Below are 169,898 nucleotides of genomic sequence, written 5' to 3'. Positions count from 1 at the left end.
CGAGCTGACTCCTGTCATTCCTGCGTTCGTCAAGGGGAACTCCTTCCCCGCCCTCTACGACACTATTCGGGACGATCCCGGTGCCTTATCCAAGGTTGACAGAGAGGGTAGACCGCGTCAGTGCCATCCTGCTCTTCATCCTGCGCTGACTCTATTGCAATTTCTGCCCGTCTTCGCCTTGTCATGCATCCGCAAGAGGAACCCCCTACGGGACGCTCGACTCTTTTGTTCGTCGCGCGCGCTGGCGGTTACTTGGGATCGACAATAGCGTCGGCATATCGGTCAATGACGCCTTGATAGAGGGGCAGCGTCTTCCCCAAAACCTTGAGGGCGACTCGTAAAGCGTCGCCAGGACGCCCAGCGTCGAAGAGCGATAACGCCAGGAAAGCTTCGCCTGCATCGCCGATCGTAGGGTCGGAGCTAACGCCTTCCAGAATCTTGATCGCTTCGGTGGTCTCACCGATGTTACGAAGTGAGCTGGCCAGCTGGATGAGAGCTTGAGATCGACGGACAGGGTCGAGGCCTAGGTCTAGCGCACGTCGGTAAAGCGGGATCGCTTCCGCTTCCCGTCCAAGAAAGTCTTGCACCGACGCCCACTCGTAGATGGCGGCCGGATCATCGTCGTCCCGCTCTGCGGCCAGGAGTTGCATTGAACCGAGAATGACGTCTGCGTCGGAGTCACTGGCCTCCAGCCAGAATCTTCTGATGCGTTCTTCCCAGTTGGCCATGGCCAATTTTGGCAGACTGCAGGACTGCTTGAGCACTGCCCAATGGGGAACCCTCTGCGGAAGCGCGTGGAGTCGCCACCGTTAGTTGTGCGGCGGACGTTTCGAAACGCAGTGCGCTGACTCAGCTGTAGTCGGCGCTGACTGTACGGGCTATGCCGTCGAGCCGGATCGTTTGGCCGTGCGGGACGATCCACTGCGGTCTGGTGTGTCCAAATGGCACTCCGACACAGATCACGGCTTCGGAGTTATATCGCGCGACTTGCTCGATGATGGTGTCACGCTGAACTGCGCGCAGTCGAGCGCACTCGATCGCTAATGGGACAGCTGAATGCAGTTCGCTGACGGGTGGACGGGCGACGAGAACACCGGCGACGGCATTGAGAACTCCTCGTTCACCCAGGGCACGCACCCAACGCTTCACTGTGTCGGCATTTGGGAGTTCCTCGCTCGTTTCGAGCAGGAGAATCGCCCCGTCCAGGTCGGCGACGTCGGGCATCCGGTTGGCGAGAGCGATCTGATCGATGACTTCGATGCATCCGCCCCACGTTGGACCTTCGGCCACCGTTGTTGCGCCCGCCCATGACCACGGTTCGGTCGGTTCACGAATACCGAATTCGGTTAGAGCGCGGCGATCCGTCCACGAGATGCCGAAGTCTTCGGACTCGCCCGGATCGGTGAGGTCGATACTGCCTCCGTCAAGAAGCGCCGCACGCAGTGAAGCCACATGCACGTCATCGACATGCGGGCCTGGTCCGAGGTGAACTTGTGTTGAGCCACCGTAGTAGCTGGGCACCCCGAGGTTCCAGAGAAGGTTGTGCAGGTTTGTGTTGTCGCTGTATCCGAGGAACGGTTTAGGGTTTGAGGCGAGGATGTCGGTGTCGATGTGTGGGATGACGGTGATCTGATCATCCCCTCCGATCGTTGCAAGAACCGCCCGAATACTTGGATCAGCGAACGCCGCCTCAATATCGGCAGCTCGCGCCTCGGCGCTCGCACCGAGCTGCCGTGTCGTCGGATACTCAACCGGCACAAGCCCAGTGACTTCTGTGAGGCGCCGCATCGCCTGCTCGTGGATGGCCTCGGACACCGCCGGAGCCGCGAACGCCGGGGATAGAATAGCGACCCGATCGCCGACAGCGGCCTTGGGGACGTTAGTGAATGTGCGCATCCAGTCATTGAATCAGAGGATCGGAACGCCACGCACGTCATAACGTCCGCAAAGGAAAGCTCAGCGGGAACCGTCGACGACTCTAAACCGTTCAAGCACCACAAGTGTGTCGTCATCCACAACAAAAGTTGGTTCCATCAGAACGGACCGCAGTTCATCACCCTCCCAGAATCGCTCGTGTGCGAAACGCCACTCAGATAACGACGAATGCCCCTCGCCCTCGTCGCGCGCATGCTCCCATGGCACCTCGGATAGCCGAACCTGTTCCACATGCGTTGTTTCGATGATCAAGAGTCGCCGCCCCTCCGAATCCACGACAGCCTGGCGTGAACCAGCCTGCGGCACAGGTTCGTTTTCAATCCGATACTCCGCCACAAGCGACGTCGTTGAGGACTTACTTCCATCGCAGATAGCGAAAACGAGCTTGTCGCGGAGCGCCCCGGGGAATCCGAACTCCGCGATGGGAAGCGAATCAATGTTGGTCATCACCCAAGTCTGTCGTGTTGACCAGTCAATAAAAGTAATCTGCACCCGGATGGTGCCGGGTGGCGACTCCCAGCGCAGCGTGTGCCCGCAGGGGGGAACCCTCTACGGGTATCCGGAGCCGTAGTGGCGATGTTCGGCGCCAAGCCACCGGATTGTGGACTACGCGTCCCGGTGGCCTGGCAAGGCAATCAAGTGATCGGGCTGACAAACGCAGTAAGCCGGATGCGCTGTTCGGATATTCTCCAATGCGCACCCGGCTCAATACCTCACTTACTAATAGGGACCTCGACCGGCGGCTCCAATGGCAACGGGACAGGTTGAGAGAAAGTCCCGGCGCAATCGATGCGGCTGATGAGCGGCGGGTGCCCCATCACTTCTTGCCCTCTGGTGGGCAGTACATCTCACCTGGACGCTCGCCAGGCACGCAGTCCGCAAGGTTGCTGGCTCCGTTCGGGGCTCCACCGGCAGGGGCCGCATCGACGACGGAAGTATGTACGCTCGACCAGCGCCACACGTCGCCTGCGGCAATGCTCGATTCCGGTATCGCGACCACGGCAACCTCACGTTCGCCGATCAGGCGTCCGGAAGTAGGGTCGATGATGATCTCCTGGCGGAGCCCATTTTCGCTTTCGACCCGTCCGATGGCGGTCCCTGTCTGGCCGTTGAGGGTGGCTTGATCATCGGTGATCGTCACGCCGGGAATCATCGCGGCGGCGCGGAGTAGAGCGGCGCGTAAGTCGGCGGGAGCCGTACCCTGTCGAAGGGTGTCGGCAATGAACACGAGTGCCTCGCCGTCTGGTGACGATCCAGCGCCGATGGTCGTGAGGTAGATGTGGTTCAAAAGCCGGTAAGGGTCCCGGGGCATCGAGGCAAAGTCGCCCCACTGACTCTCTGCGGTGTTCCCATAGAAAGCGCCGAAGGGTGCCCGCAACAGCTCGGGGTCTCGGGCCTGCTCGCTGGAAGGGTAGGAGCGCTCGACCATGTCCTCACCGCCTGGGGAGAGAACGTCGACGACACTAATTGGTTCCCGAACCCAAACCCAGTCATCGGCGCGATCCGCCGGCACATACAGCTCGCTCGACTCCTTGATCCGGAAAGCAATCACGGGACCGTTCTGCTCCTGCCCATCAGTGACATGCACTGTCTGGCTCGAAACATGAAGGTACTGTCCCGCAGCCAGTGGGACGTCATCGAAGGTGAATGCCGCGATAGCGGCGCGTTCGAGTATGGCAGCTGCGGCTGCATCGGCGCCCCCGCGCCAGCCACCGAACCCCAGCACGTTCGTGGCGACGAGGACCCCCACGATGGCGAACACGCCGGCAGCACCGAGACCGGCGAGAGTGAAGCGACGACGGGCAGTGGTCACACGCTCCTTGGGTGCGACCGCGTTGATCTTGATGAACAGTGCCGCCCGTCCACGGGCCACTGATTCGTCTGTTGGATTCCGGTCTTCACGCAGTCTCCGCAGCAACGTTATTTCGTCCATGCTCCACCTCCTGATCCGGGGTTGAGCCCCGGTGGCTAGCCGCGCGCAGCGTGCGCCGTGCGCGGTTCAGACGTGAGCGGACGGTTCCGACCGGGATCCGCAGCGCCTGGGCAACACCCTCGTAGTCCAAGTCAGCCCAGGCGTACAGAAGTAGGGCATCACGATCACGCGTCGGCATCTTTCGCAATGCGGCCGCGATCGCCTTCACTGCAAATTCCGCGTCGATTCGCGACCCGATAGCCTCAATAGCATCATCAGGCACAGCCGCTGCGCCGTCGGCGACAAGACCCTTCCACGCCTTCGCCTCCACCCGGGAGTGCTTGCGCATTAACGTCGTCGCAATTCCGAACAGCCACGGCCGCGCGTCTCCAATGGTGATATCGAATGACTCCCGCCGTTCAAAGGCCACAAGGAACGTTTCCGACATGATGTCGTCGGCATAGCCATTGCCCACACGACCGGCGGCATAGCGGAACACAGCCCGCGCATACCGGTCGTACAGCTCGGCGAACGCCGCGGGTGTTGCCCCGGACCTTCTGATGATGTCGCTATCTTCGCTCACAAAAGGTATTGCTCATTTCCCTAACATTGGTTCACGCTAATTGTTTCGGCTTCAGGGAGACCTGGCATGCACTGAGAACGAGCTACTCGTCCGAGCGACTTTCGAACGTGCACGGACCGCCAGAGGAGCACTTTCCCGGCAGCAACAGCATGACGGCACGCCTGACCTCTTTCACGTGAGGGTACATTCTCGGTCCGCACCAGACCCCACGCGGCCCGCCCGTAAGTGGAACCCTCTACGGGACGATCAAACTTTGAGTTTGTCGCGCCGGGCAACCTCGCCCGGGGCCACTAGCTCTTGACGTTCAACGGCACCATCATCGAGACCGGCACGCCTTCTTATCGACTCGCGCATACGCACAATCGGCAAGACCGCCAGCAGCCATAAAACTTGTCGCGGCGCTCTGCAGGATCAACTCCCGTGTTGAGCCGCCGACGGCCACACGTCATCCTCGGCGAAAGCTGCCGCCCAGTAGTAAGGATTCACGGCAAGCAGAGGACGACTCGACCAACCCGACGAGCTGCTGGGGTCACTGACACCGACCTCCACAGTCGGACCCCAGATGGCGAGCCTTTCTTGGCATGCCCCACAAGGTGACAACACCGTGAAACCTTCCCTGCCAGGTTCGCGGCTTACACAGATCGACGCGACGATTCGCCGGCCCTGGGAATAGGCCTCGCAGATGGGACCCGTTTCGGCACAAAGGTTCATAGTCGCGTTGAAGTTGTCTAACGAAACCCCCGTGAGGACAGACCCGTCATCCAAATAAGCCGCCGCCGCCGTCGCTTCGGAAGCATCTGGCCAGCGGAGCGTCATCTGATCCACGGCACGGTCAAACAAATTCTGGTCAGCTTTCATCATCCAAGAAGTCTCCCAGAGATCCCTGCCCCCGCTGGAGGATCCCGCTTAGGCCGCCCCGATGGGTCCCATTTGGGTTGACATAGCCAGATACGGATCGGCAGTGCAGAGAGCATGCGTCCCGCAAGACTTTTCTCGAGCAGCACGGGTTGACGACAACCGAGACATCCCGATGTGACCTCACCCACAAGAGGACCTCTTGCCGGAAATGGTGTCTGAGCTTATGCGATCCAGTTTGCGCTGGCGTCCAAAATCTCTTGAACCTCGTTGATGAAGTGGGCGGCATGGAACCCATCCGCGTAAGCGTGATGAATCTGCAGGGCGAACGGGAGTGTCACTTGCCCCGCCTGCTCGACGTATTTACCGAGAGTGAAGATAGGCAGGTAATGGTCGTGTCCGTGGGCGATGTTCAGCTCGAATCCACTGAACGACAGCCAAGGCAGACTTGAGATGTCGAAGACGTTGTCTGACACGTCGCCTTGTGGAAACATTGTGGTCGCCGTTCGATGTGTCGACAGCAACGCCACCGCCTGGTCGTAGAACTGTGAGAAATCCTGGTTATAGTCGGTCCAGACGCTTGCGAAGGTCTCGCGGTCGGGATTCAACACAGTGAACGCCGGATGCACAACATTCCAAATTGACGGGCGGCCTTCCTTGTCAACAGTCATCCGAAATTCCTCGTGATTGTTCCCGACGGAGGCGATCGCCCAGATTTGTGCCGGATAGATTTTTGTGCCGGTATCCCGCAGCGCGGCTACAAAACGGGTCGCATCGAGCTGGACTGTCACGCTGTACGTGCACGGAACACGGGTTTGGTAATAGTGGAAATGTTCTCGACGCGGCCAGGTGGCTAGGTCAATGGGTGTTTTGTGTTTCACAAAATCATCTTTCCCCATCCTGACCTCCCCACGGCCCAGTCGCCACAACCGAATACTGAGCGCCCGTAAGCGGAACCCTCAACGGGACGCTTCAGTATATGATTTCGGGATTTCGGTGGTCTGTGGCGGCGTTCTGTGCTCGCTATTTGGCGCATCGACTTGGTTTTCTGCGTTGGCTCAGAGTGGGTAGTCAGCGTCTTGTCGCCCGTGGGTTGCGAGGCGTCTCGTCGGTCGATCTGCGGTTGCATAAGTAGCGATTTCGAGCGCGTGATGGTGAATCGTTGCGCTTGGACCGCTCTGAGCCGGTAGTTCAGATGACGCTGTTCGGTGACCGTGACTGGCCGCCGACAGTCCGTCTGGCGTTGTCATAAGCTGAGCCGCCGGAGCGGAAGGTGCGGGTTCGCACGGCGCCACGGTTGGATGCGCTCGAGGGCGCCATCGACGAGATGCTCCGCGCAAGCAGGGTCATACCGCGCGCCGGGTTTTCGCGCGGCTTGCAGACGGGCATGCTGCGGCCGACCTGTCGTAATTTCGACGGTCCGCAATTACGTCCGCAGTCGTCAACCCGAGATCGATGTCGAAGCTGGCCGGCTCCCGAAGGTGTTCGTTCCTCATGAGGATACGCCCCCGCGCCGATAGCTTACCTAGGGTGGCCTCGATCTAGCCTGAGCCAACCCCTATGGGTCAGCCTCGGTGTGTCTCCCGGGCGGCGACTTGACTCCCCGGTCTTTAGCGAGCTGTGACGGTAGGTGCCCGACCCGATCATTTGTGCACTCTTGACGTTTGGCACCGGACCCGGTTAGAGTCGGGTTCACTGAACCGGTTCAGTGAACCTAGTCACTGGCCTGTCGTTGCAAGGAGGCAGACGTATGGCGGTCACGATCAGCGACGTTGCTCGTGCGGCCGGCGTGAGCAAGGGGGCCGTCTCTTATGCGCTCAACGGACGGCCGGGCGTCAGCGACGTGACCCGCCAGCGCATCATGGAGGCAGCTAGACAGCTCGGGTGGAAGCCGAGCCTGCGCGCCAAGGGGTTCTCCTCATCGAAGGCCTTTGCGTTAGGGCTCGTCGTCGCTCGTGATCTGAAGCTGTTGGGCACAGACCCGTTCTTTCCCGCCTTTATCGCCGGCATCGAATCCACCCTGGTCGAGCATGAATACACTCTGGTCCTCACCATAGCCACCGATTCCGACGCGGAGGAGCGCAGCTACCGCAAGCTCGTCGAAGGTGGACGAGTGGATGGTGTGATCCTCACCGACATGCGAAACGACGATTCCAGGATTGCCCTCCTCCAAGAACTCAAGCTTCCCGCAGTCACGCTGGAGCGTTCGGATACACCCTCCCCGTTTCCTGCCCTGCGCACGGATGACACGGACGCAATCACGGACGCTGTCGACCATCTCATCAGATTGGGGCACACCCGCATCGCCCATGTCGGCGGAGCGCAGGCCTACGTTCACGGCCGCAGCCGACGTCTTGCGTGGGAAAGGGCACTTTCCGCGGCCGGGTTACCAGCTGACCTCTTCGTCGACGCCGATTTCACCGCGCCCGGGGGGATCGCCGCCACCGAAACCCTGCTGCGCCGGCCGGATCGACCCACCGCTATCGTGTACGCCAACGACCTGATGGCCACCGCTGGGCAGTCGTTCGCCCAGACCCACGGGTTTACCGTGCCCGATGACCTATCTATTACCGGCTTCGACAATGCCGAATTTGCCCAGTATCTCAATCCACCGCTGACCACGATCTCGTCTGACCCGCTTAGGTGGGGTCGGTTGGCCGCCACGGTGCTGCTGGACCAGATCGCCGGCACCCACGACGGGCAGGACATCGTTCTTCCCCCACCCAAGCTTCTGGTCCGAAGCTCTACCGGACCGGTCAGATTCGTTTCGACCTAACACCCTGCACCAACACAGTTACCTTCCGAGGAGATGCAATGAAGCGTTCAAAAATCACTGCCCGCCGACTTACCATGACGGCCGTCGCCGTGGCGGGCACCATCGTCCTGGCAGCCTGCAGTAGCGGGGGGAGCGACAGCAAGGACGCGAGCGGAGCACTCACCGCGACCGGTCCGATCAAGGTCTGGTACTCCAACAACGAATTTGAAGTCCAGTGGGCCGAGAAAATGGTGGCCGACTGGAACGCCGCCAACCCGGATGAGCAGGTCACCGGCCAGCAAATCCCGGCCGGCAAGAGCAGTGAGGAAGTCATCGGCGCCGCCATCACCGCTGGCAACGCCCCCTGCCTGGTCTTCAACACCGCCCCGGTGGCCGTGCCTCAGTTCCAGAAACAGGGCGGCCTGGTGGCATTGGATTCCTTCCCGGATGGTGCCGACTACCTCGCGGAGCGCACTGGGGACCTAGCCGGCCAGTACCAGTCGAGCGACGGCAAGACGTACCAGATGCCGTGGAAATCGAACCCGGTGGTGCTGTTCTACAACAAGGACATCTTCACCGCGGCAGGTCTGGACGCTGAGAACCCGCAGCTGGCCACTCAGGCTGAATTCCTCGACACCGCACGGGCACTGGTGGAATCCGGCGCCGTACAGAACGCCATCTGGCCTTCCCCGGCCAGTGACTTCTTCCAGTCGTGGTTCGACTTCTACCCGTTCTATGCGGCCAACTCTAATGGTGCCTCACTGGTTGAGGACGGCAAGGCGACTTTCGACAGCGAAGCGGGCAAGCAGGTGGCCACAATGTTCGAGACCCTTTACCAGGAGAACCTGGCTTCCAAAGAGGTGTACCAGGGCGACTCCTTCGCCGAGGGCAAGTCGGCCATGTCGTTGGCCGGTCCGTGGGCCATCAATGCTTACAAGGACGGGGTCAACTGGGGCGCCGTCGCGATTCCCGGTGCCGAGGCGCAGGATGACGGCTATACCTTCTCAGACGCCAAGAACATCGGTCTGTATTCCGCCTGCGAGAACCAGGGGACGGCTTGGGAGGTGCTGAAATTCGCCACAAGTGAGGAGCAGGACGGAAGTCTTCTGGCGCTCACTGGACAGATGCCGATGCGTGAAGACCTGACCAGCACCTACGCTGACTACTTCGCCGCGAACCCGGCGTATGGGCAGTTCGCCGACCAGGCTGCGCGCACCGTTGAGGTGCCCAACGTTTCCAACTCGGTCGAGGTCTGGCAGACTTTTCGCACGGCCTACGCAGCATCCGTGGTCTTCGAAAACGAAAGCATTGACGAGGCCTTTCAAGATGCAGCCGAAAAAATTGACCAACTCGTAGCGCAGAACTAACGGCGATTCCCATGTCACTCCGCACCGTCCAAGACAACCCGGTCGGGGTGACGGCAAACCGGAAGCTGACGCGCCTCAGGAAGAGAACATCTCTCCTGGGCCGTCAGCCGCTGGGCCTGCTGTTCAGCGCACCGTATGTGGTGTACATCCTCGGGGTCCTGGCGTTCCCCCTCGGCTATGCCATTTACATCTCATTCCACGATTACTTCTTCACCGCCCCCGGGGTGCAGGTGGACCGGCCGTTCGTCGGCTTGGACAACTACGTCACGATCCTGTCCGACCCGGCCGTGCAACGCTCTTTCCTCAACATCCTGATTTTTCTGGTCATCAACGTTCCGCTCACGGTCGGCTTGTCGCTGATCCTGGCCAACGCCCTCAACCGGGTGACGAAGTTGCGGACGTTCTTTCGTGTGAGCTACTTCGTGCCCTACGTCACGGCCAGTGTCGCCGTCGTCGGCGTGTGGCTGTTCCTGTTCCAGGAGAACGGTCTGGTCAACGCCCTGCTCGGTCCGTTGGCCCCCGACCCATCCTGGCTGGTCAGCTCCTGGCTGGCGATGCCCACCGTCGCGCTGTATGTGACCTGGAAACAGCTGGGATTCTTCATCCTGCTATATCTGGCCGCGCTGCAGAACATCCCAGAAGAACACTACGAATCCGCCTCCGTGGACGGCGCAAACAAATGGGCACAATTCTGGAACATCACCGTCCCCGGCGTGCGCTCGGCCAGCGTACTCGTCACCCTCCTCGCCACTATTACCGGTGCCAATCTGTTCACGGAGCCCTACCTGCTCACCGGAGGCGGCGGGCCGGACGGCGCATCCAGCTCTCCGGTATTCCTGATGTACCAAAAGGGGATCCTTCAGGGAAACCCGGATATTGCGGCCGCACTGGGCGTCGTGCTGGTGCTCGGCGTCCTGCTGGTCGCCCTGATTCAGAAACGCCTCGTCGGCGGAAAGGAGGACTGAAATGGCTCGGATCAAGTCTCACCAGGAAAAAACTGAGAAACGCCGGAACCTGACAGTTGGCAGCTTTCTGCTGCTCGCCGTCGGCGCCTTCGTATTCCTCTTCCCGTTCTACTACATGCTCATCGGTTCACTGCAGGCCTCACCAGACACGTCGGTAGCCGGTGCCTTTCCCAATCCAGCCAATCTCAGTTTGGAAAACTACACCGAGATCAACGACCGGATCAGTCTGCTGACCGGTCTGATGAACTCGGGCATTTTCACCGGCGGCGTCATCCTGTGCACCGTAGTGTTCGGCCTCCTGGTGGGCTACGCCCTGGCGCAGATGCAGTTCCGGGGCCGGGGCGTGGTATTCGGCATGATGCTGCTGGTACAGATGATCCCGTTCCAACTGCTGCTCATCCCACTGTACGTGATGATTGCGCGCGACTACGGCCTCGCCGACAGCTACCTCGGCATGATCCTGCCGTTCGCCATCAACTCCACCGCGGTATTCGTATTCCGGCAATATTTCCTACAGCTGCCCGCGAGCCTATTCGAGGCGGCCCGGATCGATGGCGCCAGCGAGCTTCGGATTCTGTGGCAGATCGCCATCCCGCTGGTGCGCCCGGCCATCGTCACGGCCATCCTGTTGACCTTCATCGGCCCCTGGAACGAGTTTCTCTGGCCATTCCTTATCACGAAAGATGCGGCCCTTCAGCCGCTGGCCGTGTCACTAGCCAACTACATCTCCAACATCGCGGCGACAGCCTCCAATCCGTTCGGGGCAATTCTGGCCGGCGCCTGTGTGCTCGCAGCACCCGCCATCGCGTTGTTCATTTTCTTTCAGCGTCAATTCATTTCCACCAATCTCGGATCCAGCGTAAAGGGCTAACTGACTCATGAACTCCGCACCAACATCTGCATTGCCAACCGTTCCGTTTACGCTCACCCGCGCCGGCGTCATCATGACGCCGGAAGAGGGCAACGACCTCGAAGCCGAAGGTGTGCTGAACCCTGCCAGCGGCCGTGGCCCCGACGGCGTGCTCTACCTCCTGCCGCGGCTAGTGGCCAAGGGAAACGTCTCCCGGGTAGGGATCGCCAGGATCATCATCAGTGACGACGGCGTACCCTCCGGCGTCGAGCGCGAAGGCATCGTGCTCGCCCCCGACGAGGGCTGGGAACGCGGCCGGAATAACGCCGGCACCGAAGACCCGCGCGTCACCTGGGTGCCGTCCCTTGGCAGACACCTGATGACGTACGTGGCGTACGGACCGATGGGGCCGCGCCTGGCCTTCGCCTACTCCGAGGATCTGCGCACCTGGGAACGCCTCGGCCCGTGCCTGTTCGAGTACAAGGCCGAGCTGTCCCTAGACCTAAACCTGTTTCCGAACAAGGACGCGGTGTTCTTCCCCGAGCCGGTGAACGACCCAGATGGCTTCCTGTCCTACGCGATGCTGCACCGGCCCATGTGGGACCTGGGCTGGATCCGCGAAGGCGAGGGTGAGCACCTGCCCGCCGGCCTCACCGACAACCGCCCCGGCATCTGGATCTCCTACGTCGCCGTGGCCGACGTGCAGGCGGATATCCGCAACCTGGTGCACATGGGCAAGCACAAGCTCGTCGCCCTGAGCGAGTATCCGTTCGAGGCGCTCAAGATCGGCGGTGGGCCGGCGCCAATCCGGGTCGACGAGGGCTGGCTGCTAATCCACCACGGTGTCGCTGGGGCGCTGGAGAAATCGGCGTTCGACCATCAGCAGAAGGTCAACTACGCCGCGGGCGCCATGATTCTCGACGCCGATGACCCGTCCATCGTGATCGCCCGCACTGACAAGCCACTGCTGGCACCCGAAACCGAGGACGAAATTTCTGGCATCGTGCCAAACGTGGTATTTCCAACAGCGATCGAAAAGATCGCCGGCCAGCTATTCGTGTTCTACGGAATGGCCGATTCCAAGATCGGTATCGCCAAACTCGACCGCGTTTAGGTCTCATTGATCTGATCCCACCCATGACCCTAACAAGGAGAGGCACATGACGCACGACCATGTTCGTCGAAGACTGATATCCATGCCGGTGGCCCTCGCTGCCGCGCTATCGATGCTCCTGGCGGGTGCGAGCGCCGCGGCCGCGGTACCCGCGTCAGCGCTCGCCCACGGCTCGCCAACGTCGACGGCGCCCCTGACCAATCTGGCGCATCTGAACTTTCTGCTCGACACCGTGCAGCTCACGGCGGTCGAGGGACACACCACCTACCGGCTTGACGAGAATCCTAAGGTCCTGGCTCCATGGACCTATGCGGACAACAGCAAAGGCAGGTACACGCGCGTCGGCGGCGGTTCGCTGGACCCGGTGACCGGCCACTGGAGCCAGGGCGCCTACAACGCGGACGATATCTCCCGCACCGCCGTCGTCTACCTGCGGCACTGGCAACAGACCGGCGATGAGACCAGCCGGGAGTACGCATTCCAGACTCTTCGCTCGCTCACCTACCTGCAGACCACGACCGGCCCCAACGTCGGCAACGTAGTGCTCTGGCAGCAGACGGATGGCAGCCTGGCGCCCAGTGCGACACCCGTCGAACTGCCAGACCCGAGCGACTCGGCCGAATCCTATTGGTTGGCGCGCACGGTGTGGGCACTGGGAGAGGGATACGCCGCGTTCAAGTCGGCCGACCCGGAGTTCGCCGCCTTCCTGCAAGACCGCCTGCACCTAGCGCTCGCCTCCCTGAACGAGCAATCGCTGGCCGAATATGGCAACTATGACGTGGCCGACGGCGTGAAGGTCCCGGCCTGGTTGATCGCGGGTGGGGCGGATGCCTCGGCCGAGGCCGTGCTCGGACTTGTCGCATATGCCAGCGCAGAACCGACCGACGCCATCGCCACCACGGCACTGACTCAGCTGACCGAGGGCATCGCCGCGATGTCGTCCGGATCGGTCAACCAGTGGCCGTTCGGTGCCATCCTTCCGTGGAACAAGTCACAGACGCTTTGGCACGCCTGGGGCGGAATGGCTCCGGCCGCCGTCGCCACGGCCGCCGACGTGCTGGACCGGCCTGACCTGCTGACGGCGGCTATCAAGGATGCCGCGCAGTTCACCCCACAGCTCCTGGCAGCCGGTGGAGCGGACAACGCATGGACGCCGACGCCCGGTGAATCGCAGATTGCCTACGGGATTGACTCACGAGTGCAAAGCTTGGTCGCCACCGCACAGGCCACCGACGCTCCTGGACTGCTGGACATCGCCGCCATCACGGCAAGCTGGTACTTCGGAGCCAACCGCAGCGGCGCCCCGGCCTACAACCCCGCCACTGGAACGGCCGTCGACGGAATCGAACGGGACGGACGGGTCAACCCGAATTCCGGCGCTGAATCCACAATCCATGCGCTGCTCTCCATGCTGATCCTCGACGCGAATCCGGCTCTCAAGGCCAAGGCGCTGGGGATCAATGAGACCGTCTCCACCAACGGCCTGAGCGTCATGGAGGCTGAATCCGGCACCATCACCGGCAGCGGATCCGTCGTGACGCCCGCTTCGGCATGGACCGGGGAGTCCAACTGGTCAGGCGGTGCCTACGTGGGGCTGGATGCCGGGGACACGCTGTCGATTCCGGTGCCGGCCGCCGACCAGGCCCGGAACATCTACCCGATCGTGAACCAGACGGTTGAACTGGCCGGGAGCACGGCCTGGACTGCCGGGAAGAGCATCGATCTGGGCAGCACGCCCAACGGCGGTGCCGGCGCCCAAGGCATCACGGACGCACCGGGAAGGATCTTCCCGTTCTCGCTGGAACGCACCCTCGCCGCCGGTGCCACCTCGATCGTCGGCCATAGCGATGGGACGGCCTCCGTGGACGCACTCCTCATCCAGCCGCTGATCTCTTCCGTCGCCGTCACCGGATCCAGTGGGGACTCCACCCTGTACGTGAGCGCGGCCAACGACATCATCGTCTGGAAGAGCGAAGTGCCGCGGGGCTACCTGCTGGAACAGCAGGCGTTCGACGCTACCGGTAAGCTCCTGGCCGCGGGTCACAACAGTAACGGGGCGGACCGCTCGGGCCGGGTATCCGTTGGCGCCGGCGGGTTCACACTGGTGACGCTGGTTCAGAAGTAGCTCCTGCCCACGTCAGCGAGGCCGCTGCCCAACCGGGTGGCGGCTTCTCTCGTTCCCCAATCGGAGCCCCATGAACAACAGTAAGCCAGGCCAGTTAGGCACCGGTAGCGATTCCGACGACAGCACTGACGACATGCCGTGGTGGCAATCGTCGGTCGTGTACCAGATCTACCCCCGCAGCTTCGCCGATTCGAACGGAGACGGAATCGGCGACCTGCGCGGCATCATCGCGCATCTCGATCACCTGGAGCGGCTCGGTGTCGATATCATCTGGCTCTCCCCGATTTACGCATCGCCACACGACGACAACGGCTACGACATCAGCGATTATCGGGCCATCGACCCGGTCTTCGGTACGCTGGCGGATTTCGACGTGCTCGTGGCAGAAATTCATCGCCGCGGCATGACGCTGCTCATGGATCTGGTCGTCAATCACACCTCGGACGAACATCCGTGGTTCGTTGAATCCGCCTCGAGCCGCGACAACCCCAAGCGCGACTGGTACTGGTGGCGGCCGACGCGCCACGGGGCTACCGCGGGAGAACCCGGTGCGGAACCGACTAATTGGGGGTCTTTCTTTTCGGGTTCGGCCTGGGAATTCGACAAGGATTCCGGCGAGTACTACCTGCACCTGTTCTCCCGCAAACAGCCGGACCTCAACTGGGAGAATCCCGAGGTGCGAGACGCCGTGTACGAGATGATGCGGTGGTGGCTCGACCGCGGGGTCGACGGTTTCCGCATGGATGTCATTAATCTCATCTCGAAGGATTCGACGCTTCCCGACGGAGTCTGTGCACCTGGGCAGCGTTACGCCGACGGATTCCCGCATTATGGTTACGGCCCGAGGATCCACGAATTCCTCCACGAGATGCACGAGTGTGTCTTCGCCGGCCGTGTCGGTCAGTTTCTCACTGTTGGGGAGATGCCGGGAGTGACCGTTGGCCAGGCGCGGCTATTCACCGACCCGGCTCGGCGTGAACTTGACATGGTCTTCCAGTTCGAGCATGTCGGCCTCGATCATGGCCCTTCCGGGAAGTGGGATCCGCGCCCCCTGGACGTGCGTGAACTCAAAGCATCTTTTGCCAGATGGCAGGATGGCCTGGCCGAGGTCGGTTGGAACAGCCTGTACTGGAACAACCACGATCAGCCTCGGGCGGTGAGCAGGTTTGGCGATGATGGTCCTTACTGGGCCGAGTCGGCAACCATGCTTGCGACGGTGTTGCACCTGCAACGAGGAACACCGTATGTCTACCAAGGCGAAGAGCTCGGGATGACCAACGTTCCGTTCAGGGGAATATCGGACTTTCGTGACATCGAGTCGCTGAACTACTTCGCAGAGGCGGTCGACCAGTTGGGCGAGGAACCGGAGAAGGTGCTCCGCGGCATCCGGCACATCAGTCGTGACAATGCGAGAACTCCAGTCCAGTGGAGCGACGAACCGCAGGCCGGCTTTACGGCTGGCTCGCCCTGGATCGGGGTGAATCCAAATTATCCGACCATCAATGCCCGGTCGCAGCATGGTCGGGCAGGATCGATCTTTGAGTACTACCGTGCCCTCATAGCGCTACGCCATACCGAACCGGTCATTGCACGTGGTGCATTCGAAATGCTGTGTCCGGAGCATCCGGTGCTCGTAGCTTTTACTCGTACCCTGGATGATCGGGAGTTGCTCGTGTTGGCCAACTTTGGCGACGCATCCCTAGAGGTTGGTAAGTTACCGGGCCCCATATTGCCGAACGCAGACGTGTGGCGAACGGCGCTGACAGTAATCGACAACTACCCGGCGAAGGAAGGCGTAGACAATCTGATTCTCTCTCCATGGCAGGCACGGGTACTGACGCGCCAGCTCAACTGACCAAGCACCGATCTCAAGGTCTAGTCATTCAGTCGCGGGCGTCGTGATCCCTGCCGGTGCTCACTTTCAGCTAGGCCCAGATGGCTGCACGAACTGACCCTGTCACCGCATCGTCCCATAAGCCGAACGCGCACCGATCGCGTGGAAGGGTGATTCCTCAAGTCGATTCGCTGAGCGAGTTGCGCGCAAAGGGAACCCCCTGCGGGACGCCGAGTTTTCTAGTGATGTTGAGCCGCCGCGCCACGACCGCCACGCTCGCGCTGGAGGTCCCGGAGCTTGGCGCTCGTTCGCCTTGATTAAAAGCGCCTTTGGACCCTTGGAGTTGGCCACCCGGCCTGAGCGATAACGAGTTGTCATCCTACGACTCTGTAGTGCTCCATTCTGCGCGCCGTAATGCCACACTCGTTTCATGACTTCCCATATTCGGTTGAAAAGTCGCCTCGGATTAGTGCTTCCCGCGGTGGCCATTGTGGTCGTTACTTGGCTTGTATTCTGGATGGCGCAAGGATTCCCCACGGCGTGTAACCTCATGGGTCCCTGCTCTGGCCGCGCTGTGCGGGTGGCGCCCGCTCTGCTTTTCGGCGGGATGATGCTTGCACCGTTGGCGGCAGTGATTCTCATGTCCGTCGTTCGCTCACCGGTGGGTTGGCTCGTCCGACTGTCCTATGTCGCCCTCGTGCTGCTCGCGGTTGTCGGGTACGTCGTTATCAGCTTCAGCGGAGGGTTCAGCGTTGATGCGGCATTCCTCGCTGGTCTTCTCGGAACGTTCAGGACGGCACTGCTCGCCTATGTGGGAATCATTGCCCTTCGACGCGAGACTTGAGCAGCTACGCTTCCAAGCCGGGACCAGGCTGCTAAGCCCTCTATCCGCAACGACATCGTGTAGGTGCCCTGCCGATTCCCGGCACCACGCGGCGCGCCATCCGCGGCGGTGCGTTGATCTGGCCTTGCCCCCGGTTAGTGGACACGGGTTAAGCGGCGAGTTGAACTTCCGCGGTCTGTGACGAGTATTGCAGTTCGAAGTCGACGGGACTGACATCTCCGATTGAGGAGTGCCGGCGCCGACGGTTGTATCGGTCCTCGATCCAGGCTCCGACTTCCCGAGTAGCGCGGTCGCGGGTGGGCCAAACGCGTCGGTAGTAGAACTCGGTTTTCAGCGTCGCGAAGAAGCTCTCGGCCATCGCGTTGTCCCAGCAAATACCGGTCAATCCCATCGAGCGTATGATGCCATTCTTGATCGCGAATGCGGTGATCTAGGCCGAGGCATATTGGGTGCCACGGTCGCTGTGAAAGATGACCTGCGCCGGCCTGTCTCCGCGCAGCGTCATGGCCATCACGAGGGCATTCTCGATCAGATCGGTCCGCATGTGGGCGGCGATGGCCCAGCCGATGACCCGGCGGCTGTGTGCGTCGATCACCGTCGCCAAGTAGACCCACCCCTCCCAAGTCCTCAGATAAGTGATGTCACCGACCCAGACCTGGTTCAGGGCCCCGGTATCCCATTGCCGTTTGACGGCGTCGACGGGGTAAGCGTCGGCATGGTCGATGATCGTGGTGGTCCTCCACTTTTTGGGGCAGATGCCCACCAGTCCGAGGCGTTGCATGGTCTTGGCGACGGTCTTGCGCGAGATGGTCTCCCCGTCGGCGCGGAGGTCGGCGAGGATTCTCGGCGAACCGTACACCTCGTCGGAGTCACCGTGGAACCACGCCACTTTCTGATCGATGCCCTCCCGTCGAATCATGCGGTCCGACGGCTTCCGGTCGAGCCAGACGTAATATCCTGAGCGGGACACCTCGAGCAGGCGGACCATGCGGGTGATGGTGAAATTGGTCTTCTCCGCCAGCATCAGTTCGAACGCTTTGCGCTCGTATCCGACGCTTCCTGGGCGAAGAAGATGGACGCTTTTTTTAGAAACGCCCGATCCAGTTTCAGGTCCGCGTTCCCTTTCCGCAGCCGGAGCAGCTCGGACCGTTCCGACTCGGTGACTCCGGTCTCGCCGGTGTCATTGCGGGCCTTGAACGCGCTGACCCACCGGCCCAACGAGGCCTCGTTTATGCTGAGCTCGCGGGCCACGGTCGCGATCGCCCTGCCGGTGTTGATCACCAGCTTCACGGCCTCGTCTTTGTACTCAGGAGTGAACTCCCGGCGTGTCTTTCCCATGTGAACATTCTCTCTTGTGAGGTGTCCAGTCAACGGGGGCAGGGCCAGTCGTGTTCAGCCTCCAACATGGATGACGGGGCGTTTGCGTGGGTTTGTTTCGCTTTCTCTTATGATCTCTCGCACTACTGGTGCGGTGTCGCCTCGACCCAGCAGTAAGTATCGGAACATGTGGACCAGCGGGTTGCCTTCGGACCATTCAAAATATGCGTGTGGGCGGACGCCTGTTGTATCGCGGAGGGCTATCAATATTGCAGCGATTGCATTTGGGGCGGCGGGGCTGCTGGTGCGAAGAACGCGGTACCCATCAATTTCGACGCCTTCTATCCGTAGAACTTCGCGAAATTCGGAGGGGTCCACGACGTCGATCTCGAGGAAGAGGATGTCTGCGGTGCCAGGGATCGGATTGATCCACCGTTGCTCTTCTTCTTTTTCGGCGTATTCGGCCGTGTGGCCCGTTTGCCGGCGGTGGGCGACGATGTTGAGTTTGTTGTCGTGTTGGAGTGAATCGTTGATGAAGCGGCGTGCTTCGTCGTCGAATTCGATGCGATCCGCGCGCAGCTCTGTCGTACGGGTGACTCGGGAGATCAGGGAGACGACAACGATGCCGAGGATGAACAATGCAGAAATTGCGATACCGTCTGGTTTTTCCCGAATGTTCTCGACCAGCGCGTAAAGCAAAATAGCGGTGAGGAGGGCAAATCCAATGCGGGCGATGCGGCGTTTACGTCGGATGCACGAGATCGTGACAGCGAAGGCGCCAGAGACCATCATCGCCAGGATGCCCGTTGCGTAAGCACCTGCCTGGGAGTTGACGTCAGCGCCGAAGCCAATCGTGATGATGATGCTGATGGCGGTGTACACAAGGACGACGGGGCGAACAGCGCGGCTCCATTCCGGTGCCATGCCGTAAGCGGGCAGGTAGCGGGGCACGATGTTGATCAGGCCCGCCATTGCGGACGCCCCGGCGAACCAGAGGATCAGGATACTGCTGATGTCATAAACGGTGCCGAAACCGTTGCCGATCAGCTCGTGGGCTAGGTAGGCGAGTGCGCGACCATTTGCTTCTCCACCTTGCTGGAATTTTTCTGCCGGGATAAGCAGAGTAGTCACGAAGCTACTCAATAGAAGATAGACACTCATAATCACCGCAGCGGCCGTCAGCAGTTTTCGAGTGTTCCGAATTCGAGATTTCAACCGTTCCTCGGGGGTTTTGCCGGTTGCGGCGATCAACGGCATCATACTCACCCCGGTCTCGAAACCAGACAGGCCGAGCACCAATAAAGGAAAGGCTAGAAGAGCCGGCACGAGGATCCCGCCGAGCCCTCCTCCAGTGGCGGTCAAGAGGGCGAGCCAGTCGGTGACCGTAGCCGGATCAGTCACGAAGTTCACGAGGCCAACGCCGAGAATGACAGCATTCAATGCCAGGAAAGCAGCTACGAGGGGGATAGCTATCGTAACTGCCTCGGTGAAGCCCAAGAGGAAGACTCCGCCGAGGATGAGCAGGAACAGTACCGTGACGGGCACGGCCAGGCCTCGGAACGCTTCGGGGACGTAGGGATTTTCCAGTAAGTGCACGGTAGCGTCCGCCGACGAGAGGGTGATGGTGATGATCCAGGAGGTCGCTACGAATCCGAGCAGAACGAGCACGAACAGCTTGCCCCACCAAAAGGGAAGCAACCGTTCAAGCATCGCGACGGAGCCTTGGCCGTTAGGACTTTCTTTTGCTACCCGGTGGTACATCGGCAACATTCCCAAGAGCGTCAAAGCGACAATCAACAAGGTTGCCAAAGGCGACAATGCACCGGCGGCAAGTGCGGCGATCGCAGGAAGGTACGACAGCGTGGAAAAGTAGTCCACACCCGTGAGGCACATCACCTTCCACCAGGGGTGCGCAGAAGCACGGGTTTCACCACTTTCCGGGCCCACCGGTTGCACAGTGTCACGCAGCATCCATCGGCTTACCGCACTCGAAGGCTTGCTATGCACCACTGGTCCCTGAACACTTGCCGGCATCGCGAAAATTTCTTCAGTCATGTCTCTCGATCACTTTTTCTGTGAGGGAACTTTGCCATGCAACTGGTTGAGTGTACGACGTTCAAATGTTGCCTGGCGACGGTCGTCGGGATTGGGCAACGGCACCCCTCTTCCGGCGACAAATGCGCATCCTTGATCATGCCTGAAATCTCGTCGACTAAGCGGGAGGTTTGTGCGGTGCGTCCAATAGCCTCGGGCACCATCCCGAACGGTTAGAACGAGCGTGCGCTTGTGGACGACAGCACAGTCAGCACCACTCACGTCCTCGTTACAGTTGAGGTCCGCCCGCAAGCGACGGACTCACAGAATTTGGCCTGGAGTCACGCCCAAAACTCAGATTCCGCTCCACCAGCGACTTCTGCTTTTTTCCACACTCGCCCGCACAACTCGTCCATACCGAAAACGGTACTTCCTGCCGTCCCATAAGCCGAACCGTCTGCGGGACGATTTCGCCGCCCTGTTTTCCAGGGCCTCGTGTACGCCGTTACTTGTGCGGCACGCGCGGAATGGGAAGGCAACCGCCACGCGAAGTTATGCTGCGCCCCTTGTTGGCTACGATGCGTGCTCTCCGAGGCGAATGCTGAGGGCCCGCGGCCCGTCGTCGTTGAAGCCCATGCGCAGATAGATTGATTCCGCGTCGGGGCTCGCGTTGAGGGAGACCGACATCGCGTTATTGGCTTGGAACCATTGCAGGAGTTCACGCATAGCAGCGGACGCGTACCCCATTCCTCGATACTGGGAGTCGGTTCCCACCCATTCGACGTACCCCTCCAAGAAGTGCACGTGCCTAGGGCTCGGCAAGGTTTCACTGATCCGCCCGACGGCCAGGGACGCCAGATGCCCGACTGCACCTTCTACGACAAAAATCGCGACATCGTTGCCGAGGCGCCGATCGAGAGAAGCTGCGACGCGCGCTTCCCATTCCGCGTCGGTAGCGGGTGCGGATCCGCCGTAAACCGTGTGCATGTCCGAATACACTTGCGCGACTAACCGGAGGATCTCGCCTCGATCGCCAGCGACAGCGACGCGCACGGCAACTGGAAGATTCGCGGGAGCGTACATAGTTCGACTATCTCCGTCTCGTGGATGGGTTCGGGTGGATTCGCCGAGCATGCTGACGCATTAGTAACACAGGCCAGTGCATGCGGGTTCGTTCAAGTCGAAGCCTCCAGCAGAATCGAACATCGCGCTGTGTGAGGAGATGATCCGGTCACCGCGACACCGATCCCGACCAAAAACCTCCGAGAATCAACGCTGTGGAACTGAGATAAAAACAGGTCCTGGTGCTTTTCCGCTCCTTAAACCGAGGATAGCAACAGCAAACCGTCCGAGTGGAACGATCATCGAAGCGGGTAGGAAACTTGGGACACGGAGAAGACATGCGGGGAGAACAAGTTCGTTTTTCGAAGTGGCACCGTACAGGATGCGTCGCTTTGCGTTTCGCTGTGGGTCGCGGCGTGCGTTGCTCGGGATGGTGAAGCGGTCGATGGAGTAGCCGAGCGAGCTCAACTCAAGTTCGGCAATTCAGAATGCTGGTCGTGGCCGAGGTTGCAGTCGCTGGACCCGTCGGGTTCGTACTCGCAATGAAACCGGGTTCGGGTCTTGCCAGTGATCCACCCAACTCGCCTGTCATCGGTCTGCTCGCTTTCGCTCCCGGCGCTCAGGGGCGCGGGCTCGGCTGGGCACTTCTCATTGGAGCAACAGCCGCGCTTGCTCGGCAGGGCATGAGCGCTCTGTTCTTCACGTTCTCGCCGATCATCAAGCGGCCGTGCACCTCTACGAAAAGAACGGCTGGCGACCGCGGGGAGAGCCATTCCAGCATGCGCTGTTGGCACATCCATCGCAGACGTATGTGTTGGACCTTGATCTGCCGGGTGTCCGATAGCCGGACCTCGAGCGACACAGGTTTTGTACCAAAGCACCCGGTGGCGGAGTGCGCCGATGCTGTCTCGCACAGGGGACCTCTACCGGGCGACGAGTGAGCCGGTCAGGGTACCTTGGGAGACATGACTAGCGGCATCGGACGCATGACTTTGATCACCGTCGGCGTGATAGCTCTGATCCTGGGTGGAATCTGGACTGGGCAGGGCATGAATCTGATCCCGGGAAGTTTCATGACGGGTAGCAGGATGTGGCTTTCAATCGGGCTCATCCTCGCCATCGTTGGCATCATCCTGATTGTGCTCGGTCTCCGACGTCCGGGGCACGGCCACACGAACACGTGAGACATGCCTTCCCCGCAGTCACTCAGCGAAGCTGACCGACGCCTCGTCGCGACGTGGTCCCGTTCCCGTAAAGTCTCGCCATCGTGCCCAAGGACAATGTGGTCAACAGAGCACGTACGCGGATGTTCAACATCGGCCTCGGCCGCCCCGTAAGCCGGACGGCGACCGGGACACCTTAGAATCGTCGTCGTCTACTCGGTTGCCGGCGGTGCCGGGAAGGAACTTCTCAAGGTCGATGAGGCCAGTGGGAATTTAGGCGGCTCGTAGAAGTGCTGGAAACACCGTTGCAGAGACAGCCCTTCCCGGGCGGTCCGGTCATGACTGGGTCTGTGCCCCTGCGTCGCTGGAGATCTCGGCGATCCGTTTGATCGCGGCGAGGGTTTTCGGGATGCCGTCGAAGGCTTGCTGGGTGCGGTCGAGGATTTGAGCGTGGGCGTCTTCGCCGAACTTGTCCTCGAACATGGCGATCCCGTCCGGCAGGAACTCCCACGACTCGGTGAGTATCGTCCCGGTCTCCGCGGCGGTGAAGCTGAAGCCCCAGCGGACGAAGCTGCCGCCCACCACCCAGGCGAACTCGCGACCGTGCTCTGCCGTCACGACCTCAGACCGTGTCTCCCAGGTCCGATGCGGGAGCTCATTGTGCCCGGTGAACCAGGCACCAACTCGACCAGCCTCGGCATCGTCGTCCCACCAGCACGACGTGCAGACGGGGCTCCACTCGCCGGTGCGGGTGATGTCGGAGAGCAGGTCGTAGAGAAACGCGGCCGACGCCTCGACGATGACGGACTCCTGGTGACTGCGGATGCTTGTCTCACTCATGCGTATACCCTAACGGAGGGGTCATTTCTTCTGCCGCCGGCTGCCGCCGTGCCAGTCTTCTTGCTCTCCGACCGTGCTCACGTCGACTCCGAACGCGGCCAGCTGTGGCTGCTCGCGCAGGCTGCGTTTGAGTTCGGCGAATCCTGGGAAGCGTGCCAGAGCGACGACGTGGTCCCACAACTCGACTGCTGAGTCCTCGTGCGGCAGGCGGCTGATCACTGGTCCGAAGAAGGCCGCACCGGTGGGTGGCTCGAAGTGGATGATGGGCGTGCCCACGTCTCTTCCTGTGAGGGAGAGCGCTTCGTCCGTCTCCTGCTGGATCTCGATGTCCCATGATTCGTCGTCGAGAGCGCCCGCCAGCTCGAGCGGCAGGCCCACCTCGGCGAGGATCGGCTCCGCGAACTCACGCGTCCCGCGGAGCTCACGCATCTCGACCTCGCTCCGATGATTGTCCGAACCTGGTGCGGTGTCGAAGATGTGAGACCCGAAGGCTGCGTACAGCGGTGCCATCGCTTGGCGGCCGTATTCTGCTCGCGCTCGGGCGGCTACCCGCAGGAGCCGGAGCCCGGCTGTGTGGCCAGCTTCGTACTCGGGAGGGAAATGTACGTCGTAATCGACCTGGGCATTGATCAGGCGCAACGAGATGAATCGCCAGTCCACGGTGTAGCGACGCTGCGCCTGCACCTGCCGCACCCACTTGCTGGTCATCCAGGCGAAAGGGCAGACGGGGTCGAAGTAGAAGTTGATGTCGGCATCCATACGTCCACCCTAGGTCAGTGCTGAAAACACGACCGAGATCGAAGTTTGGTCATCGCCGTGCCGGTAATACGGGCTCTGAGAGTCGTCACACTCTTCCTGACACCGTAGCCCTGATTCGAGCCTGCTTGGCGCGGATTGCTAGCGCGGACCTTGGATCGCCGAGCCCGCAAGGGGACGACCCCCGGGCATTCCCCCGGGAAGCTGGCGGTTCCGACCGGGCGGAATTGCAACGGTGCCCGTTTGACTGTCCCGACATTAAGCCCGATGACCGGGCGTCATACGCACGAGGTCGAGGACGGCGTATCTCCACCGACGCAGGCGGGAGCTCTACGCGTGCACTGGTCGCCATGGAGGCCTCGGCGAACTCACGTATGCGGGTGCCGTACTTGAGCAAACGCTCGTCGTAGCAGGGGCGCGAGACCGAGCCCGAAGAGTCATCCAAAGTGCATGATTCTCAGATGTTCGAGGCCAGCCCAAGTGAATCGAAGTGGATCGATTACCACAGTAACGGCCGACGGGAGCAATCAACCGCCGCGGAATACACGTTGGATAAACGACCAGTGCATCAAGTCTTGCCCTTTCGGTGAAGACAAGAAACCCTGATCAGATTGAATTTACAGTAGGGCGGCCGGGACTTGAACCCGGGACCGACGGATTATGAGTCCGCTGCTCTAACCAGCTGAGCTACCGCCCCAAAAAGCGCGACCAAAACGTCCCGCCAGAACTACGTGACTACTCCGGCAGATGCGCCGAGGCCCCGTTGGTGACCAAATCGCCCACCGGCTCCCCACGATACAGGCATTCGAATGTGCTCAACGTGCGCTTGATGTCGTGCGCGGCAATGAGCTTGAGCGACTCGCGCTTGAGCGCCTCCAGGAGCTCTGGCGTCGCCGTGAGCACGAGAGTGAGTTTGTCGGCGAGATTTTGCGCATCGCTCGGCTTGAACAGGTACCCGTTCGCCTGGTCATGCACGAGGTGCGGGAGCGCCATGGCGTCAGCGGCGACGATCGGTAATCCGGAGGCCATGGCCTCCATGGTGGCGATGCTCTGCAGCTCGGCGATCGACGGCATCGCGAAAACCGTCGCCCGCGAGTACGCCGCGCGCAGCTCCGCATCCGTCACGTACCCGGTAAACGTGACCCGTGAGCGGATGCCGAGGGTGTCAGCCAGGTGCTCCAGGTTGCGTCTCTGGTCTCCCCCGCCCACGATTTCGACCTGCACATCGAGATCGGGATTCAACTTCGCCACCGCTTCGAGCAGCACGTCGATCTGCTTCTCGCCGGTGACCCGCCCCACAAACAGAATGCGGTTCTCCGTGCGTGGTTCAAAATTCGGCGAGTAGTTATCAGCGTCAATGCCGCAGGAAATGGCGTGGACACCGGTCAGCCCGGTGTATTTTTCCAGGAACTGGGCGGCCCGCCGGGTGGGCGTAGTCACCGCTGCGGCACGTCCGAACGTGCGCCGGGCCGCTCGCCAGGCTGCCTTGATCACGCGATCCTGAAAACCCAACGGAACCAGGGAAAATTTCACCATGTTCTCGGGCATGAAATGGTTCGTACCAACCAAACGAATGTCCCGCTTCGCCGCCTCGATCGACACGCCACGCCCGACGTTGATGTGCGACTGAAAATGCACGACGTCTGGGCGGTAGGAATCGAGAATGCGACGGCTCTGGCCGCGAACCAGCCACGGCAGCGCAAACCGCAGCCAGTCGTGCGGATACCAGCGCCAGCTGTGCAGGCGGTGCACCACCATGGGCTGGCCCTCGTGCATCTCGGTCCGGCTGCCGTGCTTGCGTGATGCAGCGGGCGCCATGATCTGCACCTCGTGGCCCCGTTCCACCAGGCCGGCGGCAAGCCGCTCGGCGAAACGCGCAGCCCCGTTCACGTCGGGAGCGAACGTGTCCGCAGCGATGAGCACCCGAATCGGCGGTTTTTTCGCCGAGGCATTCGGGCCACGCTGTGTCGCAACGCCCGGAGTCGGGCTGCTCTGCAAGTCGGTCACATCTGACAAGTGGAGTGGTCCCTACGTTGGTGGGCCGGGAACATCGTCCGGCAGAAAGTCTCGGGCGCGCTCGGTCGTTGACGCGGCGTACACGACCCTATTCTAAACCGAGCATCGCGAGACGCGCCCGCACCGTGGAACACCAAAATTCTTCACGTTTCAGCGATCCAACTGGGGATGATACCGTGCGAGCAAGAAGACACCCCAAATCGCGATGGCGCCCGCCACGACGAAGGCGACGGCCGCTGCCGGCGGTGCCTGGCTGGCTTCGCCGAGCACAATGATGCCGATTCCCACCGCAACCAGAGGATCGACGACGGTCAGCCCCGCAATGACGAGATCCGGTGGCCCGGAGGCATACGCGTTCTGCACAAAATAGGCCCCGAGCGCAGCGGCGAGCAGCAACCCAAGCACACAGGTCAGGGTCAGCCACTCGAAATTTCCGTTCTGGGTGCGGTTGATGACGACTTTGGCGAGAGTCGCGACAAATCCGTACAGCACCCCGGCGCCGAGAATATAAAAGACTGCCTGCGAACGGTGACGGAGAAAGCCGAACGCCAGCGCGAAGAGCAAGAGAACGACCGTGAGCACGATAAGAATCGTGGTCAAATTGCGGTCGGTGACCGGTTTGTCGATGGCGGTGAACGCAGCTACGGTCACAAACAGCCCGACACCCCCCACGCACATCGAGATCGCGATGATACTTGCTCGGTTGAGGCTGACCCGGCTGACCCGGGCATTCAGAATTGCCGTGATCACGAGGGCAACCGCGCCGAGCGGCTGCACGACGATGATGGGCGCAAAGGCGAGGCTCGTGAGCTGAAACACGATCGCCAGGCCGAGCATGATGGATCCGAACACCCAGGAAGGTCGCGCGAGCAGTAAGGTCAGCTGCCGAACGTTGAGTCCACCGGTGACCGCTTCAGTGTGCGCTTCGACCTTGGTGACGCCGCGATGCTGAAACTGAGCACCCAGCGATAGGAAGACCGCGCCGACCAGGGCCAGCGGAATTCCGATGGCCTGCCTGGGATCAATGGCGATTTCACTCGCCAGATCGGTTAGGTCAGAGGTCACTTCATGACCCTACCCACAAGCTTGCCGATATTCTGGAGAAATGCCCGTACGCGCGATAGTAATTTCAGGTGACCCCGTTCTCCATTCCCCCGCAGCTCCCGTCGTCGATTTCGACGACAATCTGCGCGACCTGGTGCGAGACATGTTCGAGACGATGGATGCTGCGCCGGGGGTGGGATTGGCCGCCCCGCAGGTGGGTGTCGGGCTGCGAATTTTTACTTACAGCTATCAGGACGACGACGAAGTGACCTGGCGAGGCGTCGCGATCAACCCGGAGCTCTGGATCACCCCGGTCTCCGCCGAACCGGTCGACGATGAGGATGCCGACGAGGACGAGGGCTGCCTGTCCTTTCCCGGTGAACGTTTTCCGCTCAAACGAGCCGAATCAGCCATTCTGCGAGCTGTCGACGCTGAGCAACAGCCCTTTGAAATTCGAGCTGATGGCTGGCTCGCCCGCATCTTCCAGCACGAGTTCGATCACCTCGACGGCACGCTCTACGTTGACCGTCTGCAGCACGTCTACGCCAAGATGGCCGCCAAGGTCGTACGCAAGAAGAACTGGGGCGTTCCGGGCCTGACCTGGATCCCCGGCGTCGACAACCTCGAAGGCTAGGTCAGCGCGCGCAGCCCGGCCGCGACCAAGGCTGCCACAAGCACCACCACGATGAACGGCGTCTTGATCGCAAACAGGCCAGCCGCCACGATGACCGCTGGAATGCGAGCATCCAGCACCAGCGCCTGACCGTTGCCGAGCGTCTGCACCGCGATCAACGCGGCCAGCAAGGCCACGGTCAGCAGATCGGCGATGCGGGCCGGCGTTGGCTTGTGCAGCAGAGCCGGAGGCACCAGGTATCCGGTGAGTTTGAGCGCCAGCACAGCGATCGAGGCGGCAATGATGATCTGCCAGAGTGTCATGAGTCCAGCCCCGATCCATCGCTCGGTCGGCGAGTGGATGCCCCGCCCGGCACGCCGGGTGTGCCCAGCCAGTTGAACAAGCCGACCACGACCGCGACGAGCGCTGCGACCAGCACGGGCAGGCCCGGCATGAGCACGGGGGTGAGCGTCGCAGCGACGACCGCAGCGGCGACGGCCACCGCGACCGCCTGCATCCGCTTCAATCGTGGCCAGAGCAGGCCGACGAAGGCCGCTGCGGCCGCCGCATCGAGGCCGTAAGCCCGAGTGTCTCCGAGGGCATCACCGAGCAGGGCGCCGAGCAGGGTTGTGATGTTCCAGCCGATGAAGACGGCGAGACCGGTGACCCAGAAGCCGACCCGCCGACTACGCGGGGTGGGCTGGGCCAGGGCGACCGCCGTCGATTCGTCGATGGTGATCCAGGCGGCGGCGAACCGTTTCCAGAGCCCGGTGCCGACAACGGGTGCGGTGCGCATGCCATAGATGCCGTTTCGCACGCCGAGGAGGGCCGCGCTCGCGATCGCCGCCGGGCCGGCCGCGACACCGCCGGCGGCGAGCACTCCGACCAAGGCGAACTGGGAACCACCGGAGAACATCACGATGCTGATGAAGCAGGTCTGCCAGATGTCGAGTCCGGCGGCGACCGACAGAGCGCCGAAGGACACTCCGTAGGCGGCGGTCGCGAGTCCCACGGCGATGCCTTCGCGGGTCGCCAGTCATTGCTGCCGCTGTTCATCAACTTTTTTTGCGAGAATTTCGCTCATGCCGCGGGTCTACCGGGACAGGTCGACGCCGTGCACGCCGTTGTGAAAGCGCAGCGATGGGAACACGGCCGACACGGAGAACCCCAGGCCCGGCACGGTTCCAGCATTGAACACGCCGCCGAACAGCTGGGCACGCTCGCGCATCTGGGTGATGCCGGGACCGGCAATGCTCTCGCTGAGGGCCTTGAGGTCGTCTTCGATCGAATACGGGGTGCGCGCCGCCTGTTCGTCGGCCTCCTTGCCGTCACGACGGGCGGCGGCCCGAATGCCGTCATCATCGACGAGTAGCTGCAGGCCGTCCTGCGTCCAGGTGAACGACACACGGGCCTCGGTGCCGACCCCACCATGCTTGAGCGCGTTCGACAGGGCGCTCTGCAGAATGCGGAAAATGGCCAGTTCGGCGCCCGCCTTGAGGGCGAAGCGCTCGCCGGATTCGCTGAAACTGACTACCAGTCCGGCGTCGCGCATGACCCGAAACAGGTCGCGGGTGGACTGCGGGCCGGGCTGTAGTGCGCCGACGGTTTCGCCTTCGCGCACGATCGTCAGCACCCGGCGCATGTCCGCGAGGGCCACTCGGCCGTCGTCGACGAGCGCGGTGGCGGCACGTACGGCCGTGGAGGGATCACTTTCGGCGGTGTACCGTGCGCCTTCAGCCCGGGTGATCAGGCGGGCAATGGTGAGCACGGCGCCGTCCTGCAGCTCACGGATGATAGCCAGGCGCCCCTGTTGCTCGGCGAGAGACAGTTCCAGCTCGATGCGCACGCGCTCGGCGGCGTTGCGGTCAAAGATGATCCGGCGAGAGCGCAGCAGGCCGATCACCCAGAGCACCAACAACGCACCACACAGTGCTCCGAGCGCCGGTACCAGAAGTTGCGCGAACTCCACTGCTGACCGCCGTCTCTTGTGCCGAAGCCCTGGCGCACGTTGAAAATTGAGGAAGACCTTTTTTGTCGGCCGGAATATACCGACAAAAAAGGCCACCCGGGGTGGAGCCCTGAGTGGCCTTTCGCTCCCCGACTTGGACTCGAACCAAGAACCTGCGCATTAACAGTGCGCTGCTCTGCCAATTGAGCTATCGAGGAATGCTTGAGCAACGTTACGACTTTACCAAGTTTTCTTGCGGGGCCCAAACCACAACGGGTTCTGTTCGCCTCCGCTGGCGCCATTTGAAGGGTTCAGAACCCGTTCAGCCCCGGAAAGTCGGGCCGACGCAACAGTTGCGCAGTCTCACGCACCAAAGTACGGTCGGGCGTGTCGGCGCGGGTCACGACTACTCCGACCCGAAATCAGGAGGGACGGGCCGGGATTGGTCTCAAAAGCCGACTGCGGTATCCGTTTCATCGCCGCTATCGGCGGCATCGGGCGCTCCGGCCTCGTAGACGTCGGTGTGAACGTTCCGTTCGACTTCGGCTGGCTGCAGGGCGGCGGCAAGTCCCTTGACATACGGGTGCCACGGGTCCCGAAAGACCTCCTCAATGGTGCCGAGGCCGACCAACACACCCTGATGCATGACACCGATACGGTTGGCGACCTGCCTCAGCACGGCCAGGTCGTGACTGATCACGAGCCCCGAGAAAGATCGCTCCAGCTGCAGCTCGCTGATCAGGTCGATAATGGCGCCCCGCACCGTAACGTCAACGCCCGCTGTAGGCTCGTCAGCGATCAAGAGCGACGGTCCGAACACGAGGGCGCGAGCCAGCGCCACGCGCTGACGCTGGCCGCTGGAGAGCTCATAGGGGTACTGGCCGAGAACGACCAGTGGCAACCGCACCGCATCGATCAGGGTGGCGACCCGTACCCCGAGGGCACGACGGTTGTAGCGTCGATCGCGTTCGAGCACCGGTTCGGCGACAATCTCGGCGACCGTCATGGTCGACGGCAGGGTATCGGCCGCGTCCTGGGCGAGCAGGCCGACGCCGAAGGTGAGCCGCGCCAGCTTGCGTTTGCTGATACGGCGGAGGCCGAAGCCGAGCACGGTCGCCTCGCCCCCGGTGATCTGGGGACGGATGCCGGTGCTCTCGCTGACAAACGCGTCACCGGAGAGCACCCGGGCCAGAGTGCTCTTGCCGGAACCACTCTCGCCGAGCAGCCCGACGACTTCGCCGGGAGCGATGCGCAGGGTGAAGCCGTGCACCGCGACATACGCCGGGCTCGCCCCGTGCGGCGGGTATTCGATGGTCAGATCACTGGAATTGATCGGGGAAACGGATGCCGCGCCTTGCTTCATACGGTCTATCTTGCCGCACGCAGAAGGCGAAGCTCGTCTCGGCGCAAGGCCTGCGTGGCCGGGTCGGGCACCGGAAGCGAGGCGAGCAGCCGCTGCGTGTACGGATCTTTCGGAGCTCCGAGCACCTCGGCGCCGGTGCCTTCCTCGACCAATTTTCCCTTGTACAGCACGGCAATGCGGTCAGCGAGAATGTCGACGACGGCAAGGTCGTGACTGATAAATAAGGCCGCGAACCCGAATTCCGCCTGGATCTCGGCGAAGAGTTCGAGCACCTTCGCTTGCACGGACACGTCGAGCGCGCTGGTCGGTTCATCGGCGATAAGCAGGCTCGGCTCGAGCGCGAGCCCACGAGCCAGGCTGGCCCGTTGCCGCTGGCCACCGCTGAGCTCGTGCGGGTACCGGTCGCCGAAAGCTTTGGGCAGCTGCACGGCTTCAAGCAGTTCGTCTACCCGCTTGCGGGCGGCCCGGGTGTTCGCTGCCCGCCCGTGCACGACGAGCGGCTCGGCGACGCATTCGGCAATGGTGAGTAACGGGTTGAAGCTCGAAGCCGGGTCCTGAAAGACAAATCCGATGTCGCTGCGCACCTTCTTGAAGGCGCGTTCCCTGAAACCATTCATCTCATGGCCCAGTACCGTCAGCGAGCCGCCGGTCACCTTGGTGAGACCGCCCATGGCCCGGCCGATGGTGGTCTTGCCGGATCCGCTCTCGCCGACCAGGCCGAGTACCTCGCCTGGGCGGATGCTGAAGCTCACCCCGTCGACGGCGGTGAAACCGGGTTTGCCGAGCCGGCCCGGGTACTGGATCTTCAGATTGTTCGCGACGACGACCGGGGTCTGATTCACCCAATCGCACTCCCGAGCCTGCAACCGTGCGGTTGCCCGTACCGTGCCGTGGCCAACGCGGGGCACAGAGCCGAGCAGTCGCTTGGTGTATTCGTGTTTGGGGTTGGAGAACAGATCCTGGGCTGGAGCTTCTTCGACGACTTTGCCCTCGTACATCACGACGACGCGGTCGGCGAGATCGGCGACGACACCCATATTGTGGGTGATCAACACGATGGCGGTGCCGAATTCGTCGCGGCAGCGGCGGAGAAGGTCGAGGATTTCGGCCTGCACGGTCACATCCAACGCCGTGGTCGGCTCGTCGGCGACGATGAGCCCGGGGTCGAGTACGAGGGCCATGGCGATGACGACCCGCTGCTTCTGGCCGCCGGAGAACTGGTGCGGGTAGTAGTCGACGCGGCTCTCTGGGTCGGGGATGCCGACCCGGCCGAGAATCTCAATCGCCTTGGCGCGGGCTTCCTTGCGGCTGAATTCACCGTGGGCCCGGATGCCCTCGGCAATCTGCCAACCGACGGTGAACACGGGGTTCAGGGCCGTTGACGGCTCCTGGAAGACCATGGAAACATCCGTTCCCCGCAGTTGACGCAGTTTCTGCTTGCTGACGGAGAGCACGTCGTTGGAGTTGGAACCGTCCTTGCTGCTCAGGATGACGGCACCGTGGGCGGTAGCCGTCTCGGGCAGCAGGCCGAGGATGGTCTTCGCGGTGACGGTCTTGCCGCTGCCGCTCTCCCCCACGATGGCGAGCACTTCTCCGGGAGCGACGCGCAGGCTCACGCCGTCGACGGCCTTGACCGCGCCACCGTCGGTGGCGAAGGTCACATTGAGGTTGTCGATGCGTACGACGTCGGGAAGGGACTGCGCGCTCATTATTTGGCCTCGAATGGGTCGTCGTTCACGTGTTGGTCGTGCGCCGGCAGGCCGGCTTCGAGCCCGTCGATACCGCCAGGACCGCCAGCCAGGGTTCCACCGGGAATGACGCTGGTCGCTGCGACGATGCCGGCCGTCTTTCCGGGGGCACGGCGACTGCGCAGGCGCGGGTCGGCGAGGTCGTTGAGGCTCTCGCCGACCAGGGTGATGCCGAGCACGACGAGAACGATGGCCAGTCCGGGGAACAGGCTGGTCCACCAGATGCCACTGGTGACGTCGGAGAGTGACTTGTTCAGGTCGTAGCCCCACTCGGCGGCGGAGGAGGGTTCGATGCCGAAGCCGATGAACCCGAGGCCGGCCAGGGTCAGCAGGGCTTCCGAAGCGTTGAGCGTGAAGATCAGCGGCAGGGTGCGGGTGGCGTTGCGCAGAACGTGACGGAACATGATGCGGCCGTTGCTCGCGCCGAGCACGCGGGCCGATTCCACGTAGGCCTCGGCCTTGATGCGCACAGTCTCCGCACGAATCACCCGGAAGTACTGCGGGATGAAGACCACGGTGATGGAGATCGCGGCAGCGAAGATTCCACCCCACAGGCCGGAGCGACCGCCGGAGATGACGATCCCCATGACAATGGCGAGCAGCAGCGCCGGGAAGGCGTAGACGGCGTCGCAGACGACGACGAGTACGCGGTCGAGCCAGCCGCCGAAGTAACCGGAGACGAGGCCCAGGGCCACACCGGCGAAGATCGACAGCACGACGGCAATGACCATGACGGTGATCGCGGTCTGCGAGCCCCAGATGACCCGCGACAGCACGTCGTAGCCGCCGACGGTGGTGCCAAGCAGGTGGTCGCCGCCGGGCTCCTGCTGGGCGCCGAAGGGGCCACTGTCATCGCGCAGCTGGCTGTAGCCGTACGGCGCGAGCAGTGGTGCGAAGATTGCGGTGAGAATGAAGATGCCGGTGAGGACGAGGCCGACCACGAGCATTCCCCGTTGCAGGCCGACGCTCTGGCGGAGTTGATGCACGACGGGCAGCCGAGTCCATAGCGGAGCCTTGGGGGCGTGAGTGGTGTCAATAGTCATGGCTAGTACCGCACTCTCGGGTCAATGAGCGCGGCAATGATGTCCACGATGAAGTTGGACAGGGCCACGATCACAGCGAGGAGCGCCACAATGCCCTGAACGGCCACGAAGTCACGTGCCTTGATGAATTCAATGAGCATGAAGCCCAGCCCCTTCCACTCAAAGGTGGTCTCGGTCAGTACAGCGCCGCCGAGCAGCAGGGCCACCTGCAAGCCGATGACGGTGATGATCGGGATGAGCGCGGGGCGGTAAGCGTGCTTGCTGACCAGACGAAACTCATTTACACCACGCGAGCGGGCGGCATCCACATAGTCGGTGCCCAGGGTACCGATGACGTTGGTGCGCACCAGGCGGAGGAAGACGCCCGCGGTGAGCAGTCCGAGTGCCACCGCGGGAAGTACAGCGTGCAGCAGCACATCGCCGAAGACGGCGGGATTGCCCGTTTTCAACGCGTCGATGAAGTAGATCCCGGTCTTGTCGGGCAGGAACCCCATCTCCAGTTCCGAGCTGACGGTCGCCCGACCGGCGACCGGCAGGACCTTGAGCCAGACAGCGAAGACAAGTTTCAACAGGAGTCCGGCGAAAAACACCGGGGTGGCATAGAAGAGAATGGCGGCCACGCGCAGGAAGGCATCGGGCGCCTTGTCCCGCCAGTACGCTGCAACCATGCCGAGGGGAATACCGACGATGAACGCCACGATGAGCGCGTAGAACACGAGCTCGGCCGTAGCGGATCCGTAGGTGAGCAGTACCTCGGACACCGGACGGTTGGTGCTGATTGTCGTGCCGAAGTTGCCGGTGAAGACCTGCCCGAGGTACTCAAAATATTGGATGAGGATGGGTCGATCATAGCCGGCCTCTTTAATGAGGACGGCGAGCTGGTCGGGACCGAGCTTTCCGCCGAGCGCGGCGGTGATCGGGTCTCCCGTCGTGCGCATCAGCCAGAACACCATCGACACCAGAATAAAAATGGTGGGGAAGATGAGGAGGAATCGTACGAGGAGGTAACGGCCTATGCCACCGCCCGGGCTGGTGTTCTTCTTGGAACGCCCGGCCGCCGGCATGGGCGGCTTCATCGCCACAGTGGTCATTACTACCTCACAATTGCACAAGAATCGGGGGTATCCAGCGCTATCAGCACTAGATACCCCCGGTGATCAAACTAGAGAAAACTCTAGCCGTACTACGTTCTAACCTTTGGCAAGCGCGCCATAACGGAACTTGAAGGACGCGTCGAGCGTGTCTTCGGTCCCGGTGATGCTCGGCCCAGTGATAGCGACCTGTGCTCCCTGGAGCAGCGGAACGGTGGAGAGTGCAGCCGCGACCTTGTCCTGGATTTCCTCGATGAGCGCGGTGCGCGCCTCGGGGTCATTCGTGACGGCCTGTTCATTGATCATGGCATCGACCTCGGCGTCGTCGTAGTGGTTCTGGAGAAAGTTGTTCTGGGCGAAGAACGGCGTCAGGTAATTGTCAGCGTCGGAGTAGTCCGGGAACCAGCCAAGCTGGTAAGCGGGGTAGACGTCAGCTACTCGGTCTTTGGAGTACTGAACCCACTCGGTGGACTGCAGGCTGACTGTGAACAGGCCGGAAGCATCCAGCTGGTCCTTGATCAGCGCATACTCGTCGCTCGAGCCGGGGCCGTAGTGGTCCGCGTTGTACTGCAGGTTGAGTGCGACCGGGGTGGTCACGCCGGCTGCGGCGAGGTCTGCCGCGGCCTTCTCAATGTCCGGTCCGCCCTCACCGTCGCCGTAGAGACCCTTGAGCGACTCGGTGGCACCGGTCATGCCAGCGGGAACGTAGGAATACAGCGGGGTGTAGGAGCCCTTGTAGACCTGGTCGGCGAGTTCCTCGCGGTCAACGATATCGGCAACGGCCGCGCGCACTGCGAGTGCCTTGGCCGGGTCGGCGTCAGCGGTCGTCGTGCCGAAGGGCTGCGTGTTGAAGTTGAAGGTGATGTAGCGGATCTCGCCGCCGGGGCCGTCAACGACGCTGACAGCGTCGTTGCCGCGAAGGTCGTCAATGTCGGTCGCCGACAGGCTGCGCCATGCGACGTCGATGTTGCCTTCCTGAATGTCGAGCTTGAGGTTGGACGCGTCGGTGTAGTACTTGACGTTGATGACGTCGGTCTTGGCGGCGCCGAGCAGGCCCTGGTAGCCCGCGTAGGCCGTATACGAGAGCAGGTTGTTGAAGTCGTAGCTCGTCAGCACATACTGGCCGGCAAAGGCCTCGGCTGCGACAATGTCGTCGTCGGAAGTAACCTCCGTCGCGGAGAAGGAGTCCTCATCCACGATGACGCCGGCGGGGCTGGACAGGATCTGCGGGAAGATTTGGTCGTTTCCGGCCTTCAGGGTGAAGACGACCGTGGTGTCGTCGACGGCCTCAGTGCTCTCGAGGTTGCCCAGGAGGGTGGACGGGCCCTTTTCGTCGGCGATGGCCAGCTGACGATCGAAGCTGAACTTGACGTCGGACGCGGTGAGCGCGTTGCCGTTGGCCCATTCGAGGTCGGGCTTGAGGGTGACGGTGTATTCCGTCGGTGAGGTGAACTCGGCGCTGACGGCGATGTCGGGCTCGACATCCGCTGTGCCGTAGGCGCTGTTCATCAGGAACGGGAAGACCTGGGTCTGCACCGAGAAGGAACCGGAGTCATACGAGCCGGCCGGGTCGAGCGTGGTGACCTTGTCTGTGGTGCCGATTGTGATCGGGCCGCCTGCGTTGTCGGTAGTCGTGCTGCCGCCCGCTGAGCAACCGGCCAGTACCAGCGCCGCGACCGCGAAGCCTGCTGTGGCAGCGAGAGCGCGCTTGCCGTTAGTGAATGCGGATGTCATATCCGTCGTCCTCTTCCTGTAGAAGTCTCATGACCAGGAGAACCCGAGAATGGGCGCAGCTGTTCATTGCTGTTAGCCAAGAATTAGCACAGAATGCGCGGATTGCCACGATCAGCCGCAGCTTCTTTACGTATCTGCAACAAAGTCGTTGCTCATGCACTGACTCAGAAGTTGCGCGTGGGTCACTCGTCGCGGAGGGCGCGTCGCTCGGCCTCGACGCGCACGAGTTCGCGCTGGAGCGTGCGGTATATCTCGGTCTCGCTGGCATCCGCTCGTTGCAGTCGGCCGAGCAATTCGGCCTTGAGGCGCAACAGGTCTTTGTCAATGAGCACGATGGTGATCTCGCGCACGTAGCGGGTGACATCTTTCTCGGTGCGCTCGGGCAGATTGGCCATGGCGAGCTCCTGAACAAGGTTCTTCAGGGTGTCCGGAACCTCCGCGACGACGCGATCGAGCCAGTCGGGCGCCTCGAAGTGCGGCAAGCTCGAGGCGATCGCGTCGCGCACCACCGCGAGAGAGCTATTCGCAAAGGATGTCTGCACCGCGCTGTCGAGGATGTCCCGGCCGATCAGCGTTGGGCGCTGCAGCATGGCCATGAGGCCGTCGCGCTCGAGTCGGGTGACCGGGTCGCCGGGCAATTCGACCAGCGAGAATGGGCGCTCCGGCAGCACTTCGACCGCGCCGGCATGCCGGGGAGCGTTTGGCCCGCCGCTCGCCGAAGAGCGCGCTCCGGACTGGGCGTTGGTGACGGCCCTGGCAACCTCGCCCATATCGACGCCGAGCATGCGCGAGAGTTCCCGGGTGTAGCCGGGTCGCAGCACCGGGTCGCGAATATCGCCGACGATGGGGGCTGCGGCACGCAGGGCGGCCGTGCGACCCTCGACCGTGTCGAGGTTGTACTGGGAGAGGATCTGCCGAATCATGAACTCGAACATCGGCTTCTTCGCGTCGACCATTCTCCTGACCGCATCATCGCCGCGCTGCAGGCGCAGGTCGCAGGGGTCGAGGCCCTCCGGGCCGACCGCGACGTAGGTCTGAGCGGAGAACCGCTGCTCCTCACTGAAGGCGCGCATGGCGGCCTTCTGACCGGCAGCGTCGGGGTCGAAGGTGAAGACGACTTCGCCGACACCGGAATCATCGCCGAGCACGCGGCGTAACACCTTAATGTGGTCGACGCCGAACGAGGTGCCGCAGGTAGCGACCGCGGTGGTGATGCCGGCCAGATGGCACGCCATCACGTCGGTGTAGCCTTCGACCACGACGACCTGGTGACTGCGCGAGATGTCGCGCTTGGCGAGGTCGAGGCCGTAGAGCACCTGAGCCTTGTGGTAGACCGGGGACTCGGGGGTGTTGAGGTATTTCGGGCCCTTGTCGTCGTCGAGCAGCTTGCGCGCTCCGAAGCCAATGGTCTGCCCGGTGATGTCGCGAATCGGCCAGACCAGGCGCCCACGAAAACGGTCGTAGATGCCGCGATCGCCGCTCGAGACCAGACCGGACAAGGTGAGTTCCTCGGTGGTGAAGCCTTTGGCGCGGAGGTGGTTGGTCAGTTCGTCCCAGCTCTTGGGCGCAAACCCGACGCCGAACCGGGTCGCAGCGGCAGCGTCAAAACCGCGCTGCCCCAGAAACGCCCGGCCGACCTCAGCGCCCGCGCTGCCGAGCTGGTCGATGAAGAAATCGGATGCCACCTGGTTGGCCGCGAGCAGGCGGGCACGATTGCCGTGGTCCGGGGCCGCTCCGGAACCGTCTTCGTAGTGCAGGTCGAGGCCGACCCGACCGGCAAGCCGCTCAACGGCCTCACTGAAGCTGACGTGGTCCATCTTCTGCAGAAAGGAATAGACGTCGCCGCTCTCGCCGCAGCCGAAGCAGTGGTAGAAGCCAACCTGCGGACGCACGTGAAAGCTGGGGCTGCGTTCGTCATGGAAGGGGCAGAGACCCTTCATCGAACCGACACCGGCGGACTTCAGGGTGACATAGTCACCGATGATGTCCGCGATATTAGTACGGGCCTTGACCTCTTCGATGTCGCTTTGTCGAATCAGTCCAGCCATAGGTAAATTGTATCGGTGCGCGCCGACAGCACCGACGCGAGGCTAGAGGGCGCGCTGCAGCAGCGTGATGAACATGGCGTCGGTGCCGTGGCGGTGCGGCCACAGCTGAACGCTGCCGGTACCGGCGGGCAGATCGAGGTTGGCGGCGCTGAACGACTGCACGACGGCAGCCGTGTCGAGCGCCGTCACGGTTCCGCCGGCCTTGCGCACCGCCAGGGCGACGATCGCGCGGGTCTCGGCGGTGTGCGGCGAGCACGTCACATAGGCCAGGATGCCGCCGGGCTTGAGCGCGAGCAGGGCCGCGTCGATGAGTCCGGACTGCAAACCGGCGAGGTCGGCAACGTCCTTGGGCTGCTTGCGCCAGCGCGCCTCTGGCCGGCGGCGCAGAGCGCCGAGGCCCGTGCACGGCGCGTCGAGCAGAATGCGGTCGAAGGTGTCCGGGTGCGTCTGGCCGATGGTGGTGCCATCCACTTCCCACACCGGAACCGTTTCGGGCAGAGCCGCGAGGGCGGTGCGCACGAGGATTGCCCGGGCCGGTACGAGCTCGTTCGCTACGAGCACAGCTCCCCCGGCGCGTGCTTCGGAGGCGAGCAGGGCGGCCTTGCCGCCGGGGCCGGCGCAGAGGTCGAGCCAGCGCTCCCCCGGAATGATGGGCCGCGCCCGGCTGAGCGCCAGGGCGGCGATCTGCGAGCCCTCGTCCTGCACCCGAACGCGGCCTTCCGTCGCGGTCACCAGATGGTACGGGTCGCCGGAATCCAGCACGAAACCGACCGGCGAGAACTCGTCGGCGAGGCCGAGGCGTTCGCGATCTGCGGCGGTCGCGAGACCGGGCAGCGCCACCATGTTGACCTTGGCCGCCATATTGTCGGCGGCGAGCAGGTCCGAGAGCTCGCTTTCATGGCCCTCAGCCTGCAGAGCCTTGCGAAAAGCGCGCACGATCCAGGCCGGGTGGGAGAATTCGGCGGCGAGCCGGTCATCGGCGTTGACCGAGCCCTCCAGCACCAGATCGCGCCATTCCTCAGCGCTCGAGCGGGAGATGGTGCGCAGCACCCCATTGGTGAATCCCGTCGCGGAGCGTGAGCCGACCTGCTTGGCGAGCGAGACCGATTCGTTGACCGCGGCATGGGTGGCGACCCGCGTGGCGAGAAGCTGGTGGGCGCCGAGGCGCAGCACATCGAGAATTGCGGGATCGATCGCGCTGACGGGACGGTTCGCGGCGAGGGCGATCACGCGGTCGTAGAAGCCCTGCATGCGCAGGGTGCCGTAGGTGAGCTCGGTCGCGAGGGCGGCATCCGCCGTATTGAGAGCGGCACGCTGAATACGGGTCGGCAGCAACAGGTTCGCGTAGGCGTCGGACTCGCGGACGGCGGCGATCACCTCGTAGGCGATGCGGCGGGCCGGCTGCACGAAATCGGCCGGGGCCTGGCGCGCGCGCGGGACACCGCCAGAGTACGCAGATTCGGCGGCGCTGTCGCCAGCCGACCCGCCAGAACGCGCCGCGCCGGCATTGCCTCTTCCCCCCGTGCGATCGTCGCTCATAATGCGATCACCGATTCTGCTGCCACTCCGCGCCACCAGTCATTCGCTGTCATTGCTGTCTTTCCGGCCGGTTGCACGCGCAGCAAAACCAGAGGTTCGGTCTGCGTGCCCACGAGCACTGTTTTATCACGCTGCAGAACAGTTCCGGCAGGCAGGTTCGGCTCGTCGACGCTCGGAGCGACCTCGAGAAGTTTGAGAACGGCACCGTTCACCGTGGTGAACGCGCCGGGTTGGGGGGTCACGCCGCGAATACGGCTATAAACGGATGCTGCCGGCTGGTCGAAATTGATGCGCGCGTCGTCCCTGGTCAGTTTCGGCGCGAGGGTGACTTCGCCGGTCTGCGGCACGGCCACGGCAGTACCGGCCGCGAGCTCGCCCACGACCCGCAGCAACAGTTCGGCGCCACTGTGGCTGAGCTCGTCGAGAAGTATTCCCGATGTGGAATGTACGCCTAGGGGCCGGGAAAAGCTTCCGAACACATCGCCCGCATCGAGCTCGGGCACCAGCTGGAACACGGCAGCACCGATCAGCTCGTCCCCGGCGATCACGGCGCGCTGAACCGGAGATGCCCCCCGCCACCGCGGCAGGAGGGAGAAGTGCAGGTTGATCCAGCCGAGGCGCGGCACCGAGAGCAGTGGTTCGCGCACGATTCCGCCGTAGGCGACGATGACGCCGAGGTCGGGCTGCAGAGCACGGATAGTCTCGGTCGCCTCGGCGTCGAGCCGGTTGGTCTTGAGCACCGGGTACCCCCGCTCCGCGGCAGCCAGCGCGACCGGCGACGGGGTGAGGGTGCGCTTGCGTCCGAGCGGGGCATCCGCTCGGGTGATGACGGTCACAATCTCGTGATCGGTACCGGCCAGGGCCGTGAGGCTGGGTACGGCAACCTCCGGCGTGCCGGCAAAGACGATTTTCATTTAGAGCAGCTCCGGGTCATCGAATCGAACTTTAAGTGTAGGTGCCGGTTGGAACGAACCGGACTTCGGCTTGCGGCGCTTGGCGGCGTTCCGCACGACCGCGGCCTTGAGCGCATGGGCCACCTCATCGCCGCGGGCATAGCCGAATCGAACTACCGCACGAACCAGTGGCGCCGCGGTGTCGACTGGTCCGAGCACATCGAGGCCGGCCACCGCACCGAGATCAGCGAGGGCGGCGTCGACATCGGCGGCGGTTCCGGTGACGGAGGCGACGCGCACTGCCGGCGGAAACCGCAGCTGGCGGCGGTCGGCGAGCTCACTCGCAGCGAAGATGTCCGGGTGCCAGGCGTTGAGCGCGCGGGCGAGCGCCCCGCCGACTCCGGCGAGGATCACGGGGGCGCCAGGGGCGGCGAGGGCGGCGGCGTTGGCCCACCAGCGCAGGCAGTCCTCGCCGACGCGCAGGGATTCCCGGGCGAGCATGCGTTCGCCATCGAGAATGAGAATGGCGCGATAGCCTCCGGTCGGAACCGGTTCGGCGCCGCGGGTCGCGATGACCAGGGCCGGCTCGGCCCCGAGTGTCTGAATGGTGTGGTCGCCGTCGGCGACGATCACCCGGGCCCCCGGGAAAGCTCGGCCGAGCTCTTCGGCGGTGCGTCCGGTGCCGAGCGTCACCACTCGCAGTTTGGTGCCCTCGCAGTGCGCGCAGGTCCAACCGGCCGCGAGTGCGCCGCACCAGCGGCAGGACGGCACGGCCGACGCCGATTTAAGCCCGAGCGGGCCCTGGCAATGCGTGCAGCGGGAGGCCTTCTTGCAGCTTTGGCAGGCGAGCATGGGCGCATAGCCGGGGCTCGCGACCTGCACGAGCACGGGGCCGTGGTCCAGCGCCTCGCGGGCGGCTTGCCACGCCGCCGAGGGGATGCGGGCTGCGCGGGTCTGCTGGTCGGGCTCGGATTGAAAGTCGGTGGGGATAATGCGCGGGTGCCGGCCGGCAGCCGGATTCACGTCGGCGAGGTAGCCCAGCTCGACCAGCCGCTGGGTTTCGACGCTGCGCGAATGGCCGAGAAAGACCAGGGCGCACTCGGTGTTCTGCTGACGCACCAGGGCCGCGTCGCGGGTGTTCACGTAGGGGCTGAGCGGCTCTGTGTAGAGCGGGTCGCCGTCGTCCCAGACGGCGATGAGGCCCAGGTCCTGCGCCGGGGCGTAGACGGCCGAGCGGTTGCCGAGGATGATGCGCGGTTCCGGTTGCAGGCAGGCGAGGAAGGCGCGGTAGCGGTCGGGGTTCGGCTGGCGGGCGTCGACCCGGCTCAGCGGCAGGGTCGGGGCGAGCTGGGCCACGGCGGCCTGCACCTGGTCCTGGTCGCGAAAGTCGGGAACGCAGAGGATGGCGCTCTGCCCGGCACCGAGGGTGGCGACGGCGAGTTCGGCGAGGGTCTGCGCCCAGCGGCCGATGGTCGTGCCGTCGTCGAGCTGCGTGAGTTCAGGGATCGCGGAGACGGCAACCCGGTGGTGCTCCATAATGACGCTGTCGAGGCGGCCGGTCGGGTAGCCGACGAACGCGGGAGTCGCCAGGGCAATCGAGACGGGCGACGGTGTCGGAATGGCGGTCTCGACAGGCTCGACCAGCGGATGGTTCGGTGCCGAAGCGGGTGGCGGTATCGGGACGGCGGTCTCGGAAGGCGCGGCTGGCATAACCGGTGCGTCCGGGACGGCAGGCTCCGGAGCGGCCGAGAAACCAGGCTGCCGTGCAACGGGTACAACAACGGCAGCAGCAGCCCGCGCCGCCAGCCAGGCCTTTTCAACTCGCACTTGGCGCGGCGGCACGGCGAGACGGATGATGTCACTCGCGTTCCCCGCCGCCCGATCCGCTAGTCGGCGCGCTAGCTTCCAGACGGCCGGCGTGAGTACGACCGCCGTGGAAACGACCGAGTCAAGCGGGCTGAGCGCGCCCCGGTAGGCGGCATCCGTTGTCGAAGCGGACTCGACGCAAGGATCAAACAGCTCGATCACATAGGCGTCGACGACCCGCCCACCGGAGCGAAACGGCACCTTGACCCGCACCCCGACAGCCACCTGCCCGACCAGTTCGGCGGGTACGCCGTAGTCGAACAGGTGGTCAAGCTGCGGCAGCGGGGAATCGATCAGCACCCGTGCGACCAGGCCGGTGTGCGTCATGATGAGGCCAGAGTTCAGAGGCCGGCGGCGCTGCGCAGGTCGTCGACCTTGTCGAGGCGCTCCCAGGTGAAGTCGGGAAGCTCCCTGCCGAAATGGCCGTAGGTGGCCGTCTGCGCGTAAATGGGACGCAGCAGGTCAAGGGAGTGGATGATGGCGGCCGGGCGCAGGTCGAACACCGCACGAATCGCCGAGGTGATCTCCTTGTCGGGCAGTACGCCGGTGCCGAAGGTTTCGACGTAGAGTCCGACCGGGGAGGCCTTGCCGATCGCGTAGGCGACCTGCACCTCGAGGCGCTCGGCCAGGCCGGCCGCAACTGCGTTCTTGGCGACCCAGCGCATGGCATAGGCGGCCGAGCGGTCGACCTTGGACGGGTCCTTGCCGCTGAACGCTCCGCCACCGTGTCGGCTCGATCCGCCGTAGGTGTCGATAATGATCTTGCGACCGGTGAGGCCGGCGTCGCCCTGCGGGCCGCCGATTTCGAAGCGGCCGGTGGGGTTGATCAGGGTCGACAGCGATGACGAGTCAAGGTCGATGCCCGCGAGCACCGGGCGAATCACGAGCTCTTCAACCTCCGCGCGCAACCGCTCCGTGGTCACGGACGGCGCGTGCTGGGTCGAGACCACGACGGTCTCGACCGTACGCGGAATGATGCCGTCGTAGCCGATGGTGACCTGGGTCTTTCCGTCGGGGCGCAGGTAGTCGAGCTCGCCGTTTTTCCGCACGAGGGCCAGTCGTTCGGCCAGCCGGTGGGCGATCCAGATCGGGATCGGCATGAGTTCGGGCGTCTCGCGCGTGGCGTAACCGAACATGATGCCCTGGTCGCCCGCGCCTTGCCGATCGAAGTCGTCGAGGCTGGACTGCTCGCGCGTCTCGAAGGCATTGTCAACGCCCTGGGCGATATCGGGCGACTGGCCGCCGATGGAGATTTCGACACCGCAGGAGCGGCCGTCGAACCAGACGTCCGACGAGTCGTAGCCAATGTCGGTGATGCACTTGCGCACAATCAACGGGATCTCGACGTACGCCTCGGTGGTGACCTCACCGGCCACGTGCACGAGGCCCGTGGTGACGAGGGTCTCGACGGCGACCCGGCTGTGCGGGTCGTCGGTGAGCAGGGCATCGAGAATGCTGTCGGAGATCTGGTCGCAGATCTTGTCGGGGTGACCCTCGGTGACTGATTCCGAGGTGAAGAGGCGAAGATCGCTCATCTGGCCCGTCTCTGTAGATGTTGATGAACTACGTGTAAAAAACGTAGAAGTTGAATGTGGAGCCGGTCTGTCGAAGCCGCGGCTAATCGATCAGGTCAAGTATGCAATTGGCCACGGACATTTTGCTTCCGGAGGCCTCGTTCACTATAACTCCGCCGTGATCGAGCACCGTGACGGTGTTACGTTCCGTGCCGAAACCGGCGTCCAAGCCGACCCGGTTCACCACTAGAAAGTCGCAGCCCTTGCGGGCGATTTTCCCGCGGCCGAGCGCGATCAGCCGGTCGGCATCCGCTTCGGTTTCGGCAGCGAAGCCGATGATCTGCTGACCCGGTCTGCGGGACGCGGACAGTCCGGCCAGAATATCCGGGTTTTTGACCAGTTCGAGCGTGAGGGTGTCGCCGACCTCGTCTTTCTTGATCTTGCCGAGCTGGACGCTCTTCGGCCGGTAGTCGGCGACGGCGGCGGCCATGATGATCACGTCGGCCGATGCAGCGGCCGTTGTCATGGCCTTCAGCATCTCCTGGGCGGTGCCCACCAGCACGCACGACACGCCAGTCGGAACCGGCACCTCGAGGTTGGCCGCGACCAGAGTAACCCGAGCCCCACGGGCGAGCGCAGCCTGGGCGAGCGCAACACCCTGCTTGCCACTGGACCGGTTGCCGAGGTACCGCACCGGGTCGAGCGGTTCCCGGGTACCGCCGGCGCTGATCAGCACGTGTCGTCCAGCGAGATCCTGCCGAGCGGATGCCGCGGCCTCCCCCGCAGGCGGCTCCCGATCAAGAATGGCCAGGGCCACCGCAACGATGGTCTCCGGTTCCTCCATCCGGCCGGCGCCGGAGTCGGTGCCGGTCAGGCGGCCGACACCGGGGCCCACGATGGTGATGCCGCGCGAGCGCAGCACCGCCACGTTCGCCATGGTCGCCGGATTGTTCCACATTTCGGTGTGCATGGCCGGTGCGATCACGAGCGGCGCGGTGCTGGCCAGGATGGTATTACCGAGCAGATCGTCAGCGAGGCCAGCGGCGAGCTTGGCGATGCTGTTGGCGGTGGCTGGGGCGACCACGATAAGGTCGGCGCCCTGGCCGATGGCCACGTGGCGTACCTCGGCGACCCCCTCATAGAGGTCGGTGTGCACCGGATTGCGGGAGATCGCCTCGAGCGTCGGCTTACCGACAAACCGCAGGGCGGCCGCGGTGGCGACGACGTGCACGGAGTCGCCGTGCAACACAAAAGCGCGCACAATGTTAACGGCCTTGTACGCTGCGATGCCGCCGGTGATACCGACGACGATCGTGCGAGGTGTCTTCATCCTGCGCGCTTTAAAAACTGTGGGCTAGGCCTCGACGATCGGGCGGGAAACGAGCTTGTCGTCGTTGATCTCGCGCAGGGCCACGGAAAGCGGCTTGTCTTCGACGGTCGAGTCGACGAGCGGTCCGACATTGTCGAACAGGCTGCCTTCGTGCAGGTCAGCGTAGTAGTCGTTGATCTGACGCGCACGCTTGGACGCAAAAATCACGAGGGCATACTTCGAGTCGACCTTGGAGAGCAGGTCGTCGATGGGCGGGTCAATGATGCCAGTGGGCTTGTTCGCCATTGGTGTCAACTCCTAATAGAGCACGGCCTGAGGCCTGTGCGAGCTTGCGGATACGTGTCGTAATACACGTATGAATTCAACAGAAACGGGCGCTACGACAGGCTCGTGGCAGCGCGGATCTCCATCAAGTCTACGACCTCGCGAGCGGCCTCGGCGACATCGTGGTTGATCACGCGATAATCGAACTCTCCCTGGGCGGCCAATTCGAGCTTTGCGGTCTCCAGCCGACGGGCCTGCTCGGCCGAATCTTCGGTGCCACGACCGATCAGCCGACGCACCAGTTCATCCCAGCTCGGCGGCAGCAAAAACACCAGGCGAGCTTCGGGCATGGCTCGGCGCACGGCGCGAGCACCCTGCAGGTCGATTTCGAGCAGCACGCTGTTGCCAGCGGCGATAGCCGCGTCGACCGGGCCGCGCGGGGTTCCGTAGCGGTACGCATTGTGCACCTTGGCCCACTCGAGCAGCTCGCCGCCCTCCACCATGCGGTCGAATTCCTCGTCGGAGACAAAGTAGTAGCTGAGGCCCTCGGTCTCCCCCGGGCGCGGCGCGCGGGTCGTCGCCGAGACGGAGAGCAGCACGTCGGGATAGTTCTCCCGAATGTACCCGGCGACGGTTCCCTTGCCGACCGCGGTGGGTCCGGCGAGAACGATGAGTTTGGAGTCGGCGATGTTCCTGCGCAGGGTCGGTCGTTCGGACAAAAAATCCCGGAGCCGATCGCGCTGGTGCCGGCCGAGGCCGCCGAGGCGCTTGGACGGTGAGATTTCGAGGCGGTGGATGATGCGCTGCATCTTGGTGACGCCGATCGCCGGGATACTCACGAGCAGCTCGGTCACTCTCAAGCGGCCCTCGACCCCGATCGGGTCGGCGATGGCCGTCGCGAGAACTTCGAGCGCGGTGCGTTGACCGGAGGCGACCTCGGCCTTGACCTTGGCACGGGCGCGACGGGCCGCGACGGCGGCCCGCGACGCGGCCACCCGATCAACCTCGGGCGGGGTGGGACGGTTTTCAGCCACGGACGGCACCTACTTCGGCTACTCGGCGCTCAATGGCTTCTTCGATCCGGTGGGGTCCGGCCGAGAGCACACTGCGCGATTCACTCACGATAACCCCTCCGGCGTATCCACCATATATCGCGGTCAGATCCATAATATGCCCACCCTGGTGTCCGAAGCCGGGCGCGAGCACCGGTGTGCGAAATTCGGTCGGTGCGGCCTGCAGATCAATGCCGAATGATGACAAGTCGAGGGTGGCGCCCAGCACTACGCCGACCGATCCCAGACCAGTCGTCAGGCGAGCGGATGCTGCCCGCGCGTTGCGATCCGCAACGTCGTCCAGAATGGCGCGGGCGACGCTCGAACCGGCATAGGGCCCGTCGGCGACGATGGCCCGCTGAATGTCGGCAGCTTCCGGGTTGGAGGTCGCGGCGAGCAGGAAGACTCCCTTGCCGTTCGCAGCCGCGAGGGTGAGTGGCGAGTCGAGCGAACCGACGCCCATGTACGCGGCGAAGGTGAGGGCATCCACTTCGAGCGGAGATCCGGACGAGAGCCAGGCTTGCGCGTAGGCCAGGGCGCTCGTGCCGACGTCGCCGCGCTTGGCGTCGCCGATCACGAGCAGGCCGGCCTGCCGTGCATCGGCCAGCACGCGTTCGAGGGCGACGAAGCCGGCCGAGCCGAATCGTTCGTAGAAGGCGACCTGCGGTTTGACAATGCCGACTCTGCCGGCGGCAGCGGCGACGACCGTGCGACCGAAGGACTCCGCTCCAGCAGCCGTGTCGGGCAGGTTCCAATCGTCGAGCAGCCAGGAGTGCGGGTCGATGCCGACGCACAGCTGGCCGCTCTCGGCGAACACCCGCTCGAGGCGTTCGCCGAAGGACAGCACGGTCGCAGGGCCGCCTTTCACAGCAGGGCCGCCGTTCACAGTAGGGCCGTGCGGGCCGTGGCGTATTCCTGAAGGGAGGTCACCTCGAACCCGTCGCGAATCGAATCGATCGAAGCGACCGCAGCGCTAAGCTCGGCGATCGTGGTGAACAGGGGAAGGTCTCCGGCCACGGCGGCGGCGCGAATCTCGTACCCGTCGGCCCGGGCGGTGCTGCCACCGGGGGTGTTGATGACGATCTGGATCTCTTCGCGGCGAATGAGTTCGACGATTGAGACGTCGTCCTCCCCCGCCTTCTCGCTGAACTTGGTCACCACGCGCGCACGGATCCCGTTTCGCTGCAGCACCTCGGCGGTGCCGATGGTTGCGGCGATGTCGTAGCCGAGCTGCTGCAGGCGCAGCATCGGCAGAATGATCGAGCGCTTGTCCCGGTCGGAGACCGACACGAAGACGGTGCCGGAGAGCGGGATTCCCCCGTACGCCGCGAGCTGGCTCTTAGCGAAGGCCCGCGGAAAGTCACGGTCGATGCCCATGACCTCGCCGGTGGAACGCATCTCCGGGCCGAGGATCGAGTCGACGACGAGGCCCTCCGGGGTGCGGAACCGATTGAACGGCAGCACGGCTTCCTTCACAGCAACCGGCGATTCGATCGGAACCCGGGAGCCGTCGATGAGCGGTAGCTTGCCCGCGGCCTTGAGTTCGGCGATGGTCGAACCGACCATAATGAGCGCTGCGGCCTTGGCCAGCGTGATGCCGAGGGCCTTGGCCACGAACGGCACTGTGCGGGAGGCGCGCGGGTTGGCTTCGAGTACGTAGAGCACGCCAGCGCCGATGGCGAACTGCACGTTGAGCAGGCCCTTCACGCCTATACCGCGGGCAATCCCGAGGGTGGCTTCGCGTACTCGGTCGATTTCGGCCCGACCGAGGGTGACCGGCGGCAGGGTGCAGCTCGAGTCCCCGGAGTGGATGCCGGCCTCTTCGATGTGCTCCATGACGCCGCCGATGTACAGCTCGTGGCCGTCATAGATGGCGTCGACGTCGATTTCGATTGCGTCGTCAAGAAAGCGGTCGACCAGAAGCGGATGCCCGGCGCCGATGATTCCCTGCCCGGCCATGCGGGTGAAGTAGTCCGCGAGTGAGGGGGAATCATAGACGATCTCCATGCCGCGGCCGCCGAGGACGTAGCTCGGACGTACCAGTACCGGGTAGCCGATTTCTTCGGCCACCACGACGGCGCCGCCGAAGTCGATCGCGGTGCCGTTGCGCGGCGCGAGCAGGCCGGCGTCGTCGAGAATCTTCGAGAACAGTCCGCGTTCCTCGGCGAGGTCGATCGCGTCGGGGGTGGTGCCGAGAATGGGGATACCGGCCGCTTCAAGGCCGCGGGCCAGGCTCAGGGCGGTCTGGCCGCCGAGCTGCACGACCACACCGACGAGTTCGCCGCTCTGGCTTTCGGCGTGGATGACCTCGAGCACGTCTTCGAGCGTGAGCGGTTCGAAGTAGAGCCGGTCGCTCGTGTCGTAATCGGTGGAGACCGTCTCCGGGTTGCAGTTGATCATGATGGTCTCGTAGCCGGCCTCGGACAGTGCGAAAGAGGCGTGTACGCAGGAGTAGTCGAATTCGACGCCCTGGCCGATGCGGTTCGGCCCGGAGCCGAGAATGACGACCTTGCGGCGGTCGCTGGCGACAACCTCGGTCTCGTCGTCGTAGCTGGAGTAATGGTACGGCGTGAGGGCCGGGAACTCCCCCGCGCAGGTGTCAACGGTCTTGAAGACCGGCCGCACGCCGAGAATGTGACGTACGGTGCGGACATCCGCTTCGCCGAAACCGCGCAACTCGCCGATCTGAGCGTCGGAGAAGCCGTGGTCTTTGGCGAGGATCATCACGTCACGGTCGAGGCGGTCGGCAGCCCTGACCTGCTCGGCGATCTCGTTGATCAGCACGATCTGGTCGATGAACCACGGGTCGATCTTGGTCGCGGTGAAGACCTGGTCGATCGTCGCGCCGCGGCGCAGGGCCTGCTGCACGGTGACGATGCGGCCGTCGGTGGGAATCTCGGCGGCGGCGAGCAGTTCGTCAATAGAACGGGTTTCTTCGCCCCAGTGAAAGCTCGATCCGCGCTTCTCCAACGAGCGAAGGGCCTTCTGCAAAGCGGATGCGAAGCTGCGGCCGATGGCCATCGCCTCACCGACCGACTTCATGGTCGTGGTCAGTCGCTGGTCGGCAGCCGGGAACTTCTCAAACGCGAAGCGCGGCACCTTGACCACGACGTAGTCGAGGGTCGGTTCAAAGCTTGCCGGGGTGACGCCGGTGATGTCGTTGGGAATCTCGTCGAGGCGGTAGCCGAGGCTCAGCTTCGCTGCGATCTTGGCGATCGGAAAGCCGGTCGCCTTGCTGGCCAGGGCGGACGAGCGCGAGACGCGCGGGTTCATCTCGATGACGATGACCCGGCCGTCGGCCGGGTTGATGGCGAACTGAATGTTGCAGCCGCCGGTGTCGACGCCGACGGCACGGATGATGTCGATTGAGATGTCGCGCAGGTGCTGGAACTCGCGGTCGGTCAGGGTCAGCGCGGGGGCGACGGTGATCGAGTCGCCGGTGTGCACACCGACCGGGTCGACGTTTTCGATGGAGCAGACGACGACCGTGTTGTCGGCCGTGTCGCGCATCATTTCGAGCTCGTATTCCTTCCAGCCGAGGATGGATTCTTCGAGCAGAACCTCGGTGGTCGGGCTGTGGTGCAGGCCGTCGGTGACGATGCGGCGCAGTTCCACCTCGGTGTAGGCGAAGCCCGAGCCAAGGCCACCCATGGTGAAGGAGGGGCGTACGACGAGCGGGTAGCCGAGGTCTTCGGCGTAGCCGACGGCCTCCTCGACCGTCTTGGCGATGAAGGAGCGGGCTACGTCGGCGCCGGCGTCGAGCACGAGCTGCTTGAAGATCATGCGATCTTCGCCCTTGTTGATGGCGTCGAAGCTCGCGCCGATCAGCTCAACGTCGTACTTTTCGAGGATTCCGCGTTCGTGCAGCTGGATCGCCGCATTGAGCGCAGTCTGCCCGCCCAGGGTGGGCAGAATCGCGTCCGGTCGTTCCTTGGCGATGATCGTCTCAAGAATTTCGGCCGTGATCGGTTCGATGTAGGTCGCGTCGGCAAAGTCGGGGTCGGTCATGATGGTGGCCGGGTTGGAATTGACCAGGATGACGCGCACGCCCTCTTCGCGCAGCACGCGGCAGGCTTGAGTGCCGGAGTAGTCGAATTCGCAGGCCTGGCCGATAACGATCGGGCCGCTGCCGATGACAAGAACACTGTTGATATCGTCGCGCTTGGGCATTATTTGGTTTCTCCTGCAACGGCTGACTGCGCAGCCAGAACAACGTCTCTGAATCGATCGAAAAGGTGGTTGGCGTCGTGTGGGCCGGAGGCGGCCTCCGGGTGGTACTGCACCGAGAAAGCGTTGATATCGAGGCAGCGGATGCCCTCGACCACTTGGTCATTGAGGCTGTAGTGGCTCACCTCGACCCGACCGAATCCGGTGCGAGAGTCATGCACGCCCTCAATCGGCATTTCAACGGCGAAGCCGTGGTTTTGCGAGGTGATCTCGACCCGCCCGGTGGTCTTGTCGAGAACCGGCTGGTTAATACCACGATGCCCGAACGGCAGCTTATAGGTGCGAAAACCGAGGGCACGGCCGAGTAGCTGGTTGCCGAAGCAGATACCGAAGTAGGGAATGCCCGCACGGAGTACTTCCTGCAGCAGATCCACGTGGGCGTCGGAAGCGGCCGGATCGCCGGGTCCGTTCGAGAAGAACAGGGCGGAGGGTTTCAGCGACAGAACGTGTTCGGCGGTGACCGACTGCGGAAGGACGAGCACCTCGAAGCCCCGTTCGGCGAGATAGGTCAGGGTGCTGGTCTTCACACCGAGGTCGAGCACCGCGACGGAGCCGATGCGTTCGCCCTGTGCGGGAATGGAGAAGGGTTCAACGGTCGAGACCTCGAGCGACAGGTTGCGGCCGCGCATAGCAGCTTCACCGAGCACGCGTTCGAGCTGTTCGCTGTCGGACAGGCCGAACAGGTCGCCCGAGAAGATTCCACTCTTCATGGCGCCCGCCGAGCGGATGTGGCGGGTGATCGCACGGGTGTCGATGCCGCTGATGCCGACGACGCCGTTTGCTTCGAGGTCATCGTCGAGGGTGCGGGTGGCGCGAAAATTTGAGGCCATCCGAGCGGGTTCGCGCACGATGAAGCCGGCCACCCAGATCTGCCTGGATTCCATATCTTCGTCGTTCATCCCGGTATTGCCCACGTGCGGGGCGGTCATCAGCACGATCTGACCGGCGTAGGACGGGTCGGTCAGGGTTTCCTGATAGCCGGTCATACCGGTGGCGAAGACGATCTCGCCGAGCGTCTGCCCCTCGCTCCCGTAGCTGCGGCCGACGAATCGGCGGCCGTCTTCGAGCACGAGCACGGCCGGGCCGGGCTTGTCGGTAACCAAGAAGGTGGGCGTCAGTGCAACGGATGCTTCTGCCTGGTCTGGTGCGGTCGAGTCGGGCACGTCAGGCCTCACTTTCGTCTTGATGGGCCGGGGCTGTAATGGTTCGGATTGAATCGATGAGACGGGCTCGATCGTTCGGGTCGATGATGCGGAAGAAGCTGTCAACGTCGCGGCGGTCGGTGCCGGGCGTGTTCAGGCGCCAGCTCAGGCGAACCAGCCCGTCGGTTTCGACGACGCGATCGATGGCGAGCTGCGCTGCACCGACCTGGTCGATGGCGGCGCCGGGCACGTACAGGGGCGCGTTGCCGTCTAGGTCGAGGGTGATGCCCTGCGCGGTCACGGTCAGGGCGGCGCGGGCCCGAAAACCCAGGCCGGGAATGGCCAGTCGCTCCAGCGGGGCGTCCCGCGGGGTAGTGGCCACGTAATAGGCCTCGGCGGTCGCCAACACGTCGGCGGCAGCGCCGCCCTCCGACCGGGGGTAACCGGCGGTGAGCGTACGGTCACGTTGGCTGCGCTTGTGCCAGCTGCGCCACATCAGTACGAGTACGCCCAGCAGAAAGAGCGCCGTAATGATGGCGGGAATGGACCTATCCATGGGTGGGGACTCCGCGCGCGTGGCCGGCTATTTCGAGGTTGCTGCGCGCGATTTCGCCCTGCACAGTTCCGTCGAGCACCGTGGCGTAGCCGCGGTGGAAGGTCGCCCGCACCTCGCCGGGCAGCGTCATCGACAGGTACGGCGAGTTCACGCTCGTGCCCGACAGGTCGGCGCGACCGAAGACGCGGGTGGCAGCGGGATCGTACAGGGTCAGTTCGGCCGGCGACCCGACCGCGATCGGTTTGCCCTGACCGGTGATCCGGCCGATTTGAGCGGGCGTGCGGGAGAGCACGCGTTCGATGTCGGACCAGTTGAGCATTCCGTTCGCGACGACCGCGGCGTGCACGACCGACAGGGCTGATTCCAGCCCAACCATGCCGTTGGCAGCGGCATCCCACTCGCAGTCCTTGCTTTCGGCCGGGTGCGGAGCGTGGTCGGTCGCGACGATGTCGATCGTGCCGTCGGCGAGTCCGGCTCGCAGCGCTTCGACGTCTTCACGGCTGCGCAACGGAGGATTGACCTTGAATCGGGCGTCGTAGCCGCGCACGAGATCTTCGGTGAGCAGCAAGTGGTGTGGGGTGACCTCGGCGGTCACCTGGATGCCGCGGGCCTTGGCCCAGCGGATGACGTCGACGGAGCCGGCGGTGGAAACGTGGCAGACGTGCAGGCGGGAGCCGACGTGTTCGGCCAAGAGTACGTCGCGGGCGATGATCGATTCCTCGGCGACGGCCGGCCAGCCCACGAGGCCGAGTTCGCCGGAGAGGGCACCCTCGTTCATCTGGGCTTTTTCGGTCAGTCGTGGTTCCTGGGAGTGCTGCGCGATGACGCCGTCGAAGGACTTGACGTATTCGAGGGCGCGACGCATGAGGAGCGGGTCCGAGACGCAGAATCCGTCATCGGAAAATACCCGCACCCTGGCCCGACTCGACGCCATGGCGCCCAGTTCGGCGAGTTGTTTGCCGGCCAGCCCTACGGTGACCGCGCCAATCGGCTGCACGTCGACGTATCCGGCGCTTTCGCCGAGCGCGAGCACCTGTTCGACCACCCCGGCGGTGTCTTGGGCCGGCAGAGTGTTGGCCATGGCGAACACACTCGTGAACCCGCCCCGGGCAGCGGCACGGCTGCCGCTCAGCACGGTTTCGCTGTGCTCGTACCCGGGTTCACGCAGGTGGGCGTGCAGGTCGACGAGGCCGGGCAACGCTACCAGGCCGGCGGCGTCGATCACGCTCGCGCCGCTCTGGGACAGTCCGGTTCCCAGCTCAGCGATGCGCGCACCATCCAAACGGATGTCCGTGCTCGTGCCGTCCGGCAGGGTCGCCCCGCGTATGAGCCAGCGTTGGGCCATTCCGTCAATCGGCATTCTTCGATTCCTTCCGGTCACCGGATAAGAGCAAGTAGAGCGCGGCCATTCGCACGGAGACGCCGTTGGTGACCTGTTCGAGCACTGTCGAGTTGGCGGAGTCGGCCGCCGCGGATGAGATCTCCAGACCGCGATTCATCGGACCGGGGTGCATAACAATGCTAGCCGGACCGAGCCGACCGAATCGCGCGTCATCCAGCCCCCAGACCCGGGAGTACTCGCGGGTGCTGGGGAAAAAGGCCGCGCTCATCCGTTCAGTCTGAATGCGCAGCATCATGACCACATCCGGGCCGGCATCGATGGCGTCGTCCAGGTCGAAGCTGAATCGGGCGGGCCAGAGCGAGGTATCACTCGGCAGCAGCGTCGGCGGGGCGACGAACGTGACCTCGGCGCCGAGGGTGGTGAGCAGCCATAGGTTGGAGCGGGCGACGCGGGAGTGCAGCACGTCGCCGACGATCGTGACGGTGACGTCATCGAGTCCCTTGCCGCGGGGTGCCGCTCCGTGAATGCGGCGCCGGATGGTGAAGGCGTCGAGCAGCGCCTGGGTGGGATGTTCGTGGGTACCATCGCCGGCGTTGATGATGCCGGCATCGATCCATCCGCTGGCGGCGAGCACCGCGGGGGCGCCGGAGGCCGGGTGGCGAATGACGACGCCGTCGGCGCCGATCGCGGCGAGGGTCTGCGCGGTGTCCTTGAGGCTTTCGCCCTTGGAGACGCTGGATCCCTTGGCGCTGAAGTTGATCACATCGGCGCTGAGCCGCTTCGCGGCGGCCTCGAACGAGATGCGGGTGCGGGTGGAGTCTTCGAAGAACAGGTTGACGACGGTCTTGCCGCGCAGGGTCGGGAGTTTTTTGACCTCACGCTGGCCGACATCCGCCATGTCCTCGGCAATGTCGAGCAGGTTGATGACCTCATCGCGGGCGAGGTCCTTGGTCGAGAGCAGATGCCTCATTGCTCACTCCGCCCATCGATGGAGACGAATTCGTCGCCGTCAACCTCGTCGATGTGTACGTTGATGCGCTCGTCGGCAGCCGTGGGCAGGTTGCGACCGACGAAATCAGCGCGGATCGGCAGTTCGCGGTGGCCGCGGTCGACGAGCACGGCCAGCCGCACGATGTTCGGGCGGCCGTGGTCGCCGAGCGCATCCAGAGCACTGCGGATGGTGCGCCCCGAGTAGAGCACGTCGTCGACGAGGACCACCGTGGCGCCGTTGATGCTGCCGGGGATCTGGGTGCGCGAGGGGGTGCGCGTGCGGCCGTGCGCGAGGTCATCGCGGTACAGCGTCACGTCCAGGGAACCGACCCGCACCGGGTTCGCGGCCGGTTCGATCCGCTGGATGATCTCGGCAATCCGGTGGGCCAGAATGACGCCGCGGGTCGGAATGCCGAGGATGACGAGGTTGTCCGGGCCCCGATTGGACTCCAGGATCTCGTGGGAGATTCGAGTCAACGCGCGGGTGATGTCAGCCTGAGTGAGCACAATGTGCGCCAAATGCCGACCTCCTTCCCCGTCTCACAGGACGGATCATTAAAGGATGTCTGAATGGGATTAGCTTAGCCGTTCCCGAGCCGGAAGTCTGTCTGGAGTGCGAGGCAGCTAGAAGGCGCCGGCGACGAAGGCGGAGAATTCGGCCTGATTGGTGAGGCTGCCCCGATATTGCGCGCCGTCAACAAGCACGGTCGGGGTGCCGGATACGGCCTCGATCTCGGCTCCCGCGATCGGACCGGTCAGTGCGGACTCGGTGTTCTGCTGCGACCAGGCCTGATAGTCCCCGCTTTGAACACAGTCGGTGATGCTCGCATCACCCCCAGCCAGGTCGGCGAGCTCGGCGTCGCTCAAGCCAGGGTTGTTCTCGAGCGGCTGGTTCGCGAACAGCTCCGACAGAAAATCGAGGGTCTCGCCGGGGTTGAGCGTGGCCTGGCAGGTCAGGGCCGCCGAAGCCCGACTCGAGTAGTTCGTGCCCTGCGACTTGCTGTCCAGAAAGGCCAATGAGTGCACGCGCAGGGTGATGACGCCGCTCTCGACGCCGGCTAGAAGCAGCTCCCCATTGGTCTGCTCGAACTGGGCGCAGAACGGGCACATCGGATCGATGTATTCGTCGATAATGACCGGACCGGCACCGAATTCGAGATAGCCGCCATCGAAGTTGGCGGCGCCCAGCTCACCGGTCGGCAGCGGAGCTGACGACGAGCTGGACGAGCCCGCGTTGGATCCGACGTTCACCAGAAATGCTGCGAGAGCGGATGCGAAGATGACCGCGAGTGCCACCAGGATCACGAACACCGCGGTGCTGACGTACCCGATGATGAGGCCGGCCAGGGCGAAACCGCGGCCGACCTCACCGCGAGCTCGAATCTGCCCGAGGGCGATGTGACCCGTGATGATGCCGACGAGCCCGATCACCAATGACGAGACGAACGACACGATCGCCATGGTGTTGGTCTTCGGCGCCATCGCAAAGGGGTTTATCGGCTCGGCCGGCGGTGCGTAAGGGTTCGGCCGGTTCGGCTGGGCGCCTTGTCCGGTGCTGGTCATCTTCGTGCCCTTCGTTGACGGTGCGCGCTGGAAGCGGCGATTCGCCGAGTTAGGCCGACGGAGCGGTCTGAGCGATCTTGCCGAGCAATCCGTTGACAAACCCGGCCGAGTCATCCGTTGAGAGAATTTTCGCCGCTTCAACGGCCTCATCGATCGCGACGGCGTGCGGAACGGCGTCGTTGTACAGAATCTCCCAGATTCCGATGCGCAGAATGGCGCGATCAATGTTGGGCATGCGCGCGAGGGACCAGCCCTGCGAGTACGTTTCGATCAGTTCATCGATCTCTTCGCGGTGGTCGACGACCCCATCGACGAGCTCACGGGCGTACAGCCAGGAAGCGAGACGTGCCGGCTCGCTCGCGGCACGCTCGGCCTCGGTTGCAAGCGACTCCGGAATGCTGATCTGACGCACATCGGCGGCATACAGAATGTCGATGGCGCGCTTGCGGGCCTTGGTACGAGCGCTCATTCGTTGACGCGACCGAGGTAGTCGCCGGTGCGGGTGTCGACCTTGACCTTAGTGCCCTGCTCGAGGAACAGCGGAACCTGAATCTGGTAGCCGGTCTCCACGGTGGCCGGCTTGGTGCCGCCGGTGGAACGGTCGCCCTGCAGGCCCGGCTCGGTGTAGGTGATTTCGAGGGTAACGGATGCCGGCAGCTCGACATAGAGCGGGTTGCCGTTGTGCAGTGCCACGGTCACGGCCTGGTTTTCGAGCATGAAGTTGCTCGCATCGCCGACGACGGCGGCGGAGACGGTGATCTGGTCGTAGTCGGCCACATCCATGAAAACGTAGGCGTCGCCGTCGTTGTAGAGGTACTGAAAGTCGCGGCGATCGACGTTTTCGGTCTCGATCTTCGCGCCGGCGTTGAACGTGCGGTCAACGGTCTTGCCCGAGACGACGTTCTTCATCTTGGTGCGAACGAAGGCGCCACCCTTGCCCGGCTTGACGTGCTGAAACTCGACGACGGCCCAAAGCTGGCCATCCATGTTGAGTACGACGCCGTTTCTGATATCAGCGGTAGAAGCCATGGGAGGGGTGTTCCGTTCAATTGATAAGGTGCGCGGGTGCAAATGGCACCTTGTCGAGTCTACGTGTCCAAGCCACAGGTTTCAAAGGCACAGCTCGCCCGCTGCGCCTACGGCTGGGTGACGAAGTCGAGCGCTAGGCGATACGAGTCGAAGCCGAGGCCCGCGATCACGCCGGTCGCGATGGCGCTCACGACGCTGGTGTGGCGAAACGTCTCGCGCGCGTGCGGGTTGGAGATGTGCACCTCGATCAGCGGCAGGCCGGCCTTGGTCACGAGGGCCGCGGCATCCCGCAGAGCGTAGCTGTAGTGGGTAAACGCGGCGGGATTCAGGATCACCGGCATCCGCTCATCGACGGCCTCATACAGCCAGTGGATGAGTTCGGCCTCGTCGTCGGTCTGCCGCAGGTCAATCACGACTCCATCACGAGCGGATGCGACGAGCAGCGCACGCAGATCGTCCAGGTTGGCCGACCCATAGACATCGGGTTCACGACTGCCCAGGCGCCCGAGGTTCGGACCGTTTAGAACCAGCACTGTATTCATCGCCTCAGCCTAGGGTGTGAGAACCGCGACTCCGCCGTCGTGCGCGACGAACAGGCCCGTGATGCGCATGAGCTTCCCGAAGGACTGGGTCAATTCGGCGGCCCAGGCCTGGTCCGGTGCGGTCAGGGCGGCGGAGCCCGGCCGCTCCAGAGTCAGAATGATGCTGCCGCCAGGGGCCTCCTGGGCGAGCATGTCGTTGATGCGCACGGCGAAGGGCTGGGTTGACCCGGGCTCGGGCCGCACCGGAATGCCGTCAATCGGGATTAGCACGGACAACTGCTGGCCATACAAATCGAGCAACATAAGCCAGAGCTGCGGCCGGATGGCGTGACCGACCAAGTCGAAGACTCGCGTGCGGGCCTCCTGCAATGTGGTCACGGGCGGGGCGTCTTCGAGTTTCGTTGTCATTGTCATGCGCCCAGAATGGGCGGGGCATCCGCCTGCACCGAGGAAATGCACAGAAAATATGTGCCACTCCTCGCCTGTGGATATCTTCCGGCGACGAGATCGGGGCCGTCGCTCCCGTGGCAGGTTCGTAGACCTCGCGCCTGTCGGCGGATCGAACAACCGTCGTTCAGACTCCAAAAGGGCAGAGACTGCCCAGCACTCCGGGAAATCTCTGGCAGCTGCCCTAGACTGGCATCGACGCCGGTCTCGGCAGCACGAACCCGTCCACTGCTAACGGAGGCAGACGCTCATGGGATACGGCTTGAAGAGTTCGTCGTCGGTCCCGACCGGCGATGCGCGGGAGAGCATTGTCGCCCTGGAGCGGGCCCACGAATCCGCCATCACCGATCGGGTCTTTCAAACCGGGGTGCGCCAGCTCGTGCAGGACTCCTGGCAGCGTTCGCTGTCGCTGAGCCTCGACCCGTCGAGTGTGACTCCTGAGCGGACGCTGACCGACAGCGAACTGCGCGACCTGCGCAATCAGCATCCGCTCGCCGCAGTGCTACCCGTCGTGCACAACCTGCTCATCCGCCACGCCATCGACGCCGAGCTGATCGTTGCCATCGGTGACGAATCCGGTCGGCTGCTCTGGATCGACGGCGATCGAGTGCTGCGCCGCCGGGTTGAGGAGATGCTCTTCGTCGAGGGCGCCGACTGGTCGGAGAGCCGGGTCGGCACGAGCGCACCGGGAACGGCACTCGCCCTCGACCGCGGAATCCAGATTCGGCGCGCTGAACACTTCAACGCTCTGGCGCACCCGTGGAGCTGCACTGCGGTGCCCATTCACGACCCGGACACCGGCAAGATCCTGGGGGTCATCGACATCACCGGCGGCGACCAGGCTGTCGCACCACAGACCCTCCCTCTGGTCGAGGCGGCCGTCGCCGCGATGGAAGCGGAGCTGCGCATCCAACGCCTCGACCAACCGGCCGATTCACCGCCCGCCCTGCGGTCGCGGGCATCAGTGTCGGTGAGCGTGCCGCGACTGGCGCCGGCCGGCCTGAGCGTTCTCGGTACCGATCACGGCCAGCTGCACTGCGGCACCAGCACAGTGGATGTCTCGCCCCGCCACACCGAGATTCTCACGCTCCTGGCCTGGCACCGCGAAGGACTTTCCGCCGATCGCCTGGCCAGCTTTCTCTCGGACCAGGACACTGCGGTGGAGACGCTGCGCGCCGAAATGGTGCGGGTACGGAAGGTACTCGCGCTCCTCGACTCCCCCATCACGATCACGTCCCGCCCGTATCGGTTGGAGTCCAAACTCGAACTCGATGCCCAACGCGTGCTGGCCTTCCTCGAGCGCGGCGCCCACCGCGTCGCCCTCGGCGCCTACCGCGGAGCTGTGCTGCCGGCATCGTCAGCGCCCGGTATCGTCGAAATTCGCCAGGAAGTGAGCAGCCGGCTGCGCGAAGCCATGCTCGCCGATGCGTCGGTCGACCTGCTGCTCAGCTACGCGCGCACCGAAGAGGCCACCTGGGACACCGAGGTGTGGCGTGCCTGCCTGGAGCTGCTCCCGGCCCGTTCACCCAAACGCGCAATGGTCGTGGCGCACCTGGCGCGCATTGAAGACGAAATCGGCGGGCATCGCAACATTCTGCAACGTTCCCGCTCCTAGAGTCGAAGCAGGCCGCAGCATTGCGAGCCCGACACCGTCGTCGATATATAGGAGTGACATGACCGTCTATGCAGTCCCCGGAACACCCGGCTCCAAAGTTACCTTTAAGTCGCGGTACGAGAACTGGATCGGCGGCGAATGGGTCGCCCCGGTCAAGGGCCAGTACTTCGAAGACATCACCCCCGTCACTGGCAAGCCGTTCGCCGAGGTCGCTCGCGGAACGGCCGAAGACATCGAGCTGGCCCTCGACGCCGCGCACAATGCCGCACCGGCCTGGGGCAAGACCAGCCCCGCCGAGCGCGCAGCCGTGCTGAACAAGATCGCGGACATCATCGACGCCAACACCGAAATGCTCGCCGTCGCCGAGACCTGGGACAACGGCAAGGCCGTGCGCGAGACCATCAACGCCGACATCCCCCTCGCCGCCGACCACTTCCGTTACTTCGCCTCGGCGATCCGCGCCCAGGACGGCGACCACGCCCAGCTCGACGGCGACACCGTCTCGTACCAGTTCCACGAACCGCTCGGCGTCGTCGGCCAGATCATCCCCTGGAACTTCCCCATCCTGATGGCCGTCTGGAAGCTCGCCCCGGCCCTCGCCGCCGGCAACGCCGTCGTCCTCAAGCCCGCCGAGCAGACCCCGGTCTCGATCCTCGTGCTGCTGGAACTCATCGGCGATATCCTCCCCCCGGGCGTTGTCAACGTCGTCAACGGTTTCGGCCTGGAGGCCGGCAAGCCGCTCGCCTCGAGCAACCGTATCCGCAAGATCGCCTTCACCGGTGAGACCACGACCGGTCGCCTCATTTTGCAATACGCCTCGGCCAACATCATTCCGTCGACCGTTGAGCTCGGCGGCAAGAGCCCGAACATATTCTTCAGCGATGTTGCGCAGGAGAAGGATGCCTTCTACGACAAGGCCCAGGAAGGCTTCGTGCTCTTCGCCTTCAACCAGGGCGAGGTCTGCACGGCCCCAAGCCGCGCCCTGCTGCAGAAGCCGATCTACGACAGTTTCCTCGGCGACGCTGTCACCCGCGCTAAGAAGATCATTCAGGGCAACCCGCTCGACACCGACACCCAGATGGGCGCGCAGGCCAGCAACGACCAGCTTGAGAAGATCCTCTCCTACATCGACATCGGAACCAAGGAGGGTGCCAAGCTGGCCCTCGGTGGCGAACGTGCCGACCTCGGCGGCGACCTCACCGACGGCTACTACGTGCAGCCGACCATCTTCGAGGGCCACAACAAGATGCGCCTGTTCCAGGAGGAGATCTTCGGACCGGTGCTCGCCGTGACGAGCTTCACCGACTACGAGGATGCCATCTCGATCGCCAACGACACCATCTATGGTCTCGGTGCCGGGGTCTGGTCGCGCAACGGCAACGTCGCCTACCGGGCTGGCCGTGATATCCAGGCCGGTCGCGTCTGGGTCAACAACTATCACGCCTATCCGGCCGGTGCCGCTTTCGGAGGCTACAAGAGCTCAGGAATCGGCCGCGAAAACAACAAACTCGCCCTCGGTCACTACCAGCAGACCAAAAACCTGCTCGTGTCGTACTCCGAGAACAAGCTCGGCTTCTTCTAAACCGAACCGTCAGACCAGAGGATGCCCACCCGTTCGGTGGGAGTTCGCTGAAGGTCTGGCCCGGGGGCTGTCGACGACGTAACGTCGTAGGCAGCCCCCCTTCAGCAGTAGAAGGGTCCGCCATGAGCAGAAAGTCCCGTCAATGTCGACTACCACAATAACCGCGTCGGTCACGATCGCCGGCGAAACCGTTCCCCGCGTCGAGCTCACACCCGTCGCCGTTGACCTGCTCCGCAGCCTCTGGGAGGAACACGGCCCGCTCATGTTCCACCAGTCCGGTGGCTGCTGCGACGGCAGTTCGCCGATGCTGTTCATGGCCGACGAGTTCATCACCTCCGACCAGGACGTGCGGCTCGGCCAATTCGATCTCGCTCCGGCCGGCGACCCCGCCCAGCCGCTCGACTTCTGGATGTCAGCCGAACAGTTCAACTACTGGAGCCACACCTTTCTCACGGTCGACGTGGTGCCCGGCCGCGGCAGCGGCTTCAGTGCAGAGGCCCCGCGCGGCGTGCGCTTTCTGATCCGTTCCGAGCTCATGACCACGATGACCCCGTTTGCCGGCACTGACCAGATCGAAGCGGATGCCGAAGCCCCGCCCGCGCAGGCGACAATCCCGGCGTAGCGGCTACTGCCCGATCGCCTGGTAGGCGCTGAACAGCAACGAGGCGTCCGGGCCTTCGAGGATGGTGGGCTTGCCCACATCGTCGAGGACCACGAAGCGCAACATCCCGCTGCGGGTTTTCTTGTCGCGCTGCATGGTGGCCAGCAGGGTGGGCCAGCGTCCGACCGGGTAACCGGTCGGCAGGGTCAGCGATTCCAGGATGCTGCGGTGCCGGTCGACGACCTCCACGGACAGCCGTCCGCTGAGCGCGGCCAGTTCCGCAGCGAACATCATGCCGACGGCGATGGCCGCGCCGTGGCGCCAGCCATAGCGTTCGGCGTGCTCGACGGCGTGGCCGAGGGTGTGACCGTAGTTGAGGATCTCGCGGAGGCCGGCTTCCTTGAAGTCCTCCCCCACGATGCGCGCCTTCATGGCAATCGGCAGTTCGATCAGCCGGCGAAATTCGGGGGTGGTCGGGTCGGTGGCGCGCTCGACATCCGCTTCGATGATGTCGAGAATTTCGGGAACCTGGATGAAGCCGGCCTTGACGATTTCGGCGAAGCCCGCGAGAATCTCGTTTTTCGGCAGGGCGTCGAGCAGGTCGAGGTCGCACAATACGGCGGCAGGCGCGTAGAAGGTGCCGACAAGGTTCTTGCCCTCGGCGGTATTGATGCCGTTCTTGCCGCCGACGGCCGCGTCGACCATGCCGAGTACGCTCGTGGGAATCTGCACGAGCTTCACGCCACGCAGCCAGGTAGCGGCCACGAATCCGGCGAGGTCGGTCACTGCGCCACCGCCGAGGCCGATCACGGCGTCGGTGCGGCTGAAGTCGGACTGGCCCATGACGCCCCAGCAGAACGCGGCAACCTCAACCCGCTTGGCCGCTTCGGCGTCGGGAATTTCGGCCAGCAAAACCTCGGCGTAGGTTTCGAGCAGGCTGTCACGCAGGGCGACCGCGCGGGCGCCGACGGTCGAGGTGTGCACGATGAGCACCTTGTTGACACCGGTGCCGAGCTGCTCGGCGACGGTGTTGACCAGGCCACGCCCCACGCTGACCGGATAGCTGTCGACCCCGGTCACGGTGATCACGGTGGTACTGGTCTGTTCGGTCATCTGTGTTGTCCCTGACTTCTCAATCATCATTTCTTTCTTGTACCCAATTTACGATCTCATCGGCGATTCCGGTGATCGGTCGGTTGGAGGTGTCCAGGCGAATCGTCGCCAGGGCCTCATAGATGGGGCGGCGCTGGTTATAGATGCGTTCCCAGACGCCGATACCGCCGGCCAGGAGAGGCCGTTTGCTGCCGCCGAGGCGGGCCTCGACGGCCGCGGTGGTCACGCTGAGGTACACCACGGTCGCGGATTCGAGGTCGGCCTGCGTCTCGGAGTGCAGCACTGCTCCCCCGCCGAGGGAGATGACGGCCGGCTCGCCGAGGGCCCAGTCCACCGCTTCACGTTCGACGATGCGAAAGTACTCTTCGCCCTCACGCGCGAAGATCTCCGGAATCGGACCGTAACTTTCGACGACGCGCTTGTCGGTGTCGATAAACGGCAAATTCAGGTCGCGCGCCACTCGACGACCGATCCTGGTCTTGCCGGCGGCCATCGGACCGATGAACACGATCGGCAACAAGGCGTTCCGCAGAGTCAACATCGCAGGTCTAGAGCGACGCGTCGCTCGACGCGCCCGTGCGCAGGTTCGCCGGAATGTTGGCGAGGTACGACTCCAGGTTGCGCCGGGTCTCCCCGATCGAGTCGCCGCCGAACTTCTCCAGCACCGAGTTCGCGAGCACGAGCGCCACCATGGCCTCGGCCACAACGCCGGCCGCCGGAACCGCACAGACGTCGGAGCGTTGGTGGTGCGCCGGGGCCGGCTCGCTCGTGGCGACATCGACGGTGCGCAGCGCCCGCGGAATGGTCGCGATCGGCTTCATGCCGGCCCGCACGCGCAGCACGGTTCCGGTACTCATGCCGCCCTCGGTTCCGCCGGCCTTGTCGCTGACTCGCTGAATGGCGCCATCCGCTTGTACGAGTTCGTCGTGTGCCTCGGAGCCGCGGCGGCGCGTGGTCTCGAAGCCGTCGCCGACCTCGACCCCCTTGATCGCCTGGATCCCCATGAGCGCGGCGGCCAGCTGGGAATCCAACCGACGATCCCAGTGCACGAAGGAGCCAAGCCCGGGGGGAAGATTGTAGGCGAGCACCTCGACGACGCCGCCGAGGGTGTCGCCGTCGTGATGGGCAGCATCCACTTCAGCCACCATCAAAGCGGATGTCGCGGCGTCGAAACAGCGCAGCAGATCAGAATCGAGCGTGTCGACGTCCTCAGGCTCAGGAAGCGGCGCGCCGTCGGGCACGCGGACCGGCCCGATGGCGATGGTGTGGCTGACCAGGTGGATTCCGAGTTCGTTCAGGAATGATCGTGCGACGGCGCCGAGCGCGACGCGGGCGGCGGTCTCGCGGGCACTCGCGCGCTCCAGCACGGGGCGCGCCTCGTCGAAACCGTACTTCTGCATGCCGGCGAGGTCGGCGTGACCCGGGCGGGGCCTGGTCAATGGTGCCCCGCGGCCACGCGTCAGGGTGGCCGGGTCGACCGGGGCGGCACTCATCACATCGACCCATTTGGGCCATTCGGAGTTGCCAATGCGCAGTGCGACCGGGCCGCCGAGGGTGAGGCCATGCCGAACGCCGCCGGAGAGGGTGAGCTCGTCCTCTTCGAATTTCATGCGCGCGCCCCGGCCGTAGCCGAGTTTGCGGCGCGCGAGATCGAGGCGGATCGAATCAAGGGAGACCGGGATCCCTGCGGGCAAACCCTCGAGAATAGCGATGAGTTCGGGGCCGTGGGATTCTCCGGCGGTAAGCCAACGAAGCATAGCTCCTATCTTTCCACAGCATCGTGCGAGCCAGTGTCACCGGGGGCTGCGTCGCGGGTCAGGGCACTACGCATGGCGGCGAGCACGTCCGGCTCGCCGGGGAGTGGTTCGAAGGGGTCAGCGGTCACGAACACCCGCACCTGGATGAGCGCCTGGTGCAGCAACATGCCGAGGCCGTTCAGCACAGTTCCGCCGGCCGATTCCCACTCGCGTGCCACCCCGCTTGGCCACGGTGAGTAGGCAACGTCGAACAGCGTCGCACGCTCGCGCAGTTCGAGCGGCAGCGGGGTCGGCAGCACCGTCCCGCCGGGCAGAGTGCTGATCACGAGGTCGCTTCCGTTGCCGCCAGACCCGCTGAAATCACTGAGGTCGACGACGACTCCGAGCGACCGACCGAGTTCAACGAGCGGCTGCGCCTTCGGCAGGTCGCGCACGAGCACGCTGACGAACTCAGCACCGAGTTCCGCGGCGGCCATCAGAGCGGATGCCGCCGTCGCGCCGGCTCCGAGCAGGGTCACGTGCTTCGCCCGGGTGACGCCGCCCTCGGCCAACGCACGCACCAGACCAGCGACATCCGTGTTATAGCCGGTGAGGGTGCCGCGCCCGGCCACCTGGCGCAGCAGCACGGTATTGACGGATCCGGTCAGCCGTGCCACCCGGTCGCAGTCGTCGATGAACGGAAGCACCTCGTGTTTGAGCGGCATGGTGAGCGAAAGACCACGCCAGTCCGGCCCGATGGAGCTCAGAAACATGGCGAGCGAACCGGCCTTCACCTCAACAGCATCGTAGGACCAGTCGAGTCCCAGCTGCCAGTAGGCGGCCCGGTGCAGCAACGGCGAACGGGAATGCTTGATCGGCGAGCCGAGCACCGCGAGCCTGTTTGATGAGGCCCCATTTAGCGTCAGATCAACCATATTCGGGGTGCTCCCTCATCCAGTTCTGCCAAACGATAACGGCAGCATCGTGTTCCTTGACCGTGGTGGAAAAAGCCGTCTCACCGGAGTCGAGGTTGATCGTCACAAAGAACAACCAGGATCCGTCGACCGGGTGCAGGGCCGCATCGATCGCGAGGTCACCGGGATTCGAGATCGGGCCGACGACCATGCCGGGGTGCGCATAGGTGTTGTATAGGTTGCCGGCATCGGCACGTTCGGCGTCGGTCGTGGTGACCAGGTGGGTTTTGCCCGTGCCATAGGCGACGGTCGCGTCCGATTGCAGCAGGCCGCTGTCCCATTGGGCCGGGTCGAGCCGGTTCTGAAACACCCGCGACACCTTGTAATAGTCATCACGCAGGCCGGCTTCACGCTGGATCAACGAGGCGAACACGATCGTCGACCAGCGGTCTGCGACGGCGACACCGGCCGCATCGAGGGCCTCATACTGCCGGTTGACCATGGTCTGCAACGCGACGGCGGCGGTGGCCTCCGGCGAGAAGGTGTACGTCGCGGGAAAGAGAAAACCCTCAAGGGTGGTCGCTTCGGCGGGCAGGCCGAACTGGGCCACATTGGCGGCCGCGGCCTGCAGGTCCGCCAGGGGAATGTCGGTTCCCTCGGAGATCGACGCCAGCACGTCAACGGCCGCGGTCCCCTCAGGCACGATAACGGTCTGGTTCAGTCGAGTGTCCTCATCGAGCAGGGCGTCCAGCGCAGTGCTCGCGACCATCTTCGTCTTGAGCTGGTACGCACCGGGCTGAAACACCGGCTCCGGGGCCGTCTGCAACAGGATGGAATAGAACGCATCAAAGCTCTTGACCACGCCCTCTTCGACGAGTGTCGCGGCGATCTCCGAGCCACCGTTGCCGTCGTGAATCATGACGATCACGTCTTCGCCGGTCGCCGCTTCCTCCGCGGTGAAGTCGGCCGGCCCCTGCGTGGCAGCAATGATCTGGGAGATGGGTCCCTGCAGAAACAGCGCAACTCCGGCCACGAGAGCGGCAAGAACGACAAAGACGATCAGACAGCCCCAGGCTCCCTTGTAGCTCCTCTTCTCCCGCGGCGGTTCGTCCGCCAGCAGTGAGCGACGGTTCGTGCGTCCCCGACCGGAGCCACCGACGTCGCTCGCCGTCAGGAACGCGACGGCATCATCGCCCGGTTCTGCCGACTCGGCCGTTTCTCGCGGCAGCAACGGCGGTTGAACGGATGCCGTCCCCCCGGACGCTGCCGCCGGCTCGGCTCCGGATTGCTCGAAGCCAGTTCGCTCCGTCGCGCCCTGTTCCGCGGCGGACTGCTCCGCCGCGGCCTGTTGCGCGCGTAACTGGCGTCGGCTCGGCAGGGGCTCTTCCGGGGTACTGGGCACGATTACGGCCTCTCGGTCGGTTCGACGGGCGACCCTGGCGGTCGCCCGGAGGAACGCTCACTGTCGAGCGCATGTTGCAAAATAATAGTCGCGGCCACCTGGTCGATTACTGGCCGCTGCGTTTTCGCAGCACGACCGGATGCCCGCAGCGCGGATTGCGCCGACACCGTCGAGAGACGTTCGTCGACGAGCCGCACCGGCACGGCGAGAGTTGCGGCCAGGCGCGCGGCGAAACCGACCGCGTCGTCCGTGGAGGCGGTCTCAGTGCCTGACAACGCCAACGGCAGGCCAACGATAACCTCGACGGCGTCAAGGTCGAGGGCCACCGCGAGAATGCGGGCCAGATCGGTCACTCCGGCCTCGTCGCGGGCGACGGTTTCCACCGGGGTCGCGAGCATGCCGTGGTTGTCGCTGCGGGCCAGGCCGATGCGCACCTTGCCCACATCCACGCCGAGGCGCACGCCTGAGCGCATCGTGCCGGCGACCGCACCCGGCGCGACCCCGCCGGACAGCGCCGCCGAACGACCAGGATCGGCGGAGCCAGAGCGTGAGCGAGCGCGGTCGGACCTCATCGTTAGCGACTGACCGCCGCGACAACCGCCTGGAGAGCGGCCGGGATGGCGTCGCCGTTGGGGCCGCCGCCCTGAGCCAGATCGTCCTTGCCGCCGCCACCACCACCGAGGATTCCGGCGACGGTCTTGGCAAGGGCACCGGCCTTATGGCCGGCATCTCTAGCTGCCTGGTTGGTGGCGACGATCACGACGGGCTTGTCCGCGGCTATGGCCGAGATCGCCACGACGACGGCGTCGGCGCCGAGGCGTTCGCGGGTCGCGAGGGCCAGCATCCGTGCGTCGTCCGGGGATCCGAGCACGCCGAGGTCTTCGGCCACGATCGTTACTGCACCGACCCGGCGGGCCGTGGCCAGCAGAGCGGGGACCCGGTCGGTCAGGGCACGGGCTTCGAAGGCCGCGATCTTCTTCTCGGCGCTCTTGAGGCTCGCTACCAGGTCGCTGATGCGTTCGGGAAGCTGCTCGCGAGGAGTTTTCAGGCTTGAGGTCAGCTGCGACACCAGCATGCGCTCGGCGGCGAGGTCACGGAACGCTTCGAGGCCGACGAGGGATTCGACGCGACGGTTGGTCGAACCGACCGACGCCTCGCTGATCAGGTTGATCATGCCGATTTCAGCACTGCTGCCCACATGGGTACCGGCGCAAAGTTCGCGCGACCACGGGCCGCCGATGTCGACGACGCGCACGACGTCACCATACTTCTCGCCGAACAGCGCCATGGCACCGAGCGCTTTCGCCTCCGCAATGGGCAGTTCCCGGGTGGTCACCGGCAGGTTGTCGCGAATGGCGTTGTTGGAAATTTCTTCGATCTCGGTGCGAGTCGCCGGCGAGAGCGCCTGGTTCCAGGAGAAGTCGAGGCGAAAGAAGCCGGCCTTGTTGTACGAACCGGACTGGTGCGCGTTCGGGCCGAGCACCTGGCGCAGGGCAGCGTGCAGCACGTGCGTGCCGGAGTGCGCCTGGCGGGCGCCGCGGCGCCAGTTTTCGTCGACCACGCTCGTGGCGCGCTCGCCCACGCCGACCTCGCCGGACTGCACGAGCACTTTGTGGCTGATCAGACCCTTAACCGGCTTTTGTACGTCGAGCACCTTGAGCTCGTAGCCGGGGCCAACGATAAGGCCGGCATCCGCTACCTGCCCGCCCGCTTCGGCCCAGAGCGCCGTCTCTGCGAGGATGACCTCGGCTGTTTCTCCGGCAACGGCGCTCGTCACCGACTCACCATCGACGATGAGACCGAGCACGCTGGACTCGTTCTGCAGGTCCTCGTAACCGGTGAACACGGTCTCGCCAAGGGCGCGGAACGCGCTGTAGACCCCGAGGTCGGCCAGGGTGGTCTTCTTGGACTTCGCATCAGCCTTGGCCATGGTGCGCTGCTTGGTCATGAGCACGTCGAAGGCGTCACGGTTGACGCTGAGGCCGGCTTCCTCGGCGATTTCGAGGGTGATCTCGATCGGAAAACCGTAGGTGTCGTGCAGCAGAAAAGCGGTCGGTCCGGCCAGTTCGGTCTTATCGGCCTTCTTGGTCTTGGCCACGGCGAGGTCGAGCACCGCGCTACCGCTCGCAAGGGTGCGCAGAAACGTCTCTTCCTCGGCGAACGCGGCCTGGCTGATGCGCCCGAAGTCGCTCTTCACCTCCGGGTAGGCGGCGCTCATGGCGTCGCGGGAGGCCGGCAGTAGTTCGGGCATGCTCACGGTGTCGACGCCGAGCAGGCGCATGGCGCGTACGCTGCGCCGCAGCAGGCGGCGGAGGATATAGCCGCGACCCTCGTTCGACGGCATGACGCCGTCGCTCATCAGCATGAGCGAGGAACGCACGTGGTCGGCGACGATGCGCATGCGCACGTCGTCGGCGTGGTCGGCGCCGTAACGTCGTCCGGAGAGCGCGGCGGCCCGGTCCAAGACCGGGCGCACCTGGTCGATCTCGTACATGTTCTCGACGCCCTGCTTCAAAAAGGCGACGCGCTCGAGGCCCATGCCGGTGTCGATGTTCTTCTTCGGCAGGTCGCCCAGAATCTGAAAGTCGCCCTTACCGTTGCCCTCGCCGCGCAGGTACTGCATGAAGACGAGGTTCCAGATTTCGACATAACGGTCGTCGTCGGTGGCCGGGCCACCATCGGCGCCGTAGGCGGGGCCGCGGTCGAAGAAGATCTCCGAGCAGGGGCCGGCCGGGCCGGGCTGGCCCGTGGACCAGTAGTTGGAGTCCATGCCGAGGCGCTGGATGCGGTTGTCCGGCACGCCGAGCGCGCGCCAGTAGCGGTGCGCCTCATCGTCGTCGAGGTAGATGGTGACCCAGAGGTCGCTCTCGCGAAAGCCGTATCCGCCCTGGTCTTCCGGGGTAGTCAGCAGTTCCCAGGCGAAGCCGATGGCCTCTTCCTTGAAGTAGTCGCCGAAGCTGAAGTTTCCGTTCATTTGAAAGAACGTGCCGTGGCGCGGGGTCTTGCCCACTTCTTCGATGTCGTTGGTGCGAATGCATTTCTGCACGCTCGTGGCGCGCGGATACGGTGCCGGAACCAACCCGGTCAGGTACGGCACGAACGGCACCATGCCGGCCACGGTGAAGAGAAGGGTGGGGTCGTCGCTCACCAGTGAAGCGGACGGCACAACGGTGTGTCCACGATCGGCGAAGAAGTCGAGCCAGCGCCCGCGAATGTCAGCAGTCTGCATGGTGTCCGTAGCTATTGAAGTGCATGAGTGAGGTGGAGCGTGGTGCCCTTATAAAGCGGATGCTCAGGACGCGCTTGGTGCCGGCGCGTCGCCAACGGCATCCGCAACGTCACCGAGCGCTGCGTGCAACTCGGCCTCGCGCTGCCGATACCCCTCGGAGATGGCCTCGCCGAACTCGCGCGCCTTGGTGTCGAGTTCGGTGAAGAACTGCTTACCCTGCTGAGTCTTGTTGACCTCGTGAGCAACGACGAAGCCAGCGGCCACACCGATGACCAACCAGATGACGTTCTTCATGGCACTTCTCCCTGAATCTGCGCGGCCTGTGCTTTCAGTCAATAGAACCGAATTGAATGGAGCCTGGCACCGCTAGCCGCAGCTATCGATAAGTCGGGCGCGAGAATATCAACGCCGTCTCCAGAGTAGCCGGTCAACCCCGATTTCGCCCGGACCCCGCCCGCCCGCCACGAAAGGCGGCTCGCACGCCGGCCGAGAATCCGGCGAGCTTGATCAGCGGACCGCCGACGGTGGCCGCGAACAGCGCGACGAGCGCTGAGACGTTACCGGTGACATCCGCTACGTTGCTGGTGATCGTGTCGACCCTCGCCAGCTGCTGATTCGTGGATCGGATGGTTTCGGTCGTCTCTGCAAGCATCGGGGTGATTCCCTCGCTGAGATCGTGGATGGCCGCGGTGGTTTCATCGAACACCCGGCCCAGCTTGACCAGCGGAACGGCGATGACCGCCACCAGAATCGCGAATACGCCGGCGGCGATCAGCCCTGCAATATCTCCACCCGACACGGTGACTCCACTCAAATCAATGGGCCCCTGGGAGGCCCGGGAATACAAAAAAGGGCGGATCACCCAGAGATGATCCGCCCTTCAGCGTACCGGTCAAAGACCGGTTAACTAACTATCCAACTGCACAGGTTAGCGAGCTGCGTAGTACTCCACGACGAGCTGAACTTCACAGGTCACGGGGATCTCGATGCGCTTCGGCGCGCGCACGAGGCGGGCCTGAAGCTTGTCGAGCTCAACCTCGAGGTACGGCGGGAGCTTGGGGAGCAGGTCGACGTGTCCGCCGGCTGCTGCAACCTGGAAGGGCTCCATGCCCTCGCTGCGAGCCTTGACGTGCATGAGCTGGCCCGGCTTCACGCGGAAGGAGGGCCGGTCAACGAGCTCTCCGTCAACGAGGATGTGACGGTGCACGATCATCTGGCGAGCCTGGGCGGTGGTGCGGGCGATGGCCGAACGCACGAGGAGGGCGTCGAGACGGGTCTCGAGGATCTCGACGAGGTTCTCGCCGGTCAGTCCCTGACGACGACGAGCCTGCTCGAAGGCGATCTTGAGCTGGGCTTCGCGGATGCCGTACTGGGCGCGTAAGCGCTGCTTTTCGCGCAGACGAACGGCGTAGTCCGAGTCGGTCTTGCGCTTGGTGCGGCCGTGCTCACCCGGTGCATAGGGGCGCTTCTCGAGGAAGCGGGCTGCCTTCGGCGTGAGGGCAATGCCCAGGGCGCGCGAGAGGCGAGTTTTACTGCGGGTACGTGACTTGGTAGACACGGTTTCCTTTCAATCGGACTCAATAACAGGGATACCAGGGCGAGTGCGTCTTTTCAGCACAGTGTCTAATCAACACAGTCGTCATGGGAGATCAGAGGATTGGGTGCCATGGGACGTTCGGCTACAGAACGAAACCCCTCCAAACTGGAAACGGACGCAGCCGCATGCCGAAACCAGTTGTAGGCAGAGTCAAGGTTAGCACAGCGGATGCCCTGCTCAGGCTCTGCACACCAGGGCGAGTTCCCGATCCGGGCAGCGGCGGTCGCGAGCGGTCTCGTGAAAACTGGATGCGCATTTATTCGTTGCGGACTATACGACGGATTTTTAGGAGGCGGGCGGAGATATCGCGCTCGTGGCCGTGCTCGGTCGGCTCGTAGTAGCGGGTGGATTTCAGCTCCGTTGGGGGGTATTGCTGGGTGACCACTCCGAGCGGGTCATTGTGCGGGTAGACGTAGCCCTTGCCGTGGCCGAGTCGCTTGGCGCCGGGGTAGTGCGCGTCGCGCATGCCCTTGGGCACGCGGCCCAGCTTGCCGGCGCGAACATCCGCTATGGCAGCATCGAGCGCCATGTAGGCGGCGTTCGATTTGGGGGCCGTCGCGAGGTGCACAACGGCCTGGGCGAGCGGGATTCGCCCCTCAGGCATGCCGATCAGCGCGACGGCATCGGCGGCGGCGACGGCGATCAGGAGCGATTGCGGGTCGGCCATGCCGATGTCTTCGGAGGCGAGGACGATGATGCGGCGGCAGATGTAGCGCGGGTCTTCGCCGGCCTCGATCATGCGCGCCAGGTAGTGCAGCGCGGCGTCGACGTCACTGCCGCGCACCGATTTGATGAACGCGCTGATTACGTCGTAGTGCTCGTCACCGTTGCGGTCATAGCGCAGCAGCGCACGATCAACGGCGAGCGAGACGATGTCGGTCGTGATGACAGGCTTGCCGGTCGCGCCGGGTTCGAGCGTCGATTCCGCCGAAACGGATGCCGCCTCCAGCGCCGTCAGCGCCCGCCGCGCATCCCCCGAGGCCAGGCGAATGATCGCGCCGCGAGCCTCGGCCTCGAGTTCGAACCGGTCAGCGAGGCCGCGCGAATCCGTGACCGCACGATCAACGACGATCCCGAGGTCGTCGTCGCTCAGAACTTCGAGGGTGAGTAATAGTGAACGAGACAGCAAAGGAGAAATGATCGAGAACGACGGATTTTCGGTCGTCGCGGCGACCAGGATGACGACGCCGTTCTCGACCCCTGGCAGGAGGGTGTCTTGCTGGGCTTTGGAGAAGCGGTGGATCTCATCGAGAAACAGCACCGTCGCGAGACCGTAGAGGTCGCGGTTGGTTCGGGCGTCTTCCATCACCTGGCGCACGTCGCGCACACCGGCCGTCACAGCAGAGAGTTCAACGAAACGACGTCCGGAACTGTGCGCGATCGCCTGCGCGAGCGTGGTCTTGCCAGTACCGGGCGGTCCCCAGAGAATGACCGACACGCTGCCGCGCTCCCCCGTCTTGTCGCTGGCCAGACTAACCAGGGGCGACCCCGGGGTGAGCAGATGACGCTGGCCGGCTACCTCGTCCAGGGTTTTCGGGCGCATTCGTACGGCGAGGGGGGCCTGGCCACTCCGCAGACCCGGTTGAGCATCCGACATTCCTCCAGCGTAGTTTGTGCGTAGAGTTCTACGAGGTCGGGAGCGTTGGCGCCCGACTGCGTTTGTGCGGTCGTCGCCAACCCCGACGGCCCTGGAGGGGTTCCAAGTGGCTTCGAATTACAAGCTCGAGCGTGCGGCACGTGAAGAGCGCGGACGTGTTCGTTCCTACCAGGCCCGACGGGCGGTGCACGAGCACCAGTCGAAGCGGCGCGTGCGGGACAACCTGATCGCCGGCGGGGGGCTGCTCGTCGTACTCACATTGATCGTGGTGGCGCAGGTCTTCTACTTCACCGGCGGACCAGGTACTCCGGACGCGACCACTGCGGCAACCGACACCCCGACCACGACGCCGACGGCTGCCGCCGGGGCCAATTCGGGTGTGGTGCCCGCCAGCACGCTGGCCGAAGGTCGCACCTGGACCGGCACCATGACCCTCAACGACATTCCGGTGGGAATCGAGCTCGACGGCGCCCTGGCGCCGCAGGCGGTTTCGTCGACCATCAGCCTCGTTCAGACCGGGTTTTACGACGGCCTCACCTGCCACCGTCTGACGGTGGAGGGCATTTTCGTGCTGCAGTGCGGCGACCCGGTGGGCGATGGCACCGGCGGCCCCGATTACAGCTACGGACCGGTGGAGAATGCACCGACCGACAACGTATACCCAGCTGGAACCCTCGCCATGGCACGTTCCGGCAACGACGGCTTCTCCAACGGCAGCCAGTTCTTCATCGTCTACGAAGACAGCACCATCCCCGCCGACAGCGCAGGCGGCTACACGGTGCTCGGGCGGGTCACGAGTGGCCTCGACCAGATCAAAATCGAGATCACGGATGCCGGAATCACGGCAGGCGGCGCCTCGCCCGTCGTACCGACCACGATTACCGGGATAACAGTTCAGTAGGATCGATCGATCCCCCTGCGCTATTGCAATAGGCTTATCAGGGTATTTCCTGGCTCCGCATTTTTTCTTCCCGCGGCGCCCACACAACAACTCAGCAAAGGTGAGGCTCTTGACTACGACAGATCAGCAACCATGGGGTCGCGTAGACGAAACCGGCACGGTTTACGTGCGCGAGGCGGATGGCGAACGCGCCGTCGGCCAATACCCGGATGCCACTCCGGAAGAGGCCCTGGCCTACTTCGAACGCAAGTACGTTGAACTCAATGGGCAGGTCACCCTGCTCGAGCAGCGTGCGAAGGGTGGCGCTCCGGCCGCAGACGTGGCCAAATCGGTGGCCAATCTCACCGTCGCCGTTGCCAACGCCAACGCCGTCGGTAACCTGGCCGCGCTGGCAGAACGCCTCGGCGCGCTCGGCGGAGCCGTCACCGAACTCACCGAGCAGCAGAGCATCGAGACCAAAGCAGCATCCGCTGCCGCCGTCGCCGAACGAGCCGAGATCGTGACCGAGGCCGAGCGCCTCGCCGCCGAAGATCCGGCCAAGACACAGTGGAAGCAGACCAGCGCTGCCCTCGACGCCCTCTTTGCGAAGTGGCAGGCGCACCAGCACGATGCCCCGCGCATTCCCAAGGGCGAGGCCAACGACCTGTGGAAGCGCTTTCGGGCGGCCCGCACGACGATTGAGCAGAACCGCAAGGCGTTCTTTGCCGAGCTCGACAGCGCGCACAAGGACGTTCGCACCAAGAAGCAGCACCTAATCGAGCAGGCTGAGGCGCTCGCGCCGCAGGGTGCCGACGGGGTGTCCGCCTACCGCAAGCTGCTCGACGAGTGGAAGCAGGCCGGCCGCAGCGGCAAAAAGCAGGACGACGCCATGTGGGCGAAGTTCAAGGCCGCCGGCGACGTGCTCTACTCCGTCAAGAGCGAGGTGGAAGCTCAGGACAACGAGGAGTTCTCCGCGAACCTGGTACTCAAGCTGGAACTCCTGACCGAGGCCGAGACACTGCTGACGACCACTGACCGAAACGCCGCTCGCGACACGCTCACGGTCATCCAGCGCAAGTGGGACGTCATCGGCAAGGTTCCGCGCGACGAGGTCAAGCCGATCGAGGATCGCCTGCGCAAGGTCGAAGCCGTCGTGCGCAAGCTCGATGACGACCACTGGAAGCGCAATAATCCAGAGACCAAGGCCCGCACCGAGGGTTTCGCCGGCCAGTTGAATGACGCGATCGCCAAACTTGAAGATGAACTGGCCACCGCTCAGAAGAGCCAGAACGCCCGCGCCATCAAGAACGCCAACGAAGCGCTCGAGGCCCGCAAGGCTTGGCTCAAGGCGATGGGCCAATAGGCACGACTGCAACACCCGGCAGGAACTATCCCCACCCCGCACCGGTGGTCATTTTCTCCACAGATCCAGGCTCCTTCGGGGGCCTGGACCTGGTTAAGGGACAGCATGGCGGCATGATGAATCCCCGGAAACGAACGCGCACGGTCAACGACCTGCCCCTGGCCGAGCTGTGCAGCGCCCGGCTCGACGGGCAGGTTTTTCAACTCGCCGACTCCTGGTGTGTGATCGATGAAATAGACGGATGCTCCACACGGGCCGTCTCCGCCAGCCGGCTGGTCCCACCCCGCGCCATCGCCGAGCGCCTCACCGCCGCGTGGATCTACGGCGTCGCACCTGAGCCCCGTCGCCACCAATTCTGCGTGCTCATTGGTGCGCGCACGACGGCCGTCTGGTCACCACGTGTTCAGCTGCGCGAAATCGTGCGCTCTCCCGATGACGTGCGCACCATCGCGAATGTCCGGGTGACCACTCCCCTGCGTACCGCCGTCGACCTGGCGCGCTATCCGCCAGCGACCTCGGGGGCCGAGATCATCGCGCTTCTAGCCCGGCTCCTGCACTACGGCGCGTATCCTGACATCTCCGCGGCCGTGCGCCTCTGCCAGCGCGGAAGCCCAGCCTACAGCGTCGTCGCCGTGGCCAGGTTCGCGGCGGTCAACGAGGCGTTGCGCTCCCTGTACCAGTCGAGCGCAGCACCCGAGAAAGCAGTGGGCGTCTAGCCGTCGTTGACCCGGTAGACGTCGTAGACAGCATCGATGCGGCGCACAGCATTGAGGACGCGATCAAGGTGGGTGGTGTCACCCATCTCGAACACAAACCGGCTGAGCGCCAGGCGGTCACTCGACGTGTTGACCGTGGCCGAGAGAATGTTCACGTGATGCTCAGACAGCACCCGGGTGACATCGGAAAGCAATCCGGATCGGTCGAGTGCCTCGATCTGGATGTGCACCAGGAACAGGCTCTTCGACGTTGGCGCCCAGTCGACCTCGATCATGCGCTCCGGTTCCTTGAGCAGGGACTGCACGTTGTGGCACGCCGCCTGGTGCACCGAGACACCAGCACCACGGGTGACAAACCCGACGATCTTGTCGCCGGGAACCGGCGTGCAACAGCGGGCAAGCTTGACCAGAATGTCCGGGGCACCGCGCACGAGCACACCAGAATCAGTGTTCCGAGTGGTCTGCGGCCGGCCGCGGGCAGCAACCGGAAAGTCGTTGCTGTCATTGTCGTCGATGCTCTGCACCGAGGACACAACCTTTTCGAGCACGGACTGGGTCGAGACGTGGCCTTCACCAACCGCCGCATACAAGGCCGACACGTCATCATATTTGAGTTGAGCCGCGACCTCCGCGAAGGAGTCCTGGTTCATCAGCTTCTGCAGCGGAAGGTTCTGCTTGCGCATGGCCCTGGCGATGGCGTCGCGGCCCTGCTCGATGGCTTCGTCGCGGCGCTCCTTAGTGAACCACTGCCGAATCTTGTTGCGCGCGCGTGGGCTCTTGACGAAATTGAGCCAGTCCTTGCTGGGCCCGGAGTCGGGGTTCTTCGAGGTGAATACCTCGACAACGTCTCCGGTGATAAGTTCGCTCTCCAGCGGAACCAGACGGCCATTGACCTTGGCGCCCATGGTGCGGTGGCCGACCTCGGTGTGCACCGCGTAGGCGAAGTCAACCGGGGTCGCGCCCGAGGGCAACCCGATGACGCGGCCCTTCGGCGTGAAGACATAAACCTCTTTGGCACCGATCTCGTAGCGCAGGGAGTCGAGGAACTCGCCGGGATCGGCAGTTTCGGCCTGCCAGTCGGAGATATGCGCCAGCCAGGCCATATCGGTGTCGCTCTGCGGGCCCGGGCCGCCGGCGCTCTTGCCGTTGACCTGCTCCTTGTACTTCCAGTGCGCGGCGACACCGAATTCGGCGCGCTGGTGCATTTCGGTGGTACGAATCTGGATCTCGACCGCGCGACCGCTCGGGCCGAGCACCGTCGTGTGCAGCGACTGGTAGAGGTTGAACTTGGGGGTCGCGATGTAGTCCTTGAACCGCCCGGGCAGTGGGGTCCAGCGGGCATGAATAGAACCCAGCACGGCGTAGCAGTCCCTTACCGAATTCACGAGAACGCGGATGCCGACAAGGTCGTAGATTTCGTCGAATTCGCGGCCGCGCACGACCATCTTCTGGTAGATCGAGTAGTACTGCTTGGGGCGCCCGGCAACTTTTCCCCGAATTCGAGCGGACTTGAGGTCGTCACTGATGGTGTCGATGATCTGCTGCACGAACTCTTCGCGCTGCGGGGTGCGCTGTTTGACCAGGCTTTCGATCTCGGCGTAGAGCTTGGGGTACAGCACGGCGAAAGAGAGGTCTTCGAGTTCCCACTTGATGGTCTGAATACCCAGGCGGTGAGCCAGCGGTGCATAGATCTCAAGGGTTTCAGTAGCCTTCCGCACGGCGGATTCGTTGGGTACGAAGCCCCAGGTGCGCGCGTTGTGCAGCCGGTCGGCGAGTTTGATGATGAGTACGCGGATGTCCTTGGACATGGCGACGATCATCTTGCGCACGGTCTCGGCCTGAGTCGAGTCGCCGTACTTCACCTTGTCGAGCTTGGTGACGCCGTCGACCAGCATCGCAATTTCGTCGCCAAAGTCGGCCCGCAGGGCGTCGAGCGTGTAGTCGGTGTCTTCGACGGTGTCGTGCAGCAGCGCAGCAGCTATGGTCTTGGTGCCGATGCCAAGGTCGGCCAGAATTTGGGCCACGGCAACGGGATGGGTGATGTACGGCTCTCCGCTGCGCCGCATCTGCCCGTCGTGGGCACGCTCGGCAGCCGTGTAGGCACGCTCAATAATCGACAGGTCGACCTTGGGGTGGTTCAGCCGCACCGTCTTGATCAGGCGGTCGACGGCACCAGCGGGCTGGGCCCGAGAGAAGATGCGCGGAACCAAACGGCGCAGCGAGGCCGGAGATGGCGTCGTCGTGTCCGTCATAGTCTCACCTCTTAACTCACAGCGGTTGAAACCGCGCGGGCTGTGTTTGCGTTCCCTCAATTATGCCGGTTCGCGACGCCTCTCCCTTACGCTGCAAGCGATCCGCCCTGCCCACACGCAGCGAAACGGCCAGCCCATCGGGGCTGGCCGTTTCGATCAGAGAGCGAATGCTACGCGGTAACGGACTCCGCAGCCGGCGTCGAAGCCTTGGCGCGTGCCGCCAAAGCCTGCTTGTCGTGCTTACGAATGGCGGCCTCGCCAGCGCGCAACTGAACATACAGCGGCGAAGCGATGAAAATCGTTGAGTAGGTACCGACCAGGATGCCGATGAGCAAAGCCAACGAAATGTCGCGCAGGGTGCCAGCACCGAGCACGAAGGCACCGATGAACAGAATGGATGCCACGGGCAGGGCGGCGACGACGGAGGTGTTGATCGAGCGCACCAGCGTCTGGTTCACGGCGAGGTTGACCGACTCCGCGAAGGTGCGGCTTGAGCCGGATCCATCGAAGTTGGTGTTCTCCCGAATCTTGTCGAAGACCACGACGGTGTCGTAGAGCGAGTAGCCCAGAATGGTCAGGAACCCGATCACCGCGGCCGGCGTGATCTCGAATCCGGTGATGCCGTAGAACCCGGCCGTGATCACGAGGTCATGGAGCAGCGCGACCATGGCCGCGACCGACATCTTCCAGGTGCGGAAGTAGATCGCCATGATGATACCGGCGAGCACGAGGAACACGATCAGGGCGCGCAGCGCCTGGCCGGTGATGTCCTGCCCCCAGGTCGCTCCGATGAAGGAGGTGGCCACTTCGGTGACCGGAACGTCATAGGCGGCGGCGAGGGCGTCGCGTACTTCCGTCGTCTCCCCCTCAGACATCTGGTCGGTCTGGATCCGAACACCGTCTGAGCCGACGGTGGAGACCTTCGGAACGACGTCGGGAGCGACGCTCGCGACGGCATCCGTTGCCGTGGTCTGCGACTGACTCGTCGTCTGGGAGACGACGAATTCGCTGCCGCCGGTGAATTCAATGCCGAACACAAAACCACCGCGCAGCAGGAACGGGCCGACCAGGGCAATGAGGATCATGCCACCGGCGATCAGGTACCAGAGTTTGCGGCGCCCGACGATATTGAGCGACCGTGCCCCGGTGTAGAGGTCATTTCCGAGCTGCGAGAAGCTGGCCATCAGGAATCCTTCCCGTCTGTCGATCGATCAGTACTGGTACTTACCAGCTCAGACGCCTTACGTTCGGCGATCGTTTGTCGCTTGGCCGCCTCTTTGCTCGAGGACGCCACCTTCCTCGCCGACATGGTCGACGAGGGTTCAAAGCGGGCACGGCCACGGTAAACCGCGCCGAGGGCACGAGGATCGAGGCCGCTGAGTTTGTGGCCCTCGTTGAAGAACCGGGTTTTCGCAACCAGCTGCAACATCGGGTGGGTGAACATGCTCACCACGAGCAGGTCGACGATGGTGGTGAGGCCGAGGGTCAGAGCGAAGCCGCGCACATTTCCTACGGCGAGCACGAACAATACGGCGGCGGCGAGAAAGTTCACGACGTCAGAGGCGACGATGGTGCGGAAGGCACGCTTCCAGCCGGCCTCGACCGACGACTCCAGCCCGCGACCGTCACGCAGTTCATCGCGTACGCGTTCGAAGTACACGATGAAGGAGTCGGCGGTGATACCGATCGCCACGATCAGGCCGGCAACACCGGCCAGCGACAGACGGTAGCCCTCACGCCAGGACAGGATAGTGATGAGCAGGTAGGTGATCACGGCCGCGACTGCGAGCGAAGCAACGGTCACGAGGCCCAGCAGACGGTATTGGGCGAGCGAGTACATGACGACGAGGATCAGACCGATTAAACCGGCGATGAGTCCGTTGAGCAGCTGTGTCGATCCCAAGGTGGCCGAGATGGTGTCCTGGCTCTGTACGGTGAAGCTGATCGGCAGAGCGCCGAACTTGAGCTGGTCAGCGAGGGCCTTCGAGCTGTCCTGGTCAAAGGAGCCCGAAATTTCCGGCCTGCCGTTGAGGATGGCTCCCTGCGTGTTGGACGGCGCCGAGATAACAGCGCCGTCGAGCACGATAGCGAATTGATTCTGCGCCCCGGTCAGGTTGTTCAGCCGCGTCGTGACGTCGGCGAACTTCGTGGTGCCCTCGCTGTTGAACACAATGTTGACGACCCACTCACCGGTGGTTGCGCCCGACGAGGTGGTGCGCTGACCATTGGTCGCGTCGGTGATGGTGGAACCGTCAACCTCGACCGGGCCGAGGATGTACTTAATCGAGCCATCCGTTTCGCAGGTGATGAGGGGTTCATCGGCCGGCGCGACGTTCGTGGTGTTGATCGCGGCACAGTCGAAGGCGTCATACTCGGCCTGCAGGGCCGGGGTGACGTAGTTCAGGTCGCTCGCGTCGGTGGGTTCGACCGTCGGAGTCGTGGACAGGCTCGGGTCGACGGTTGCCTCCGGTGCGGGGGTCGCGGTACCGTCGGCACCGACGGTCTGGCCCGAGGGCTGACCGGCCACGAGCACGGCGCGGAATTCCAGTTTGGCCGAAGACTTGATGCGCTCCAGGGTGGCGTCATCGGGGGTACCGGGGATCGATACGACGATGTTCTGGCCGCCCTGAGTGTTGACCTCGGTTTCGGAGACTCCCGAGGAGTTGATCCGCTGGCGAATAATGCCCACGGCCTCGGTGAGCTGCTCAGAGGTGACGGTCGCGCCGCTCTCGACCTGCGGGGCGAGAATGATCTGCGTTCCACCCTCGAGGTCGAGCGCCAGTTTCGGCGTCCACGACCCGTTCTGGGTGAACACGCCGAACGCGTTCAGAGCGATCAGGCCGACGATGAGCACGCCCAGCCAGGTCAGGGAACGCCAGGCCTTTTTGGCCGGAGACGACGACTTAGCCACCTATGAACTCAGCTTTCTGTTGGCGCCCACACCAGAATGTGTGGGCGCGCCGCGTGTTGCAGTACGTGCGTTGTTGGTGCGGGAGCTAGATTACGCGTCGCCCTTTTTTGGCTGTTCGGTGGTGTCGGTGTCGCTCTCGACCACGCGCTGGCCGAATTCCGGCTCAGACAGTTCCGATTCACGCAGTGAGTCGATGCTTTCAACGGCAGAGTCGTCTTCGACGTCGTCGGCGACAATCGGCTCCACCACGCGAGCGATGGTCTGACGGTGGATCTCAACGATGACGCCGGGAGCGATCTGAAGTTCGACCTTGTTGGCCTCTTCGTCGATGGCAATGATCGTGCCGTACATACCGAAGTTGGTCATGACGTCGGCGCCGGGAACCATGGTCGCCTGCAGGGCTTCCTGGTCCTTCTTGCGCTTACGGCCGTTGCGGAACATGAAGAAGACGAGTACGGCCAAAACGGCCAACATGACGAGAGTCAAAGAATCCATGGAGCGGTAAAACCTTCCGATTGCGGCGCGGGTGGCCGAAGCTTGTGGGTGAAGACCCGCCAGCAGGCCTAGAGAGAATATGCCTCTAGACAGGCGGGCCAAATTGAATTATAGGTCAAGAAGGGTCACACTTCCCTGTGGGGTAATGCCCAGGGGCGGTGTGAGACCAAAATGTTGCCAGGCCGCGCTGGTCGCAACACGGCCGCGCGGGGTACGCGTGAGGAATCCTATCCGTACCAGGAACGGCTCGACGACCGCTTCGACGGTTTCGGACTCCTCGCCGACCGAGACGGCCAGGGTGTTCAGGCCGACCGGTCCACCACCGAATCGCGTCAGGATGATCTTCATGACTTCCCGGTCCAGACGATCCAGGCCGATCGCATCGACGTCGTAGAGTTCGAGCGCCGCGTGCACCGCCGCGATGTTGGCGCCGCCCCCGTGCACGAGCGCGTAATCGCGCACCCGGCGCAGCAGGCGGTTCGCGATGCGGGGTGTGCCCCGGCACCGGCCGGCGATCTCGGCCAGCGCGTCGCGCTCGATCGGCAGGTCGATCAGCTGGGCGGCGCGATAGAGCACCTGTTCCAACTCGCTCTCGGCGTAAAACTCCAGGTGCGCGGTGAAGCCGAATCGGTCACGCAGCGGGTTCGGCAGCAGGCCGGAGCGCGTCGTGGCCCCCACCAGGGTGAACGGGGCAAGGTCGAGCGGCACCGAGGTGGCCCCGGCGCCCTTGCCCACCATGATGTCGATGCGAAAGTCTTCCATCGCGAGATAGAGCATCTCTTCGGCCGATCGCGCCATGCGGTGAATTTCATCGATGAACAGCACCTCACCGGGAACCAGTGAGGACAGCACCGCAGCGAGATCACCGGCGTGTTGAATGGCCGGTCCGCTCGACATGCGCAGCGGCCGGTTGCCCTCGTAGGCAACGATCATGGCGAGGGTGGTCTTTCCGAGGCCGGGCGGGCCTGCCAGGAGGATGTGGTCCGGCGTGCGGTTCTGCATCGTCGCGGCGGTCAGCAGCAGCTGCAACTGCCCGCGCACCTTCTTCTGGCCGACGAATTCGGCCAGGCTCGCCGGGCGCAGCGCGCCCTCGAAGGCGAGCTCGGATTCGCTTTCGAGCGAGGGGTTACTGAGCTCGACGCCCGGGTCCGTGGTCACGAACGGCCCGAACCGGTCGACGCAGCTGCAGACCCGGTGGCGTGGTGCGCCGCCGGGCCGAGGCGGCCGAGGGCCAGCCGGAGCACAGCGGCGACGGTCGGCGGCGCGGAATCGGCGCCGGCAGCGTCCGCCAGCTCGGTGAGGGCTTCATCGACGGCCTCAGCGGCGACCCGTTCGGACCAGCCCAGACCGATCAGGGCAGCCTGCACGCTCGCGGCGACCGAGGTAGCGCCGGGTCGGCGAGTCGGGGCGCTTTCGGCGCTGACGGCGATTTTTCCGGCGAGGGAGAGCACGATGAGTTTCGCGGTCTTGGGACCGATGCCGCTGACCTTGCGGAAGGCTGCGTCGTCGTCTGCATTGACGGCCTGCCCGATCTGGTTGGGGCTGAGCACGGCGAGCACGCCGAGGGCGGATTTGGGGCCAACCCCCGTGACGCCGACCAGCAGTTCGAACACGGCGAGTTCATCAGCCGTGGGAAAACCGTAGAGGGTAAGGGAATCTTCGCGCACGATGAGCGTGGTCGCAAGGCGCGCCTCGTCACCGATGCGCACGCCGAGGGCGGTAGCCGGCGTCACCTGCACCCCGAGGCCGACTCCCCCGACCTCGATTACCACCGTTGATGAGCTGGCGGTTGAGCCCACGGCAGACAGGACAAGGCCACGTACGGAAGAGATCACCGCTTAAGACTACGGGGCACCGCCGACACCGCTGGCACCGACCCGCGTTCGGCGGCACGCCAGGCCTTTTGCGCCGGGGTCAGCGCGGCAGGCGTTCCTGTGGCCGCTTTGACCGAGACGACGGTCGGCAGCGTGCCGCCGGAGGCGCCGGTGCGCCAGGCATGGCAGATCGCGAGGGCCAGGGCATCCGCTGCATCGGCGGGCTTAGGAATTTCGGTGAGCCCGAGAATGCGCGCGACCATGGTGCCGACCTGCTGCTTGTCGGCGGACCCGTACCCGGTGATGGCCGCCTTCACCTCGCTCGGGGTGTGCAGGGTCACCGGCAGTCCGCGCTGGGCGGCGAGCAACAGGGCCACCCCACTGATCTGGGCCGTTCCCATGACCGTGCGAACGTTGTGCTGGGCGAAAACCCGTTCGATGGCGATGAATTGCGGCCGGTGCCGGTCGAGCATCTCTTCGAGGCCCTGCGACAGCAGCAGCAGCCGCTGCTCCAGGGGCAGGTCGGGCGCGCTGCGCAGCACGGTCACGTCCACCAGGCGGGCCGAACGGTTGCCTTCGACATCGACCACGCCGACACCGCAGCGGGTGAGGCCCGGGTCGATGCCGAGAACCCGGACCGCCATCGAACTACTCGGACTCGCTCGAGAGTGCGGCCTGTACCTCGGCCGACAGGTCGTAGTTGGAATAGACGTTCTGCACGTCGTCGAGGTCTTCCATCGCGTCGATCAGGTGGAACACCTTGCGGGCGGTTTCGGCGTCGACTTCGACTTTGAGCGACGGGATGAAGGCGATATCGGCGGACTCATAGTCGATGCCGGCGGCCTGCAGCGCGGTGCGGGTGGCGACGAGGTCGCCAACGGAAGAGTGAATCTCGAAGGTCTCGCCCTCGTCGATGACCTCTTCTGCGCCGGCGTCGAGCACGGCGAGCATGATGTCGTCTTCGGTGATCGTGGGCAGGTGCTTGACCACGACGACACCCTTGCGGTGGAAGTTGTAGGCGACACTGCCCGGGTCGGCCATGGCTCCCCCATTGCGGGCCATTGCGGTGCGTACCTCGGCGGCAGCACGGTTCTTATTGTCGGTGAGGCACTCGATCATGATCGCGACACCGTGCGTGGCATAGCCCTCGTACATGATGGTTGTGTAGTCAACCTGTTCGCCAGACAGCCCGGCACCACGCTTGACGGCGCGGTCGATGTTGTCGTTGGGCACGGAGGTCTTCTTGGCCTTCTGAATGGCATCGACCAGCGTCGGGTTACCCGAGAGGTCAGCGCCGCCCAGGCGGGCCGCAACCTCAATGTTCTTGATGAGCTTGGCGAACGCCTTGGCTCGTCTGGAGTCGGTGACCGCCTTCTGGTGCTTGGTGGTGGCCCATTTGGAATGCCCGGACATACATCTCCCGTTGTTGTGCTCGAACAAGCTGTGTTCGAATGAGTTGTGCTCGATCAGGCTCTGATGATCGCTGCGAAGTCGGTGCACGCTTGGTGCCGACTCAGTCTATCCCGGTGTGACTTCCAGCAGCTTGTGCAGCGTGTGCAGGTTGCGGGTGGTGGTGGTGTCGCGGTACTTGAGCTTGGCGCTCTTCTTACTGAAGGCACTCTTGATGCCGACGGCTTTGCGCACCTCCCAGTACAGCACGCCGTGGCCGAGTTCGATGCGTTCGTCGGTGGCATCGAGTTCCTTGGCGTGTCCGGCCAGCTCACTGAGGTGGCCGGGGTCGGAGGAGAACATGACATAGGGGTGCCAGCCGTCGCGGTCGGCGTCGAACGGGTACGAGCGCACGATGCGGTCGAGCGATTCGGCGTCGACGAGCACGATCCATGCTTCGTACTCGAAGCGAGCCGTCAGGGCGGCTTCGATGCGCGCCTTGAGGGCTGCGGCATCCACTTTGTTAATCAGCGGAGTGTCGACGAGCGGACTGTCGATGCTGAAGATTACATTGCCGCTCGCCAACACCGTTTTGACGTCGGTGAAGCCGAGTTCGCGAAATGTGTCGGCGAGATCGCTCATTGCGATGGTGATGCCGTTGACGTTGATGCCACGGAGCAGTGCTACATATCGGGTCATCGTTGACCACCGGTTGTCTGAGTCATGTCTGAACCCTAGCCACACTCGCGCGCGCGGCACAATTGGGCCTGGCATCAGCGGGCGGCGGCGACCAATTTCTGCAGGAAATACTGGTGAAAACGGTATTCGCCGGTGATTTCCGGATGAAAAGAGGTGCCGAGCAGGTTGCCTTGTTCCACGGCGACGCAGCGGCCGTCGGCGAGGGTGGCCAGTGCGGTCGCCCGATGTCCGACGGTCTCCACGATCGGCGCCCGAATGAACACCGCGTGCACGGGCTTCTCGCCGAGCGCCGGAATGTCCAGGTCGGTCTCGAAGGAAGCGGTCTGCGAACCGAAGGCGTTGCGGCGCACGGCGATGTCGAGTCCGCCGAGGCTCTGCTGGCCGTTCATGCCACCGAGAATCGTGTCGGCGAGCATGATCAGCCCCGCGCAGGTTCCATAGACCGGCAGCCCGCCGCGGATGGCTGCGCGGAGCGGTTCGGCGAGGCCGAAGGTACGGGCGAGCTTGTCCATGACGCTCGATTCGCCGCCCGGAATGACCAGACCGTCGACCTGGAGCAATTCTTCCGGACGGCGCACCAGGACGACGTTCGCGCCGAGCGCGCGCAATACCTGCGCGTGCTCACGAAAGTCGCCCTGCAGGGCGAGCACCCCGACCCGCAGACCTGCCGGTACAGCGGCCTCTGCCGGTCGGGTGCCCATCGAGAGAATCGTCACGAACGGTCGGGCTACCAGCCGCGCGTAGCGAGGCGGTGCGGTGCGGGGATGTCCGACACGTTGATGCCGACCATGGCCTCACCGAGACCGCGGGAGACCTCAGCGATGACCTTGGCGTCGTCGTAGAAAGTGACAGCCTTCACGATGGCGGCGGCACGCTGTTCGGGGTTGCCCGACTTGAAGACGCCGGAGCCAACGAACACGCCGTCAGCACCGAGCTGCATCATCATGGCGGCGTCGGCCGGGGTGGCCACACCTCCTGCAGTGAAGAGAACAACGGGCAGCTTTCCGGTTGCGGCGATCTCAGCCACCAGTTCGTACGGCGCCGCCAGCTCCTTGGCGGCAACGTACAGCTCTTCCTTGCTCAGCGAACCGAGACGACGAATTTCTCCGTTAATGGTGCGAATGTGCTTGGTGGCCTCGGAGACGTCGCCGGTGCCGGCTTCGCCCTTGGAGCGAATCATGGCCGCACCCTCGTTGATGCGGCGGAGTGCCTCACCGAGATTGGTGGCACCACAAACGAAGGGAATGGTGAAGTTCCACTTGTCGATGTGGTTGACGTAGTCGGCCGGGCTGAGCACTTCGGACTCGTCGATGTAGTCGACGCCGAGCACCTCAAGAATCTGCGCCTCAACGAAGTGGCCGATGCGGGTCTTCGCCATGACCGGGATGTTGACCTCGGCAATGATGCTGTCGATCAGGTCAGGGTCGCTCATACGGGCAACTCCACCCTGCGAGCGGATATCGGCGGGAACGCGTTCGAGCGCCATGACGGCTACAGCGCCGGCGTCTTCAGCAATGCGAGCCTGGGCAGCGGTGACGACGTCCATGATGACGCCGCCCTTAAGCATTTCGGCGAGTCCCCGCTTGACGCGGCTCGAGCCAACTTGTTCGGCAGAGTTTGATTGAGTCATAGCTACGATTATATTCCTTGCGCGGTGGTGGTCTGGTCGGCGGCTGGTGTCGGTCGAACGGATGACCGGGGCGTGCCAGCACGCTGCCCGGCCTAGAGCAAAACTAGAGGGAAGCTGCCGTGGCGGCCGAGGGAGTCAACGCGCCCGGCCAGCCGTCGGCAATTTCGCGCCGAACTTCGCCGAGCAGGCGCGGGATGGCCTTGGTGCCGGCGATGATCGGAAAAAAATTCGAGTCTAAGGCCCAGCGCGGCACGATGTGCTGGTGCAGGTGCTCGGCGATGCCGGCCCCGGCGATACGTCCCTGATTCATACCGATGTTGAAGCCGTCACAGTTCGACACCTGGGTGAGCACCCGCATGGCGATCTGGGTGAAGTCGCCGATTTCGGCGATCTCCTCCGGAGTGGCCTGGTCGTAGGTGGCGACGTGCCGATACGGACAGACCAGCAGGTGGCCGCTGTTGTACGGAAAAAGGTTGAGCAGCACGTAGGCATGGGTGCCGCGCGCCACGATCAGCGCCTTCTCGTCGTCCAGGGTCGGCGCGATGCAGAACGGGCAGTCGTCGGGGTGCGGCTGCTGCCCGTCCTGGATGTAGACCATCCGGTGCGGCGTCCAGAGCCGTTGGAAGGCATCCGGAACACCCGCGAATTCTGCATCGGTTTCGTTGGCACCCGCGCCGAGCGCGTCGGAACCGCGCAGCCGATCGGCCGGAATCGCCGACACGCTAGGCCTGCACTTCGGCCACAGCGGGGGCAACCGGGGCGACCGGGGCGACCGGAGTCGTAGTCACCTGCGCACGGTTCTCGATCGACTCCACGATGATGCGCACGGCCTCGTCTACCGGCACCCCATTCTGCTGCGTCCCATCGCGAAAGCGAAAGCTCACCGCGCCGTTGGCCTGGTCATCTTCGCCCACGATGAGCTGGTACGGCACCTTGGCCTTGGTGTGAGTGCGGATCTTCTTCTGCATGCGATCGTCAGAATGGTCGACTTCGGCGCGCACGCCGGCCTTCTTCAAGGTGGCGATCACGTCGTCGAGGAAGGGGCCGTACTGCTCGGAGACGGGAATACCGACAACCTGCACCGGGGCCAGCCAGACCGGGAACGCCCCGGCGTAGTGCTCGGTGAGCACGGCAAAGAAGCGCTCGATCGAGCCAAACAGGGCGCGGTGAATCATGACCGGGCGCTGGCGGCTGCCGTCATTCGCGGTGTATTCGAGGTCGAACCGTTCGGGCAGGTTGAAGTCGAGCTGAATGGTCGACATCTGCCAGGTTCGCCCGATGGCGTCCTTGGCCTGCACCGAGATCTTGGGGCCGTAGAAGGCCGCTCCACCCGGGTCGGCGACCAGATCGAGACCGGAGGCTTCGGCGACCTCGCGGAGCGTCTCGGTGGCTTCGTCCCAGGCTTCGTCGCTGCCGACGAACTTTTTTGGGTCTTTGGTGGAGAGTTCGAGGTAGTAGTCCTCGAGTCCGTAGTCGGCGAGCAGCTGCAGCACGAAGTTGAGGGTGCTGGTGAGCTCCTCCTTCATGCCTTCCTTGGTGGTGTAGATGTGGGCGTCGTCCTGGGTCATGCCGCGAACGCGGGTAAGGCCGTTGAGCACGCCGGACTTCTCGTAACGGTAGACCGATCCGAATTCGAACAAGCGCATCGGTAGGTCACGGTAGCTGCGGCCACTTGACTTGAAGATGAGGTTGTGGAACGGGCAGTTCATCGGCTTGAGGTAATAGTCGACGCCCTGGCGGGTGACGTGACCGGTGTCGTCACGTTCCTCGTCGAGGTGCATCGGGGGAAACATGCCTTCGCGGTACCAGTCGAGGTGGCCGGAGGTTTCGAACAGGGTCGACTTGGTGATGTGCGGTGAATAGACGAAATCGTAGCCAGCCTCGGCGTGGCGTTTGCGGGAGTAGCTCTCCATCTCCTGCCGAATGATCCCGCCCTTGGGATGGAACACGGCCAGGCCGGAGCCGATCTCCTCCGGGAAGCTGAACAGGTCGAGTTCGGCACCGAGCTTGCGGTGATCGCGCTTGGCCGCCTCTTCCTGACGGGCCTGGTAGGCGCGCAGTTCGTCCTTGGTGGGCCAAGCGGTGCCGTAGATGCGTTGCAGCTGCGGGTTCTTCTCTGAGCCGCGCCAGTAGGCGGCGGCCAGGCGGGTGAGTGAGTAGCCGTTGCCGATCATGCGGGTGTTGGGCAGGTGTGGGCCGCGGCAGAGGTCCTTCCAGACCGTTTCCCCGGACTTAGGGTCGACGTTGTCATAGATGGTCAGCTCGGCGCCGCCGACCTCGACCGACTCGTCGTCGGCGGTCGGGCTGTTGTTGGCGACAGCGTCGCCCTCACCGGGACCGCCCTTGATGCCGATGAGTTCGAGCTTGTAGGGTTCGGCGGCCAGTTCGGCGCGGGCTTCGTCGTGGGTGACGACGCGACGCACAAACCGCTGGCCCTGGCGGATGATGCGGTCCATCGCCTTTTCGAGCGATTTGATGTCCTCGGGGGTGAACGGGTCGGCCACATCGAAGTCGTAGTAGAAGCCGTCGGTGACGAATGGGCCGATGCCGAGGCGGGCGGCCGGGTTGACGGTCTGCACGGCCTGGGCCAGCACGTGGGTGGCCGAGTGGCGCAGAATATTCAGGCCATCGGGAGAATCTATGGTGACCGGTTCGACAGCATCCGTCGGCAACACGGTGGCCGCCAGATCTTTCAACTCACCGTTGACGCGCATTGCGACAACGGATCGGTCGGTGAAAAGCGCAAAGCCGTCAGCCACGTGTATTACTCCCTGTTGTTTGCCTACCCATCAACTTTAGCGGCGTGCGCCGGGCTGATCGTCGGTTGAGCGACTGAGAGACAGCGATAGCGCTCGCACGCCCTACAAACCGAGCCGATATCGGAGTACTTTGTCCGTGATTTGGGGGTCCGAGCACCACCGACCGCAAAGAAACGTGCCATGACAATTTTACCTCACCCAACCCCAGCGGCCCGCAGCGGCGCGAAGCGTTCCTGGCGCCTGTCGGCACTGGTGATTGCGTCCGTGCTCGGTGCCTTGATCGTCGCACCCGCCGCATCGGCAGCAACGGATGCCCCGGCCCTTTCCCCGGGGCGGGGTACGGTCAGCATTGAGGCTGGCACCTTTGACTTCTACTTTGCCGGCCAGGCGGCATCCGTTTACGGCGAGATCTCGGCCGTTGCCCCCGCCACCGCCGTTCCGACGGGAAGTGTGCGCGTCGTGTCGATTGAGCCCGGTAACCGCACCGAGACACCCGCGCTCCTGCCGAGCGACACGGCCGGCATCTTCTTCTCCGATGCCTACCCCAGCAAGGCCGGTACGCGCCAGTTTCGAGTGGACTATCTCGGGGATAGAAACTTTTCCCCGGCATCGAAAACCTTTAACTACTTCGTGCCGACCGGACCCGACACCAAAACGACCCTGACCGCGACGCCGTCCGGCACCATCACGGCCGGCCAGCGCATCACCTTCACCGCAGCCGTCACGGACAGTCAGGGCCGCGCCCTGGACGGTGATCGTTCCAGCGAAGAGATCGCCTTCTTCGACAATGGCCGACCGCTGGTCGGCGACCAGGTATTCGGCGAGTGGCATTCGACGATCACGACGACGAGGTTGTCCGTGGGGGTGCACCGCATCACGGCGGAGAGTTTCGCCGTCTTCTACAGCCCATCGACCTCACCAACAGTGGTTGTCACGGTCGTGGCGAAGCCGGCCAGGGTAAGTCGAACGCTGACCGTCATGCCCCGGGGTGATGTGCACGTGGGAACGCCCGTCTCGGCCACAGCGACATTCACTTCAGCGGCCGGAACGGTGACCGGGTTCGTGCAGTTCTATGACGTGGCGACCAAGGTCGGCCAGCCGGTAGCGCTTTCGAAGGGTTCAGCCACGTTCAAGTACACGTCATTGAAGGTGGGCACGCACGCGCTCGTGGCCCGCTATCTGGGTACGACGAAGTACGCTCCGGCGTTGACCCTGCCGCGATTGGTGCGGGTAATTCGGTAACGGGAGAGGGTGAGAGTTCAGCGTCGCTGAACTCTCACCCTCTCCCGGCGACCTGGGCGCGGCATCCGCTTTCGCGGGTTGGCCGACGCGCAAATCAGGCGCTGACCTAAACCGACTCCGACGAACGTTCGATCACGAAGTCGGCACCGGGATACACGATGCTCTCGTGCCGGTCGTCGAACAATACGAGGTACGGCGGCCCGCCGTCGATCCCGCGAACCTCAAGTATCTCGCCGCGACGGTCCGGCCGTTCCACCGTTTTGCCGCGAATGACAATCCGATCTCCCTCTGTGGCGCGCATTGCACTCACCTCCTGCGCGCAAAACTACGCGGGCAGTGGATGCTGCACAAGGGCACACCAGCCGGCGTGTTGCCCAGATAGTGCACGGCCGGTTTTGCGTACAAAAAAACCCCGTTTGACCGGGGTTTTCGTGTTTCTTCAAACGCTGTGTGGGCGATACTGGGATCGAACCAGTGACCTCTTCCGTGTCAGGGAAGCGCGCTACCGCTGCGCCAATCGCCCAAGATTCTGGGAATTACGGTGTCTCTGCAATACAGTTCTCGGCGAATGCACCAGGAATTGAGGTGGATACGGGATTCGAACCCGTGTTAACGGCTTTGCAGGCCGCTGCCTCGCCTCTCGGCCAATCCACCAGTTGGGTTCATACCAAACGAATTGGAACCGCACCCAAAGGTGCGATTCCAGTTCATTCGAGCGGATGACGAGATTCGAACTCGCGACCCTCACCTTGGCAAGGTGATGCGCTACCACTGCGCCACATCCGCAACTGTTCGCATTTCTGCGTACTCAGAGACTCTAGCTGAATAGCCAGACGGAAACCAAACCGAGGCTTTTACGGCGTGTTGCGCGGGGGGTGGCGTGGGTGGGGTGCGGGCGGCGCGGGAGTTGCGCCAGGAGTAAGGGCCCTGGCCACAACACTCGCGCAACACGCTGCGCTGGACCTGCGCCAGTTCCGCCGTCTCCCGCGCAGCGGCGAAGCTCCCGCGCAACGTGGCTGTGCCGTCGAGCTGGTGCGGGGGTGGCCCGCGCCACACCGCGAGCGGCGTCGATGTGCGGCGACCCGCCAGTCTGGGCTAGTATCAAAAGTCGCACCAGCAACTTTGGTTTGTGGTGTGAGTGCAATTGGGCGATTGGCGCAGCTGGTAGCGCGCTTCCTTCACACGGAAGAGGTCGTGGGTTCAAGTCCCGCATCGCCCACCGCGAATACACGAAAAGCCCCGAGAAATCGAGGCTTTTCGTGGTTAAGTCGCCTGATTCACGCCGTCCTCAGGCAGCGACGTTGACCACGGCGACCTGGGCGAGGCGGGCCTTCGCAGCGTGCTCGACCAGATTGGAACCGTACTGACGAACCGGCCTGCCGTTCAATTTCACGTATTCGAGTTCAACGGCTTGGTCAACTCGCGATCGCGCAACCAGCAAAAACTGCGCCGTCAGCCGCTCGATAATTTCGTGGATATTCTGCCGTTCCGTGCGTTTCTCCATGGAACCAGTGTCCAGCGGCCCATCTCGCTTACGCACCCCCTGTGCGTGTTCCTCCCGAAGCACGCCGTCGCACGGTGGCATTTACTCGCCGCCCCAGCTATCCAGGGCTGCTCGGCAGACACCTAGTCTGAGACGCATGGACCTGCTCCTCGACATCTGGCAGCGCATGACGACTCCGCACGCCGCGCTCGCCCCCCTCACCGCGTGGCTGACCGTGGCGGCGGCCGCGGCTATCGTGTTTTTTCCGCCGGTATGGCGCCTGGCCCGGCACGCCATCACCATCGTGCACGAGGGCGGCCACGGAGTCGTCGCGGTGGTCTGTGGGCGGCGGTTGGGCGGCATCCGCTTGCATTCGGACACCTCAGGACTCACCGTGAGCCGCGGTCGCCCGAGCGGGCCGGGCATGATCTTCACCCTGTTGGCCGGTTACCCCGCCCCCGCGCTGCTCGGCCTTGGCGCTGCCTGGCTACTCAGCCGGGGGTACGACCTGGGATTGCTCTGGGCGTTGCTCGCGGCGCTCGCGCTACTGCTCGTGCAGATTCGCAACTGGTTCGGGCTCTGGTCAGTCGCCGTCACGGGTGCCATCGTCTTCGGTGTCTCTTGGTTCGGCACGCCGCAGGTACAGGGCGTGTTCGCCCTACTGGTCACGGCATTTCTCCTGCTCGGTGCGCTGCGCACGTCCCTCGAGCTGCAACAGTCCCGGTCGCGCAGGGCCGGGACATCGTCTGACGCCGACCAGCTGGCTCGGCTCACCCACATTCCAGGGCTGTTCTGGGTGGCCGTCTTTCTCGGCGTCCAACTGGGCTGCGTTACGCTCGCCGCGATACTGCTGGGTTTTCTTCAACCCTGAGCGCTGCGGGCAGCCAATCGTGACAGGCTTAATCACATGACAAATATTGCAATCATCGGCGGGCACGGAAAAGTTGCCCTCCACCTGGCCCGTCTGCTCACGACTGCCGGCCACGAGGTCAGCTCCCTCATCCGCAACCCCGAGCATGCCGCCGACGTTTCGGCGACCGGCGCAACCCCCTTGCAAGCGGATGTCGAGAATCTGTCCACCGATCAGCTCACGACCCTCCTGGCCGGCCACGACGCCATCGTGTGGTCCGCCGGGGCCGGCGGGGGAAGCGCTGAGCGCACCTATGCGGTCGACCGAGATGCGGCCATCCGCTCAATGGTCGCCGCAGCGCGGGCCGGCATCTACCGTTACGTGATGGTCTCCTATAAGGGATCGCGCGCCAACCACGGTGCCTCCCCCGACGACGGCATGTTCGCCTACTACGAGGCCAAGGCGGCAGCCGACGACTACCTGCGAGCAACCTCACTGAACTGGACCATCCTCGGACCGAGCGCGCTGACCCTCGACGCCGCGAGCGGTTCCATCATGGTGGGGTCCGACGGCACGGGCGGCGACACCTCACGCGAGAACGTCGCGCTCGTCGCCGCAGCCGTGCTCGCGAGCGACAACAGCATCGGCAAGTTCATTGAGTTCACCGACGGCGACGTTCCCGTTGGTGAGGCCATCGCCGCCGTCCACTAGCGGCCCTGGGAAATCAGAACCCGAAGTCTCCACCGAAGTCGCCGCCGCCGAAATCTCCTCCAGCGTCTCCACCGGAGTCGCGGCCCGAATCGGCGTTGGTCTCGCTGTTCGCGTCGGCACCGGCATCTGTGCCGCCACCGTCCATCGGCATGAAGGAGCTGACCAGCGCCGATCCGATGACGAAACCGGCGACCGTACCGAGCAGTGATCCGCCGACCATGCTGCCAAAGCCCATGCCGTTCTGGTTTCCGAAGGTACGGGTGAGCGTGCCCGGCTCGCGGAGCTCGGCCCGGGTCGCCGCCTGGGCCAGGTGGGCCGGTGCGGCATCCGCTGGACGCTCACTCGGTTCGAGGTTCTCGGTGAGCTGGCGAAAGAGAATATCGCGCTGTTCCTCGGTCAATTTGGAGAACGCCTCGGTGTGCACCTTCTCGATGGTCTCGGGCGGTGCGGTGCGCAGCAGGTACTGGTAGCGCTCGACGGCGATCTCATCCTCACTGCGGACCGGAACGCTATTCGACCGCACTGGCCGATCGTCGGTGGGTGCCTGCTCCTTGCGGCCGAGCAGAAAATCAAGAAATCCCATGGTGTACTCCTTCAGTATCGTGGTCGATCAGAACATTTTTCCAGAACTCTCTGAGTACGCCCACCCGGTCAGTTGCCCCGTCCGAACCAGGTCGTCACGCCGGGCGAGTAGAGCACAGAGTCGGGAGCGCGATCGGCCAGACCGGGGAAACCGGCTGCGGCCAGCAGGGTGTCGTCAATACTCAGGAGCTCGGCACGGTATAACGGCCACGGCTCATGATGGTTGCGCAGGTGCACGATGCGACCACGGATGCTTGTGAACAGGGCCCAGCGCGCGGTCAAAAAATCGGCCAACGGGTCATCCAACACGGCGACTGAACCCGGCCGAGCCACCACCTCGGTGTGCGCGGTCCGGTCGCGGTGGCGCGTCGCGGTGTACCGGTACTGTTCGGAATCAACCGAGAGCCGCGTGCGCGACCAGATGTAGGGCAGCGAGAACAGCGCACGCGCCGCGAGCACGGCAGCGAGGCGGCTGGCCTCCAGCGATACGAACACAACGCCGCGACGCCCCCGGGCGTCAACGGCGTAGAGGCGCACGTTTACCTCGACAAAGGTGCCGAAGTACGGAATCGGCGGGCTCCCGAGAACGGTCGCGCGATCGAGGACGAACGGGATCAGGCCCACCCAGCTCGATCCGTCATGCTCATCGGGAACCAGGCCGCTGGGCAGGAGCGGCGCGATCAGCGCAGCATCCACTCGCCAATGCAGAAACACCAGGTGCGACCAGCGCTGGCTGGCCACGGCCCGCCCGGCCAGGGGCGGTGCGATCGTGGAGATGGGCAAGGACTCTGCTGGAGTCACCGCTGTCCTTTCGGGCCGACGTCGGTAGTCGGTTCACGATACTTCAGTTTTGCGTGCCCCGCGCCTGTTGATCGGCCGGGAAAGCACGCGGGGCGCCGGCTGCGCTCAGCAATCGCGAAGGAGGCCTGTGTAACCATGAACAATACGAGATCGTGACCAAACAACACGTGCAGCATCAACTAAGGGAGACGAATGCCAGGCTCAACCGTGCTCGACCTCTTGCTCATTCTGTTGTTGGTCGTCGCCCTCGTCAACGGCTACCGCAGCGGTCTGTTGCGCAGCCTGACCGGCATAATCGGCGCGGTCGCCGGTGGATTCGCCGCCTTCTTCGTGGTACCGCTGGTCGGCGGCTGGATTCCCGCGCCGGAATGGCGCACCCCCGGCACGATCGCCGTGGCCGTTCTGCTCGTACTCATTGGACACTCGGTCGGTGCTTCCGCCGGCAGCATGGTCGGCCGCAAATCGAAGCGTTCCCCGCTCGGTACGATCAACCGCGTACTCGGTGCAGCCTTCGCTGCGGTCGCCTCGGCGCTCGTGGCGTCGATGGTCGCGTTTAGCATCGGTGCCCTGGGCATACCATTCCTCTCCCCCGCCATCGCTGAATCTACCGTGGTGTCCCGCATCGACTCGGCGACCCCTGACCGGGTCAAGGCCCTCCTCGCGCAACTTCGCTCCGTTGCGGTGTCCCAAGGTCTGCCGCGCATCGTCGACGCCTTCACCGGCCCGACACCGGATGCTGCCCAGGCCGACACCAGCAGCCCGGCCCTGGCCGTGGCCGCGCAGTCCGTCGTACGCATCACCGGAACGGCCTACGCCTGTGGCCAGAGCCAGTCGGGCAGCGGATTCGTGGTGTCCGACGGCCGCGTCATCACCAACGCCCACGTCGTGGCCGGGGTGAACCAGCCCGTGATTGAGACGCCGTCCGGTGAGGCTTTGGCCGGGGAAATCGTCTACTTCGACCCGGTCGATGACCTCGCCGTCATTTCGGTGCCTGGACTCGGCGCAGCCCCACTCACTGTCGGCGCCGATCTTTCCGCGGGCAGTGGCGCGGTCGCCGACGGGTACCCCTTCGGCGGTCCGTACGTCTCCGACCCGGCCCAGGTTATCTCGCTCGGCACCATCAGCGTCGCCGACATCTACGGCCAGGACCCGACGCCGCGCCAAGTGTACACCGTGGCGTCCGACGTGCAGCAGGGCGAGTCGGGCGGTCCGCTGCTGAGCGAGTCCGGCCTCGTCGTGGGCGTCATCTTTGCCAAGGCGTCCAACACCGACAATGTCGGCTACGCGCTCGCGCTCGATGAGGTTCAGCCGGTCATCAACGAGGCACCGGGCCGGAACGCCCCGGTCTCGTCCGGCACCTGCGTTCGCGGCTGAGTCAGCGGCATCCGCTCACCCGCAGTTGCGGCAGTGCCCGCGGTATCCATTCGCCGCAGTTCGGTGAGCCCGCGGCATCCGTTCACCCGCCGCATCCGTTCACCGGCGGCACCGTGGGCGGGTACGCAGAAAGGCGGTACCGAAGCGGATGATCCCGCTTCCGTACCGCCCGTTACCCGACCAGTCGGGACTGTTCAAAGCCTAGACACGCTCGAGGGCGTAGCCCTCCTCACCATGGACGCTGGTGTCGATTCCGGCCAGTTCATCTTCGTTCTTGATGCGGAAACCGATGGTCTTCTCGATCGCGAGACCAAGCAGGTACGCGATGACGAAGGAGTAGACGAGGACCGAGAAGGCCGCGATAGCCTGCACGGCGAGCTGACCGAGGCCGCCACCGGTGAACAGGCCAGTACCGATGGCGAAGAAGCCGAGGTACAGGGTGCCGATGATGCCGCCGACGAGGTGGATGCCGACCACGTCGAGCGAGTCGTCGAAGCCGAGCTTGAACTTGAGTTCGACGGCGAGGGCGCAGACGGCACCGGCGACGGCACCCAGCAGCAGTGCCCAGCCGGGCTCGAGGTTGGCGCAGGCCGGGGTGATGGCGACAAGTCCGGCAACGGCACCGGATGCTGCACCGACCGAGGTGGCCTTGCCGTCCTTGAACTTCTCGACCAGCATCCAGGCGAGGATGGCCGCTGCGGTGGCACCGAGGGTGTTGACGACAATGATGCCAACGTTGGCGAGGCCGTTGAGCCATTCGGCGCCGGCGTTGAAGCCGAACCAGCCGAACCAGAGAATGGAGGCACCGATGAGCACGAGCGGCACGTTGTGCGGCTTGGTGATGCCCTTCTGAAAGCCGACCCGCTTGCCGAGAACCAGCGCGAGGGCGAGAGCAGCTGCACCGGCGTTGATGTGCACCGCGGTGCCGCCGGCGTAGTCGATGACGCCCGGGAGGCTCAGCGTCTCACCCAGTTTCATGATCCAGCCACCGCCCCAGACCCAGGCCGCGACAGGGAAGTAGACGAGGGTCGCCCAGACGCCGGCGAAGATCATCCAGGACCCGAACTTGGCCCGGTCGGCGACCGCGCCACTGATCAGGGCAACGGTGATGATGGCGAAGGTGGCACCGTAGGTGGCACCGAGCAGATCGATGCTGCCGGTCTCGCCCATGGCGAGCTGGCCCAGGCCGAAGTCCGAGAACGGGTTTCCGGCGAATTGAGTGGGGCTGCCGACAGCGCTCATGTTGAAGCCATAGAGAATCCAGAGCACGCTGATGAGACCCAATGCGCCGAAGCTCATCATCATCATGCTGATGACGCTCTTGGCCTTGACCAGTCCGCCGTAGAAGAAGGCAACACCCGGTGTCATAAACAACACCAGTGCGGTGGCTGTCAGCCCCCATGCAATGCTTCCGGTATCCATAGATTGTCCTCACGCGTCTCGAATGTGCAGGGTGTAACGCGAAGTGAGCCACCTCGGATACGAGTCAAGTATCTGAGGCGGCCGTTACAACAAACGTTCCGACGTGTTTCGTGCCGGTTACGAGCCTGAGTGAATTGTTAACGCCACGTTTCGTGCGTCGTGCGCGGTGAATGTGCGCTAATCGGTGTGCGGCGGTAGCTCACCGGTGGTGAGGGCGACCATACGCGACTGGGAGCGCTGGTATTTCTTGCGGTAGCCGCCCGCCATCATTTCGTCGTCGAACACCTCGTTGAGTGGGCGCCCGCTCGCGACGATGGGAATTTCAGCGTCGTAGACGCGGTCGATGAAGGCCACGAGGCGAAGGGCATCCGTTTGATCGGTCAGCAGGTACACCCCGCGGATGGCGATGACCTCGACGTCGCGAATGACCTTGACGTACTTGGAGGGATGCACGGTGCCGAGGTGGCGCATGAGGGCACCGAAGTCGTCTTCGGTTACCTTCGAACCGCGCTGAAGGAGGGTATTCACCAGGTGTTCGCGGGCTTCGGGTTCGACGGAGACGGCCTGGCCGGACACATTGCGACGACGGTAGTCGAGCCCGTCGATGCGCAGGGTCTCGAAGTTGGCGCTCATTGCGGAAATCTCCCGCAGAAAGTCCTGCGCGGCGAACCGGCCCTCGCCGAGCGAGTTCGGCGGGGTGTTCGACGTGGCGGCTACCCGGGTGCCGGTGGCGACGAGTTCGCCGAGCAACCGGGTCATCACCATGGTGTCGCCCGGATCGTCGAGCTCGAACTCGTCGATGCAGATGAGCTTCGCGCTGCGCAGCTCCTTGATGGTTTCCTGGTAGCCGAGCGCACCGACCAGCGCGGTGTATTCGATGAAGGTACCGAAATACTTGGGGCCGGTCGCCGCATGCCAGAGCGCTGCGAGCAGGTGGGTCTTGCCGACGCCGAAACCGCCGTCGAGGTAGATGCCGGGCAGGTCTTCCTTGGCCTGACGGCGGCGGGAGAAGAACCCGGCCGGGCGGGGGTTAACGAATTCGATGAGTTTCTCGACCGCGGTCATCTGCGACGGATAGTCATGGTCGGGGCGGTAGTTCTCAAACGAGGCGTGTTCAAACTGGGGAGGCGGCACCAGCTCGGCCACGATTTCGCGACCGGTGATCGTCGGCGTGCGGTCGGCGAGTTGCGGAACCGTGTGCTGTGCCTTTTCGTGGGCCTCTGGTGCCATGCTGAAACGCCCGTTCTCGTTCTTCGTTCTGCGAAATGCGCGGTGTAACCAAAATGCGCAGTGTGCCGGCACCGCGTAGGTTTAACTGGTGGGCATCGATAAGCCTAATCCGCGGTCAACCCGACTTGCGAATGCATCCGCTGCCCACCTGGAGGTTACATGTCTGCCCCGTTCGACACGACCGAGAAATTCGCCGCCTACGCGCACCCCTCGAAACTGGTTTCCACGCAGTGGCTGGCCCAACACCGGGGCGATGCCGGTCTCGTGGTGGTCGAGTCCGACGAAGACGTGCTGCTCTACGAAGTCGGCCACATTCGAGGCTCGGTCAAGATCGACTGGCACACCGACCTCAACGACAAGGTCAACCGCGACTACATCGACGGCGCCGCCTTTGCCGCCCTGCTGTCGAGCAAGGGAATCGCCCGCGACAGCACCGTCGTCATCTACGGGGACAAGAGCAACTGGTGGGCCGCCTACGCCCTCTGGGTCTTCACCCTGTTCGGTCACGACGACGTGCGCCTGCTTGACGGTGGCCGCGAGAAATGGCTCGCCGAGGAACGCGAGATGACCACGGACGCCTCGAACGTCACCCCTACCGACTACCCCGTCGTCGAACGCGACGACGCTCCCATTCGGGCGTTCAAAGACGACGTACTCGGCCATTTCGGACAGCCGCTCATCGACGTGCGCTCCCCCGAGGAATACAGCGGAGCCCGCACGACGATGCCCGCCTACCCGGAAGAGGGTGCCCTGCGCGGCGGCCACATTCCCTCGGCCGCCTCTGTGCCGTGGGCTCGCGCTGCAGACACCGACTCGACCTTTCGCTCGCGCAGTGAACTCGACGCGATCTATCGGGATGAGGCCGGACTGACCGACGGCGACGACGTGATCGCCTATTGCCGCATCGGCGAACGCTCCAGCCACACCTGGTTTGTGCTGACCCACCTGCTCGGTTTCGAGAATGTGCGCAATTACGACGGATCCTGGACCGAGTGGGGCAACGCCGTCGCCGTGCCGATCGCCGTCGGCACCGAGCCGGGCGACGCCCCGGCTCCGGCACCTCGCCGATGACCGCGGACCTGCTGGCCGAGATTCGGGAGGATTTCCTCGCCCTCGAGCAGAAGGACCGACTGCTGTTGCTGCTCGAGTTCGCCAACGAACTTCCGGAACTTCCGCAGAAGTTTCAGGATCACCCCGATCTGCTCGAACGCGTCGTCGAATGCCAGTCGCCGGTCTTCATCTTCGTTGAAGTGGATGCCGATGGTTTGTTCCACCTGCACGCGACGGCTCCCCGCGAGTCACCCACCACCCGCGGCTTCGCGTCGATCCTCGCGCAGGGTCTCGACGGCCTGAGCGTGGAGCAGGTGCTGGCCGTTCCCGATGACTACCCGCAGTCGATCGGACTCAGTGAGGCCGTCTCACCGCTGCGCCTGCGCGGCATGAGCGCGATGCTCGGCCGGGCCAAACGTCAATTGCGGGAGCGTGTGGCTGCGTGACGCTCGGCGCGGTTAACGCTGCGTTAACCGCGCCAGCCAGCCGGCGATTTCGGCGTCCCAACGGCCGGGGTCGTAGTTCCACAATTTGGTGTGGCGCGCCTCGGTGAACGCCACGAAGGTCACCGAGTCGGGCCGCCGGTCGGCGAGGCGGCGCGACCCGGTGACCGGAACGAAACCGTCATCGTCGCTGTGCAGCAGCAGAATGGGCCGGTGCAGGCTACATGCGCGCGCCACGAAGTCGAGCCGCCCAAAGTCGATCGGCGCTCCGAGTCCGGTCAGCCGTTGTCCCTGCCGTGACCCCATCAGCGCGACTGCTCCGCGGGCGATCTGCCTCGGCAGCCGGCGATCGATGGCCTGTGCGGCCACGACGTCGGCCCAGTCGATCACGGGAGATTCCAGCACCACCCCGACGATCAGCGGCGCCTGTGCGCTGCGGGTGAGGGCCTGCAGGCAGATCGCTCCCCCCATCGACCAGCCCATCAGCACGACGCTGGTCGCTCCCTGGTCAGCGGCAAAGCTCATGGCCGCATCGACGTCGGCCCACTCCGTGTCGCCCAGCCCGTAGCGCCCGTCGGGGCTGGCCGGGGCGTCCCCATCGTTGCGGTAGGAGACGAGCAGCGACGTGTAGCCGGCCGCTCGAAACACGGGCACCGCCCGCAGCGCCTCCTCCCGGCGTACCGCCCGGCCGTGCACCTGGATCACCCAGCGACCACCCGCAGCTGCGGCATCCGCTGGAATGAGCCAGGCAGGGGCCGGGCCAAGTGCGGTCGGGACGGCGACACTGTGCCAGGGGAAGCCGAGATCGTCGGGGCCGGTGTAGAGCCAGCCGCTGAACCGGCCGCGCCGGGCGGCCTGGAGGTCGCCGTAGTCCACAGCGAGGATACGCCGGGTGACGGTGGCGGCCGTTCGATCGGTGATCGCGCCGACGCGGGCGTGGCCGGTGTCGTTGCCAAAGAAAAAGCTGTAGTCGCCCGGGAGCACCGAATCACGGTGCCGTTGCAGGGTGATCAGGCCGCGCCCGAGGTCGACCGCGAACACCCGCGTGTCATCCGCGCGTTTGGCCGGGGGTGTGATGATGGTTTTGGCCATGACCGCGGCGAGAATGGCGCTGGTGGCGAGACCGACGACGGCCGCACCGGCGACGGCCAGGCCCGTGACGGCCAGGATCGGCCCCAGAATCGACCGCTGCGCAGCCTCTGCGCGCCCGTTTGGGGGCTGTGCCTCGTTCACCCGCACCTCCAACTGGTCGGCGTGCCTCACGGACAACACCCAGAAAAAACTCTAGTCTGCAGACGTGCCCGAAACAGATCAATCGCTGCCCGTGGAGTTTGCCGCGGCTTTGTCAATGATTCGTCGCGCGACGAGTCGGGCCGAATTAGTCGTCACCGAGATTTCCGCGCCGGCCCAGCTTGCACCGTATTCCTTCGCCCTGGCGGCCAATATCACGCCGATGCGCCCCGGCAAAGACTCCGAGCTCGGAACCGGCCGATTCATTCTGCTGTACGACCCGGATGAACCCGAGGGATGGAACGGTGCTTTTCGCGTCGTATGCTTTGCGCAGGCACCGCTTGAGGTAGAAATCGGACTCGATCCCTTTCTGGCCGAGGTCACCTGGGCCTGGCTGGTCGACGCCCTGAACTCCCGCAAGGCCAAGTACACCGCGGCGTCGGGAACGGCGACTAAAATAATCTCGTCAGGCTTTGGCGAACTCGCCAAACAGGGAGATGGCGCGCAGATTGAGCTGCGCGCGTCGTGGACACCCCTGGATCACAATCTCACCGCCCACGTCGAGGGGTGGGGCGAGCTGCTCTGCATGCTCGCCGGACTCCCTCCCGCTGGGGAAGGAGTCAGCATGTTGTCAGCACGCCGAGCAGCCCGTGGCTGAATCGCAATCCAACCAGACCATCGCTCTGCACCGGGTCGTGGATACCCGCGAGGCCTACCTCGCCGCCACGGCCGCCCTGGCGGCCGGGAACGGGCCGGTCGGGGTCGACGCGGAGCGGGCATCCGGTTTCACCTACTCGCAACGCGCCTATCTGATTCAGATTTACCGTCGCGGTGCCGGAACGTTTCTGTTCGACCCGCCGCCGATCGGCGATTTCAGCGAGCTGAACGAGGCCCTCGCCGACACGGAGTGGATTCTGCACGCCGCCAGCCAGGACCTCGCCTGCCTGCGTGAGGTCGGGCTTGACCCGGCACGCATCTTTGACACCGAGCTCGCTGCCCGCCTGCTCGGTATCCCCCGCGTCGGCCTGGGCACCGTGGTGGAAGAGCTCCTGGGCATCCACCTGGCCAAGGAACACTCCGCCGCGAACTGGTCAACCCGGCCGCTGCCGGAATCGTGGCTGGTCTACGCCGCCCTCGACGTGGAGCTACTGCCCGACCTGCGCGACCGCATGGTCGGTCTGTTGGTGGAATCCGACAAGACCGACATCGCCGACCAGGAATTCGCCGCCACCCTGGCCAAGGAGGCCAAGGCCGCCCGCGTCGACCCGTGGCGCCGACTGTCCGGCCTGCACTCGCTGCGTGGCCAGCGCAACCTCGCCGTCGCTCGGGAACTCTGGCTGGCCCGCGACGAGTTCGCCCGCGACGTGGATGTCTCCCCCGGCCGTCTGGTTCCCGACGCCTCCCTGCTCGCCGCGGCACGGGTGCTTCCCGCGACCCGCCAGGCGTTGTCCGACCTGCGCGAGTTCAACGGGCGGTCGAGTCGCAACGAACTCGACCGGTGGTGGGCCGCCATTCAGCGTGGCCGCGTCACCACCGAGTTGCCACCGCTCAAGGCGAGCAACGACACCCTCCCGCCACCACGCGCCTGGGCCGACCGCAACCCCGAGGCGGACGTGCGCTACAAGGCGGCGAGGGCTGCGCTGCAGACCGTCAGCGACGAGTTGGCGATTCCCCTGGAGAACCTGCTGACCCCGGACTTTCTGCGTCGGGTGGCGTGGACGCCGCCGGAGCCGCTGGATGCGGCATCCGTCGGAGAAGTGCTAACCCAGTTGGGGGCGCGACGCTGGCAAGTTGACGTGACTGCACAATTTATAGCGGATGCTTTTGTAGCAGTTCCACAAGTTGCCGATCCCGTGTCGGATCTGGAGTCGTAGGATCCGGCAAACGATTCGGGTGGGAAATTTCACCACCCTAGGATCGAAACGACCCGACAGGTCGATTCGAATCTGATCCAACACTTACTGGAGGCATTGTGGCCGAGAGAGCAGAAGTCGTCTTTGTGGACGGGGTTCGCACCCCGTTCGGACGCGCCGGCGAAAAGGGCATGTACTGGAATACCAGAGCCGATGACCTCGTGGTCAAGGCGATCATCGGGTTGATGGAACGCAACCCGGGGGTACCCCCGGAGCGTATCGACGACGTTGCGATCGCTGCCACAACGCAGACCGGCGACCAAGGCCTGACCCTTGGTCGCACGGCTGCGCTGCTGGCCGGGCTGCCGAAATCGGTGCCCGGATTCGCGATCGACCGTATGTGCGCCGGGGCGATGACCGCGGTGACCATGATGGGGTCCTCGATCGGTTTCGGTGCCTACGACCTCGCCATCGCCGGGGGCGTCGAGCACATGGGCCGTCACCCGATGGGGTTCGGGGCCGACCCGAACCCGCGATTCCTGTCCGAGCGTCTGGTCAGCGAAGACGCCCTCAGCATGGGAGCGACCGCCGAACGCATTCACGACCGGTTCCCCGAATACACCAAGGAACGTTCAGACCGGTTCGCGCTGCGCAGCCAGCAGAAGGTCGCCGCGGCCTACGAAGCTGGCATGATTCAGCCCGACCTGATTTCGGTGGCGACCCGCAGCGAATCAGGGTGGGGCCTGGCGACGCGCGACGAAGCGCCGCGCCCGGAGACGACCATGGAGGGACTCGCAGGCCTGCGCACTCCCTTCCGCTCCCACGGACGGGTCACCGCCGGCAACGCCTCCGGGCTCAATGACGGCGCATCCGCCTGCCTGCTGGCCAGCGGCGCCACCGCCAAGGAGCTTGGCCTCGGCGTGAAAATGACCATGACGAGTTTCGCCTTCGCCGGCGTCGAACCGGAAGTCATGGGCCTTGGCCCCGTGCCCTCCACCGAGAAGGCGCTGCGCAAGGCCGGCCTGTCGATCACCGACATCGGCCTGTTCGAGCTCAACGAAGCCTTTGCCGTGCAGGTGATCTCGTTCCTCGACCACTTCGGCATCGATGACGAGGATCCGCGCGTGAACGAATACGGCGGAGCGATTGCGCTGGGACATCCACTTGCCAGCTCGGGCGTTCGCCTGATGAACCAGCTGGCCCACCAGTTCGAGCGCCACCCAAAGGTGCGCTACGGCCTCACCGCCATGTGCATCGGTCTCGGCCAGGGTGGCACCGTGATTTGGGAAAACCCGCACTTCAACAAGAAGGCAGCGAAGCGATGACCAACTACGATTCTCTCGATTTCAGCTCGCTCGTTGGGATCTCCGCTGATGAGGTCGTCACGCACTCGTTTGTGCGCGACGTGCCACTGGATGCCGGCCGTACCCTCGCCCTAGTGACCCTGGACAACGGGCGTGACCACACCCGGCCGAACACGCTCGGCCCGGTTACCCTGCTCGAGTTCGCCGCCACCATGGACGAGCTGAAAGCTCGCGCCGGGCGCGGCGAGATACACGGCGTCGCCGTCACCGGCAAGCCGTTCATTCTCGCCGCCGGAGCGGACCTCAGCAAGGTAGCCGAAATCCCCTCGCTCGACACCGGCAAGCTGCTCAGCCAGCTCGGCCACCACGCCCTCGGCAAGCTTGACACGCTGGGTGTGCCGTCGTTCGTCTTCATCAACGGACTCGCACTCGGTGGCGGGCTCGAAATCGGCCTCAACGCGGGCTACCGCACGGTCGACGCGGCTGTGCCGGCGATCGCATTACCCGAGGTCTTTCTCGGCCTGATCCCCGGCTGGGGTGGCTCCTACCTGCTGCCCAACCTGATCGGCATTGAGAATGCCCTGAAGGTCATCATCGAGAACCCGCTCAAGAACAACCGCACCCTCACCGGAGCGGATGCCCTCGCGATCGGAATCGCGGACGTCATGTTCACGTCGGCGCGGTTCCTCGAAGATTCCATCGCCTGGGCCGACGGGGTGATCGCCGGTACCACGAAGGTGTCGCGTCCAAACGCGCCCGGCAAGATCGAACGCCGGGTCAAGTGGGACGTTGCCATCGGCATCGCCCGCAAGATGCTGGTGAACCGCATCGGTGAGGTCGCGAAGTCCCCCTATGTGGCGCTCGATCTGCTGCAGGCCGCCAAGAGCGGCAGCCGCGCCGAGGGCTTCGAGCGCGAAGATGAGGCTCTTGCCGGTCTCATCGCCGGTGACCAGCTGCAGGCGAGCATCTACGCCTTCAACCTCGTGCAGAAACGGGCCAAGCGACCGGCCGGCGCGCCGGACAAGAAGCTCGCCCGCCCCATCACTAAGGTCGGCGTTATCGGCGCTGGCCTGATGGCCAGCCAGTTCGCGCTGCTGTTCGTGCGGCGCCTCAAGGTCCCCGTCGTCATCACCGACCTCGACCAGGCCCGCGTCGACAAGGGTATTGCGTACATTCACGGTGAGATCGCGGCCCTTGAGGCTAAGAATCGCATCTCCTCCGACGAGGCCAACCGGCTGCGCGCGCTCGTCACCGGTACGACCGACAAGTCGTTGTTCTCCGATGCCGATTGGGTGATCGAGGCCGTCTTCGAGGAACTCAGTGTCAAGCAGAACGTGTTCGCCGAGATCGAGAAGTTCGTGTCGCCGGAGGCGATTCTGGCGACGAACACATCGTCGCTGTCGGTCGAGCAGATCGGGTCGAAGCTTGCCCACCCGGAGCGCCTGGTCGGCTTCCACTTCTTCAACCCGGTCGCGGTCATGCCACTGATCGAGGTGGTCAACACCCCGCAGACCGACCAGGTCACCCTCGCCACGGCCATGGTCATCGCCGGCAAGTTACGCAAGAATGCGGTGATCACCCGGGACACGCCCGGCTTCGTGGTCAACCGCGTACTCGCCAAGCTGCTCGGTGAAGCGATGCACGCCGTCGACACCGGAACCCCGTTCGAGGTCGTGGAGGCCGCCGTGGCGCCGTTCGGGCTGCCGATGAGCCCGTTCGAGCTGCTCGAGCTGGTCGGCCTCACCGTGGGCGCTCACGTGCTCGACACGCACCATGCGGCGTTCCCCGACCGGTTCTTCGAGAGCGACAACCTGCACAAGCTTGCCGAACACGGCAAGATCCTTGAGCGGGACGGAAAGGGCCGCCGTACCGGCTTCGACAAGGGTGCACTGAAGATCGTCGCCGGCGGCAGCACCCCGATGACCGCCGAGCAGATTCTGCAGCGGGTCGAAGACGGTCTGGTCGACGAGATCAAGCGGATGCTGGACGACGACGTGGTGCACGCAGCCGAGGACATCGACCTGTGCATGATCCTCGGCGCCGGCTGGCCGTTCCAGATGGGCGGGATCACCCCGTACCTCGACCGAGTCGGCGCGAGCGAGCGGGTCTTCGGCGGCACCTTCCACACCCCGGCAATCCGCGGCATCGGTGCTGCCGTCGGGGCGACATCCGCTCAAATATAGCGAGAACGGGGCCGGGTCATTGACCGGGCCCACCTTATGGTCGCGGGCCCAGTTTATAAGCTGGGCCCGCGGACGGGGCCCGGGCCCCGTCTGCGTTCTTAGGGCCTGTAAATCAACAACACGCGTAGTTCAGGGTTGATCTGCTGGGCTTACGGTGTAGTTCCAGTCGCCGTGGAAGTCGTGCCTGGTGAGGTGTTGGGTTTCTAGGTCTGCCATCTCGCGGTCGGTGATCTTGATGCCTTTGGGGTAGATCGTGTCGTCGAGTCCGGCGGTGACGGTAAGGCCGGTGCGGGTGGTGGTACCGGCGATGAGGTCGACGATGACTTCGTGGCTGGTTAGCGGCTGGCCACGCCAGTTCATTGAGACCTGGGCGAACAGGCGGTGTTCAATTTTGTTCCACTTGGAGGTGCCCGGTGGGAAGTGGCAGACGGTGATCGACAGCCCGGTCTGGGTTGCCAGCTCGGCCAGTTCACGTTTCCACAGCCGCAGCCGGTAACCGTTGGAACCTCCGCCGTCGGCGGTGATCAGCAGCCGGTCGGCTTGGGGGTAGGCCAGGGCGCCGACCTTGTCCCACCAGCGGCGGATCGACTCGACCGCGAACGCGGCGGTGTCATGGTCGGATCCCACCGACACCCAGCCGGTGTTGGCAGCCATGTCGTACACGCCGTAGGGCGTGACTTTGCCGAGTTCCCCCTTGAAGTCGTAGACGTTGGTCGCCACCGGCTCACCGGCCGGCTGGTACTCCCGGCCGCCGTTGCGGAAGTTGCCGACCAGTTCCTTCTTCTTGCCGTCCACACTGATCACCGGCTGGCCGGCCGCTATGTGCTCTTCGGCCGCGGCGTTGATGTGTGCGAACTGGGCATCCCGGTCCGGGTGACGGCCACCCTCGATGGTCTTGGCGTTGCCTTGCAGGCTGAAGTTCTCTCTTCGTCCCGCGAGAGCGCAAAAAGCACCCGTTTGGATGGTCCAAACGGGCACTTTGTGCGCTCTCGCGAGCTGGTGGAACCTAGTCGCTTGTGATGGCCAGGTCGGGAGTGGCCGGACTTCATCGCCGAGGTGAGGATCTCGGGCAGTCCCGGCTCGTAGAACGGCGGCTTGCCCGCGGCGAGCTGCTCGATCTTGCGGGCATCGAAGTCGATGCCCACCACCTCGTGCCCAGCTCGGCCATGGCCGATGCGTGTACGGCCCCGAGGTAGCCACAGCCAATAACGGACAGCTTTATGCGATTGTCTCCACCCCTGAAGCCGAGCCACGGCCGCACGGCCGCCGGCCCAACGCGAAATGGCCCCGCACGTGAGTGCGGGGCCATTTCGCGTGAACATTGGTGGCGGTTAGGCCAGGAACCTCTTACGCGTTCGCGCGCTGGCGGCGAACGATGCTCAAAACGACGGCGAGCGCGATGCCGAGCATGAGAGCGCCGGCGGCACCCCAGATGAGCAGCAGGGGTGCTTCGTAGCCGGTGTGGGCGAGGCCCGTGCCGGTTCCAGCGTCAACCGCGGCGACCGTGAGGGTGGCCGTTCCGATCGTGGTTCCGTCGGTTCCGGTGACGGCGTAGGAGCCGCTCGCGTCAGACGGGAGGGCAACGTTAAGCGCGATTCCGCCGTTAGCGTCAGCAGCCTTGACGAACGTGGCGGTGGATTCGGCCTTGAAACTCGACAGCGTCGCGGGCCTGCCCGCACCGGTCACACCGAAGGTGACCTGCGCGCGAGGCTTGAAAGCCTTATCGAAGTTAATGGTGACGGTGGCACTGGCCGCGGAGTTGCCTGAGACGGTGATGCGCTCTTTCGGAACGTACGCGGCAGCGTTTGCCGCAGCCGCAGCCGCAGCCGCAGCCGGAACAGCGAAGAGCGCGGGAGCAGAGCAAAACGCTGAGTGGCACGAGCCCCTTCCATTAAACCAGAAGCTGACATATCCTCACATCACGACTGCTGGGTTACCCGAACTCACTGGTCAGAGGTTGTGACCAGCGCCGTCACGGCCCCAACTCGAGCTGCGCAGAAAAAACCCTATGAGTGCAACGAAGTTCTCAATCCGTGCCTGGCTACGACGTGAGTTTCTGACGCCTCTGGACGTGATGTACGAGCATATCGACGATCACCTTCAGGACGAATACGTTCCCGTCCAAGACGCGACGGCTCCCAAATAGTCGAGCACAACAGCTACGGCCGACCGAGCCCCAGGTGTTGTCCTGTGGATCTCCTGACCAGTGACCAAGCCACTCCGCCCTGATTCGTTCCAGCTCATGGGTCCGGCTTGACATCAGCGCACCAATAACGCAGTTACAGGGAAACCAATGAACATTTCTATGAGAGCTCGCGTCGGCATGGGGGTGGTGCTCGCCTATGGCGGCACGGCCTGGCTCCACGGGCTTCACGCAGCCTCTGCCCAGCAAGCCTGGAGTTCGGGCACCTCAGTGTTGCACTTCCTTCGGGACGGGACATTGTCGCTTTTGCTAGTGGTGCCGGCCGTCCTGATCGTGTTCGCGATGATCGCTCGCCTGCGGCCGGCATCTCGGATGATCTCCTTGGCTCGCGCCACGGTCGCAGTCGTCGCTGTCACCACGGCTGTGTTCATGTCCGGTGCGATCGGCCACACGCTGCTCTTCCCCTCCGAGCATGCCTCCGCCGCCCACGCGGTTGCCTCAGCTGTCGCACCGGCTGCCCAGGCAGCTCCTGACGCCAGTGACGCACTTGGTGCTGTCCCGCCCCCTGGCGCGCCAGGTGCCCCAGTCGCTGCCGCGACCAAGCCCGGGTTCCACCCACACCAGCCCTCGGCGGCGTGGTTGGCCAAGACGGGCCAAGCCAATGGCTCCGCCGAAGCCGCTGCCGACCCGCACGCTGCACACAACGGTGCAGCCTCTTCCTCTGGCACTACTGGGGCAGCGGTAGCCGAACCGGCCACGGGCGGCCACATGGAGGCGACCTCGGGTGCTGCGCTCTTCGAGCACGGAGCCATCGAGGCCGCTCGCGTATTTCCGGTGCTTCTGCTCCTCGCCCTGGCAGGCCTCGTCCTGGGCATGCGCCGAAGCGATGATGTGACCGGTGGGTATGCCCCGACGCCGGCACGGCGTTCCCGGTCTGTCGTGGCCCCGACGCCGGCACGGCGTTCCCGGTCTGTCGTGGCCCCGACGCCGGCACGGCGTGCCCGGTCTGTCGTGGCCACGACGCCACGCCGATCTCGCCTGGTCATCGCCGTGGCGGCGGGCGGTGTCGTCGTGATGACGACTTCCGCTCTGATGGGTTCCTCTGCGGCAACAGCTGTCATTGGCGATCCGATCACCCCGGCCAACGGGGTCTGCCCGGCCGGTGCCCGCGCTATTGAGTACGACCTGGCCGCCTTCCAGGTGACCATCCCTCTCAACGGCTGGGGCGACAAGCTGCCCAACGGCCTGATGTATGCCCTCAAGAACGCCGACGCAAGGGTGAACAAGGAAAAAATCCTTGCCAACCCCAACCTCACCCAGCCGCTCGTCGTGCGCGCCAACGTCGGTGACTGCGTGTCCGTCAAGGTGCGCAACGACATCGCGGGCCGGCGAATCGGCCTGTCCACTCAAGGCCTCGTTCAAGCGGACGTGAAGACCTCCGACGGCGCGCGGGTGGGCCTAAACCCGGACACGACCATCGCCACGGGCACCGAGCGCACCTACACCTGGTACGCCGACCGGGAGGGCGAGGCGCCGCTGTACGACAACGCCAACCTCGACCCGAACGACCCGAAGCACACCACCGTCCAGAACGGCCTGTACGGCGCGGTCGTCGTGCACCCGAAGGACTCGACCTGGCACAATCAGATCACCGGGGCCGACCTGCTCACGGGCGGGCGCGCCGTCGAGTCCCAGCTGTTCGCCGACATCCGGGCAGGCGGGGCCTCGACCCGTTCGGCCGTCATGATCTTCCTCGACGAGAACGAGGGCGTCCTGGACCGGGACGGGAAGCAACCGACCTTCCCGACGACCGGGCTGAAGGACTCGACCTTCGGCATCAACTACCGCTCGGAGCCGCTGCGCAACCGGCTGCGGGCCATCCTCGAGCACCGTGGGACCGTCACTCCGGAGAACCCGGGTGGCGTGGCCAAGACCATCACGCTCCCCAACGGCAAGACCTATGCCCCAAGTGACAACTTCTGCAACGGCTACGTGCCCGAGCTCGGCAAGGTCGTCGACGACCCCGGCGCCAAGTGCCTGGGCGAGGAGTCCCACCTGCAGTCGTGGGTCTTCGGCGACGAGGGCAAGCTAACCCGAACCGTCGACGGCGTGAAGGTGACCGATTCGGACAACCTGATCCCGAAGGGATACGTCGGTGACCCGCTGAAGTTCCACGTCGTCCACCCGGGTGCCAAGGAGACCCACCCATGGCACCAGCACACCCAGCGCTGGAACGCCGACCCGAAGAACCCGAAGTCACCGCTTAATGACGTCCAGTCGTTTGGCCCACATGAGGCTCGGGAGCTGAAGATTGAGGGAGGTGCCGGCGGCACCCAGGGCACGGTCGGTGACACGATCTTCCACTGCCACCTCTACCCGCACTTCGCCCAGGGTTTCTGGGGCCACCTGCGGATCTTCGACAAGTTGCGAGACGGCACGGCACAGTATGCCGACGGCACGCCCCTAGAAGCACTGCAGGAGCTGCCGAACCGGGCAGGCGCCACGGCGGCCCCGACCGCAACCCAGCCCGGTTTCCCACTGTTCGTCAAGGGTGACGTCGGCCAGCGTGCCTACCGTCCGCCGAACGCGGTGGTCAAGGATACCTTCGCTGCTATCCGTCGCCCCGGCGACGCCCCCCGGGGCCCGACCGCGCTTGAGGCCGCAGGGATGCCTGCTCTTGACCCGATCAAGCCCGGCAACGGCTACATCGACCCGTGCCCGACAACTGCACCGACACGGGTTTACCGGCCACACGTCATCGACACCCCGATCACCTACAACTCCGCGGGCTGGAAGGACAGGCAGGGAAGGGTCTACGTGGAGGAATCCGATGCGGTCGCTGTGCGGACAGGACAGAAGGCACCCGAGCCGTACACCATCCGGTCCAGGGTTGGTGAGTGCGTTCAGCTGTTCACCACCAACGACCTGCACCTCGACGAGAATCCCAACGTCCCCCTCGACCACGTGAACCGCCTCGACGGTGATTACATGGCCACCGAGGAGACGTCCGAGGTCTCGACACACGTGCACCTGGTCAAGTTCGACGAACTTGCCTCCGACGGCACCAGCGTGGGCTGGAACTACAGCTCCTCGGCGATGCCTGGCCAGACCTACGGCTATCGGTGGTTCGTGGACACAGCCTTGCGGACGACCTTCTTCCACGACCACCAGTACGCCAACCTGCACCAGCAGAAGGGCCTCTATGCCGCGATGAACGTCGAGCCCGCTGACGCCACGTGGCACGATCCGAAGACTGGTGCTGCGACGAACGGGGTCGGCCCCATGGCCGATATCCGCTCAGCCAGCGGCCCGGACTTCCGGGAGATGACCATTTTCTACTCCGACCGAACGCCCATGTGGAAGGACAACGGCACTGGTCCACCGATCAACCCACCTTCGGCACCGGACAACTACGGCCAGGACCAGGGCGGCTACTCGATCAACTACAAGAACGCCCCGTTCCAGATCCGAACGAAACCTGGGGTTATGGGCGCTAAGGGCGACCCCGCGTACACCTACTCATCCGCGGTCAACGGCGATCCCGATACGCCGCTCCTGAGGGCGTACTCGAAGGACCCTGTGGTCATCCGCAACGTCGCTGGCTCCCACGAGGAGATGCACGAGTTCAACCTTCACGGTCACCGTTGGCTGAATGAGCCGGACAACCCCCTGTCTCGGACGGTCGACACCCAGACCCTCTCGCTCGCGGAGTACTTCAACTACGAGCTGCAAGGCTCGCAGGTGGTCAAGACCAACCCCGGTGCTGCAGCAACAGTCGCCAAAGCCTCGAACAGCGTCGCCAACGGCACCCCGTCGATCCTGCAGGACGGCGCCGGTTCCCCCGGTGACTACCTGTATGGCTCCCCGTTGCTTGAGGACCAGTGGATGGGGATGTGGGGTCTGTTCCGGGTCCCCAAGAACGCGGTCTCCGACCTCCAGCCGCTGCCCGACCGGGCAGCTCCTGGAATTGGCGACGAGTGGCCAGCCCTCAAACCGGGTGACGCGCTCAAGGTTGCCCCAACCGGAACGCTGGGTTCGGTCACCCCGTGCCCGACAGGGTCCAGGGCGGTCGCTGTCAACGTGTCGGCCATCGCCAAGGACATCGTGTACAACGTGAAGTCAGGTGACCACGACCCGTACGGCACGATGTTCGTGCGGAGCGAGGATGTGACTAAGGTTCGCACGGGTGCCATGAAGACCGAGCCCCTGGTGATCCGAGCAAATGTGGGTGACTGCGTCACGGTGACGCTCAAGAACGAGCTGCCGAAGACGCCCGCCGCACACACCGGTGACCTACCGTTGCCTGCGGACGTGACGAACTTCCCACGTTCCAACCGGGTATCCATGCACCCAAACCTGTTGACCTACAATGTCATTGACTCCGACGGGGCGACGGTCGGGTACAACTACGACCAGACCGTGGCGCCAGGAGTTACGACAAAGTACACGTGGTATGTCCATGCCGCGGTCGAGGACGGCGCAGCGAACCTGCTCGACTTCGCTGACCGGCGTGGGAGTCGCCACCACGGGTCCTACGGGTCGCTGTTGATCGAGCCAAAGGGCTCGACATACGTCAACCCCAACTCCGGGGTTGCGATCACCTCGGGCGCACAGGCCAACGTCACCTACACCGACGCCGCCGGCGTCAAACGCAGCTTCCGCGAGGCTGTGCTCAACTGGGTCGACGGTCTGATCCTGCGAGACAAGGCCGGGGCCATCCTCCCCTACCCAGCGGAGGGCGAACCCAGCGACCAGGGGCACCGGGGCATTAACTACACGACCGAGCGTTTCGCCCCTCGCCTGGCGAAGGACCCAGAGGTGGCCAACGTCATGTCGTCGGTGGTGCACGGCGACCCGGCCACACCGCTCGTGCGGGCCTATGTCGGAGACGAGACGCACCTGCGGCTCGTATCGGGTGGTGACCGCGACCGGGCACACACCTTCAGCCTGAACGGGCACGGGTGGCGCTACCAGCCAAGCGACCCGAACGCGATGATCAAGACAGCCGAGGGCGGTTTGCTCACAGGCAACGCCTTCAACTACAACCTGCTCGGTGGGGCCGGTGGACTCCAGAAGCTTCCCGGGGACTACCTCTACCGGGACGGCGGTCTGGAGAACCAGGTCAACCAGGGCCTATGGGGCATCTTCAGGGTGGAGGGCTCGCCCAAGGCGGACCTTAAGCCTCTCCAATAGTCCACCCATTGTGAGAACAGGTTGAGAACGTGAGCCGGCGGCACCTCGGGTGCCGCCGGCTCACGCGCGTTGCTGGACGCGCTGGACCCAGGGGTGCCACCGAGTGGGGCTCGCGGGCCGGATATCCTGAACCTCGTGTCCTCAGCGCGCGCGCCGCATCCCGCGCGACCAGAACCTGTGAGCCCACGAAAGTCCCGTCGGCGTCCGTCCCGGCGCAGGCCGAGCGAGGTACCGCCGGCGCGGTCAGCCCGTATCGCGCGCCGTCTCACCGCGGTGCCCAGAATCAGCTATCCCGACGACCTGCCGGTCGCTGCCCGCAGGGACGATATCACCGCGGCCATCCGAGACCACCAGGTCGTCATCGCCGCCAGGTCGGTGGCCGAGCGCATCGCGCAGGAGCTGGACACCGAGCTGGGGACTGCGGTGGGTTATCCAGGTGCGCTCCACCGACCACTCCAGCGGCAACACCCTGGTCAAGGTGATGACCGATGGCATCCGGCTGCACTCCCAGGAGGACTTCAAGGCTCGATCGGAGTTCACCGACCCCGAGATCCTGCGCACCAACCTGGCGTCGGTCATGCTACAGATGACCTCCCTGGGCCTGGGTGACATCGCAGGTGCTCGGACCACTGACTCGCGCAAGCGGTTCACGGCATACGGCATACGGCATACGGTCGCAAGATCGCGGCGCTGCCCCTCGACTTGTGCCTGGCCCGAATGGTCCTGGAGACCAGAGTCAGTGGCGCGCTTCGCGAGGTACTCATCATGATGCGGCGGCAGAAACGGTGAGCAGCAAGAGCAGAGCCAGGGCGGCAACCCCTGCGACAGGGGATACCTTCGGGCGGGCTGTGCCAACGGAAGCTACCGGTCTGTCCGGTTCTTCCACTGTTCTGCGGTTGGGCCCTGTTGGGGCTGGGTGGTCAGGTCGTTGCTGGGGTTGGTGGACCGCAGGCCGCGTTGAAGAGCCCTTCCCAGCTGTCCTGCCAGGGCCAAGTGAGGCAGGTGGAAGACCGGCCTCCTGGCGGACCTAGCGAGGCGGCCCGGGACCGCGATCACCCACCGCACGTCGTCCGGCGTACAGTCCGGTGACGTCACCGTGCACGGTGACGCCGGTCGGGAGCGAGGGCAGACCAAGCATCCGCTCCATCCCACTCCGCGGGCAAGAGTGGATGTTCAACCGGTCCGGCTGCACTACTGAGTTAGAGAGGTCCGTCAGTTCCAGGTGAACCCCGTCCGCGCCACTGAAGAAGAGCAACGCGATACCGAAACCGTCGAGGTCCGTGACCTGGCCGGGCTTGGTTCCCGCTCCGAGTCGCAACAGCGAGGGGGCGGGCAAGCGCCGGGCGCCGCCCAGCCCAGGACTCTTGATCTCATAGAGGTGAATCCGGCAAGTGGGTTATCCATTTCACAGGTTATCCATTTCACGGCCCGAGGAGGGCGGCCCCTCTACTGCTGGGGGTCGGTGGCCGCCAGCACCACAACGGGTGTGGCAGCGGCACCGCCCGCGGGCGCTTACGCCCGTAAATCAAAGACACGCGTAACTCGACATCTCACGTGCTGAGATCACTTTCGTTGGGCGAACTTTGCTGGGCTCACGCTGTAGTTCCGCTCGCCATGGAAGTCGTGCCTAGTCAGGTGGCGGGTTTCCAGATCTGCCATTTCGCGGTCGGTGATCTTGATGCCTTTGGGGTAGATGCTCTCGTCGAGCTCGGCGGTGACGCTCTTACTCCAGCCGCCCGGGCCACCGCCGCGACCCCGCCATGACCCAGCACGCGAGCCTCAGCCCTCGTCAGCAACCGTCGCTGACGCTCATCAAGATGCGGGAACAACGCGGCGAACTTGACTGCCAGCGACTCTTCGACCTCCACGGGAACCGACACAGCACAGCCATGGCACCCCAAACGGCATGCGTCTAGGTTATTTACTTACGAGCCCTTAGTCGCGGCGGGTTACCTGGATAGCGCCGGTGTCGGTGTGGTCGGCGGGCAAGGGTCGAGCGTTGGGGATTTTGCTGCCGAGCACCATGGCGACCACATCGCGGGCGATCGCCTGCGGGGTGAGGCCGACGCGCTCCAGGATCTGGGCGCGGGTGCCGTGGTCGAGGAACTGGTCCGGCAGGCCGAGTTCGGTCACCGCGGTGTCAACGCCGGCCTCCCGCAAGTCCTGCCGGATGCGCGTACCGATTCCGCCGACCCGGATGCCGTCTTCGATGGTGACCACGATGCGGTGCGCGGCGGCGAGGGTGATAATACTGCGCGGCACCGGCACGACCCAGCGCGGGTCGACGACCGTCGCTCCGATGCCCTGGGCGGCGAGCCGGTCGGCCACGTCGAGCCCCAGCGCGGCCATCGGACCGACCGTGACGATCAGCACATCCTGTTGGGTCGCCTCCTGCAGCACGTCGACACCATCGTCGAGGCGGCGGATGGCCTCGAACTCCAGGCCGACGGTGCCCTTGGGGTAGCGCAAGACCGTGGGTCCGTCTTCGACGGCGACGGCCTCGGCCAGTTCTTCGCGCAGGCGCACGGAGTCCCGCGGCGCGGCCAGCCGAATGTTGGGGACGACCTGCAGAATGGCGAGGTCCCACATGCCGTGGTGACTGGGACCATCGGGGCCGGTGACGCCGGCCCGATCGAGTACAAAGGTGACGCCGGCTTTGTGCAGGGCCACATCCATCAGAACCTGGTCGAAAGCGCGATTGATGAACGTGGCGTAGAGGGCGACAACCGGGTGCAGGCCGCCGAAGGCCAGCCCTGCGGCGCTCGTCACGGCGTGCTGTTCGGCGATGCCCACGTCGTGCACGCGGGCCGGAAAACGTTCGGCCATCTTGTGCAGCCCGGTCGGGCGCAGCATGGCGGCGGTAATGCCGACGATACGATCGTTCTCGATGGCCAGTCGCAACAATTCGTCGGCAAAAACCGACGTCCAGGATGCCGCGCCCGCCTCTTCGACGGATTCGCCGGTCTCCGGGTCGATCTGCCCGACCGCGTGGAACTGGTCGGCCGTGTCTTGCACGGCCGGGTCGTAGCCCTTGCCCTTCTGGGTGATGGCGTGCACGATGACCGGCGCGCCGTAGCCCTTGGCCTGGGCGAGGGCCTCCTCCATGGCGTGCACGTCGTGACCGTCAATGGGACCGATGTACTTGATGTCGAGGTTGGAATAGAGCGCTTCGTTGTTGGTGACCCGGCTGAGGAACCCGTGCAGACCACCGCGCACCCCGCGGTACATGGCCCGGCCGGGCGCGCCGAGTTTGTCAAACACTTTCTGACTGGTCAGGTAGGCGTCGCGGTAGGCCGCGCGGGTACGGACGGTATTCAAAAAGCGCGCCATACCGCCAATCGTCGGCGCGTAGGATCGGCCGTTGTCGTTGACCACGATGATGAGTCGACGCGTGTTGTCGTCGCTGATGTTATTGAGGGCTTCCCAGGTCATGCCGCCGGTCAGCGCGCCGTCGCCGACGACGGCGACCACGTGCCGATCGGTCTGGCCGGTCATCTCGAAGGCTCGGGAGATACCGTCGGCCCAGGACAGCGAACTGGAGGCGTGCGAGCTTTCGACGATGTCGTGCTCGGACTCCGAACGTTGCGGATAGCCCGCGAGACCGTCGAACGAGCGCAGCTTGCTGAAGTCCTGACGGCCGGTGAGGAGCTTGTGTACGTAGGACTGGTGGCCGGTATCGAAGACGATGGCGTCGGTCGGTGAATGGAAAACCCGGTGGATGGCGATGGTCAGTTCGACGACACCGAGGTTTGGCCCGAGGTGTCCGCCGGTCTTCGAAATCTCGCGCACCAGAAACCGCCGAATATCGGCGGCCAGCTGTGGCAGCTGCTCTTTCGAAAGACCATCGAGGTCCCGCGGACCATGAATCGTCTCCAGAAGGATCATCCGTCATACCTTTCATGCTGCTCTACAAAACAGTGCTAAACAGATCAAGCCAAACCGGCGCGCAGACCCGAGTGAATCGAGTCTACGCGCCGGTGTCGTGCTGGTAGAGCGAGGCGCTGGCAGCGCCCCGGTTCACTCAGACGAGCGAACGCAGCACGTATTGCAGGATGCCGCCGTTGCGGTAGTACTCGGCTTCACCCGGGGTGTCGATGCGCACGATGGCGTCGAACTCGACCGGTGCCTTGCCGGCGGCCGAGAATTCACTGGGAACGCAGGTCACGCGCACGGTCTTCGGCGTCGTGCCGTTGTTCAGTTCGGTGATGCCGGAGACCGAGACGATCTCGGTGCCATCGAGACCGAGCGAGTCGGCGGTTTCGCCGACCGGGAACTGCAGGGGCACAACGCCCATGCCGATGAGGTTCGAGCGGTGGATGCGCTCGAAGCTCTCAACGATGACGGCCTTGACACCGAGAAGACTCGTGCCCTTGGCTGCCCAGTCCCGGCTGGAACCCGAACCGTACTCCTTGCCACCGAAGATGACGAGCGGGGTACCGGCAGCCTGGTAGTTCTGGCTGGCATCATAGATGTCGGCTTGCGGGCCGCTCGCGACGGTGAAGTCGCGGGTGAAGCCACCCTCGACGTTGTCGAGGAGCTGGTTGCGCAGACGGATGTTCGCGAAGGTTCCGCGAATCATGACCTCGTGGTTGCCACGACGCGAGCCGTAGGAGTTGTAGTCCCCACGGGCGATGCCGTGCTCGGCCAGGTAACGGCCGGCGGGGCCATCCGCTTTGATCGAACCGGCGGGGCTGATGTGGTCGGTAGTGACCGAGTCGCCGAGCTTGGCGAGCACGCGGGCACCACTGATGTCCACGACCGGGCTGGTCTCCAGCGTCATGCCGTCGAAGTACGGGGGCTTCCGCACGTAGGTACTCTCGGCGTCCCAGGCGAAGGTGTCGCCAATGGGGGTGTGCAGGGACTTCCAGCGGTCGTCACCCTCGAAGACACCGGCGTACTGGGTCTCGAACATGTTGGAGTCGATCGACTCGTCAATGGTCTTCTGCACCTCTTCGGCGTCGGGCCAGATGTCCTTGAGGAACACGTCGTTACCCTCGGTGTCCTGACCGAGCGAATCGGTGTCGAAGTCGAAGTTCATCGTGCCGGCGAGGGCGTAGGCGATAACCAGCGGCGGGCTCGCGAGGTAATTCATCTTCACGTCGGGGTTGATGCGTCCCTCGAAGTTGCGGTTACCGGAGAGCACGGCGGTGACGGCGAGGTCGTTGTCTTGCACGGCCGAGGAGATTTCGTCCTCGAGCGGACCGGAGTTACCGATGCAGGTGGTGCAGCCGTAGCCGACGAGGTAGAAGCCAAGGTCTTCGAGGTAGCCGTTGAGGCCGGCCTTCGCGTAGTACTCAGTGACGACCTTGGAACCGGGCGCGAGGGTGGTCTTGACCCACGGCTTGCTCTTGAGTCCCTTGAGGCTCGCATTGCGGGCCAGCAGGCCGGCCGCGAGCATAACGCTCGGGTTTGACGTGTTGGTGCACGACGTGATGGCCGCGATCGCTACGGCGCCGTTGTCGATCGTGAACTCGCGACCGTCGGCGAGCTTCACGTCGGTGGGCTGAGGGTGCGACTTCGTCGGGTGGCTGGTGTGACGCACCAGGCCAGCCTGGTAGGCGTGCTCGTGCGCGGTCACTTCGTCTTGCGAGGTGAGGCCGAGCGGGTCAGAGGCGGGGAACGTACCCTCTATTGCCGCGTCCACCAGGGAGACGGGGCCGTTGGCGTAGTTGTCCAGGTCGCGCTCGAACTGCGACTTGGACTCGGAAAGGATGATGCGGTCCTGCGGGCGCTTGGGTCCGGCGATCGAGGGAACGACCGTGGAGAGGTCGAGCTCGAGGTATTCGCTGAACACCGGCTCCACATCGGGGTTGTGCCAGAGGCCCTGCAGCTTCGAGTAGGCCTCGACCAGCGCGACCTGCTCTTCGCTGCGCCCGGTGAGGCGCAGGTAGCCGAGGGTCACGTCGTCGATCGGGAACATCGCGGCCGTCGAGCCGAACTCGGGGCTCATGTTACCGATGGTGGCACGGTTGGCGAGCGGCACTGAGGCGACACCCGATCCGTAGAATTCGACGAACTTGCCGACCACGCCGTGCTTGCGAAGCATCTGCGTGATGGTGAGCACGACATCCGTTGCGGTGACGCCGGCCGGGATGACGCCGGAGAGCTTGAAGCCGACAACCTTGGGGATGAGCATGGAAACCGACTGGCCGAGCATCGCCGCTTCGGCTTCGATTCCGCCGACGCCCCAGCCGAGCACGCCCAGGCCGTTGACCATGGTCGTGTGCGAGTCGGTGCCGACGCAGGTGTCTGGGTAAGCCTGGAGAACGCCGTTGACCTCACGGGTCATGGTGACGCGGGCGAGATACTCGATGTTGACCTGGTGCACGATGCCGGTTCCCGGGGGAACGACCTTGAAGTCGTCGAACGCGGTCTGGCCCCAGCGGAGGAACTGGTAGCGCTCACCGTTGCGCTCGTACTCGATCTCGACGTTGCGCTCGAACGAGTCGGTCGTGCCGAACAGGTCGGCGACAACGGAGTGGTCGATGACCATTTCGGTCGGGGCGAGCGGGTTGATCTTCTTGGCGTCGCCGCCGAGGTCGACGAGGGCTTCGCGCATGGTGGCGAGGTCGACGATGCAGGGAACGCCGGTGAAGTCCTGCATGACGACGCGAGCCGGCGTGTACTGGATCTCGGTGTCGGGTTCCGCGGTGGGAACCCAGGAGCCGAGGGCACGAATGTGCTCGGCGGTGATGTTGGCTCCATCTTCGGTGCGGAGGAGGTTCTCCAGCAGCACCTTCAGGCTGTATGGCAGTTTGTCGTAACCGTCGACCGCGTCGAGCCGAAAGACTTCATAGTCTGTCGAACCAACGCGCAGGGTGTCTTTGGCTCCGAAGCTATTTACCGCGGTACTTTTTGAATCCGACACAGTGCCCTCTCCGTTGTAGGAGCCGACGGGAAACCGGCGGCAATCCTCAATTCTTGTGGCAGGCACAACCGCGTGCCAGCAAGGCAAGCCTTACCGGCGGATGCCGGGAGCTGCCTTTTTCCATCGAGTCGTGCCGACGAGTGATCGCCGGTCAACTATCTTGACGTCAAGATAACTCTAGCAGTGCGCCCGAGCGCGCAGAGGTCGATTCTCAGAGCGCGTCGGCGGCATCCGCTTTGCGATAGACCGAGCGCACCATGAGCCAGGACACGACGAGCAACGGCGCGTAGAGCGGGATGCCCATGAGGAGCTTCATGGAGGCGAGCAGTTCGACGTTATTGGCGAGGTAGAGCGGCAGCTGCACGGCGAGGCGTCCGAGGAACAGGCCGGTCCAGCACAGGGTGAGAATGGTCAGCACGCGCCGCTTGCTGGCGTCGAGGCGCCAGGCGATGCCGTCGCCCATGAGGAACCCGACGGCGACGCCGATCAGCGGCCAGCGCACGAGCACGGAGATAAGCAGGGCGGCACCGTAGCCGGCGTTGGTCCACAGACCGACCAGGAAGAAATCGGAGGGCTTTCCGGAGAAGAGAGCCAGCGCGACGCTGATAGCGGTGCCGACCAGGCCTCCGAGGGCCGGCGTCGTCGTCTGCCTGGTGATCGCGCGCAGTGCGACGAAGATCACGCCGATGACCAGCGGAGCGACGAGTGAGGGAAGCAGGGTGCCGATCGGGTCACTCGTCACATCGGTCGACGGGTCGATAGTCAGTGTGTAGGTGACGAGAAAGACAAGGCCGGGCAGGACAGCTTCAATCAGACCGCGGATGCCGCCCATCGCCTTTAATAGGGCCTGTCCACTGATCGGCGCCCCCTCGGTCGCCGCTCCGAATCCGGCCCGGCGGGCCGCCCCGGCCATCGACTCGGCGAACAGGGTTGACGCGGTCTGCGCCTGCTCCGGCGTCGGAGCGGGTTCCGGCGCCGCGGCTGGCGTCGGCACCGGCTCGTGCGCTTCATCGCGCTGGCCCTGCTGTCCGTTCTGACCGGGGGTGTCGCTCATGGCTCGTTAGACCGCGGCGGTCTCGGTCGCGCCGGTGGGCGAGGCGGGCATGCGCAGCGGAATCAGATCACGCGGCGGCATCGGGGTTCCCCCGCGCACGACGACGATACTGCGGAACAGGTCTTCGATCTGCGCTGCGGCATTCGGATCGATGGCGCCCTCGCCCGCGATCACACCGCGCAGAAACCAGCGCGGCCCGTCGACGCCGATGAAACGGGCCAGGCGGGTGACGCCGCCGGCTTCCTGACCGGCCGCAACCGGAATCTCGGCGACCAGTTCCGGGCCGAACGGGCCCTCGCGCGGTGTCGTGGTACCGCCCTGCTTGCCGATCTGGTCGGCGATCTGGTCGCGAATCTCATGCCACAGGCCGCTCGACCGCGGAGCGGCGAACGGCTGCACCTGCAGGGTCGACCCGGCGAAGTCGAGGCCGATGGCGACGACGCGCTTGCTGCCCTCTTCAATTTCGAGGCGCAGGTGCAGGCCTTCCCGCGGCAGAATCTTGATGCCGCCGAGATCGACGTATGGCCGCACCGGGTTGGCTTCGGACTCGTCGAACGGGCCATCGCTCTCGCGGTTCTCTGGTGCCGATTTGGCATGGGGCTCGACGAAGTACCCGGGGGTCGTGGTGTCAGTCACTGATTTTCTCCTTCGCGCTGGGCGGTATCGCCCGACAATGGTGCACTTTCTAGTGGAGCAGCTTCTACGCCCGTTGAACCGAAGCCGCCCTCGCCGCGGTGGCTGCCGGGCAGCCGGTCCACGGCAATGAAGGTGGCCCGGGCAACGGGCATCACAATAAGTTGGGCGATGCGGTCGCCGATATTGATCGTGAACGACTCGTTCCGGTCGGTATTGAGCAGAGCCACCTTGATTTCGCCGCGGTAGCCGGCATCCACTGTCCCCGGGGAATTCACGATGGTGATGCCGCGCTTGGACGCCAGGCCGCTGCGCGGAACCACAAAGGCGGCAAACCCGTCGGGCAACGCGATCGACACGCCGGTGCCGACAAGTGCACGGCAACCGGGAGCGAGCATGAGGGCCTCGGCCGAATGCAGGTCAGCCCCGGCATCACCGGGATGTGCGTAGTTCGGGAGGATGGATGCTTGGATCAGTACTTCGACGCTTTCTGCCACGTGTCGAGGGTAGTGCAGATATCTGATCGAATAGAGCCATGCCTGATTACCGCGAAAAACTCTGGCCTACTCCGTGGGCCTTCATCGTCACCGCACTGGTGATACCGGCGAGCATCCTGGTGCTCGTTCCGATTTCCCTGCCGGCCGGCATCATCACGGCCGCCGTTCTCTACGGAGGCTGCGTACTGCTGCTCGTGCTGGCCTCACCGGTGGTGCGGGTGCAGAACGGCGAGCTGAAAGCAGGCCCGGCCACGATTTCTACCCACCTTGTGGGGGAAGCCGTCTCCTTTACCAAGGCCGAAGCCACCCAGGAGCGCGGACCCCGGCTGGATGCCCGGGCCTGGCTGCTCATTCGCGGCTGGATCGACCCGGTCGTGCGCGTTCCGATCGTCGACCCAACCGATCCGGCGCCGTACTGGATCATCTCCAGCCGGCACCCGACGGAGTTGGCCGGCGCGATCAATGGATCACGAACGACCAACGTCGGTTAGCAGGTCTAGGAGTCGCACTCCAGGCAGACCATTCCGAGCTTGGTCTCGTGGCCCATCTGCGAACGGTGCTTCACGAGGAAGCAATTCACGCAGGTGAATTCGTCGGCCTGCGCGGGCAGAACGACGACATCGAGGTCCAGGTCGGACAGGTCGGCGCCGGGTAGATCGAACCCACCCGGGTTGTCGGAGTCGTCAACATCAACGCTGCCGGACATTTTATCTGGCACACGTTCCTTGAGGGCCTCGATCGACTCGGAGTCGTCTTCAGTCTTTCGGGGTGCGTCGTAATCGGTTGCCATGCCCATCCATTTCAGTTACGCCGATAATCGAAATCGGCGGGCACAGTTTCCAACAATCCGGACGGAATAGCAAACCGTCCGCCAACCTTTTTATTCGGACACGGAAAACAACTTGCGGCACGCCCAGCGTATTCCCGCGAAATTGCCCCAACTCGTGGCAGTCTTGCAGCCAACGGTAATCGCGAGAGGGCTTGTCTTCATGCAGGAATTGAAGGTTATTGGGGTTGAGAACGGTGCGCTGCTCGCAGCGTCCGAAGATGGTGACCGATATCGCATCGCCATCGACGAGGTTCTTCAGTCCCGGCTTCGCCAAACCCAGACGGAGCAAAGTCTCGCGCCCAAACTCTCCCCCCGGGAGGTTCAGGCGCACATTCGCTCCGGCATGTCCGCCGAGGATGTCGCGGCCGTCACCGGCGCGTCCCTCGACTACGTGCGCCGCTTCGAGGGCCCGGTCGTAGCCGAACGGGAGTACATCGTCTCGTCGGCGCTCAGCGTGCCGGTACACACCGCGATCGATCCGGATCCGGTCGACGAGAACGTGAACTTCGGCAGCGTCATTCGGGAGCGTCTCGCCTCGCTCGGCGCCACCGGCGAACGCTGGGCCAGCTGGAAAGAGCCCGGCGGCGGCTGGATCGTCAAGCTGTCCTTCACCGCAGACGAGATCGACCACGACGCCCGCTGGGGCTTCGAACCCAAGAAGAACTCACTATCGCCGGTCGGCAGCGAGGCCATCGCGCTCTCGCAGCAGGGCGAGCTCAAGGGCTCGCTCATTCCCCGACTGCGCGCGGTCGGCTCGGAGACGAGCGCCGCCGATGTCTCCCGCTTCGACAGCAACGCCTTCAACTTCAAGGAATCTCTGCCCGACGAGATTTTGAACGACACCAGCCCGAACCTTGAGGTTGTGCCGTTTTCCCGTTCGCTCAGCCGGGACGATGCTGTGTCCAAAGCCGCGATCAAACGCGCTGCCGAGCCAGCATCGAACATGAGCGAAACCGCCGATCTTCTGGAATCGTTGCGTCGACGCCGCGGCGAACGCGAGGCGGCTGGCAGCCGGGATGCTGCAGCGGCCCAGCCGACGGCATACTCTTCGGTGCAGCCTGCAATGATGCGGCCCCGTCGGTCCACGGCCATGGACAGCCCGGTTACCGACGAGTCCAGTGCGGCGCCGGCGACCACGCCGGAACCGACCGGCAACGCCTGGGCCAACCAGGCTGCCCGGGCCCAGGAGCGCACCAACCACGGCCGCACCACACCCAAGCGCGGTCGGGCATCGATGCCGAGCTGGGACGAAATCGTGTTCGGAGCTCGCACCGACGACGACCTGGGCTAGGCGCCGGCTGATCATTACGGGCACTGACGCCTCCCGCGCCGACGTTCTGCGCCTGCACGCCCAGGGCCTGGCCGGGCCAACGCTGATGGGGCCGTTGCGGTCGTTGAGCGGATGCTCGCGGTACAGGCCCAGGACTACCCGGCGGCCCAGTGGGCCATCGGGGTGCGCTCCCCCGGCACAACGCTGGACGAGGTGCAGGCCAGCGTCAATGCGGGTGACATCGTGCGTTCGTTGCCGATGCGCGGCACGCTGCACCTGGTTCGGGCCGGCGCGCAGCGGGCAGACGGGTTTGTCGGCATCCGCTTGAGGAGTGGTCGGGTTAGCCTTGAGCAGTGAAACTAACATCGGCCCTGCGCATCCCCACCCGACTCCCGGTGCTGCAGGTCGTGAAGATGGCCGTCGCCGTCGCCCTGGCCTGGATCGTCTCGCAGCTGCTGCTGCCCAACGACCTACCGATCTTTGCCGCGATTGCGGCCCTGCTCGTGGTGCAGCCGAGTGTCAATCAGACCCTCGGCCGCGCGATCGAACGTACCGCTGGCGTCATCGGCGGAGTCATTATCGCCTCCACGATCGGCTTCTTCCTCGGCCAGTCCAGCTGGGTTGTACTCGGCACGATTGTGGTCAGCATCCTCGTCGCCTGGGCGCTGCGGCTGTCGCCGGTGTCGGCGAGCCAGATTCCGATCAGCGCCATGCTCGTGCTCGCGCTCGGCGCGACGACGCCGGGGTATGCCCTCGATCGCATCTTTGAAACGTTCATCGGTGCGGGGATCGCGCTGATCATCAACGCCCTGATCGTTCCGCCGGTGCTGATTGCGCCGGCACGCGATGCTGTGGCCCTGCTCGCTCGCGAGGTGGCTGATACCTTCGAGCGCATTGCCCAGGCGCTACGTACCCCGCAGACGCCGGTCGACCTGATGGAGCTGATGATCAAGGCCCGGCTGCTGCGCCCCATGCTGGTCAAGGCGGAGAAGGCCATCGCGCAGGCGGAGGAGAGCCTCATGCTCAACCCGCGCAAGGCCAAACTACGCCTGGCGCTCGACACCGACCATGAGATGATCGCGCGACTGCCAACCCTCGTGACCCGCGCTATCGGCATGACCCGGGCCCTGCACGATCACTACGATACCTCCCTGCAGTTGGAGCCGAGCGTTCAGGCCTTTTCCGAGGAGCTGGCCCGGGCTGCGCACGACCTGCGGCTGCTCGCTCGCGCTGAGGGCGACCTCACGGTGGCGCCCGAGCCGCCGGCCCCCGAGGTGCTGGCCCTGACCGCGCCGCTGCGCATCGTGACGCCGCACCCCGACCACTGGATCCTTATCGGCTCGCTCATGGAGGACCTGCGCCGGGTGCGCGAGGAGATCGTCGGCGACCGGGCCTGAGCCGCCCGAAGCATCCGTTCGATAGCCGCGCCCCATTTCGGTAGCCGCTGCGCCGATTACCGTAGCGGCTACCCAAACCGGGCGCGGTCATGCCTGACCGGCACAGAAAAACGGATGCCGCGCGCGGGTCTCGCGCGGAGCATCCGTTTTCGGGTCACGCGGTTTAGAGCACCTTGGACAGGAAGTCCTGGGTGCGCTCCTGCTGTGGGTTGCCGAACAGCTCGGCCGGAGTCCCCTCTTCGACGATGAGGCCATCGGCCATGAAGATGACCCGGTCCGCGACCTCGCGGGCGAAACCCATCTCGTGGGTGACGACGACCATGGTCATGCCCTCGGCGGCGAGGTCGCGGATGACCTGCAGCACCTCCCCCACCATTTCGGGATCGAGGGCGCTCGTGGCCTCGTCGAACAACATAATGTCGGGGTTCACCGCGAGGGACCGGGCGATCGCGACGCGCTGCTTCTGGCCGCCGGAGAGCTGCGCGGGGCGGGCATCCGCTTTGTCGGACAGGCCCACCCGCTCGAGCAGTTTCAGGGCGGTGGCTCGGGCATCCGCTTTGGATTCCTTCTTCAACTCGGTCGGCGCGAGCATGATGTTCTGCAGCACCGTCATGTGCGGAAACAGGTTGAAGTGCTGGAAGACCATACCGATGTGCGCTCGAACCTCGTTCAGGTCGACGGTTTTGTCGCTGAGGTTGAAGCCGTCGACGATGACCGTGCCGGCGCTGAGCTCGTCGAGCTTGTTCAGGCAACGCAGAAAGGTGGACTTGCCCGAACCCGAAGGGCCGATGACGCACACGACCTCGCCCTCGGTGATCTCGACGTCGAGGCCCTTGAGCACCTCGTTGGAGCCGAACGACTTGCGCAGGCCACGTACCGAAATTTTGCTGGCACTTGCGGTGTTGTTTGCGCTGGTGCTCATTTGTTGAACCTCTTGTCGAGCTTGTTGGAGAGCATGGTGAGCAGGTTGATGACGATGAAGTACAGCGCGGCGACGATCAGCAGGGTCTCACCGGTGCGAAAGTTGGCGGCGTAGATCTGCTGGCCCTGATAGGTGAGCTCGGCGAAGCCGATCACGGCGAGCAACGAGGTGTCTTTCAGGGTCATCACGAACTGGTTGATGAACGACGGCGTCATGATCTTCACGGCCTGCGGCAGTACGACGCGGCGCATGGTCGTGACGTAGCCGAGGCCGAGGCTGCGACCGGCTTCGGTCTGACCTGGGTCGACCGATTGGATGCCGCCGCGCACGATCTCGGTCATGTAGGCGCCGGCGTTCAGGCTCAGGGTGAGCACACCAGCGGTGAGCACGTCGATCGACTGCCCGGTGAGCTGAGGCAGGCCGAAGTAGAAGAAGAAGGCCTGCACGAGCAGCGGGGTGCCGCGGAAGATGCTGACGTAGACGCTCGCAATGCCGCGCAGAATGCGACTCTCGGAGACCTTAAAGAAGCCGAATACCACGCCGAGCACGAGAGCGATCAGAATGGACAGGCCGGTTGCGAGCAGGGTCAGCCCGAGGCCCTTCATCAGCGCCGGTATGCTGTCGCTGAGCAGACCGAAGAAACCGGATGCCGCGGCGGGTGCCGGCTGCTCCAGGTAGGTGTCAAGAATGGCCTGGTAGTCGCCGTTGTCCTGCAACTCGGCGAGGCCGGTGTTGAACGCGGCGAGCAGCTCGGGGTTCTGCCCCTTATTGACGGCGAAACCGTAGGAGCTGCCCTGTTCCTTCTCGGTGACGGACTTGAGCCCGTTGTTCTGGTTGATGCCGTAGGCCAGCACGGGATAGTCGTCGAACACTGCGACGGAGTTGCCGGCCTTGACGTCGTCATACATGGTGGCCGAGTCGGCGAGTGCCTTGACCGTGAAGTCGTATTCGTCCTTGATCGAGTTGGCGAAGGTCTCGCCCTCGCTGCCGCGCTTGGCGACGACCGTTTCGCCGGCCAGGTCGGCGTATCCGGTGATCTCGGTGTTGTCCTCGGCGACGGCCATCTGCACGCCGGAGTCGAAGTACGGGTCGGAGAAGTCGAAGATGAGCTTGCGCTCGTCGGTGATCGACATGCCGGCGATGACGCCGTCGACCTGATTGGACTGCAGCGCCTGCAGCGCAGCGTCGAAGCCGAGCGACTTAATCTCGACCGTGAACCCCTGGTTTTCGGCGATGTCGCGAATCAGGTCCATGTCGATGCCGGTGAGTTCACCGTTCTCGCGGTACTCGAACGGCGCGAAGGTGGTGTCGGTGCCGATGACGTAGTTTTCGCCGGCGGTAGCGGCCTGTGGTTGACTCGCGGCTGCGGCGCTGACGCCGAGGAATCCGCCGGCGAGGGCCAGCAGCGCCGTGACGGCGACCGTGAGCTTGCCCGCCCGGAACATAGTTATTTTGCGCAAAGGAGAACCATTTCTTGTTGTGCGATCTACATTGGCCTGGCGGCCTCAGGGTCAGAGGCGCCGATCGACGCTGATCCATCGGGGAGCGGCTGCCGCTCACCCTGTCGATAAAGCCTACCTTGGGGGCCGCCGCACGGTTCTCGACCGTGCCGGAGCCGACCGGCTCCAGCACCTCGGCACCGTCAGGACACGTAAAAAAACTACGCGACGACCTGCTACGAGACGACGGCAGCGTGCGTGTCGGCCCACAACGCACCGAGCACGGTCGCGGCCGAGCCGGTGCCCGCTTCCCGAAAGCCGGTACCGGCCCAGAGGGCGAGGCCGTGCGGGTCGCCGCGGCGGGCGGCATCCGCTCGCACAGTCTTGGTGAGGTGATGCACCTGCGGATACTCGTGCGGCACGGTCGCATCGTGGGCGGTGATGAAGCCGTTCCGCAAGCCGCGGGCAGGGCGACCGGAGAATGCCCAGGTTATGACGGTCTCGGTGAACCGCGGGTCGACGAGGGCGTCCTGGTGGGCCTGCTGCGCACCGGACTCGTCGGTGCGCAGCAGGGCGGTTCCGAGCTGCACAGCTTCGGCTCCGGCAGCCAGCAACGAGGCGATCTGCCCGCCAGAGTGGATGCCGCCCGCCACGATCAGCGGCAGCGTCACCACCTCGCGAATCGCGATCAACAGCTCCCCCAGAGCCAGGGTGCCCGGTTCGTCCCGCGTGGTGAAGGTCCCCCGGTGCCCGCCGGCCTCCGGCCCCTGCACGCAGAGTGCATCGACGCCGCGGTCAACCGCCTGACGGGCTTCGGGCACCGAGGTGACCGTGGCGATCAGGAACGACCCGGCCGTGTGCATCCGCTCGACGGCGTCTACCGGAGGCAGGCCGAAGGTGAACGAGACCACCGGAACCTGTCGCGCGATAACGACCGCCACCTTCTCGGAAAACCAGTCGTCGTCGGTCTCGTCAATTTCGGCGAACACAGCGCTGGGGTTCTCGCGGGCCAGCGCGTCGCGGTAGGCCTCGACGGCGGCGCGGTCGATCAGGGGCAACTGCGGAACAAACAGGTTGACACCGAAAGGATTTTTCGTGCGCAGCTGTACGTCCACGATCTGCTCGGCCAGGACCGTCGGCGTCTTGTACCCGCCGGCAAGAAAGCCGAGGCCGCCCGCGTCGCTCACGGCGACCGCGAGGTTGGGCGTAGAGGCGCCACCGGCCATCGGCGCCGCGATGATCGGAATCGCTAGGTCATTTAGGGTGAACACGGGATCTCCTCGACTAGCTAGAGTGCACCTCTATCGACTGGAGTTGCATTCTCTCGACTGTTTTCGCGTGCTCGACGCGTTCTCGGGCACCCTTGCACCTTAGCCCCGGCCGGTCACCTCCCGACGACCGTCTGGGCGAGACCTCATTTGCCGCGGACCCGGCCCCGCGAGACGACAACTTCGACCCCTGAACCCTGGTCACCTCCGGTGAGGGCGGGTTCGGCCCCCTGAGAGCCGGCCCAGGGGCGGAACGTGTTCTCTCGCGCCAGCGATGTAGCCGAAGCTGGCAACTCGCGCCGGGAGGTGTCCGGCGACGCGAAACGGCAACGACGGCCGTACCGTGAGTTGCGGTCAACCGAATCAGATGGCTCCACGGTCGGAATCGCTAGGGTGGAACGACGAGGGGGTGCATGACTATGGGGTATTTCTACATTGCAGTTGCTCTGCTCGCCATGCTGACGGGCGGCCTCCTGCTCGTCGTGCCACAGCACACCACGCAGGGCGTGATCTTTGGGGGCAGGATTCTTCTGGTCATCGCCGCTCTGCTCGCGATCCGTCGCCTCGACCGCACGGTCAAACGTGTCGGGGTGAGCGTATGACCGCAGCCGCTCCCTCACCCCTCGTGCTCGAGTGGGCCGCGCGGCAACTCGCCGTCGCCGAGCTGCGCTGGGTGCGTTCGCTGCCCGGCGGCACCCACGCCAGAACGAGCGTTGTCGGTACCCCCGACGGCGCCGAGTTCGTGTTGCGGCAGTTTCCGCCCGGTGACGACGCCGTGCGGCTCGAGATCCGCGTCCTCAGCACCCTGGGCGACCTCGGCGAGCTGGCTCCGCAGCTGCTGGCCGCCGACGCTGACGGCACAGTGAACGGATGCCCGCTCATCGTCACGACGCTGCTGCCAGGTCGGGCCTCGATCACCCCCACAAACCCTCACGACTTCGCGCGGCAACTCGGGGCGGCGCTTGCGCGCATCCACTCTCTTGCTGTTATTCCAGGGCTCACCGACCTGTTCACCGAACCGGCGACCGAGTCACCGATGCATTCCGTATGGCACCAGCTCACCGGCGAACCCCGCGTGCTCACCCACAACGACTTCTGGTCCGGCAATACCGTTTGGCTGAACGAACGCCTGACCGGGATCGTGGACTGGTCGGGCGCCGGGCGAGCGCCGCGCGGGTATGACCTGGCCTGGTGTCGCCAGGACCTGGTGTTTCTCTACGACGTGACGGTCGCCGACGTCTTTACCCGCGCCTACGACCAGGCGTTCGGCTCCCCCACCCCCGATGTGGCCCTCTGGGACCACTTCGCAGCGATGAAGGCCTACCCCCGAGTGGAAACCTGGGCGCCCAACTACACGGATCTCGGCCGAGACGACCTGGACGGCGCCGGGCTGCGCCGACGCCTGACCGAATGGATGCTGCGACTCGACGCTGGCTAATAGGGAGGCTGCAGGTTCGGAACCATTGGAAAGTGTCGCAGGTTGAGTGTGAGCAATCGGGCCTGAAAGCGAATCGCTGTGGCAGCAATCGCTAGGTCCGCACCATCAATCGTGTGATGGCTGGGTAGCCGCTGTCGGCCCAATGCACCCGCTGCTTCAGCGACCTCGGCATTGACCGGACGCCAAATCAACGTCGCGAGCAGTGCCCGAGTACCTGCCTCCACGTTCGGTCGCATTCCGGCCAAAACTTCGAGGCGAGTCATCTCACTCGCGTGCAGGGGTGCCAGAACACGCTCGGTTTCGAGGACATCGGCCGTACCCTGGTGGCCTCGGAGGTAATCGATCAAAAACCGACGCGTACATGAGAACGGTCACGACGCGGTCTGCCCCAGACGGTCGCCGGAGCGTACCCGGTCAACCCAGGTCGCGCCGTCGACGTCGCGACCGTTCCACGTCCCGAAGGAGGCGCGCATGGCCTGCAAATCTGCCTCGCTCGAACGCTCCGACAGGTAGAGCGCCTCGACAGCATCTCGAATGAGTGCAGACACAGACTTACCCGTGCAAGCGGCTTCCGCATCGAGGGCATGACGCTCGTCTTCCGTTAGGGAAATCTGCGTTCTTAGCACGATGAAAGATACATCACTTGTCGGGAAGGCCAAACGATTAACGAGGCAGGGCCCCACCGAAGTGGGGCCCTGCACGGCGCTTCGTGGAAACGCGAAAAACTACGGGTTACGCGTTGAGCGCGGCCTGGAGTTCCAGGGTGATGGTGACCTTGTCGCCGAGCAGCATTCCACCGGTTTCGAGGGCAGCGTTGTAGGTGAGGCCGAAGTCTTCACGGTTGACCTCGGTCTTGGCCGTGGCACCGAACTTGTAGTTGCCGTAGGGGTCTCCGCCGAAGCCGCCGAACTCGAGCTCGAACGTGGCCGGCTTGGTAACGCCCTTGATGGTGATGTTGCCGTCGACGAGATATTCGCCCTTGACGACGCGCACACCGGTCGACGCGAAGTCGATGGTCGGGTACGTCTCGGCGTCGAAGAAGTCTCCGGTGCGCAGGTGACCGTCGCGGCCCGGCTCGTTGGTGTTGATCGAGACGACCTTGGCCGAGGCGGTGACGCTCGTCTGGAGCGGGTCCTCGCCGGTCACGAAGGTGGCGTCGAAGTCATCAAAGGTGCCCTTGACCTTGCTGATGACGATGTGGCGAATGCTGAAGCTGACGGAGCTGTGGGTCTTGTCAATGGTCCAGGTTCCGGCCTTGTAGCCCGGGATATTGGTGATCGTAGTCTCGCTCATAGAAGTTCTCCTCAAGTGTGTGGGCCCAGGAATTGTCGCCCTCGGATACATGCAAGCGCATAGAAGATGCACATATTCCCCAGAAGACAAGTATTCATCTTCCCCTGTTCGGGCGTTCAGACGGGACCTACACTCAGTCCGACCGAATAGGCTCACCCTGTCACGAGGTTCTGCGTGTTTAATGGGAGGTTGCTGTGAGCGCACGCGCACCAAGCATGCGGGGGGTAGCGGGTGAGAGCCTGCTGATCGCCGCCGGAGGCCGGGCCATCCTGCTGCAGCTGGCGAATCCGGCCATCGGGCACGGCGTGGCCGATCACAGCCATTTCGCCGCCACGCCACTCGCCCGGCTGAGCGGCACGCTCAGCTACGTCTACGCCACCGTCTTCGGCGAGGCCGACCTGGCCGCTGCGATGGCCGCGCGGGTCAGTCACGCGCACGTTTCCGTGCATTCGGTCGGCACGACCCCCGAGTACAACGCGTTCACCCCCGAATTGCAGCTCTGGGTTGCCGCGACGCTCTATGAATCGGCCACCCACCTGCACGCTTTGATCTACGGCCCGCTCGACGACGACATCGCCGATACCGTCTATAGCGAATACGCCCGGCTCGGCACGTCACTGCAAGTGCCGCCGGAACTATGGCCGACAGATCGCGCCGCCTTTCGCCGGTATTGGAACGAGCAGCTGCAGCTGCTGACAACGGATGCCGCCACCCGCGCGGTCGCGCACGAGCTGTTGCACTCGCGGTCGGCTCCGTTCTGGTATCGGACCGCTCTGCCGCTGGCCCGGCTGATGACCGCCGGACTGCTGCCGCCCCACGTTCGCGTACTGTTCGAACTTCCCTGGACCGAGCGGCACGAGCGGCGCTTTGATCGCGTGCTGGGCGGCATCCGCTTGATTTATCCCCGCCTGCCGCTGGCACTGCGCCACTGGCCCAAGAATCACTATCTGCGCGTGCTGCGCAAATCCGGTCAGCGCGAATCCACGGCGGCCGCGCCCGCGCCGGTAGTGTGAGAGTCCAATGACGCAGCCGCAGACTCCCCACCCCGGACTCGACAGCACCGATCGCCAGATTATCGCCGAGCTCAGCCGGGACGGTCGACTCTCGATGCGCCAGCTGGCCCTGCAGGTGCACATCTCCCGCACCGCCGCCCACACCCGGGTGCAGAAGCTGATCAGCCACGGCGTGATCACCGGCTTCGGTGCCGAAACCGACCGTAAGGCACTCGGGCTCAACGTGTCCGCGCTCGTAGTCGTGAAAATCGGCGACGTCGCCTGGGGCGCAATTGCCGCGCAGCTCGCCGAACTGCCGTTCGTGGAGAAGGCGCAGGCCGTGAGCGGCGACATCGACATCATTCTCACGGTGAGCGCTCCCGACCATGAGCAGCTCAGCCAGGCCATTCTGCGCGATATCCACACCATGCCGGGGGTGATCTCGACCCGGTCCCACCTCATTCTCGACGAGATCATCGGGCACGCACCCGGCACGACTCCGGACGCCTGGCACTGATTCAGGACTCAACCATGCCGATTGGTCGCCGTCTGGCGGATGATCGGCCAATCGTTCACAACTGCGAAAAAGCGCGGCCAGGCCTGCGAAAAGGGCGCACCATTGGCTCATGAGCCTCAATGTCGAGAGCACGCCGCTGACGGCCGTGCTGGCACCCCCACCCCTGCGGTTGATCGATGATTCGGGGAACGCCGTTCCGGGCACCGAGAGCGGCGGATTCGTCCTTCCCCCGGTCGAGACGCTGCTCGGCCTCTACCGGCAGATGGTCGTGGCCCGCCGGTTCGACGTGCAGGTCACCGCCCTCACCCGGCAAGGTCGCCTCGCCACCTACCCATCCGCGCTCGGCCAGGAAGCCTGCGAGATCGCCGCCGTCGCCGCTCTCTCGCCGCAGGACTGGCTGTTTCCGACCTACCGGGACAGCATCGCGCTGCTCACCCGCGGCGTCGAGCCGAAGGATATTCTCGCCTCGTTCCGCGGCGACTGGCACAGCGGTTACGACTATCAACAGCATCGCATCGCCCCGCAGGCCACCCCGCTCGCCACCCAGGCGCTGCACGCCGTGGGCCTCGCCACCGCGGCCAAGCTCAAACGTGACGACACCGTGGCGCTCACCCTGCTCGGCGACGGAGCCACGAGCGAGGGTGACGCTCACGAGGCGTTCAACTTTGCCGCAGTCTGGCAGGCCCCCGTCGTCTTCGTGGTGCAGAACAATCAATTCGCGATCAGCGTGCCCCTGGATAAGCAGATGGCCTGCCGCACCATCGCCGACAAAGCGATCGGCTACGGCATGCCCGGCTTCTACGTTGACGGCAACGACGTCGCGGCCATGTTCGCGGTCATCTCGGCGGCGGTCAACCGAGCCCGCAGCGGCGGCGGCCCGACCCTGATCGAGGGCCTCACCTACCGCATCGAGGCGCACACCAACTCGGATGACCCCACCCGCTACCGCAAAACCGCCGACGTCGACCTGTGGCGCAGCCGCGACCCGATCGAACGCCTGGAGAAATACCTCATTGCCCAGGGGGCGTTGTCCGAGGAAGAGCGCGCTTCCGTCGCTGCGGCCGCGGAGGCGCTCGCAGCGACGACCCGCGAGTGCATGACGGAGCAGGCGGTGGTCGATCCGCTCGAGCTGTTCGAGCATGTCTACGCCACTCCCCGCTCCGCCCTGGCCGAGCAACGCGCCTTTCTGGCGGCCGAACTCGACGGCGACGCCGACGCATCCGCTGGTGAATACGAAGAGAGCACCCGATGAGCCCCCAGCAGACCCTCGAGACCGGAACAGCTGTGCGCGCTCCGGACAACCTGACCATGGCCGCCGCCCTCAACGCGGCCATTCGCGACGCCATGGTCGACGATCCGACGGTCGTGCTGTTCGGCGAAGACGTCGGGCCGCTCGGCGGCGTGTTCCGGGTCACCGACGGCTTATACGCCGAATTCGGCGAGACCCGGGTGAGCGACTCGCCGCTGGCCGAGGCCGGCATCGTCGGAACGGCGATCGGCATGGCGATGTACGGCCTGCGCCCGGTGGTCGAGATGCAGTTCGACGCGTTCAGCTACCCAGCGTTCCAGCAGATAGTGTCGCACGTGGCGAAGATGCGCAACCGTACGCGCGGCAAGATTTCGCTGCCGATCGTCATTCGCATTCCCTACGCTGGCGATATCGGCGGCGTCGAGCATCACTCCGACTCCTCCGAGGCGTATTGGACGGCGACGCCCGGGCTGACCGTGGTGAGCCCGTCGAACCCGGCCGACGCCTATTCCATGCTGCGGGGCGCCATCGCGAGCGACGACCCGGTGATTTTCATGGAGCCGAAGAGTCGCTACTGGAACAAAGCGGAGCTTTCCCTGCCGGTGCAGACCGAGCCGCTGAACCGGGCCGTCGTGCTACGGGAGGGCAGCGATGTCACGCTCATCGCCTACGGTCCGACTGTGAAGACCGCCCTCGCGACGGCCGAACAGGGCGCGGCTGAGGGGCTCTCGATCGAGGTCATCGACCTGCGCACGCTGTCGCCGTTTGATGACGAGACGGTGGGGGCATCAGTTCGAAAGACCGGCCGGGCCGCGATCGTGCACGAGGCCGCCCAGTTCGGCGGTTACGGCGCTGAGGTGGCCGCTCGCCTGACCGAGCGCAACTTCTTCTATCTGGCCGCGCCCATTCTGCGCATCACCGGCTTCGACATTCCGTACCCGTCACCCAAGCTCGAGGAGTATTTCTTGCCGACCCCCGACCGAATCCTCGCCGCGCTGTCGACCTGGGAGTGGTCCTGATGAGCCGCGAGTTTCTGCTGCCCGACCTCGGTGAAGGACTGACCGAGGCCGAGATCGTGGCCTGGCTGGTCGCTCCCGGCGATACGATCGCCATCGACCAGGCCGTGGTCGAGGTTGAATCGGCCAAGTCGATCGTGGAGCTGCCGTCGCCCTACGGCGGCGTCGTGGCAAGCCTGTTCGGCGAGCCCGGCCAGGTCATTCATGCCGGGCAGGTGCTGCTGACCGTGACCGACGCGACTGATGACGCTTCAGCCGGTGTTGTCGACGTTCCGGACGCCGCGGCGACCGTCGTGGCGGTCGAAGGCTCCGGAGCCGTTCTGGTCGGCTACGGCACGACCGAAAGCACCCGGCCGGCGCGCAAGGTAGCCGCCGGGCGGTTCGGCACCCCGCGGGCAGCGGATGCCCCGGCACCGGCTGCATCGACGCCGCCCGTCGCCGTTGCGCTGGCCGAGCGCCCCGCCGAGGTGGCGGCATCCGTTTCTGCAGCCATCGATTCGTCCAGCACGGTCGACCCGATCCGCCACTCCCCCGTCGTGTCTCCGATCGTGCGCCGGCTGGCGCGCGAGAACGGGTTCGACGCGAGCGCGCTGGCCGGGAGCGGGCACGACGGTCTGGTGCTGCGCAGCGACGTCGAGGAACACATTCGCGCGCTCACCGCTCCGGCCGTGGCTGTCGATGTGGCTGTCGAGGTGGCAGTCGATGTGGGTATTGCGACGCCGCCCAGCACTGTCGACGCGGCGAGTGCGGATATTCGCATTCCCATCACCGGCCTGCGCAAAGTCGTGTCGCAGCGGCTGACCACGTCGCGTCGGGAGATTCCCGAGGCGACGATCTGGCTCGACGTCGACGCGACCGCCCTGTTCGCCGCGCGGGACCAGCTGCTCGCGGCGACGGATGAGCGGTTCAGCGTGACGGCGCTCATCGCGCGCTTCGTGGTGGCCGGGCTGCGCCGGTATCCGGTGCTCAATTCCTCGGTCGACACCGCGAGCCAGGAGATTCTCCAGCACGGAGCCATCAACCTCGGCATTGCGGCGCAGACCTCACGCGGGCTGATGGTTCCCGTCATCCACCGTGCCCACGCGATGAGTACGCGACAGCTGCGCGATGCCCTCGCCGCGCTGGTCGCACAGTCGCCCGACGGCACCTTCTCGCCGAGCGCGCTGACCGGGGGAACCTTCACCCTCAACAACTTCGGATCGCTCGGCGTCGACGGTTCGGCCGCGATCATCAACCATCCCGAAGCGGCCATTCTCGGCATTGGGCGCATGATCGAGCGGCCGTGGGTGGTCGAACACGCACTCGCGGTTCGCACCGTCGTAGAACTCTCCATGGTGTTCGACCATCGGGTCTGCGACGGCGGAACGGCCGCCGGGTTTCTCACCTATGTGGCCGGCTGCATTGAAAACCCGGTGAGCCTGCTCGCCGACCTGTGAGCTCGGGGCGTGTCCTGAACGCCCACGATTCTGGCATCGGTTACTGAGTGATGTTTGTTGGCGTATAGGCTGCTGAGTGACACGGGGTGCTCCGCACAATGCGCGAGCTGAGATGAATACCCGTTGAACCTGTCTAGTTAGCACTAGCGAAGGAATGTCACGGATGACTGATCAGACCTCGAATATCACGCCGCGCACCACGCCTCGGATTCTCAGTATCGCCGGCACCGACCCGACCGGCGGTGCCGGCATCCACGCCGATTTGAAAAGCATCGCGGCCAACGGCGGGTACGGCATGGCAGTAGTAACAGCTCTGGTCGCGCAGAACACACGCGGGGTGCGCTCGGTGCACACCCCGCCGGTCGCGTTTCTGCGCCAGCAATTGAACGCCGTGAGCGATGACGTGACCATCGATGCCGTGAAGATCGGCATGCTCGCCGAAATCGACGTGATTCACGAGGTGCGTTCCTGGCTCAATGCCCACCGTCCTCCGCTCGTCGTGCTCGACCCGGTGATGGTGGCAACGAGTGGTCACCGGCTGCTCGAACCCCAAGCGGAGCAGGCGCTGCGTGATCTGATCCCCCTCGCCGATCTCGTCACACCCAACGTTCCCGAGCTGGCCGTTCTGCTCGCAGAACCCACAGCGGCAAACTGGGCTGCGGCCATCGAGCAGGGCAAACGACTATCAGCCCGCACCGGAGTAACTGTGTTGGTGAAGGGGGGTCATTTCGACGAAACCATCTGCCCTGACGCCCTGGTCAACACCCACGGGCTGCTGGCACAGAGCGTTGTCGAGTTTGCTTCGCCGCGCATCGCCACCAAGAATACCCACGGCACCGGATGCTCGCTCTCCTCGGCAATGGCCACGGTACAGGCGCGAACCGGGGACTGGGCTGCGTCTCTGGCCGAGGTCAAAGACTGGCTTCAGGATGCTCTGACCCATGCCGACGACCTCGAGGTCGGTCAGGGCCATGGCCCGATCCATCACTTTCATCGGCTGTTCGCAGGCGCGTCGGTCGAGTCGGCCACACCAGCTGATTCGGTGAAGTTCAGTGCGACACTGTGGCGCGATGTCGAGCAGATTCGCACGCAGATCTTCGATCTGCCGTTCATTAAGGATCTCGGTACTGGGGTTCTGGCCGAGCGAGATTTTGCGTATTACCTCGCTCAGGACGCGCTCTACCTCGCCACTTACTCGCGCGTTCTTGCGCGCGCCAGTGAGATCGCGCCGAGCATACACGCACAGCGGTTTCTGGCCGATTCGGCACGACGGTGCCGCGACGTTGAGTTGGAATTGCACAGAAACTGGCTGGGGCAACGGGACGTGTCGTCCGAGGCCGGCCCGGTAACGGCTGGCTACCTGGATCACTTGCTCGGGCTTGCTGAGGGCGGAAACTATGCGGTGCTTCTGGCGGCGCTGTTGCCCTGTTTTTGGCTCTATGCGGATGTCGGTGAGCGGCTGCACACCGACTTTCTGGCGCGCACCGAGACAGCAGTGCATCCATATGCCGCGTGGCTCCAGACCTATGCCGATGAAGAATTCGCCGCGGCCACGAGGGAAGTCATCGCGCTCACCGACGCCGCTGCGGCGACGGCCTCTGCCGCGCAACGCTCGGCGATGCGCCAGGCGTTTGCCACCTCGTCACGGTTTGAGCTCGACTTCTTCGACGCCCCTCGGCATTCTGTGTTGGCCTGAGATGACCACGCCAAACTCGGTACTGTGTGCGTTATCAGCCCAGCGCGGGCAGGCTGGCCAGAAGTCGCTGCGCGGCATCCGTCGGGTCGTTGGCGTCGGTGATCGCGCGCACCACAACCACTCGAGTCGCGCCAGCATCGACGACTTGGTTGATGTTGCTGAGGTCGATGCCGCCGATGGCAAACCATGGCAGCTCGCTGTCGGTGGCTGCGCTGCGGGCGGCCGCGTAACGCAGAAGCTGCGTTCCGACCGCCGCTCGACCGGGTTTTGTCGGTGTGGCCCAGACTGGGCCGACGCAAAAATAGTTAAGATCGTTCGCGGCCAGTGCTGCATCCACGTGTTCGGTAGTGTGTGTGGACAGGCCGATCACGGCGGCCGGGCCGAGCAGGGTGCGAGCGGAGGCCACCGGCAGGTCTGTCTGGCCTACATGAAATACCGGAGCGCCCGTCAGGCTGCCAATATCCGCCCGATCGTTGACGGCCCAGAGTCGTGCGTGCTGGTCGGCAACCGAGCGCAGAATTTCGAGATATTCGAGCTCCTCGGCGGCGTCGATATTTTTGTCGCGAAGCTGAATAATGTCGACCCCACCAGCGAACGCCGCCGCCACGAAGTCAGCGAAATCGCCACGATCCTTCCGGGCATCGGTGCAGAGATACAGCCGGGCTTTTGTCTGGTCCATGCGACCAACCCTATGGGCCAAGTTCGAGCGTCCGTGCCAGCGCAGAAAAACGGTGCGCACCATGAATGAACGAGTCGTGAACCGCACGGTCGACGTCGCCGTGATCGGCGGTGGCATTATCGGGCTCGGCATTGCCTGGGCTGTTGCGCACTCCGGCCGCACGGTGGTCGTCATCGATCCGGACCCCGCCGGCGGCGCAACGTACGCTGCGGCCGGAATGCTCGCGGCGGTGAGCGAATTGCACTACCAAGAAGAGGTGTTGCTCGAGCTCATGCTCGCCTCCTCGGCGCTGTATCCGGCGTTCATCGAATCACTGGGGCCCGAGCATCACCTAACCGGGTATCAGAGAACTCACACCATGACTGTTGGCGCTGATTCGGCCGACCGGCAAGCGCTGGCCGACCTGCGTGGGGTGCAGCTCGCCAACGGGCTAGCCGTCGACCCGCTGACCATTCGCGCGGCGCGCGTGCTTGAACCGCTTCTGAGCCCTCACGTTTCCGGTGCCTTCATGGTGGAGCAGGATCATCAGGTCGACCCGCGCCGGCTCGCCGAGCGCATCCAACTCGCACTTGCCACGCTGGCGAAAAGCCGCCGGTGGGGCCACGACGCCCTGATCCGGGTGAATGCCATGGGGCTATTGCACGACGATTCCGCGGATGCCTCATCTCGCGTCACCGGTGTCGCCCTGGCTGATGGCGGAACGGTCAGTGCCGCCGAAGTAGTTGTGGCCAATGGCCTCGCGGCGGCCATGTTGAACGGGCTACCAGAGCGACTGACCATGCCACTTCGACCGGTTTACGGCGATATTCTACGGCTTCGGGTGCCGGTGCACCTTCGGCCGTTGCTCACCTGCACGCTCCGCGGGCTGGTGCACGGCGTGCCGGTCTATCTGGTTCCACGATCGGACGGAACGGTCGTGATCGGAGCCACCCAACGCGAAGACGGCTCCACTGCGGTGTCGGCTGGTGGCGTCTATCAGCTATTGCGTGACGCCCAGGTGTTGCTGCCGGCGGTCAGGGAGCTCGAGCTGATCGAAGTAACCGCTCGCGCTCGTCCAGGAACGCCCGATAACGCGCCACTGCTTGGCCGGGTCTCGCGAACCGGTAAGGAAACACCAGGCAGCGACATCCCCGGGCTTATCATCGCCACCGGATTTTTCCGCCACGGCGTACTGCTCACCCCGGTAGCTGCCCATTACTGTCTTCAGCTCATCGAGGGAAGTGCCGACCAGCGGTGGGAGCGCTTTCGGCCCCACCGTTTCTCTGCAACCCGACCGTCAGCATCCGTTTCCCTACAAGGAGTTGTCAGCTCGTGACCGAATCCAGGCCCATTTATATACCTGCCAGCGCGATCACCGTCAACGGCACAGAACGAATTGTTCGGCGCGGCAGCACCGTGACCGACCTGGTCGCCGAGATCACCGGTCGCCACATCGCAGCGGATGGCCGTGCGACCGACAAACAAGGTCTCGGCGTGGCAGTTGCACGCAACCGTGAAGTCGTTCCACGCAGCCAATGGTCGGGCACCGTGCTCACGGCCGGCGATGACATTGAAATTGTCACCGCAGTTCAGGGAGGTTGACCGTGGAAACCGAACAACTCACAATCACTGACAGCCTGGTGATCGACGGCGTGCAGTTGAATTCACGTCTAATCATGGGTACCGGCGGCGCACCGAGCCTCGAGGGCCTCGGCGCGGCCCTTCACGCCTCCGGAACCGAGCTCACCACCGTCGCAATGCGGCGTCACAGCGTGACGACGGCCGGATCGCTGTTCGATCTTCTGGTCGATCGCTCCATTCGGGTACTGCCCAATACCGCTGGCTGCTTTACCGCGCGCGAAGCCGTCTTGACCGCACAGCTGGCGCGGGAAGCCCTCGAGACCGACTGGATCAAACTCGAGGTCATCGCCGATGAGCACACCCTCCTTCCCGATGCGGTCGAACTGCTGGACGCGACCGAACAGCTTGTCGCGCGCGGCTTCAAGGTTTTCGCCTACACAAATGACGATCCCGTGCTGGCCCTTCGCCTTGAGCATCTCGGTGCCGTCGCCGTGATGCCACTTGGGGCTCCGATCGGCACCGGGCTCGGCATCCTCAATCCGCACAATATCGAGCTGATCGTTTCTCGTGCCGGCGTTCCCGTGGTGCTGGATGCTGGAATCGGCACCGCATCCGACGCTGCGCTCGCGATGGAGCTGGGCTGCGATGCCGTGCTCCTGGCCACGGCGGTGACGCGCGCGCAGAACCCGGCACTCATGGGCGAAGCCTTCAAACATGCGGTAATTGCGGGTCGGCTGGCGTCCCAGGCTGGCCGGATTCCGAAGCGTGAACTCGCCTTGGCTTCATCGACGATGAACGGGAGGCCCGACCTATGAGTGACGTGACACTCTTAGCACCGCTCGTCGAACCGGGCGACGAGCTAACTGCCGCGGAACTCCAGCGGTACTCGCGCCACATTCTCATTCCCGAAATGGGTATTGTCGGCCAACGACGGTTGAAGAATGCGCGGGTGCTGGTGATTGGCGCCGGCGGTCTCGGTTCACCGGTACTGCTCTACCTGGCGGCTGCGGGGGTGGGCACCCTGGGTGTTATCGACAATGACACCGTGGACCTGAGCAACCTGCAGCGTCAGATTATCCACGGTGTTGCAGACCTCGGTCACTCGAAACTTGAGTCCGCTGCCGCGGCGGTAGCCCAGCTCAACCCACTCGTGTCGATTCACCGGCACGATGTTTGGCTTGACTCGGCGAACGCTCTGGACTTATTCGCCCAGTACGACCTGATCGTTGACGGTGCCGATAATTTCGCCACTCGCTATCTGGTCAGTGATGCCGCCGCGATGCTCGGCAAGCCCTGTGTCTGGGGATCCATCCTGCGTTTCGACGGGCAGGTCAGCCTGTTCTGGAATGAGCACGGCCCCACCTACCGCGACCTGTATCCAGAAGCCCCACCGGCGGGCTCCGTGCCCAACTGCGCAGAAGGCGGAGTGTTCGGGATGCTCTGCGGAACGATCGGCTCAACGATGGTCGCCGAAGCCGTGAAATTGATCACCGGAGTCGGCCGCACGCTTCTGGGCCGGGTCGTGCTCTTCAACGCGTTTGACGCGTCGTGGCGCGAACTCGCCATTGCACGCGACCCCGCCAATAAACCAGTCACAGAGTTGATCGATTACGACGTATTCTGCGAAACAATGCCCGCATCGAATCAGGTCGACGACGCGATCTCCGTGCACGAACTCGCGGCTATGCTCGAAAGCCGGAAGCGCGGCGCGCGTGACTTCGACCTCATTGACGTGCGGGAACCCGGGGAATTCGACATCGTGCATATTGCCGGGGCGCTGCTCATTCCGCAGGGCGGAATCCTCTCGGGGGAGGCACTTTCGTCTCTCTCGCGGGACCGCGATATCGTGGTGCACTGCAAGGCGGGTGCCCGCTCGGCTGCCGTTCTGGCCAAGCTGCATAGCCATGGCTACGACCGAGTGTGGCAGGTCGAGGGTGGTATCGACGCGTGGGTGCGGGAGATCGCAACGGTACTGCCGACCTGAACGAAGCCACCGGGGCGGTCGAACGCAAAGAAAACACCTTCGCAGGGGAATGCGAAGGTGTTATCTTTGCCACTCGCCGGTGTAGGGGCCGGGAAAGCACGATTTGGGGGCAGCGTGCGGCTGCGCTCGCTGAGGATCGGATTCCCCAGCGAGAGTCAGAACCTCAGGCGCTGACCGAGGCGGCGCGGGACGCGAACGCGCCGCGAACCGGAGAGACGCGCACACTCGTGTGGTCGCATCCCGAGCATTTGAGCAGGTAGACCGGGAGCGAGGTGCGCTCGGCGTGGGCCGGATTCGCGCTGAGCCGGGCTGGGGACCGGCAGAAGGGGCAAGTCATGGTCATACGATCTCCAGAGGTGTTGTTGTCGGCTGCACGCCCTTAGTCTGCTCCGCGCCCCGGCCCCGAAACAGTGCCAAAGGTCCCGTGCTGCGACAAAACCTCAGTTACCCGGATGCCGCGGCGCGCACCGGCCCGGTCTGGACGCCGCGTCGCTGCCATCGGGGCGCGGGCACCGGTGGGGGCGACGGTGCTGACGGTTCTGACGGCGCTACGCGGGCACCGAGCTGGTGCGGGTGCAGAAGGCGGTGCCGGTTGCCGGTGCGTTAGCGTTGACGAATGAGGGGATCGCGCGTGGGACCGGTTCGGCCAAGCCCGCGGCGGCCCATTCTGCTGCCGGCGGCCGTCGGACTCGTGGCGACCGCTGCCTACACCGTGTTGTCGGCGCTGCAGTGGCGCAGTTTCGCCGCTCCGTCCTGGGACCTCGGAATCTTCACCCAGCTGGCCCGGCAGTATGCCGGGCTCGAGGCTCCAATTGTGACGCTCAAGGGCGACGGATTCAATCTGCTGGGTGACCACTTTCATCCGCTCCTGGTGCTGCTCGCCCCGATTTTCGCGATCTTTCCGCACTCCTTCACGCTGCTGGTCGTGCAGAATGCGCTGTTCGGTCTCGCCGCTGCGGCCCTGACCTACGGCGCGATGCGATTGCTCGGGCCGGTGACCGGCACGCTGTTCGGGCTGGCTTTCGCCTTCAGCTGGGGCCTGCAGGGCGCGGTGGAGGCGCAGTTTCACGAGATCGCGTTCGCCGTGCCGCTCCTCGCGCTGTCGCTGACCGCGTTTCTGCTGCGCAAGTGGGTGGCCTGCCTGCTCTGGGCGATGCCGCTCGTGTTCGTCAAGGAGGACCTCGGCCTCACCGTTGCCGCCCTCGGCATCGTGCTGGCCGTGCGCAGCCGACATCCGTTTGGCGTGTGGCTCGCCGTCTGGGGTATCGGCTGGTTTGCGCTCGCGAGCCTCGTGATTCTGCCGCTGCTCAATCCGAACGGTGCCTGGGCCTACTCGAGCAGCATCGACCTGCCCGCTATTCTCAGCGATCCGGCCGCGTTGCTGCAGCCGCAGAAGGGGATGACGCTGCTGCTGCTTCTCGTGGTCGGCGGCGTGATTGCGGTGCGCTCGCCGCTCGCCCTCGTGCTACTGCCGACGCTGGCCTGGCGGTTTCTGTCCGATAACTCGGGCTACTGGGGTCCAACCTGGCAGTACAGCGCCGTGCTCATGCCCATCGTGTTCGCCGCCGCGCTCGATGGCATTGTGCTCGTGCGCATCAGTCGGCGGGGCTGGCTGCGCGGTTTCGGGCGGCGGGCGGCATCCGTTTCGATCGTCGCCGGTCTGGTGCTCGCGACGACGCTGCCGCTGTTCAAGCTGACGAATGTGTCGGCCAATTTTTCGACGGATCGCGCCGCTTCCGCGCAGGCCGCCCTCTCCGTTGTGCCCGACGGCGCCCGGGTCGAATCTGATATCGGGCTGATGAATTACCTGGTGGAACGAACGGATGTCTACTGGCTCGGCAACCAGAATCCGCTCCCCGACTATCTGGTGATCGACCGTCAGACGGGCGGCCTGCCCGGCGAATGGACGTCTGCGCAGGTCGTCGCCGAGGCCCTGCATCCCGGAGTCGGCTTCACGACGATCTACTCCGGCGGCGGCTACGAGGTCGCCCGCGCTCACTGATCCTGCTGGCGTGGCCGACCCTGTTCGGGGCCCGGTCTCTTTGGGGCCTATCTGTTCGGGGCCCGGTCTCTTTGGGCCCGGGCCCGGAAAGTGGGCCCATGATGGATCATGGACCCACTTCCCTAAGGTAGGCCCAGCCTGCAGATTGTGGGCGGGTTCCCGTCGCCGAGTGCCGTCAGCAGCGCGGCTGCGGATTCCGGGTGGTCGACCGTCACGGCGAACTGGTTGCCGCGACGTAGGTTGGCCACGAGGGCCGGGCCGCCCCTCATCACCACGGCCGTCCGCCCGCTCGTCAGCGGTAGCCCCAGCCGCCCGACCGCAGCGGGCTTAGGGTCTCGGCGAACGCTGATTCCACCTGATCGAGCGGCACCTGCTTCAAACGGATGCCCAGGAGCCGCGACACCACGCGCAGCCCCCGTCGGTCGACGCTCACCCGAACCTGCACAAAGCCCAGTGTGAACATCAGGATCACACCGAGGATCACGGCGGTCAGGACGGCTGTTGACGAGTCTTGCGCGTCATCACCGAGCAGAGCGATCACGGCGACGACCCCGCCCAGCATGACCAATCCGCCGATAACGGCCACGACCGGACTCGTCACCATCATGGTCCAGGGAACTTTCGAGCTCCCCCGATCACGTGCGGGCCGAGACGTCCGCCCTCGCACTCATCCGGTCCAATCACGGACGGGCCGGTTACTCCGGCCTGCCTGATTGCCAGCTCCAGCTCGCGAAAGCGCGTGAATGGTTGCTCCGCCGAGTGACGTAGCAATTCACCCGCTTATGCGGCCAGTTACAGCCTCGGGGAATCGCCCAGCGGGCGTAGCGCAACATGATCGGCAGTTGCACTTGACAAGTCAGAAATATTTCCGATCCTTTGTCAGTATAAAGTGAGATTCTCTCGCGTTAATGTACTTTTCGGGTTATAATTATGGATGAAGGAGGCGCCGACGCCATGACCCTCACCGCCCCGCCAGCAGCAGCCGGTTCGATCCCGGAGCCTGAAGGTTCTCGGGTGGCGGTGATTGACCAGGCCGGTGCGATTCTGGCGGGAGCGTTGGACGGGGTGCGGTTTGGTCAGCTCGACGACTCCGAGGCGGTCGCGGTATTGGCAGCCCTGGAGAGGCTGGGTCGCAAGGTTGATGGGGCAAGGCTGCGGTCGACCACCGACATTGGTGCGCGTGCCGAAACTGACCTCGGCAACGGCTCGTTGGCCTACAAGAACGGATGCCGCAACCGGGTCGAGTTCATCACCCAGCTCGCCGGCATCTCCGGCCGTGAGGCCAAACGTCGCCTGAAGCTCGGCGAGACCACGGTGGAGCGCACGCCTCTTGGCCTGCCCGTCCCCGCCCGGTACTCGGTCATCGCCGACGGGCTCGTCAGCGGCGACCTCGGGGTGGAATCGGCGGAGATCATCGCCACCGCCCTGACCGCATTGCAGGGCCGGGTTGGTCCGGACGACCTCGACCGCGTCGAACGCGCTTTGGTCGCGTCGGCGACTGGAGCGATCACGCCGGAAACTGCGGGGCTGCCGGGCGCGGGCATCCGCTTCGCTCCCGACATGCTGCGGGCGCAGGCGATGGAGTGGCAGGGGCGGCTCGACCCCGACGGCGCCGCCCCGGGCGACGATGTCGTGGAGGCGAAGAGCACGTTGACGTTTGGCGTGCTCCGCAACGGGCTCTACCCGCTGCGCGCCGACGTCACCCCCGAACTTCGCGGCATCATGGACACCTTCTTCGATACGTTCCTGTCGTCCCGGTCTCGCAGCCCCATCTTCGTACCCACCGAACTGCTCGAGAGCCGCAATAAGCCCGAGCTGGACGGTATCGACGGTATCGACGGGGTGGAGAGCATCCCCGGCTCGGCCGCTTTCGGCACGGAACCATTCAGCGCCGACCCATTCACCGGCGACCCCCGATTCGACGGCGACCGCCGCACCGCCGGTGAGAAACGCGCCGACATCCTCCGCGCCATCCTCGAGGCGGCCGCACGAGACCCGAAAACCCCAACCATGGGCGGTGCCGCCCCCACCGTCATGGTGCACATCAACGCCGTCGACCTCGACCAGGGCCGCGGCGTCGGCTGGATCGACGGCATCGAAGCACCCGTGTCGTTTCGCCGGGCGCAAGAACTCATCTGCGCAGGCGGCTACCAGCAGGTCCTCTTCGGTGAGAACCGCGACGTGCTCTACCTCGGCGACAAAATCCGCTGCTTCACCGCCAAACAACGCGCCGCGATCGCCGCCCGCGACGGCGGCTGCATCATCCCCGGCTGCACCATCCCCGCCCGCTGGACCGAAGTCCACCACGTCCTCCCCTGGGAACAGGGCGGCCCCACCAACATCGAAAACGGAACACTCTTGTGCTGGTTCCACCACCACACCATCAACACAAACGGGTGGAAAATCCGCATGGTCAAAGGCCGGCCCCAAGTGCTCGGCCCACTGCTGTGGGACCCGTCCCAAACCTGGCGACCCGCCCAGACTCACCGGGCCAATACGCCCAGCCCGGAACCACCGTTTAAGAGACAGTCCCCGCACGTGAGTTGAAGTGTGTTTCATGTGGCAGAGCAGTGCTGTTGGCGTAGCGTCCAGCGCTGAACGAGTCTGGCCCTTTCCTGAATTCGCCGTGGCCACATCCAAGTGGGTCGCAACCGCACGCGAGTGGCCTCGCGATGCGATAGTGGGCGCAAAGAGGGAGTATTCATGGAATGGGCTGCGATCGCTATTGGCACTGTCACCGCTTTAGCCGTGGTCTTCGTCTAGCGCTTGCGACGGGCGAGGAAGGCATCCATTCGGGCGAACTTGGCCTCGGATTCGAACAGAATCGACTGAGCAACGTTGTCGACGAGCGGATGCGCCGCCCGCGGAGCGTGGAAAACTTCTTTGGCCAGACGGGTCGCCAGAGGGTCCTGCGCGGCGATGCGGTCGGCCAGCGCGTGGGCGGCAGCGAGCAGGTCGTCGGGGTCGTGCACCTCGGTGACCAGATGCACGGCAAGGCATTCGGGGGCGCTCAGAATGCGTCCGGCCAGGATGATCTCCTTGGCCACCGGCTCGCCGACGAGCTCGGCCAGTCGCCAAAGCGCACCGGCAGCGGGCAGAATGCCGAGGGCTGTCTCAGGATTGCCGATCCGGGCGCTCGTGGAGGCGATGCGAAAGTCAGCCGCATAGGCCAGTTCGGCGCCGCCGCCGAGCGCCCAGCCGTCGATCGCGGCGATCACCGGCATCGGCAGTTTCGCAATGCGGGAGAACAGCCCGGAGTTGATGCCGAGCAGCGCGTCGTCGCGGCGCCGTTCGCGCAGCTGGGCGATGTCGGCACCCGAGGCGAAGACACCGTTCGCTCCGCTGATAATCAGAATACGCGGCTGCTGCTCCAGTTCAGCGCAAATTGCGTGCAGCTCATCGATCATGGTCTGGTCGATGGCGTTGCGCACGTCGGGCCGGTCGAGCTGCACGTGCACCCGGTCGGCGCGATGCTCAATCGTGAGAGTAGTGGGAATGTTGTTCATTGTGGAACGTCTCCGTTGAGGTCGGGGCTGGAATCGGGGTCAGTCGTGCCGGCCGGGAACACCCGCTTGTAATTGCGGCCGTCGGGCAGGGTCACCGTGCGGCTGACCAGGGTGCCGCGCCGCACCTGCAGGTAAATCGCCTGGGCGCTCACACCGCGTTCGGCCGCCGCCTCGGCGACGGACAGGCCGGGGAGGTCGGTCGGCACACTGCTTGGCCGCACGGATCGTTTGCGGCCGGCTTCGAGGCGGGCGCTGATCTCGTCGTCGGTGCCGCCCCAACGCCATTTGGCCGCCGGAGGCTTCAGTCCGGTCGCATCAGCGATCTGGTCCCACGACACGTCAGCAGCGAGGGCGCCGCGAACAGCGGCCAGGGTCGCCGGGTCCTGTTCGAGGGCGGTCTGCAGCGAGCGGATGGCGCGCAGCCGATCCAGGGGCGAACCAGCGGTATCCGTTTGCAGCGTCAGCACCCGCTCGAGCGCGGCCGCCGTGGTCGGCGCCAGAAACGATCCCATGCGTGGTCCCCCATCGAGTGTGCTGCGACTGGAGGCAGCAGCCCCATCTTGCCAGATCCAACGCGTCGTTTGAACAGATCACGCCAGCACGACGACCGAGTGCGGAGCCAGCTGCAGGGCGTTAGGCAGTCGGTCCTGCACAGCATCGCCAGCGGCGGCGAAGGACAGCACGACCTCTCCCCCGCTGGCCGGGATGTGCGCCGAACGCTCGCCGAGGTTGATCAGAATCTTGGTGCGGCCACGGTGCAGCCGCAGCCACCCCTCGGCCGCATCCAACTCGACGGCGATCTGGTCGAACCGGGGATCGGTGATATTGGGGTGGGTGCGGCGCAGCGCAGCCAAAGCACGGTAGAACTCGAGCAGTCGAGCGTGCTCGGGCTCGGCCAGTTCGTTCCAATTGAGCTTGGAGCGCTCGAACGTCGCCGGGTCCTGCGGGTCGGGGACGAGCGCCGGATTCCAGCCCATGCGGGCAAACTCGCTGATGCGTCCGGTGGCCGTTGCCGTGCCGAGTTCGGGTTCGGGATGCGAGGTGAAGAACTGCCAGGGTGTCGTCGCCCCCCATTCTTCCCCCATGAACAGCATTGGCGTATACGGCCCGAGCAGGGTCAGCGCCGCGGCAATTGCGAGCTGGCCGACATCCAGTTGGGCGCTGAGCCGGTCGCCGACGGCCCGATTACCGATCTGGTCGTGATTCTGGGATGCGACGACCAACCGCCAGGTGGGCATCCGTTCCCGGTCGATCCGGCGACCGTGGGTGCGCTCCCGAAAACTCGAATAAGTGCCGTCGTGAAAAAACCCGTGGGTGAGCACCTTGGCCAGGGCGTCGAGCGGCTCGAAGTCGGCGTAGTACCCTGAGGTTTCCCCGGTGAGGGCGACGTGCACGGCGTGATGAAAGTCGTCGCTCCACTGGGCGTCGAGGCCGTAGCCGTTCGCCTCTCGGGGGGTGATGAGGCGCGGATCGTTGAGGTCGGATTCGGCGATCAAGGTGAGTGGCCGCCCGGTCTCGGCGCTGAGTGCGGCGACCTCGACGGAGAGTTGCTCGAGCAGGTGGGTGGCGCTGCTGTCGCGCAGCGCGTGCACGGCGTCGAGGCGCAGGCCGTCGACGTGGTAGTCGCCGAGCCACATGAGTGCGTTGTCGAGAATGTATCGGCGCACCGGATCGGAGTGCGGCCCGTCGAGGTTGAGCGAGGACCCCCAGGTGTTACCGGCGGCCTCGCTCAGGTAGGGACCGAACTGTGGCAGATAGTTGCCGCTCGGGCCGAGGTGGTTGTAAACGACATCCTGAATGACGCCAATGCCACGCTGGTGGCAAGCATCGACAAAGGCCTGGTACGCGGCCGGACCGCCATAACCCTCGTGCACGGCGTACCAGAGCACACCGTCGTAGCCCCAGTTGTGGGTGCCGTTGAAGGCATTCACCGGCAACAGCTCGACGAAGTCGACGCCGATCGATTGCAGGTGATCGAGCCGGCTCGCGGCCGCCCCGAACGTACCCTCTGGTGTGAAGGTTCCCACGTGTAACTCGTAGATGACGGCGCCGGCCAGCTGCCTCCCGGTCCAGTCGGCATCCTGCCAGACATGCGCGGACGCATCGAAACTACGCGACGGGGCGTGCACCCCGGCCGGCTGCCGCCGTGATCGCGGGTCGGCGTACGGCCCGCGCCCGTCCACGATGAAGCCGTAGTCGTTCTCGGCGCGCACCGCCGGTCGAGCGGATGCCGGCAGTTCCCACCAGCCGTCATCGCGGGCGGTAAGTTCCAGCCTTCGCGTGCCCAACACCAGCTGCACGGTCTGCGCGTCGGGTGCCCAGACCTCGAATCTCTGCTCGTTCATGTGTGACGTCCGATGCGGTGGGAAGGGCGGTCTCGGTCGTCGGCAGCCACCAGTAACGCCACCGGATACCGGGCCAGCACATCGGCGACTCGCAGGCTCGGGCCGTCAAAGCGCTGGCGCGTGAACACATCGACGATGGTGCGACCGGCCACGGCAATGGTCGTGTCGCGCCAGCCGCCGGCCTCGTGCAACCCGATCGGCAGCCGCGTGGCCACGGTGATCGCTCCGCCGCGGTCGAACGCGACGACATGGCCAGCAGCCGGGCCGAAGGCGGGTACGGGCAGGTAGCGGGTGAACAGGTCTGACCGGTCGCCGCGCAGGTGCAGGGCGCTGGAGGTGACCAGCAGCTTGGCGGCGCCGGTCTCGTCGACCGGGGGGAGCCATCCGCTTTCCAGACGGGTCAGCAGCTCGCGGCGCAGCGCATAGTCGACCGGGCGACGATTGTCGGGGTCGACGAGCGAGGTCTCCCACAGCTCGCTGCCCTGGTAGACGTCTGGGACGCCCGGCATGGTCAGCTGCAGCAGCTTCTGGGAAAGCGAATTGCTCCACCCGGGCTGCTGCAGCCGGTCAACCAGTGCGGTGAGGAGATCGCGGGTCGGCCCCGACTCGACGGCGGCTGTGACGAGTTCGTCGAGAGCCGCTTCGAAACCGGTGTTCGGCTGGGTCCAGGTGGTCGACGTGCCGGCTTCGCGCGCGGCCTTGAGGGCGTAAGCGGCGAGCCGCTCCCGGCTGGCCGGCCAGGCACCCACGATCGCCTGCCAGAGCAGGTTCTCGAAGGGCGCATCGTCGAGCGGATGCGCTGCCCGCAGCTGGTGTAGCGCCTCCGCCCACTCGGCGGGGATCTCGGCAAGCACCGCAATGCGCGCCCGCACGTCTTCGCCGCGTTTGGTGTCGTGAGTCGACAGCGTCGTCATCGAGTGCGGAAAACCCGCCTGACGCGTGCGCTGCCGCTTGTGAAACTCAGCCACCGGCACGGCGAACTCGTCGGGATCGGCCCCGACCTCGTTGAGCGAGGTCAACCGACTGAACCGGTAGTAAGCCCGATCTTCAACGCCCTTGGCCATGACCATGCCCGAGGTCTGTTGAAAGCGCACGGCGGCCGGATGCCCCGGGTCGCCGAGCAGGGGCAGCAGCCGGTCGATCTCGGATTGAAGTTCCGGGCGGCGGGTAGCCGAGCGGCGGGCCGCCTCGCGCAGATTCTCCGAGCCAACGGGCAGGTACGAGCGATAGACCGGAAACCAGGCCAGCAGGTCGGCCAGGGCCTCGGCGGTCGGTGCCAGATTCCCAGTATCGCTCGGCACGAGTCGGGCGATACGCAGCACCTCGGAGCGCAGAATGCCGTCGGTCACGTCGCGCTTGTTGCGATAGACCAGGTCGGCCCAGTCGGTGGCGACGCCCTGCAGGCTGGCCTCGAGCGCATCGAGGGGCTCCTGGCCGGCCGGATCGACGAGCACCCGGTCGACGTCGGCGAGGGCGTCATAACCGGTGGTGCCGGCAGTCGCCCAGCTGGTCGGCAGCGCTTCGCGCCCTTCCAGGATCTTCTCGACCAGAACGTAGCAGCCGTCGGTGGCCCGCCGCAGGGCTTCCAGGTAGCCGGCCGGATCGGCGAGCCCGTCGGGGTGGTCGACCCGCAATCCCTGCACGAGGCCGTCGCGCACCCAACGCACGATCTCGCGGTGCGATTCCTCAAACACCCACGGCACCTCGACCCGGATACCAGCGAGGCTGTTCACCGCGAAAAATCGGCGGTAGTTCAACTCGGCGTCGGCGCGACGCCAGTTCACCAACTCGTAGTGTTGCCTGGAGTGCACATCGGCCGGGCTGGCACCGTCATTGTTGCTTTCGGCCGCCAGGGGAAATCGATTGTCAAAATAATGCAGCTCGCCGCCCACGATCTCGAGCCGGTCGAGTTCCGTGCGGCCATCCGAACCATCGTCGCCGAGAACCGGAATGCGAATCTTGCCATTGCCGAACGCCCAGTCGACGTCGAAGGCCTCGGCATAACGCGACTGCTGACCGTTCTGCAGCAGGTCCCACCACCAGGCGTTCTGCGCCGGGCTGGCGACCCCCATATGGTTGGGCACAATGTCTACGAGCACGCCGCACCCGGCCTGGTGCGCTGCCGTTGCAAGCCGGACGAGCCCCGCCGCACCGCCACGGGCCGGGTCGACCAACGAGTGGTCGACCACGTCGTAGCCGTGATCCGATCCGGGTTCGGCCTTCAGCAGCGGCGACAGGTAGACCCAGCCAGCACCGAGGGAGCGCACGTAGTCCACGATTTCGGCCGCTGCATCGAGGTCGAATCCGGCCGTGATCTGCAGCCGATAAGTGCTCAGCGGCATTAGGTCAGACCCGGGAGGGAGATCAACCCGGTGTTGCCCGCGAGTGACGCGGCCACCGAATGATCCGGGGCAGCTTCGGGTTCGTGATACGCGCGCAGAACCACGAGGGACCGACCAACTACCGTTTGAATGGCTCCGGCGGGACGGGCAACGGAATCGGCCCCCTCGCCGGCGGTGTCGACGACGATCTCCCAGGCCGGGGCGTACTCATCGGGCGGCAGCTTGAATTCGACGTCCTCGGCATCCGCGTTGAACAGGAGCAGAAAATTGACGTCGACGACCTCTTGCCCGCGCACGTCGCGTTCGCGGATTCCGTTGCCATTGAGAAACTTGGCCACCGTGCGGGCCAGATTCTCGTCCCAGTCTTCTGACGCCATCGGCTCGCCGTCGGTGTTGAGCCAGACGATGTCGGGCAGGGACTCCCCTGCCACCCGTTTGCCCGGGCGTCCGTCGAAGAACCGGCTGCGCCGGAACGTCGGGTGCTCGCGGCGCAGGCGGGAGACCGCCGCCGTGAACTCGATCAGTGGCAGGTCGGCTTCGTCCCAGTGCACCCAGGTCAGCTCGGAGTCCTGCGCATAGGTGTTGTTATTGCCAAGCTGGGTGCGGCCCAGTTCGTCGCCGTGCAACAGCATCGGAACCCCCTGCGACAGCAACAGGGTGGCAAGGAAATTGCGCGTCTGGCGGGCGCGCAGCCCGCGAATCTCGGGGTCGTCAGTAGGGCCCTCGACGCCGGAGTTCCAGGACCGGTTGTGCGATTCGCCGTCGTTGTTGTCTTCGCCGTTGGCATCGTTGTGTTTCTCGTTGTAGGACACGAGGTCAGCGATGGTGAAGCCGTCGTGCGCCGTGACGAAGTTGATCGAGGCCATCGGGCGCCGCCCTGAGTGCTCGTACAGGTCGGCCGAGCCGGCCACGCGCGAGGCGAACTCGCCGAGTGTGGAGGGCTCTCCCCGCCAGAAGTCTCGAACGGTGTCGCGGTACTTGCCGTTCCATTCCGACCACTGGGAGGGGAAATTACCGACCTGGTAGCCGCCCGGGCCGACGTCCCACGGCTCGGCGATGAGCTTGACCTGCGACACGATCGGGTCCTGCTGCACAAGCTCGAAGAAGGTGGACAGTTTGTCAACTTCGTACAGGTCTCGGGCCAGAGCGGAGGCCAGATCGAACCGAAAGCCGTCAACGTGCATCTCGAGCACCCAGTAGCGCAGCGAATCCATGATGAGCTGCAGCACGTGCGGGTGCCGAACATTGAGGGTGTTGCCGGTGCCCGTGTAGTCCATATAGTAGCGCTTGTCGTCATCCATGAGGCGGTAGTAGGCCTCATTGTCGATGCCCTTGAACGATAGGGTAGGCCCCATTTGGTTGCCCTCGGCGGTGTGGTTGTAGACCACGTCGAGGATGACTTCAATTCCGGCGGCGTGCAGGCTGCGCACCATGCCCTTGAACTCCTGCACCTGCTGACCGAGATCACCGGTGGAGGAATACGCGTTGTGCGGCGCGAAGAATCCGATCGAGTTGTAGCCCCAGTAATTGTTCAGGCCCTGCTCCATGAGGGTGCCGTCGTTCACGAACTGGTGCACCGGCATGAGTTCGATAGCCGTCACCCCCAATTTCTGCAGATGGTCGATGACCGAAGGATGCGCCAATCCCGCGTAGGTGCCCCGTTGGGTCTCCGGTACGGACTCCTGAAGCTTGGTGAGTCCCTTGACGTGTGCCTCGTAGATTAGGGACTCGCTGTATGGCGTGCGCAACGACCGGTCGCCGGTCCAGTCGAAGAATGGGTTGACGACCACGCCGAGCATCATGTGTGCCGCGGAGTCTTCGTCGTTCGGGGAATCCGGGTCGTCGAAGTCATAGGAGAACAGCGACGGATCCCAGTCGATGGCCCCGGTCGTAGCCTTGGCGTAGGGGTCAAGCAGCAGCTTGCTCGGGTTGAGCCGGTTGCCCGCTGCGGGGTTGTAATCGCCATGCACCCGGTAGCCGTAGCGCTGGCCCGGCTGCACGAGCGGAAGATAGCAGTGCCAGATATAAGCGGATGACTCGCGTACCTCGATGCGCGTCTCACCGCCGTCTTCATCAAAGAGGCACAGTTCGACTCGTTGGGCCGCCTCACTGAACAGGGCGAAGTTGGTGCCGCTCCCGTCAAAGGTTGCGCCGAGGGGGTAGGCGGTGCCGGGCCAGGTTTCCATGAGACTCCTCGAAGGGAAGGTGGGACACGGTCAGGTGCTAGTTGAGGGACACGGCAGCACCCGACGGTGGCCGCGCTTGGAAAATACGCTACAGGCATCCGCCGACATATCTGCCTTCCGCTCGAGCGGGAGTTGGTTGGGACCCTAAGAAGTCCCTCGCGGCGCTGGAGGGTCAGTCGCAGATCAACCCATCGGCCAACTTCTGCGGGCGGGCGTGCGCCGAATTTATGGGATCGTCGGCGATAGCCCGAACCCCATCGTGGATGCGGTTCGCCGAACCAACGGCTCGGCCAATTCATCGTCCGATCCAACGGATGATCTCGCTGAACACGCTGAACACGCTGAACACGCTGAACACGCTGAACACGCTGAACACGCAAGAATGGAGTCAGGCGCCGTCGGCGGTGCCACAACGAATGGAGCCACCATGACGGAATCCCAGCTCATAACTTTCTGGGGCAAGGCACGCGCACACATTATCGTGTCCCAGGCCGCCCCGACGTTTCTGCTGACCGCTGTCGTCGGCTTTCTCGCACTCGGACTGGCAACCGCTGACCCGGCCGTACGCATCGCTGCGGCAGGCATCCTGCTCGCCTCGGGTATTTTTGGTGCCCTTGCACAGATAAGTGCCGCCAACGAGGGTCTCGCCGTCATCGCCGACCTGCGGGCCCTGGAAGCGCCCAGCGCGCTCACCCGGTGCATCATTGCCATGGCGCCGTGGGTGAATGTCGTGCGCTACGTCACCCCGGCAATTTTCGTCATCGTTTACGTCGCCATTCTGGCGTCACTGTTCTTCAGCGCTCCCGCCATGCCCTTCGGCCGCTGAAGCAGCCGCCCTGGCGAGGGTTACGCCGAGCTCGCAACGCGGCGAGCACGGCGTGCGCGCCACCAGGCCCAGGCACGAGTGACGATCCGTTTGAGGAACGCACCCACCCGTCGAGCCGAGGCGAACTCCGTTCCAAGCACGGCGAGGCCCAGAAAAACGATGAGCCAGCCCGGCCCAGGCAGGGGGATCAGAATGACTCCCACAAGAATGACGAGGGTGCCCAGCAGGGCAACCGCCAGGCGATAGGCGAAGAGCAGATAAGCATGCCCATCAACCCAGGCCCGTGCCCGGCCCAACGCGCGACGCACCGGATGCCGGGGATCGGTGCCGGTGGCGATATCGCGGGAGAGGGCGTTAGACATGGCATTCAATCTATGACGCATGGCTGGGAAGACGCCGCCGGGAGTGGTCAGCCCGCCGATTCGCCGTCGAGGTAATACCAACACCCCGTCACCTTCTGAAAGCGGCTAACTTCATGTTGCTGCCCGGGAATACCATCCTGGCGATAGTGAGCAGTGAATTCGACGACGCCGTCGCTATCGAGCATTCCCCCGCTCTCGGTCCGCAGAATGTCAAGGCGACGCCAGGTGAGGGACGGGTCTAATTCGAGCGAGCTCGGCTTAGTGAGCGGATGCCAGGTGTCCAGCAGATACTGCGCGTGACCGAGTGCAAAGGCGCTGTAACGCGACCGCATCAACCACTGGGCGGTGGAAGGAACGGCCGCGCCGGCGTGAAACCGACCGCAGCAGGCGGAATAGGTGTCTCCGCTCAGGCAGGGACACCGCACATCCTCGTGCATAAAGCAGAACCTGTCTTAGTTGGCCTGTGCTCGTGAATAGGCCTCACGAACGGTCGCCGCAATGCGCCCGCGGTCGGAAACCTGAATGCCATTGGCCGCAGCCCATGCCCGCACGGCTTGAAGCTCGGCACGATCCGACTTTGATCCGCTGGCGGCTCGCGCTTTCGCGGGAACATAGCCAACTCTGCGGGCAACGTCGGCGTAGGGCTTCAAGGCTGCACGAAACTCAGCGAGATTCTTTTCTGACAGATCGACCTCATAGGAGTCGCCCTCAAACGCGAAAGAAACGGATGCCCCCGAGCCATTCTCGATAACGGAACCGTCGAGGTCGTCTAACAATTGAACGGTGGTCTTCTTCATGCTGTATATCTCCAATTTATGAGGGATGCATTCGGGACGCATATATTGAATTCGTGCTTGTGGGATCAACCACTAAGAGATTATCGCTGCCCAAAACTTTTTCCGATACCCGCCACGCGGTATTTCTTTGGCAGCTTTGAACCTGGCAAGGATGCCACTCTTGCCCAGCCAGGTCGGGGAGTCGACTAACTCTGGCACTCGGCCGCAGAAACTCACGAAAAAAACTCGTCATGAAGATTGCAACACTTTTTAGCCGGCTCCAAAAATACCGGGAGAGGGCACAAAAAAGCCCCGACACTGTCGGGGCTTTTTTATTCTGGTGGATCCGAGGGGATTCGAACCCCTGACCCCCTGCATGCCATGCAGGTGCGCTACCAGCTGCGCCACGGACCCAGATTGTCGTTTCGAATCTCTCCGAAACAACTTTGTTAGCTTACAACACAGAATGTGATCTGCGAAACCGAAGCTACTCCGCGACCTCTTCCGTGTCGCCTTCCGCGTCAACTTCGGCTGCCACTTTGGCCGGAATCCCGGTCGGAATCACCGGGCAGTCCTTCCACAGGCGCTCCAGAGCGTAGTACTGGCGCTCTTCCTCGTGGAAGACGTGCACGACCAGGTCGCCGAAGTCAACGAGGACCCAGCGTCCGGCAGCGCGTCCTTCACGGCGGAGCGGCTTGTGGCCGGCCTCGATTAGCTTGTCTTCGATTTCACCGGCGATGGCAACGACGTTACGTTCGGAGCGTCCGGTGACGATGAAGAAAATATCAGCCAGGGGAAGCGGATTGGACACGTCAAGCGCAACCAGATCTTCCCCACCCTTCGAATCGGCGGCGGCAACGGCAATTTTGAGCAGCTCGAGGGCGTGCGGCGACGTGGTCATAACTGAATCCTTGAGATTGTGCCGCGGGACGTGAATGCGCACGCGGCGATGATGGGGGGAACGGAGGGAAACGAGTCACATCGACGCGTCGGAGAAAATTGTGGGATCGATCCGCGTAGCGGCACTAGAAAATGCCCAACAGGTAGCCAGTCACGAAGAGAGCGAGAACACTGACCGCAAGGATCGCCGTCGTGATGACCAGAACCATGGGAAGCGACGCTCGCTGCTTCTTTGGCGGCGTCAGCATGCCGCGAGTCGAGGCATGCGTACTCACTGCGCGACTGGCACTGACCGGTGCCGAGTCGCCGCCAAGCTGGTCAGCATCGAGCTGGTCCATCATGTGGTCCATCTCGGACGAATCAAACAGATTGGGATGCGCCCCGGTGGAGCCAAGACTGCGTGGCAGATCGAAAGATCCCGTGATTATGATCTCACCGGTGTTGGAGATCGGACTCACGCTGGGGCCCTGATGCGGAATCGACGGCAGAATGAGCGCATTCGTCGTCGTTGGGATGCCGCCGGCGCCGATTCCGCGATTGATCAGTTCATCCAGCGACTGTTCGGGCGCGTGCACCGGCGTTTGCTCGCCCGAATCAACGGACCAGTGACCGACGGGCGGAGTCCAACCGGCGGGCTCACTCCGCTCCGATTCGATCTGCTCCGATTCGATCTGCTCCGGTTCCATCAGCTCGGCCTCGATCAGCTCGGCCTCGGGAACCGCGGCCTCGCGCGCGACCGGCGCTGACACCGTCGGCACGGCATCCTCTTGCTCTGATTGATTTTGACGCGCCTGCAGGGCTCGCAGTTCGCGGCGGCTGAGGGCGTGCTCGACGGCGGGAACCGCAGACGGGGGTGTCGGGGTTTCCGCTGGTGCAGTGGATGCCGCCGACTCGGCCGGTTCGCTGGCTCGGTCGGGCGTGTGGTGGCGACTGGACCGCCGCGCGACTGGGGCACTCCCCGGGGCTGCCAGCGCAGCTGGGCGTAAGGCTGCGGGGGTCAGCGCGGGCACGTCAAGAACGGGAACGGGCTCCTGATGACGCGCAAGTTCACGCGCCTGACGTCGGCTGAGCGGCTGAGGCTCTCCCAACGTCATGCCACACTCCGATACAGATGATGCTTTGAGATGTACTGGACGACCCCATCGGGGACCAGATACCAGACCGGGAAACCCCGATTGACCCGTGCCCGGCAGTCAGTAGACGAAATGGACAGTGCCGGAACTTCCAACAAGCTTACGTCCTGGTTGGGTAAACCCGAAACGCTCAGCTCATGCCCCGGGCGACTCACAGCGACGAAATGGGCCAGCTGCCACAGCTCGCGCACGTCTTTCCACCCGAGAATCTGCGTGATGGCATCCGCTCCGGTGATGAAGAACAGTTCGGCGTCTGGTCGTTCCTCGTGCAGGTCCCGAAGCGTGTCGATCGTATATGTCGGCCCGACCCGGTCGATATCGACGCGGCTGGTGGTGAATCGGGGATTCGACGCGGTGGCAATGACCGTCATCAGGTAACGATGCTCCCCGCCGGTCACGCCGCTTTTTTGCCAAGGTTGCCCGGTGGGTACGAAGACGACTTCGTCCAGGTCGAAGCTCTGCGCCACTTCGCTCGCGGCGACGAGGTGTCCATGGTGGATGGGGTCGAAGGTACCGCCCATCACGCCGATGCGCGGACGACGAACTGTCACGTTATGATCAGGCTTCTAGTGGCCACCGGTGCTGGAGCCGTGTCCGCCGTGCGCTGCCGCGTAGGCGTCGGCCTTACCACTGTGACGGTTGGAGACATCGCGAAAGCTCCACAGCACGATGCCGAGGGCGAGGAACAACACGGCCGCGACCATCGGGTAGGCAATCAGGGGCAGCGGCAGGGCGATGTGCTCGACCTCGGTCAGCACAGCAGTCACAAAGGACATCGGTTCTCCATTCAGGCACAACGACCAGCACGCTGCTCGAGCTGTTCAAATCAAATTATGGGTGCGACGTTTCACGCCGCCGTACCCATTCTAGCGGCAGCCAGCAGTGACCTGGCTAAAGCTACGAGCGCACCTGTCCGGTGCCGCGCACGATCCACTTGGTGCTGGTCAGCTCGGGCAACCCCATCGGGCCGCGGGCATGCAGCTTCTGGGTGGAAATGCCCACCTCGGCGCCGAAACCGAACTCGCCGCCGTCGGTGAACCGAGTCGAGGTGTTGACCATGACCGAGGCCGAATCCACCTCGTTCAGGAACCGCTCCGCGTTCTGCAGGTCGTTGGTAATGATCGACTCGGTGTGCCCGGTCGAATAGCGACGGATGTGCGCAATCGCCTCGTCGAGAGAATCCACGATCGCGACCGAGAGGTCGAGGCTCATATATTCGGTGGCCCAGTCATCGTCGGTCGCCGGGACGGCGGACGGGTAGAGGGCGCGGGTGCGGGCATCCGCGTGAATCGTCACCCCGGAGGCTTCCAGCTTGGCCAGCACGTCGGGCAGAAGTCGTTCGGCGGCGCTGCGGTGCACGAGCAGGGTTTCGAGGGCGTTGCAGACGCTGGGCCGGTGCGTTTTGGAGTTGTGCACGATGTCGATCGCCCACTGCTTGGTGGCCGTTTCGTCGAGGAAGATGTGCACGACGCCGGCGCCGGTTTCAATGACGGGAACCTGGGACTCGGTCACGACGGTGCGAATGAGGTTGGCGCTGCCGCGCGGAATGAGCACATCGACGAAGCCGCGTGCCTTCATGAGTTCGGTCGCGCCGGCCCGGCCGAAGGGATCGATGGTCTGCACCGAGTCGGGGTTGAGCCCGGCCGCGGCGATGGCGGCCTGGACGAGATCGATGAGAACTCGGTTGCTGTTCTCGGCGGCGGACCCACCGCGCAGCACGACAGCGTTGCCGCTCTTAATGGCGAGGGCGGCGAGGTCGACGGTGACGTTGGGGCGGGCCTCATAGATGACGCCGATGACGCCGAACGGCACGCGCACCTGGCTGATCTTGATGCCGTTGGGCAGGCTGCTGCCGCGCACGACCTGGCCGACCGGGTCGGTCAATAGGGCGATCTGGTCGACGGAATCAGCGAGAGCCGTGAGACGCGCCTCGTCGAGCTTGAGCCGGTCGAGCAGCCCGGCGGTCAGGCCGTTGGTCGCCCCAGCATCGAGGTCGATCTGGTTCGCCGTGACGATAGCCGCGACGTTCTCCCGCAAAGACTGGGCGATCAGCTTGAGCGCCGTGTTCTTCACCTCTGTCGGTGCCGAAGCGAGCGACAGGGAAGCGGTGCGAGCGGCCTCAAGGGTGGGCGTGAGCTGGGCGACATCGTTCAGTGACTGCAACATGCCCGCCAGTTTACCGGAGGGCCTGCCGAGAGACTATTTAGACTTTCTCAGCGGATGCGCTGGGCCGACGGTGCCGGCGAGGGTTCAAACCAGGTTCCGACCGGTTCGCCGCGCAACGCTTCGGACACGAGTCCGGTCGCGGTGACGAGCACGGCGGTTCCGGCCTGCGCGGCGATCCGGGCGGCCGTGATCTTGGTGCTCGCTCCCCCGGTGCCCACCCCGTTGACCTTGGTCGCGCCAAATTCCATGCCGATCAGTGGATCGCCGGAAGCGACGTGGCTGATGCGCTCGGCGCCGGGCAGGTGCGGCGGGCAGGTGTAGAGCGCGTCGACGTCGCTGAGTAGCACCAGCAGGTCGGCGTCGATCAGGATGGCTACGAGGGCGGCGAGTCGATCGTTGTCACCGAATCGAATTTCGTGGGTCGCCACCGTGTCGTTTTCGTTCACGATCGGCAGGATCCGCAACGCCATCAGGCGCTCCATCGCCCGCTGGGCATTGCCGCGGTGGGTGGCGTTATCGAGATCGCTCGCGGTGAGCAGCACCTGCCCTGCGACGATGTCATAGCGGTCGAGGCTGTCCTGGTAGCGAAAGATCAACAAATTCTGACCAACGGATGCCGCGGCCTGCTGGGTCGCCAGGTCGGTGGGGCGCTCCTGCAGCTTCAGGTACGGCATGCCTATGGCGATCGCACCCGACGACACCAGGATAACCTCGGTGCCGCGGCCATGGGCTTCGGCGAGGGCATCAACGAGCGGTGCGATCTGCCCGGAATTCTCGCCGCTGATCGACGAGGAACCCACTTTGACGACGATGCGCGCCGCCGAACGAACAAGTTCCTGCGAGCGGGCCCTCACTCGGAAACCATGAATAGTGCACGTATCAACGGACTGCAACCGCACATGTAACTGGTCCTCCGGCGAGAATTACGGACGCAACGGAAGCGACCAGAGGCAGTTTAGCGCAGCCGGGTCGGGCTCCCGATCCGGCTCAGAGTAGGGCGCGACGCTCTTCGCTGGCCGTCGGCTCGAACCAGGTGCCGACGTGCTCGCCGCGCAGGGCTGCAGCGGCCAATTCGGTCGAGGTGACCAGAACGGCGGTTCCGGCCTTGGTCGCGAGGCGGGCCGCGACGACCTTCGTGCTCGCTCCCCCGGTACCGACCCCGGTCGCTCCACTAGAGCTGAACTCGAAACCGTCGAGCGGGTCATCCGCCGCGATGAAATCGAGCTTCTCGGCGCCGGGCAGGTGCGGCGGCTTGGTGTAGAGCGCGTCAACGTCGCTGAGCATGATGAGCAGGTCCGCGTGGATGAGCGTGGCAACGAGTGCGGCGAGACGGTCGTTGCTTCCAAAGCGCAGGCCGTACACGGCGACGGTGTCGTTCTCGTTGACGACGGGCAGGATGCGCAGGTCGAGCAGACGCTCGAGCGCGCGCCGGGTATTGCTGCGGTGCGGCTCCTTGAGGGCGTCGCCCTCGGTCAGCAGCACCGTGCCGGCGGCGATGCCGTACCGGTCCAGGCTCTCCTGGTATCGAAAGATGAGCACGTTCTGACCGACGGCGGCAGCCGCCTGCTGGGTGGCGACGTCACTCGGACGTTCTTCCAGGTTCAGGAATGGCATGCCGGTGGCAACCGCGCCGGAGGAGATGAGCACGACCTCGGTGCCGCGACCGTAAGACTCGGCCAGAGCGTCGACCAGTAGGGTGATCTGGTCGGAGTTGTCGCCGCTGATCGACGACGAGCCGACCTTCACGACGACCCGTTTCGCGCTCGCTACATTTTCTCTAGCTAGGCCACTCACTTCTGTACTTCTTCCGTTGTGTCGTTCTCGCTGTCGGCGTCGACGTTTGTTTCGACCTCGACCTCGACCTCGACCTCAGTGTCGACCGGGGCGACGCTGCCGTCCGCAGCCACCGTGACGTCGGCGAGGCGCACGTCCTCGTTGTATTCCTCTTCACCGGTCTGCCACATTCCGGCTTCGCGCTCACGAATGAGTTCGGCGCGGGCCGATGACTTGGCATCCATCCTGCCGAAGTACTCCTCGCGGCGTTCGTTACTGGTACGACGTTTGGGCTCGTCAAGGCGGGCGTCTGTTCCGCGGGGAGCCGTGATGAGTTCGGCGGTCGAGGTGAGCGTGGGCTCCCAGTCGAAGACGACACCATGGCCCGGGCCGATGATGACGGTCGAGCCGGCGATGGCACCCGACTTGTACAGTTCGTTCTCGATACCGAGTTTGGCGAGTCGGTCGGCGAGGAAGCCGACGGCCTCGTCGTTGGTGAAGTCGGTCTGCTGGATCCAGCGTTCCGGCTTGGTGCCGAGGATGCGGTAGATGTTGCCGAAGGTGCCACCCTCGACCTTGATGACGAAGCCACCCTCGTCGACGGCCTTGGGACGGATGATGATGCGCGGCTTCTTCGCTTCGGCTGCAGCTGCCTCGACGCGGCCCTGTTCGACGACCTCGGCGAGGGCATAGTTGAGCTGCTTGAGGCCCTCGTGGGTGACGGTGGAGATCTCGAAGACGCGGTAGCCGCGGGCTTCGAGGTCGGCCTTGACGAAGGCGGCAAGTTCGCGGCCTTCCGGTACGTCGATCTTGTTCAGGGCGATGAGCTGGGAGCGCTGCAGCAGCGGCTTCTGGCCCTCGGGCACCGGGTAGGCGTCCAGTTCGCCGAGGATGACGTCGAGGTCGCTGATCGGGTCACGGCCGGGCTCAAGGGTGGCACAGTCGAGCACGTGCAGCAGGGCGGTACAGCGCTCGACATGGCGCAGGAACTCCAGGCCGAGGCCCTTTCCCTCGCTCGCACCCTCGATCAGTCCGGGTACGTCGGCGATGGTATAGCGCGACTCGCCGGATTCGACGACGCCAAGGTTGGGGTGCAGCGTGGTGAACGGGTAGTCGGCAATCTTGGGCCGAGCCGCGCTCATGGCGGCGATGAGGCTGGATTTGCCGGCGGAGGGATATCCAACGAGCGCGACATCCGCTACCGTCTTGAGCTCAAGGTAAACGTCGCCTTCCCAGCCGAGCGTGCCGAGCAGGGCGAAGCCGGGGGCCTTGCGCTTGGTCGAAGCGAGGGCAGCGTTACCGAGCCCGCCCTGACCGCCGGGCGCGACGACGAGGCGCAGCCCGGGTTCATTCATATCGAGCAGCTCGTTGCCCTCGATGTCCTTGACGACGGTACCGATGGGCACCATGAGCTCACGCAGGTCGCCGTTGTGCCCGTTGCGGTGGTCACCCATGCCGGGGCCGCCATTGTCGGAGCTGCGGTGCGGTGAGCGGTGGTAGCCGAGCAGGGTGGTCGTGCTCGGATCGGCCACGAGCACGAGGTCTCCGCCGCCGCCACCGTTGCCGCCGTCGGGGCCGGCGAGGGGTTTGAACTTCTCGCGCTTGACCGAAACGCATCCGTTTCCTCCATTGCCCGCTCGTAAATGCAGCGTCACGTGGTCAACGAATGTGGCCATGGAGTGCCCCTTTCAGGTGGCGCAAGAAATGCTTCAAAACAAAGGTGCTATGAAACGTTGTGCGGTAAATCGGTGCTGCGGTAAATCGGTGCTGTGTTTGATCAACACCGCGGAGAAACACGTCAGGGCGGACCGAAGCCCGCCCTGACGATGTGCTGAAAAGCACCGTACTGTGAAAACCTACTCGGCTGCCACCACGATGTTGATGACCTTGCGGCCACCCTTGGCACCGAACTGCACGGAGCCGGCTGCCAGGGCGAAGAGCGTGTCGTCGCCACCACGGCCGACGTTGACGCCGGGGTGGAAGTGCGTGCCGCGCTGACGAACGATGATCTCGCCCGCGCCGACAACCTGACCACCGAAGCGCTTCACGCCGAGGCGCTGAGCGTTCGAGTCACGACCGTTGCGAGTGGAACTCGCACCTTTTTTATGTGCCATCTGTCTATCTCCTCAGGCCTAGGCGATGCCGGTAACCTGAACGCGAGTGAGCTCCTGACGGTGCCCCTGACGCTTCTTGTACCCGGTCTTGTTCTTGAACTTCTGGATGACGATCTTCGGACCGCGAAGGTTGTTCAAAACCTCAGCGGTGACCTTGATCTTGGCCAGCGACGCCCCGTCAGAGGTGATCTTGTCGCCGTCGACGAGAAGCACGGCGGCCAGCTCGACGTTGCCGTCCTTGTCAGCCTTGATTCGGTCCATCGTCACGATGGTACCGACCTCTACCTTCTCCTGCCGCCCTCCGGCGCGCACAACTGCGTAAACCACTTTACGTACCAATCTCTGGGGAGCCCAAGGCTCCGAATCTGAAAATTCACTAGTGTGAATTGACTGCTGTAATTGACTGCAGCGTACGAACCGGCTGGCTGCGCACACTCAGAAAACCTTGGCATTTGCGTTGATTTTGCCTAACGCACACCAAGGGTTGACTTTACCTGATTCGCTACCCGCGGTCAAACCAACGGCGCGGCGTGTCTGAACCACATCTGAAACACGGTGCGGCTCGTAGACTTCGATCATGGCAATACTTATCGACCAGCCTAGCTGGCCGGCGCACGGAACGGTGTGGGCACACCTCGTGAGCGACTTGAATCTTGACGAATTACACGCCTTCGCCGCTGCCGCCGGCCTTCCGCGGCGCGGATTCGACCTGGATCACTACGACGTGCCGGAAGCCAACTACCACGAGCTGGTGGCCGCCGGCGCTCTCCCGGTCACCTTTCGCGAG

Annotated in this window: 156 protein-coding genes, 7 tRNA genes, 6 pseudogenes and 1 riboswitch (1 of these 170 running past the window's edge); of the genes and pseudogenes, 50 read left to right on the top strand and 119 right to left on the bottom strand. The window is 64.4% G+C overall.

Translation table 11 applies throughout. The annotated features are described in order from the left end of the window. Positions 1-248: 248 nt before the first annotated feature. The 7 genes from E3T41_RS01500 to E3T41_RS01465 all read right to left on the bottom strand — a co-directional run bounded on the left by E3T41_RS01500 (position 249) and on the right by E3T41_RS01465 (position 6,184). Entirely contained in the window at positions 249-728 is a 480-nt protein-coding gene (locus E3T41_RS01500; protein ID WP_134476916.1) for a tetratricopeptide repeat protein, read from the bottom strand. A 121-nt stretch (positions 729-849) separates the two neighbouring features. After that, positions 850-1,896 carry a S66 peptidase family protein gene (locus E3T41_RS01495; RefSeq protein WP_134476913.1) on the bottom strand — a complete coding sequence of 349 codons (1,047 nt, stop codon included), beginning with the start codon at positions 1,894-1,896 and terminating at the stop codon, positions 850-852. Positions 1,897-1,956: 60 nt separating this feature from the next. Further along, positions 1,957-2,382, bottom strand: coding sequence for an ASCH domain-containing protein (locus E3T41_RS01490; protein WP_174775265.1), 426 nt, complete (start codon positions 2,380-2,382; stop codon positions 1,957-1,959). 370 nt (positions 2,383-2,752) lie between these two features. After that, on the bottom strand, positions 2,753-3,868 hold the full coding sequence (locus tag E3T41_RS01485) for a CU044_5270 family protein (RefSeq protein ID WP_134476910.1): 1,116 nt from the start codon (positions 3,866-3,868) through the stop codon (positions 2,753-2,755). Continuing rightward, on the bottom strand, positions 3,834-4,430 hold the full coding sequence (locus E3T41_RS01480) for an RNA polymerase sigma factor (protein WP_241990987.1): 597 nt from the start codon (positions 4,428-4,430) through the stop codon (positions 3,834-3,836). Before E3T41_RS01480 ends, E3T41_RS01485 begins: the two co-directional genes overlap by 35 nt. Positions 4,431-4,841: 411 nt before the next feature. Next, positions 4,842-5,288 carry a cytidine deaminase gene (locus E3T41_RS18870; RefSeq protein WP_134476954.1) on the bottom strand — a complete coding sequence of 149 codons (447 nt, stop codon included), beginning with the start codon at positions 5,286-5,288 and terminating at the stop codon, positions 4,842-4,844. Between the two features lie 221 nt (positions 5,289-5,509). Further along, entirely contained in the window at positions 5,510-6,184 is a 675-nt protein-coding gene (locus E3T41_RS01465; RefSeq protein WP_134476907.1) for a CatA-like O-acetyltransferase, read from the bottom strand. 329 nt (positions 6,185-6,513) lie between these two features. Between E3T41_RS01465 and E3T41_RS18305 the strand changes: the two are divergent. The 9 genes and pseudogenes from E3T41_RS18305 to E3T41_RS01425 all read left to right on the top strand — a co-directional run. Then, positions 6,514-6,793: pseudogene (locus E3T41_RS18305) on the top strand (IS21 family transposase); the annotation flags it as partial. Positions 6,794-7,035: 242 nt separating this feature from the next. Continuing rightward, on the top strand, positions 7,036-8,061 hold the full coding sequence (locus E3T41_RS01460) for a LacI family DNA-binding transcriptional regulator (RefSeq protein WP_104132077.1): 1,026 nt from the start codon (positions 7,036-7,038) through the stop codon (positions 8,059-8,061). A 38-nt stretch (positions 8,062-8,099) separates the two neighbouring features. Then, positions 8,100-9,407, top strand: a complete 1,308-nt coding sequence (locus tag E3T41_RS01455; protein WP_134476905.1) for an extracellular solute-binding protein — start codon at positions 8,100-8,102, stop codon at positions 9,405-9,407. A gap of 11 nt (positions 9,408-9,418) precedes the next feature. Beyond that, the gene (locus tag E3T41_RS01450; RefSeq protein ID WP_134476903.1) at positions 9,419-10,372 is read left to right on the top strand and encodes a carbohydrate ABC transporter permease; all 954 of its coding nucleotides are present in this window, start codon (positions 9,419-9,421) and stop codon (positions 10,370-10,372) included. Between the two features lies 1 nt (position 10,373). Continuing rightward, positions 10,374-11,243, top strand: a complete 870-nt coding sequence (locus tag E3T41_RS01445) for a carbohydrate ABC transporter permease (RefSeq protein ID WP_104132074.1) — start codon at positions 10,374-10,376, stop codon at positions 11,241-11,243. A 7-nt stretch (positions 11,244-11,250) separates the two neighbouring features. Continuing rightward, positions 11,251-12,336 carry a glycosidase gene (locus E3T41_RS01440; protein WP_104132073.1) on the top strand — a complete coding sequence of 362 codons (1,086 nt, stop codon included), beginning with the start codon at positions 11,251-11,253 and terminating at the stop codon, positions 12,334-12,336. A 46-nt stretch (positions 12,337-12,382) separates the two neighbouring features. Next, on the top strand, positions 12,383-14,461 hold the full coding sequence (locus E3T41_RS01435; protein ID WP_134476901.1) for a hypothetical protein: 2,079 nt from the start codon (positions 12,383-12,385) through the stop codon (positions 14,459-14,461). A gap of 70 nt (positions 14,462-14,531) precedes the next feature. Continuing rightward, positions 14,532-16,316, top strand: a complete 1,785-nt coding sequence (locus E3T41_RS01430) for an alpha-glucosidase (protein ID WP_370256866.1) — start codon at positions 14,532-14,534, stop codon at positions 16,314-16,316. 409 nt (positions 16,317-16,725) lie between these two features. Beyond that, positions 16,726-17,139 carry a hypothetical protein gene (locus E3T41_RS01425; protein WP_134476899.1) on the top strand — a complete coding sequence of 138 codons (414 nt, stop codon included), beginning with the start codon at positions 16,726-16,728 and terminating at the stop codon, positions 17,137-17,139. 148 nt (positions 17,140-17,287) lie between these two features. Here the strand turns inward: E3T41_RS01425 and E3T41_RS18865 are convergent. The 3 genes and pseudogenes from E3T41_RS18865 to E3T41_RS01400 all read right to left on the bottom strand — a co-directional run bounded on the left by E3T41_RS18865 (position 17,288) and on the right by E3T41_RS01400 (position 21,477). After that, a pseudogene (locus tag E3T41_RS18865) lies at positions 17,288-18,477 on the bottom strand (IS3 family transposase). A gap of 54 nt (positions 18,478-18,531) precedes the next feature. Continuing rightward, entirely contained in the window at positions 18,532-20,511 is a 1,980-nt protein-coding gene (locus tag E3T41_RS01405) for an APC family permease (protein ID WP_104131440.1), read from the bottom strand. A 552-nt stretch (positions 20,512-21,063) separates the two neighbouring features. Beyond that, a complete protein-coding gene (locus E3T41_RS01400; protein WP_166791474.1) occupies positions 21,064-21,477 on the bottom strand; it encodes a GNAT family N-acetyltransferase in 414 nt (137 codons plus the stop codon). Between the two features lie 1,040 nt (positions 21,478-22,517). Here E3T41_RS01400 and E3T41_RS01395 point away from each other — a divergent pair. After that, on the top strand, positions 22,518-22,736 hold the full coding sequence (locus E3T41_RS01395) for a hypothetical protein (RefSeq protein ID WP_198416374.1): 219 nt from the start codon (positions 22,518-22,520) through the stop codon (positions 22,734-22,736). Positions 22,737-23,051: 315 nt separating this feature from the next. Here E3T41_RS01395 and E3T41_RS01390 read toward each other — a convergent pair whose 3' ends face one another. The 5 genes from E3T41_RS01390 to E3T41_RS01370 form a co-directional block, all read right to left on the bottom strand. Then, complete coding sequence (locus tag E3T41_RS01390; protein WP_134476885.1) at positions 23,052-23,555, bottom strand: SRPBCC family protein; 504 nt, start codon at positions 23,553-23,555, stop codon at positions 23,052-23,054. A gap of 21 nt (positions 23,556-23,576) precedes the next feature. Next, positions 23,577-24,314: a hypothetical protein gene (locus E3T41_RS01385; RefSeq protein ID WP_134476883.1), complete on the bottom strand. Its 738-nt coding sequence runs from the start codon at positions 24,312-24,314 to the stop codon at positions 23,577-23,579. 620 nt (positions 24,315-24,934) lie between these two features. Then, positions 24,935-25,008, bottom strand: a tRNA-Ile gene (locus E3T41_RS01380). A 38-nt stretch (positions 25,009-25,046) separates the two neighbouring features. Then, entirely contained in the window at positions 25,047-26,318 is a 1,272-nt protein-coding gene (locus tag E3T41_RS01375; protein ID WP_370256864.1) for a glycosyltransferase, read from the bottom strand. Between the two features lie 159 nt (positions 26,319-26,477). Further along, positions 26,478-27,392, bottom strand: coding sequence for a DMT family transporter (locus E3T41_RS01370; protein WP_092449076.1), 915 nt, complete (start codon positions 27,390-27,392; stop codon positions 26,478-26,480). A gap of 40 nt (positions 27,393-27,432) precedes the next feature. On the opposite strand from E3T41_RS01370, the gene def reads away from it, so the two are divergent. Beyond that, positions 27,433-28,005: a peptide deformylase gene (def, locus tag E3T41_RS01365; protein ID WP_134476880.1), complete on the top strand. Its 573-nt coding sequence runs from the start codon at positions 27,433-27,435 to the stop codon at positions 28,003-28,005. Here def and E3T41_RS01360 read toward each other — a convergent pair. The 29 genes from E3T41_RS01360 to E3T41_RS01220 form a co-directional block, all read right to left on the bottom strand. Next, the gene (locus tag E3T41_RS01360) at positions 28,002-28,307 is read right to left on the bottom strand and encodes an AzlD domain-containing protein (protein ID WP_092449078.1); all 306 of its coding nucleotides are present in this window, start codon (positions 28,305-28,307) and stop codon (positions 28,002-28,004) included. The two genes, def and E3T41_RS01360, sit on opposite strands and share 4 nt — an antisense overlap. Continuing rightward, positions 28,304-28,996, bottom strand: a complete 693-nt coding sequence (locus E3T41_RS01355) for an AzlC family ABC transporter permease (RefSeq protein WP_370256862.1) — start codon at positions 28,994-28,996, stop codon at positions 28,304-28,306. Before E3T41_RS01355 ends, E3T41_RS01360 begins: the two co-directional genes overlap by 4 nt. Before the next feature lie 81 nt (positions 28,997-29,077). After that, entirely contained in the window at positions 29,078-29,953 is an 876-nt protein-coding gene (locus E3T41_RS01350) for a sensor histidine kinase (protein WP_092449080.1), read from the bottom strand. Between the two features lie 124 nt (positions 29,954-30,077). Continuing rightward, positions 30,078-30,150, bottom strand: a tRNA-Asn gene (locus E3T41_RS01345). 230 nt (positions 30,151-30,380) lie between these two features. Beyond that, complete coding sequence (locus tag E3T41_RS01340; protein WP_092449081.1) at positions 30,381-31,295, bottom strand: ATP-binding cassette domain-containing protein; 915 nt, start codon at positions 31,293-31,295, stop codon at positions 30,381-30,383. 5 nt (positions 31,296-31,300) lie between these two features. Beyond that, positions 31,301-33,004, bottom strand: coding sequence for an ABC transporter ATP-binding protein (locus E3T41_RS01335; RefSeq protein WP_092449082.1), 1,704 nt, complete (start codon positions 33,002-33,004; stop codon positions 31,301-31,303). After that, on the bottom strand, positions 33,004-34,086 hold the full coding sequence (locus E3T41_RS01330; protein WP_092449083.1) for an ABC transporter permease: 1,083 nt from the start codon (positions 34,084-34,086) through the stop codon (positions 33,004-33,006). The genes E3T41_RS01335 and E3T41_RS01330 overlap by 1 nt, the downstream gene beginning before the upstream one ends. Positions 34,087-34,088: 2 nt before the next feature. Continuing rightward, the gene (locus tag E3T41_RS01325) at positions 34,089-35,162 is read right to left on the bottom strand and encodes an ABC transporter permease (RefSeq protein ID WP_369828720.1); all 1,074 of its coding nucleotides are present in this window, start codon (positions 35,160-35,162) and stop codon (positions 34,089-34,091) included. 114 nt (positions 35,163-35,276) lie between these two features. Beyond that, positions 35,277-36,911, bottom strand: coding sequence for an ABC transporter substrate-binding protein (locus E3T41_RS01320; RefSeq protein ID WP_092449085.1), 1,635 nt, complete (start codon positions 36,909-36,911; stop codon positions 35,277-35,279). 182 nt (positions 36,912-37,093) lie between these two features. Then, positions 37,094-38,959: a DNA primase gene (gene dnaG, locus E3T41_RS01315; RefSeq protein WP_134476875.1), complete on the bottom strand. Its 1,866-nt coding sequence runs from the start codon at positions 38,957-38,959 to the stop codon at positions 37,094-37,096. Positions 38,960-39,001: 42 nt separating this feature from the next. Continuing rightward, positions 39,002-40,498 carry an RsmB/NOP family class I SAM-dependent RNA methyltransferase gene (locus E3T41_RS01310; protein WP_092449087.1) on the bottom strand — a complete coding sequence of 499 codons (1,497 nt, stop codon included), beginning with the start codon at positions 40,496-40,498 and terminating at the stop codon, positions 39,002-39,004. After that, positions 40,495-41,412 (bottom strand): methionyl-tRNA formyltransferase, encoded by a 918-nt coding sequence (gene fmt / locus E3T41_RS01305; protein ID WP_134476860.1) that lies wholly within the window; start codon positions 41,410-41,412, stop codon positions 40,495-40,497. Before fmt ends, E3T41_RS01310 begins: the two co-directional genes overlap by 4 nt. Continuing rightward, entirely contained in the window at positions 41,413-43,584 is a 2,172-nt protein-coding gene (locus E3T41_RS01300; protein ID WP_166791473.1) for a primosomal protein N', read from the bottom strand. 14 nt (positions 43,585-43,598) lie between these two features. Further along, positions 43,599-44,792 (bottom strand): methionine adenosyltransferase, encoded by a 1,194-nt coding sequence (gene metK, locus E3T41_RS01295; protein ID WP_092449089.1) that lies wholly within the window; start codon positions 44,790-44,792, stop codon positions 43,599-43,601. A gap of 82 nt (positions 44,793-44,874) precedes the next feature. Next, positions 44,875-46,101: a bifunctional phosphopantothenoylcysteine decarboxylase/phosphopantothenate--cysteine ligase CoaBC gene (coaBC, locus tag E3T41_RS01290; protein ID WP_134476858.1), complete on the bottom strand. Its 1,227-nt coding sequence runs from the start codon at positions 46,099-46,101 to the stop codon at positions 44,875-44,877. Positions 46,102-46,125: 24 nt separating this feature from the next. After that, positions 46,126-46,386 carry a DNA-directed RNA polymerase subunit omega gene (gene rpoZ, locus E3T41_RS01285; RefSeq protein WP_092107764.1) on the bottom strand — a complete coding sequence of 87 codons (261 nt, stop codon included), beginning with the start codon at positions 46,384-46,386 and terminating at the stop codon, positions 46,126-46,128. A 92-nt stretch (positions 46,387-46,478) separates the two neighbouring features. Further along, the gene (gene gmk, locus E3T41_RS01280; RefSeq protein WP_104133209.1) at positions 46,479-47,399 is read right to left on the bottom strand and encodes a guanylate kinase; all 921 of its coding nucleotides are present in this window, start codon (positions 47,397-47,399) and stop codon (positions 46,479-46,481) included. After that, a complete protein-coding gene (gene pyrF, locus E3T41_RS01275; protein ID WP_241990986.1) occupies positions 47,392-48,285 on the bottom strand; it encodes an orotidine-5'-phosphate decarboxylase in 894 nt (297 codons plus the stop codon). Before pyrF ends, gmk begins: the two co-directional genes overlap by 8 nt. A 14-nt stretch (positions 48,286-48,299) precedes the next feature. Then, a complete protein-coding gene (carB, locus tag E3T41_RS01270; RefSeq protein ID WP_134476856.1) occupies positions 48,300-51,587 on the bottom strand; it encodes a carbamoyl-phosphate synthase large subunit in 3,288 nt (1,095 codons plus the stop codon). Further along, entirely contained in the window at positions 51,587-52,720 is a 1,134-nt protein-coding gene (gene carA / locus E3T41_RS01265; protein ID WP_092449186.1) for a glutamine-hydrolyzing carbamoyl-phosphate synthase small subunit, read from the bottom strand. Before carA ends, carB begins: the two co-directional genes overlap by 1 nt. Positions 52,721-52,808: 88 nt before the next feature. Beyond that, positions 52,809-53,342 carry a hypothetical protein gene (locus tag E3T41_RS01260; protein ID WP_092449092.1) on the bottom strand — a complete coding sequence of 178 codons (534 nt, stop codon included), beginning with the start codon at positions 53,340-53,342 and terminating at the stop codon, positions 52,809-52,811. After that, entirely contained in the window at positions 53,335-54,687 is a 1,353-nt protein-coding gene (locus E3T41_RS01255; protein ID WP_092449187.1) for a dihydroorotase, read from the bottom strand. Before E3T41_RS01255 ends, E3T41_RS01260 begins: the two co-directional genes overlap by 8 nt. 4 nt (positions 54,688-54,691) lie before the next feature. Further along, the gene (locus E3T41_RS01250) at positions 54,692-55,654 is read right to left on the bottom strand and encodes an aspartate carbamoyltransferase catalytic subunit (RefSeq protein WP_092449093.1); all 963 of its coding nucleotides are present in this window, start codon (positions 55,652-55,654) and stop codon (positions 54,692-54,694) included. After that, a complete protein-coding gene (pyrR, locus tag E3T41_RS01245; protein ID WP_104133169.1) occupies positions 55,651-56,193 on the bottom strand; it encodes a bifunctional pyr operon transcriptional regulator/uracil phosphoribosyltransferase PyrR in 543 nt (180 codons plus the stop codon). The genes E3T41_RS01250 and pyrR overlap by 4 nt, the downstream gene beginning before the upstream one ends. Positions 56,194-56,298: 105 nt before the next feature. Beyond that, entirely contained in the window at positions 56,299-57,237 is a 939-nt protein-coding gene (locus E3T41_RS01240) for a thioredoxin domain-containing protein (RefSeq protein WP_166791472.1), read from the bottom strand. Between the two features lie 49 nt (positions 57,238-57,286). Beyond that, positions 57,287-57,706, bottom strand: coding sequence for a transcription antitermination factor NusB (nusB, locus tag E3T41_RS01235; protein ID WP_092107754.1), 420 nt, complete (start codon positions 57,704-57,706; stop codon positions 57,287-57,289). Then, a complete protein-coding gene (gene efp, locus E3T41_RS01230; protein ID WP_092107753.1) occupies positions 57,703-58,266 on the bottom strand; it encodes an elongation factor P in 564 nt (187 codons plus the stop codon). Before efp ends, nusB begins: the two co-directional genes overlap by 4 nt. 107 nt (positions 58,267-58,373) lie before the next feature. After that, positions 58,374-58,808, bottom strand: coding sequence for a type II 3-dehydroquinate dehydratase (locus E3T41_RS01225; protein WP_092449097.1), 435 nt, complete (start codon positions 58,806-58,808; stop codon positions 58,374-58,376). A gap of 9 nt (positions 58,809-58,817) precedes the next feature. Further along, positions 58,818-59,222, bottom strand: a complete 405-nt coding sequence (locus E3T41_RS01220) for a hypothetical protein (RefSeq protein ID WP_134476853.1) — start codon at positions 59,220-59,222, stop codon at positions 58,818-58,820. A gap of 295 nt (positions 59,223-59,517) precedes the next feature. Here E3T41_RS01220 and E3T41_RS01215 point away from each other — a divergent pair, with 295 nt between their 5' ends. The 3 genes from E3T41_RS01215 to E3T41_RS01205 all read left to right on the top strand — a co-directional run bounded on the left by E3T41_RS01215 (position 59,518) and on the right by E3T41_RS01205 (position 63,074). After that, entirely contained in the window at positions 59,518-60,870 is a 1,353-nt protein-coding gene (locus E3T41_RS01215; RefSeq protein ID WP_241990985.1) for a GAF domain-containing protein, read from the top strand. Between the two features lie 58 nt (positions 60,871-60,928). Next, on the top strand, positions 60,929-62,452 hold the full coding sequence (locus E3T41_RS01210) for an aldehyde dehydrogenase family protein (protein WP_134476849.1): 1,524 nt from the start codon (positions 60,929-60,931) through the stop codon (positions 62,450-62,452). A gap of 142 nt (positions 62,453-62,594) precedes the next feature. Further along, the gene (locus E3T41_RS01205; protein ID WP_092449100.1) at positions 62,595-63,074 is read left to right on the top strand and encodes a DUF779 domain-containing protein; all 480 of its coding nucleotides are present in this window, start codon (positions 62,595-62,597) and stop codon (positions 63,072-63,074) included. Positions 63,075-63,077: 3 nt separating this feature from the next. Here the strand turns inward: E3T41_RS01205 and aroB are convergent, their stop codons facing one another. From aroB to E3T41_RS01150, 11 genes are all read right to left on the bottom strand, one after another. Continuing rightward, positions 63,078-64,166, bottom strand: a complete 1,089-nt coding sequence (aroB, locus tag E3T41_RS01200; protein WP_134476847.1) for a 3-dehydroquinate synthase — start codon at positions 64,164-64,166, stop codon at positions 63,078-63,080. Between the two features lie 19 nt (positions 64,167-64,185). Continuing rightward, positions 64,186-64,707, bottom strand: a complete 522-nt coding sequence (locus E3T41_RS01195) for a shikimate kinase (RefSeq protein WP_134476845.1) — start codon at positions 64,705-64,707, stop codon at positions 64,186-64,188. Positions 64,708-64,714: 7 nt separating this feature from the next. Further along, positions 64,715-65,923 (bottom strand): chorismate synthase, encoded by a 1,209-nt coding sequence (gene aroC / locus E3T41_RS01190; protein WP_134476843.1) that lies wholly within the window; start codon positions 65,921-65,923, stop codon positions 64,715-64,717. A 5-nt stretch (positions 65,924-65,928) separates the two neighbouring features. After that, the gene (locus tag E3T41_RS01185; RefSeq protein ID WP_134476841.1) at positions 65,929-66,837 is read right to left on the bottom strand and encodes a shikimate dehydrogenase; all 909 of its coding nucleotides are present in this window, start codon (positions 66,835-66,837) and stop codon (positions 65,929-65,931) included. Continuing rightward, positions 66,830-68,218 (bottom strand): endolytic transglycosylase MltG, encoded by a 1,389-nt coding sequence (gene mltG / locus E3T41_RS01180; protein ID WP_134476839.1) that lies wholly within the window; start codon positions 68,216-68,218, stop codon positions 66,830-66,832. The genes E3T41_RS01185 and mltG overlap by 8 nt, the downstream gene beginning before the upstream one ends. 2 nt (positions 68,219-68,220) lie before the next feature. Then, on the bottom strand, positions 68,221-68,691 hold the full coding sequence (gene ruvX, locus E3T41_RS01175; protein WP_092449189.1) for a Holliday junction resolvase RuvX: 471 nt from the start codon (positions 68,689-68,691) through the stop codon (positions 68,221-68,223). Positions 68,692-68,792: 101 nt separating this feature from the next. Further along, the gene (alaS, locus tag E3T41_RS01170) at positions 68,793-71,447 is read right to left on the bottom strand and encodes an alanine--tRNA ligase (RefSeq protein WP_134476837.1); all 2,655 of its coding nucleotides are present in this window, start codon (positions 71,445-71,447) and stop codon (positions 68,793-68,795) included. A 63-nt stretch (positions 71,448-71,510) separates the two neighbouring features. Further along, the gene (locus E3T41_RS01165; protein ID WP_092449107.1) at positions 71,511-71,741 is read right to left on the bottom strand and encodes a hypothetical protein; all 231 of its coding nucleotides are present in this window, start codon (positions 71,739-71,741) and stop codon (positions 71,511-71,513) included. A gap of 133 nt (positions 71,742-71,874) precedes the next feature. Further along, positions 71,875-72,246 (bottom strand): DUF948 domain-containing protein, encoded by a 372-nt coding sequence (locus E3T41_RS01160; RefSeq protein WP_092449108.1) that lies wholly within the window; start codon positions 72,244-72,246, stop codon positions 71,875-71,877. A 129-nt stretch (positions 72,247-72,375) separates the two neighbouring features. Continuing rightward, positions 72,376-73,005, bottom strand: a complete 630-nt coding sequence (rpsD, locus tag E3T41_RS01155) for a 30S ribosomal protein S4 (RefSeq protein WP_092107727.1) — start codon at positions 73,003-73,005, stop codon at positions 72,376-72,378. Positions 73,006-73,300: 295 nt separating this feature from the next. Next, positions 73,301-74,641 (bottom strand): replication-associated recombination protein A, encoded by a 1,341-nt coding sequence (locus E3T41_RS01150; protein WP_134476836.1) that lies wholly within the window; start codon positions 74,639-74,641, stop codon positions 73,301-73,303. Positions 74,642-74,747: 106 nt separating this feature from the next. Between E3T41_RS01150 and E3T41_RS01145 the strand changes: the two genes are divergently transcribed. The 3 genes from E3T41_RS01145 (at position 74,748) to E3T41_RS01135 (ending at position 77,600) form a co-directional block, all read left to right on the top strand. Beyond that, entirely contained in the window at positions 74,748-75,542 is a 795-nt protein-coding gene (locus E3T41_RS01145; RefSeq protein WP_134476834.1) for a peptidylprolyl isomerase, read from the top strand. A gap of 109 nt (positions 75,543-75,651) precedes the next feature. Continuing rightward, positions 75,652-76,884: a DUF349 domain-containing protein gene (locus tag E3T41_RS01140; RefSeq protein WP_104133161.1), complete on the top strand. Its 1,233-nt coding sequence runs from the start codon at positions 75,652-75,654 to the stop codon at positions 76,882-76,884. Positions 76,885-76,997: 113 nt separating this feature from the next. Beyond that, complete coding sequence (locus tag E3T41_RS01135) at positions 76,998-77,600, top strand: type IV toxin-antitoxin system AbiEi family antitoxin (protein ID WP_134476832.1); 603 nt, start codon at positions 76,998-77,000, stop codon at positions 77,598-77,600. Here the strand turns inward: E3T41_RS01135 and E3T41_RS01130 are convergent. The 13 genes from E3T41_RS01130 to thrS all read right to left on the bottom strand — a co-directional run bounded on the left by E3T41_RS01130 (position 77,597) and on the right by thrS (position 91,504). Beyond that, on the bottom strand, positions 77,597-79,852 hold the full coding sequence (locus tag E3T41_RS01130; RefSeq protein ID WP_092449113.1) for a bifunctional (p)ppGpp synthetase/guanosine-3',5'-bis(diphosphate) 3'-pyrophosphohydrolase: 2,256 nt from the start codon (positions 79,850-79,852) through the stop codon (positions 77,597-77,599). The genes E3T41_RS01135 and E3T41_RS01130 overlap by 4 nt on opposite strands. A gap of 170 nt (positions 79,853-80,022) precedes the next feature. Beyond that, the gene (gene secF / locus E3T41_RS01125) at positions 80,023-81,036 is read right to left on the bottom strand and encodes a protein translocase subunit SecF (protein ID WP_134476830.1); all 1,014 of its coding nucleotides are present in this window, start codon (positions 81,034-81,036) and stop codon (positions 80,023-80,025) included. After that, positions 81,036-82,763 (bottom strand): protein translocase subunit SecD, encoded by a 1,728-nt coding sequence (gene secD / locus E3T41_RS01120; RefSeq protein WP_092449115.1) that lies wholly within the window; start codon positions 82,761-82,763, stop codon positions 81,036-81,038. The genes secF and secD overlap by 1 nt, the downstream gene beginning before the upstream one ends. 90 nt (positions 82,764-82,853) lie before the next feature. Beyond that, positions 82,854-83,258, bottom strand: a complete 405-nt coding sequence (yajC, locus tag E3T41_RS01115; protein ID WP_092449116.1) for a preprotein translocase subunit YajC — start codon at positions 83,256-83,258, stop codon at positions 82,854-82,856. Positions 83,259-83,366: 108 nt separating this feature from the next. Then, positions 83,367-84,416 carry a Holliday junction branch migration DNA helicase RuvB gene (ruvB, locus tag E3T41_RS01110; protein WP_092449117.1) on the bottom strand — a complete coding sequence of 350 codons (1,050 nt, stop codon included), beginning with the start codon at positions 84,414-84,416 and terminating at the stop codon, positions 83,367-83,369. Continuing rightward, positions 84,413-85,093, bottom strand: a complete 681-nt coding sequence (ruvA, locus tag E3T41_RS01105; protein WP_092449118.1) for a Holliday junction branch migration protein RuvA — start codon at positions 85,091-85,093, stop codon at positions 84,413-84,415. Before ruvA ends, ruvB begins: the two co-directional genes overlap by 4 nt. Further along, positions 85,090-85,716 (bottom strand): crossover junction endodeoxyribonuclease RuvC, encoded by a 627-nt coding sequence (ruvC, locus tag E3T41_RS01100; protein ID WP_092449119.1) that lies wholly within the window; start codon positions 85,714-85,716, stop codon positions 85,090-85,092. Before ruvC ends, ruvA begins: the two co-directional genes overlap by 4 nt. A gap of 4 nt (positions 85,717-85,720) precedes the next feature. Then, positions 85,721-86,485: a YebC/PmpR family DNA-binding transcriptional regulator gene (locus E3T41_RS01095; protein WP_092449190.1), complete on the bottom strand. Its 765-nt coding sequence runs from the start codon at positions 86,483-86,485 to the stop codon at positions 85,721-85,723. Between the two features lie 105 nt (positions 86,486-86,590). Further along, the gene (locus E3T41_RS01090; RefSeq protein WP_092449120.1) at positions 86,591-87,160 is read right to left on the bottom strand and encodes a DUF1697 domain-containing protein; all 570 of its coding nucleotides are present in this window, start codon (positions 87,158-87,160) and stop codon (positions 86,591-86,593) included. A 74-nt stretch (positions 87,161-87,234) separates the two neighbouring features. Then, positions 87,235-87,861 carry a pyridoxal 5'-phosphate synthase glutaminase subunit PdxT gene (pdxT, locus tag E3T41_RS01085; protein ID WP_134476941.1) on the bottom strand — a complete coding sequence of 209 codons (627 nt, stop codon included), beginning with the start codon at positions 87,859-87,861 and terminating at the stop codon, positions 87,235-87,237. Positions 87,862-87,887: 26 nt separating this feature from the next. Then, the gene (gene pdxS / locus E3T41_RS01080; protein ID WP_092449122.1) at positions 87,888-88,790 is read right to left on the bottom strand and encodes a pyridoxal 5'-phosphate synthase lyase subunit PdxS; all 903 of its coding nucleotides are present in this window, start codon (positions 88,788-88,790) and stop codon (positions 87,888-87,890) included. A 103-nt stretch (positions 88,791-88,893) separates the two neighbouring features. Further along, a complete protein-coding gene (locus E3T41_RS01075; RefSeq protein ID WP_134476938.1) occupies positions 88,894-89,487 on the bottom strand; it encodes an HIT domain-containing protein in 594 nt (197 codons plus the stop codon). Positions 89,488-89,512: 25 nt separating this feature from the next. Further along, positions 89,513-91,504 (bottom strand): threonine--tRNA ligase, encoded by a 1,992-nt coding sequence (gene thrS, locus E3T41_RS01070; protein WP_241990990.1) that lies wholly within the window; start codon positions 91,502-91,504, stop codon positions 89,513-89,515. 225 nt (positions 91,505-91,729) lie between these two features. On the opposite strand from thrS, the gene E3T41_RS01065 reads away from it, so the two are divergent. After that, the gene (locus E3T41_RS01065) at positions 91,730-92,791 is read left to right on the top strand and encodes an Ig-like domain-containing protein (RefSeq protein ID WP_134476827.1); all 1,062 of its coding nucleotides are present in this window, start codon (positions 91,730-91,732) and stop codon (positions 92,789-92,791) included. Positions 92,792-92,897: 106 nt separating this feature from the next. Here the strand turns inward: E3T41_RS01065 and E3T41_RS01060 are convergent, their stop codons facing one another. The 4 genes from E3T41_RS01060 to E3T41_RS01045 form a co-directional block, all read right to left on the bottom strand. Next, positions 92,898-93,092: a DUF1918 domain-containing protein gene (locus E3T41_RS01060; protein ID WP_092449125.1), complete on the bottom strand. Its 195-nt coding sequence runs from the start codon at positions 93,090-93,092 to the stop codon at positions 92,898-92,900. Positions 93,093-93,242: 150 nt separating this feature from the next. Then, positions 93,243-93,314: transfer RNA gene (locus E3T41_RS01055), tRNA-Val, on the bottom strand. 60 nt (positions 93,315-93,374) lie between these two features. Continuing rightward, positions 93,375-93,445, bottom strand: a tRNA-Cys gene (locus E3T41_RS01050). A gap of 60 nt (positions 93,446-93,505) precedes the next feature. Beyond that, positions 93,506-93,577 (bottom strand) — tRNA-Gly (locus tag E3T41_RS01045). Between the two features lie 360 nt (positions 93,578-93,937). Between E3T41_RS01045 and E3T41_RS01040 the strand changes: the two genes are divergently transcribed. Continuing rightward, a tRNA-Val gene (locus E3T41_RS01040) sits at positions 93,938-94,010 on the top strand. 69 nt (positions 94,011-94,079) lie between these two features. On the opposite strand, the gene E3T41_RS01035 is transcribed toward E3T41_RS01040, so the two are convergent. Further along, positions 94,080-94,295: a three-helix bundle dimerization domain-containing protein gene (locus tag E3T41_RS01035; RefSeq protein ID WP_092449126.1), complete on the bottom strand. Its 216-nt coding sequence runs from the start codon at positions 94,293-94,295 to the stop codon at positions 94,080-94,082. A 136-nt stretch (positions 94,296-94,431) separates the two neighbouring features. Here E3T41_RS01035 and E3T41_RS01030 point away from each other — a divergent pair, with 136 nt between their 5' ends. Further along, the gene (locus tag E3T41_RS01030) at positions 94,432-95,145 is read left to right on the top strand and encodes a M50 family metallopeptidase (RefSeq protein WP_092449127.1); all 714 of its coding nucleotides are present in this window, start codon (positions 94,432-94,434) and stop codon (positions 95,143-95,145) included. A 36-nt stretch (positions 95,146-95,181) separates the two neighbouring features. Further along, positions 95,182-95,835: an SDR family oxidoreductase gene (locus E3T41_RS01025; RefSeq protein WP_092449128.1), complete on the top strand. Its 654-nt coding sequence runs from the start codon at positions 95,182-95,184 to the stop codon at positions 95,833-95,835. A gap of 13 nt (positions 95,836-95,848) precedes the next feature. Here the strand turns inward: E3T41_RS01025 and E3T41_RS01020 are convergent, their stop codons facing one another. Beyond that, complete coding sequence (locus E3T41_RS01020) at positions 95,849-96,418, bottom strand: hypothetical protein (protein WP_134476825.1); 570 nt, start codon at positions 96,416-96,418, stop codon at positions 95,849-95,851. A gap of 68 nt (positions 96,419-96,486) precedes the next feature. Next, on the bottom strand, positions 96,487-97,218 hold the full coding sequence (locus E3T41_RS01015) for a YqjF family protein (RefSeq protein WP_104133152.1): 732 nt from the start codon (positions 97,216-97,218) through the stop codon (positions 96,487-96,489). A 192-nt stretch (positions 97,219-97,410) separates the two neighbouring features. Between E3T41_RS01015 and E3T41_RS01010 the strand changes: the two genes are divergently transcribed. Further along, positions 97,411-98,592, top strand: a complete 1,182-nt coding sequence (locus E3T41_RS01010) for a MarP family serine protease (protein WP_092449131.1) — start codon at positions 97,411-97,413, stop codon at positions 98,590-98,592. Between the two features lie 201 nt (positions 98,593-98,793). Here the strand turns inward: E3T41_RS01010 and E3T41_RS01005 are convergent, their stop codons facing one another. Both E3T41_RS01005 and zapE read right to left on the bottom strand, forming a co-directional pair. Next, positions 98,794-100,014 (bottom strand): ammonium transporter, encoded by a 1,221-nt coding sequence (locus E3T41_RS01005; RefSeq protein WP_134476823.1) that lies wholly within the window; start codon positions 100,012-100,014, stop codon positions 98,794-98,796. 177 nt (positions 100,015-100,191) lie between these two features. Further along, positions 100,192-101,244, bottom strand: a complete 1,053-nt coding sequence (zapE, locus tag E3T41_RS01000) for a cell division protein ZapE (protein ID WP_092449133.1) — start codon at positions 101,242-101,244, stop codon at positions 100,192-100,194. A 159-nt stretch (positions 101,245-101,403) separates the two neighbouring features. Between zapE and E3T41_RS00995 the strand changes: the two genes are divergently transcribed. Both E3T41_RS00995 and E3T41_RS00990 read left to right on the top strand, forming a co-directional pair. Beyond that, positions 101,404-102,315: a sulfurtransferase gene (locus tag E3T41_RS00995; RefSeq protein ID WP_092449134.1), complete on the top strand. Its 912-nt coding sequence runs from the start codon at positions 101,404-101,406 to the stop codon at positions 102,313-102,315. Next, positions 102,312-102,740: a SufE family protein gene (locus E3T41_RS00990; protein WP_092449135.1), complete on the top strand. Its 429-nt coding sequence runs from the start codon at positions 102,312-102,314 to the stop codon at positions 102,738-102,740. Before E3T41_RS00995 ends, E3T41_RS00990 begins: the two co-directional genes overlap by 4 nt. 12 nt (positions 102,741-102,752) lie before the next feature. On the opposite strand, the gene E3T41_RS00985 is transcribed toward E3T41_RS00990, so the two are convergent. Continuing rightward, entirely contained in the window at positions 102,753-104,009 is a 1,257-nt protein-coding gene (locus E3T41_RS00985) for a S9 family peptidase (RefSeq protein ID WP_241990984.1), read from the bottom strand. Positions 104,010-104,085: 76 nt separating this feature from the next. Between E3T41_RS00985 and E3T41_RS00980 the strand changes: the two genes are divergently transcribed. The 4 genes from E3T41_RS00980 (at position 104,086) to E3T41_RS00965 (ending at position 109,307) form a co-directional block, all read left to right on the top strand. Beyond that, positions 104,086-104,625 (top strand): DUF3000 domain-containing protein, encoded by a 540-nt coding sequence (locus tag E3T41_RS00980; protein WP_092449193.1) that lies wholly within the window; start codon positions 104,086-104,088, stop codon positions 104,623-104,625. Positions 104,626-104,644: 19 nt separating this feature from the next. Then, complete coding sequence (locus E3T41_RS00975) at positions 104,645-105,841, top strand: HRDC domain-containing protein (RefSeq protein WP_104133204.1); 1,197 nt, start codon at positions 104,645-104,647, stop codon at positions 105,839-105,841. A gap of 98 nt (positions 105,842-105,939) precedes the next feature. After that, positions 105,940-107,145 (top strand): thiolase family protein, encoded by a 1,206-nt coding sequence (locus tag E3T41_RS00970; RefSeq protein ID WP_134476821.1) that lies wholly within the window; start codon positions 105,940-105,942, stop codon positions 107,143-107,145. Beyond that, positions 107,142-109,307, top strand: coding sequence for a 3-hydroxyacyl-CoA dehydrogenase NAD-binding domain-containing protein (locus E3T41_RS00965; protein ID WP_134476819.1), 2,166 nt, complete (start codon positions 107,142-107,144; stop codon positions 109,305-109,307). The genes E3T41_RS00970 and E3T41_RS00965 overlap by 4 nt, the downstream gene beginning before the upstream one ends. A 141-nt stretch (positions 109,308-109,448) precedes the next feature. On the opposite strand, the pseudogene E3T41_RS00960 reads toward E3T41_RS00965, so the two are convergent. The 3 genes and pseudogenes from E3T41_RS00960 to E3T41_RS00955 all read right to left on the bottom strand — a co-directional run. Beyond that, positions 109,449-110,456: pseudogene (locus E3T41_RS00960) on the bottom strand (ISAzo13 family transposase); the annotation flags it as partial. Next, positions 110,402-110,629 (bottom strand): annotated as a pseudogene (locus E3T41_RS18860) (hypothetical protein); the annotation flags it as partial. The pseudogenes E3T41_RS00960 and E3T41_RS18860, both read right to left, overlap by 55 nt. Positions 110,630-110,654: 25 nt before the next feature. After that, a complete protein-coding gene (locus E3T41_RS00955) occupies positions 110,655-110,993 on the bottom strand; it encodes a hypothetical protein (protein WP_092449139.1) in 339 nt (112 codons plus the stop codon). Positions 110,994-111,600: 607 nt separating this feature from the next. On the opposite strand from E3T41_RS00955, the gene E3T41_RS00950 reads away from it, so the two are divergent. Together E3T41_RS00950 and E3T41_RS18295 are read left to right on the top strand one after the other, a co-directional pair. Continuing rightward, positions 111,601-116,643 carry a multicopper oxidase domain-containing protein gene (locus tag E3T41_RS00950; RefSeq protein WP_134476815.1) on the top strand — a complete coding sequence of 1,681 codons (5,043 nt, stop codon included), beginning with the start codon at positions 111,601-111,603 and terminating at the stop codon, positions 116,641-116,643. Between the two features lie 273 nt (positions 116,644-116,916). Beyond that, positions 116,917-117,145: pseudogene (locus tag E3T41_RS18295) on the top strand (hypothetical protein); the annotation flags it as partial. 525 nt (positions 117,146-117,670) lie between these two features. On the opposite strand, the gene E3T41_RS00940 reads toward E3T41_RS18295, so the two are convergent. From E3T41_RS00940 to dut, 8 genes and pseudogenes are all read right to left on the bottom strand, one after another. Next, complete coding sequence (locus E3T41_RS00940) at positions 117,671-117,979, bottom strand: hypothetical protein (RefSeq protein ID WP_104133144.1); 309 nt, start codon at positions 117,977-117,979, stop codon at positions 117,671-117,673. Positions 117,980-118,206: 227 nt separating this feature from the next. Next, the gene (locus E3T41_RS00935) at positions 118,207-118,317 is read right to left on the bottom strand and encodes a hypothetical protein (protein WP_369828719.1); all 111 of its coding nucleotides are present in this window, start codon (positions 118,315-118,317) and stop codon (positions 118,207-118,209) included. Between the two features lie 50 nt (positions 118,318-118,367). Next, positions 118,368-118,511 (bottom strand): annotated as a pseudogene (locus E3T41_RS00930) (ISAzo13 family transposase); the annotation flags it as partial. Positions 118,512-118,578: 67 nt separating this feature from the next. Further along, complete coding sequence (dxs, locus tag E3T41_RS00925; protein WP_092449144.1) at positions 118,579-120,528, bottom strand: 1-deoxy-D-xylulose-5-phosphate synthase; 1,950 nt, start codon at positions 120,526-120,528, stop codon at positions 118,579-118,581. A gap of 136 nt (positions 120,529-120,664) precedes the next feature. Continuing rightward, the gene (locus E3T41_RS00920; protein ID WP_134476813.1) at positions 120,665-123,511 is read right to left on the bottom strand and encodes an aconitate hydratase; all 2,847 of its coding nucleotides are present in this window, start codon (positions 123,509-123,511) and stop codon (positions 120,665-120,667) included. Between the two features lie 211 nt (positions 123,512-123,722). Further along, a complete protein-coding gene (locus E3T41_RS00915; protein ID WP_104133143.1) occupies positions 123,723-124,565 on the bottom strand; it encodes a DUF3159 domain-containing protein in 843 nt (280 codons plus the stop codon). Between the two features lie 6 nt (positions 124,566-124,571). Continuing rightward, positions 124,572-125,201: a DUF3710 domain-containing protein gene (locus tag E3T41_RS00910; protein WP_092449147.1), complete on the bottom strand. Its 630-nt coding sequence runs from the start codon at positions 125,199-125,201 to the stop codon at positions 124,572-124,574. Next, on the bottom strand, positions 125,198-125,695 hold the full coding sequence (gene dut / locus E3T41_RS00905; protein ID WP_134476811.1) for a dUTP diphosphatase: 498 nt from the start codon (positions 125,693-125,695) through the stop codon (positions 125,198-125,200). Before dut ends, E3T41_RS00910 begins: the two co-directional genes overlap by 4 nt. Before the next feature lie 38 nt (positions 125,696-125,733). On the opposite strand from dut, the gene E3T41_RS00900 reads away from it, so the two are divergent. Further along, a complete protein-coding gene (locus tag E3T41_RS00900; protein WP_134476810.1) occupies positions 125,734-126,186 on the top strand; it encodes a DUF3093 domain-containing protein in 453 nt (150 codons plus the stop codon). 5 nt (positions 126,187-126,191) lie between these two features. On the opposite strand, the gene E3T41_RS00895 is transcribed toward E3T41_RS00900, so the two are convergent. Then, positions 126,192-126,485, bottom strand: coding sequence for a DUF4193 domain-containing protein (locus tag E3T41_RS00895; RefSeq protein WP_092449195.1), 294 nt, complete (start codon positions 126,483-126,485; stop codon positions 126,192-126,194). Between the two features lie 199 nt (positions 126,486-126,684). Between E3T41_RS00895 and sepH the strand changes: the two genes are divergently transcribed. From sepH to E3T41_RS00880, 3 genes are all read left to right on the top strand, one after another. Continuing rightward, positions 126,685-127,815, top strand: a complete 1,131-nt coding sequence (sepH, locus tag E3T41_RS00890; protein ID WP_134476808.1) for a septation protein SepH — start codon at positions 126,685-126,687, stop codon at positions 127,813-127,815. A gap of 111 nt (positions 127,816-127,926) precedes the next feature. Further along, the gene (locus E3T41_RS00885) at positions 127,927-128,151 is read left to right on the top strand and encodes a DNA glycosylase AlkZ-like family protein (RefSeq protein WP_134476806.1); all 225 of its coding nucleotides are present in this window, start codon (positions 127,927-127,929) and stop codon (positions 128,149-128,151) included. Continuing rightward, positions 128,148-129,191: an aromatic acid exporter family protein gene (locus E3T41_RS00880; protein WP_092449152.1), complete on the top strand. Its 1,044-nt coding sequence runs from the start codon at positions 128,148-128,150 to the stop codon at positions 129,189-129,191. Before E3T41_RS00885 ends, E3T41_RS00880 begins: the two co-directional genes overlap by 4 nt. A gap of 163 nt (positions 129,192-129,354) precedes the next feature. On the opposite strand, the gene E3T41_RS00875 is transcribed toward E3T41_RS00880, so the two are convergent. From E3T41_RS00875 to E3T41_RS00865, 3 genes are all read right to left on the bottom strand, one after another. Then, positions 129,355-130,113, bottom strand: coding sequence for an amino acid ABC transporter ATP-binding protein (locus E3T41_RS00875; RefSeq protein WP_092449153.1), 759 nt, complete (start codon positions 130,111-130,113; stop codon positions 129,355-129,357). Further along, positions 130,110-131,558, bottom strand: coding sequence for an amino acid ABC transporter substrate-binding protein/permease (locus E3T41_RS00870; RefSeq protein ID WP_092449154.1), 1,449 nt, complete (start codon positions 131,556-131,558; stop codon positions 130,110-130,112). Before E3T41_RS00870 ends, E3T41_RS00875 begins: the two co-directional genes overlap by 4 nt. A 230-nt stretch (positions 131,559-131,788) precedes the next feature. Next, positions 131,789-132,823, bottom strand: a complete 1,035-nt coding sequence (locus E3T41_RS00865; RefSeq protein ID WP_134476804.1) for a nitronate monooxygenase — start codon at positions 132,821-132,823, stop codon at positions 131,789-131,791. Between the two features lie 410 nt (positions 132,824-133,233). Between E3T41_RS00865 and E3T41_RS17735 the strand changes: the two genes are divergently transcribed. Then, on the top strand, positions 133,234-133,422 hold the full coding sequence (locus E3T41_RS17735) for a hypothetical protein (protein ID WP_158251695.1): 189 nt from the start codon (positions 133,234-133,236) through the stop codon (positions 133,420-133,422). Beyond that, positions 133,419-134,258 carry a phosphotransferase family protein gene (locus E3T41_RS00860; protein WP_166791469.1) on the top strand — a complete coding sequence of 280 codons (840 nt, stop codon included), beginning with the start codon at positions 133,419-133,421 and terminating at the stop codon, positions 134,256-134,258. Before E3T41_RS17735 ends, E3T41_RS00860 begins: the two co-directional genes overlap by 4 nt. Here the strand turns inward: E3T41_RS00860 and E3T41_RS18855 are convergent. The 3 genes from E3T41_RS18855 to E3T41_RS00845 form a co-directional block, all read right to left on the bottom strand. Next, positions 134,255-134,605 (bottom strand): PIN domain-containing protein, encoded by a 351-nt coding sequence (locus tag E3T41_RS18855; protein ID WP_092449157.1) that lies wholly within the window; start codon positions 134,603-134,605, stop codon positions 134,255-134,257. The genes E3T41_RS00860 and E3T41_RS18855 overlap by 4 nt on opposite strands. Before the next feature lie 24 nt (positions 134,606-134,629). Beyond that, entirely contained in the window at positions 134,630-134,884 is a 255-nt protein-coding gene (locus E3T41_RS00850) for a ribbon-helix-helix domain-containing protein (RefSeq protein ID WP_158251693.1), read from the bottom strand. 106 nt (positions 134,885-134,990) lie between these two features. Next, positions 134,991-135,551: a YceI family protein gene (locus E3T41_RS00845; RefSeq protein ID WP_092449159.1), complete on the bottom strand. Its 561-nt coding sequence runs from the start codon at positions 135,549-135,551 to the stop codon at positions 134,991-134,993. A gap of 194 nt (positions 135,552-135,745) precedes the next feature. Between E3T41_RS00845 and E3T41_RS00840 the strand changes: the two genes are divergently transcribed. The 6 genes from E3T41_RS00840 to E3T41_RS00815 all read left to right on the top strand — a co-directional run bounded on the left by E3T41_RS00840 (position 135,746) and on the right by E3T41_RS00815 (position 142,457). After that, positions 135,746-136,564, top strand: coding sequence for an oxygenase MpaB family protein (locus tag E3T41_RS00840; protein ID WP_241990983.1), 819 nt, complete (start codon positions 135,746-135,748; stop codon positions 136,562-136,564). Positions 136,565-136,571: 7 nt separating this feature from the next. Next, entirely contained in the window at positions 136,572-137,060 is a 489-nt protein-coding gene (locus E3T41_RS00835; RefSeq protein ID WP_092449161.1) for an Lrp/AsnC family transcriptional regulator, read from the top strand. A gap of 109 nt (positions 137,061-137,169) precedes the next feature. Further along, positions 137,170-138,312, top strand: a complete 1,143-nt coding sequence (gene pdhA / locus E3T41_RS00830; protein ID WP_134476800.1) for a pyruvate dehydrogenase (acetyl-transferring) E1 component subunit alpha — start codon at positions 137,170-137,172, stop codon at positions 138,310-138,312. Further along, positions 138,309-139,328 carry an alpha-ketoacid dehydrogenase subunit beta gene (locus E3T41_RS00825; protein WP_134476798.1) on the top strand — a complete coding sequence of 340 codons (1,020 nt, stop codon included), beginning with the start codon at positions 138,309-138,311 and terminating at the stop codon, positions 139,326-139,328. Before pdhA ends, E3T41_RS00825 begins: the two co-directional genes overlap by 4 nt. After that, positions 139,328-140,761, top strand: a complete 1,434-nt coding sequence (locus tag E3T41_RS00820; protein ID WP_134476796.1) for a dihydrolipoamide acetyltransferase family protein — start codon at positions 139,328-139,330, stop codon at positions 140,759-140,761. Before E3T41_RS00825 ends, E3T41_RS00820 begins: the two co-directional genes overlap by 1 nt. A gap of 72 nt (positions 140,762-140,833) precedes the next feature. After that, positions 140,834-140,933, top strand: a riboswitch (TPP riboswitch). Further along, a complete protein-coding gene (locus tag E3T41_RS00815; RefSeq protein ID WP_166791468.1) occupies positions 140,916-142,457 on the top strand; it encodes a bifunctional hydroxymethylpyrimidine kinase/phosphomethylpyrimidine kinase in 1,542 nt (513 codons plus the stop codon). Its footprint overlaps the riboswitch before it by 18 nt. Before the next feature lie 34 nt (positions 142,458-142,491). On the opposite strand, the gene thiE is transcribed toward E3T41_RS00815, so the two are convergent. Further along, a complete protein-coding gene (thiE, locus tag E3T41_RS00810; protein WP_104133131.1) occupies positions 142,492-143,136 on the bottom strand; it encodes a thiamine phosphate synthase in 645 nt (214 codons plus the stop codon). Positions 143,137-143,197: 61 nt separating this feature from the next. Here thiE and thiO point away from each other — a divergent pair, with 61 nt between their 5' ends. Genes thiO through moeB form a run of 4 tightly spaced genes read left to right on the top strand, consistent with a single transcriptional unit; the run spans position 143,198 to position 146,680 of the window. Beyond that, a complete protein-coding gene (gene thiO / locus E3T41_RS00805; protein WP_134476792.1) occupies positions 143,198-144,451 on the top strand; it encodes a glycine oxidase ThiO in 1,254 nt (417 codons plus the stop codon). Continuing rightward, positions 144,448-144,717, top strand: a complete 270-nt coding sequence (gene thiS / locus E3T41_RS00800) for a sulfur carrier protein ThiS (RefSeq protein ID WP_233195432.1) — start codon at positions 144,448-144,450, stop codon at positions 144,715-144,717. Before thiO ends, thiS begins: the two co-directional genes overlap by 4 nt. A 2-nt stretch (positions 144,718-144,719) precedes the next feature. Then, entirely contained in the window at positions 144,720-145,511 is a 792-nt protein-coding gene (locus E3T41_RS00795; RefSeq protein ID WP_304466175.1) for a thiazole synthase, read from the top strand. Then, positions 145,508-146,680, top strand: a complete 1,173-nt coding sequence (moeB, locus tag E3T41_RS00790; RefSeq protein WP_092449168.1) for a molybdopterin-synthase adenylyltransferase MoeB — start codon at positions 145,508-145,510, stop codon at positions 146,678-146,680. The genes E3T41_RS00795 and moeB overlap by 4 nt, the downstream gene beginning before the upstream one ends. Positions 146,681-146,843: 163 nt before the next feature. Here the strand turns inward: moeB and E3T41_RS00785 are convergent, their stop codons facing one another. Next, positions 146,844-147,023 carry a hypothetical protein gene (locus tag E3T41_RS00785; RefSeq protein WP_134476790.1) on the bottom strand — a complete coding sequence of 60 codons (180 nt, stop codon included), beginning with the start codon at positions 147,021-147,023 and terminating at the stop codon, positions 146,844-146,846. A gap of 273 nt (positions 147,024-147,296) precedes the next feature. Between E3T41_RS00785 and E3T41_RS00780 the strand changes: the two genes are divergently transcribed. Continuing rightward, positions 147,297-148,682: a DUF2079 domain-containing protein gene (locus E3T41_RS00780; protein ID WP_134476788.1), complete on the top strand. Its 1,386-nt coding sequence runs from the start codon at positions 147,297-147,299 to the stop codon at positions 148,680-148,682. A 292-nt stretch (positions 148,683-148,974) separates the two neighbouring features. On the opposite strand, the gene E3T41_RS00775 is transcribed toward E3T41_RS00780, so the two are convergent. Beyond that, the gene (locus tag E3T41_RS00775; RefSeq protein WP_092449170.1) at positions 148,975-149,289 is read right to left on the bottom strand and encodes a hypothetical protein; all 315 of its coding nucleotides are present in this window, start codon (positions 149,287-149,289) and stop codon (positions 148,975-148,977) included. A gap of 347 nt (positions 149,290-149,636) precedes the next feature. Here E3T41_RS00775 and E3T41_RS00770 point away from each other — a divergent pair, with 347 nt between their 5' ends. Then, positions 149,637-151,229: an HNH endonuclease signature motif containing protein gene (locus E3T41_RS00770; protein WP_166791467.1), complete on the top strand. Its 1,593-nt coding sequence runs from the start codon at positions 149,637-149,639 to the stop codon at positions 151,227-151,229. 212 nt (positions 151,230-151,441) lie between these two features. Here the strand turns inward: E3T41_RS00770 and E3T41_RS00765 are convergent, their stop codons facing one another. The 5 genes from E3T41_RS00765 to glgX all read right to left on the bottom strand — a co-directional run bounded on the left by E3T41_RS00765 (position 151,442) and on the right by glgX (position 159,061). Then, complete coding sequence (locus E3T41_RS00765) at positions 151,442-152,188, bottom strand: enoyl-CoA hydratase/isomerase family protein (protein ID WP_092450750.1); 747 nt, start codon at positions 152,186-152,188, stop codon at positions 151,442-151,444. Continuing rightward, the gene (locus E3T41_RS00760) at positions 152,185-152,700 is read right to left on the bottom strand and encodes a hypothetical protein (protein WP_104133126.1); all 516 of its coding nucleotides are present in this window, start codon (positions 152,698-152,700) and stop codon (positions 152,185-152,187) included. The genes E3T41_RS00765 and E3T41_RS00760 overlap by 4 nt, the downstream gene beginning before the upstream one ends. 78 nt (positions 152,701-152,778) lie before the next feature. Next, positions 152,779-154,533 (bottom strand): malto-oligosyltrehalose trehalohydrolase, encoded by a 1,755-nt coding sequence (treZ, locus tag E3T41_RS00755; RefSeq protein ID WP_134476785.1) that lies wholly within the window; start codon positions 154,531-154,533, stop codon positions 152,779-152,781. Beyond that, positions 154,530-156,875: a malto-oligosyltrehalose synthase gene (gene treY / locus E3T41_RS00750; RefSeq protein ID WP_134476783.1), complete on the bottom strand. Its 2,346-nt coding sequence runs from the start codon at positions 156,873-156,875 to the stop codon at positions 154,530-154,532. Before treY ends, treZ begins: the two co-directional genes overlap by 4 nt. Next, on the bottom strand, positions 156,875-159,061 hold the full coding sequence (gene glgX / locus E3T41_RS00745) for a glycogen debranching protein GlgX (RefSeq protein ID WP_134476781.1): 2,187 nt from the start codon (positions 159,059-159,061) through the stop codon (positions 156,875-156,877). The genes treY and glgX overlap by 1 nt, the downstream gene beginning before the upstream one ends. Positions 159,062-159,488: 427 nt before the next feature. Between glgX and E3T41_RS00740 the strand changes: the two genes are divergently transcribed. After that, complete coding sequence (locus E3T41_RS00740; protein WP_134471194.1) at positions 159,489-159,887, top strand: hypothetical protein; 399 nt, start codon at positions 159,489-159,491, stop codon at positions 159,885-159,887. Between the two features lie 20 nt (positions 159,888-159,907). On the opposite strand, the gene E3T41_RS00735 is transcribed toward E3T41_RS00740, so the two are convergent. The 15 genes from E3T41_RS00735 to E3T41_RS17730 all read right to left on the bottom strand — a co-directional run bounded on the left by E3T41_RS00735 (position 159,908) and on the right by E3T41_RS17730 (position 169,690). Further along, positions 159,908-160,249 (bottom strand): TIGR02611 family protein, encoded by a 342-nt coding sequence (locus tag E3T41_RS00735; RefSeq protein WP_092450762.1) that lies wholly within the window; start codon positions 160,247-160,249, stop codon positions 159,908-159,910. Between the two features lie 47 nt (positions 160,250-160,296). Continuing rightward, positions 160,297-160,686 carry a YchJ family protein gene (locus E3T41_RS00730; RefSeq protein ID WP_092450764.1) on the bottom strand — a complete coding sequence of 130 codons (390 nt, stop codon included), beginning with the start codon at positions 160,684-160,686 and terminating at the stop codon, positions 160,297-160,299. Positions 160,687-160,701: 15 nt separating this feature from the next. After that, positions 160,702-161,046, bottom strand: coding sequence for an Lsr2 family protein (locus E3T41_RS00725; RefSeq protein ID WP_104133120.1), 345 nt, complete (start codon positions 161,044-161,046; stop codon positions 160,702-160,704). 317 nt (positions 161,047-161,363) lie between these two features. Next, positions 161,364-161,439: transfer RNA gene (locus tag E3T41_RS00720), tRNA-Ala, on the bottom strand. Between the two features lie 73 nt (positions 161,440-161,512). Then, entirely contained in the window at positions 161,513-161,926 is a 414-nt protein-coding gene (rsfS, locus tag E3T41_RS00715) for a ribosome silencing factor (RefSeq protein ID WP_104133119.1), read from the bottom strand. Between the two features lie 124 nt (positions 161,927-162,050). Next, on the bottom strand, positions 162,051-163,019 hold the full coding sequence (locus E3T41_RS00710; protein WP_134476779.1) for a hypothetical protein: 969 nt from the start codon (positions 163,017-163,019) through the stop codon (positions 162,051-162,053). After that, on the bottom strand, positions 163,016-163,609 hold the full coding sequence (nadD, locus tag E3T41_RS00705; RefSeq protein WP_092450772.1) for a nicotinate-nucleotide adenylyltransferase: 594 nt from the start codon (positions 163,607-163,609) through the stop codon (positions 163,016-163,018). The genes E3T41_RS00710 and nadD overlap by 4 nt, the downstream gene beginning before the upstream one ends. A 15-nt stretch (positions 163,610-163,624) precedes the next feature. Further along, entirely contained in the window at positions 163,625-163,834 is a 210-nt protein-coding gene (locus E3T41_RS00700) for a hypothetical protein (RefSeq protein ID WP_092450774.1), read from the bottom strand. Positions 163,835-163,955: 121 nt separating this feature from the next. After that, positions 163,956-165,224 carry a glutamate-5-semialdehyde dehydrogenase gene (locus tag E3T41_RS00695; protein WP_092450776.1) on the bottom strand — a complete coding sequence of 423 codons (1,269 nt, stop codon included), beginning with the start codon at positions 165,222-165,224 and terminating at the stop codon, positions 163,956-163,958. 47 nt (positions 165,225-165,271) lie between these two features. After that, positions 165,272-166,078, bottom strand: a complete 807-nt coding sequence (proB, locus tag E3T41_RS00690) for a glutamate 5-kinase (RefSeq protein WP_092450778.1) — start codon at positions 166,076-166,078, stop codon at positions 165,272-165,274. Between the two features lie 133 nt (positions 166,079-166,211). After that, positions 166,212-167,018 (bottom strand): glutamate 5-kinase, encoded by an 807-nt coding sequence (gene proB, locus E3T41_RS00685; protein ID WP_092450780.1) that lies wholly within the window; start codon positions 167,016-167,018, stop codon positions 166,212-166,214. Further along, positions 167,015-168,673: a GTPase ObgE gene (gene obgE, locus E3T41_RS00680; protein ID WP_134476777.1), complete on the bottom strand. Its 1,659-nt coding sequence runs from the start codon at positions 168,671-168,673 to the stop codon at positions 167,015-167,017. The genes proB (E3T41_RS00685) and obgE overlap by 4 nt, the downstream gene beginning before the upstream one ends. Before the next feature lie 180 nt (positions 168,674-168,853). Then, positions 168,854-169,111 (bottom strand): 50S ribosomal protein L27, encoded by a 258-nt coding sequence (gene rpmA, locus E3T41_RS00675; RefSeq protein ID WP_092450784.1) that lies wholly within the window; start codon positions 169,109-169,111, stop codon positions 168,854-168,856. 18 nt (positions 169,112-169,129) lie between these two features. Then, a complete protein-coding gene (gene rplU / locus E3T41_RS00670; protein ID WP_092450786.1) occupies positions 169,130-169,438 on the bottom strand; it encodes a 50S ribosomal protein L21 in 309 nt (102 codons plus the stop codon). A 108-nt stretch (positions 169,439-169,546) separates the two neighbouring features. After that, positions 169,547-169,690 carry a hypothetical protein gene (locus E3T41_RS17730; protein WP_158251689.1) on the bottom strand — a complete coding sequence of 48 codons (144 nt, stop codon included), beginning with the start codon at positions 169,688-169,690 and terminating at the stop codon, positions 169,547-169,549. Between E3T41_RS17730 and E3T41_RS00665 the strand changes: the two genes are divergently transcribed. Beyond that, positions 169,689-169,898: the 5' portion of a DUF4031 domain-containing protein gene (locus E3T41_RS00665; RefSeq protein WP_092450788.1), read on the top strand. It continues 63 nt past the right edge of the window; only the first 210 of its 273 coding nucleotides appear in the window; its start codon is at positions 169,689-169,691; its stop codon lies beyond the right edge, outside the window. The genes E3T41_RS17730 and E3T41_RS00665 overlap by 2 nt on opposite strands.

This window comes from Cryobacterium sp. Hh38, assembly GCF_004403235.1.
In the GTDB taxonomy this organism is placed as follows: domain Bacteria; phylum Actinomycetota; class Actinomycetes; order Actinomycetales; family Microbacteriaceae; genus Cryobacterium; species Cryobacterium levicorallinum.
Note: the sequence above shows the minus strand (reverse complement) of the source record. Positions and strands in the feature narration are given on the sequence as shown.

Coding starts and splice junctions, on each gene's coding strand:
- E3T41_RS01500 (WP_134476916.1), bottom strand. CDS start 728: ATGGCCAACTGGGAAGAACGCATCAGAAGATTCTGGCTGGAGGCCAGT.
- E3T41_RS01495 (WP_134476913.1), bottom strand. CDS start 1,896: ATGCGCACATTCACTAACGTCCCCAAGGCCGCTGTCGGCGATCGGGTC.
- E3T41_RS01490 (WP_174775265.1), bottom strand. CDS start 2,382: ATGACCAACATTGATTCGCTTCCCATCGCGGAGTTCGGATTCCCCGGG.
- E3T41_RS01485 (WP_134476910.1), bottom strand. CDS start 3,868: ATGGACGAAATAACGTTGCTGCGGAGACTGCGTGAAGACCGGAATCCA.
- E3T41_RS18870 (WP_134476954.1), bottom strand. CDS start 5,288: ATGAAAGCTGACCAGAATTTGTTTGACCGTGCCGTGGATCAGATGACG.
- E3T41_RS01465 (WP_134476907.1), bottom strand. CDS start 6,184: ATGGGGAAAGATGATTTTGTGAAACACAAAACACCCATTGACCTAGCC.
- E3T41_RS01460 (WP_104132077.1), top strand. CDS start 7,036: ATGGCGGTCACGATCAGCGACGTTGCTCGTGCGGCCGGCGTGAGCAAG.
- E3T41_RS01455 (WP_134476905.1), top strand. CDS start 8,100: ATGAAGCGTTCAAAAATCACTGCCCGCCGACTTACCATGACGGCCGTC.
- E3T41_RS01450 (WP_134476903.1), top strand. CDS start 9,419: ATGTCACTCCGCACCGTCCAAGACAACCCGGTCGGGGTGACGGCAAAC.
- E3T41_RS01445 (WP_104132074.1), top strand. CDS start 10,374: ATGGCTCGGATCAAGTCTCACCAGGAAAAAACTGAGAAACGCCGGAAC.
- E3T41_RS01440 (WP_104132073.1), top strand. CDS start 11,251: ATGAACTCCGCACCAACATCTGCATTGCCAACCGTTCCGTTTACGCTC.
- E3T41_RS01435 (WP_134476901.1), top strand. CDS start 12,383: ATGACGCACGACCATGTTCGTCGAAGACTGATATCCATGCCGGTGGCC.
- E3T41_RS01430 (WP_370256866.1), top strand. CDS start 14,532: ATGAACAACAGTAAGCCAGGCCAGTTAGGCACCGGTAGCGATTCCGAC.
- E3T41_RS01425 (WP_134476899.1), top strand. CDS start 16,726: ATGACTTCCCATATTCGGTTGAAAAGTCGCCTCGGATTAGTGCTTCCC.
- E3T41_RS01405 (WP_104131440.1), bottom strand. CDS start 20,511: ATGACTGAAGAAATTTTCGCGATGCCGGCAAGTGTTCAGGGACCAGTG.
- E3T41_RS01400 (WP_166791474.1), bottom strand. CDS start 21,477: ATGCACACGGTTTACGGCGGATCCGCACCCGCTACCGACGCGGAATGG.
- E3T41_RS01395 (WP_198416374.1), top strand. CDS start 22,518: ATGACTAGCGGCATCGGACGCATGACTTTGATCACCGTCGGCGTGATA.
- E3T41_RS01390 (WP_134476885.1), bottom strand. CDS start 23,555: ATGAGTGAGACAAGCATCCGCAGTCACCAGGAGTCCGTCATCGTCGAG.
- E3T41_RS01385 (WP_134476883.1), bottom strand. CDS start 24,314: ATGGATGCCGACATCAACTTCTACTTCGACCCCGTCTGCCCTTTCGCC.
- def (WP_134476880.1), top strand. CDS start 27,433: ATGCCCGTACGCGCGATAGTAATTTCAGGTGACCCCGTTCTCCATTCC.
- E3T41_RS01360 (WP_092449078.1), bottom strand. CDS start 28,307: ATGACACTCTGGCAGATCATCATTGCCGCCTCGATCGCTGTGCTGGCG.
- E3T41_RS01340 (WP_092449081.1), bottom strand. CDS start 31,295: ATGAAGCAAGGCGCGGCATCCGTTTCCCCGATCAATTCCAGTGATCTG.
- E3T41_RS01335 (WP_092449082.1), bottom strand. CDS start 33,004: ATGAGCGCGCAGTCCCTTCCCGACGTCGTACGCATCGACAACCTCAAT.
- E3T41_RS01330 (WP_092449083.1), bottom strand. CDS start 34,086: ATGACTATTGACACCACTCACGCCCCCAAGGCTCCGCTATGGACTCGG.
- E3T41_RS01325 (WP_369828720.1), bottom strand. CDS start 35,162: ATGAAGCCGCCCATGCCGGCGGCCGGGCGTTCCAAGAAGAACACCAGC.
- E3T41_RS01320 (WP_092449085.1), bottom strand. CDS start 36,911: ATGACATCCGCATTCACTAACGGCAAGCGCGCTCTCGCTGCCACAGCA.
- dnaG (WP_134476875.1), bottom strand. CDS start 38,959: ATGGCTGGACTGATTCGACAAAGCGACATCGAAGAGGTCAAGGCCCGT.
- E3T41_RS01310 (WP_092449087.1), bottom strand. CDS start 40,498: ATGAGCGACGATCGCACGGGGGGAAGAGGCAATGCCGGCGCGGCGCGT.
- fmt (WP_134476860.1), bottom strand. CDS start 41,412: ATGAAAATCGTCTTTGCCGGCACGCCGGAGGTTGCCGTACCCAGCCTC.
- E3T41_RS01300 (WP_166791473.1), bottom strand. CDS start 43,584: ATGACGCACACCGGCCTGGTCGCACGGGTGCTGATCGATTCCCCGCTG.
- metK (WP_092449089.1), bottom strand. CDS start 44,792: ATGAGCGATCTTCGCCTCTTCACCTCGGAATCAGTCACCGAGGGTCAC.
- coaBC (WP_134476858.1), bottom strand. CDS start 46,101: ATGAAGACACCTCGCACGATCGTCGTCGGTATCACCGGCGGCATCGCA.
- rpoZ (WP_092107764.1), bottom strand. CDS start 46,386: ATGGCGAACAAGCCCACTGGCATCATTGACCCGCCCATCGACGACCTG.
- carB (WP_134476856.1), bottom strand. CDS start 51,587: ATGCCCAAGCGCGACGATATCAACAGTGTTCTTGTCATCGGCAGCGGC.
- E3T41_RS01260 (WP_092449092.1), bottom strand. CDS start 53,342: ATGGATAGGTCCATTCCCGCCATCATTACGGCGCTCTTTCTGCTGGGC.
- E3T41_RS01255 (WP_092449187.1), bottom strand. CDS start 54,687: ATGGCCCAACGCTGGCTCATACGCGGGGCGACCCTGCCGGACGGCACG.
- E3T41_RS01250 (WP_092449093.1), bottom strand. CDS start 55,654: ATGAGGCATCTGCTCTCGACCAAGGACCTCGCCCGCGATGAGGTCATC.
- E3T41_RS01240 (WP_166791472.1), bottom strand. CDS start 57,237: ATGACCAGCACCGGACAAGGCGCCCAGCCGAACCGGCCGAACCCTTAC.
- nusB (WP_092107754.1), bottom strand. CDS start 57,706: ATGAGCGCTCGTACCAAGGCCCGCAAGCGCGCCATCGACATTCTGTAT.
- efp (WP_092107753.1), bottom strand. CDS start 58,266: ATGGCTTCTACCGCTGATATCAGAAACGGCGTCGTACTCAACATGGAT.
- E3T41_RS01225 (WP_092449097.1), bottom strand. CDS start 58,808: ATGAATACAGTGCTGGTTCTAAACGGTCCGAACCTCGGGCGCCTGGGC.
- E3T41_RS01220 (WP_134476853.1), bottom strand. CDS start 59,222: ATGACAATGACAACGAAACTCGAAGACGCCCCGCCCGTGACCACATTG.
- E3T41_RS01210 (WP_134476849.1), top strand. CDS start 60,929: ATGACCGTCTATGCAGTCCCCGGAACACCCGGCTCCAAAGTTACCTTT.
- E3T41_RS01205 (WP_092449100.1), top strand. CDS start 62,595: ATGTCGACTACCACAATAACCGCGTCGGTCACGATCGCCGGCGAAACC.
- aroB (WP_134476847.1), bottom strand. CDS start 64,166: ATGACCGAACAGACCAGTACCACCGTGATCACCGTGACCGGGGTCGAC.
- E3T41_RS01195 (WP_134476845.1), bottom strand. CDS start 64,707: ATGTTGACTCTGCGGAACGCCTTGTTGCCGATCGTGTTCATCGGTCCG.
- aroC (WP_134476843.1), bottom strand. CDS start 65,923: ATGCTTCGTTGGCTTACCGCCGGAGAATCCCACGGCCCCGAACTCATC.
- E3T41_RS01185 (WP_134476841.1), bottom strand. CDS start 66,837: ATGGTTGATCTGACGCTAAATGGGGCCTCATCAAACAGGCTCGCGGTG.
- ruvX (WP_092449189.1), bottom strand. CDS start 68,691: ATGCGCTCAGGCGTGCGCCTCGGCGTGGATGTGGGCAAGGTGCGCATC.
- alaS (WP_134476837.1), bottom strand. CDS start 71,447: ATGCAGACTGCTGACATTCGCGGGCGCTGGCTCGACTTCTTCGCCGAT.
- E3T41_RS01165 (WP_092449107.1), bottom strand. CDS start 71,741: ATGAAGAACGTCATCTGGTTGGTCATCGGTGTGGCCGCTGGCTTCGTC.
- E3T41_RS01150 (WP_134476836.1), bottom strand. CDS start 74,641: ATGTCGGATGCTCAACCGGGTCTGCGGAGTGGCCAGGCCCCCCTCGCC.
- E3T41_RS01135 (WP_134476832.1), top strand. CDS start 76,998: ATGATGAATCCCCGGAAACGAACGCGCACGGTCAACGACCTGCCCCTG.
- E3T41_RS01130 (WP_092449113.1), bottom strand. CDS start 79,852: ATGACGGACACGACGACGCCATCTCCGGCCTCGCTGCGCCGTTTGGTT.
- secF (WP_134476830.1), bottom strand. CDS start 81,036: ATGGCCAGCTTCTCGCAGCTCGGAAATGACCTCTACACCGGGGCACGG.
- yajC (WP_092449116.1), bottom strand. CDS start 83,258: ATGGATTCTTTGACTCTCGTCATGTTGGCCGTTTTGGCCGTACTCGTC.
- ruvC (WP_092449119.1), bottom strand. CDS start 85,716: ATGGCGGTCCGGGTTCTCGGCATCGACCCGGGCCTCACCCGCTGCGGT.
- E3T41_RS01095 (WP_092449190.1), bottom strand. CDS start 86,485: ATGTCCGGGCATTCCAAATGGGCCACCACCAAGCACCAGAAGGCGGTC.
- E3T41_RS01090 (WP_092449120.1), bottom strand. CDS start 87,160: ATGACCCGATATGTAGCACTGCTCCGTGGCATCAACGTCAACGGCATC.
- pdxT (WP_134476941.1), bottom strand. CDS start 87,861: ATGGGCACCCGACCGGCAGAGGCCGCTGTACCGGCAGGTCTGCGGGTC.
- pdxS (WP_092449122.1), bottom strand. CDS start 88,790: ATGACTCAATCAAACTCTGCCGAACAAGTTGGCTCGAGCCGCGTCAAG.
- thrS (WP_241990990.1), bottom strand. CDS start 91,504: ATGCGCGTCAACGGTGAGTTGAAAGATCTGGCGGCCACCGTGTTGCCG.
- E3T41_RS01065 (WP_134476827.1), top strand. CDS start 91,730: ATGACAATTTTACCTCACCCAACCCCAGCGGCCCGCAGCGGCGCGAAG.
- E3T41_RS01060 (WP_092449125.1), bottom strand. CDS start 93,092: ATGCGCGCCACAGAGGGAGATCGGATTGTCATTCGCGGCAAAACGGTG.
- E3T41_RS01035 (WP_092449126.1), bottom strand. CDS start 94,295: ATGGAGAAACGCACGGAACGGCAGAATATCCACGAAATTATCGAGCGG.
- E3T41_RS01030 (WP_092449127.1), top strand. CDS start 94,432: ATGGACCTGCTCCTCGACATCTGGCAGCGCATGACGACTCCGCACGCC.
- E3T41_RS01025 (WP_092449128.1), top strand. CDS start 95,182: ATGACAAATATTGCAATCATCGGCGGGCACGGAAAAGTTGCCCTCCAC.
- E3T41_RS01020 (WP_134476825.1), bottom strand. CDS start 96,418: ATGGGATTTCTTGATTTTCTGCTCGGCCGCAAGGAGCAGGCACCCACC.
- E3T41_RS01010 (WP_092449131.1), top strand. CDS start 97,411: ATGCCAGGCTCAACCGTGCTCGACCTCTTGCTCATTCTGTTGTTGGTC.
- E3T41_RS01005 (WP_134476823.1), bottom strand. CDS start 100,014: ATGGATACCGGAAGCATTGCATGGGGGCTGACAGCCACCGCACTGGTG.
- zapE (WP_092449133.1), bottom strand. CDS start 101,244: ATGGCACCAGAGGCCCACGAAAAGGCACAGCACACGGTTCCGCAACTC.
- E3T41_RS00995 (WP_092449134.1), top strand. CDS start 101,404: ATGTCTGCCCCGTTCGACACGACCGAGAAATTCGCCGCCTACGCGCAC.
- E3T41_RS00990 (WP_092449135.1), top strand. CDS start 102,312: ATGACCGCGGACCTGCTGGCCGAGATTCGGGAGGATTTCCTCGCCCTC.
- E3T41_RS00980 (WP_092449193.1), top strand. CDS start 104,086: ATGATTCGTCGCGCGACGAGTCGGGCCGAATTAGTCGTCACCGAGATT.
- E3T41_RS00965 (WP_134476819.1), top strand. CDS start 107,142: ATGACCAACTACGATTCTCTCGATTTCAGCTCGCTCGTTGGGATCTCC.
- E3T41_RS00950 (WP_134476815.1), top strand. CDS start 111,601: ATGAACATTTCTATGAGAGCTCGCGTCGGCATGGGGGTGGTGCTCGCC.
- dxs (WP_092449144.1), bottom strand. CDS start 120,528: ATGATCCTTCTGGAGACGATTCATGGTCCGCGGGACCTCGATGGTCTT.
- E3T41_RS00915 (WP_104133143.1), bottom strand. CDS start 124,565: ATGAGCGACACCCCCGGTCAGAACGGACAGCAGGGCCAGCGCGATGAA.
- E3T41_RS00900 (WP_134476810.1), top strand. CDS start 125,734: ATGCCTGATTACCGCGAAAAACTCTGGCCTACTCCGTGGGCCTTCATC.
- E3T41_RS00895 (WP_092449195.1), bottom strand. CDS start 126,485: ATGGCAACCGATTACGACGCACCCCGAAAGACTGAAGACGACTCCGAG.
- sepH (WP_134476808.1), top strand. CDS start 126,685: ATGCAGGAATTGAAGGTTATTGGGGTTGAGAACGGTGCGCTGCTCGCA.
- E3T41_RS00885 (WP_134476806.1), top strand. CDS start 127,927: ATGCTCGCGGTACAGGCCCAGGACTACCCGGCGGCCCAGTGGGCCATC.
- E3T41_RS00875 (WP_092449153.1), bottom strand. CDS start 130,113: ATGAGCACCAGCGCAAACAACACCGCAAGTGCCAGCAAAATTTCGGTA.
- E3T41_RS00870 (WP_092449154.1), bottom strand. CDS start 131,558: ATGTTCCGGGCGGGCAAGCTCACGGTCGCCGTCACGGCGCTGCTGGCC.
- E3T41_RS17735 (WP_158251695.1), top strand. CDS start 133,234: ATGACTATGGGGTATTTCTACATTGCAGTTGCTCTGCTCGCCATGCTG.
- E3T41_RS00860 (WP_166791469.1), top strand. CDS start 133,419: ATGACCGCAGCCGCTCCCTCACCCCTCGTGCTCGAGTGGGCCGCGCGG.
- E3T41_RS00845 (WP_092449159.1), bottom strand. CDS start 135,551: ATGAGCGAGACTACGATCACCAATATCCCGGGCTACAAGGCCGGAACC.
- E3T41_RS00835 (WP_092449161.1), top strand. CDS start 136,572: ATGACGCAGCCGCAGACTCCCCACCCCGGACTCGACAGCACCGATCGC.
- pdhA (WP_134476800.1), top strand. CDS start 137,170: ATGAGCCTCAATGTCGAGAGCACGCCGCTGACGGCCGTGCTGGCACCC.
- E3T41_RS00825 (WP_134476798.1), top strand. CDS start 138,309: ATGAGCCCCCAGCAGACCCTCGAGACCGGAACAGCTGTGCGCGCTCCG.
- E3T41_RS00820 (WP_134476796.1), top strand. CDS start 139,328: ATGAGCCGCGAGTTTCTGCTGCCCGACCTCGGTGAAGGACTGACCGAG.
- E3T41_RS00815 (WP_166791468.1), top strand. CDS start 140,916: ATGTCACGGATGACTGATCAGACCTCGAATATCACGCCGCGCACCACG.
- thiE (WP_104133131.1), bottom strand. CDS start 143,136: ATGGACCAGACAAAAGCCCGGCTGTATCTCTGCACCGATGCCCGGAAG.
- thiO (WP_134476792.1), top strand. CDS start 143,198: ATGAATGAACGAGTCGTGAACCGCACGGTCGACGTCGCCGTGATCGGC.
- moeB (WP_092449168.1), top strand. CDS start 145,508: ATGAGTGACGTGACACTCTTAGCACCGCTCGTCGAACCGGGCGACGAG.
- E3T41_RS00785 (WP_134476790.1), bottom strand. CDS start 147,023: ATGACCATGACTTGCCCCTTCTGCCGGTCCCCAGCCCGGCTCAGCGCG.
- E3T41_RS00780 (WP_134476788.1), top strand. CDS start 147,297: ATGAGGGGATCGCGCGTGGGACCGGTTCGGCCAAGCCCGCGGCGGCCC.
- E3T41_RS00775 (WP_092449170.1), bottom strand. CDS start 149,289: ATGATGGTGACGAGTCCGGTCGTGGCCGTTATCGGCGGATTGGTCATG.
- E3T41_RS00770 (WP_166791467.1), top strand. CDS start 149,637: ATGACCCTCACCGCCCCGCCAGCAGCAGCCGGTTCGATCCCGGAGCCT.
- E3T41_RS00765 (WP_092450750.1), bottom strand. CDS start 152,188: ATGAACAACATTCCCACTACTCTCACGATTGAGCATCGCGCCGACCGG.
- E3T41_RS00760 (WP_104133126.1), bottom strand. CDS start 152,700: ATGGGATCGTTTCTGGCGCCGACCACGGCGGCCGCGCTCGAGCGGGTG.
- treZ (WP_134476785.1), bottom strand. CDS start 154,533: ATGAACGAGCAGAGATTCGAGGTCTGGGCACCCGACGCGCAGACCGTG.
- treY (WP_134476783.1), bottom strand. CDS start 156,875: ATGCCGCTGAGCACTTATCGGCTGCAGATCACGGCCGGATTCGACCTC.
- glgX (WP_134476781.1), bottom strand. CDS start 159,061: ATGGAAACCTGGCCCGGCACCGCCTACCCCCTCGGCGCAACCTTTGAC.
- E3T41_RS00740 (WP_134471194.1), top strand. CDS start 159,489: ATGACGGAATCCCAGCTCATAACTTTCTGGGGCAAGGCACGCGCACAC.
- E3T41_RS00735 (WP_092450762.1), bottom strand. CDS start 160,249: ATGTCTAACGCCCTCTCCCGCGATATCGCCACCGGCACCGATCCCCGG.
- E3T41_RS00730 (WP_092450764.1), bottom strand. CDS start 160,686: ATGCACGAGGATGTGCGGTGTCCCTGCCTGAGCGGAGACACCTATTCC.
- E3T41_RS00725 (WP_104133120.1), bottom strand. CDS start 161,046: ATGAAGAAGACCACCGTTCAATTGTTAGACGACCTCGACGGTTCCGTT.
- rsfS (WP_104133119.1), bottom strand. CDS start 161,926: ATGACCACGTCGCCGCACGCCCTCGAGCTGCTCAAAATTGCCGTTGCC.
- E3T41_RS00710 (WP_134476779.1), bottom strand. CDS start 163,019: ATGACGTTGGGAGAGCCTCAGCCGCTCAGCCGACGTCAGGCGCGTGAA.
- E3T41_RS00700 (WP_092450774.1), bottom strand. CDS start 163,834: ATGTCCTTTGTGACTGCTGTGCTGACCGAGGTCGAGCACATCGCCCTG.
- E3T41_RS00695 (WP_092450776.1), bottom strand. CDS start 165,224: ATGTTGCAGTCACTGAACGATGTCGCCCAGCTCACGCCCACCCTTGAG.
- obgE (WP_134476777.1), bottom strand. CDS start 168,673: ATGGCCACATTCGTTGACCACGTGACGCTGCATTTACGAGCGGGCAAT.
- rpmA (WP_092450784.1), bottom strand. CDS start 169,111: ATGGCACATAAAAAAGGTGCGAGTTCCACTCGCAACGGTCGTGACTCG.
- E3T41_RS17730 (WP_158251689.1), bottom strand. CDS start 169,690: ATGATCGAAGTCTACGAGCCGCACCGTGTTTCAGATGTGGTTCAGACA.